We start from the raw sequence: 230686 nt of genomic DNA, 5'->3' as shown, positions 1-230686 counted from the left end.
TGTGGCGAGTAATGGAAAAAAGGAATTAAACCTAGCAAATCGTAAGTACAATGACGAATTGATTGAAGAACTCTTACACCTTTCCTTTACAAAGTTTGGGCATCTATCATTAAAAGCGCTTAGAAATATTTTGCCGTTTATGGAACAAGGGATTCCTTATCATCAAGCTTGTGAAAAAGCAGGTTATCAGTTTAATAAAAAAGTAAACCGGGAAAAGCAAAAGTTATTACCCCCTGTACCAGCAAAAGATATTGTGAATCCAGTTGTTATTCGTTCTCTATCACAAGTGCGTAAAGTAATTAATGGAATTATTAAAAGATATGGTTCGCCCTCATCAATATATATTGAATTAGCACGTGAAATGGGGAGGGGATATAAAGAACGGAAAGACCTTGAGAAACAATACAATAAAAACCGTCAAATGAATGAAGGGGCCAAAAAACATATTTTAGAACTTCGTCCAGAGTTTGGCGATCCAAGAGGTCATGACATTTTAAAATATAAACTTTGGCAAGAACAAGATTGTCGCTGTGCATATTCTTTTAAATCAATTCCGATAAAGCAGTTATTTGAGATTGGCTATGCCGAGGTAGATCATATTATTCCATATAGTCGTAGTTTTGATGATAGCAATAACAATAAAGTACTTGTTCTAGCAGCAGAAAACCAAAATAAACAAAATCGCACACCATATGAATGGTTTGGTCACGATGAAACAAAATGGCAAGAGTTCACTTCGTTAGTAACAACGATGAAAGTTTCAAAAAAGAAAAAAAGCTTATTGTTAAAAAAGAATTTTGATGAAGAACAAGCCGAAGAATTTCGCTCTAGACATTTAAATGATACACGCTACATCACTCGTTATATCAAAACATTTATTGAGGATAACTTACAATTCCGTATAGAAGAAGGAAAAAAAACATATGTGCATACAGTGAATGGAGCTTATACATCTCTTATGCGAAAACGATGGGGATTTAACAAAAATCGCCAAGAAAACGCTTTACATCATGCGTTAGATGCAGTAATTGTAGCGGTTAGCTTGCCTTTTAAACATAAGGTAAGAGCGTATTTTAAGCGGCGCGAAGAATATGCTCATAACCAATTAAAACGAGAAGGGGAATTTTTCCCTGAACCTTGGCCAGGGTTCATTCACGAATTAGAAATTAGAATGATGCAAGACTCTGAAAACATAAAACTAGCAATGGAAAGCTTAAACTTAAAAACTTATGATGAATCCTTTATTAAGGAACTAAAGCCAATTTTTGTTTCCAGAATGCCAAAACGAGCAATGAAGGGACAAATACATGAAGAAACGTTGAAGCGAGTAAGAGGGCGCACAGATGATGGCTACATTCGTACTGTAAAAAAAGTAAAGTTAGATCAAATTCCATTTGATAAAAATGGAGATTTCCCAATGTTTGGAAAAGAAACAGATATGAAAACATATGAAGCAATAAAATCTAGATACCTTGAATCTGGAAAAGATAAGAAAAAAGCCTTTAACACACCGCTTTATAAGCCAGCGAAGAATCCAGAAAACGCACCGATTATTCGCTCTATTAAAATTGAAGAAAAAGCAAATCGTGTTGTCATGCTGGATGAGAAAACAGCTGCTGATAATGCGAGTATTGTAAGAACAGAGGTGTTTCGTCATAAAGAAACAGGGAATTATTTCTTAACGCCTGTTTATGTAGCTGATGTGCTTGCTAAAAAAGTTCCAGATCGATTAATTACAACGAAAAAGCCTTATAGTGAGTGGAGAAAAATTACTGATGAGTATGAATTTCTCTTTTCGTTATATCCTAACGATTTAATTAGAGTGAAGATGCCGAAAGAAAAAGAAACAAAAACACACACTGGTGAAAAACATGTATGGCAAGAAAATTTTATGTATTTCAAAGGTGTCCATTCAGGGAGTGCTGGTGTGAGAATGATAGATCATATGAACAGTTTTGAAGATGAAATAGGAGTGCGAAAATTAGTTGTATTTGAAAAATACCAAGTGGATCCTTTAGGTAGAATGAATAAAGTACACGGAGAGAAACGACATGGCATTTAGACATATTGTAATTCGAAATCCAAGTAAACTTTCAACATGTGATGAACAATTGTTAATTAAGCAAGAAGAAACGGTGCGTATTCCTTTAGAAGATATTTGCACGATTACAATAGAAGATCCAGCAATTACAATCACAGCTGCTTTATTAAGTAAATGTGTCGAATATCATGTAGAGCTTATTGTATGTGATTGGAAAAGATTACCAGCGGGAATTTTACAACCGTTTCATAGACATTCCAGACAAAAAGCTGTGTTAGATGTCCAATTGGGGCTAGGCAAACCATTTAAGAAAAGAATTTGGCAACAGATTGTAATTCGTAAATTAGAAAATCAAGCGAGATGCCTTGAATTAGCAAACAAAGGGGAAGATGCGCAAAAATTATATTCTATTAGCAAAAGTGTAGAATCAGGTGATCGTACAAATCGCGAAGCCTACGGTGCAAAAGTGTATTTTACGGCGCTATTTGGTCCAAACTTTTACCGGAGAGAAGATGATGTGCGTAATATCTCTTTAAACTATGGATATAGTTTAGTGCGCTCTCTAACAGCTCGCGCACTTGTTCGCTACGGCTTTAACCCAAGTCTAGGTATATTTCATGATAGTCAAACAAATGCGTTTAACCTTGCTGATGACTTTATGGAAGTATTAAGACCATTTGTTGATATTATTGTTGCTTTGAATGTGTCAGATGAAACAGAGTGGGATTCTAAAATGAGAGAAAAGCTGTTTTCGGTATTAAATATTGAAGCAGTATGGAAAGAAGAACGACAAAGTATAACAAATGGTGTAGAACAAATGATAAAAAGCTATGTATCAGCGTGCCGGCAAAATGATGCATCGCTATTACTACTGCCAGAACTGATTGCATTACGGCAACATACGTATGAGTAAATTTATGAGAATACTTGTTTTCTTTGATTTGCCGGTGATGACAAAAGCTGAAAGAAAAGCCTACACCCGTTTCCGAAAATTTTTATTAAAAGATGGTTACACAATGCTGCAATTTTCTGTGTACACAAGAGTTTGTAATGGAGAAGAAGGTGCTCAAAAACATTTGAGAAGACTTAGACAAAACATTCCAAATGTAAATGGAGCAATCCGTTCATTAAAAGTAACAGAAAAGCAATTTGAAAGTATGGATATTTTACTTGGTGTTCAAACCATTGATGAAAAATTAGGAACAAATAAAACGGACTTTTTCTAACAAAAAACACTTGCAATTTTAGCAAGTGTTTTTTGTTTTGACGTAATATGAAAAAAATTTAGCACGAAAATAACCAAAAGAGCATTTTTAAACTCGTTTTTTTAAAAAAGAAACCCCTTGAAACTGAGGAATATCAAGAGGTTTCGGTGCATGTATCATATCATACCAAGATTTAAAGAGGAATTATGGCAACACCAGCATTATTACAACAAATTTTGGTATCATATCATACCAAGATTTAAAGAGGAATTATGGCATTATTTCCGATGACATTGAAATTTGGCTAATCATATCATACCAAGATTTAAAGAGGAATTATGGCGTTATTGTTACAGATTCCATAAGTGGTTTAATCATATCATACCAAGATTTAAAGAGGAATTATGGCCTCGTTGATCCAGACGCGTTTCAAAGGTGGATCATATCATACCAAGATTTAAAGAGGAATTATGGCTTAAAAATGCATATAATAAATATTTGTTCAGTACTGTCATATTTTTAATATTAACGGAAATAGCTACAGAATGAAAGTACGATTAGTCACGAAGGAAGAGTAGGTGGGTCAGTTTTCGGTGACAAAGGTGGGGCAAATTTGGTTGACCATCTACAAATATCTAATTGGATGGTGTGGATATAATGCATTAAGCGACACGCCGTCCATATGTAAAGAACGAGACAAGTGGATTCGAAGAAGGCTCCGAATGGTTATATGGAAACAATAAAAATTATCAAGGGTAAGGAGAAAGAAACTCCAATTTTTGAGTATCGCCAAACAGACAGCATACGAAAAGAAGCCTAGACAATTCCTACTGGGGATATCTAGGTCTTAAAAGTTTGAGTAATAGATATTCAATGATTCGTCAGACTTAATTGAACCGCCGTATACGGAACCGTACGTACGGTGGTGTGAGAGGTCGAGGGGGAATCTTCTCTCTCCTCCACGATTACCGGACTTTAAGTTAGAATATTATGATAATTATTTCTCAATTAACAGAAAAAGATAGTTCTTTTAATGTCTGAAAATTGTGTTAATATTTAACTAATAAAAAGAGGGGATGTACTTATGGATGCAAATGTTATAACGAATACACAAATTACTAAACAATTAAATGAATGGTATCAAGTAATGCGTGCACAGCATGTTTTAAAAGCAAGACAACTAAAAAAAGAAATTGATACAAATCTATATCAAATTGAAGAGAATCCAGATAGTTTCATTTATTACTCATTGCTTGATTTTCGCTACAACATGTTGATTGTAATCTAGCAACTACACCTGTGAAAAAAGATGTGTTTCTGCAATATTATTATCATTTCTTTAAATTTATTTATGCAATGGAAACTGGGAACTATAATGATGCGAAAGAACACCATGATTATGCAGACGAGTTATTGAAAGATATTTCTGATGTATATGAAAAGGCGGAGTTTCACTATCGTACTGCTTTGTATTATTACTATATTGATCAACCAATCCTATCCATTCGTTATGCTACAAAGGCAAAAGATTTCTTTTCTAAAAATGTAGGTTATGAGGTTAAAACAGCAGCATGTGAAAATGTACTTGGTATATCATGTATTGCATTAAAACAATTTGAGGCGGCAGAGGAATATTTACTTGCGGCTATTAATACATTTAAGAAACAAAGTGAAGAAGATTCTGTTTTGAAAGTGAAATATAATTTAGGATTATTATATGCTGATCAAAATCTTTCTGAATTAGCGATACGTTATCTTCTCGATGCTTTTGAAGATGAAGAACATGATTATAAAACAATGTTTTTACTAGCACGTGAACATTTAAAATTAGGGAAATCAGAAATTGCAAAAACATACATCGAAAAAGGTTTGAAGGCTTCTACAAAAGAATATTATTATCATTTTTCAATTCTGCAAAATATGTATAGTGAGCATTCGTTAGAAAAAGTAGAAAGCGTTGTAAATGAAGGGGTTTCATATTTTAAACAGCAAAGTTTATGGGGATATGTACAAGAATATGCTGAGGCGTTGGCTGTGAAACTTTATAACGAAAAGGAAGAAATGAAATCAAATCAATATTTCTATATGAGTTACGAAGCGAAGAAAATCTTAGAAGAAAAAGGGGCGTTAAAATAATGAGGAAATTAATGGGGATTGTATTTGCTAGTATCTTTATTTTTGGGGTATATACATCAATAGATATATCTGAAATTTATAATGATATTCCGATTCAATATGGACATGGTAAAGGGATTTAATCAAATCATTTCATATTTTGTTTTTGTATACAGTCCTGTAAGGGAAAGATATGATGTTTTTAATATTTCAAGGATAAAGTAAGTTAAACCAGTGATATTTTCAAAATATTGCTGGTTTTTTTCATTGTAGAGAAATTGCTTTTATTTATAACCTTAAAAGGTTACAATAAGAGTATCAAAAAGTGGCCCAAAGGAATGTATAAAAATGGTAAAAAAACAAGAATATAAGTCAACCATTAAGTCTAGACCATTTCTTTTTTTGGAAACAAAAAAGGCTTCGTCCCTTTTATTACAAGGATTAAAAGAGTTTGAGGTAAAAGAAAAAGCGGTTGTCGAAAATATCTTTCAAGTAAATACAGAATCCAGAAAAAAAGAACTTGCATCAATTATTTTAGCTCGGTTAAAAGTATTATGATGAGTTTTTAATTCAGAAAATTTTGTATTGAAGAAATTCTTGTTTTTTTGAAATCCAAGCTGAGGCATTAAACAGATTGGATACTTTTTTACGAACAGTAGATTTTAATGTAGGATACCGCCTAAAAAGTGAACAATCCTTATTATTAAAATGGAATATTTATACAGCGACTCGTGGCAAGACGGGAATGATTGGTACTTATAAATTAGAAACAGAAGTTGTAAGTGGAACTGGTAAGTTTGAAAAAACGGGATTAAATTCAGATCGTGATGCAAAGGAAAGTATTGATACAGCTTTTCGATTTTTTAAAGCAAATCATAAAAATATGAGTGGAACTATTAGTACGACGACAAAAGATTATTTAATGCATATTCAAGATATTCATGGCGTCGGTTTAACAGGTGAACTATCACTTGCAGCATTTATTGCGTTATGTTCTGGTGCGTTAAGTAAACCGGTGCAAAATCAAATGGTTGTATTAGGATCTATTAGTATCAGTGGTACGATTAATAAAGTAGAAGAATTAGCGAATGTACTGCAAGTTTGTTTTGATTCAGGAGCGAAGAAAATACTTTTACCAATGGCATCAGCTGTTGATATTCCAAGCGTGCCACCTGAGTTGTTTGCTAAGTTTCAGATTGCATTTTATCAGAGTGCGGAGGATTCTGTGTTTAAGGCTTTAGGATTTGAATAAAGACATAAAATAGCAGTCACAATATGTAGAATGTGACTGCTATTTTATTAAATGTTTAGGAGAATGACTGTATATGAAGAAGTCAAAAGCAGAACGAAAAAGGGATTTAGAAATTGTAAATTTATATCATAAAAAATTAACAGAAGAAGAGCTTGAAAAACTTTCAGTGAAATTTATAGAATGGAAAGAAGGGAAGTTACCGTATTGTGAGTTAACTGAACATATTCATGAGTGTCATAAAAAGAATCAAATCATTTGGACAAGATTTCATAATATGAACGATGAATTTCTCATCTTTCAAGCTAAAAAAGAGTTAAACTTATTTAGTGAGCGAGACATGGAAAAAGAACAATATAAAAGATGGAATACTTTTTGAAAGGAATAACTCCGTGAAAAATAAAAGGAATTTTTGCTAGACATAATGAGGGACAATGAAAGGACTAAAATAAACATGCAATTAATCCAATGTACAAAAAAACTAGCAGATATGATGGAATTAAAAACAGAGAAAGTAGATCAAAGGGAAAGTAACAACTTACATAGTTGGCACGCGAATTTATTTACAATCAATCGTAAGAAATGTGTAATCGTGATGAATAATGTGACGCGGTACCATTTCATCATTTATGGAGTAACGAAAAAGGATTTACGAAATTTTGAGGCGTTATTTCAAAAGAACTTAGTAACAAACTTGTTATCAGATGGAGTCGAACCAGAAGTAATTGAACATTATGTAAAGAGTAGCTCACCGATGCAATATGCAGCAACAAATAATCGCAGTATTCTTTCGCAAATGAATGATGCGGTCTTTATGGTGGACCATTACTTCTACGCTGAATTAGTAGAGAAACAGAAGCCTTTTATTAATATTGAAAAGCTCAATCAAAATTTAAATAAAACTGTAATGTTGAAAATACCGAAGTATCCTGCTGATATGATGAGAGATGCTCTTAATCAACATTTGATTATGTCAAAGAACGAATAGAGGAGAAAAGGCATGAGAGATCAGTTACGGAAAATTATTGATAACATGTCAGAAGAAGAAGTGAAATCACTGTTACGCCTTGTTTTACTGCAACTTGAGCTTGTAGCGGAACATCGGGATGAAGAAATGATTCATATGGTAGCAGAAATACCAAAACAATTAATAGAATCACAAAAGCCTACATTACACATAAAAGACAGCGAACATGTACATATTGCATTTGGTGATTCGTCGGCAAGTTGCTTAAAGCACACGTTAAAAAAGGAAGGGTTTCATCAAGATTATGTCATTTCATTATCGGATATTTTTTCAGTCGGGCCAATTTTTCACTTAGATGATCGAAAAGGACAAGTTGCTAGGCAAGAATGGTTATCTAGCAATTTAAGCACAGGTGATTTCTATTTTGAGGAAGAGTATTTACCGCGCTTTCTTTCTTCATTAGAAGAGATGCGCTCTATTTCAAAAGATACATCAGTTACAATTTGGAAAGCAGATAATGCTCATGAACATGTAGGGCTTTGCTTTGCACTTGCTATGTTAAAAGATAAGAAAAATATTAGAATAATTAACGCTTCAGAAGCGCAGAAAGAGTTATTGAATAAAGAGTATGATATATGTGGAACTGGTGAACTAGCCCCAGAAGATATAGCGGTCATTCTTGAACAATATAAAGAAAAGGAATGTTTAAAAGAAGAAGCTCGAGCAGATTTAACAAAGGAATGGAACGCTTTATCTACTAATACAGCACTCTTACGCATTTGGAAAGATGGTACAGTTCATTCTGTAGTAGAAGATTATTTTGATGAATATATAGTTCGATGTGCAAAAGAAATAGGAGCAGACAAAGGTTTTTCTAAAGCCGCTCACGTAATTGGAGAAGTGCTTGGCCGTGTAGAACAGTTAGTCGGGGATGTTTTTCTTGAATATCGCTTACAAACATTAATAAAACAAAATATTTTTCAAGCCAAAGGTTCCTTAAAAGCAATGCGCTATTATAGTGTGAAATTAAATAGATAAAAGGATGAGAGCTTTATTTTTGAAGGATATGTTTTCAAAAGTAAGGCTTTTTTTAGTTTTAAAAAATGAATTTGGGCGGTATATAAGCTACCTTTAGGTAACCTATGGCATATGAATGTTGAAAGAAACATAGATAAAGGAGGTAACATTTCATATGTATAACTACCCGAATTATCCAGGTATAGGTTATGATCAAACTATGTATTCGCAGTACCAAGGCTATGGTGAAGAGGCTATGGAACCGAGAGAGAGTGATTATGAAGAGTACCGACCTGATGATGCGGAAGATGCGCCGACGTCACCACCTCCGTCACAAGCACCTTCCGTACCTTCGACATTCGCATCACCTGTACAAAGCAGTAATATTAGATCATGGGTGTGTAATTGTTTAGGAAGGTGGGGATACTTACGATTGCATCGTCCTGGCCCTTTTGGAAGAGATTTATGGTTTTTCCCAACTGAAGTAAGAAGAGGTGGGGTATCCGGTTATACGTGGCAAGCTGGACGTCGCCGGAAAGTAAGCTATCGATACCAACAAATTAGTAATTTTATGTGTTTTGCTTAGAAAAAATCAAAGAGGAGAATATTCTTCTCTTTGATTTTTATTTTTCAAGTTTCAAAGTAATATATTGACAAAAAACATAATTTTCATTCTTTTGATGGGTTATAATTCATATGTTGGAGTGATTTTTATAAAACATGAGAGTGAGGGAATGCGATGTCTGTAAAAAACAAAGTTGGCCGAAATATTAAGGATGGAATTAAGTTAGCTTCTCCTGAATTTAAAGAATATGCGTATGAAATCTATAAGGAATCACGTAAATTACAACCGATTTTGTTCGTATATAAAGGGGAGTTAGGTACAGAGTGGCTTATTACAAGATATGAAGATGCATTGTCTTTATTAAAAGATTCGCGGTTAAAGAAAAATCCAGAAAATATTTTTTTTCAAGAAAAATTAAAATCATTATTTTCGATTGAAAATAGTGATTATTTAACAAAACATATGTTAAATGCAGATCCGCCTGATCATAACCGTTTGCGAGCACTTGTTCAAAAAACGTTTACTCCTAAAATGATTTCGCAATTACATAATCGCATTCAACATATTGCGGACACTTTATTAGATCATGTTGAACAGAAGCGTTCCTTTCATTTTATTCGTGATTTTTCATTCCCATTACCAATCATAGTCATTAGTGAAATGCTCGGCATTCCAAAAGAAGATCAAGCAAAATTCCGCATATGGTCTCATGCGGTTATCGATTCACCTGAAATACCAGAAGAAAAAATAGAGAATGAAGAAAAACTTTCTGAGTTTATTACGTATTTACAATACTTAGTTGATTTAAAACGAAAAGAGCCAAAAGAAGACTTAATTAGCAGATTAATACAAGCTGAAAGTGAAGGCGGTCAATTGAGTGCGGCAGAGCTTTATTCCATGATTATGCTGCTTATTGTAGCTGGGCATGAAACAACGGTAAATTTAATGACGAATACAGTGTTAGCATTATTAGAGAATCCAGATCAACTGCAGTTATTAAAGGAAAGACCAGAACTTATTGATTCAGCAATTGAAGAAGGCTTACGTTACTATTCTCCAGTTGAGGTTACAACAGCACGCTGGGCAGCTGAACCTTTTCACATACATGACAAAGTGATTCAAAAGGGGGATATGGTGACGATTTCTTTAGCCTCTGCAAATCGGGATGAAACCGTTTTTGTAAATCCAGATGTATTTAATATTACAAGGGAAAATAATCGCCATATTGCTTTTGGGCATGGAGGGCATTTTTGTTTAGGAGCACCATTGGCTAGATTAGAAGCAAAAATCGCAATTGCTACATTGTTAAAACGGATGCCTCGATTACGAATAAAAGGAAAGAGAGAAGACATAAAATGGGAAGGTAATTATTTAATGCGTTCTTTAAAGGAATTACCATTAACTTTCTAGAATATAGGTATGTGAGACACGCATACATCATATTTCACTTACATAGAGTATGTATGTGTAAATCAAAATTAAAACGGAAGGGTGAAGACATCCCAATGATCAACTAATTCTATTTGTTAGGAAATCTTCGTTAAAAAACGAAATCTTCTTCTGAATAGGATTAGTATGTACATTTTTGTATAAGAGGGATGTGATTCGCACTGCGAATGTACGGTCTTTTTCATATGATTTGTACTGCCTCTTATTCAGAACGAAAATAGGGGGCTTTTTTATGTCAGTAAGTGCAGAAACAAATCCAAAAGTTGGCATGTCGCAAGTATTAAAAAATCGATTTGTGCAAGGAATTCTTATCTCGGCACTATGTTTACAAATCGGGATATGGGTTCGGAATTTTGCGGTATTACTATATGTCATGGAAATGACAAAAGGAAATGCGTTTGCAATTTCTATGATTTCAGTTGCGGAGTTTGCACCTATTTTTATTTTTTCATTTATTGGAGGAACATTTGCAGATCGGTGGAAACCACGAAAAACGATGATTTGGTGCGAAGCTTTAAGCTCTTTATCTGTATTTGCAGTCCTTCTCACACTCATGTTTGGCACATGGAAAGTCGTTTTCTTCGTTACTTTAATCTCAGCGATTCTTTCGCAATTTTCTCAGCCTTCTGGTATGAAATTATTCAAGCAACATTTATCAGCAGAAGAGATACAATTAGCCATGTCGTTATATCAAACGACTTTTGCGATATTTATGATACTCGGACCTATACTTGGCACTTTTGTTTTTCAAAGCTTTGGTATTTATATTTCAATTGTCGTAACAGGAGTTGCTTTTTTACTTGCGGCTATTGTTTTATTGTTTTTGCCAAAAGATGTGGAGATGCATGCGGAAAAGAAGCAAGTGAGTTTACTGCAAGAAATGGCAGATGGTATTAAGTATGTGTTAGGTAAGAAAGCATTAACGTTACTGGGTATTTGTTTTATGGCTGCAGGATTAGGGATTGGTCTTATTCAACCATTAGGAATCTTTATCGTGACAGAGCAACTTGGTTTATCTAAGGAAAGTTTACAATGGTTATTGACGGTAAACGGAGCCGGTATGATCATTGGAGGTGCCTTAGCAATGATATTTGCCAAAAACGTTGCGCCGCAAAAGATGTTAATGATCGGGTTGCTTGCACAAGCAATCGGCATCGGGGTAATTGGATTCTCTACAAACTTATGGATTACACTTACGGCACAGTTGTTTAGTGGTCTCGCTCTTCCTTGTATTCAAATTGGCATTAATACACTTATCATTCAAAACTCTGATACAGACTTTATTGGACGTGTAAATGGAATCTTAAGTCCACTATTTACAGGATCAATGGTATTAACGATGAGTATAGCGGGTTCGTTAAAAGAAATGTTTTCACTTAGTATGCTTTATGAAGGAACAGCGGTATTATTTATCGTTGGGTTATTTGTGATTTTACCAATTTATCATTTAAAACCTGCCGTAAGGGCTGAAAATCAACCAGCGAAAGAAGGAAGTGCTATCCAACAAGAATCATAATTCTAACAAAAAGTAGAAGTATCAGACCTCATAAATTTGTTAATGATAAAAGCATAAGGAGGTGTGATACTGATGGCACAAGATGTTTTATGCGAAGTAAACAACTGTAAATATTGGGGCAACGGTAACAAATGTAATGCCGATGCAATTTATGTAGTAAGTCATAAAGGAAAGCAAGCCTCGAAAACAGAAGAAACGGATTGTAAAACTTTCACACCAGAAGCTTAATTTTTTTCGGGTAACCATATGGCGGTTACCCTTTTCTTAATTATATTATTGATAATAAATTTCATTTTCATTCATTGTTTCTTATTTTTCTTTTCGTTCATGCTACTTTTTTATTCATGAAATCATCTTCCATGAGTGCTAAAATAAAAATCCCAAAAACAAGGTCAGGAGAAACTCTCTTTGTTTTTTATGTTTCTCAATTGTAAAGAAATGGTTTCTCTCGTACGATGAAAGTATAGCTAAATCAAATCGTGTAAAGGAGGATATTAATGTTAACGTGTCGAAAAAGCGAGCTCTTTCAACAGTTTATTCATAATGTAACAGCCAGCATTGAAAATAGTAAAAATGAAGAAACGATAGTTTGTACAATTGAGAAACTTTTAGAAAAACTTTTAGAGACAAAAGCATGGCTCCCGTTAGAAAAACAGAAAGCAAATAGAAATCAATATGCGCGTCATTTATTATATAAAGATCCATTAGATCGTTTTGAAGTGCTTGCGCTTGTATGGAGAGACGGACAAGCAACACCATTACATGATCATGATGGTACTTGGGGAGTAGAAGGAGTTTTTTCTGGACGAATTAAGGTGAAAAATTTTTTAAAAATTAAGCAATTAGAAGAATCAATTTTTCAATTGAAATATTTAGGTCATTTATATTTAGGGGAAGGGAAAACGGATAAAATCATTCCTCCAGCTGATTGTCATATCCTTGAAATCGAGCCGAATGAACAAGTTATTACCATCCATATTTATGGAAAGAAACTGGAGAAATTTAAAGTATTTATACCAACTGAAAGAAAAGATATATATAGGTGTAAGATGAAGTATATTCAATATAGCTCATAACAGTTGTAAGGAATTTAACCCAAAAATGAAAACGCTATCTTTTAAGGGGGGAGATGGCGTTTTTATTTTGAATTGATATTGAAATATTTCTTGACCTGAAACGCTTTTCATAAATTATAACTGAGAGGTAGTTACTGCGTTAGATATGGAAACGATATCTCCCTATCTTTTCGCTGATTCCTAGAAAGTGGTGAAGAAATAATGAAACTTATTGCGATTGATTTAGATGGAACGCTTCTTTCGAAAAATAAAATGATTAGTAAAGAAAATGCAGAAGCGATTCGAAAATGTCAAGAAGAAGGGCATGTTGTAGCTATTTGTACCGGACGTTCTATCGTTGACATTGAACGACTGTTACAAGAAGTAAACTTACAATGCCCAATTATCGCAGAAAATGGTGCAGTTATTTATAAAGATAAAACAATGTTGAAAAGATACGCTATACAAAATGAACACGCACTTGACATTGTAGAATATTTGGAGGAGCAAGGTATGTATTATCAATTATATACGGATAAAGGTGTATACGTACCAAAGTATGGTGAAGAAAATATACGTAAAGAAATGGAAGTGATTCGGAATCTAGATATAAACATTAGTGAAGAAGAGGTGGAAAACATTGCAGCACTTTACCTTGAACATACAGCGTTTCATAGTATAGAGAGTTGTAAGTCGATTATAAATAAAGAATTATATGTGCATAAATTTTTACCTTTCTCTTATGATCAACAGAAATTAAAAAGGTTAAAAGAAAAGTTCCAGCATAACAGCGAGTTAATTATTTCTGCTTCTTATTGGCATAATTTAGAGATTAATCACTGTGATGCTCAAAAGGGAAATGGATTATATACTTTAGCGGAATATTTTAATATTCCATTTGAAAACACAGTAGCCATTGGTGATGGACTAAATGATGTTTCCATGATGCAAAAAGCCAACGTATCCATTGCAATGGGGAATGCTGTTAATGAGTTAAAAGCAATGTGTCACTATGAAACATTAACAAATGAAGAGCACGGTGTTGCACATGCTTTATACCATTATGTAATAGCATAAAAGGATCATAATTGGAACAAAAAAGAATCCGAATTCGGATTCTTTTTTGTTTTTTATTAGGGGTAAGGTATTCTATGAGACTTATAGAATCCTTATGACAAATATTATATAGAATATTTTGGAATTGTTGTATATATTTTGGGGATTCTTTGTGGAAAATTTGTGAATTTTACATTCACTTCATTAGTAGTTTGGATATTCTTATTAAAAAATAAAAATTTATTTGAATAATTACACTTCTGCTCTATACCTGAACGGCTATTATCCGTATAATGAAGAAGCATGCGTTAAAAATTGGTATTAAATTTACATATAGAGGTGAAAAAGGAATGAGTGCTCGGCTAATGGAACTCATTGATGTGAACACAATAAAAATAATGGCGGAACAGTTTTATAAATTAACAAATATGGCACACCAACTTCTTGATGCTGAAAGAGAATGTATTTTTTCATTCGGTATAGATCAAGAAATAGATTATAGATTGACTACGATTGAAATTCCCATTTTTTTAGACGAGCAATATTTAGGGGCTTTTATTGCTTGTCCTATAAAAAAGGATATGGTTTATTGTCAAAAATATTTCGAAACACTTTCCAGTCTTATTGTAAATCATGCGAGAACTCAACTTCAAAACCAAAATCAAAATTTACAATTGCTTGCAAAGGAGAAAGAACAATTATATACCATTTTACAAAATATGCCTGTTATGGTTGATGCTCTTGACCTTGATGGTGAATTTATTTTATGGAATCGTGAATGCGAGAGTGTAACGGGTTACACAGCAGAAGAAATGATCGGGAATCCAAAAGCTCTTGAATTATTATATCCAGATGCAAACTATCGTCGACAAATCCAAGAAAAGTTTGCCGTTTACGGAAGAGATTTTCGAGATTGGGAAATGAACTTAACTTGTAAAAATGGCGAGCAGAAAACCATTATGTGGTCTAATATATCCAATCGCTTTCCGGTTTCTGGATTTAGTTACTGGGCTGTTGGGGTCGATATTACCCATTTAAAAAAGATCGAAGCCCAGTTAAAAGAACAGACATCCGAATTGGAGCTCATTTTTCAAGCGCTACCAGATTTATGCTTTTTAACAGAAGCTGATGGAACGATTATAGATTATAAAGCCGGTTCACCTACGAAATTTTATGTACCAGCAGAAGATTTTATGGGGAAAAAGTTTTATGAAGTTTTGCCATCTCCTGTGGCACAACAGTTCCAAGAAGCTATCGATCAGGTGCAGAAAACAGAATCGATGGTTATTGTAGAGTATTCCCTTTCTTTGAAAGGAAGCATAAGCTTTTTTGAAGCTAGATGTTTTCTACTATTGAAAGATAGAATTATGATTATTGTTCGTGATATTACTGAAAGAAAAAAAACAGAAGAGTTATTAAATAAATCAGATACGCTTGCAGCAATTGGACAATTAGCTGCAGGAGTAGCACATGAGGTTCGAAATCCATTAACGGTAATTAAGGGGTTTATTCAGCTCTTTCAAATAAATAAAGAAGATCAAGGGAAATACTTTGACCTTATGCTTTCAGAGATTGAACGAATTGAGTCTATTCTTCACGAATTTTTATCAATCGCTAAAACAGATATAATTCCTACAGAAAAGAAAAATCTTTATTCTATCATGAAAAATGTTGTTTCACTAATTAATACAAAAGCAATTATGACAAATATTCAAATTGAAATTATATCGGAATCAAAAGAATTAGTAATTGAGTGCTGTGAAAATCAATTAAAACAAGTATTTATTAACATTTTACAGAATTCAATCGAGGCGATGCCAGATGGTGGTAAAATCTTTATTCATATGAAAACGAATAGAATAAATGAAGTGATAATTGATTTAGTAGACGAGGGAATTGGTATACCGGAAGAACGTATTAAAAGGTTAGGAGAACCATTCTATAGTACAAAAGAAAAAGGCACTGGAATTGGTTTAATGTTAAGCTATAAAATTATTGAACAACATCAAGGAAGAATTAGTATTATGAGTAAAGTTGGCGTTGGAACATCTGTTACGATTTATTTACCAATGTTCCAACAAGAGAAATCTCTTTCTGACAATGAACGTCCCGTTACTATAGCGAATTCATAATTAACAAATGCAACAATATCAAGTTATTTTTAAAAATATATAATCACTCTAACCGTTTATGATTTTTAAGAATGGATTAGGGTGATTTTTTATTTGCTTGTCATAAAGTTCCCGAAATCACATTGTCATGCATATGAGAGGACGATGTGATTTTTTATCATCAATGTTCCGAATTTTAGAACATGTTTTTATACAAGAAATGATATTAATTATTATTCTCTTTCTTGCTAGAATACATAATAAAGTTAGGGGGTGTTTTACATAAAAGTTATTTTTTTCTATTTATTAAAAATGATAAACAAAATAGGAGGTTTATATATTTGGAGAATCATATTTTTTTCTTTGACTAGGAAACATATCAGCACAAAATAAATAGTTGGTATATTATATCTATTTATTTTTATGTAAAGTACTAAAGTTATTTTTATAAAGGAGATGTCTATAATGAAAATACCTTGTTTTGTAATGCGTGGAGGAACATCAAAAGGATTATTTTTTTTAGATAAACACTTACCTTCAAATAAGCGATTGAGGAATGAGGTAATTTTAAAAGTGTTAGGAGCTGGAAATGCTCGCGGCGTTGATGGAATGGGGTCACTAGATCCTTTATCCAATAAAATTGCTATTATTCGTAAATCAACTGATCCAGGAATCGATATTGACTATTTATTCTTGCAGGCAGATTTAAAGAAAATGGTATTAGATGATAGTGTAAACTGCGGTAATATTATTTCAGCTGTGGCACCCTATGCAATTGAAAGTGGTGTAATAAAGGCCGAATCTGGTGAAATGACAGTTACCATTAGAAATGTAAATACAAATGCTATCGTGGAGTCGAAGATTCTTACTGAAAATGGAAATGCACTGTATAGTGGAGATGTGAAAATTGATGGTGTTCCAGGAACTGGCGCCCCAATTCGACTGAACTTTATGAATTCAGTTGGATCTGTTACAGGAAAGCTTTTTCCTACAGGATCCAAGATGGATGTGATTGAAGGCATCAATGTGTCTTGTATAGATGTTTCAGTCCCTTTAATTATTATTCAAGCGACTGAACTTGGTATTGAGGGAGATGAAAGCCCTGAATTACTGAATTCTAATACAATGTTTTTAAATAAAATTGATATGATTCGAAAAAAAGTAGCTACACTTGCGAATTTAGGGAATGTGTCTAATAAAGTAATTCCTAAAATAGCAATTGTCTCAAGACCTAGAAAGTCCGGTACGATAACATCACGATATTTTATTCCACATCAATGTCATAGTACACATGCTGTAACAGGATCGCTGGCGCTTTCTGCGGCAATAAAGATTAATGGAACAACTGCTAATCATATTGTAAAGAAGAGTGGTTCATATAAAGTGGAAGAATCGAATCCAATAATTATTGAACATCCAGCAGGTCAAATTCAAACAGAGTCAATTGTAGTGGAATCAAATGGAAAGTATTCTATTAAACAATCTAGTATTACTCGTACTGCGCGGTTAATTTTAAAAGGAGAATTGGTATTATCATAAATGATAATCATTCCAAAACAAAAGTTTCACATAAAAATGTAGCGTTGGAAAGAAGCAAACAAGCGGAAGGCTGATTTGTGAAAAGAAGAAAGAGTATGAAAGTTCATTTTATGCATCTACTCTCATGCTTTAGACACTGTCTTTGGGGTATGCCTACAAGACCGAGAAATCAAAAAGAATATTTCTCGGTCTATCTATTTACTAGATTGGAGGTTCTTTATTAGTGGACAATATGAAGAAAGCATCATTTTATATGATTCTTTCAGGTTTCAGTTTTTCGCTGTCTGGTTTTTTCGCAGAACATGCTATTTTTTCTGGAGATTTCTTTTTAACTTTAACAGCAAGATTTTTTATTCCGTTTCTTTTCTTAATTCCTTTTATTGTGAATCGGATACAAAGAAAAGCGTTTTGGTTGAATAGTTATAAGCAATTACCGCGAGCGTTTTCCATTACTCTTTCTCAAGCGTTATTTTTTCTATGTGCAGCTAATAGTTCCCTGTTTATAGCTATGGTTTTATATAATACAGGACCTATTTTTATTTGTCTCTTTACACTCTTCTCCAAAACAAAACGTGCGACAAGAATGGAAATGATAGCCTCAATTTTTGGATTTTTAGGAGTGTTTCTTATATTGAAAACAGGTGGGATTGATTTTAAATCTCTATTTTATTTAGGAATAGGTGTACTTTCTGGAATTTCGCTAGCTTTTTCGCAAATATTCTTACATAGAAGTGCACAAACTGATGATAATCTTTCTATCATGACTTACACTTATTTATATGGTAGTATTTTATCTGCATTTTTATCAATCTGTTTTACGAAGACGAATTACGAAGAAGTATTGATATCGAGCCCAATTGTACTATTATTTTTGATTTTAATGGCAGCAGGTAGTATCGGAAATCAATGGTTCAGAGGAATAGCATATAAATTAACACCACGAATATCAAAGTTATCTACACTTTTATATTTGAATATTTTGTTTTCCTTATTTTTAGACGTATTATTTAATGATAGTATTCCATCTTTTATTCAGTTTGCAGGTGCACTATTTGTTATAGCGAGTGCTGTCGTACCTATTTTGATACGTTCTGATAAGAAACAAATGGAACAAAAACAAGTAGCAAATGGGTAAATCTTTAAGTACATGAAGAATAATATTTTTATTTTTCATGTACTTATTTTAAAAACAAAAATAATTCTTCCATATGAAATGAGATGAGAAGATAGTATATTGCGAATCATTGACATGTTCCATATACGCATGAAAGATGTTACCCCGCAAATTGCACAGCAGTTTCTGCATGTAGATAAGCTGTATCAAACACGGGAATAGGGAGATCTTTTTGCGAGAGCAGTAAAGGAATTTCTGTACATCCTAATAAAATACCTTCAGCTCCGTTTCCAATTAGTGTCGTTGCAATTTGTAACAATATTTCTTTTGATTGCGGTGAAAGGATCCCTTTACTTAACTCATTTAAAATAATATGATGGATCAAGTTTCGTTCATCTTTATGAGGAATCATTGTTTCAATCCCATAATTAGCTAACCTTGCTTTATAAAAATCTTTTTCCATTGTTTGCTTTGTTCCGAGAAGACCGATGCGCTTAATCTGCTGTTTCACAATTTTTTCTGCACTTACATCACCTATATGGAGGAGAGGGATAGATACAGCTTTTTCTACTTCATCTGCAAATTGATGAACAGTATTGGAACACATGAGTATACAGTCAGCGCCGGAGCTTTCCACTTTCTTCGCTACATCAATTAATTCATGTTTCACTTCCTCATATTGATGATTTTGCAATAATGTTGTGATTTCCCCAAAATCCATGCTGTATAAAACGAGTTTTGCATTTTGATTATATTGGGTAAGTGCAAGCGTATTGATATGTTTATAATATAAAGATGTTGACTCCCAACTTAACCCACCGATTAACCCAATTGTTTTCATAATCTATTCCCCCGTTACAGTAGTTTTAATTCATTATTCCATAATTCCGATAAGAATACAATGGTTTAAAAATTCTTTTCTAAATTATAATTGGTGAGCTAGGCCAATGGCTTTAGTAGTATGAAATTTTTGATAAGACTTGTGCAAAAAACTTACAAAATTTAGTGTTAAAACGGAACCTACAGTTGTGATAGTCGGTCTAGTTTTTTTCTGCCTATTTAAAGGAAAAGAGGGGGTTGCCATTAGCCTAATTTAGAAGAAAGTTTTCGTTTATTTCAATGAGACACGCTCAAAACATGGATAAAAACATACTGTATAATACGAACCCGTTAAAATAATCAACTACCTATTAGTTTTGAAACCAAAAGGAGGAAAAAATATGAGTTACGGTGGTTCTTGTGGTTTTGGTGGAGGATTCGCTTTATTAGTTGTATTATTCATTTTATTGATTATTGTTGGATGCAGCTGCTGGGGCGGAGGATATTAATTTTTAATGCAATTTCACAAATATGTGTAAAAGAAAAAACTATGTAACGTATTCGTATGAGTACAAACAAAAAAGGAGCCCAGTAGCTCCTTTTTGTTATATTTTATGAAAGATTGTAACGAAATAGGGAGGTTACCATACAGAGCACCATGCTTCATAAAACGCTTTTACCGATGTATAGCGTTTATTCCTATCGCTTTCTACGGCGCGATAGGCTACATCATATAAAGGTTTTCCAGCCTCCCATTTTGCAAACGATCGATTCAAGCCACCACCTAAAAGAAAGAAGGCCATTGCCCCCATGTTAAATACATTTGTTTTCCCATCAATTTGTGCGCCTAATTCAAATTCTTCAGGTGACATAAATCGTGAAGAGCCCCACATTCTTCCCATGAAATTTACATAAGGTTGTTGCGCATAAAGATCAATATCACAAATTTTAGTTGTATTGGTTGTAAAATCATATAAAATGCTTCCATCATAGAAATCAATAGCGACATAGTTTCTTTGTTCAACATGTACATGAAAATTAAAAATACAATCTATAGAAGTAAGACGCTTTTCAATCGGTAACTGCTTATAACGTTCAAAAGAAGAAGCGAGGTTAAGTTGATTTTGTAATTTGGGTCTTAGTGATTCTCCGTGAAACCATTCAAAAATAGCGACATATCCATTGTTTACTTCAAAATGATCTTTTAATGGAATGAGATGGCGATGTTTGAGTTCTTGATAAAGGGAAACAGCTTGTTTTAAACATAGAACCGCATCGTTAGGATTTCCTTCGTAATTCATCGGTTTCGCACCAGCGAATTTAACAAACGATTTCAAGCCATCTTGTTCTATACCAAAAGATAGATTTCCGGAGTCTTGCTTATCAAATACAGCAAACACTTTTCCTAGTTTTGTCAGCCACTCAAAATCTTGATGCTCTTTTAATTGAAACGTAACATGATCTAAATGAATTGTAACTGGTAGTTCTTTCATTGCTCACCTCTTATTTTATATAATCAAATTAAAATATTCGATAAGTATAATAGATTTCCTGTTTATATTTTTGGTGGATCAACAAACAATAAAATAAGAGATTCGTTCAAAATATTAAATGGATAGGTATATGATAGTACGCCACATACAATAAAACACGTCTGCAAATGGTGACGGTATAGAGTTTCAGCCTCATGGCGCCAAAAACCTTGTTTCGGAATCAATTAAATATAAATCTGTTGAATTAGAGAATTTTCATGCGAAAGCAAAAATAATAACATGACATAAATTTTTCATATGAAGAATACATCTTCTTTTTAAAGCGCTACACTTCATTAAAAATATGAAAGGACTGATCATTTTGAAAAGTACAAAGCTACTAAAAATAGGGATGTGTGTTGGAATGGTAAGTTTAAGTCTTGCAAATGAAAAACTCCTTATAGATGAACCATTGCAAGTAAAAGCAAAGGTTACAATGAATGTTTTTAAGTAATAATTAGAATTCTATATATGAAAGATGACTTATAAGACTGTTTTTAACAGTATTTTTAGAGTCTTTATTCAGTTTGATCGTTATAAGTACTGTATGAATGGCATATGATGGTGCTTTTAAGTGCATGGAGGTATCAAATGCAAGAAACATAGGTCTGTGGTAAAATAAATAGTACTGAAGTGGGGATTGACGAAAGGATATATTTATGTGAAAAACGAAAAGAAAGTGAACTTGAAATTTGGAATTTTTAAAAAGGATATTGTATTTACGATATCATTCTTATTAGCAATCGGAAGCTGTTTATTCCATGCACCAAAACTAGAATATATTAATTTTAAAGTATTAGTCAGTCTATTTAATCTTATGCTCGTAGTTAAGGCTCTGGACGATCTGAAACTATTAGATAAGTTCGCCATTGCTATATTGAGTAAATGTCATAATAGTAAAAGTGTTTCAACAATCCTAATTTTATTATGCTTTTTTAGTTCTATGCTTGTAACGAATGATGTGGCATTAATAACATTTGTACCATTAACACTTATAATCAGTAAGATGATACAAACTTCTATGTTGGATACTATTATACTAGAGACAATTGCGGCTAACATCGGGAGTAGCTTAACTCCTATGGGAAATCCTCAAAATCTTTTTATATTTACTAACTACGGAATCAGGCCTATACAATTTTTTACAACAACCCTTCTATTAGTGGTTCTTGGAATTGTTCTGTTATTATTTCTCAATCAAAGATTGAAAAGCCAACCATTGGAAATGGAACTTCCGTCTATTTCGATAAAAAATAAAAAAGAGGCAACAGTATGGGGAATCCTATTTTGTATCATATCTGCATCCATATTAGGATTTTTAAGCTACAAACTTGCGTTTATTATCGCATTGGGAACCGCATGTATACTTGATATAAAATTATTGAAGAAAATTGATTATTTACTGCTTTTTACTTTTATATGTTTTTTTATATTTATAGGAAACGTATCGGAATTAAGAGTGGTTCAAACATTTGCAAGTGAGACTCTCAAAAGTCCCACATCTATCTTTTTCAGTTCGATCATTTTAAGCCAACTGGTAAGCAATGTACCAGCTGCAATCTTTTTATCGAAATTCTCCGTAAATTGGCAGCCTTTATTAGTAGGGGTCAATTTAGGAGGACTCGGTACAATTGTTGCGTCCCTCGCAAGTGTGATTTCATTTAAACTTTTTATTAAGAGAAATCCACAAAAAAGTAAAAAGTACCTTATAAGGTTTAGTATTTATAACTTTTCAATTTTAGCTCTTTTAACCCTTGTTTATTATATTATGATGAAAAATCATATTTTCTTTTAAAAGGTCTTTATAAACGAGAATAATAGCATTCTCGTAACAAGTGATTTCCTTCTATTAGATGATACGAAAAGAAAAGTATTTGTAACGAAATAAAGAATGAGGGCTATCAGCATCACTTCAAGATTGAGAGAGAAGAATTATATGAATACAAGCAAGAATACGAAGAAAAATTAGCAATTAAATTCTACGAAGAGAATTAACATAATACAGCAAGCCAATATTTTTATTTTAACAGTTACAGATAAGGTAAACGATTTCGAAATGCCTCTCACTTAACAAGTGAGAGGCATTTCTTCTTTTTATTAAGTAAAGAAATTAGAAGGAAAATAGCGCATTCATAATTAGAAAAGAATGTACATTGAACAATCCTCATATACGAGTATTGTTCAGAAAAAAACAGTTAATTTCACTTACCGTATTAATAGCTATAAACAAATACTCTACCAATAATAAGCATCAAGGCGACAATATATTAATTCCAAGTATCCTTCCAGTAGAATCTAAACGAATGTATACTGGATCTTTTAAAAGGTGAGCATTATATATAAAATTTTTATAAGTGGATATTTCGATATATTCTTCACCAGCTAAACATTCTAAAATGATGACCTCTCCGTATTCTCTCCAATTGATCAGTTTTGCATAAGTAATCATTGTGAAGGCCTCCTTTATAAAGTAGTTTATGAGATTTATGTATGAATGGAATGAGTAAGATGCACAGGAAAAAGAAAATGAACACTTTAAATAAAAATACATAATATATCTGTATATAGAAAAACAATAGAAAGGAGACTATCAATTGGCTTGTATAAATAAAAATTGTTTTGATATCTGTTTAGAAACAAGAACAAATCCAAATGGTGGAGTGGAGCTTGTTGTGAAATGTAATGATGATTGTTCATCTGATTTTAACGTTCTACCTTTTCAAGCTTGTTTTGATACAACTTTAAATAATGATTTCACGTATTCAACGGAATTGGTTGCTTTAATTAAGAGATAGATTCAGTCTCTATTAATTTGTTAAAAATGATTATTGTGCCGTTCCCCTAATTTTTCTAAGGCATATTGTGTTCATAGATGTTATTAGAAAGGAGGAGAGACTATGGCATGTACGACAAACAATATTTGTTTTAATGTCTGTCTTGTTATTACCATTACACCTGGTAATGGTGTAGAATCCGTTGTAAATTGTGGAAACTTATGTGGGACAAGTCCAACAATTATAGTAACACCTTGTGGATCTGTTGTGATTACATTACCACTTGTTGCATGTTTCGCAATCACATTAAATGATGACTTAGGTGTGGCTTCCCAACTTACAAGTCTTTCATTCTAAGTATGATCGTTCATACAAATAGAAGACGCTCATATGGTTGTCTTCTATTTGTATACGAAATGGAAAAACATTATTTTGGAAAAACAGCGGTTTCAATTTGGAGGGGCATATAGTGAAACAGAAATCTTTCATACAAATAACGATGGATCTTATAGATGTAGGGTTTTTACCCACTTATCAAAAAAGGCATAAGAAAAAATATAACTAATTTCAAAGGACCCTACGTTAAATGCAGAGGAACCCGCCAACTAAATGACCTAAAAATCCACGCTAAGACAAACTCAATAGGAGTCCCATCCATATTTCATAGTTTTTACACGTATTTCGACTGATCTGTAGCATAAAAAGGCCATAAAAAAAGAGCGGTTGTGAACTGCCCCCCAATTGTTAGACACATAATCTAATAATTGGGGGACAGTTTTTTTATGGACTTATATTTTTGTTTGGGGGAGAAATAAAGAGAAGCTTCTATCAGTGGCGTTTTTAATCTCCTACTTATTTTCTTCGTTTCTTACCTTTCATTTTGAATATAAAGGTGTTATATCAATCCGATAAAAAGATAAACGGCAGTTCCCCAAATAAACAAGGCAGAGCATTTATTGAATATATTGATTAAACTACCTGTACTATCTAGATTTTTTATAACCGTACCAGCGAGCGTTAATCCAAAGAACCAAATCCAAGATACTGTAATACATGCAATTGCGAAAAAAATTTGTTCTGTTCCGGCATATTTTAATGCACTTGTTCCAATAACAGCGACGGTATCTAAAATGGCATGAGGATTTAATAGAGAAACTGATAAAGCAAAAATCACTTGTTGACGAATCGATAATGCTTTGTTTGATTCATTCGTTGTTGGTTTAGACTTCCAAATAACATATCCCATGTAGAGTAAAAATAAGATTCCTACAATCATTAGATTAAGACGTAGCCATTGAAATTGCAAAACGATAACGGATAGTCCAAAGACAGCTAAAAGAATTAAAAATGTGTCACATAGTGCAGCCGTAATAGTAGCCGGAAGTGCTCGAATGAATCTTGGCTGTGTGGCTCCTTGTGAAAATACAAATATATTTTGTACTCCTAAAGGTAGAATAAGTCCGAATGCTAAAATAATTCCATGAATCATGGCTTCCATATCATCAACTCCCTTTCCATTCCTATCGTACTATGATACAACTAAAAGAAAACAACCAATTGGATGGTTTCTTATCCACCCAATTTAAGGGGGAATTATATGAAGTGGAAACCAAACCGTTATTCTCACTTGACTGTTCAAGAACAAATCGTAGATTGGATAAAATCTCATATTGAACGAGGAGATTGGACTGTTGGTACAAAGATTCCAACACAACGCCAACTAGCAACGCAATTTCATGTGAATAGAAGTACTGTGCAACTTGCACTTGATGAATTAAAGGCGGATGGTTTGCTTGAATCAAAAATGGGATCAGGGGTATTTGTGGCTAATAATTCGTGGAATGTACTTTTAAATAAATCTCAACCGAATTGGCAGCAACACATTGAATCAAGTATTCATAAGCCAAACTATCATACGATTCAACTCATCAATGAATACGAGCAAATGGATCATATTATTCGTCTTGGAACAGGCGAATTATCACCAGAATTACTCCCAACAAAACAAATTGAACAGTCATTAAAAGAAATTTCAATTGATTCAAAAGCAATTGGTTATTCATCACCACAAGGAAATAAAAAGCTGCGAGATGTTTTATGTAACCATTTAAAAAAACGTGGTATTCAAACAACGCCAGAGAACATTTTAATTGTTTCAGGTGCACTTCAAGCACTGCAATTCATTGCATTTGGATTATTAGAAGAGGGTTCCATTGTTTTTCAAGAACAATCTTCTTATTTAAATTCTGTGCATCCTTTTCAATCCGCTGGAATGCGTATGATTTCAATTTCGAGGGATGCTAGTTTAACGAACAATTTACGGACACTCAAAAGAAAAAGACAATCTTTATTTTACTGTGTACCAACATTACACAATCCAACAGGATATAATTGGTCAATGGAAGAAAAGAAACAACTATATAATGTGTGTAAAGAGCTACAAATCCCGATTATTGAGGATGATGTATATCACGAACTGTTATTTGAATCCTCTTCTCCTGCCATAAAATCGATTGATACATCAGGCCAAGTGCTTTATATCGGTAGTGTATCTAAAACACTGAGTCCTGGATTACGAATTGGTTGGGTGGTTGCACCTTCACCTGTAATTGAGCGATTGGCTGATATAAAAATGCAAACAGATTATGGTTCTAGTGCTTTTTCTCAAGAAATCGTCTCATATTGGATATCGTCAGGGTTATATGAAAAGCACCTAATTCAACTTCGTGAACAATTAAAAAGAAGGGCTACATTTGTAGAAGAAATATTAGAACAGCAATTTCAAAAAGTCGCTACGTGGAAAAATCCTGAAGGTGGTTTTTATATATGGCTCAGGTTTCATGAGCCTATTGTAAATAAGGCGTTATTTCTAAAGTTACTGAATCAAAATGTTTTAATCAATCCAGGGTATATTTATCAATCAAGTGATTTACATCATATTCGTCTTTCCTATGCCTATGCACCATTGGAAGAATTAAAAAAAGGATTGAGTATTTTGTTAGAACTCATCCAACATCATATGGATTAATGATGAATGATATTTTAAATGAAAATGTTTATTATATTTCTTTATATGTAGCAAAAGCGAAAAAGAGACGGTGAAATACCATCCCTTTTTCGCTTTTGTACATTTACATATCGTTTTACAATTAAGAAGTTTGAAATGAAAGGCTTGTTAGCTGAGAGTCAACGCTTAAATCATCATTTAAAGTAATAGAGAAACATGCGATTAACGGTAGTGTAATGATAATGGATCCAGTTGGACTAATTTCAATTGATGGGCTATTTCCGCATATCCCGTCACAATTTACTAAACTGGATATACCATTTCCAGGGGTAATTGTGATAACAAGACAGACATCAAAACAAATGTTATTCGTCGTACATGCCATAATTTTTCCTCCTTTCTAATAGCATCTATGAGTACGATATGCATGAAAATATTTGATGGAACGGCAAAAAATAAAAATAAAAGATTAGCCCAATATCTCTCTTACTTTTGTATACATAATAAATATTTCTTATAAAAAATAGACGTTTATTTTATACGCTATCGATTCCATTTGTATATAGTAATTTAGTAGCGTGTATTTTTTATAAAACAAATGCGAAGAGAGGATGGTGGAAGGGAATGAAAAAGTCATTAACGGCAATTATTGTATGCAGTAAGCACGTTTATACATTGGAGGAAGTAATTAAAAATGTGAAGCAACTAAATCCTGTTGAAATAATCATATTATGTTCTCGTTCACAGCGTGAAGTGATTGAAATTTCTAAGAAATATCATTGTTTAACTGTCTTTGAAAATACATCTGAGACGAAATATAATGATTATTCCTCTGCTTTAGAGATTGCAAAGGGGGATGTTTGTTTCGTTTTACATGGCAGCTTTCTTTTATCATCCGAACAAATGAATGATTTTTTAGTACCTATTCTTTATGATGATACGGACGCGGTTTTAAATAAACTAGATGGGATTCTTCATATAGGAAAATATCAAAACTTACACATTGTATGGCGCAAAGTATTAAATGAATTTTTAGGTCGCCCAGACTTGAAGAGTAATTCATTACTTTCTCTTCCATTTGCTCTTACAAAAGAAGTGGTGACAAGCATTGGCTATGACACTTTTAAAAACCTACTTCTATCACATATACAATTATTAGAACAAGGCTGGCGTATTCGTCATCATTGTGCTCTTCATACATTATGTGCTGAAGAACTACTAGAAGAAAGCGGTTTATATAAGGATTGTTTATCAAAAGAGGAAAGTCTTGAAGTGAAGCGGTATCTACTAGCAATTTCAAACTGGGTAAGAGGGCGTAATGTTCGAGGGGGATTTACAGATGGAGGAAAGCGAAGAGATATCATTGAACAATTGCAGCGTGATCAGTCGTTTCCTTTTTATCAAAAAGGCTCTGGAATGCGATCTGCCCTTTATAATAAGAACCAACTTTCTGTTATCATTCCAGCACAAAATGAAGAAAAGACAATAGAACGCGTGATTCATGAGATAAGAAAACTAGAACCATTCGAAGTGATTGTTGTTGTAAATGGTTCTAGTGATCAAACGGCAACCATTGCTTCAAGACTGGGGGCGACAGTGATTGAATATACAGAATCACTCGGGCACAATGTTGGGCGAGCAGTCGGTGCATTTGCATCCACAGGAGACATTCTTTTATTTGTAGATGCGGATTTCAGCATTCCTGCCAATGATCTATCCCCATATGTGCTAGCAGTGGCCAAAGGGACAGATGTCGCTTTAAATCATTTAACATCTAGTTTAAAGCCCCCATTTCATATTGTTGATATTTTAAAGTATATGTTAAATCTGTCTTATAATCGTCCTGATTTAAGTAATGGTTCATTAGTAGCGATTCCACATGCAATAAGCAGAAAATGTATAGAAGGGATTGGGTGGGAAAGCCTAGTATGCCCGAGCTTTGCGCAAGTAAAAGCGATTTTAAAAGGTTACAAAGTGGAATGTGTTCATTATGTAGACGTTATTAAACCAAACCGCTTTCGTTTGAAAGAGCACTTTAGTAAAGGCGGGCATCCCCCTGCAGTATTAAGAATAATGGGGGATCATATCGAGGCACTTTCCTATTTAATAAAAAAACAAAATCTTTCACATGAATGATTTTTCAGTGTGTTATCAATCCTTTTTAGCATTTATAACACACTGAATCACATTATGGATCAATGTGAAGTCTCTATTCCTTTCTGAGTAATAAGATAAGAAATCCCTTCTACATGATCCCCAATAATTTGTTGCGTCGCTAAAGAAATCCCCTTATTTTTAGAAAAATGCTTTTCTGGGCGAACACGATTCATTGTATCAACAGAAACAGAATGAACATTTTTTATACGGAAACCTTCTAGTATTGCTTTCACTTGACTATAGACTGGACAAACAAGTGAAAGATAACCGATTTTTTCAATACAATTACGGCTAAAAGCATGCGGAACTGCAATCGTAGATCCCATCCCTAAATCTTTGCGGGCACACGCTACATTCACAGCATATTTACAAGCTGTAACAATGGAATAAGGAAAACGATACATGTGGTAGGAATCTAAGTTGTTTAAGGCTAAATCGACGCCATTTTGTACAGCTTGCACAAATGGTAATAAATCGTACTTCGGAATGACGAAATCTCCGTCGACAAATAATAATATATCTCCTTTTGAAAAATAGGCACCAATCGCACGCCCTGTATCATTTCCGAGTGCTTCTTCATAACTGATCACAGTGGCACCGCATTTTTTCGCAATTTCTTCCGTACGATCTGTTGTTCCATTAATTACAACAATGATTTCTAACGGTTCTAATTTCTTTAATTCTTGAATAACAGCCTTTATTGTCTTTTCTTCATTTTGAACAGGAATGATAATAGAAAGCTGCTTTCCGCCATAAAGCTTAGAGAATGTTTGCTTACCTATCGTGATTTTTGGAGGATATTTTAACTGTCGAGAGATGAAATCAGCAGCAAGATCTCGCCGACGCTTTCCATCAGTATATTTAGCTCTAGAGCATTGCGAGCTATGAAGATGATTGGCGATTGCTTCTATATAATGATGGATCATTCTTTTTTCATCGAGAGAGAATTCGTTATCATGAAATTTCGTATGGAAAGGAGAATGAGAATCAACTTCCACATGATGAGCGATACGAAAGTTATGATGGATTACTTTTTGTTCTGCTAGAATGGGATTTAATAATGAGTCAAGGCCGATTGTCTCAATCACAGCTCTCGTTATTCCATAAGGCAATGATAAAAAAGAATCGATATTTAAATCAGGACGATGAAAAATATGATTTACTACTTGTTGCCATATACTGATTGTATTAGGGCGCTCTTTCTTATAAAAAATCTTATTTACATTATTCAATACTACATCTGCCTCATCTTTCAATAATGGTTCAAGAAATATATAGAATACAGAAGAGGAAATGATAGATTGCGGGTCTAAAAATAATAAGACATCTCCATTTGCTTCTTCTGCACCTATTACTTGACGGTTGTTGCAATGGAGAGTTTCATCCACCTCTATGATCTTAACAAGTTTATTTTCCGTAATATGATGTGGGAGAGTAGCATTTTTATTTACGACACAAATGATTTCTAGCGGATGTAGCTGGTGACAAGATAGGAATATGTTTATTAATGAATTCGAATGATCATAGCCAGGGATTATAATAGAAATAGATTTTTCTGACATAGGAATTCTCCTTTTATAACGAGAAAGAGGTTATTTGTTAGGTTCTTCCTTATGATTACTTGTTACGTTCAGATCTTTAGATAAACTAGCACTGAGAAGGCTATTTAAAACATTCATATCTAGCTTAACAGGTGTCCCATTTCCCGATGCGTTGTTCGTAGTATTTTGTTTTTCATTTAACATTGTTTTTATATTTTGGATTTCTTTTTGCTGTTGTAACAAGAGAATAAATCCTCCAAGAATAAATAAAAAGGAAAGGGCAGAAAAAACAAGAAGAGCCTGTAACATCGAATCATCTCCTTTTTAGAAAAGTAATCTTTTTAACTATATGCAGCCTTTTTAGAAAAGTTACAATTGGATATTAAGCATTTTTGTAGAAATCCATTATTTTGTCATATCATCTTTCAATTCTTTCTATATTCTTTAAATATGAAAAGCTTCTGATTAGTAAATGTTAAATTCGGTGATACTAATATACATTGAACCATTACAACAAAGGATGATGCAGATGATTTTTATTTATACAGATTTTGGTGGGACACATACAACTTCGCTTGCTGCAGCGTATCACTTAAATCAGCTACCAACGGACCGAAAACTAACAAAAGAAGAAATTTTAAATGTAGAGTATTTCAACAAACTAAAAACTTCAGATATGGGGAAGATTATTTTTCGCGGGAGAGACGAGCTGGGAAATCCTGTTTACACAGTTGGTCATGGAGCATCCAAAGTAGTTGTACCTGCAATGAAGCATTTGGCGGAGATTCTTCAACAACAATACCAAAATAACGAAAAAATTATCTTTTCGAATACATCACCAACTGTACCGTTACCAATGACATTCGGGGGCTTATTTTCAAGAAGGTTACATATTGATTTTATAGGTGTCCCATTACTTGTATGGGGAGCAAAACTTTGTTGTGATAACATACAAAGGCTTGTTGCGTATACAAAAGAAGCTGGAAACATGACAAATGATTCTGTTGTTATTTTAGAAAATGAAAATTTTGGATAAATCTCTTATTTAAGGGAATTGAGTACGTAAATCGATTGATCGGCAAAGTAATACAAAACAGGCAGGGGAAACATATCGTAAATTTGAAGAATGGATTTCTAACCTTGTATCAGATCTTGCAAAATATGATAAAAGAATTCAAGATAGAATGATTGCTTTTGCTGAAGAATAGGGACGATACATAAGAGAGAGTAGCAAATGCCATAAAAGATGGATCCAGTCAAAAGCTACTTGGAAATAGAGAGGAGATAGCAAGCAACTCAAACTGTAATAGAAAAAGGACATGAGCGAATCCGTATTAATATATTTGAAAAAGCACAGGATGAATAGAAATCCTGTGCTTTTGTTATAGAAGTTCAACTTTCTTTCGAATCACAATCTTATCCATTTCATCTTCTTCATCACCGATAAACAAGCCACGTTCTTTTAAGTATGTTTCAAAATATAAATCCGCCTCTGCTCGTTCATCATAAGGTTTGATAGATAAAACAAACCCTACTTTATTTTGAGTCTCTAAATGAGATGTCGAAATATAAGCCGGAATGTTATGGCGCAAGAAGAGTTCCTTAACAGGAATAATCATGTCTTTCATAAGTTTAAATAACATGTTCATTTCAAATTCAAAATTAAAGCGATCAATACTGGATAAATCTGCAAATACAACACCAATAAAACCTGTATTAAATACTTCTTGGTATTCCACTTCTTGATCCGTTTTACCATAAAAATTCTTTTCGATTAAATAATTTTTAAAATAAGCAATACCATCGGTTTGTTCAAACAGCTTTGTAGAAAGAACGAAACCGATTTTCTTTTGTTTATGTAAATATACGCAAGATATATATGCTGCAACTTCATGCTCATGAAATAGAGAACTTGTTGCTTCAGCAAGACCATCTAATACGTGATGGACAATTTGCAACTTTTTTCGGGAGAAATAATAAGATTTTTTTTGTAATTCCAATGTATCAATAAAGACAGAGCCAATAAAACCTGTATTTGAGATAGTCGGTGTATGCTTTTTTCTTCCTCTGCGCTTCTTTTGAGCCATTGTAAAAATCATCCCTTCAAGTACAAATAAAATAACAAGAACACTTGTTCGTATATTTATATTCTACTATTTTATTGCGCTAAAGTAAAGGATTTTCCGACGAAAAACAACAAAAAAGACACCTATAAAAAGGTGTCTACATGCAATAGGGAAGGAGAATCTTCCCTATTTATGTTCAATTTATACTATGAAACAGAGACAAGTTCTTCTGCATCGTCTACATCTAAATGACAATCCATTGTACGTACATCTTGATCTTCATGACTTCCAAAATAAATAGTAATTTTCATATGTATCGCTCCTTTATTCTAGGAATACCTAAAATAATTACTAGTAATGTTACTGCTTATTATATACCACTTTTTTCATTTCGACAATCTTATCGTATTTATAAATTCATTTCATCATCTTTGAAGAAATGGAACAGTATTCGAATAGAAGTATACGGGGAACAGAAAACATTTTTTAGAAACAAGGAAATCGTATATGTGGATTTTGTATCTTTCATTTCTTTTTAAATTACAGAAAGCGTTGCTATTATGAACGGTATTTGCTAAAATTTCACAAAAGGTATTTTGTAAAATTTTAGCAAACGAAATACTTTTTCTATATATACTTATGAAAAGAGGGAACAATATGAATATATTAACTGCTATACCCCGTATTTATATTTCTAACTTGCAACCGCATCTTGATTTCTACAAATCTTTATTAAAACAAGAACAGCCTCATGAATTTCAAGTAAATGAAACAAAAGTAGTTAGATTCTCTAATGTATTATTGATTGTAGATGAAAATCACATAGCGACACGTCATATTGCAGCAACGCTCGTGACAGATACCATTCAATTTGCTAAACAATTTATTGTAAAGCATGGAGGTGATATTCTTACAGAACCTATTTCAGTTCCAACGGGAATAAAAATGATTGCGCGCCATCCTGATGGAAATATATTTGAGTATATTGAGCCGAAATAGAGATATTGAAGAAGTTTTATGAAAAAAGAGAGAAGGAAGCCAATAATGATGCTTGAAAAAAGAAAAATAGAAGTTGTCCCATATAATCCAAAATGGAAAGATGAGTTTCAAAAACAGTAGAAGGCTTAGCAGCTAAACCAATTCTTGATATTGATGTTGTTATTGAAAGCAACGATCTGTTACCAAATATTATCAATCGATTAGAAAAAGAAGGGTATAAACATCAAGGGAATTTAGGGGTAGAAGGGCGTGAAGCTTTTCAAAGAAAAGATGAAGAGAGTGGAATGAAGTACCACCTTTACGTTTGCCCACAGGACGGGAAAGGATATTTAGAACACATGGCACTGCGAGATTATTTATCTGCTAATGAACGAGCGCGAAAAGAATATGAAAAACTAAAATATCAGTTAGCTACCATCTATTGTTATAACATAGATGGTTATTGTGAAGGGAAAACGGATTTTATCAAACAAATCTTAAACGATACGATATATATAAACAAACTAAAGTGGATAAAAGAAACATAAGGAAATTCGATTAACTGTACATAAGGAAAATATACAGGCTGGTCAAGTTTATAACGAAGAACAAGTCTATTACTTCCATGTCTAAAATTTTGTTGCAAGAAAGTGTGAAAAAAATACTTTGAGTAAATATTATATACACAAAGTAACTCCATTTATTTTTAAATTAGTTGTCAAAATAACTATGAAAAATAGGCATCTAAACAAGGTACATCACCCACTGATAGGTCATATTTTGTTGGTGTACGTATTAGTTTATAGATCAGTCCTATTGAGTCGAGAAAAAATAGAAAGCGACATAGCTAAATTTTTAATGAATAAATGGAGGGCATCAATATGAACGAGTTTCAACAAGAACTGCAATCGTTAAGTCTTAACGATTATCAACCTGGTAATGTAGTGTATTGGGATCAACAAAATCAATATCCATATTATTATATGCAAGAGGACGCTCGTCGCTGCGGTGGGTGTGGGCGTTGTGGAGGTTGCGGTCGCTGCGGCGGACGTTGTTTCGGCTGCTTTGGTTGTTTCGGTTGTTTTAATTGCTGGAACTGGTGGTTTTTCATTTAATTTCTAATCTTCATGGAGTCATTATAGGAAAGAAAAGTGAAACATATGTAAAATACTTTTCTTTCCTTATTTTACCCATATATTATGAAATTTATCATTAGTAACCTTAACAAAATTAGGGTATAGCTACTTATAAGGAAATATAAAGGAGTTGAATTTCATGAAGAAACAGCCAAATAAAAAGAAAAAAGAACTTTTTACAAAAGAAATAAGTACGGAACAAAACGCAGTTTATAGTGATCCAAAAGATGCAGCAAATATGCAGACAGTTCCTCATCCGAAAGATTATGAGGAGATTGAATACTAAATATCCGACTTTTTCAGGAATGAAATATACATCTTAAGCCCTATAACAATTACAAAATGGTTTGATATGATATATACATAAGCATTTGAAGATGCCTTATCTTAACAAACTTTTTTCAACAACCGTATATAATCTACAAAAAGACGTTTCCTACAATGAGGCGTCTTTTTGTCTGTTTTTACACAACATTATTTCCATTTTCCTGTTCGTATCTCCCAACTAAACATGGATATACTAAATCGTGAAAAACATATCACTAAAAGAAGGGACAGTTAGCATGAAACAAACAACGATTAACCCATGGCTTATTGTCTTAGGTACAATCGTGGTACAAATTGGTCTCGGTACAATTTATACATGGAGCTTATTTAATCAACCTTTAGTAGATAAATTCGGTTGGCCACTTCATGCTGTAGCAGTTACTTTTTCTATTACCAGCTTTTCATTATCATTTTCAACCCTATTTGCAGGTAAATTACAACAAAAAATAGGACTTCGCAAATTAATTGCAGCTTCAGGAATTATTCTTGGATTAGGATTGATACTTAGTTCCCAAATCTCTTCTTTATTTTTACTCTATATATTAGCTGGTGTAGTGGTCGGTTATGCAGACGGAACAGCATACATTACATCATTATCAAATTTAATAAAATGGTTTCCCAATCGCAAAGGTCTCATCTCAGGGATCTCTGTTTCGGCTTACGGAATGGGAAGTTTAATTTTTAAATATATAAACATTAAGTTAATCGATACAGTTGGTGTATCACAAGCTTTTTTATACTGGGGCATGATCGTTTTACTTTTCATTTTAGTAGGATCTTTCTTTTTACATGAAGCACCTACGAATGAGACGATTACTCAAACTGCGAATAATAACTACACACCTAAGGAAATGTTACGTACAAATCAAGGATATCTTTTATTTTTTATGTTATTTACTTCCTGTATGAGTGGGTTATATTTAATCGGGATGGTAAAGGATATCGGTGTTCAACTTGTAGGACTTAGCGCTGCAAATGCCGCAAATGCCGTTGCTATGATTGCTATTTTTAATACAATGGGAAGAATTATTCTCGGAACGCTATCTGATAAAATCGGCAGATTAAAAATCGTTTCAGCTACGTTTGTAATCATTGGATTATCTGTTTTTGTTCTAAGTTTTATGCATTTAAATTATCCGATTTATTTTACATGTGTAGCAAGTGTAGCTTTTTGTTTCGGAGGAAATATTACTATTTTCCCAGCTATCGTAGGAGATTTTTTTGGCTTGAAACACCATAGTACAAATTATGGAATTGTTTATCAAGGATTTGGGTTCGGGGCACTTGCTGGTTCATTTATTGGCGCTTTACTAGGCGGATTTCAGCCAACTTTTATTACAATTGGGGTTCTTTCTATTCTTTCTTTTATTATTGCTATTTTCATTCGCCCTCCAACTCAAAAGAAGAAAAAAGAGGTGCAAAAGCTTTATCGAAAACCTGCATAATCTTCTTATCAAAATAGCCCTTTTGAGCGAGGGCTATTTTAAATGGATTTTTTCATTTGAATTTCATACACTCTAAAAGCAAATGATACATTACAAACTTGTAATGTTTATGTCATCTTCTTCGATCGTATAAATAAATCATCCTTTATATAATGAAATTATAATTTATAAAAAGGGGAGATACATATGAATGAAGTAATCGGTGAAGTAGTCATTGGTTTATGCGAATTTGTTGCTGAAGTTTTCGCTTATGGGAATACAGAACAAGAGAAGAAAGAAAAAGAACAACTATGATATTACATATAATTGAAATGTGGAGTGGTTATTTAAAGTTGAGGGAGGAGGGGATAATCTAAAAAATGATCCTTCAGAAAACTTGCAGTCTATCATTTTTTATTCTAAAGATACAAAGAGAAGAAAAATTTCTTCTCTTTGTATAAAACAGTAGTTATTTTGGATTAAACAACATAAGATTTTAACCACCATGATTCCCATGTGCATATTGAACAGCATCAATAGCTTTTTGCGTTTCTGCAGGGGATTGAGCACCAAACATTAAAGTCAAAACAGTAATTATACCGACTAAACCAAAGAATGTTTTTTTCATTTTAATGCCTCCTTTTCAAAAACTTTTTTTCCTGCTTGAGAACTTGAGTAAAAATAATGACTTGCTTTAACATGGTTATTTTCTTTATAAAATGTAGCAGCAAGATTTTCTTCATATTCTTTGATGTATTCAAAAAGTTCTTGCTCTTTAAAATATGATACGCCTTCTAGCACTATTTTTTCAAGCGCTTCGCCAGGAAAATCTGCATTTTCCCCTTTAAATGAACACTCATAGTTTCATCCTCATCCTCTTTGTATACTGTGACGTACCTTAATAAATATCATATCAGAAATTAGGTAAAAATAAACCCATTATATACCATTTTTAAAGAATAACAAGAAAAATCAGTTTATTTAAAAATAATTTGTTATTACACAATTAATCACCTCTCATATGCAGACGTTGGTAGTACACAACAATATTTTTGCAGAAAGCAGCAACCTATACTTATGAAGGCGGAAGCAGTATGAAGGCAATCAGACTTATTTAGAAAAGAGGAATTGGCAGGAGACAAACATCCTGTATACTGTTTTAATTTTTTGATGAACAATAAAATTTGTTCACTGGGCATTCGAGCATGCTGAAGATGAAGCATATTTCCTTTTCTGATTTCTAACTCATTTGAGAGTAGGTTTGCAAACGTTGGAAAGATTAATTGAACCCTCTAAGATCATTATTGAAGAAGATTTAAGGGAAAGAACAACTTAAAGGGAATTATAAATTACCAGAAAATGAAATCGAACTTGCAATAAAAAAATCATTCGAAGATTTAGATTTTCGTTTAGAAGGAGGAGAAACTGTTAGAGAAGTGCAATATAGATCACTACCGATTATATTTAAAATTATTGAAAAGTCAACTTTTACAAATGTAGCTATAGGTACCCATGGGAATATTATGGCTTGTATAATAAATTATTTTAATAATTCGTTTGGATACGATTTTTGGAAATTTTTGGAAATCTACAGAAAAAACCCGATATCTATAGGTTAACATTTAATTTCTGTGACAAAAATAATATTTTAGATTCAAAGAAAGGTTTTGAGAAGAAGTCATCACAGTAGAAGTTTCTAATATTTATTTGGTGTAACTCAGTGCAAAAATCTTAAATAATATAAAGAAGAGGAAAATGAAATGTTTAAACATACAACTTGTTTGATAAAGAATAATGATAGATTTTTACTTTTAAATAGAAACAAACAACCTTCAATGGGTGTATGGAATGGTGTTGGTGGAAAAATAGAAGAAAATGAAACTCCTGAAGAATGTGTAATTAGGGAAACTTACGAAGAAACTGGGATTCATTTAGAAAATGTGACATATGTAGGAAATGTGGTATTGGAAAGCGAATATGGTTCATCGGGTATCTATGTTTTTATATCTGAAATATCTGATGGTATCCAATTAAAAACCCCTGTTAATGTTGAAGAAGGAATATTAGATTGGAAATCAATCGAATGGATTTTAGACGAAAATAACCAAGGAATAATCAGCCACTTGAAGAGATATTTACCGTTGATTTTAGAAGGGAAATATGGTTTAGAACATATCTTTTATTATAATGGCTACTCTATCTTAGATTATAAATCAATTGTAATTTCTAAAAATGAAATTCATAAGAAATATAAAATTTGAACAAAAGATTCCAAACACCATAATACGTATAACAAATTTATGTCGAAAAAGGAAGTAACGACAAAGGAGACAAATTCAATCCAACTATGGGATTTACATGAACCAATCCACGGACTAGGTCCCGTTGATAAAGAGATAGATAAAAGAAGAGACTGGTATTACCCTAAATACGGTCAAATATAAAGGTATTATTACAATAATTATAGCAATTTGGTTGGGACTTTTGTGTCATAAACCTGCGACATAAAAGTCCCAACTTGATGAACATGCGACACAAAGTTGCCAACTTAGTAGAAAATTCATGTAAGTAATGATACTGTTTGTCTAAGATATTTAAGACTTAAAAACATGCTGAACAGCACATGGAATTAACAATAGCCGCTTTTATTCTACTTTTTATGTATTTTAAGCTGAATTTCATTTCCTTATTAAAATTAAATGATTAGTCGAAATTACACGTAAGTATATTAGAATGCAATATATGTTAAGTAAATAGGGGGAGAAAAAGATGAAAACTCGATTTCACCACATTGTAAGAGGTGTTCTCATTAAAGACGGAAAACTTTTAATAGCACATTTTAAAGGGCATCATTCTTTTTGCCAATGGAGATACATTACATTACGAAATTAATCATATTTTTAAAGTTGAAAGTAATAAATTGAAAATTGAAACTCCTCCTAAATCTAGGGAGTCTCATCTGGATTTTTATTGGATTACACCAAGTGAAGATAATCTAAAAAGATATAACGTCATGCCAAATACCGCTGTGCAAAGCTTGATGAAAAAAATTCAAGAACACGATATTGAATCATATTGGGTTAGTACACTTTAACTTCCTAGGCATTCATAATAGAAAATAATACGCTTGATGGAAAAATGAAATTTTATCATCAAAAAGAAAACGCGATATAGTGACTATAAAAATCCAATGCAACAAGCGATTGAGAAATTAAATATACGACACCGTATGATATAAACATACAAATAGTTCGTCAGTCATGTAAAAAACCTTAGAATCAATCAAACAGATAAAGGCTAAAAATAAAAATTCATTAATGTTGGTCTTTATCTGTTCGTAAAAGTAGGGAGATTTGTGTCGTTGGACAAAAAGCAGGAGTGACTTATTTTCTTATCATTTTTCTAGTTAACATAATATATATTATAGGTAGTTATGAAAATGAAGTGTTCACTTGTCTCTAAATACAAGTAAACTATACAAAATGAGATGAAAAAGAAATATTCCGATGAGATTGTCTTTTTATGATGACTTATATATGCTTAAAGATTTTCTGTATAAATTCCGAATGGCCGAGTCTATAAACATAAGCCGGCATAAAATCAATCGCAAGAAAACATTGCAGAAATGACACGTATAATATCATTTTTATGTATAAGTTATGTGTACGATCTCAAAATTTGTATGTATTTTAGTCCGTTTATGTGTTAATCATTCAGTATGCTTGATTCATTCTTCTATATGTTAATTGTTGTAAATGTCATCCTAGTTAACATAATGTTCATTTGGTTCGTAAAAAAACTTCCGCTTTATCAGGAAGTTTTTAATATACAACTTGAATTTGATTGCAAGTAATTTTCTTTATAAAATCTTGATTAGACAGTTTGCTCTTTTGCCTTATTAAATGCATAATATCTTCATTCCGATTAAAATACATGATTTTTCGATCTTCATTGCGATATATATCAGTAAGTTTTTGTAATTTAGTTGTATTTTGATGTTGGCCGTAATCTATTTGTAGTAATGTCTCATTACTCATGATGTATACATTGTAATCTTTATTTCTACCTAACAAACAAGCTTGCTCTACATATGAGAACAAATCATGATCGATACCGATAAATGTAATCGAAAATGTACCAGGTAAACGATTTAGTACGCATGCGGTCCATAGTAAAGAGATTTCTCCGCGATTTTTATCATTCTTGTTTACAAAAAAACTAATGTAGTCATCTAAAATAATATTTTCAGCGTGTTGGAATGATCTTCTAGCCTTTCGTACCGTGTCTCGTAACGGCTGTATACAAGTAAATGCTTGTTCACTTGCTCCTAAAAACTCTCGCTTTGCACCTGTAACATCAAAATCAACTTTAAGCAAATCATATAATTGCTGTTCTTCGACATATAAAATCGTTTTGAAATGCTGTAAATATTTCATATATCGCTGCTCTACATCCTCAATTAGCCGCATTTCTTTCGCGATTACATCTGTGATTAAAACAGGTGTATCTTGAACTTTCTTTAAAAATAACCTTTCATCATATCGGAAGTATGCCTTTTCATGAATCGAAATGGCAGATGTATCGTAAAGATAAACGTGCTGCTTTTCAATAATCGTATCAATAATTGTTTCTAAATCTGTTATAAAATGTGTATGTTGCTGTATGAAGCTTTTTAATGTTGGAGATGTCAATCAACTGCATCTCCTTTCATAGTATGAAAATAGCGCGTTATTTCTTCAAGAACTTGTTTATTTGCCTGTTGTGCAGCCTCTGGTAATGTATACTTTTGCATCATCATTTCGATTTTTCCGAAATGAATGACATTACTTCGTTCAATCATATATGAATCAATCCCAAGTGCTTCAAATTCTTTATGATAATCAAATTTTTGATCAAAATATTCTTTGATTGTGGCATAATCGATTAACTGTAACTCATATAAGCGAATCAATATCGCCTTAAATGGCGCTTTAAAACGGCTCATGCATAAAAAAATTTTTTGCAATGTTGTTTCTTCGTTTTTCTCAAAGCTATTATAAAAGTTTATTAATTCATGTTCATCCATTAATAGTAACGAAGCGAAATAATCAGCTTTTCTTTCAGTATGATTTGTATCTAGCCCTGCATGAACAATGTGGATTTTCTTTTCTAATTCTTGAAGTGAAATTAAATGATATAATTCATGAAGTAAACTAAAGTTTTGATAAATTCTGGGTTGATATGTATTCACATAGCAAATATATTTCTCTGTATCTGTAGAGCGAATAAAACCACCTAAAGACTGGTCTTGGATCGGTGCTTCAATCAAGAAATGTTGCATAGCAATATATTTTTTCGCACCTTCAATTATTGTCCAGCCTTTTGGATGGTAATGTTGCAAATACTTTCTCAGTAAGTTTTCTACTTCGGATTTAATGATGTTATTTTCTTCAATAATTTTAGGGAGATCCGCGAAATGAAGCTCAGGCATGTGATTCACCTCTGCTGTAAATTTCGATAAGATCACAAAGCTTTGTTAATTGATGTAACCCCTCTTCCCCGCTTTCTGATAGCATTTCCCCTGCTGAAAATAAAAAGGCATGTTCTTCTTGTTTTTCAGAAACATAATGAAAAGCATCTTCCATAAAAAATGTATGTTCATGTCCTAAGGCTTCAGCTAAGTGTGCAGCAAAATCATAAATTCCATTCATTCTTTTTCCATTTAGATAATCTGAAAAATTGGATTCAGACATTCCCAAACGTTTGGCCAAACGTTTTCTTTTTAATCCTTCACTTTCGATATACTGATTCATATTTTGAATAATGTACTGTAAATTCATGTTTCTCACTTCCTTTCTTTATGTCTATAAGTTTATTATACACTCTTCCTCTGTTTCAAATCCATTTGTAACGAATTATTTTCCTTCAAAATACATTTCTTTTTAATTGAATTCGTATTTTTTTAAAAATAATTCTCTTAAAACGAATAACAAATACTTAATGTTAACTATGTATTTCTTGTATTTATAGACAAATTCCTATATAAACAAGTTAATAATCCTGTATATTTTATGAACAAAAGCCACGCAAACGAGTTATCTGTGTGGCTTTTGTTTTACTTGGTAAAGTTGTTATCAAATAATCGATGCGTAGCAATTCTACCATCATTTCTCTATCCAGTTTAATAACTGCTTATAATGCCTTTTGGCGTCTTCATATCCAAGATTATATAAATGAATCAACTTATCCTTATTTCTTTCAATTCCGCTCACAGGAAGATGAAGGCTTGGTTGAATGATAAAAAAGTTACCGTTCTGTTTAGGAGAATTCATATAAGAAATGGTATCATTATACAATTGATAATGTTCTGCTAGAAGATTTGCGACTTTCGGATAGCGTCTATATAAACATTTCACCATTTTCGAAAATGGATTGGGATGCTTTCGATATCCTGCTGGCTTTGTCATAATGACAACATTTTTTTGAAATCCATCATCTTGTGCCTTACGAACAGGAATAGGATCAATAATTCCCCCATCTAACAATTTTCTTCCTCCATACTCTACAGCAGGCGCAATAAATGGTAAAGAACTTGAAGCACGAATGATTTTTAATATATCATTCCCATGCTCATGTTTATTGTAATACAGCGCTTGTCCGGATTCACAGTCTGTCGTTCCAATTACAAACTGCTCCTTTGCATTCATAAAGGCTTGAAAATCAAATGGTACAAGTTTATTTGGCACTTCATCAAAAAGAAAATCCATACCAAATAATTCCCGCTTTTTAATAAAGTTTCGATATGATATATAACGATGGTCGCATACTAATTCTATATTTACTTTTTTATTTCGTCCTTTTTGTCTTGATAAATATGTTGCTCCCATGCATGCTCCTGCAGAAACGCCTACTACATAAGGAAAAAATAAAACATTCTCCATAAAATATTCAAGCACACCTGCAGTATATAAACCTTTCATTCCTCCGCCCTCTAATACTAAACCGATATTTTTCATTTTCCCTACCTCTATTTCCATTTCTTGTTTTTATTTTGACACAAATTTTTGGTATGAAGTGTCAACTTTTCTTTGCAAACTTGATTCGAATCTCGTTTTTCTTTGTAAGCTTCTCCTATTCTATAACATGGTACAATATACATATGGATTATAAAGAAGGAGGAATCTTACATGGGTTTATTTAGCGGTATTTTAGGAAATGCATCTGATACAAATATAGAAAAGGTAGAGCGTGATTTACAAAACATTATGCTACGTGATGAGCGCGTTGAATATGCTTATAAATTAATTCGTGATTTAATCGTCTTTACAAATCGACGAATGATTTTAATTGATAAGCAAGGTATAACGGGTAAAAAAATAGAATATCATTCTATCCTGTATAAAAGTATTACACAATTCAGTGTTGAAACTTCCGGTCATTTTGATTTAGATGCTGAACTAAAAATTTGGGTATCTAGCATGGAGGCGCCTATTATAAAAGAATTTAAAAATGATGATAGTGTTTTAAGTATTCAAAAGGCCTTAGCAGAATATACAACCCGATAAGTTGTATGTTTATACAAAACGAAAAGTTTAACCCCGTATTTTTTGGAACAACATACATTAAAAAGTTATAAAAATACAAAAAGGATGGTTGGAACGTATTTTTAACTCTCCTTTTTGTATGAAATAAGTGATGCTTGACCATTCGTATCAATAACAAATTCAACTTCTATCACTTCCTTACCACCCTAATCGATTTCTTAACGCGGTAATATGTGCAGTATGATGTCGACCATGCCAAGCATATAACCCAATTGCAACTACAAGCTTTATCGCTCCAGACTCCGGATGATGGAAAGTTTTTTCAAAATCAGAAGTTTGTAACGAATATAATATATGTACCCACCTTTGGTGCAATGTCTTTAACAATGTGAGAGAAACCTCAACTGGTAATGTTGAATCTGAGAGTTCTGCCCATTTTTCTTCTTTATACGTTTTAATTGATGGATTATGTTCAGTTAGCGCTAATTTAAATCGCATATAGCCATTCATATGACTATCAGCAACATGATGAACAACTTGTCGCACTGTCCATCCTCCTGCACGATATGGTGTATCTAGCTGATCTGCATGTAAACCTGCAACTGCTTTTTCTAACTTTGCAGGTAAATGTTCGATTTCTTGAATCCATTGTTTCACTTGTTCCTTAGTAATCGTTTCTCCGCAATGAAATTCCCCAATTGGATAGCGTGAATTTTTCACTATGCATTTCCCCTTTATCATGTTAAATATGCTTACCAAACATAATGAAAGAAATTTCGTTTTATACTCTATTTCTCGACTGGAATATGTACAAAATTATTCCTTTCTAAATACTCAAATATAATAAATTCTTTTTTTAATAATAGATTCCTGTTTCATTTCCTATTCCATTTCTTTTTTCAACTTGTTAACACTAATTTTTATTTTCGTTTTAGCAACTCCTATTCTCCCAAAGTCTTTCCCACTTAAAATATATTTACGGATTATGAAATTGAAATATAGATGCCTAGAACCCATACATAATACGCAAATAATTTAAGAGAATGCTTTTTTAATATTGAATCATCTAGGTGAAAATTCCGTTAATCCGTGAATAATTCCTAATATAAAAGCTTCTAACCAGTTCATGATTGCCCCCTTTCTCGTTTGCTTGTACCAGTATACATTCAGATTTACTTGTTATTAATCATTTCGATATAAAAAAACATGACCTTAATAGTGCTAGGTCATGTTTTGGTTTGCTATTTTATTTATAAAATACTTTATCAATATTATATTTCGCTTGAAGTGTGTTAATGATATACGTTTCGTAAATCTCTCTTTCCATTGGATCTTCAACAAGACATACATCAATACGGTATACTTCATCACGATGTGCTTTCATTGGAGAAACGTTGTCCTCGAAATGTTTTTTAATGCGTTGTCTAATTTTTCTTGCTTTCCCAACAAACAACAGTTCATCATGAATGTTATAAAACATAAAAATGCCACCTTTGTCTCTTGGGAATAGATGAAAATCAATAAATCCATGAATTGGAGTAATTCTTGGTTCATCGCCTTTTATAATCTGTTTTCTTTCTGTAATAGAAATATCAACTGCAGGTATATCAATTTTAATCAAATTGGTTCACGTCCTCTTTTATGATAAAAGAAAATAATAGCATAAATATATAAGAAAAGCTATTTTGTTTTAATAGTTCCTATATAAAAGTAAAAAAAGATTAGGTGTATACGCCTAATCTTTTTTTACTTTATAAGGATTCAATCGCTCCCGCTACATCATAATCCCTTAAATCTAATTCTATTTCTTTCCCTAAAGCGAGTTTTGCCAGTTCGGAACCGAGATATGGTCCAGCGGTTAATCCTGAAGCACCTAAACCATTTGCAACAAGAATTCCTTCAAAATTAGGTAACGGTCCAATAACAGGTAAGAAGCCTGGTGTAAACGGTCTAAATCCAACGCGCGTTTCAATCATTGTACTATTTTCTAACCCCGGAGCAACAGATAAAGCTTTAGCAAATACTTCGTGTAAACCACCTGCAGTTACTCGGCAGTCAAACCCTGTATCGTTTTCATGTGTTGCACCGATAACAATATGGCCGTCCTCAAACGTTAGGATATATTGATCATTTGGCGGCATAACAACAGGCCAATTTTCAGTATCTGTATTTGGCATATGCAAATGAACAATTTGCCCCTTTTGGAATGTAACTAAGAAATTCACGCCTAGCGGTTTTAAAATCTCATTTGCCCATGCACCTGCAGTAATAATGACTTGATCTGCTAGCATTGTTTCCCCATTTACTGTAACACCTTTTATTTTACTCTCTTCATGAATTAACGCGGCATCTCCTTGGATAAAAGTGACACCATGTTTCTTTCCAGCGTTTATAAGAGCCTGTCGCAATGCTCTTCCGTTCACTCTTGCCGCCCCGCTTATATGTACAGCACTATATTCTTCTGATAATGGTGGAAATAATCGTTTTGTCTCTTCTTTCGATAAACGAGTAATTTCTCCAATTTCAGGAGCATCTTCACGACGTTTATATGCTCGTTCTTCCATTTGATCTAACTTTTTATCATCTGTATGAAGACTAATTGCTCCTACTCGGTTATAGCCTGTATCTGTTTCACCGTCCTCCTCTAATTGCTGAATTAAAGAAGCGTAGTATTTTGCACCGCCTTTAGCGATTTTATACCAAGCCTTATTGCGGCGCTGTGAAAGCCATGGACATACAATCCCTGCTCCCGCATCTGTAGCTCGTCCTAGATCTTGACGATCAATTAATGTAACCCGGGCTCCTGCCTTAGCAAGATGATAAGCTGCAGATGATCCTAGAATCCCAGCTCCAACTACAATATATGATTTCATTTCAAACACCTTTTCCGTTCTATTGTTTATACACAAATTCTAAATATATTTCTGCGTTGTTTAGAACTGTATTTAGTATACTATTGATAATTCTTGAATGGTATTCATTATTTACGTCTCGTTCATCATTTCGAAAAAAACATACTGAACTGTACTTTAACTTATCGTGAATCTAATAAAAAAATCATGCAATTTATGAACATTACTTACATACTAATACATTAAAACTCGTTTGATTTGTTTTGTGAAAGTGGTTTATGTATCAAAATACAAAGGAGTGAATCATATGCCTTCCGTGATTGAAGGAGTCATTATCGAAAATTGTAACGGAACATTTAATTTAGGTGATAAGTACAATATACAACCAATAGCAATGGATAAAGGTTATCATGGTTCTGGTTCCTCAAGCGTAGGAAATACATGTACAATCTTTAATGGTGTTAGCGTAACCAATGTAAGTGACTCGGATAAAAATGATGAAAGCGTCGGCTTTACACTGTAACTTTCTATGTTTTGTTCCTCAAAAGCAACAACTTATAAACAATTAATTAAACGTTAATAACTAGATGATGACTGGAGAAGAGCATGCAACTACGAAAAATAAATACAACTACAAGTTATCTGGTGAAGGGAAAGAAACAACTTGTTTCTCCTTTATGGTAACAGAAGTTAAAATAATTCACCAGTCATCACAGTCATAAACTCCTTAAAAAACTGTTCGTAATTCATTTGCATCGCAATCCTATGTTTTGGACGATTACCGTATGTTTCTGGTTCAAATGTATTTCTAAAATCTCCTATACTTTGTCCTCGTACATTATCAAGTACATTAACTGTCACTGCCGATCGCAAGTACGTAAAAATATCATCTCGATTAATCGCAATCAAAGTGAGCGCATCATGAACCGGGCTCCCTTGTATTCCGGGGACTTTTTTTTGATAAAATTGAAAATAGTAATAATCTAAAAGAGGTTTCAAAAACTTAGTTTTCCCTTTAGAATGAATATAATTGACCATTTCTGGTGTCACGATAGCTGATTGTGTAACATTCAAAGGATAAATAGATAGATTCTTTGCATATCTCATTACTATATTAGCTGCACCAGGATCGCCATAAAAGTTTGCTTCTGCAATAGGAGTGACATTACCCGGATAAAGAAACGCTCCTCCCATAATATAATAAGAATGCACGTTTTCCATAACGTCTCCATATAGAAGGAATAAAGTTGCAAGTGAAGTTAACCTCCCAGTATTCACAATAATAAGTTCATTTTTATATTGCTTTATAAGTGTGAGAACTTCGAAAAAATTCTCAAATGATTCAAGCGTTAGCCCTGGTTGAATGGGTCCAATTCCAAACTGACCGTGAACTTCCGGATAAAAAGTTTCAGCTTCTGAAGACATGGAATGCTCTGCCCCGCCAAAAACTTTTATATGTTCTTTTCCTACACTTTTAAGTAAAAACCGAACATTTCTAATAACTTCATCTTTAGGTACATTCCCATAATCTGCAACAATGCCAATAACATCAATTTTATCTGTTAAATGCGCATATATGATAGCTATTGTATCATCAATTCCAAAATCTCCAAAAAACAGTACCTTTTTCCCCATATATTGTTTCTCCTTATTTATACTGACTTCTTAAAAGAATGGATAATTATGAATCATGAAAGAAAATTCTTTCTTATGTTTTTTGTTAACATACACTTTCGTTAATAGTATTAAAATTCCTGTTATATGAAAAAAATAGTATGACCTTCACTGTTCTTAATGTATTTTCTGGTGCACTACACTTATCAATTCCGTAAACATATAAAAAAGTTCCCTATTATTAAGGAGTCATACTCGCACTGAAAATCATACTTCTCCCATTATGCGAAATAAAATCAATAATGTCGTCATCACCGACAACAAATCCTCCTAAACTGTCAAAAGATTTACTGAATGTACCTGCGATAAGATTCAACACCAAAATGCTCACATGTACCACGACCGTTTTCCCCGAATACTCCGATACTATGGGCATCATCAACTAATAAATGTGCACCATATTTCTTTTTCAATTTTGCGAAGCTCAGTTAATAAAGGATTAATTTCTCCTTCTAACACAACAGTTTCGCCTAAATTTAATGCATTCTCTCTTAAATCAATATTCTCAAAAGAAAAAAATACAATTACTTCATCATATATACAAGCTAAATAACTTGTTCGCAGGAAAGAGTTGAAATGTTAGCAAAAACGGTACAAATCTTATATGCTAGCAATGAAAGAAAATCCCCTTTAAAACCTAATTATACAGAGGATTTAAAGGGGATGATTCTTATATACGAACATCTTATTTTTTCTTTCTGCGATATAAATCCATTGTTTTATATCCTTGCGAAAGAACTTCTGTCATCTGTTGTCGACGTTTATCACGTGTTTTTTGCTGCTTGGCAGAAAAGATATAACGCGCCCAATCTTTTTGGTAGCCAGGTGTTAAACTTTGATAAAACTGAAGCTCCTCTGGATACGCAGCTAGTAACGCTTCAACATCCTTTACATGAGTTATATAATCATCTACACATTGGCTAGAAGCAGTTGCTTTCTTTTCCTTTCTTTTTTCACGTTTTAAACCGACCACTGTAAAAACATCATCCATGCTTACCATACGTGAAAATTTCATATCACTATTGTCGACATAACCATCTTCTCCAACTTTTAATGCAGGAAATATGTCATCACGATGAATAAATGTCGGATAACGAGTATTTCCTTTTTTCGGATAAGCAAAAAATAAATACCCCTTCTCAAGTAAAAGGTCTTCATTATGGATAATAAACTTGGTTCGTTCCACCATTTCATCAAGTGTTTCTACAAAAATAAAAATCGCATCATGCGCTTTATTTACAGGTGTTGATTGATTTGGAAAAACATCGTAATCAGTTGGTTGGTTCAGAACCGCCATATTATTGTATTTATTAAGCTTTAATTTATCGATAATTGACATAGTAAACTCCTTTTTTTATTCGCAGTGATATTTATCATGCTTATATTAACATAAAAAAGACACCTTATCGTATGGAACGATTCGTTGGAAAGTTAAAATCATGTAAAGTTTCATTCTTTCACTGTAAATATATGTACATTTTTTTATTTATTAGGTATATTATGAATATCGGATGACTACGAAATAAAATGTTTCGCATATAAAACCTTGTATTTGTATATCCAGGAAAATTATAAAATTTGTCAATTGAATATGAAACGGAAGGAGGTTTGTGGGTTTATTTACCGGGATATCATAATCAGTTTGATAAAGCTGATAACAATACAGGAGGCGACATAATGTTTCGTACAATTTCAAATTTCATGAGAGTAGCTGAGATAAGGCGAAAAATCTTTTTTACACTTGCGATGCTAATTGTTTTTCGGATTGGCACGTTTATTCCAGTTCCTCATACAAACGCAGAAGTTTTAAAAATACAAGATCAAGCTAATGTACTAGGTATGCTGAATGTATTTGGCGGAGGAGCTTTGCAGCACTTTTCAATCTTTGCTGTTGGTATTACACCATATATTACAGCTTCCATCATCATTCAGTTATTGCAGATGGACATTATACCTAAATTTACAGAATGGGCAAAGCAAGGAGAAATGGGCCGTAAAAAACTAGCTCAATTCACTCGATACTTTACAATCATTCTCGCATTTATTCAAGCCATTGTCATGTCAATTGGCTTTAACAATATAGCAGGTGGACAATTAATTACAAATACAAGTTGGACGACTTATCTATTTATCGCAATCGTGCTAACTGCTGGTACTGCCTTTTTACTTTGGTTAGGGGAGAAAATTACTGCAAAAGGCGTCGGGAATGGGATTTCGATACTGATTTTTGCAGGGCTGGTTGCTGCGATTCCAAACGTTGTAAACCAGATTTATTTACAACAATTTCAAAATGCTGGCGATCAACTCTTTATGCATATTGTCAAAATAGCATTAATTGCTTTCGTTATATTAGTAATCGTTGTCGGTGTTATTTACATCCAGCAAGCAATTCGGAAAATCCCTATTCAATATGCAAAAGCAGTTTCAAACACCAATCAATATCAAGGAGCAAAAAACACGCATTTGCCTCTTAAAGTAAATAGCGCTGGCGTTATCCCAGTCATCTTTGCTTCTGCCTTTTTAATGATGCCCCAAACAATCGCGCAGCTGTTCCCAAATTTGAGTGTTTCAAAATGGATAGGTGAAAATTTTAACTCTGCCCATCCAATTGGAATGTCTCTTTACGTAGGGCTCATTATTGCATTTACATATTTCTATGCATTCGTTCAAGTTAATCCAGAACAAATGGCAGAGAACTTAAAAAAACAAAATGGATATGTCCCTGGCATTCGCCCTGGTAAAGCAACCGAACAATATGTCACAAGCATTTTATACCGCTTAACTTTCATTGGTGCAATCTTTTTAGGCGCCATCTCGATTCTACCAGTCATTTTCTCAAAAATTGCGACACTACCACCTTCCGCACAAATCGGTGGGACAAGCTTACTCATTATTGTAGGTGTTGCATTAGAAACAATGAAAACATTAGAAAGCCAGCTGGTAAAGCGTCATTATAGAGGGTTCATAAAGAAAGTGAATTAAAAAACATACTAGCATTTTTTTATTACATAAAGAAAAGGATAGATAACAGAGAATCGTTCTGTAATATCTATCCTTTTCTTTATGTAAATAGCTGTATTTACTACTACAGCATATGATTGACAATTTGTCGAAGTACATTTTTGAATCCCTAACTTCCACTGTTTTTTCACTTATCTATTTATCGAATTCCTTAATTGGAAGAAGTATTCAAGTTTATGAGTCTTATTTAGGTTATACCATGCATGTAACGTATCGGGTGCAAATACATCTAATTTTTTCAGTACTTCGATCGTAAATTCCAGAGGTGCTAATCCTGATGCAGTAACTAAATTCTCATCAGATACCGCAGGTTTCTTCTCATAAAATGGTTCTCCTTTATAATTAGGACAAACCATTTTAAGATACTCTAAGTCATTACTTGTGTGCTTTCTAAAATCTAAATATCCCATATTCGCAAGAGCCTCAGTTGCACCACAAATCGCAGCAACAATAGTACCAAGCTTTAAAGCTTCGTCAACTTTTTTTAAGATAGGTTGATGAATTTCTTCTCTCCAAGTATTCCCCCCAGGTAAAATTAAAAGATCTTTACTCTCAAGAGTACATTCATCAAGAGGAATATCTGGTTTTATGCTCAATCCTCCCATTGTAGTGATTATTTCTTTATTAACTCCTACTGTGATTACTTTTAAAGGTGCTAAATCTTTTTTAAAACACCTTCCTGAGTTTAGTTCAGCAATTAAATATCCATATTCCCAGTCTGACATTGTATGAAATACATAAAGATACACTTTCCCTGTTCGCAACTATTAACACTCCCATCACCATGTATAATCATATAATTAATAAAAATTTTATCTCCCTCCTATATTATAAAAGATTTCTGTTTTATTATCGAATACTAATAGCCTGCATCGATTTTCAACCTCTTTCTATATATGTAATAAACCATTTGTCCCATTCCTTCTTTTAACAATTTCATATGTGATCATTGATTCATTTAAAAACAAACGAAGTAGATGCTTCTTTTTATTAGCTATAACTTATCTGTTACATCACTTTACGAATGAGTTATTCGGTGTTAAACGAAAATGCTATGTTGACTGTCTCATTTTTAATGAAATTTAGAAAAGAGCACTTATTTCCGTAAGTGCTCTTTTTCAGGGATTGTGAGATGCCCTATTAACGAAAGCTGAGGTTACTAAAGTTAATGGGTATCAACAGTATATGCTTGTCCTTTTTCGAATGTTACATCGAAAAGATACCCCTGCTAGTTATAGCAATAAGACTTGTCTACTTAAGTATTTCTAACAATTATGTCGCGAGAAATTTCTTCCTAACATACTATCACAATTAGAATCATTCTCGGTGCATTTGACTCAAAAAGTTTGGATAAAAAAGGGATTAAAATAAAAAAGAAGAATATCTTTATGAATAAATAAAAGCGAGGGATATAAATGCCACAATCTCATACGATGGACATAAGTAATATAAAAAAATTAGAACAGGAGCTGTCTACTTTATTAGATACTCCCATTTCTTCAGAGAAAGATCTTAGGAATTGGTTAAAAAAGCAGTCAAAATTAATATGGGAAATTGAAGAACAATTAAGAGTTCATTATATCGATTTTCAGTGTAATACTGACAATCATGAAATTAAAAATGTGTTTGAACATGACCAGCAACATGTACGCCCTCTTTTAAAACGTTATCAAAGCTTGTTTGATCAGAAATATTTAGCATCACCTTTTCGGATGCAACTTAATCCCGATACTTATGATCTACTAGATAAAAAGATTCAAAATGCACAATCCTTATTTAGCGAAAAAAACATTGAGCTAGAAGTAAAAGAAGATCAATTAGTGACGCAATACTATGAAATTACAGGAAGCCTAACTGAGATATGGGACGGGAAAGAAAAAACAATTACGGAATTGCAGTCTTATTTACAAGACCCTAATCGAACTATACGTAAAAGAGCAAAAATTCTTATTTCAGAAAAGTTTTTATCTGTCGAAAAGGAATTACAAATTATTTTTAATGGACTAATTACAATTCGGCATCAAAAAGCAAAGAATGTTCAATTAGATAATTATCGTGATTATATGTTTAAAAAATATGAACGCTTTGATTATACACCAGAGGATTGCTATAAACTTGCGGAATCTATCCGCAAATATGTTGTACCGCTTCTAGATAAAATACTTCATAAACAAAAAGCGGCCCTTGAAGTAAATGCCCTTCGCCCATGGGATATAGCAGCGGTAGCACCAAATAAAAAACCTTTAAAACCTATTAAAAATAAAGAACAATTGATTGAAAAAAGTTCTTCTATTTTGCATGATTTAGACCCTTCCTTTTCGAATTTGTTAAAGCGAATGCATAAAAATAATTTATTAGATTTAGAAAGTCGAAAAGGAAAAGCTGCTGGTGGCTTTTGTGAGTATTTACCCGTTTCTCAATTATCTTTTATTTTTATGAATTTGAATTACACGCAATATGATGCGCTTACTTTTCTACATGAAATGGGTCATAGTATTCATAATGAATGCATGAAACATTTAGAGTTACATCAATATCAAACGATTTCAATGGAAGCTGCTGAATTAGCTAGTATGACAATGGAATTATTTTCATTGGACTATTGGGATACATTTTATACAAATAAAGATAATTTAAAGCAAGCAAAAATAGATTTCTTTGAAAATATTATTAAGTATTTACCCGCAATGGTTATCGTTGATCAATTTCAACACTGGATGTATGAAAATCCCAACCACACTATTCAAGAGAGAAATGACACGTATTTGAAATTATATAAAACTTATCAGTCAAGTGTAGTAAATATAAATGGCTATGAACATTGGATCTCCACTGGATGGCTGCCTATACTACATATTTTTGAAGTACCATTCTATTATGTCGAATATGCGATTGCACAAATTGGTGCATTAAACATGTATAAACAATATAAAGAAAATCCAAAAGAAGCCCTACAAAACTATAAAAAGGCTTTATCTTTGGGGAGTTCAAAGTCTTTGAAAGAAGTGTATGAAGCAGCTGGAATCCGCTTTGATTTTTCTGAGGACACAATAAAAAATTTGATGTTATTTGTAGAAAAAGAACTTGAATTGTTGGAAGGGCTATAAAAGTAAAAGCTATAGCCTCTACTTTTTCCATATATTTATAGGTATTACCTTTACTTATCAATCTGTAGTGCTACAATATCACTTCCTTTTAAGTGTCTTTTGGAAAAAATAACAAGGGGGATCTATTTTATATTTAAGAATTACTTGTATAATTTTTCTACGCTAAATAATAGTAAATACATTGAATCATTAAAATAATAGTTGTAATGCCTGTTAATAATAGAAAGTGAGTAAATCCAAAATCTAATGAGTATATTGTTATTAAAGCAATCACTACAAGAGGTATAGAGGTTAACACATTATAAAAACGCTTTTTAAAAAAATTTTTATTTCCGTTGTTTTGCGTATCAGCCATAAATAGTCCTCCTTATCTTTTTATTTTTCTGAATTATTCAATTATCTATACTATAACATAAAAAATGAATCCTACTTACAAGATTCTGCTTTTTATATAACTAGGCACACAAAACGCCTACGATTGAAATGAACCATTCGTAGGCGTTTTGTTATGTATCATCACTTTTATATCGTGTATTATATAGGTAAAATCAGTATGAATTTTTTACTTAGCAAACACATGATTTCCAATTTGCGCAACGATTTGACGTGTTGTTATCCATTTATCAGTCGCTGTTTGTGGATTATAAAAATATAACCAATCGGCATTTTCGCCTTTTGAAGTAAGTGCTTCTTCTACTGCCATTTTTGCTTCATGTGAAGCGGGTTGGTTAATTCTTCCGTCCGTAACTGGTGTAAAAGCATAACCATTTTTAATAGGTTGATAAATGACACCTGTAATTGTGTCTGGAAAATCCTTTGCATGAACACGATTTAAAACAACTTTGGCTACCGCAACTTTCCCTTTATGCGGCTCTCCCCCAGCTTCAGCATTTACTAAGCGGGCCATTAAATCGACTTCTTGTAGCGAAAGACCTGTATCAATTTTTAAGTGCTGACCTATATAAATTTTATCACTGTTTATATGATTATTTTGTTTAAGAAGTTGGATGGAAACATTGTATTGTTGCGCGATAGATGCCAATGTATCGCCTCTTTTTACTTGATAAATGACTTGGTATGTTGAATGAGACTCAGCTGCATGATATTGTGGTGTATGTTGTTTTGGCTTCGATACATTTGGAATCGTTAAACGTTCCCCAGCATAAATTTGAGAAGTTGTTTTATTGTTAGCTTGTTTCAGAGATTGAACGGATACTCCATATTGGTTACTTATATCACTTAGAGTATCATTTTTTTTGACAGTATAAGTTGAAGCATCTGCTTCTACTGGATTTGAGATTAGTGTAATCATTGCTGCAGATATTGGTAGCAGACTTTGCACCTTACGTAACTTCATTCGAAAAAAACCTCCTAAAATTGTGAAACCATGTTTTATTAGCGCATAAAACAGTAAACTAATTTAGTTACAGCATACTAAAATGTAAAATGATAATCATGAAATCTATCTATACTTTTGGTGCCTTTAATACTAATTATTATGTAGAGATAATAAAATAATCTCACTTTATTTCTAAAAATACAATACTTATTTATGAAGCAATGGAAATCAAAGCATTATTTTACTAAATAGTTCTCTAACTCTTGAATTAAATATTTTGCCCCTTCAGGACTTAAAATAATTTTACCATTTGCAAGTGAAATATTATCATTCGATACTTCCCCTGTTATTTGACAAGTGTTGTAAGGTACATATTTCTTTAAAACGATTCTTTCATTTTCTACAAATATTTCCAAAGGTGATTTAATGCCAATATCTAACATGTCTCTTAATTCTTTTGGGATAACAATTCTTCCAAGTTCATCCACTTTTCGGATAATTCCAGTTGATTTCATACATGCCTTCCCCCTAATAAATTAATTCAAACTAATTCATAGTTTTTCAAATTGTAAACTATGAATTAGTTCTTTTTCCCTATCATTATAATATTTGGTAATCAGCTCAAAGTGATTTTTAATTAAACTTTCAACATTTTGTCTTTTAATATTATTAATTACACCTTTTTATTTAAAAATGTAACACTATTTTTATGATTGTAATATTTAAGTATAGGTTTTATTAATTAATAGATAAATCTAAAACAAGCACGTAAACTATCAAGCAATTGTTGAAAAGTTGAACAAACTGGATATACTGCTTCTTTTCTACATCATCTTCTTCATGATTCCAAAATACGATTGTCAGTGACTCAGGAGCGTTCCGATAATCGAAGCATAAAAGATTGCCGAATGGAATGATATACTTTATAGGAAGTAATTATCAATATGAGTCAGATGATTCTTTCGTTTCTCTAACTACTTTGCAAATAAACCTTCCTAATGCATGATGCATTGAAGGGAAGATTGTAAATATGACATCCATTGTTTTGCGTAGTGGCATGGGGCAGATTATAAGTTTATTTTTATGGACTCCATTGATGGCGATTTTTGCAAGTTTTTGAGGAGACATCATTTTATGTTTTTTCATTTTTTTGGTTATAGCAGACTTATCGATATGAATTGCTTTTGCTGCATCAAATATTGGCGTCTCAACGAAGGATGGGCAAAGTGCGCTTACAGAAGTGAGCAAAAATGACTCTCCTAAACAAGAGGAAAAGAAAGATAGTAAAGCTGATAACAAAGTCTATAAAATAGGCGAAACTGTAGAAGTTAATGGTCTGCAAATCACTTTCAATTCTGCCAAATTCATAGAACCAAACGAATATGTAAAAGCAGAAAAAGGAAAAGTACTAGAAATCACTTTTAATGCTAAAAATAACGGCAAAAAAGAAGCTTATTTTGGTGCTGAAGAATTAAAAATTGCAGATGCTAATGGCAATCAATTTAAACAATACTTCGCCGGAGATAATATATTTATGAATGAAAACATTGCTCCTGGAAATCAAATTCAAGGAAAAGTCCTATTTGATGTAGCAGAAGCAGACAAATATATAGGTACATATAAACCTAATTTTACGTTTGATGAAAAATCTGTAAAATTCGAATTCACAACTGCACAATAAAGGAGAATTGGTTTAAATGAAAAGAACAACTGAATTTGTATTAGGACTTATTGGTGGTATTTTTGGTATTTTATGTGCATTTATTGCATTATTTATTGGTGGACTTGGCTCTGCTTTAGAAGCCGACGGAGCAGATAGTATTATCGGCTTAGGTTGGGGAGCTGTGGGTCTTTCAATTTTAGGTATTGTTGGATCAGTTATGGTAAAAAGTAAAGCTAAAGTTGGCGGAATTATGATGACAATTGCTGCTATTGGCGGGTTAATTTGCATCTCTATGTTTTACATCCTACCATGCGTATTATTGTTAATTGGAGGATTGATGGGAATCTTCCGTAAAGAGAAGGCATCTGCATAATTACAAAAAGAATGATGAAGGTCAAAAAAAACACTCAGTTGAGTGTTTTTTTGACAAATTTTATTTTTTGCCCTCGTAATGCCCACGTACACCATCATCTAGATATTTTTCAATTTAATAATTGTTTCCTAAGCCTGAAGTTGATACGCACCACCTTCCTTACCAGTTAAATTATTAACAAGCTACATAAAATTTATGCTCTTCTTCATCCATATCTATATCAAAAATGTTTTTCGCTTCATACATAATAATTTCATTTTTTCTCTAAATTGCCGAATCAAATATTCCTGCTTGCCCAGAATCAACCTCAATACCTGTATCTATTTACAATCAAGATTTTCATTTGCTTCAATTTCTTATTTATATACTTTTTCATTTTGTGAGTTTAAAGGAAATTCCATAACAACTTGTAAACCTTTTTGATTTTCGTTGTTTGTTAGAATAAGCTGTCCTTGGTGCGCCTGCATAATTCTTGCTACCATTGGAATGCCTAGACCGTGCCCTTCTTGAATCGTTTGTTTTCTTTTTGAAGAATAAGGTAATTCGGTAATTTCAGCTATTTTTTCATTTGGAATTCCTTGTCCATTATCTTGTACAATAAAATGATATGTAGAGCGATCTTTTGATAAAGCGGTTTCGATAATAATTTCACATCCATTCGGATTATGCCGGATACTATTTTGAACTACATTACTAATTGCTCGAATCAGTAATTTTTCGTCTCCCCTAATTTGAGCCCCGTCATCCTTTAATTTTAATTCAATCTGATATTTATCATCTAATCCATTATTTAAAAAATCAGTTGCAACCTGTCTTGCTAAAACAGATAGACGAATATTTTTTAAATATAAAGGCTGCATTTCATATTCAAGCATAGAAACAAGGTTTAAATCGCTCACAAGCGCTCGTAATTTCTCTCCTTGATGTCGCATAATACGAGCTCGTTCTCTCTGATCCTCCGACAAATCTGAATCATCTTCCATTTCACTTGCATAACCAAGAATAATAGACAGCGGTGTTCGAATATCATGAGAAATTCCTGCAATCCAGTTGGAACGTGCCTCATCTCGCATTTTCAACGCAGCTGTCTTATTTTGAAGCTTAGTCGAAGCTGAATTGATACTTTGAGCTAAATCACCGAATAGACCTTTTGAATCCAGCTGAACGACTTCTTCCTTGGCCAGTTTGTGAACCCCGGACACAAGAGGGCGGATTTTTCTTATAAGACGCGTACCAATCAACATAGAGATAAATACAGTTATTCCTATATTAAAGAGTAGCAGCAGGAGAAGTCTCATCGGCATTGACTGAATCGAATCAGAAAGGAAATGAAGTTGATATTTCCAATGACTTTTCTTTGGATATCCTACTACTAGTAGCCCATCTTGATGTTCCCACGTATAGACAGGATATTCTGAAAGATAATAACGTGAAAACTTAGCAATATCCGCCATCTTGTAAGAACTAGGTACATCTTTAGGTAATTGATACTCCCATTGTACTTGCCCATTTTCACCAATTAACATTGCCCAAGCGCGATTATTTTGCAGACACTTTACAGCTTGTTCATCAAGTTGATAGTTTTCATCCTGTTTGTTTAATCCTTCATTCACTTGCTTCAGCACATTTTTTGGGGATAAATCTAGATTCATTTCTTTAAATATCATTATGCCTAATAAGACATAATTAAAAATCAGTAAAAATATAGAAATGCATATCGTTGCCATTGCAAATTTATGTAATATACGAATAATTCCTCTCAATTAATGCGTCTCCTTCAAAAGCAATTTATACCCTAGTCCCCTCACAGTAAGAAGATAAATCGGTTTGGAGGGATCTGGTTCAATTTTTTCACGTACTCGCCTAATATGGACCATTAATGTATTTTCGTAACCGTAGCTATCATCTCCCCAAACTGCTTGACATATAGCGTCGCTTGTCACAATTCGACCTCGATTCTCATATAGCTTTACAAGAATAGCATGTTCTTTTGCTGTTAAGGGCATTTCTGTTTCACCCCTATACACAACAGCGCTTTCTAAGTCCACAGTTTGTTTCCCTAATTGAAAGATTGATAGACGCTCTACAACAGGAGAAGAATAGACTCGTTTTAAAACAGCGATAAGACGTAATACGAGTTCACGTGGTAAGAACGGCTTTACAATATAATCATCTGCCCCTAAACCTAATCCAAGTAACCGGTCCTCATCTTCTCCTCGTGCAGATAGAAACAGAACCGGCATATTTGAGAACTGCCTAATCGAAGATAAAAGTGAAAAGCCGTCACCATCAGGTAGCATAACATCAAGAATAACGATATCTGGCCGATCTACACGACAAAGCGATAGAGCTGACGTACAATCAGCAGCACTAAAAATCCGGAAAAATCCCTCTTTTCTTAAGAACCTTTCAATCATGATTCTTATTTCTGGTTCATCATCGACAATTAAGATTTTTTTATCTTTTAAATTTCCCATCTTGCATCACCTAATTTCATTATACATAAAATACGATATGATATAAAAAATAGTAAAATCTATAAAGTTATCTTTTCCTATTTTTTATACCGTTGTTTCACTACTTTTGGCAAATCCTCAAATTGAACCTCTTACCAGTACGTAACACCCGAAATAGCGTATAATATAGCCGAATATAAGACTCTTTCCTTAATTGGTTTCGAGCAGAAAAAACAAGTCTCTTTTTCTTTCCTTGTTGATTGTAAGTAAACAACTCATAGTTATAACGTCCCGCCTCATTCTGTATGCCAGGACTGTAATACATCCCTTTTCCTGAAGCGCTGTTAGGAATAAGCCTCTCTACTAAATAGACCCATCCAAAATCCAATGCTTATCATCATAGTAATCCCTAATATTATTATTTGTTTCATAAAAATCTCATCCTGAGTGAGATTAGGATGAGATTATATCTTTTTTCTTTAATCGCTGAATTGAAATCATTGAAAACATAATAATGAAAACTGTACTCATCATCAAAAATAAAAAATTCTGTCCCACGCTTAACTTTTCTTGATTCAGTACACTCATACCAATGGTGAGCAGTGAGAAAGGAAAAAACATTCCTAACTTAGCAATATACATACCAAGTCCGATAAAGACTGCACATAAACTCATACCGATAGGCATAGCAAAACTTCGGATTCTTAGCGATAAGCTTAATTGCAGAGCGATAATAGCAAGAGATGCATACCATCCGCGCATCGCCCAACCGATTGTCTCTAGCGGAAATGTTTTAGGTAAGAAGAAAAAGTTCCCTATAAGCCAGTAGAGCCCTATAAATAACGCTTGTGCAAACCCAATTAAAAGACTAACAATAACGAATTTAGCAAGAAATACACTTGCAACTGATACAGGAGATGTCATAGTCATATTCCAATTTCGGTTCAAATGCTCAAGTCGACAAATATATGAGCAGCAAATTGCAATTAAAATAGGTAAGAAAAACTCACTGTAAAACAAACTAACTTGCGTCCATAAACTATACCAACCATTTTTTAGCACTTCTTGATTATAATAATAATTCGCGCATCCAATTAGCAAACTTATAATAGGAAGTGTCGCGAGTACAAGTAGGATTCGAGAATGGCGTAATTTAAGACATTCCGCCAAAATACTTCGTTTCATTCTATTCCCTCCTTACATTTCTTGTCGGCTTATCCGAGCGCTTCCGACAATATAGAATAAGATAGCTAAAGCTATTGTAACAATGACATTCCAAAGGTTGATCGACTGGACTATGTAAGCACTTAAGGAACTCTTATATAAATGAGTAACCGGGCTAAGTTCCAAGTAATAAGCCCAAATAAACATACGTCTAATCGCAGCTGGAAACAACCCTGCAGTCATTCCAATAAATCCACCTAGCATGCCTAAACATAGCGCGAAAACTTGATTCTTAATAGTAAAAGAAAGCCACTGCTGAAGCGCTGTAACCGCAAGATTCGTTAAGAAAGTTCCGAAAACAAATTGAATAAACAATGCAGAAGAAAAATTACTAGAAAATTTGTGTACGAATCCAAACATAATCATAAGTGCAACCTGTGCAAAAATACTTAACAGAAGTAAACTATTCACACATATATACTTCGCTGCGTAAAGATCTCTGCGTTTTACATTCGTAGCAACAAGCATTTTTAACGTTTCTCCCTTATGTTCCATATCACAAATACGTGATACAACAATCGCTGAAATAATGGGCATAAAAAGGCCATTCATAGAGGAAATACTAAAAACAATTGCTTCCCAAGAGACAAAACTAGAGTTAGTAGCCATCGATCGACTAAGAGCGATAAATGCCCATAGCATCTCTGCGCTAAGAAATAATAGAATCATAACCCATATTTTTTTGCGACGAATTTTAAAGTATTCTAATCCTAACATTTTCATCACAAGCTTCTCTCCTTTTCTGTTAACTCCAGGAAAATGTTCTCTAAGCTTTTCTTCTGTTTCTCAATTCGGGTTACAGAAATTTCATTTTTAACAAGCATCCGATTTACTTCCGCTACTTTCGCATCCTCAAGATGAGCAAATTTCAACCGATTACCACTTTGGACAAAGTTGTAGCCTTGAGTAGTAAGTAGCTGACCTGCTTTCATATTATCTTCCGTTTTAATAAAAATAGCATTTCTATTTCTTTTCTGTAGATTAGCCATACTCCCCTGAAACAACAGTTTTCCTTCACTAATAATACCGACTGAAGTAGCAATTTGTTCAATCTCTGAAAGAAGATGGCTAGAGAGTAATACCGTGATTCCATAGCGCTTTGGTAATGACTTAATCAATTCTCTAATTTCACCGATGCCCGCTGGGTCAAGACCATTTGTTGGTTCATCAAGAATTAACAACTTAGGAAAAGTAAGAAGAGCCATAGCAATCCCTAACCGTTGTTTCATTCCCAGTGAGTATTGATCCACTTTTTTATTTATTTGCTTTTCTAAACGTACAATTTTTAGAACCTCATGCACATTTTTATCTGGCGCATTTCGAAGGCGTTGCATCACTTTGAGATTTTCAAGTCCTGTTAAATGTCCATAATACGAGGGAGATTCAATAAGGGATCCTGTCCGCTCTAAAATAGACGAACGACATTTGTTCAAACTGTCTCCGAATACTTTAATGTCTCCTTCAGAAGGTTTAATAAGCCCAAGTAACATTTTTAACGTAGTTGTTTTTCCAGCTCCATTTGGTCCTAAAAAACCATAAATTTCTCCTTCTTCAATATGAAGATTCACCTGATTCACACAATGTATCGTTCCGTATATTTTTGATAGATTATGTGTTTGAATAATAACTGAAGTACTCATATCAAAAGACAACTCCATTCTATTTTTATCAATATTCCCCTTCTCTTTTCACTGTAATGAATACACCTTTCCTTAGTCTAAAGAAAACCTTACAACAACCTTAAATAAAAAAGGGGAAAAGTGTCTTTTTAAAGTACACTTTTCCCTTTTCTAAAGAAAAACTGTCATTATTGATGGTTATTTATACTCTCTATATAAGTTCGATTTCCTATTCGCAGCGTTCTTGTTAACTGTTAATACAAATTATGATTTACTCCTTCCCTTATAAGTTAACATAATTACATTATGTTAACTTATAAGGGGTATCACAAACCCATGAATAATGAAACAATTGTAACGATTCTTCATTTTTTCACTGGATAACAAATTTCTGTAATCCACTTCGTAGGATCAGATTCCATCGCTGGACTCACGTGATAAATATTAAACATCGGCCCTGTAATTTTATATTTTTCAGATTCAATCCATTTTGCCGCAGCTTCGTTAACTGCTGTCATTTGTTCATAACTTCCGCTAACTGTAATAGAGGCAACAAAAGATGAATCGACTTTTTTAAATATGACTTCTTTCGTATTTTCATATTCCCCTGTCACATTTATCTGTATTTCTACATCTACATCTTTTTCTTTATATTCATTATCATGAAATATAGCTAAGCTATGCCTTGGATTCGCTATATTTATATTTTGTCGTTTTATTTCTTGCATCAGTATATTCCATAACTCTCCTTCACAATGATAAGATGGAATCACTTTTCGAACACTTGCTACTTTCCTTCTAGGTATCTCTTTCAAAGAAACATGATAGTTCATTTCAATAACATCCTCTCTCATTATTTTCATTGAGTCTTCGAGAAGTCGCAATTGTTTTTGAAGGGCTTTCATTTCTTCTCTTATTTGAGACGTACGATGAACAAAATGTTCTGTCATAATTTCTATATTATTATTTTCTAATATTTCTTTAATAGTAGTGAGACGAAATCCCATATCCTTCAAATTTTGAATTTGATTTACTTTCTGTAATTGTGCTGCTGAATAATAACGATAACCAGTTTGCGCATCTATTTTTTCAGGCTGCAATAACTCCATGTTATCGTAATGTCTCAACATTCGAATACTAATTGAAGAAAGTTTTGAAAAATCCCCTATTTTAAACATTTGTTCCTCCTGTAATTTCCATTTATTTCGAAGCTCAACTCTAGCTTAAACAATGACATAGTGTGAGAGTCAACAAAGAAGATATAAGAATAAAAATCCATCCTTTTATTTTGTTTAAAATCATCTTTTATATGATAATAATTATATAATAAATAATTTATTTTCGGCTATTAATTCAACTGGTTGTATAAGGAGCTAAAACATATTTCTCAAATTCCATCATTAACAAATAAAAACATAAAGGATTATACCTTTATGCTTTTATAATAAAACATATATCTTATATTTTTCTTAATTTGAAATGAACGGACACTTTTGTACATATATACGATCTTTAATTTGCTTGATAACAAAAGGGGCGATATCTCCATTTTGAATTTTAATTCCTGGTACATCTACTACATTCTCTTTGATTGCTCAATACCTGTTCCTTCTACAACAAAAGGTAATCTAACAACTGTCCAATCTATAGCGCTATGTTGTAGAAGGCGTAATTCTTTATATTTATTACTCATCATCTTTTGAAAAAACAACTGAAATAATACGGCTCCTATTTTGTTTAGGATACTTTTTTGATCTCCTTTTATATCTAATGATCCTCCAGAAATTAAAATATACCGTTTTATTTTATATTCATTACTTTTAAAATATGACTTGTCAAGGCACTGAATATGTAAGACTCTTTTTTTAAGTTGACCTACAGCATTAATAACAGCTTGACAACCTTGAAGCAGTTCTTGTATGGCATAGCAATTACGCGCATCTCCCTTTATAATTTCCACATTTTCTCTGGATGTCGCGTTAAAATTCGTATTTGATATCCTTCCTGTAACGCTTGGTCTACAAGAAATTTTCCAGCTTTTCCATTTGCACTAATCACCGCTATTGTATCCTTTGTTCCCATATCTCGTATGAGGCTCCTTTATATGTTATTTATAGTTCTCTTGTGCATTCGTAAAAAAGAAATTAAATGTTCGCAAGATTTCTCACACGCTAATCGTTTAAAGATGTTTTTTTCTTCTTCTGCTTTATCATTTGCTTGATCAGAAGCTGCTTTTAAACATAAGAATGGCTTTTTATTTGCACGGCATACATAGGCAAAAGCAGCTATTTCTTGATCAACTGCTAATGCCCCATATACAGTATGTAACAGATAGCGCATTTCTGGACTGCGAATAGGTTGGTCGCCGGATAAAATTGTTCCAAAATGAACCGGCTCATAAAAACGCATTTTCTTTATTTGTCTGACAAGCACTTTCGTTGTTTCAATTGGCGCTGTTCTCCCAGTATATAAATTAAACTGATCTTCTCCCGTTCCAGCAGCTGGCACATCATGCTGTAAAGTATGAAGAGCTACAACGATATGACCATTCTTCACTTTGTTCGATAAACTACCACAAATGCCCGTCATAAAAAGCTCTTCAGGCTGGAATTCACTAATTAATAGTTGTACACAACTTGCGCAACTAACTTTTCCTACACCAGTAACAACTGATATAATTTCTAATTCATGAATAGAATGAAAATGAAATTCCCAAGCTGCTCGTCTTTCAACATGTTCGCTTGGATAATATTGATGCAAATACGTAAGTTCTGATTCCCGTGCAGATACAATGGCAATACGTTTCATTACATGCTTCACTTCCTCCTATTTTCATTTAAACAATGTTGCTATATGATCGCGCTCATAATCTGGTATCCACTTTTCATATTGGTTATATAAATGTCTTATACTTTCTTTATTCTTCGCAATCACTTCACATCCTCTATCATCATAGATATTGATAAGAAAAACGTCAGGATACGAAATATCTGCTCTTCCACCTAAACGCGGATAGAAATTAGGAAAGTCTTCATGATTCATAGCTTTTATGAGTGGTATATACTTAATATCGTCTGCCAAACACTGTAATGAAAATTGATATGTACAATATAACTCTGCGTCCTCATTATCAAAGAAATAGGGAAACGTTTCTTGCCTCAGTCGAAATTGTAATTCTTTCTTTTTCAGAAATCGGCTATATAGCCTTAGTTTCTTCTATTTTCTTAATCTATCCTTTTTAAAGCGATAAACATTTATTACTACAAATATCATATCTTTTGTAGAAAATACATCTTGGAATAACAATATATTATATTTATATATTTGAGAAAAATACTTGTTGTTGCATGTAGCAGTGCCACACTCACATAAAAAATGTCTTTTCCAAAATCAAAATGAAGGTGGTCTCCCATTGAAAGTAAATGCTCGATTTTAAAATGACACTTGGAAATGCGCTATTCATATATCCTTTTATATTTATATGCAAGTCTCTTCTAATCCAATACCTCAATTAAATCCCAGTACGCTTCTTCTAACCAAGGATGTAATACTTTAAGCGTATCTTTCCTTTCCCATAAATAGGAGATGTATGCAAAAGCAGCTTGCTCCAATGAGATTTCTAAACTTTTCTTCACGCGGTCTATATATGGAGGAACTCCCTTTTGATCCCATTCTATTTTATCCGCTACAAATAAGACAAGATCCATCGTTGTTGCATGTTTTCGCAAAGTCGTATGGCAACCAATTGCATCTAATATTTGTTCATTTGTCACTTTGAATATTTCTTTTGCGATTTCTTTTGATAACTTTTGGTGAATAATCATTGGAAACTCTCGCTCTTCTTGCAGTATATCTATTCCAAATGATTCAGCAGCTGCAATACGTTGTTCATTTGGAAAGACGGCGCTAATATCATGTAAATATCCTGCAATAGCTGCCTCTTCTTCGTTCACATGAAACTTTCTTGCCAGTTTACGTGCTTCATTTGCAACACGCATAGAATGCTTATATGTAAACTCTTTTTCATATTTTAATAAAAAATCTTTCATATCCTCTTCTATGTTTCCCGCTACTTGAAATGTATAGATATCATTATACTGCATAAAAAATATCACCTCATGATTATCTTTTCCTACAACGAAAATATAAATATTCTCATTTTATTATTGTATTCGTTATGTATAGGTTAAATCCTTTTTAATACGTTACATGAAATTATATGAGGAAACGTTACTACAAAACCTCTAAATGTTTGCTATTATAGTAATGTTGAATCATTGTAGAGAAAGGAATTATATATAATGAATAAAAATATATTAATTATTGATGATGATAAAGAAATTGTAGAATTACTTGCAGTTTATTTACGCAATGAAGGCTATGATATTTATAAAGCGTATGATGGTGATGAAGCTTTACAAATGCTATCCATGTATGAAATTGATCTTATGATTTTAGATATTATGATGCCAAAACGCAATGGATTAGAAGTTTGCCAACAAGTTAGAGAGCATAATAACACAGTTCCGATTCTTATGCTAAGTGCCAAAGCAGAAGATATGGATAAAATATTAGGACTCATGACAGGTGCAGATGATTACATGATTAAACCGTTTAATCCATTAGAATTAATGGCTAGAGTCAAAGCGCTACTACGTAGATCGTCCTTTCAACAAACGATTTCTCAAGTAAATGAAGACGGTATGATTCGCATTCGTTCTATAGAAATACATAAACATAATCATACTGTGAAAGTAAACGGAGAAAATATTAAACTCACTTCCATCGAATTTGATATTCTTTATTTACTCGCTAGCAATACAGGGAGGGTATTTAGTTCAGAAGAAATATTTGAGCGTGTTTGGAATGAAGATGGGTATGGTTCTAACAAGACTGTGATGGTCCATATTAGTAACTTACGGGACAAATTGGAAACGGGGATAAATACCGAGAAAATTATTCATACTGTTTGGGGAGTAGGTTATAAAATTGAAAAATGAAACCTTCGATATTTTAAGAGTCATTCCGAAATGGAAAATTGTTCTTTGGCTTGTGTTAGCCATTCTATTGACACCCATTACTGAAATTATTATATATCGTCTCGTGACAAGTGTAATTGATAGTTCCCTCACGCTAACAGAATTAGGAAAAGAGATTGTTCGAATTGTTGGTTATGAAAAATATAGAGGATTGAAAGAATCCATTTGGTTTATGATGCTATCCTATTTATATTGGTTTTCAATCTTTTCATTCTATATTTATATATTTTATCGCCACGAAAAAAAGTTATATTATAGAGTTTGCATAAAGAGAATGATTGAAGAAATTCGCTATATTGCGAACGGGAATTTTAATCATAAAGTTTCCATTGTTCAACAGGATCATTTAGAAGAATTAGCGATTGGCGTCAACCAAATTGTTGAACAACTCAAAGTATCGATTGAAGAAGAACGACAAACAGAACAAGCGAAAAGTGAACTCATTACAAATGTATCACATGATTTACGAACTCCTCTCACATCTATAGTTGGATATGTAAATTTGATTCATCATGATAACTATCGAGATGAAGTAGAACTACGCCATTACATACAAGTCATTTATGACAAAGTCCACCGTTTAAATACATTGATGAATGATTTATTTGAATATACACGCGTACAAAATAAAGAATTGAGTTTACGCTCTGTACCTATTGATATGATTGAATTACTAGGACAATTAACTGTCCAGTTTCGTATCCAACTTCAAGAAGCAAATATTAAATGCAGACCTTCATATCCATCTCAAAAACTAATGGTATTAGCTGATGGTGATAAACTTGTACGTGTATTTGAAAATTTAATTATCAACGCCATTACGTATGGAAGTGATGGTAAATATATTGATATTACAGCTTACGAAGAAGGAAATCTAGTCGCAATTGACGTTACAAATTATGGACAGCCCATCCCAAGTACTGACTTACCTCATATATTTGAACGCTTCTATCGCGTTGAGAAATCTCGGTCGGCATATACAGGAGGATCTGGGCTTGGATTAGCAATCGCCAAAAGTATTGTAGAACTTCACAACGGAACAATTGAAGTATACAGTGATGAAGAAAAAACAACTTTTACTGTGAAACTACTTCGATATAAATAAAATTTATCTATCTTCAAGATTCGATTTCTTAAGCGTTAAGAAATCGAATCTCCCCTATTTTTACCCACACTTTAGTAATTCTTAAAAATTCTTTAGAAATTCTTTACCTTTTCTTACCCCCTAATTAAGTATTCATTTTTACAATAGGAAATACGGAAGGATCTCGAGGGGGAATACTTATGCAATTCTTAAAAAAAGCAATGCTTATATTTCTATCTTTACTCATTACAATAGCTATCGTTTTATATTTTTACATTTATGTAAATGGTCCCGCTATTCAATCGCAGTCAGCGATTTTAATAGATGCTGATTCTGGTGAAATTGTGTATAAAAAGAATGAAACTTCGCCTTTTCCCTCAGGTGATTTATCTAAACTCATGACAGAATATATTCTTTTAGAACGAATACATAACGGTACCCTAAAATGGGAAGATGAAGTGATTATAAAGGATAATTCTTTTCACATAGGAGCGAATGATATTGGTACTACAGTTAAAAGTGATATCACAATTCGCGATTTATTCCATGCTGTTGCGTTAACGGGGAATAATCGTGCAGCACTAGCTTTAGCAGAGCACATATCAACAAATGAAGAAAATTTTATAAAACTAATGAATGAAAAAGCAAGACAGCTAGGATTATCTAAAGATACATACTTTATAAATGTAACAGGGGTTTCAAATAAACAAGAGCAATTCTCTAAAATCACCGCTTTAGATGCCTCTAAATTAGCTCGTCAATTACTTTATGATTACCCAACGATATTAAAAAGTAGCAGTATGACCTCTTATCAATTCATCTTCAAAGATATCCATGTATTTAATACAAATAGAATGCTCTATTCGCTTGATAAAAATGTAAAGCTGAAAAGCGTTGATGGTTTGCAAACAAGTTTTTCACCTACTACTGGCTACAGCTTTGTTGGAACGGCAAAAGAAAAAGATAGAAGACTGATTTCAGTTGTATTAGGTGCAAAGGGAGAAAACAGCTCCTTTATCGAATCAAAAAAATTATTTAACTATGGTTTCCATCCTACTTATTTCCCATCTTTTCAATCTTTTAAAGACTATATCTCATCATGGCTATCATCACTATCATTCAAGAACTTTTTCGTACAAAGCATTACCGTTTTATTTATTATCATGATTTCAATGATTATTCATGTGCGAAAACAAGACTCAGAGAATTTGTAAATCCAAAACCGACTTATCCTTTTTCTGTAAGTCGGTTTTTCAAAGAAATCATTTTCTACATGAATCTGGATGTAAGCAATCTTTCTTTTGAAATCTTCCTCTCCCATATATTCTAAGATCCCCCTATTTTTATGTGCATCTTTTATCAGTTTTTCTTTTTCAAATGCGATAGGCAGTACCCTCTTTATCACCTTGTCACCAACAGATTTGCCTTTCATTTGTTTATCTCTGACTAAAACCTTACCTATCCGTGCTGTTCTTTCTATTCGATTTACTCTGCCAAGGAAAATACGCCTATTACTTTACCTTTTTCTTCTGTTACCTTATAAACTAAAGGATCCGCATTTCTATGACTGGTATCCTTTACATACCTTTATAACTGTTCTTCATTCAGCGGATACATAAATGCTGACTCTTAACTTTTCTGATTCAATTTATAAGCTATTTAAAATCATTTCTTGCAAAATAAGTAGAATGTTCGCTTTCAAGTTCGATAATTCCTACCAAGCTCTTCTCCAATTGAGAAATAATATCTAAAATTATAAAATAATGGATTCCATTTTTACGGATCAATAGGATTTCCATCTTTTATGATATTTGTATGGGCATGTACATGAATAACTTCTGTTTCCACAATTGCAAAAAATGGATCATAATGAGGAAGACATCGGACTTATATTTGTTGTATCATCTTCGTTCAGCGTTGATAACAAATACACTGGCATTCCATAGTATAAGATTTTCGGGTGTATCTCTTTGTATACATTTTTACCTATTTCTAAGTTCATATTATCACTTCTTACATTCATTCTTTCCTTATTGTAAAACATAAAAATTTCTATTATCATCGAAATATGAATATAAAAAAGGAGTGAGTAAGTGTGAATGAAAATATCGCAAAAGTCGCCTCTCTTATTAGTAATCCATCACGAGCGGCTATCTTAACACATCTTATGGATGGTCACCCTCATCCAGCCACTGAACTAGCACGGGTCGCAAAAATCAAACCTCAAACAGTAAGTTTTCACCTTCATAAACTATATACCATGCAAATTCTCGAAGTTGAAAAGCATGGTAGATATCACTATTACAAATTAGCAAATCAAGAAATGGCAGAAATATTAGGAAAACTACTCTACATCGTTCCATTTAAACCTATTCAATCCTTTAAAGAAATAAAGAAACATGAAGAAATTCAATATGCCAGAACGTGCTATGATCATCTAGCTGGAAAATTGGGTGTCGATCTTACTAACTCTCTACTATATAAACAAGTATTACAAAAGAATGGGTCAGAATTTGAGGTCACTGAAATTGGCGCACATTTTTTTGAAGATTTTGGTATAAATTTAGACATATTACGTAACAAAAGACGTGCATTTTCAAAATGTTGCTTAGATTGGACTGAAAGACAATATCATATTGCTGGAGCCCTCGGCAATGCTATTTTAGAACGAATGCTAGAACAAAATTGGATTACTAGAACAGATGGATCACGAGCTGTTTATATTACATCACTAGGGAAGCAAAACATATTTGAAATCTTTTCTCTAGAAATGTAATGCTCATTGTTTGTGTTTTTAATGTATATATTGGAAGGAATTATGACAAAAGATTAACCACCTTTTCAAAATATACATACATTATTTATATGAGTTTAATTTATTCATATAAAAGGAGAATTTTCATGCAGAAAAAATCTATTTCAATTATACTTCCTGTTTTTAATGAAGAAAAAACTTTAGATCGTGTGTTGCAAGCGGCTCTGCAAATCCATCCTTTAGAAATTATTGTAGTTGCTAATGGTTGTACCGATCGTTCTGTAGAAATTGCTCACAAATATAAATGCCATGTGTTAAATTTCGAAGCAGCCCTTGGACATAATATTGGACGTGCTATTGGCGCACAGCAAGCAAAAGGAGATATTTTGTTGTTTATGGATGCTGATTTTCCGCTTGATAGCAATATATTACGCGAATTTCTTCAACCGTTAATGAATCATACAGCTGACGTTGTATTAAATAATTTAGACTATATTTTTTATAAAAAACAGCGTCCCCATTCCACAACGATTTGGAGACAAGTTACAAATCAATTTTTTCATCGTCCGGATTTAAAAATCGATTCCCCTATTTCTGTTCCGCACGCGATGACAAAAGAAGTCGTTCATACCATTGGAGCAGAATCGCTAGGAAACCCAACGCTCGCTCATCTCAAAATAATCCAACATAACTTCCGCATTTCTCGTCATAAACAAATTGATGTCATTTCAATCAATCGCGTAAATCCTCAGCAACATTTTGCAAAGCATAATGAACTTTCTACTTCTGAAAAGCGAATTATCGGAAATCATATCGCAGCTATGGCAGAGTGGATCGATGAGCTAAAAAATCCCCGTGCACATTATTCTGATGGTGGAAGAAGGCGAGATATTGTCGAAGGATTGAAATTAAAGCAGAGTAAGTCTTTTCCTAAAGTTCATTATACAGGCTGGGGCGTAAACACATCCAACTATGGTGGGAAGCAATTATCTATTATTATTCCTGTTCAAAATGAAGAGAAAATGATACAAGCGATTATCCAGGAATCTAGAAAATTAAATCCTTTAGAAATTATAGTTGTCGTTAATGGTACGACTGACAAAACAGCAGAAATTGCGAAAAAGCACGGAGCAACGATTGTTATGTATGAAGAAGAATTGGGAAATGATACTGGCAGAGCAATTGGTGCGTATTTTGCACGAGGCGATATACTATTATTTATTGATGGAGATTTTGTAATCCCTTCAAATGATCTACTGCCATTTGTACATGCGGTTGAAAATGGTGTTGATTTAGCACTGAATGATTTAGATCATTATCTTTCTTATCGTTTCCCGCTCTATATTGTAACAGCATGTAAATACGCTGTTAATTTAGCTTGTGATCGTAAAGATTTAGGAGTTGGTTCTATTGTCGCTGTACCGCATGCCTTTAGTAAAAAATGTATTGAAACGATCGGGTTTGATGCTCTTACTTCGCCAGTATACGGACAAGTAAAAGCAATATTAAGCGGATTACAAGTAAAAAACGTTCATCGTGTCGACGTTGATAAAATGAATCGCATTCGCCCTGATAAACATTTCTCTAAAACTGGTGGTTTAGCTCCTTCAACGACAAGAATTGTCGGTGATCATATAGAAGCTATTTCTTATTTAATTCAGCAAAAAGGCGAACGTGGATTGTTTTAAAAATGGCTATTATGTAACCGCAATATCCTATCAAAAAGAAAGCCCTAGCAGCGAGGTCACTGACAAAGTCCAAAGAAGTCTAATATCTACTTGTATATAAATGCCTGACTCCTTTCCATTCTCAACATTCTGATAGAAAACAATCCCTTTTTCAGTGCCTTCGTAACAGTAAGGTTTTCTTTTTATGTAGATTCGAACTTTGTATAGAAATATTCATATAAATTAAAAAAGCTGTTCTCAATAGAACAGCTTTTAAACGAGCTAACTGTTAAACAACACGTGAAAATGACTCAATTTCACAAACAGAAACTGTTACTCGTACTCCTGCTGCCGTAATATCAGCAGTATGACAATCAACTGATTCAACAGTTCCTTCAATGACTTGACCACTGCTAGTAGTAATTTCTACAGCTACAGATGTACCTCTTAATGCTCTTAATTTACGAACAATTCCAGTTGTGCAGCAACAATCACATTTTAGATTGCTTTCTTTTTTACACTCTTCGAATTTTTTCCAACAATCATCACAATCATGTCTATCATAACCACCGTTTCTGCCTGAACACTTAGATCTTTTCTTTTCATACCAACAATCATCTCGGTAACCCATAATTTCACCCCTTTATTCTTTTACTATAAAATATGCTAACAAGAATAGAGATGATAGAGACAAAGACATAGGGATGAAGAAAACCAACACTTGTCCTATACTCTATTATATAAACAAAAAATGAGCCTCTTATGAAAGAAGCCCATTTTTTTGTTTATATTCGACTCGATTGCAAACCTTGAATGTAAGGAACCACTTCAGGATTGACAAGTGAAGATAAATCTCCTAGTTCTTTACCTAAGTATGCTGCTTTAATAATTCGTCGCATGACTTTAGCGTTTCGCGTTTTTGGTAAATCTTCTACCATGTGAATATCTTTAGGACATAGTGCTTTTCCAATATGAGAATTCACTAAATCCATTAGTTCTTTCTTTAGTTGATCAGTAAAAGATATTCCTTCTTGTAAAACAACAAAACAATGACAAACCTCGCCCTTTACATCATCTGGCACACCAATTGCTGCCGCTTCTACAATATCAGTATGCTTCATAAGAATCGATTCATATTCCGCCGGTCCAATGCGTTTCCCTGCAATATTTAATGTATCGTCAGAGCGCCCTGTAATTATATATTGCTCTCCATCATAAATAACCCAATCGCCATGTACCCATTTATTTTTAAAGCGTGACCAGTATGTATTCACATACCGTTCATCATCTTCCCAAAAACTCTTCGTCATTCCTACCCAAGGTTTTTCTAAGCATAGTTCCCCTACTTCATCCTGAATCGGATTTCCTTGTTCATCTAATACAACTGCTGCCATTCCTGGTAACGCAGCATTAAAACTAACCGGAGCAATGGGCTTTACAAGAACATTTCCAAAAATCCCACCAGAAATTTCTGTTCCACCTGAATAATTACAAATTGGAACTTTTCCTTTCCCAACTGTTTCAAAGAGCCACATCCAAGGGTCTGGGTTCCATGGTTCTCCTGTAGATGCAAAAACTTTTAAACTTTTTAATGAGTGTTGTTTTACATATTCATCACCTTTCGCCATCAATGCTCGAATTAAAGTTGGCGAAATGCCGAGATGTGTAATTTGATATTGATCTACTGTTTCCCATAATCGATCTGCTTTTGGATAATCAGGAACTCCTTCATACATAACCATTGTAGCGCCATTTATAAGAGAACCGAATAATAAAAACGGTCCCATCATCCATCCCATATCAGTTACCCATAGAACACGATTTCCTTGCTTAATATCCATCCCAAATCCGGCATCAAACGCTGCCTTTAAAGGAAATCCGGCATGCGTATGAACCGTTCCTTTCGGTTTTCCCGTTGTACCAGACGTATAAATCAGCATGAGTGGATCATCGCTCTTCATTTCTTCTGCATGCGTAAATGGCTTTTCCTTTTCAAGGATGCTCCACGAAAGGTCATAATTATGAGGTGTAAAATCATTTCCAGCATGGCGAACTATGACAACCTTTTCAACAGTTGGGCATTGTTCACACGCTTTATCCACTTCATCTTTTAAAGAAACAATTTTGCCACGACGTGAGAAGCCATCAGCTGTAATAATCATTTTCGATCCAGCTGCTTGAACTCGTGTCATCACTGCATCTGCTGCAAAACCTGAAAAAATAGGAGAAATAATGGCCCCAATTTTCATAACAGCTAGCATTGCAACGACTGTTTCAGGAATCATTGGCATATAAATCGTTACACGGTCCCCTTTCTCAATTCCTGAATGTTTCAATCCATTTGCTACTTTACTTACCCAATGATCAAGTTCTTCATATGTAAATGACTTTGACGTGCCATTCTCTCCTTCGTACATCAGTGCAGGCTGCATTCTTGTTTCTTCTTCCGCTAGCCAACGGGATAAAGCGGATTCTACAACATTGCAAGTCCCTTCTGTGTACCAATGGGCAAATGGTGTGCCATTTTCTAAATCTAGTACTTCCATATAAGACTTCATCCATTGATAACCAACTGCTTTTTCTGCTTCGCCCCAAAACCATGCCGTTTCTTCGATTGATTTTTTATAAAACACATCATAATCTTCATAACCAAGTTTTTTCATCCATCCATATAAACGCGTTTTTTCTTTATATTCTTCTGTTGGAAACCAAACAGCTTGTTTCAATGTTTTCCCCTCCTTATGTTTTCGAACAAGAAAGCCCTAAATAGGGCTTTCTATACTGGATAAACTGGATGTTTACGATCTGTAAATATTTGATACTTACTCATGTACATATCAAAACGTTTCTTCAGTTCTTCTCGCAAATCATTCGGATGAACGATTCCATCAATCACCATTTCCGATGCCAATCGATAAATGTCAATATCTTGTTTATACTCTTCACGCTTTTCTTCAATAAATGCTGCGCGTTCCTCTTCTGGTAACGCTGCAATTTTTTTGGCATAAACTGCATTCACAGCCGCTTCTGGTCCCATTACCGCAATAGAAGCAGTTGGTAATGCTAAGCAACAATCTGGTTCAAATGCAGGTCCCGCCATCGCATATAGCCCAGCACCGTATGCTTTTCGCACAACAATTGAAATTTTTGGTACCGTAGCTTCGCTCATGGCCGAAATCATTTTCGCACCATGGCGAATAATACCAGCTCTTTCCACTTTCGTACCAATCATAAATCCAGGCACATCAGCGAGGAATAATAACGGAATATGGTAGGCATCACATAAATTAATAAATTTCGCCGCTTTATCGGCAGAGTCATGGAATAACACGCCACCTTTCATGCGCGGTTGATTTGCGATAATTCCTACAGGCTTTCCATCAATACGTGCTAAACCTGTAATTAATTCTTGTGCAAACAGTTTTTTCACTTCAAAGAAGGAACCTTCATCAACAATTCGATTAATTAAATCTTTCATATTAAATGGGGTATTTTGATTCTCTGGAATGATTTGTTCTAACGTTTTTTCGAATTCTTTTGGCTCTTGAGGTGTCGTCATAGGAGTTTTTTCTAAGTAGTTATTTGGGAAGTATGAAATATATTGTCTTGCTTGAGAAATAGCGTCTTCTTCTGTTTTACATAAAACATCGCCACATCCTGATACAGAGCAATGCATACGAGCACCGCCCATTTCTTCTAATGTTACTTTTTCACCAATTACCATTTCGGCCATGCGCGGAGACCCTAAGTACATTGACGCATTTCCTTCCACCATCATCACAACATCACAAAATGCAGGAATGTACGCACCACCAGCTGCTGATGGTCCAAATAGTAAGCAAATTTGCGGCACTTTACCTGACAACTTTACTTGATTATAAAAAATTCTTCCTGCTCCGCGGCGCCCTGGGAACATCTCAACTTGATCAGTAATGCGCGCACCAGCAGAGTCAACGAGATAAAATAAAGGAACTCGTAATTTTTCAGCTGTTTCTTGAATACGTAAAATCTTTTCGACTGTACGAGACCCCCAAGATCCAGCCTTTACTGTTGAATCATTTGCCATTACACATACCGTACGACCATGTATTTTTCCTGTTGCAGTTACAACACCATCTGCTGGTAAGTCTTTCTTTTCACAATTAGCAAATAAAGCATCTTCTACATATTCTCCATTATCAAATAATCGTGCTAGACGCTCCCTGACAAAAAGTTTTCCTTTCGCTTTATTTTGCTCGTGATATTTTGGTGCGCCACCTTGTGTAATTGTTTCAATACGGTCTTCTAATGAATGCAACTGTTGTTTTTGATCTAGCACATTTATTCCCCCTTATAGATTGGTTTACGTTTTTCTTTAAATGCTTGTAACCCTTCTAATCTATCTTTCGTTTGAATAACACCTTCATATGCTTGCTTTTCCATTTGCAATCCGGTATGTAAATCTACTTGAATCCCATTTGAAATCGCTTGTTTTGCTAATCGGACCGCAATCGGGCCGTTGCTAGCAATTCGCTCAGCCATTTCAATCGCTTTCTCTTCAAGAGAATGTTTCGGTACAACAAATTCTACTAAACCATATTCCTTTGCTTCCTGAGCTGAAATACGTCTTCCGGTATATATTAATTCTTTTGCTCTACCGATTCCAATTAATCTTGGTAAACGCTGCGTCCCGCCGGCTCCTGGAATAATTGCAAGGGATGTTTCCGTAAGACCAAGACTTGCTGAATCCGCTGCAATTCTGAAATCACATGCTAAACTTAATTCCGTTCCGCCGCCAAGTGCTATGCCATTTATCGCAGCAATTACAGGTTGCGTTAACTGCTCAACCATATTCATTGTCGAGCGAATCATTCCAACAGCATGACGTACTTGCTCTTCATTCATATTGGCGCGCTCTTTTAAATCTGCACCAGCGCAAAATGCTTTTTCTCCAGCACCTGTTATCATAACAACCCGAACGTTTGCTTCTTCATGAATATGAGTTAATATCGACTGCAATTCTTCTAATAACGCTAAAGATAGAGCATTTGCTTGCCTTTCACGATTTAATGTCAACTTTACGATGTGTGGGGTTACATAATCAACAGAAATGTTTTGTAATTGTAGCATATTCTCACCTACTTATCGTTTTATGTTGAAGCGCTTTATACACATGACTAGGTAATTGAATATTTAGTTTATTTTGAATGAATTGACTAGCTTTCCATAACTTTTCTTCATTTATATTTGTTTGTACACCTAACTTATGAAGCATATGCACGAGGTCATCTGTTGCAACATTTCCTGAAGCTCCTGGTGCATAAGGGCAGCCACCTAAACCACCGCACGAACTATCAAAGGTTATAATTCCGTATTCTAAAGATTTCACGACATTTGCAAGTGCCATTCCATACGTATTATGAAAATGCATAGCAAACTGAGAAGCATCATACTTTTTTAATAAATGCTCTAATACTTGTTCTACTTGAAGGGGATTCGCTACACCGATTGTATCTCCTAGCGAGATTTCATAAATACCATATGAAAAGAGTTGGTTGCATAATTCATCTATTGCTTCTATACTTACATTTCCTTCATATGGGCAACCAAATACAGTAGACACATACCCTCTCACTTTTTTACCAGCAAACTCAGCTTTTTTCGTAATATCTTTTATGACTGCTACTGCTTCTTTCATAGATTTATTAATATTACTTTTATTATGAGATTCACTTGCTGATAAAAAGACATTCACCTCATCAACATCTTGCAAAAGAGCTCGTTCCAAACCATTTTGATTTGGAACAAGCGCAGCATATGTCACATTTGATTCCCTCTTTAGCTCTCTAAATACATCACTTGCATCAGCTAAAGCAGGAACCCACTTTGGGTGAACAAAAGAGGAAACTTCAATGTATGATAATCCTGCTTCTGTTAGTAATTGAATCCATGTTACTTTATCTTTTGTGCCAATGATCTTTTTTTCATTTTGTAGGCCATCTCTTGGCCCAACTTCCTTAATGACAGCAAAATTAGGTAATTTCAATCCATTTCCCCCCCATTTTCACTATTCAATTTCTACTAATACATCTCCCTCATTAACAAAATCACCTTCTTGAACATGTATTTTCATAACTGTTCCAGCTTCTTCTGAAACGATTGGAATTTCCATTTTCATAGATTCTAAAATGACGACATCTTGTTCTTCCTCTACCGGATCTCCTACTCCCACTACAATCTTCCAAACATTACCTGCCATCGATGCATATACTTTTGTCATCATTTTTCCCCCTTTAATAGTGATACATCTTATTTTTTCACAAGTTGTTTTGCTACAAATCCAGTTGTATATACTCCGCTTTGAAATACTTCATCTTCTAACACTTGGAGTAACATCGGTGTATTCGTTTTAATCCCTTCTACTTTCAATTCTTGCAGCGCATTTTGTAATTTTACAATTGCTTCATCACGCGTCTCACCATGTGCAATGATTTTCGCAATCATCGGATCATAAAAAGGTGTAATTGTTACATTATTTTCTAAAAAGTGATCGATGCGCACATGAGTTGGTAACGTTACATTCGTAATTGTTCCTGGTGATGGGAAGAACGTCTTTGGATCTTCTGCATAAATACGCGCTTCAATAGCATGACCATTGCGATTTATTTCTTCCTGCGTAAAGGATAGTTTCTCGCCATAGGCAATGCGAATCTGTTCTTCAACGAGATCCAATCCTGTAATCTCCTCTGTTACTGGGTGTTCTACTTGCAATCTCGTATTCATTTCCAAGAAATAAAAGTTCTTTTGATCATCGACAAGAAATTCAACTGTACCAGCGTTTGTATAACCGAGCGCTTTCGCTGCTTGTACAGCAACTTCTCCCATTTTTTTGCGCGTTTTTTCATCTAAAAACGGAGAAGGTGCCTCCTCTATTACTTTTTGATTTCGGCGCTGGACAGAACATTCACGCTCCCATAAATACACTGTATTCCCATGTGTATCGGCAAGAATTTGAATCTCAATATGATGTGCGTCTGCAATATAGCGCTCTAAATACATTTCACCGTTTCCAAAGAAATTTTGAGCCCTTGTTTTATTACTTTCAAACGCCTTGGTGAGCGTTTGCTCAGTTTCCATCAACTGCATTCCAATGCCTCCGCCTCCAGCGGATGCCTTCAGCATTAACGGATAACCGATTTGTTTTGCAATTTCAAGTGCTTCTTCAGCCGTTTCGATATTTGTTGTAATCCCAGGTACAACTGGAACATTTGCTTCTTGCATTGCCAAACGAGATTCGATTTTACTTCCCATCTTGGCAATGATTTCGTCAGAAGGTCCGATAAATGCAATTCCTTCTTCTTTACACCGAATAGCTAAGGATGGGTTTTCTGATAATAATCCATACCCTGGATGAATGGCTTCAGTATTTGTTTTCTTGGCGATCTCTATAATCTTTTCTAAGTTTAAGTAGCTTTCTTGAACACGTGGCCCACCTACTACGTACGCTTCATCTGCTAATTTGACATGAAGTGCATTTTCATCTGCTTCTGAATAAATCGCAACGGTTTGAATACCAAGTTTTTGACATGTTTTTATAATACGGACTGCAATTTCTCCACGATTTGCAATTAATATTTTTTGAAACATAGTGAGTCCTCCTTTTATCTGCATCCTAAATGTCTAGCAATTACGAGACGTTGAACTTCAGAAGTCCCTTCACCAATTTCCAATAGCTTTGCATCACGTATATGTCGTTCTACCTCATATTCACGCATATATCCATATCCACCATGAATTTGTACTGCTTGATTTGAAATACGACTTGCCGCTTCAGATGCAAACAATTTGGCCATAGCCGCTTCTTTGCCGAAAGGTTTATCATGATCTTTTAACCAAGCTGCTTTATGTACTAAATTTCGCGCTAACTCTATTTCAGTCGCCATATCAGCTAGCTTAAATTGAATCGCTTGAAAATTCGAAATTGCTTTCCCGAATTGCTTACGCTCTTTTGCATATTGAAGTGCACGTTCAAATGCAGACTGTGCAATCCCTACAGCTAATGCTGCTATCGAGATACGACCTCCATCAAGTGTATATAAGAATTGTTTAAAGCCTTTATTCACATCACCGAGTATATTTTCCCTCGGTACACGTACGTCCTCTAATACAATTTCACAAGTGTTAGATGCGCGAACCCCCATCTTATCGTAAGGGCTTGAAATAGTTAGTCCTTCACTAATCGTTGGCACAATGAATGCAGAAATACGTTTTCTACCGTTCTCATCAACACCGTTGACAGCGGTTACAATAATTGTGTTTGCGTATTCCGCGTTTGTAATCCAACATTTCTCACCGTTAATCACATATTCATCGCCATCTAAAATCGCTTTTGTTTGTGTTCCACCTGCATCTGATCCCGCATTCGGTTCCGTTAATCCAAAAGCACCCAATGTTTTCCCTGATGCCATCGGAACTAAATATTTTTGCTTTTGTTCTTCCGTACCGAAGTAATAAATCGGCGAAGCACCTAACGAAATTGTTGCAGCATAACTTAAACCTGTACCACCACAAGCTCGGCCAATTTCTTCAACGGCTAATACGTATGATAATGTATCACCACCAGAACCACCATACTCCTCTGGGAATGGGATGCCTAGCAAACCTAGTTCGCCCATTTTTTGAAATGTTTCATATGGAAATTCTGCTGTCTTATCATGGTAAACAGCCTTCGGAGCAATTTCCTTTTCAGCAAAATCACGTACCATTTCTTTAATCATTTGTTTTTCGCGAGTTAGAGTAAATTCCATTCCGCTACACACCCCTTATCGAATATTGAGTTTCGACAGCGTGCGAGTTTGTACTACAACCATTGCCTTTCAAAAGATACAGAATAGTAGTTAGATAATTGTTATAATTCTGTCATAATTTAATTTTAAAACAGAATCTGTACTTATGCACAAAAAAATTCCTACATTGTTCTACAACAACACGGGAATTTTTTTGTCGAATTATGTGGTTTTCGATACTCTCTTTCTCACAGTCCTTCTGCCAGTACTTCAAAAGAAAGCGTTCCATCATACATGAACCTTGTCAAGGTTAGATTGTTCATGATGTTAAAATCATCGCAAATTACTCAATGAAATTTCATTCTATATATTCATACAACAATCTCATTTTTTCTTTCCCTTATACTTTAAAATACTTAAAAATGCACTCCCATACGTTTGTATTCAATGTATAGCGCGTAATACAAATAGGCAAAAAAATCATTTTCTTCTAATCGATCATCATCTGTTTCCGTTCTTTCTCTTTTTATTGACTATATAATTATAAATAATAATACATAATCTGACTAAAATGGCATACAATCTTTCAATTTGCTTCTTCCGTAAAGTTTTCTATTCAAGTATAATAAAATTCGACAAGCAATCTCCGGCTCAGTTATAATATGCGAAAATTTTTTTGAGTACAACCTTATTAAACAAGTTAGCCCTGTCCTTTTCTTCTGTATAATGGTGTACATCTCTAATTTTATAGCTCGGATGAATATTTTAGTACATTTGCAGACAGTTAGACAAACTTGTTTACAACAAAATCATTCTAAACTGTGCTCACCTAACAATATTCATCTCATACTATTTCATATTCATTCGTAAATTATAAACTACGTTTCTAAATTTAAATACCTTCTAATTCTAGCAAGATCACAGGAATACTCAATTACTAAATGTTGAATGGATAAAATGATTTTTTCAGGGTACAAGTGTGCATGTTTTAGCGTTTCGGTATATTTTTCAAGCCTTTTTTCTAAATACCTTATAATTTGTTCAGGATGATTTACCAACAAACATTGACAATAATAATGAATTTGCTCTTCAATCTCTGTATATTCTTCAATTTCAAATTCTTTATGCATAAGTACACTCCTCTAAACCATTTTTAATATCAACTAAGCCATATCTCCTTAAATAAAACTGATTTTTTAAATTATTTATACTATATCAAAAAAAACCCTCAAAATTTGTTAGTTTATGTAGCGTATCATAAATTTAACAAAATTGTAATGGATACTTGTACTACAAAAGCGTACAGATTTTCGTCAAAATTTTTGGATTGCAATATAATTATATTAAGTTTGATCTTGTATGTTTTTTACACTTTATCCTTTAGCCTTTCACTTTCTTCCAATTCACACTCTGCTGTTTGTAAACAATTATCGTTCCAGAGGGATATAATATCTTGCATGTACCTTTTATCATCAATTACATGCATGAATTGTTTGCATAGTATAGTCATTTTTCCCCTCCATGAATGAAAATGTCATCATAACGTATGGCATTACGAAATAGCAAACGAACTCCAAATTTTGAACATTCAAAAAGTGGCTCCGGCATTGTACCGGAACCATCTTATCATTTATTTTTTATCCCGCTATTTTAGAGTAACTCGATTGGTGATGTCTCATAATGAATCGGGGATGAAACCCCACTGATGAAAGTTTCACTTTATTTCACTAGCTCTTTTGTTTCTCTTAGCACGTCAATAAAGTAACCCCAGTTATTTATAACAGATGAAATGCTAATATGTTCGTCTGGTGTATGAACATTAAAAATATCAGGGCCAAATGAAATCGCATCTAGTTCCGGCATTTTTTGCACAAATACACTGCACTCAATACCAGCATGCACTGCATAAATTTCAACATCTTCGTTATATTTTTCTTTATGCACTTTTTCAAACAGATTGCGAATTGGAGAGTTTGGATTGTATGGCCATTCTGGATATTCAGATTCTTTCTCGAATTGTGCACCAACTAACTCTGCAATGTGCTTAATCTCATTTGTAATATGCTGTTTTAAAGTCCCTACAGAACTTCTCACTTCATTTTTTAATTTAATTTCATTCTGTAATGTTTCAATCACTCCTAGGTTTGTCGAGCTTTCAACAAGTCCTTTAATATCCATACTCATGCTTTGAATACCATTTGGGATTAAGAATAAAGAAGAAATAAGTTGTTTTTGCGTTTCCTTTGCAAATACTTGATTTGCTTTTTCTTCCACTTTTGTTAGGGAAACATGTACATCTGGGTCTACAGCGCGTAGCTCTTCTTGTAGAATACGCGTCCACTCTTCTACTTTCCCTTCTACTGTTTCTATATCGCTTTTAGCGAATAAAATTGTTGCCGCACTTTCACGCGGAATGGCATTTGTTTTTAATCCACCGCGAATATCACTTATATAAAATGACACTTCATTCGATAAATCATAAAGAACTCGTCCTAATACTTTATTCGCATTCCCACGTTGCTTATCAATTTCCATACCAGAATGGCCACCTTTTAGCCCTCCTACATATAGACGATATGTCTCTAATTCTGCTGGTGCTTCATCCCAAATAATAGAGATTGTTTCAACCGCTTTTGCTCCGCCAGCACTGCTTACTAATAGTTTGTGATCCTCTTCAGAATCAATATTAATAAATATCTTTCCATCAAAATGTTTTGGATCAACAGCAAAAGCACCGCCCATTGTTGTTTCTTCCTCTGTTGTAATAACAACTTCAAGGGCAGGATGAGCAATATCTGTTGAATCTAATAATGCTAATGCATATGCAACGGCAATGCCATTATCTGCACCTAAAGTCGTTTCCTTTGCATATAGCATATCACCAACAATTCTAAGCTCAATCGGATCTTTTTCAAAATCATGAACAGTTGCTTCATTCTTTTCACATACCATGTCCATATGCCCTTGTATAATAATAGTCGGCACATTTTCATATCCAGGAGTTGCTGGTTTTTTTATAATGACATTTAACGCTTCATCTTGCACAACCTCTAAATTACGATCTTGTGCAAATTTCACTAAGTAATCACTAATTTCTTTTTCATTTCCAGACCCTCTTGGAATCTTTGAAATTTCTGCAAAATGATAAAATACAGGATGCTTCGTTAATTGTTCTAAAGTAGAATACATGTATAAGCTCCTCTCCTAAATCTATAAATAGAAGTATTTTCCTTACCATTATATCACGTTTCGTTCTTCCGCTTCCTTTTTCATTCTTTTTGACACTATTTAGTTATCAATATTTTATAATATGACGACTTATTTTACGAAATATTGCTATAATTTAAAAATAGAAAGTCTTTCTTTTAGAACAGTAAAAATGAGGTGGAGTGTAATGAGAAGTGAAAAGGAAATGTTCGATTTAATTATAGGATTCGCTCAGCGAGATGAACGAATTCGAGCAGTTTATATGAATGGTTCTAGAACAAACTCCAATATTCCAAAAGATATTTTTCAAGATTATGATATCGTTTATGTCGTGACAGATACAGCCTCTTTTATAGAGGATCAAAGATGGATTACAATGTTTGGCGAGTTACTTATGATGCAAGAGCCAGATAAAAATGATCAATTAAAGAACCCAACAATCGACTTCAAAAATTCCTATGGATATTTAATGCTCTTTACAGATGGAAATCGTATAGATCTTCACATTGAAACAAAATCTGCCATGCTTAAAGACTATGGAAAAGATAAGCTGACAGTCCCATTACTAGATAAAGACAACATTCTACCAACTATCCCTACTCCGACAGATGTTGATTATCACGTCAAAAAAGCAACAGAACTTATGTATATAAGTTGTTGCAATGATTTTTGGTGGTGTTTACAAAACGTTGCAAAGGGCATTTGGCGCGATGAATTACCATACGCGAAACAAATGTTCGAATGTGTTATAAGGGCTAGACTAGACGAAATGGTTTCATGGTGGATTGGTATGAAATATGATTTTCAAATTTCTACAGGGAAAATGGGGAAATACTTTAAAGAATACCTTCCAAAGTCTTATTGGAAAATGTATGAGGAAACATATTCAGATTATCGTTATGAAAACTTTTGGCATTCTATCTTTGTTGCTTGCGAATTATTTAGAATATTAGCAACAAATGTTGCAGATGTCCTATCCTTTACATATCCTACTCGTGACGATCAAAACATGACTACATACTTGAAACAAGTACAAAATTTATCTTCTCATGCCAATACAATCTTTTAAATCTATTTTTACTAACATACCACATGATAAGGAGGACAAAATGAAAATCAATGTACGCGAATTTCACGTAAAAGGACAAACATATAGGATTCGCTCTGCCATACATGCAGATGCTGAAGAATTATCAAAAGTAAGATCACAAATTGACGGTGAAACAGAAAATCTTGACAGAGAACAAGGGGAAGCATTTATAGATACACAAGGATTTGAAAAGTTAATTAAAACAGATACGGAAAGTTCCAAAAATCTATTCTTAGTTGCTATCGTCCAAAATAAAATTGTGGGATTTTCAAGGTGCGAAGGAAGTAACTTAAAACGACTTTCTCATAAAGTCGAATTTGGCGTCTGTGTTTTAAAAGACTATTGGGGCTATCGTATTGGGAAAAACTTATTAAAAGAATCCATCGATTGGGCGGATGCAAATAACATCAAAAAGATCATATTAACTGTTCTTGAAACAAATAAAAAAGCAATCCATCTTTATAAAACATTCGGCTTTCAAACAGAGGGAATTCTTCGAAATGACAAACTCCTTTCTGACGGTCAGTTTTATCATACTGTTATAATGGGAAGATGGAATGGATAAAATATTTTTATCCCGCTATTTTAGGGCAGTAACAGCTTGATTGGTGAGGGCTCATAATCAGCGGGGATGAAGCCCCCCACTGATTAAAGTTTCCCTTTATTTTCTAGTAACTTTTTCTAAATGAGCGCATTAAAATAAAAAACTGAAAGAAATTGTCCTTATACGTTTTCTTTCAGTTTTTTTCCATGGATATATTTTGATGGTTCACGATACATCAGTTTTTCTAACCGATTGATATTTTCTGTTAATGCACCTTTCACAAGAGAGAAATCAATGTTTGGTGCTTCTTTCTGTTCCTTAAAAAATGAAAGATTGTTTTGTTTTGTTTCTTTCATTTCTCCTGCCCCCTTTAATAAAAGACATCATCTCTATCTACCTTTATTATATCTTAAATAGAATTGGAATGCACCGTTATCCTCTTCTTTTCAATTCTTCTTCTAATTCTTCCACTTGCTGCATTGTATCTCCTTTTATTAAAGAAAAATCTGTTGTATCCTCAGCTTCGTCTTTAAAGAAATCATTGCTATATTCTTTTAACACTATAATCACCTCTATGTGATAGTGTAGGAATGTTTCGTTCATTTTATTCAATGTTTGTCCAATTTTATCGAATGTTCGTTAAAAATATGTATAGGAGAAAAGGGCAGAAAATCATCTCTGCCCTTACTTACAAAAGTAACTATGATGTATTGTTAAATTATATACATTTTCAAAGTCACGATCTTGCAAATTATTTTTTTGTCCATCCATAATAATATAAACGTCTTTTATTATTTTCGCTGGTATAATTCCAACATTTTCAATTTGAACTGCTTTTTGCTCATTCAGTTGTTCAATAGATTCGGGTGATACTGTAATACTAAATTGAGATCGAACACCTCGGAAGTTTGTATTTAATTCCTCTTCTGTGACAAATACTACAATTTTCGCACCTATTTTTTCAGCATACGTATCAAGAAAAGCATTTAAACTGCGTGCATACTCAGCATCTGTTTCCCATTCCATCGTACCAAATGCAGCTGGATTTACATTTTGAATAAGTGTTGTATATATTTCTCCTCTTGCTTTTGAAGCAATAAGCGATCGTTTAATCGATTGAACTGTCTTACCAATATCACTAAACTTTGCGCCCCAGATTTCCGAAATATTTGGCGTTAAAATAAATGCAATATCAACAAATACAACCATCGCAACAACCATTAAAATATGTTTCCAGAGGGTTAAATCAATTCCTTTCATCATGAAATACATTGTGACTGATGTAATAAATAAACCATACCACGTCTTTCGAATAAGTTGTTTTCTTTCCTCGTATCGTTCTTCATTTCTCCAATAAAAGAAAATAAGAAATAAAAAAAAGATTACAAGAAAAAACAAGCCAATTCGAACGCTAGTGACAGTCAATCACATCCCCCTCCATTCAAAAACTTCACACGATATCATTACATGCTTCTTTTGTCTTGATTATGACAAAAGACATGGACAACCTTCTAAAACAATTGCTCGCGCATATACTAAGAAGGAAGCCACGTCTTTTAGAGAATGAATCTACATTTTATATGTAGACAAGCCTGTATTTCAACTTTTTCAAAATATTTTTAAAAAGAAATGTGTTTTGGAATAACACCTTCTTGTACTTCACCATCCATATTTAAATAGTAGTGACGGATTGGATGTAAATGCTCATCTAATTCATAAACAAGCGGAATACCAGTAGGAATATTTAATGAAACCACTCCATCATCGGAAAGATGGTCTAAATACTTCACGAGAGAGCGAATCGTATTACCGTGCGATGATATAATGACTTTTTGATTTGAGCATAGCATAGGTGCAATTTCTTTATGCCAAAATTCTAGTACTCTTTTTTCCGTATCCTCTAAGCACTCTGTCAGTGGAAACTCACCTTTTTTTAATCGCTTATATCTTGGATCAGTGACTTCATATCTTGGGTCATCTTCGGCAAGAGCTGGCGGTCTTACATTTGTACTTCGTCTCCAAATATGAACCTGCTCCTCTCCATATTTTTTAGCTGTTTCATCCTTATTTAATCCTTGTAATGCTCCGTAATGTCTTTCATTTAATTTCCATGATTTATGTACAGGAACCCAAGCAAGGTCCATCTCATGAAGAATGATCCATAATGTCCGAATAGCCCTTTTTAATACCGATGTGTATGCAACATCAAATGTATAGCCATTCTTTTTTAATATCGCACCAGCTGTTCGCGCTTCATGTAATCCATTTTCGGATAAATCTACATCTGTCCATCCTGTAAACCGATTTTCTAAATTCCATAAACTTTGTCCGTGTCGAATAAGTACAAGTTTTATCATATTCATTCCCCTTTCGGAAATTGCGATTTAAATTTTGTAAATACGTACACGTCTAAAGGATTTGGTAATGTTTATTTGTATCCATGTACTCTATGATTCACACATAGTTGCCAAAATACACAGATCAATGATCTCATTTATTTTTCATTTACTGGCTCTTTACGTTTGGATGACCATGTATGAAAACCAAGGCGATTCTTGGCTAGTTCATTCATAACTTGGTGCCAATTTTCTTCACATTTCTCACCAAACGTTGTGAAAATATGTCCCATTTGTTCTCTTTGCACATCGCTTAGTTTTTTCTCTAACTCTGCTCCTGCTTGCGTTAGAACAAGTTGTTTTACACGGCGATCATGTTCAGCTTCATTGCTTTCAATCAGTCCCTTCTCAAGAAGTTGACGAAGCGGTCCATGAAGAGCTTGTTTACTAATTTCAAGCAAAGACAACAATTCATTTATACTAAGCTCAGGAAAACGAGCAATAAAAAATAAAATTCGATGATGCACACGCTGAATGCCATACTCTTTTATAATTTCATCTGGTTTTTCAGTAAATGTTTTATATGCAAAATAAAACAATGCCAGTGCCTGATTCATCAGTTCTTCTTTATGGTCTGTCATCTAATTTCCCCCTATATGTAAATTATACCACAATTTTCTTTTTCATAGCTGAATCAACTTTTTTGATTTAATATCCACATCTTATGACGATACATGGAGAGGTTGTCCCAAAAGAGTACTTTCTATCAAACGAAATACCATATATAGGTTCATTACATTATCGCACAAGTATATACAGTACAAAAAAGGCGTCCCATAATTTTAGGAACACCCTCATATTTAACGACTGCGTCTTTTTTGTCCTTGCTTTGTTCCTCTCTTCTTTTGCTTTACTTTATAAGAAGAACTTTGATTTGTTTTTTTCATCCCGTCTTGTTTACCTTTTGAACGATATTGTCCTGCTTTCTGTGGCTTTTTGATCTGTTTCTTTTTGTCATTTGTATTATTTGTTTGCTTAGCAGGTTGTTCAATTTCTTGTCTTTGTAAAGTACTACCGATATACTTTTCGATTTCTTTTAAATACATCTTATCTTTCGGAGCGACAAATGTAATCGCAAGACCGGTTCCTCCAGCACGACCTGTTCGACCAATTCGGTGTATATAGCTCTCTACATCTTCTGGAATATCATAGTTAAATACGTGCGTTACGCCTTCTACATCTAATCCACGAGCCGCAACATCTGTTGCAATTAAATATTGAATTTTTGCTTCGCGGAAGTTTTTCATTACTCTTTCACGTTTCGCCTGCGATAAATCTCCATGCAATTCATCACAATTGTAACCGTACCCTTTTAAAGCAGTAAATAATTTCGTTACGCGGCGCTTTGTCCGGCAAAAAATAACAGCTAAAAATGGCTGGTCACGCTCCATGACATAACGAAGTGCGTCTTGTTTTGCGCGATCTGTCGTTTCAATTACACGCTGCTTTATATTTTCTACAGTGACTTCTGCACTTTGGATTTGAATCACCTGTGGCTCTTTCATATATCGCTTCGCAAGTTTTTTAATATCTTTTGGCATCGTTGCTGAGAATAACATCGTTTGTTTATTCTCAGGTGTTTCTTCTAAAATATGTTCAATATCATATAAGAAACCAAAATGCAGCATTTGATCCGCTTCATCTAATACCACCATAGAAACGTTTGATAACACAATTGTCTCGCGGCGTAAATGATCTAACAAACGCCCCGGTGTTGCTACAACAATATGCGTATTTCCTTTTAATTTTTTTATTTGCTGTTCCACATCTTGTCCACCATATATCGCCAAAACATGAATATCCTGTTTATGGACCAGCATTTTTTTAATTTCAGTTGTAATTTGTAATGCTAGTTCTCGCGTTGGCGCTACGATTAAAGCTTGTATATCACTTGCATTTGGATCAATATTCTCTAAAATCGGTAAAACGAATGCAAGCGTTTTTCCTGTCCCTGTTTTTGCTTGTCCAATTACATCTTTCCCATCCATAATAACAGGAATTGCCTTTTCCTGAATGGGTGTTGCTTCAGCAATTCCATTTTCTCGTAATGTATGTTGAAATGTTTCACTCATTCCAAGTTCTAAAAATTTTTTCAAATCGATCACTTCTTTTCCTTATTTTTCACATTAAGTTTCCATTGTACCATTTGTTTCTCTAAATATGAAAAAAACTTTATCTTCTTTCTGCTTCGCCTTTACGAAATCGAAATGAAAAAATAATCCTAATGGTTATTTTTCTCGTTGTTTAGCCATCCTTTAAAAAAAACATATTTTTTATATACATATATAAGGAGCGTTTACATGAAGCAACAAAAGCGATGGAGAAAGTTAAAAACAGGTTCTACAAAGTTAGAGAAATCTGCTGTGTATGAAAGTATTATTTTATATTGCACTTTAAAGAAACAAAATCTACTACTGAAGGAAAAAATAGTTATATTCATGGGATGATCCTATTACATATGGTCACTCCATTTCATTCCTGATTTAGCTGCTATTATCAGCATCAGTCTTTTAGATGATGCAATCATAATTGCTTTGGCATACAAATATATTATGGTTCATAGAGATGCAGAAATTCGGCAAAAAGGAAAATTGCAAATGGAATCTTTTTTTAGACATGCACATTCATAAGGGGGTTATCATAACCGTCTTCCCTACCATATATCTTCTTTTTCGGCCATTAACATATACACCCCTTTTGCAGAGGAAACATCATTTTGAATGAAATGTATTTTCTCTTGTATGTTCTTTTCACAATTTGTTTTAAAATGAGCATATATTTCTGGTACGGAATTTAAAATTCCGCCTTTGACTGCAATCGAAATTGGCTCTTCAAACAGCATTCTCTTATACATATAATTCGTAATGTTAGCTAATTCTTCGCCTGCTCTTATTATAATCTGAAACGCATCCGTATTTCCTTGCTTAGCTGCCTCTACCACGATTGGAGCGATAGAAGCTACGTGATCTTTCGGTTTTGAATATATAAGCTGTTTTATATCTTCTGGTGTAACAATATGACATTTTTCTTGAATCACTTTACCCAGTTTACAAAAGGAGATTCTTTTATCATATGCACGTGTCATTCTTTTTAAAGCTTGTAAAGCAATCCAATACCCGCTTCCTTCATCTCCTAAAATATGTCCCCATCCACCGCTATACTCATATCTTTCCCCTTTCTTCCCTAAACAAACAGCACCTGTGCCTGCTATCGTTAAAATACCATCGTTCCCTTCTAATAAAGCAGCATGCGCAATGATCGCATCATTATAGATTTCAATTTCCGTTTGATATTTTGTTATAAAACGTTCCTTTAATGCATGAATATCGATACTGTTTACACCTGCTAATCCTATCCCTATACAAGCACATTCTGTTTTACATAACCTTTGAAAACATTGATCGATTGCTTCACAAATATGCGATATAGCTCGCTCATAATCCAATAAAACATTGCCAAAGCGACTCATTCCTCTGGCAATTTCTTTCCCATTTTTATCAAATGCTATTGCTTCTGTCTTCGTTCCACCACCGTCTACACCAATTATATATTTCACATTCTCACCTATCCTTCCATATGAGATAAAACAATATCTATCCCCTCTAAAGCTGCACCTTGCATGCAGTCAACAATATACATGACATCCCCTCTGTACTTTACTAAAAATTGTGATATACGTAAGCAACGTACAACCTATCAAAAACATAGTAAACCTGTGAAATCGCTACCATTTTGATGAATATGTCCCAACAACTGTCCGGATAATACGCGCTGACATACTTGTCACAATCCACAAGCTATGCATTTGTAATACATATAGCATTTTTAAAACAATAGATTTGAACAAACGACAACGAATAGAAATCCCTTATAGCTAAATTTCATATTCATCCGTTCCACCTTCTCCTTTGTTTATGCTTAAAAAAGTGAGATCATCGAAATGACCCCACTTCTTCGTTACACCTTTACCGCATTTTCATTATCACTATTTTCTACTTCAAGCATATTTTTATCATACATTTTAAAGAATGGTAGATAAATAAAGAACGAAATTGCAATATTAATAAAGACGAGCACGATTGCCCTCCAATCTCCACCTGTTGCTAAATAGGCACCAATTGGAGCTGGCAATGTCCACGGAGGCATAATATAAGTTGGTGTAACAAGTCCGATTGCCGTTGCAGTATAAGCAACCGTCGCTGTTATTAATGGCGTAATAATAAAAGGAATAATTAATACGGGGTTTAATACAATTGGAAGTCCAAATATAACCGGTTCATTAATATTAAAAATACCTGGTACAATACAAGATCTTGATAATGCCTTGGAATATTTTGATTTACCAAATATAATCATCGCTAATACAAGTCCGAGCGTCGCTCCCGAACCACCAATCCAAATAAACCATTGATATAACGGCTCTGGTGCGATAAAAGGTATGCTGCTTGCACCATCAGCAACTGCTGCCGAGTTTTTCCCGAGATATACTTCCCATAAAGGACGAGCCACTGTTCCGACAACAGACACACCGTGTATACCAAACGACCAGAAAAATGTAATTAAAAATACAGGCAAAATAACACCGAAATAACTATCACCAGCTTTTACGAGTGGCGCAGCTAGCTGGTCCACTACATGGTGTAAGTCGATACGAAAAACAACGGTAATAATACTCATAATAATAATGACAAAAGCAGCGGGGATAAGTGCTTCAAACGAACGAGAGACAGATGGTGGGACTTGCTCTGGCATCTTAATCATTACATTTTTTGACTTACAAAATCTTAAAATCTCAACTGATAAAATGGAAACGATCATTGTTACAAATAATCCGTGCCCTCCAAGGTTTGTCATCGGGAGCATAAAACCTTTCTGATCGATTAACTCCGGTGTTAAAGTTAGAAGTAATGAACAAACTGCAAGCTGCGCTCCGGATAAAGAATCTAACTTATAACTTTTCGCTAAATTATAGCCAATACCAAAAGCAATATAAAGCGACATAATAAACATCGTTAAGCGATACGGTATTAAAATACTCGTCTGATGTTTAGCTGCCCATACCGAAATAAAACTATCCTTTGGAAGCGGTGGAAAGGCCACGATGAGAAAAAAACTTCCTACAATGATAAATGGTAATGCTGAAATGACGCCATCTCGAATGGCTTGTAAATGCCTTTGCTCAGAAAGCCTTGCCATCGGACTTGACAAGTTATTCTCAAGAAATGAGATGAATTTATTCATCATACTCCCCCTAACCAACCAATTCATTTACAGCCTTTAATAACGCCGGTCCACCAAGTGGTGTATAAGCTTGCGGCGGAATAATGCCGCACGGAATAGATGCTGCATGTGCCACTTTTTTAATCGAATCATATCTATGCCTTACTTGCGGAGCAACCATAACAACATCCCAACCATTCTTTACTTCTTCTTCTATTTCACTCGTACCAATTGCGTGTACCACCATACTGCTTCCCTGTTTCTCAGCTTCTTTTTTTAAAGCGTTTACAACAATAGAGCTAGACATCCCTCCGGAACATACAAATAGAACTTTCATTTCATAATCCTCCTATACACTTTAAGTAATCTTGATCCTTTTATAAGGACTGCAAAACCACCAACGAAAAGAAGTTTTACGTTATTACAAATCATATGAAGTATGAAGACAAATTAGTGCTTATGAAATGAAGTTTCAGTAAAAATATTTTTTACGAAAAAATAAGATTAAATATTCTGTTTTCTCAATTGTGAATCTTACATTCACATGATACAGTAGTTTCAATAATAGAATATATAAGGAGGCATACAATGATTTCTAAAAAAAGATTCATAAGTTGTTGTAGCGCTTTTTTATTGATTCCTTTCCTATTCTTCAATACCACACGCACTGAAGCATCCACCTACTCTCCAAAACATGAATTACGCGCTGCATGGATCGCATCTGTCCTTAACATTGATTGGCCCTCTCAAACTGGCTTGTCTATCGAAAAACAAAAACAAGAGTTTATGAAACTACTAGATGATGTGAAAGGTGCTGGCATGAATGCAGTTGTTGTGCAAATCAAACCAACCGCAGACGCTTTTTATCCTTCAAAATATGGACCTTGGTCTGAATATCTTACTGGGACACAAGGGAAAGACCCTGGCTATGACCCACTTGCATTTATGATTGAAGAATCCCACAAACGAAACCTTGAATTTCACGCTTGGATTAATCCTTATCGCATAACAATGAATCATACGGACTTAAATCGCTTAGCGGAAAATCACCCTGCAAGACAACATCCTGATTGGGTTGTATCTTATGGCGGCAAACTATACTATAATCCTGGCATTCCTGACGTACAAAACTTTATTACAGAAGGCGCGTTAGAAATTGTTCAAAATTACGATATTGATAGCCTCCATATGGATGATTATTTTTATCCTTACAAAGTAGCTGGTGAGGAATTTCCTGATCAAAACACATATGAAACTTATAATAACGGGAAATTTTCGAATATTGAAGACTGGCGCCGCCATAATGTAAATGAATTGGTTAAAAAATTAAATATAGCGATTAAATCTGAAAAGGCATATGTTAAATTCGGAATTAGTCCATTTGGTGTATGGAGAAATATTGCTGATGATCCAACAGGTTCTCATACAACTGCTGGTCAAAGAAACTATGATGATTTATACGCGGATACAAGAGAATGGATTCAAAAAGGATATATTGATTATATTACACCGCAAATTTATTGGAATATCGGTTTTGCTCCTGCTGCTTATGATATCCTTCTTGATTGGTGGGTAAAAGAAATTAAAAATAGACCGATTCACCTATATATTGGACAAGCTGCCTATAAAATAAATAATAATTCCGTTCCAGCTTGGTCTGACCCAGAAGAATATCCAAAACAAATTGCACTAAACCGTCAATATGCAGATATAAAAGGCAGTATGCACTTTAGTTTAAAAGATATTAATAACAATCCATTAGGGATGAAAGATCGACTACAACATGATATATATAAACATCCAGCCTTAATTCCACCTATGCCTTGGCTTGATAACGATCCACCAAAACAACCTACTTTAAAAGGAGCAATCGCTAGAGATGAAGGAATTGCTTTAGGGATCATCAATGACAGAGACAATGACTCTGCCTACTATGCGATTTACCGCGTAAACGGGAAAAATGACGTTGATACTCAAAACCCGAAAAACTTAATTACAACTGTACGAAAAACAAGACTTGGAGAAATTTATGTTGATAAAACAGCTATACAAGGAGAAACGTATACGTATGCTGTAACTGCATTGGATCGCTTGCATAATGAAAGTGTTCCTTCTAGTAAAACGACTGTGAAAGCGAAATAATCAAAATAAAATCCCCCGCTTCATTGGCGGAGGATTTTATTTTACACCTTGTTTTTTACTTATTTTTAAATTTCTCCGTCGCCGCTCTCATCTTCACATTTAAATCATAGTCGATGGAATCGCGAATATCACGCTCTACTGCTTCCATTTCTTTTTGGAAGTTTTGCAAATACATTTTCAGCTCTTCTTCTTTTTCTAGACGTTGTGATGGTGGCAGCTGAGCCACTAGCGACAGCATATCAATTAAGTCTTTCATTAAGAAAGTTTCCAGTTTATGTTGTTGCTCAAACATGCGTTGTTCTTGATAGTAAGGAAGTGCCTGTAAAACTGAAATTGTTATTTCATCAACCGTTCTTTGTAATGAAGGGGTAATAGATCGTTTATAGGCTTGAATTGTCTTTAACGCATCTGGATAACGATCATAAAAATACAATTGATAAAACGACAAATCTGTTGGTTTTATGGATTGCTGCGCTTCTTGTCTGAGGAACTCTTTTACCTTCATGACAGCTATGTCCATGTCCTCGTTCGTAATCTTTTTCGTTGATTTTGCCATACTATGCACTTTTTTTTGTCTATCTTTTGGTAGCATCGAGAAAACTTGTTCTCTTGTCCGTTGATTTGCTACACAAAAAAGCGTATTAAAAGCTTTCTGTTCCTTTTTCCCTTCCGTACGAATCCAGCGATAAAAGAGTGGATGCTGCGTAAATTCTTGCAAAAACGGTGTCGATTTATTGGAAAGCTTCTCAATGGATTCATGCGCTCGCTTATACGGCTTTGCCCATGATAAATATCGTTTCCGTCCAAAATACACAAGAAGAACAACGATTGTAAAACCAATGAGTAGTAACGTTCCAATGAGTAGTAAAACCATTTTTATGAAACCCATCTTTTCACCTCCTCTAATACATCTTTATTTTTTAGGACGCTGCATGAGCTTTTGTTTCATTTCCTCATTAAATGTATCCAGCTCTATCACAAACTTTTTGCTTGATTCAATAATGCGTTCTGAAGATTTCTCAGATGCTTCAATTGCCGCAAATACATTTTGGAATGATTCGCGCAATTTCTCCATACTGATTGCTGGATTTTCAAGCAACTGCGTCGTTTCTTCTGTATTTTGTTTTAAAGCTTGTGAGTTACTTAATACCATCGATTCTATCGCTTCATTTGTCGCGTTCACTGCATCAATCGTCTTACGCTGATTTGTTAAAGCGAGTTGAATCGCTGCTGAAACCGTTACTACGTTTTGCGTCATTGTAATGGCGTTCCGAATTGCTTCTGTTAATTTTTCATTATTTTTCTTAATAATATCTACAGAGGCAATCGATTGTAATAACACACTTTTCGCTTGCTGCATGTTTCTTGTTCGCACAAGAATTTTTTCTAATGCATCATTGATTAATGGAATATCTTTTTGACGCTCTGGATTTTGTTTTTCCGCTTCCAGCATGCTCGCCAATTTTTTTCCTAAATACACTTGTTTATCAAGTGCATGAATCTTATCATAAGACTGCTCCTTTAACATTTCTAAGCCAACTGTATCTTCTTGTAGATTATCTCGGCCAATTAATAATGAGCGAATAATTTCCTCAATTTGTTTATCTATGGATTGATATTTATAAACGTATGTTTCAAGCGGATTTTTCTTAAATACTTTAAACATCAATTTCTTCATGCCCGATGCTTTTAATGAATTCGGATCAAGTTCTGAGACTACTTTACGTAATTCTAAAAGTGTATTTGGAATTTCCTCGTTTTTTCCATTCATCATCGCAGTCACAGGACGTTTTAGCGCGGATAATGTCTGTCCTGCTGCTTGTTGTTCTTTATCACCTAGATCTCCAAGTTGCGATAAAACTTTTGAAAGATCCGTATTGTGTTCACTATTTAATTTCTGTACATAAAGATCAGCTTCTTTATTCAGTTCAACAAGTTCTTCTTCTTTAATAACTGTATCCACAACTTCTATATGATCTTTTACCATCGATACAGATTCTTTTTTCTCTAATTCTGTCAACAAAATCGCTCCTTTTATTTATATGTGCAAAATGATTTGCACTATATTTATACACGAATTTTCCATTTATTTTTACAAGACCCTGCTTATGCAGTCATTTCTATTTCTTACTGTAAGTATACCTTTTTTCTACTTTATTTTCCTCAGACTTAAGACCTAGAAAGTTACGTGCTGAAGGCGTATTCTTCTTTATATTTCACTGCTCATCATAATGTAAAAAATGCCCTTTATTTTATCCCACCATTTTAGGGCAGTAACAGCCCGATTGGTGAGGGCTCATAATCAGTGAGGGATGAAGAGTCCTCCACTGATTTGATTAAAGTTTCACTTTATTTGTGCTTTCGGTAACTGAAACAACACAGCATCTATATATCTCCATCTTTGACACTATTCCTTTTCAATATCCCGAAATTGAATCACTTTATATCTTTAACGAAACATGGTCTCATATCACACTGCATCATTTGACACATAAGCTTTTTTCATGTCATAATCCGATTGGAAATAATTTATATTTTTAGTTTCCAACTTTATCTTATTCAATTCTATGGCTTCATTTTTTTCTTGCTACAAACGCTCCTTTTTGAAAAGTTAGCAACGCCGTTTCAAATGCATCATCCTCTTCTATCATGTGCATAAATGTAGTTAGTTCATTTGCATGTGAAGTGGCATTATCAATAACGAGAAACCCTTTTGGCTGTAATATGCGCTTTATATGTTCCCACCACCACATATATTGAGTACGCTCTGAATCTAGAAATATAAAATCAAATGAATCGTCAACTTGCGCATCTAAAAATGCTCCTGCCTCTTGATTATGAATATCGATTCTGTGCATGAGAATTGCTTTTTCAAAGTTTACAAGCGCCTCCGCAACTCGTTCTGAAGAAAGTTCAACTGTCGTAACTTTTCCGTCTGTTTCCTCACATGCACTTGCTAACCATAATGTTGAATATCCATTTGAAGTACCAATTTCTAAAACTTTTTTTGCTTGACATCCTTTGATGAAAAGTGATAAAAATTGTCCCATTTCGCGCGAAATATTTCTTAATTTTTCCTCCCGCTTATCTGTTTTACTGTCATGTTCTTCTCCATATCGCTCAAGTTCAAACAATAACGATTCTAAAGAGCGCACATTATTCATCGCCTTTCCAACAAATTTAATAATAAAAAAATTGATGAGAAAGTTGATTCTGTTTGTCTATCTTTCATTATATGCGAAATGCTTTCCTTTTTCCTGTTATAAGACAAAAAAATGAATTTTTTATGGCAAATTGTTTCATTTTTTGATACAGTTAATTTCTACGTGCATTTATATCATTCATAATATTTTCTATTTAAAATCCAATTCACTTTAATCGGTATTTCAAGTGTAAAAAGCGCCGTTTTGGACGTATTTTCTTCTAGTAACTATTCATAAGAAAGGATGCTTTAAATATGAACGTGATCAATTTAGATATGGCTAGAAAACGAAAGCAACATAAAAAGCAAATGATAACTATACCGATTATTAAACGAATTTATGAAGAGGACGGAGAGATTAAATTTGAAGTATTAGGCGAAAAAGACGTTCCTCTTGAGCTCTTGGAAAAATAAATCAAACATCTAGTAGAGCTCCTCCTCTATGTAATTCTGAGGTGAGGAGTTCTTATTTTGATTCTTATTAATAAAAATAAAACGCTATCTAGATTACAGATATAGAGTGGAACTTTAATCAATAACTCTTTTTCACTTCGCATCGAATTCGTACTCATTGGGTAAAAATATAAACTAGAGAATTACATTCTATCTATTTTATACATATCCCTTCACTCTAAATCATTCATTCCATGAAAAAAAGGGTTTTTCTTTTTTCTATCGAATGAATGATTAAAAATATAAGGGATGGATATATATGAATAAAATATTATTAGAAAAAGCCTCTTATTTATCTTCCGAGGAACAACATCACTTGAGAAGAGCTATATTATTTGCTAAGCAAGCGCATGATGGTCAATATCGCCAAACTGGAGAACCATATATTAATCATCCTTTTGCGGTAACAGAAATATTATTAAATTATAAGGCGGATATAGTAACGTTAATTGCTGCATTGCTACATGACGTCGTCGAAGATACTTCCTATTCACTTAAGCAAGTTCAATCTCTTTTCGGTCATACTGTCAGTTATATTATAGATGGATTAACGAAAGAAGAAAAACAGCACGGGCAAGAAAAAGAACTATATGACGCTATGAACTTAAAAAAATTTTTACTCGCTTCACAAAAAGATATTCGCGTCGTAATGATTAAAGTAATAGATCGCCTTCATAATATACACACATTAAGTGTTAAAAAGCCTGCTAAACAAGTTGCTTATGCTAATGAAACATTAAAGCTGTTTTGCGCCCTTGGCAAAAAAGTTAGGCTTATCTCATATTCAACATGAATTAGAAAATATATCTTTTCAATACCTTCATAGAGAAAAACATTGGATTTTTGTTTTACACAGCTGTCCATATTCTTACATATCGCTCTCTCTTTCTCATGTCACTTTTAATAGACTTCAAACATATAATATTTATATATTAAATTGGAGGTGATGAAATCATGAACTATCGTAACAGTTCCTCTAACAATAAAACCAATCGTCCTTCATCCTCTCAACCTTCCAATTCTTCTGAGCGGCAAAGCAAATTACAACAGCAAGGATATAAAAAGAAAAAAGGCTGTAATTGCAATAAAAAATAGCTAAACAACTCATGTAACAAAAGGAGCATTCTTAAAGATTGCTCCTTTTGTTCGTAATGAAACCTTTCCTTACCTTTCGCTTGTCAATTGAAAAAACGATTTCTCATTTGAAGAGAAATCGCTTTTTATCAACATTTTGATTTAAATTTTAAATTGACTTGTGTACATACCATAATAAACCCCTTCCTTTTCCATTAGTAATGTATGGTCACCTCTTTCAATAATTTTCCCATCTTGAATAACAAGAATTTGATCAGCTTCTTCAATTGTCTTTAAGCGATGAGCAATGACAAAACTTGTTTTCCCCTTCATTAAACGATGTAATCCAGCTTGAATTTGCAATTCCGTTCTTGTATCAATATTTGATGTCGCTTCATCTAAAATTAAAATATCTGCATCAGCTAAAATCGCTCTTGCAATTGCAAGTAACTGTTTTTGTCCTTGACTTAAATTGGCTCCTTCTGATGCTATTTTTGTTTCATATCGATTTGGTAAATGCTTAATAAAAGAATGCGCCGAAGCAGCTTTAGCTGCAGCAATGACTTCTTCATCACTTGCATCCAATCGTCCATAGCGAATATTATCCATAATTGTTCCAGCAAATAAATACGTATCTTGTAAAACTACACCGATTTTGCTTCGCAATGAAGAAATATCATACTCTTTTATATTCGTTCCATCGATTTTAATTTGCCCTTTATGAATATCATAAAACCGTGTTAACAAGTTAATAATCGTTGTTTTTCCAGATCCAGTCGTCCCTACAAGCGCGATCGTTTCACCTGGGCTTGCTTGCAAGCTAACGTCTTTTAAAATCTCTTTTTCTTTCTCATATCCAAATGAAACATGATCAAATATCACATTACCTTCTAATTTCTGAACAACAATTGGATTTTTTTTATTTTGAATTTCTGGCACTTCATCCATGATTTCAAAAACACGCTCTCCTCCAGCAACTGCTGCTTGAATGGTATTCATAAGTGTAGCAAATTGACTCAGCGGCCTTGAAAATTGACGAGAATAGTTAATAAATGAAGCAATAATTCCTACTGTTGTCATTCCAGTTAAAACCATAATTGATCCTGTTCCAATAACAAGCCCCATCCCTAAATTGTTAATGAAATTCATACTCGGAAAAATGAATGCCGAAAAGGTATCTGCCTTTGTCGCAGAGACTCTCAGTTTTTCATTAATCGTATTAAATTTATGAACGGTTTCTTTTTCTTTTCCGTATAATGTGATTACATTTGCTCCTGTAATCGCTTCTTCAATAAAGCCATTTAATTCTCCTAAATCTTGTTGACGCTTCGCAAAATTTTTCCCGCTATAGGCAACTAATCTTTTTGTCACAAAAAACATAATCGGGACCGTAATAAGAGTTACAATTGCTAAAATCCAATCTAGTGCAAACATAGCAATCGTTACACCAACAAATGTTAAAGCAGATGAGATAATTTGGACGACGCTCTGCGTTAAAGCTTGATTTAAATTGTCAATATCATTTGTTACGCGACTCATTAAATCCCCTTGAGAACGCATATCAAAAAATCGAAGAGACAATGTCTGGATTTTTTCAAAAAGATCTTGGCGTATTTTTTGAATTGTTTTTAATGCAACATTCACCATCATAAAGGTTTGCAGCCAAGTTAAAAATACGGTTACACTATAAATGGCCGTAAGGAGTATACACATTTTAACTGTCCCATGTAAGTCTCTTGGTATAATATATTCATCAATAATAACTCCTATATAATACGGTCCTAGTAAACCTAATAACGTGGTCGCAATTACAAGCATAACAACGAAAATAAGAGCCACTTTTTGATACCCCATATAGGTCCAAATTCTCATTATTGTGCCTTTTGTATTTTTTGGCTTTCCACCTTTTACGTTGTTACGCCCATTTTTATTTGCAAACTGCCCTTGGAAATTACGCATTTTCTTTCCCTCCTTCTTCATATAAACTACCACCTTGGGAAAGATAAATTTCTTGATATACTTTACATGACCTTATTAAATTTTCATGTGTTCCGTTTCCAACTAACTTGCCATTATCCAAGACAAGTATTTGATCCGCATCGATAATCGATGAAATTTTTGATGCAATGAAAAATGTTGTTGTTCCTGTATATGTACCCTTTAATGCTTCTTGTATGATTTTTTCTGATTTTGCATCTACTGCCGAAGTAGAATCATCGAGCACAAGTATAGCAGGTTGCCGTACAAGCGCTCTTGCAATAGATAAACGTTGCTTTTGACCACCGGATAAGTTTGTTGCTCCTTGTGTTAACTGATAGCGGTATGCATCTTCTAACTTATAAATAAACTCCGTCGCACAAGCTGCCGCCGCTGCTACTTCTAATTCTTCTGCCGTTGCATTTTCCTTTCCATACTTTAAATTCTCCTCAATCGTTCCTGAAAATAACAATGCCTTTTGAGGTACAACTCCGATAGAAGCACGCAATGTTTGTAAATCATATAATTTCACATTCACACCATCAATGTAAATGTCACCTTGGTCAACATCATACAAACGCGGAAGTAATTTCATTAAAGTAGACTTACCACTTCCCGTAGATCCGATCACTCCTACCTTCTCACCTTTTTGGACTTTAAACGAAATATTTTTCAAAACGTACTCATCGTTTTTACTGTAACTGTAACTTACATTTTTAAACTCAATATTCCCACTTATTTTCTTAGGCTTATACATGTCTGCTTCATTCGTAATATCCACTTTCGTGTCAAGCACTTGTTGTACACGATCAGCAGATGAAAATGCACGTGAAATTTGAATAAATACCATACTAATAGACATAAGCGACATCAAAATAATATTTAAATAGTTAATAAATGCTAAGATCGCTCCGACTTGGAGAGTGTCATGAAATACTTTTTCCCCACCCATCCATAATGTAGCTACAATACCTCCATTTACAACAAGCATAATAATTGGCATCATAAGTGAAATCATTTGTACTGCATACGTACTAACTCCTGTTAAATGCTTATTCACTTTCTTAAATTGAGAAATTTCATATTTTTGTCTTACATATGCTTTGACGACACGAACACCGGATAAATTTTCTTGCAGTTTTGTATTTACTTTATCTAAAGCTTCTTGTACGCGCTTAAACGAACCGCTAGCTCGCCCAGCTATAAAAACAATCGCAACAAATAAAATTGGTACAACGACAAGTAAAATAGAAAATAAATCTCTTGCTGTAACGAAAACGATAATAATACTTCCTATAAATAATAAAGGTCCACGGACAAGAACACGTAATGTCATCGTCATTGCTGCTTGAATAGATGTAATATCATTTGTTACAATTGTAAGCAATTTACCTGTTCCAAATGAATCACGATTTTTACTAGAAAATGTCTCAATTTTTGTAAAAACATCTTTTCTAATATCTGTTGCAAAATTCACCGCAGCTTTCGTAGAATACAGCATACAACCTAAACCACCAATTAATCCCATCCCTGCTGCACCGATCATAAGAAGTCCCATCTTCATGACATAATGAAAATCTTGCTGCGCAATACCAATATCGATAATGTGCTGCATAATCGTCGGTTGAATTAAGTCCATCGCTACTTCAAGTACCATGAATAACGGTCCAATCATCGCAAAGAACATGTATGGTTTTAAATATTGCAATAATTTCCGGAATGATTTCATACACTTTCTCCTTTTTCTATTAAATTGACATTTTATAATTGATATATCTCCTCCTTCTACTCTTCTATATATCGGCTTCCCCTCTACTACTATTATATTCTACAGGTTAATATTTAACATTATTAATTGATAAAATATTAACCTTTTATTCGTCAATGTATTCTTATTTTCATCCCATAAGGAAACCGCACTCTTTTGCAAGAATGCGGTTTTCCTCGGATTCAATTGAAAACTCAAGTAATTCGTTTTCGAATCCTTTATTTATGCACATTAAAACTCAGTTAAAATTGGAAATTTACATCGATTGAACTGGATGTTATGATTACTTCGAACCATTAAATACTTACCGGAGTGAAATTCTTGATATGTTACGTCTTCAATCCCTAGTTCATCTGGATGAAAATAAAATTCAATTTCTGTAAATCTTTCAGGAATTTCACTACATATTTCATCTAAAATTGGGAAAACTGGTGCAAACACACCGAATAGTTTTAATGTTTTCTTCTCTACTTCATACACGATTATTGCGTCTAATTTTTCTGAATAGTAGAGCTTATCGTTCCATTTGTCCTCATACATATTGAAATAAAAAGAAGATTTATAGTTTAAGGTTGAAAACATATTAGAAAGCGTCTGACTCTCCTCTATCTTTTCTTTTATGAACTGAATATCTTCTTCATGATAAAAATTCAATTTTCGGAGTGATGAATCTGTCTTCTCACCACTTTCATATGATAATGTCATTAGATATTCTTTTAAAACTTGAAATCCAAAATACTCATAGAATTCCGGATTCTCTGTGAATAAGATTGCACAGTCGTACTGTCTATCAATTTGTTCTAATACTTTAGAAAAAAGTTGCTTCATCAAACCTCTCTGCCGATACTCAGGATGCGTCATAACCGACTGAATCCCCACTGCATTCACAACATTTCCATTCACAAGTAATGGAAGTGTAAAACTAGAAACATTCGCAATTACTTTTTCTTCATGAACAAACGAAACTGGTTTATATGTATGATCCCAAAATCCTCTCGCATCGAAATCTTGCAACATTTTCTCAGAAACACCAAATACTTCCTCGAATAACGAAAATAACTGTTCCTTTCTTGGTTCTTTTACAAAAAAACTTTCAAAAGTAGCACTATTCCCCATATTGTCCCTCCATAATACTTATTCCATCAATTTCATTATATTATATTTTTTTATTAGCGGAGTACACCGCTTTCAAATCAATATATTATCACAAAATATAACAAAAAAGCTTCATTATATTATTTTATTCCGCAAAATATATTTGTTACAAATCAATTTTAAAATGCAATTCCCACTTGCGCTACCGCTTTACACATATAAATTCCCTTCCCTCTACACTTCCAACAATATATTATCGTAATATACATATTCACTAAAATTATATTTCTTCTAAATAATAATCATAAGATTATTCTGTTTATCCCGCATTAACTGCCCGTAACAACCCGATTGGGGATGCCTCATAATCAATGGAGGATGAAGAAAATTCCCACTGATTCAAGTTTCACTTTATTTATGTGAATTTCTACTCAACTCCCTATACAAATAAGCATTTCATTTTGTACTCTTTCAAATTTATGCTAGAGTTATAGAAAGGAGATGAATAAATATGAGTTTATTAAATAATGGTTTAACTTTTCTTCATTTTGATGAAACGTATCGATTACAAAATAAACTTCATTCTTATTCACATGAAGATATTGATTTTCGTCATTTGGAACATTCAAATTTATACTGTGAGAAAAGTGCATTGCAGCACATTCAAGCAAAATTACATAATCGAAAACAAAAAGGCATTACCTTTATCGGCTCTGGTAACTATCATTACGTATCATATTTACTTATTCAAGAAGTATTAAAACCTTTCACCCTCATTCTGTTTGATCATCATACAGATATGAATCTATCTCCTTCTCAAGAAAGGAATATGATTTCTTGCGGATCATGGGTTTCATTTGCATTGCGAAACAATGATATGCTTCAAAAAGTAATCATTGTCGGGCCTTCTTCGTTTCAAATCCATTCTTCCGAACATTCAAAAATAGAAATTTTTCCAGTGGAAGGTTCACATATCGTCTCTTTACATACAATCCTTTCTCATATTCAAACCGATACGATTTATATAAGTGTGGATAAAGATGTTTTAGATCCGAAAGACACTGTCACAAATTGGGATCAAGGTCACATGAAATTATCGACATTATTAAGCTATATCCGCTCCATGATTGACAAAAAAGAAGTATATGGAATTGATATTTGTGGAGAAATGCCAGTTTCACCTCCTCAAATATTTATTCCAAAATATCAAGAAGCGATTACGAAAAATGAAATGGCAAACATACAAATTTTAAACACGATTTTGCAAACATCCAAACAATACAGTTCTGTAAAGTAATACGCTAGCTATTTTAGGACGGCACTGAAAAAGTGATTACTTCGAAGAAACAACATGTATTTTATGAAAATGTTAAGAATAAAAAAGAGTCCGCCACCTCTGTATATAGTGGGTGATAGACTCCTTTTTATTATGAAGTCGACTTTTTCAGTGACCTCCTATTTTAGCACTCTTTGTTTATTATTCAATTGTTTCCATAATATGATGGAAGCAACAACAAGCATAATTGTTGTAATTACACTTCCTTCAATTCCGAACGCTCCTCCATGCAAAGCATCTGGTCCATTTGTCGTCGATCGAAAAAACGGTGTAGAAAATACAGTTGTCCCACTAACTGCAAAACCATATACATTGTACTGCGCCCAATTCCATATCGAATGCCAAGCACAAATTCCCGAAAGGCTATTATCTTTTAATACGTATAAAGCAGCAAACACACCAACTAATATAATATTTGTAATAGATAAGATGGTAACACCGGGATTTAGCAAATGTAGAAACCCGAATAAAAGAGAAGTTACCATAACGCCGATCCATATACGACTTCTAACAGATATAACCGGGAACAACCATCCTCTTACAATGATTTCTTCTGTGGCACCTTGTATGAGAAATGCAACGAAAGAACTTAAAATTCCTAATATAGCTGTAATCGTCATATGTTGCATTTGCAGCTGTACAAATCCTGTTATAACTAGGAACACAACAGGGAGAGAAATGAGTAGAAACCCTATAAACGCTCCTTTTATGTATTTTTTTAAAAATTGATTTTTCCAAAATCCAATGGATGAGAACGGTCTTTTCTCTATAAAGCGCACCCATAGAAATACAATAAAAGTTGCTCCTCCAAACGTTAAAATCATCTGTATATTAGCGTAAATCCCTTTCATAAATGTTGTTTCTGCTTTTGGTAAAAATAACATAAACAATATAAATACTTCACCAAGTATTATAAATAGAATAGATAATATAACTGCAAAAATTGGATGGACCTTCTTCTTCCCTTCTTTTGCGGCTTCAATAACTTTGTATTCAGTATGTCTCATTTTTCCACCTCCTAATACATTTTACCATTATATTACAATACGGTCACGCAGATTCCTTCTCTTTTCTTTTTCTCACAACTCTTGACATCTTAACAATTTGTTATACAAATACACTTTCTCTTCCTCCGTGATAGCAATATAAGTAATGATATCTGTCTATATGTTTCAAATTCCGATTCCTATATTTCTTCATAATCATTCCAGCACTTGCTATTTCTCACCATATGCTGTAAAATGAAATTTAAGGTTCAATGGAATAACATTCATTTCACATATTATCAAACATCCATAAGGAATGTTTTTCCTTCTTCATGGGTTTTTGATAATATGTGAATGTTTATTTTCGTCTAAATAAGACTGATCATATTATAATTTTTTTATTTTCAGGAGGCATTTGCCATGACATTAACAGGTAAAGTAAAATGGTTTAACAGCGAAAAAGGTTTCGGTTTCATCGAAGTTGAAGATGGTAACGATGTATTCGTTCATTTCTCAGCTATTACTGGCGAAGGATTTAAAACTCTTGACGAAGGTCAAGAAGTGAACTTCGAAGTTGAAGAAGGAAATCGTGGACCTCAAGCAAAAAACGTTGTAAAGTTATAATCCAAACAATAAAAAAAGGTTGTTACCAAGCACGGTTAACAACCTTTTTATATATAATTCAAATTTTTACATAAAAGGAGTGGTCATATGTATCGCAATCGCAAGAACGATGTAGCAGAAGTACCACCAGAACAAACCCCTGTTTGGGAATGTGAATCAGAGGATTGTTTAGGATGGATGAGAAAAAACTTTTCATTTGAAGAAGAGCCAAAATGCCCTTTATGTAAAAGTAATATGAAAAGCGGAGAACGATTACTACCTAAATTAGGATAATATTTACACGTCCCCTCTTATCTTATGATAGGAGGGGATTTTATTTTTATAAATAATCATAATATTTTCATTTCAATTATTATTCTGGTATCCTTTAAATTAGATACTTAAAAGGAGTTGAAATGATAATGAATAAGAAAGTCCAACTTGGTAATACCGATTTATATGTCAATCCTATTGGATTTGGAACAAACGCTGTTGGAGGTCACAATCTGTATCCAAATTTAGATGAAGAAGTTGGAAAAGATTTAGTTCGAACTGCGCTACATAATGGAATTAACTTTTTGGATACAGCATACATATACGGACCTGAACGATCTGAGGAGTTAATTGGTGAAGTACTACAAGAAACAAAAAAGCGTTCAGAAGTTATTCTTGCTACAAAGGGTGCTCATAAAATAGTAGGCAATGATATTGTTTTTGATAACTCTCCTGCATTTTTAACCCGCTCTGTAGAAGATAGTTTAAAGCGCCTGAAAACAGATTATATCGATTTATACTATATTCATTTCCCTGATGACAATACACCAAAAGATGAAGCTGTCGGTGCCTTACAGCGTTTAAAAGAAGAAGGAAAAATAAGAGCAATTGGTGTATCAAATTTTTCGATTGATCAATTAAAAGAAGCTAACCAAAATGGTTATGTTGATGTATATCAAGGAGAGTATAATTTATTAAAACGAGATGCAGAAATTGATTTATTACCCTATGCGAAAGAAAATAACATTTCATTTATACCATACTTCCCTCTAGCTGCCGGTTTATTGGCTGGTAAATACAATAAAGATATGAAGTTTCATGATTTACGTGCCGATATGCCTCATTTCCAAGGTGAATCGTTTAAAGAAAATTTAGAAAAGGTAGAGAGAATCCGTCAAATTGCTCATGCAAAACAGACAGAAATAGCTCATGTAGTACTTGCTTGGTATTTAACAAGAGATTCCATTGACGCTTTAATACCAGGTGCAAAAAGAGTCGATCAAATACTTGATAATTTAAAAACATTAGATATCCATCTAACAGACGACGAAATTCGTCAAATAGATCTTCTATTTAAAGTAAAGTAATAATCTTCTTGGACTTTTCCTACAAGTTTCTTCCAATAACTAAAAAACCGGTGGAGAAAATAGATTATCTCCACCGGTTTTGTTATTTTTTTATTCTTTTCCTTCATCCGCTTATTTAAGAAGATTGTAAGGCATGACAATGTGCAGCGTCATAAAGAAACAAACCCTCTTAGCGATGAGAGGGTTTGTTTCTTTATGCTTACTTTGAGCAATTATGTAATGCTTTTATAATTTGACTTGCTGTTTGTTTTCCGTTTCCTATACAAGCACCAATACCTACACCGTAATAAGAAGCTCCAGCTACATAAACATTCGGAACAATTTTTACTAATTTTTCATTTAAAGATTGAACTGCTTGATTATGCTCTAAATGATAATTTGGCATTAAGTCATCCCAATTTGTAACTTCAACTACTTGTGGTTTCCCCTGAATTCCAAGACTTTTTTCAATATCCGTTAAAGCAATTTGAAGACGTTCTTCTTCACTACTATGTTTCATTTTTTCGTAATTTGCGTTTGAACTTTTATAAAACATTCTCACTAGTAAATTTTGCTTTTCTGACGTGTGTTTCCATTTTCTACTTGTCCAAGTACAAGCATCACATTGTAAATTTCCGTTTTCCGAAACAATAAAGCCAGTTCCATCTGCCGGTAATTGATGATCAGGTATATCAAACCCTAAATAAATACTTACAAGCGATGAGTTCTTAAATTTATCAAATTCATCGTCCAAATCACGAGAATGTAAAATTGTTTGTGCAACATCATGTGGAACAGCTAGCACGACACAATCTGCTTTTACTGTTTCTCCATTCACAAAAGAAACTTCATATCCATCATCGTTTTTACTTATATTTGTTGTTAGCATTCCTTTTCGTATTTCCGTATCACTTAATGTCTCTTCTAACCGATGAATAATTGTAGATAATCCGTTTTTAAATGATACAAACTTTTTATTTCCAGCCGCCTGAAATTGTTTTTTATTTACTTCAAATCCTTTTATAATACTGCCGTACTTATTTTTATAGTCCACTAAATATGGCAATGTAGATGCCATCGTAAGTTCATGTAATTTGCCAGAATATACACCCGAAAGCACAGGAGCAATTTGCTTTTCCACTAACTCTTTTCCTAAAAAGCTTTCCAAAAATAAAGCAAGCGATGTCTCTTTTGTGAAACTTTTATTTTTCGTAATAAAGTCTTTTAGCGCAGTGATCTTCCCTTTTGCAGAAACTAATGTACTGTGAAATAATGATTCTACACTTGTTGGGATTCCAAATACAGTATCAGCGGGAATTGGATGTAACATATTATCTGAATAAATGTAAGAAATTCCTGTTTCGTTATAAACCATCTCCTCTTCTAAATTCAATTCTTTTATAAGAGGAATAACATGTTCATTTCGTGCAACCATAGAGTCTGCCCCTGTCTCCATAATAAAACCATGCTTTTTCACACTATGAATTTTCCCGCCTAAATATTTCTCTTTTTCCACTAGGATTAAATTTAAATCTAGATTGTAATCCTTTTTCATTCTTTCTAAGTAAAACATTGTGGAGAGGCCTGTAATACCTCCACCTATAACAAGAACTGTTTTCATGTCAACTAAGCTCCTAACCGATACTACAAATTATTAAATTCTTTTATTATTATACCCAAAAATTAGTTCTCTCGACTAGCAGCTTTCACACTCTGTAAGAATTTAGACAATATATTTGAATATACATCAGGCTGATCCCGATGAACGAGATGACTTGCAAAAGGAATAACCGCAATATGAATTGCGGGATTTAATTCTTTAAATATCATAGCGGCGGTAACTTCAGCTTTTGATTCTCCCCCTACTATACATAACGATGGCACTTGTAAACTTGAAACTTCCCTCGTTTCAGAAAATGGATACCAATCCTCTTCATTCCATGATTCGATTAATGCTTTCCAATCACTATTTACATGGATTTGATTCATATAATTTACAATCTCTTCATTTTCGAATAACATTTTATGTCTAATTGCTTCTTCCTTTTGATCTTCATCCCAGTTTTCTGTTTTCATCGGAAAAATCCCAGAAAAAGTTAATGATTTTACTTTCTCCGGATACTTTTTGGCAAATAAAAGTGCAACTAACCCGTCAATTGAAACTCCTGCGATATGACAACGGTTCACTTGTAAAAATTCTAAAGTATCTCTTATATCGTCTGGACATTGAGAAAAGTAATTTTTTATGGAACCCCCTGTTTTCCCATGGCCTCTTAAATCCGGTCGAATTATTTTATAACTTTCTTTTTTAAAAAACTCAGTCTGTTCTTCAAACTCTGTTAATCCTGTCATACCGCCAGAATGCAGAAATACAATTGGTTCGCCAGCCCCTGAAATATTCGCATGTAATATCACCTCTACTCCCCCTTAAAATAAATGAAATATTCTGCTAAATAAAAATATATCAAAAATATTCGATAATTTTTATCTCATCTTCTTCATACATGTCTTCATCTCAAAAACATAATCCAATTTATTAGTTTATCAATTTCTTGACTCACTTCTAATACTTTTTCATGTTGAAAACCATAGTTCGCAACAAGCATAACGAGTTCTTCTTTTTTTAGGTCAATCATTTCCTCTATTCTTCTCAGCTCCATATCGCAATACTCGCTCCAATTTTAAAAGTTATGTATCTTAGTATAGACTACTTACATAATAAGTAAAACCCTCATGTTTCTGTAAATCTTACATATGTAAGAAAAAACAAATAAATATCTCTTATTTAAGCGAAAGGTAAAACATTACAAAAAAGATTGACTCTACAAAAAATGAATTGTATATTTGTATTAGGTAAAAAATATTTACCTAATACAAAATAATGACACACGCGCATAATTTATTTAGGTAGTTCAAGATTTCCATCATGTTATTCCTATGTAGCCCGAAACCATAAGGGCTACTCCCCATCATTCTAAATTGTAAAGGCTCCACTTTCTTTCAAATGGAGCCCTTCTTTTTTAGATAACACGAACTTTCTTCACGTTTTGTTCTGTTGAATAATAGTAACTTCGCTTTGACTTTTTCATATATTCCTGAACTACATTGATGTGAAAACTAATTCAGAACCATATTGATGAATCCAGCGCATAATGGTTGTATGAGCAATAAATAGCCCGCGTTCTTCCATCATTTCGACTACCTCACGAAAACTTAGGTTGTATCGTAAATCCCTTCTTACAATTAGTCAAGTAGTTTTTATTTACTAGAGCGGGTTTTTATATTTTGTACAAGCATCCTACCGTTTAGCGAATAGAATATATAAACATTGCAAAGAAAGGAGAATGACATACGCATGGCTGATTATTTTTATAAAGATGGTAAAAAGTATTATAAAAAACAAAACCAGCAAAAAAACAATAATTGTTCTATTGCAACACACATTATATCCGGTGCCGGAATTAACCTAAACGGAAATATTCTACTAGATGTTAACATACCACCTAACTCTACAATAACGGCTTTTGAAGACTTTACTAGCAATCACAATAAAGCATTACTTCAGTTTTTTGTTACTGGTGGTACTCCTCCTATAACAGTATCAATCTTCACAAGAAGTTCTTCAACACCAATTACTGCTACTCTACAAGCTCTTGATACAAGAATATTTCAAGTAGAGGATATCCAACGACTCCAACTCACAAATGCTTCCAATACAGGGGGCGGTATCGGTATGTATATCGAAAAAACATTTTGTATTTGCTGTAATAACCAAAACAACTCTTGTGATGAATATTACCGTGAAGCCGATTTTTTTTGTTAGACTAAATCACTTAGAAGAATCCTATTTAAGTAGGGTTCTTTTTTATTAATTTCCCAAAATGACATATACAATTTAGATAGCAAATAGCATTTCCAATCATCGAAAGTAGGCAAAAGGAGCTTATCCATCTGTATCTTATCAGGAATGGAAAGATGCAAGTTGTGCTGCGTAATCATTCCATTTACTTATGTTTTCTCCTATAACATATACTGTTCTACATAAAAAAGAAACGCTTCCTCACCTTCAACAGTACATACAACATCAATATACGAATATGGCTCTATTAACTTTTTTCCCATTATTCCTTGATAATTTGCACCGCCAAAAATAATGTGTAAATTAAACTGATTCTTTAACCTTCTAGCTATAGATAATGCTCCCATATTCTGCTGAAACATCGTAGATATGCCTATATCCCATGGCATGTTTATCCAATCATCTAGAGCTCTTTCAGCATGAAAAATTCCTTCTTTGAGAATACCTCTTAAATAATTGAGATTACGCCAAGGACTAGGAGTCGTCCTTGGGCGTTCTGCAATATAATCAACAAACTTTTCCAACTCTTGATCAGTTGAACGATCATAAACGAAATTAGAAAAAATCCTAATCCAAAGTACATTTCCATTAAAATACCGCCAGATAACAACCCTATTAATTGAACAAAGTTCCTCCCTGTACTTAAATCCGCATTCGCTTTCCGTAATTCGTCACTAATAGTTGGAATAAAGCTTTGAAGTGCAGCTTCAAAACCTCCTGCAAAAAACATATTTAATCCCACTAAGAGAGAGAGTAGAATAACGTTTTGGCTTCCTAATATCGCCAATAACCAGAAAGCTAACATCACAAATCCTCTTAACAAATCTGTACAAATAATAATTTTTCTACTACCAAATATATTTACTAATGGTGCAAATACGATAGATCCAATCATCCTAGAGACTACAGCTGTAGAAACTGCCCCCGTTACCCCCCATATTCCATTGCTCTGTAATGCAAACCAAACCATAGTAATAGAAAATACGTAATCTCCAAAAAAAGAAATAGTTCTAGAGAGCCAAAATACCTTATATTGATTCAATCAAATTTCTCCCTTCTATACTTCTCTTAAATTTGATTTCATAAGGTTCAAAAAATACTAGGTGTGATCTCGTTAACATAAAGTGAAACTTTAATCAGTGGTTTTTTTTCATCCTCCACTGATTATGAGCCCTCACCAATCGGGCTGTTACGGGCAGCCCTACTCCCACCTATCTTCCTTGCTTCTCTTTTTGAATCTTGAGAGGCAATCTTACTGCCCTAAAATAGCGGGATAAACAAACGACTATTCGAATAAAATCATTGAATTATCCTTTAAATGGTATATAAAATATTATAATATCTTTTAAATTATTATATATTTTTCATATAATAATTTAAAAGATATCGGAAAGTAAGTTGAACGAACTAACACCCTCTCTTTTCTGGCAAACTAGTACCATAGAATAACAATCATGTCTTAGTTCATTTCCGATCCAATCATCCGATATCCTTCTTGACAAAAGGAAATGTCCCCTTTTCTGTGCCGTATGCAATATCTATTTTGAATTCTTACTCTCTCAGCTCCTGAAAGTGAAAATGATAGATCTAATAAACTCCATTTTATTTTGTACAATACATCCCTCATCTCTTTTTGAGTGAAAACAATATACAAATTATACGAAATAAATATTTCTCTATAACCTTTAAAATTAGTTGGACTAATCTCTTTTCGATTATCGTAAGTTAAAATGAAGTGAAAAAATGAGGAGTGATACGATGGAACGATTATGGATTCCAATAATCGTGACATTTTTTTCATTTGGTGGTTTATTACTAGGTGGTGCTGTTGGTGTGATGACACGTCAGTTTATAGCGGAAAAGATGCATCATTTATACGCACTATGCGGTGGCATTTTACTTGGGTTATTATCAATTGAAATTATTCCAGAAACTTTTTCAAATTACAAAGCGGTGAGTCCCATACTTGGAATTGTCATTGGCATTTTACTTATGAGCCTATTCGATCATCATTATCACCATTCCATTATACATACAAAAAACCAACAAGCATGGCAAACTTTTTTATTTTTATCTTTTGCCATTTTTATTCATAATGTACCGAGCGGATTTGCCCTTGGGTCTGCCTTTATCAATCATAACGAGTCTGCTATTCCTTTTTTACTTGCAGTTATAATCCATCATATTCCAGAAGGATTAGCCTTAATTATCCCGTTTTTGTTTACAAAACATACGTATATTTCGTTTCTACTTATCATTTTCTTACTTTCTATGATTCTCGGTACAGGAACGATCTTCGGTATTATAATGGAAGGAAAAGCAGCTCATTTACAAGGACTAGTTATGGGAAGTGCAATCGGTTCATTAGGATATGTTACCATACACGAAATGCTAGGCAAAGCTGTAAAAAATCTTTCTCCTATCTCCTTTCTTTTCTGGTCTATCAGCGGCGTTTTATTTATCACATTCTTTACAGGACATCATTAATTTCATTATGATTTATTCAAATTCATCACGAAAAAGGCTTATTTCCTTTATTGATTAAAGATAAAAGTAAAAAGATAGATAAAAACAAAATGTTTTCATCTATCTTTTTACTTATTCATTTCTATTTTTAATTTCTATCTGTAAGTTCTCTATAAACTCATGTAGTGATACAACTTCTGAGTTCTCTTCACCATATTTACGTACATTTACAGATGCATTCTCCATTTCCTTATCTCCGATGACCAGAACATATGGTATTTTCTGTATTTGAGCGTCCCGGATTTTATATCCTAGTTTTTCATTACGAATATCCCGTTCTACTCGTATATCAACCTGTTTGAATTTATCTTCAATCTCTTTTGTATATGAATCGTGGACTAGATTTGAAACTGGGATTACTTTTACTTGAATAGGAGCTAGCCATGCCGGAAAGGCTCCTCCAAAATGTTCAATTAATATTGCTAGGAAACGATCAAACGATCCTAATACAGCACGGTGAATCACGACTGGTCGTCTCTTTTCATTTTTCTCATCGATATAGTGTAAATCAAATTTCTCAGGCATTTGAAAATCTAATTGAACTGTTCCACATTGATGACTTCTTTTTAAAGCATCCTTAATATGAAAATCAATTTTTGGTCCATAAAAAGCACCATCTCCTTCATTAATTCTATAGTTATATTGTAAAGATTTCAGTACGTTTTCAAGAGCAGCTTCTGCTTGATTCCATAGTTCATCATCCCCCATTGAATTTTCAGGTCTTGTTGATAGCTCAATTTCATATTCAAATCCAAATGTTCTATAGACATAATCGATTTGTTTTAATACTGATTGTATTTCACTCTCTATCTGTTCAGCTGTCACATAAATATGTGCATCATCCTGACAAAATGTACGTACTCTTAATAAACCATTTAATGCACCACTAAACTCATGGCGATGAACTTGGCCAAACTCACACATTCGAATTGGTAAATCACGATATGACCGAAGTTTATGCTTAAATATAAGCATATGTCCTGGACAATTCATTGGTTTTAATGCAAAGCTTTTATGGTCTACCTCTGAAAAATACATATTATCTTTATAATGATCCCAATGTCCTGATTTTTCCCATAGCTCTTGATTCATCATAAGAGGAGTACGTACCTCTTGATAATCATATGCTTGTTGAATTTCTCTTAAAAATCCTTCTAACTCATTTCGAATGATTTGCCCTTTCGGTAAATAAAATGGCATTCCCGGTGCTTCTTCAGAGAACATAAATAATTCTAGTTCATTTCCAAGTTTACGATGATTTCTCTTAGCCGCTTCTTCTACAAAATGCAAATATTTTTTTAATTCTTTTTGGGAGGAAAACGCAACGCCGTATACACGCTGCAATACTTGATTATTGCTATCTCCGCGCCAATATGCTCCAGAAACATGAGTTAATTGAAATGCTTTTAAATATCCAGTAGATGGTAAATGTGGACCGCGGCATAAATCTACAAATTCTCCTTGTTTATACATTGTTATAACTTCTCCTTCAGGTATTGCTTCTAAAAGTTCTAACTTTAAATGGTCGTCCGCTTCTTTAAAAAACTTCTCTGCCGCTTCTCTACTTATTTCAATCCTTTCGATATTTAAATTTTCATGTATGATATTCTTCATTTCTTTTTCAATTATCGGAAAATCCTCAACAGTTATACTACTTGAAAGATCTAAATCATAATAAAAACCATTTTCAATCACAGGTCCTACCCCAAGTTTGACATTGCCATAAATTCTTTTTACAGCTTGTGCTAATATATGTGCAGCAGTATGCCTTGCTATGTTTACCCCTTCTTCTGAATCGATAGAAATAATTTCAACTTTTGCATCATCCTCAAGCTTACGGCGTAAATCAAATAGTTGATCATTCACTTTCCCGGCTACTGCTTTCTTTTTCAAACTAGAACGAATGGATGCCGCTATTTCTTCTAAAGTAATTCCTTTTCTATATTCTTTTTTGCTTCCATCTGGAAAAATAATACTGATCATCTGTTCACTCATTTTCATCGCTCCATTTCTTTTATAAAAAAAGCACACTCATCCCTATACATATAGGGACGAGCGTGCTTGTACCCGTGGTTCCACCCAGATTCCCATTATATACAATATACAATGGCTTCTTTTGCGGTAACGTCGCTGACACGGCACTAGATACTTTTCTTTTCCCCAGTGCAGCTCGAAGGTGGTAAGTTATTTCACTGCGTTAGGAAGTTCTCAGCTATTCTTCCCTCTCTGTATAACCGTTTTAAATAACTCGTGTCCTTTTCTTTGCTTGTCGTGATATAAAATTTTAAAAATAAAAAAAGCATATTCATCCCTGAAATTAGGGACGAATATGCTTAATATCCGTGGTTCCACCCAGATTCCCATTATATAAAAATATACAATGGCTTCTTTTGCAGTAACGTCGCTGACACGGCACTAGATACTTTTCTTTTCCCCAGTGCAGCTCGAAGGTGGTAAGTTATTTCACTGCGTTAGGAAGTTCTCAGCTATTCTTCCTTCTCTGTATAACCGTTTTAAATAACTCGTGTCCTTTTCTTTGCTTTTAGATTCATATCCATTAATTGCTATTAACTATATCTTATTCAAAATTTTTTTGCAAGTATTTTAAAATAAAAAAATTATTTTTTTATTCCTGACTCTGCACTTTTATTATGAACTAATAAGCCATTCTTTTATATATTCAACTTTTTTCCCTTGTACCTGTTCTACATCTAATGATACATTTGCCTGTTCATATAACGTTGGAAAAATTTCATTCATGTAAAAGCGATGTGATTTTTCATCTTTCCAAAAAGAAAGTACAATATAGCGATTTGCATTTTTCAATGATCTTCCTACAACACCGCCTAACATCCCTGCTGTTTCTCTCATCCCTTCATTCCAAATCGTTCGTTGTACATGTAAAAACTGTTCTTCCTTTCCACGTTTCACATCACAAATTGCAGTTCTAATAAACGTACCTTTTGCAATTGCCTTCGTGATTGATGAATCCTTTATATGAAATAAAGTTTCATATAGTTCAATATCACAAGTTATGTACGTTTCCTGTTGATTGCTATTGTTAAAAATGGAATCGTATATTTCATCCATAAAGGTTTGATATGTACTCATATTCTCCCAAAGAGTACATATACAAGCTTCTTCTTGATCCCATCCCCCACATTGACCAAGAAATCCATTCACATTTCGCAAATCCCTCCATCTTTCTTGCGCTTTTGAAAACAAACTCATTTTCTCTTTTTCGACTTGACAAAATATTGTTTTTAACAGCATTTCATTCTCTCCTAACAAATCTACTAGTAAAACCGAATCAAGTTTACATAATATAATTATAATTGATTAAAATATTTTACAGCAGGATATATATATATTATAAATCGAAATTTTCAGATGATGATAGCAATATGAACTAGATAATTCAACTTTTGTCTTAGTACGAAATCTTTCTACGTCGACAAAATATGACAAAAAGAAAATGTATAACTTGTTATGATAGATAAGATATTTTGATACTTCACCTTACTGGAGGAATATACATCATGAAAGAGTTATTCGATCGAAAATGGTGGGTAGTGCTTTTTAGTGCGGTCATCATTACAGGCACAATTTCTTTTATTACATTCAGCTACAATTCAGAGAAAAAACTACAACAGGATACAAAAGAATCCCTTGACAAATCTACTTATCAAAAAGAATTAAAATCGCACATTGATTTGTTAAATGCAAAATATGATCAAATTGTAGCCAAGGAATGGCTCCCTGCCTGGGACATTATAAATGGGAACAAAAATAATGTAAATAAAGCCGAATTAATAGAAAAAATGAATCAGATTAGCAATGATTTTAGCGAACTCTCAAGTCAAATGGAGAATTTTAAGGCAGAGAAAAAACTACAAGATACAGATTTGAAGAAAAAAATGAATCATTTTCGAATCGCATTTATCGCGGCTTCAAATTATATGAAAAATGCTGCATCTTCAGTTTCTGAAGATTTAAGTGATGGTACACCTTTAAATGAAATTTCCCAAAATACACTTCATCCTTTAGGTCTTGCTGATCAAAATATGGTAATGGCATTATCTACTTTAAGTGAAATCAACAACTTATTCGGAATCACAAAAAAATAATTTGTTCCGCTTTGAAAAGTTCCTTTCTTCTATTCCACTTGAATCTAAATTGTAAAAACTAAAGGCTGTCCCCAAAGTTATCCTTTTAGGACAGCCTCCTCATAAAACGAACTCGATCGAATATATGTATGTAAATCTTAATTTCCAGTTTGTTCATATGGCATTTATCTGATCACAGATAGTTGTTGTTTCTGAAATTCTGTTTTTTCATCCGCTTTCGCAATTCCTATTTTTTCTATCGTTTTCTTTTTTATAGATTTATATTTTACATATGTGTTGAATTCTGTTTCAAAAGGAAATGGCGCGACTCGAATCGTTTTTTTATCTACCCATTCCGCTTGTAGTAACTCATTTGCTTCTCTATTAAATATTTCAGTCCCCTCAAATCCACCTTTAAATAAAGCTACTTCCTCTTGTTTTGAGGCACCGGGATGATTCATACAAACATATAAAGACAATTCATCACAAAACTTCAATAATCTATAATGCTTATCAAACATCATATACCGTCCTTTTGTTAACGTTTTCAAAAGTTGTTTTTGACGGTCTAATTCTTTTTGATAGAAATTCACCATCTCGTTATCTTCCTGATTGAGAGGAAATGAAATAAAATGTTTACTACAAAGTACAGCTCCATATGTATTACTTTTGGCAATCTCATTAAGTCCTAACGTGTAAAAAACAAATCGTAAAGAACTTGGACAGTCCATAAAAGTATATGGTACATTTGTAGCATCATTCCAAATTGGCGTCTTATCCAATCTTATCCATCCCCTATCATGTTCATAAATCGCATCAATACATTCTTTTAAATATAAAGTATTTTCAAAGAAATCTTTTTTTATATGTTTCGCAAATTCTCCCGCTAGAAAACCATGATCATGTTGGCGAATCAATACAAATTCTTCTTTTTGATTACGAATAATCATAGACTTACTCCCCCTCTTCATTCCACTTTATTTACTTTCCGCGATTAAAATAAATTCTTAGTCCTTAGCAGGGATTTCATCTCTTACAACGAAATTAAGTAACAGTATGATATGATCCTACTAATTCATTCTATAAGTGAATTCTTTTCTATTCTTACTATTCATTATACTAGTAATCACACGCAAAATAATTCTTTTATGAGGTGAAAAAATGAACAAAACGGAATTAATCAAAAATGTAGCACAGTCAGCTGATATCTCTCAAAAGGATGCCTCAGTAGCTGTTCAATCTGTATTTGACACAATTACGAATGCTTTACAAAACGGAGACAAAGTACAACTAATTGGATTCGGAACATTTGAAGTACGGGAAAGAGCAGCTCGAACTGGACGCAATCCTCAAACAGGGGAAGAAATCCAAATTGCAGCTGGAAAAGTTCCTGCCTTCAAAGCAGGAAAAGAATTAAAAGAAGCTGTAAAATAAGAAGAAACTTGATCTATTCTATCCAAAAAAGAAAAGAACAGAATTTTTATCTATATACAGAAACGAAAAGAAGATGACCATTTATGTATGAAATGATCATCTTCTTTTTTATTTCTAATCGATCTGCCAATAACATATTGAAATTCCCTTTTTCAACGGGACAAATTCATTCAAAAATTCTCTTATCATGCGGGGGAATTGTATGGAATTAAGAAGTAAATGTTCTCTCTGTAGCATCCTTTTCTTTACACTCCATAACTTCATATATATGTTTTGCATGAAATACTTCACAAATATAAAATAAGCATTTGCATTTACTTACAATTTGATATTTTCTAGTTGGATATATATGTGATTCTACTGAACATCCATCAAATAATTCAAGGATATGTCCTGACGGCTGGTAACCTTGATATAGAATATTTTTTCTTGTATCTAGCTGTCTCACTAATTCTTCAACAGGGGTACATTCATTTTCTAATTCTTTCTTTACATGTCTCGGCAAAAGTGATGTATCAGCAAATACGAGTCTTTCAGATAATACCTTTCCTTTGTAAGAAATAGAAGACACACGATAAAGACATGTTCCATTATGATCAAAAAAGTTTTTCACTTCTTTTGGAATATATTCCCTCTCCAACATTTCTTGTTCAATCACATGAAACTGAACGCTGTCTTGAATGATGTTTTCTAACGTTTCCATTGATGATTTATCATAAGAAAACACGATATCTTTTATGGCTTTTGCGGCTGTCATATCAGCAGCTTCGTTTCTTTTACTTTCCGTTACTAACACGACCAACACCTCTTTTATCTTTCTGAACTTTTGTATATTGGCAATCTCTCTTCTTCGTAAAAATAGAGAAGAGACCTAGCATTTCGCTGTTGAAACTCTGTTATTTCTTTATTTAACACTGCCAATGATGCGATGTATCCAAAACCTAATTGTACCTCCATCATGACTGTATTTTCTAAGAGTGATGATTTTTCCTTAAAAACAAGTAGTTTAGGAGCATCATTGGGTGCTGAGACTGTAAGATGAGTTGGCGAGATCATCAGTCCTTCTCCAGTAGCCTTTAGTACAGCTTCCTTCCGTGTCCAATACGTTAAGAACCCTGCAATCTTTTTTTCATCTGGCAATTGCATAACGTGCATCATTTCCGTATCTGTTAATACACCTGTCGCCATATTCATAACATCAATATTCGGCGTTATTTGTTCAATATCTATCCCAACAGGCGCAGAGGCTGTAAATGCTACGACAACATACTCCCCAGAATGCGATACGGATAATTGCGGCATACCATCTGGTAATTGCGGCCTTCCATGTGCTAACTTACAAACTGGACACATCCGATCTATTGGTACTTGAAGCGGAGACACACTCAGATGTTTTCCAAGTACGAGACGACTAATTACACAACCGATTACAAAGCGGGCGCGGTCCGCTTCATGATGAAACGAATTTGCCTTTTTTCGTTCCTCTTCATTTAATAAATGAAAATGCCATGGTTGTAAGTCTGATATTTGTGCCCACCATATTTGACAGTTACGATGATGAAGTTTCGGAATGAAATCTCCATCCTTCCAAGCTATCACTAGCATCCCCCCTTTATATCTTCTACAATCTCTTCACTCCCTTACCGCTTTTTTATTTCATTGTATAGATGTTTGTTCTCCTTTTTTGCTTACGCTCTCATCGCGAATACGTAATGCAAATAATAATGCGATAAACAAAAAGCCAGCTGCGGTACATAAAGCAATTTGATAAGCTGTAATATTGATTTGTCCAACTACCATTTCACCTGCAATATAACTTTCCAGCGCTAACATACTAGCAAGAATCGCAACACCTATTGCAGAACCTAAGCGATTTTGTACATGAAATATCGTTGTAGCCCTTCCTATAGAAGATGACTGAATATGCTGAAAAGCAGAAAATTGTACCGCCCCGACAGAATGTCCTAAGAAGAAACCTATTCCAAACAATAGTAGACGAATGAGCCACGGGTTTGTTTCATTCGTTACAAAGCTTAACAAAACGAATAAAATAGCCGCACATAGTAAACCGATAGAAATGAGTCTTTGCGACCCTATTTTTCTATAAGACCATGGTACGATTTGTGATGAAATCATTAATCCAATTGCCTCTGGAAATGTCGTCAAACTTGTAACTCTTGACTAATCGTCTGAAGCGCGACATTCACAATCGTTGCATCCATGGAAGCCATAAACATCGCTATAATATATACAACAGTAACAACCATTTTTGGATTCATTCTTACTTCCCTACTGATACATATTCAAGTTGATGAAGACGCTTTGGCATCATATCCGTCCAGTGTAATTCAATATATGTTAGACAAGCTTGCCTACTATCATTGTCATGCACAACGCTCCAACCAGCTGGTACATCAAGAAAAGCCGGCCAGACAGAATGCTGGCCTTCTTCATTTATTAACACTTTATACATATCATTATCATTTTCAAATGGATTCGTCATATATGATTACTCCTTTCTTTTCTTGTAATCTATTCGCTAAAACTTTTCCAATTTCAGCAAGTGGTTCCGGCTGACATAAATCTTTATGCCGGCAGTCAATATCATATTGTTCTATTTCCCCTTCTATATAGCTAGACCACGTGTCCGGTGAAATAGGATCAAACCATTCTGGTATCATTGTCGATCTGAAAAAGATAAGATTCCCTTTAAATTTCTTTGGAACATATTTTCCTAATAGAGTAACAGAATTCACATATGTTTCTTTTAAATTCAAAATGGTTGTCTTTTCTAGGTTGGCTAATGCACTTCCATCCTTATGAAGAATTTCAATGGCACTTTCCATATTAAGTGGTTTCCCATCCATATGATCTGGATCATAACCACCTAAAGCTAACAATGCGATAAGTGCCTCTTCTTCAGTAGGCGCCTCTGTATTTGGTAAGAAATGCCCCGGATACGAATCAAGCATCACAAGCATTTCAACTTCTTCGCCTTCACTTTGTAAATGCGTCGCCATTGCATGAACAACATTTCCTCCAAGCGACCATCCTAATAATCTATATGGACCATGCGGTTGCACTTCACGAACATGTATAAGGTAATCCGTAGCCATTTCCTCTAATGTTTTTGGAAGCTTTTCTTTTTTGGAGATACCGCGTGCTTGTAACCCATAAATTGGATACTCTTTTCCTACAGATTTCATTAATCCTGCATAACACCAGCTCAGTCCTCCCGCTGGATGAACACAAAATATCGGCAATTCTTCCCCGCTTGTTCGTAAAGGTAACATGACATCTAACGCACTTTGATTCGTTCCCATATCAAGTCTTTCCGCAAGAGCGGAAACTGTCGGCGCTGTAAATAAATGACCGATATTTATTTCTATACCTAACGCCTCTCTAATACGGCTCATTAGCTTTACAGCAAGCAATGAATGTCCGCCGAGTTCAAAGAAACTATCGTCAATTCCAATTCGAGGCACTTGTAACACTTCTGTAAATATGTCACATAATAGTTCCTCTTTCGGTGTTCTTGGTCCTCGGATTCTATTCGATACTGTAAATTGCGGAGCTGGTAACGCCTTTCGATCTAACTTTCCATTTGGAGTTAATGGTAACTGATCGATTACAACAAAAGTGGATGGCACCATATAATCTGGTAGACTCTTCCCGACATATTGACGCATATGAACTGTTTCTATCTGTATTTGTGGTGACAGAACGATGTATGCAACTAATCGTTTATCACCTGGCTGATCTTCCCTCACAATAACAGCGGCTTGTTCTACCTGTGGATGTTGCATAATTGTAGCTTCAATTTCCCCAAGTTCAATGCGGAAACCGCGAATTTTAATTTGGTGATCTGCCCGACCTATGTAATCTAATGTTCCATCTTGCCTCCAGCGCGCCAAGTCCCCAGTGCGATACATGCGAGTCCCTGGCTCTCCGTATGGATTTGCTATAAATCGCTCTGCCGTTAATCCAGCGCGCCCTAAATATCCATGTGCAAGCCCTGCTCCAGCCACATACATTTCCCCGATAACTCCAGGTGGTACAGGCTGCAAATAAGAATCTAATACGTAAACTTTCAAATCTGGTATACTACATCCAATTAAGCTATTTGCTCGTAAGGATACTATATTTTGATCCAGTTCCATATAACTTACATGTACAGTTGTTTCCGTAATCCCATACATATTAATGAGCTTTGGTGCATGCTCTTTATGACGGCTGTACCAATCTTCTAGGCGGCTTAATTCTAGCGCCTCCCCGCCAAAAATGATATAGCGTAAAGAAAGCTGTTTGCCTAATTCTATGTTTTCGCGATCCGCCTGCATCAGTTGATAAAATGCGGACGGTGTCTGGTTTAAAACAGTTACTCTCTCCTTAACAAGAAGATGTAAAAATTCCTGAGGTGAACGACTGACCGTATGCGGTACAACGACAAGCCGACCTCCATATAAAAGCGGTCCCCAAATCTCCCAAACTGAGAAATCAAATGCATAAGAATGAAACATTGTCCAAATATCTGTTTCATCAAATTGGAACCAATGATCCGTTGCACCGAATAACCTTACAACATTTTGATGCGGAATCATAACACCTTTTGGCTTTCCTGTCGAACCTGATGTATAAATAACATAAGCAAGGTGCACCGGTAATAAAGGTTGGATTCGTTCTACATCCTCAATATCCTCGGTACAATATTGATCGATCGCATTCCTTGTTTTCACATCATCAATAACAATTACATTGGTCGCTTGATACTCTATTTCAACTTCTGTACTTGTAATGATACAAACCGGCTGTGCATCACTTAACATAAATGAGATTCGATCTGCTGGATAATCAGGATCTAACGGTAAATATCCTGCTCCTGCCTTTAAAACGGCTAATAAGCTAATCATCATATCAAGTGATCGCGGCATTGCTAGCGCAACGATTTGCTCTGGCCCTACCCCTTTTGCAATTAATAAACGAGCTAACTGATTTGCCTTCTTATTTAACTGTTCATAGCTTAATGTTTTCCCCTCAAACACAACAGCAGTTGCACCCGGAGCCTTGCGAACTTGCCGCTCAAACAGTTCTGGCAACGTCACTTCAGCTGTAGTTTGAAAACCACCATTCCATTTTTTCAAAATCGTGCAATATTCTTCTTCTTCTAAAATTTCTAAACGTCCAATCTGTTTCTCTGGATTCTCTACCGCATCTTCTAACAGTCGAATAAACCGCGTTACAAATTTTTGAGCCGTCTCATATTGAAATAAATCTGTACGATATTCTAGTAAACCTTGTAATCCATTCGCGTTTCCTTCTTTAGTACTTTGCTCACTTAGTTCAATCGTCAAATCAAATTTGGCAGCGCCTACGCTCTGAATCTCAAGCGTTGTATCTACATTTGGAATATCAAATGTAGCTTCCGGTGTATTTTGAAAAGCTAGCATAATTTGAAAGAGCGGATGACTATTTCTCGAACGTACAGGGTTTAATACTTCCACAAGTCGCTCAAATGGAACATCTTGGTGTTCATAAGCAGCAAGATTTCCTTTTTTCACTCGATTTAATAGTTCTACAAAAGTCGGATCTCCTGATGTATCTGTACGTAAAACTAATGTATTTATAAATAAACCAATCATCTCACTAAGAGCATCATCATTGCGTCCAGCTACCGGACTACCAATTGGAATATCCGTTCCAGCTCCTAATCTTGTAAGTAATGCCGTAAGACCTGCTTGCATTACCATAAATAGACTCACACCATGCATGCGAGCTAGTTCTAATAAACGTTTGTGTAACCTTGAATGAATATGAAAATCTATCGTATCCCCGTGATAACTGATTTCAGCAGGACGTTGATAGTCTGCAGGCAACTCAAGTTGATCTGGTAATCCTTTTAATTTTTCTTTCCAAAAATCAATTTGTTTTGAAATCAGACTATCCTTTCTCTCTTCATTTCCTAATAGTTCTTGTTGCCAAAGAGCGTAATCAGCGTACTGCATCGGAAGAGTTTCCCACTGCACGACTTCACCTTGACAACGAGCTCTATACGAAGTAGCAAGATCTTTTGTGAATGGGCTTAAAGACCAACCATCCCCTATAATATGATGTAATAAAATAAGGAGTACATATTCATTTTTCCTAATTTCAAATAGTTCAACGCGCATGGCAGGCTCTGTAGCTAAATGAAAGCTATATCGAACCGATTCAGCAAGCAAATCAGATAAATCCGCTTCCGTAGTCTGCGTTATCATAAGCTTAGGTTTCGCTTCCTCTATTGTGAGAATTTTCTGGTGCGGGGTTCCAAATCGATCTGGAAAGATCGTTCTGAGCGTCTCATGGCGTTCTACAATATCGTAAAACGCACCTTGTAATGCTTCTTTATTTATTTCACCAGACATACGAATCACTAACGGAATATTATATGTTGGACTTGGTCCTTCTAAACAATTCAAGAACCATAAACGGCGCTGCGAAAAGGAAAGAGGAATTTCCTTCGGACGCTTCATCTTTTTCAAAGCTGGCCTTGTACTTTTTGCACCATCTAACTGTTTCGCAAGTGCAGCAACAGTTGGCGCCTCAAATAATTTACCAATTCCTATTTCTACACCTAACATGTCCCGAATGCGTCCCATTAACCGGGATGCCAAAAGAGAATGACCGCCCATTTCAAAGAAATGATCATCTATCCCGATTCGTTTAAGGCCAAGCACTTCCGCAAAAAGATTACATAAAATTTCCTCTTTCGGGTTTCGCGGTACTCGTTCACTTGTATTTACACTGAAATCAGGTGCTGGCAGTGCTTTTCGATCAATTTTCCCATTTGGTGTTAACGGTAATTTCGACAATACGATAATAGCTGAAGGAACCATATATGCCGGTAAGTGCTCCGCTACATAAGAGCGAATGTCTGTAGAATCAGCAGATTCCCCTACAATGTAAGCAACGAGCCTTTTATCTCCTGGTTGATCTTCTCTCACAAGTACAACTGCTTGTTGAACAGCTGCATGCTGATGGAGTACTGTTTCTATTTCAGCTAACTCTATACGGAAACCGCGCATTTTAATTTGATAGTCCGCACGACCAATATATTCGAGATAACCATCTCTACGCCATTTGACAAGATCACCCGTACGGTACATCCGCGTTCCTGGTTTCCCATAAGGATTTGCCACAAATCGCTCTGCTGTTAAATCTGGTCTTCCTAAATATCCGTGAGCAAGCCCTGCTCCAGCAATATACAATTCTCCTACTACCTCTGGCGGAACCGGTTGCAAGCTGGCATCTAATACATATACTTCTGTATTCCAAATTGGTTTTCCAATGGGAGGTATGTGTGTGTTCGTACTATTCAGATGCATTACTGTAGACCAAATGGTTGTTTCTGTTGGTCCGTAAAGATTTGTAACATCACAATTTAATTCTTTTAATTTTGCTGCTAATGCATTGGGAAGTGCTTCACCACCTACGAGAGCACGTATCCCCTTTATACTTTCCGGATTATCTGTAACAAGCATTTGCCAAAGCGATGGTGTTGCTTGCATAATCGTAATTTTTTCTTTTTGTAATACTTCCGCTAAAGTAACTGAATCTTGGATTTCTTCTTTTTGCGCAATTCTAATACTTGCACCGCTTATAAGCGGGATATACATTTCTAATGCTGAGATATCAAAGGCAAAAGTTGTAACGGCTAGTAAACGATCGTTTTCCTGTAGTGAAAATGTATCCTGCATCGCTAATAAGAAATTGCTTAAACTTTCCATTGAAACAACCACACCTTTTGGTTTGCCAGTTGACCCAGACGTATAAATTGCATATGCAGGATTTAAAAGACTAGAAGCATGTCGCGTTTCTGGATTGATACAAGGATACTGTTGCAAATTTCTCTTCATTACTTCACGATCTACTACAAACGTCTCCACCTTTCGCTCATCAGGTAAATTCTCCAACACGGAAGATGTTGTAATCATGCAAATAGGATTGGCATCACTGAGTATATATTGCACTCGATCAGCTGGATACTCAGGATCTACTGGTATATATGCGGAACCAGTCTTTAGTACTGCTAACATTCCAATTAGCATGTCGACTGTCCTTGGAAATGCTAAGGCTACAAATTGTCCCGGCTGCACCCCTCGTTCTAACAAGAAATGCGCTAGCTTATTTGCTCGTTCGTTTAATTCTTGATAAGTCAGTTGCCATTCTCCGCCTACTACCGCTGTTGCACTTGGTGTTTGGTTCGCTTGCTTCTCAAATAAATTTGGCAGGCTGATACGTTCTTTTTCTACAGAAGTTTCATTCCACGCTTGTATTACTTGATAGCGTTCATTTGGAAGTACTACTTCCATCTTACCAATTGATTCAGTTGGATTCATATGTGTTAGAGTTTCTAAAAAATGCATAAATCGTTCTTTATGAGCCGTTACATCTCCTTCGCTATATACCGCAGGATTTGCATCAAAGTGAAACATGAATTCATTCTTATCAAAATGGTTATATACATGTATAGAAAGATCGTCTACAGGTCCCGCTGACAGATTGTGTTTCACTCCAAGATTTCCAGCGAAATTCAAACGATAATCAAATGGCATCACATTGATGATCGGACCAAATAATCGTTGGTTTTCTCCTAACAATTTAAGATCGCGGCGAAGTTCTTCATGACGATACTTTTGATGAAGACGTATTTCGCGTATTTCATGAGCGACTTGCTCAGCAACTTCAGCAAAGCTCATATGAGAAGATAAGGATACTCTAAGCGGAACGACATTCATCACCATACTTGGTGTATGAATGGATGCTGATCCTAAACGCCCCATCATCGGTAATCCTAAGACAATATCTTTGGTGCTTGTTAATTTATGAAGATAAATAGCAAGTGCAGCGATAATCAAGTCTGGCCAATTTACATTGCACTCCAGCGCTACTTGCTGTAATGATTTTGTTTGCAAATGCGATAAAGAAGCTGTTTGACGTAAAAATTCTTTCGATGCTTTAGATGTATGTTCAGCTAAGCTTATCACTTCTGATAAATCTTGAAATCGTTCTAACCAGAAATTGCGGTCTTTCTCAATTTGAGAAGAGTTTCGATATGCAGCATCTTCCGCTAACACTTGTTGTAAAGAACCGAATGGCTTCTCATGATACGATTGCTGATTCATTAACCTCGTATATACTTTTGCTACTTTTTGGACAAGTAACGAGAAACCGTATCCATCCATTACAATGTGGTGAATACGCTGATACCAAATAAAATGATCAGATGCTACTTGGAATAATGCTTCGGTAAACAACTTGTCTTTTTGTAAATCAATTGGTATGGATATATTCTCTTTCATCCACATTTCAGCCGCACGTTTCGGATCATCTTCTGAACTGACATCGATGAAATGCATATGAAAATCTGAAGAATCAGCAATGACTTGCCATAAGCCCGCTTCATCTTCTTCAAAATGAACATGTAATGCTTCTGCTTCCATTACAACAGTACGGACTGCTAATTCAAATATTTCGGGATTCACTACCCCATGTATCTCCACATATTCAGCTGTATTATAAATTGGATTATCTGGATCAAGTTGCTGCGCAAACCACATTCCGGATTGCGCAGACGACAAAGAATAGCGAACATTTCGACAATTAGACATACTGTATGACCCCTTTATTTTGTAATCTGCAATTTACAGTACTCTTTCTTTTTGTGATGCTATCATTCGAAACCAGTCTGAAATGGTTGGGTGTTCTGCCAAATCAGCGAAAGTAACTTCTACACCAATTTGGCGCCACTTCTCTACTAAACTCATTAATCTAACAGAGTCTAATCCGCGATTTAGTAAATTTTCATCATTTGCAATATCTGCTGGGGACTCGCGCAGTAGCTGGGCGACTTGTTCACGTATCATTTGTAGTGTAATGGCTGATTCATTTTCCTCTTTTAAACGTTGGAAATCTGTTAATACTGCATTCGTTGTTGTTGTTACCGCACATCGATCGGATGCATATTGCATGGCTTGTCTATGATGATCGAATGAAAAATCGGCAACTGCATCAGCGATGAAGAAAGGTTGAATCCCATCCATAAACGCTTCACATGCTGTTAAGAGACATCCAATATGTGCATATACACCGCAAATGATTAATTGATCACGACCTTGTTCATGCAAAATTTCTAATAAATTTGTCTTTTTAAAGGCACTATATCTCCATTTTGTAAGAAAAATATCATGGTCATCAGGTGCAAGTTCATCAACAATTTTCTGTTTATATGGTCCTTCTGGAATACCAGCACCCCAAAAATCTTGTAATAACCCCCTTTGTTCCAATGTTTGTCCACCTGGCTGTGCAGTGTAAATAACGGGTACATGAAGTCCCTTACAAGTTTGTCTTATTCGCTGAATATTAGAAATGAGCTCTACTTTTGGAGATTCTTCATCACAGTACGCATCAAGAAAATATTCTTGCATGTCGTGAATAAGAAGTGCTGCACGTTTTGGATCTAGTTTCCACGTTACTTTATTCATTGGTAAATCTGATTCAGTTGGCATTTTATATATGGAGATAGCAGGAATCGCCATCTAATCACTTCCTTTCAAGTTAATTGAATATATGATGAAAACATTATGAATGAATGGTAGACTGTAATCTTTCAGCAATTGCTTTTCGTAAGTCTTTCTTACTTACTTTCCCTACACCAGTTTGCGGAAACGCTTTAACAAATTCAATTCGATCCGGAATTTTATACGCCGCAATTCCGCGTTCTCTTAAAAATGTTTTTAGCTCTCCTACGGATGGCTGTTGTCCGCGCGCGATGATGAAAGCACAAGTACGTTCTCCTAAATACTCATCAGGCATTGATACAATTGCAGCATCATGAACGGAATGATGGGCTAACAGATGATTTTCTACCTCTTCTGCTGCTACTTTTTCCCCTCCGCGATTAATTTGATCTTTATCGCGACCTTCGACGACTAAATACCCGTTCTCATTTATTTTCACGAGATCACCTGTACGATAAAAACCATTAGGTGTAAAAGATTTCGCATTATGTTCTTCCGCTTTATAATAACCGCGAATCGTATAGGGACCACGAGTTAATAGCCTTCCCACTTCACCCGTCTTTACGTCACAGTCATTTTCATCTACGACACGTACTTCATCAAACTCTGACATAGGTCGCCCTTGCGTATGAATAATCATTTCTTCAGAATCATCAAGTCTTGTATAATTGACTAACCCTTCTGCCATGCCAAATACTTGTTGCAATGTACACCCAAATGTAGGACGTATACGTTTCGCAGCTTCTGCGCTAAACTTTGCACCTCCAACTTGCAAAACTTGAAGGCTAGATAAATCATTATGGCGCGATGCTTTTGCATCCAGCCATATCATCGCAAGCGGCGGTACAAGCGCTGTAATTGTGACGCGTTCCTTCTCAATTAAAGCAAACGCTTCATCGGGACTCCCTCCAGAAGCGAGCACAACCCTTCCCCCAGCATAAAATGTTCCGAGAGTTCCTGGTGAGCTGAGCGGGTAATTATGAGCAACCGGAAGAACAGCGAGATATACACTATCTTCATTCAATCGACAAATCTCAGCGCTTACTCGTAAACTATAAATATAGTCATCGTGTGTTCTTGGAATGAGTTTCGGTAGTCCTGTTGTCCCTCCTGATAGTTGTAAGAAAGCTACATCGCTAGATTTCACTTCAGGTAAGTCAACTGGTTCTCTATATAAATCATGAATTCCAACAAACTCTTCTTCCTCACCAACAACAATGATATGCTTCAATGTCGGTACTTTTCTTTTCACGTCTCTTGCAAGATTTCGATAGTCAAATCCAAGTTGTTTATCTGCAATAATATAAGCAGTAGCTTCAGCAAATTCACAAAAATAACAAATCTCGCTACTTCGATGTGCTGGCAGAGCGAACACCGGAAGAGCCCCAATTCGAAAAAGTGCAAAACACACTTCAAAAAACTCTATAATATTGGGTAACTGAAGAACGACACGATCTGTTTTTTTAATCCCTAGCGATAGAAAACCCGCGGCTAAACGATCCACTCGTTTATCAAATTCTTTATAACTTATATGATGTTCCCCGCTCGTCAATGCAATGCGTTCACCATACTTGATAGCCCGTTCTCTGAGCATTTCTCCAAACGTTTCTCCGCGCCAACAACCGGCTTCTCTGTACCGATTTGCAAATTCTTTAGGCCATTCATAACATCCTGATAACATCATTTATCCCTCCAATGAGTCCTCATTTAATCCCATAGCTTGAAGCATCGTACGGAATTTAGCTGATGTTTCTGCTAATTCATCCTCAGGCTTTGATTCCGCAACAATACCGGCTCCGGCATATAAACGAAGTGAATTCTCTTCTACTTCTGCACAGCGAATTGTTACAATCCATTCCCCATCACCATTTATATCACTCCAACCAAGCATGCCCGTGAAAAACTCTCGATCAAATGGTTCAATTTCTTGAATTGCTTCACGTGCTTTTTCGGTAGGTGTTCCGCAAACAGCAGGTGTCGGATGAAGTGCGGATGCTAATTCTAATGCAGAAATAGATTCATCCAGTAGCGTCCCTTTCACTTCTGTAGATAAATGCCACATCGTTTCACTATGAATGAGTGATGGTTTTTCTGGCACATGTAACGTACGGCAATAGGGACGAAGCGCTGCCGCCACTGCTTCTACAACAACCGCATGTTCATGTAAATCTTTCGCTGAGGAAAGTAATTCTTCTGCTCGCCTCTTATCTTCAGCAGGATCTCCACTTCGAGGTCTAGATCCTGCAAGCGGGTTAGAAATAACTTGCATTCCTCTTCTTGAAACAAGCAATTCGGGACTAGCTCCTATCAAGGTCCGAGTGCGTTTCTGCTTTGTATCATCCTCATTATTCGGTAAATCTACCGCAAACGTATAACCATGTGGATTGTGTTTTGCTAAATCATATAGCAATTTCTGAACATCAATTTCCCTTGAAGAATAAACATCTAACAATCTTGATAAAACGATTTTTTTTAAGTCACCACTCTTTATTTTTGCTATCCCTTGCTCCACACCACGCATATATTCTGAAGGCATTGGGATTGGCTTCATTTTAAATTTATGTACAGAGGAAGAGTCCTGAGTTTGTTCTCCAACATCCCACTGTAAACGATCTGTAACTCTTGTTTCCTGAGGAACAATAAGTTGCATTGTTTTTGTTCGATCAAAAGGTAGCGCCCCTACTACAATGGGATTTTGATGTCCCGCTTGTTTTGCACTTTTTAATACAGATTGAACAATCTCAGGGAAATTTTTTGCCTGACTATGCTTAACTGTGGCAAATGTTCCTTCAGCTAGCATCGTTCGATATGGTGAAGTAAAAAAGAACGAAGACCCAGCTTTGTAATCTCGCAATAAACTTGTCGCTAATTCGTTTAAAGTAGCTGTATGATTCATAATTTGAAATTCCTCCCGTAATGACTTTTTAAACTCCTAAAGTCGCACCACCATCGATACATAAATTATGCATCGTAATATGACTTGCCTTATCTGAAGCTAAAAATAATACTCCTTCAGCAATTTCTACAGGTGTCGCTATTTTTTGAAGTGGAATTCCCAATCTATATGTATCTTGTGAACCTGCAATAATCCTTTCAGGCCCATTTTTATCTGTCCAAAGTTGCCGCTGCATCTCTGTTTCGGTTGAACCTGGCGAAACTACATTACAGCGAATATTGTACTCTGCAAGCTCTAGTCCTAAACATTTTGTAAACATCGTTACCGCCGCTTTTGATGCTGCATATGCCGCCATCCCTATTCTCGGAATATTTGCTGCATTTGAACCAACCGTCACAATTACGCCAGACTTTCTCCCCATCATACGTTTACTAACTGCACGTGATATATAAAACACACCTGTAGAATTGACAGAAAAAGTGGCATCCCAATCTTCATCACTAAAAGATGGAATTTGACCCATTCGTAAAATACCAGCAACATTTACTAAAATATCAATAGATCCCATTTCATTTTCAATTTGATCTACTACTCTTTCTACTGCCGCACGGTTACTGACATCTAATTGGAACGCTTTCAAAATTGTTCCTTCTAATTCATGAGAATGTGAAAGTAATTGAAGAGCTGAAAGGTTTGTATCTACAGCAGCAACTTCAGCCCCCCTCTCAGCAAGCATACTGGCCACTGTTTTACCAATTCCTTGGGCTGCCCCAGTAACTAAGGCTATTTTCCCCTTGAACTCGTTACAACTCATATCCCCAAGTCCTTTCTTTTTAAAATCGATTTCTTATTCCTGTCTAACATGAGAAAATAAGATCCCTCGAATCGATATTGATAATCATTATCAATTTTATCTCAACAAAAATAATATACATAGTAAACTTATCTGTCAAGTATAGATTTTCGTATTTTTACTTTGATTTTCGAAATCACTTCAATTGATAATGATTTTCATTTTCTTCACTCACAACGAAATGATAATGTTTCTCGATAATCTTGTCAATATTTTTTTATTTTTCAGATAAAACTTTTAATTATATTTATATAGTAAAATATTAATATCATCTATTATAAAAACAGTCATTTGCTCAAAAACTGTACCTTTTCCCTCTGAAACAAGTATATTTATATTTACACTTCAACCACAGACATGATAAAAGTAGCAATTTACTACATTTTTAAATTCATATTTTCTCAACAAATATCTGAAAATAATAACTGACAAATTCATCCCTATTATATATATTGAAGTCTTACTGACGGGATAAATGACATATGAATATTCAATTTATAAACTAAATGTAAAAAATGTTCATAAAAACAAAAAACTACTAGTTCATGCTAGTAGTTTCAAAAATAGTATTTATCGCATTCCATTCTCCCACTTTTTCATTTTTTTCTCCATTCATTTTCATTTTCCGTTAGTTTATAAAATAAAGCGAGTGATACGAGAATCACATCTATACACTCTTCCTTGACATCATTCATTTCTAATTTCCTATATTCACTGCCGTTTACTTTTAAATAAGATACTACTGCTTGAGATGTCTCACCAGCCTCTTCGGTTAATTTTAAAACCATTTACTCTAATGTTTTTGGTTCTTGTTTACTAAGTAATTTTATTTTTTAATAATGTATCCATAATGTCCCCTCTCTCGTATTTATTATTTATATCATTAAAATGTGTCTAATCGGCTACATAACTGTGTTAATGAAGCATGAGCTATGTTTTGACTTAACCAAACACATATAGCTACTAAGTCTTGTGCACGATATTTACTTCTTCGTTGAACAAATCCTACTTTTCTAGCTAACTAATCTAAAGCATATGGTGACATATACCGCTGTAATTCTTCAGAAAATAATTGTAGTTCATCAGAAATCGATAGATTCATGCAAAAACGCCATCCTTCCTGTATATTACTTACAAAAGAATAGCGTTTTTCTCATTATATAAACATAAATTTAAATTAAATTGATAGCAATGAATCAGAACCTCTAAATAGATAATTCCCAGAGTTCTTCAAGAAGTTCTTGATTAGACAAGGTTTGTTTCCGAGTTTTTATTAATCTAAATCCATTATTTTTATAAATGTGTCTTGCAGCTTTAAGATCATTGTTAGTCCAGAGTATGATAGTCTTATAATGTGTCTGCCGACAAAAATCAATTGCCGTTTGTACCAATTGATTTCCAAACCCAGCTCCTCTTAAATTTGGATCAACAAGAAACATCCCTAATTGAGCCACATTTTCATTAACCTTTTTTATACTTATTGAACCTCTTCGTTCTTTATCAACTTCTAAAATCCATATTCGTTCTTTTATGATATCAGCTCTTTCTATAAAGCCTTCCATATTTTTTGAAATAAAATCTCTAAAAGATAAATCATAATTATATTCCTTATTGTACAGCTCGTAATGTGAATTAATTATATAATTAGTATCCTCTAAGTTAAATGTGCGAATCATTCTCTCACCTTTTTTACTTTTATTAATACTCGTTCCATATGAAATTTATATAATACATACAGATTACTATAATTGATTTTTACACAAGCACTTGACTATCGCGGATTTCTTTTGAATTTTTAAAGACACAAAACTAAAATATTGTCTTGCTGAAGATGGGATAGATACCTATTCAAGGAATATTTTGAAATTATAGTTTCTGTTTTATTGAATAAAGAATTAATTTCCAATTCAATCTTCTGCCAACATTCCATAAACAATATGATCAACGTAATGGTCATAGAACCATTCTGCTTTTCTTATCCGACCTTCCTTAATAAAACCAAGCCTCTCTGGAATAGCTCTACTTTTTTAATTTTCTACAGCTACTTGAATCTCTACTCTATTTAAATTCAACTCAGTAATAGCATGATTTACAAAAGCTCTACATGCTTTTGTCATTAACCCTGAACTCTCAAAATCTTTCCCTAACCAATATCCTATGCTTGTAGATCTGTAAGGACACTTGATCGTGATCGTTTATTAATCTGAGATTTGTCATTACATACTTCACAAGAACAGATCATACGTGGGACACCTTAAGCATCACCACTTCCTAAAAAAGTAATATTTACCATTCCTTAATCCTCCTCTTAATATAAATAAACTTCTTGAATAAATATTAATGGTCCTAATCAGTCAAATTGGGAGTGTCATTGTGTACAATAGGATAGTATCCTCGCATTAATTTTACAGTTATTATAAAATCATTTAATATATATCAACACATTAAAAATCCAGAATCTTGTCCATGAGAAAGATTAGTTAAATAGATTTATAATTATATTATATCAAATAGGAAATTTTTACATGAACCTCACGAAACAATGTAAATAAAAATAACTCTTTTTCGTGTCCTCTTTTCTATTCTTTTTCTCATCCATATCTTTTTGTAAATGTACGAAATGATAAATGACTTCCAGATTACTTAAATACAAGCAAAGAAATCTTTTCCCTCCTTCATATTAGCCAATTGCACTACTCCTTGACCAAATGACCAGTTTTCAGCCGATGTCTCGTTTAATATAATAAAAATATCAGCTGTAGAGATGCTTAAATGATTAGAAATAGCTTTTGATATAGATTTATACAACCTCTTTTTCTGATTTATCGTTCTTCCTGGCCCACATGTAATGGAAACGTACATCATGTTTTCTGTTCTCTTTTCCTCTCCTTCTAACAGATAATCCGAATCATAAAAAAATTGATTAGAAGAGTAGGGAAAAAACATTTGAAAATAATCATTTTTAGGTATTTCAAAATATTCAATCAACGAATGGTGAATACTATTACTCACCTTTTTTAATTCTTCTTTCTTCAAAAGACCTTTAGGATAGTAAACGTTAACAAAAGGCATATATTCTCATTCCTTTTCTTATTGTATCGTTTTTGAGATTAATTTCTATTGTGATATATATAAAACTTCATATAATTTAAGGTTGTCTAGTGAGTTAAATTCTGGTTTTTCTCGATAAAAACTAAATTGACTATAGCCCCATTTATCGGGATTATACACTAATACATTCCCCAAACTTTTTTCTGCATTGTTCACATATTGATTATTGGTATTCAATAGAATTCGACTTAACGATTTACTTTTAGAAATATTCCCTGTATATTCAACAACATATCTACTATTATTAAAATTTTTATCCAAATGAATAGATAAAGGAACACCAATATTAATTTGTTGCCATCCAAAGGATTCTAAAATATTGTCATAAAAACCATCAAAGATAAATTTGTTCATTCCCTCATGGTTATTCCAAATATATAATGGGGCATAAGAATTATATAGATTCTTATTTTCCACAGCCTCAGTAATTAAATAAACCTTAAAATTCAGCCCTTGAAACCCATCTGTTTTATGCCCATTCTGTTTTACCCTTTTTCTAATAATCTCCATATCATAATCTTTTGGCAAAATAATCTTATATTGCATCCCAATCATGTTTATCACTCACTTTCGATATTATATATATTATAATAGTTTGGCATTAAGACAGTGTAAAATAGGTATAAATGATGCTCTATATCATTTATAATGATACCTAATAAGGGGTTGAAATGAATGGAAATCAATGATCTTATCATATTTAAAACTGTAGTAAGTGAAGGGTCAATTAGTAAGGCTGCAAAAGAATTAGGTTATGTTCAACCAAATGTAACTGAACGAATTAAAAGATTAGAACAAGAATTAGAAACACCGCTACTACATAGAAATAACAAAGGTGTTTCCCTATTGCCATCAGGCGATATTTTGTTAGATTATACTAATAAAATATTAAATCTAATAGAGGAAGCTAAAAATGAAATTAAAATGAGTGACGCTTCTTATCGAATAGCAACGTCACAGTCTATTTTGTCAGATTATTTAAGTATACGTATCAAAGAAAATTTCAGGAATTATCAAATATATATGGAAAGTAATAATTATTTGCACCAACTATTAAAGAAACAAAGAGTTGATATGGTCATAACTTATGAGGATTACTCTGATCCAGTATTTCAAAAAGCATTTAGTTCAACAATTTCTATGGGTTTACTAAAAGCAAAAGGATTATCCAATATTGAATATTCAAAGGAATTCTTTTTTGTTAGCCATGATAAACAATGTCCCTTTAGAAATTATACAATCGAATTCATAAAGAAGAATAACCTTTCTCAAAAGCAGCTTCAGCAACTAGATTCTTATTCACTTATTAAGGAATTTATTGCTCAAGGAAAGGGATTAGCTTTTTTACCCATTTGTAATGGTAACTTAGAACCAATTAAAGAAGTACCAATAGAAAAAATACCTATTTATTTTTTTACGATTCGAGAATCAAAAAAAATGATTCCAAGAGAGCTATTTGATTAATAAATGAATTTTCCTTGCGTATTAACATCTGAAAAAGGTATGATTTATGCGTCCTTCTTTAATTCATTTTTCAAACATCAGAAGTTCTTTTTCTTTTTTTACGCAGCAACCTTATTTGCACTTTGGGATAATAAATATTCTTAAGTTGATGTGCATGGGGTCACGTCACCAAAAGTATAAATATTGTACATTTAGATATCATTTCATGCTTTATACAGAAAATCTACAGTATTGTTACCGTGAAAATAGTCCTTAACCTAGTTTTATTGGCTGTCCCCCTTTAGAATTCATTTCTGCTATACTTAATTAGAGATGGAAAAAAGTGTGAGAGGGAGAGATAATGAAGCAACTTATCATTTTTATCATATGTTTTACATGTTTAATTTTAACCTACATACCTTTTAAAAAGAAGAAACGTTAAGTATTTACTTTCCCCCTGGTTACAGTAATGCTGATATTGGGCCAAAAAAGGAGAAATAGAAAACAAAGTAAATAACAAATATCTCCTAAAAAAATCAATAGTATTTTGTTGAGAAATATTCACATCAATAACTAATTATTATTAATTTTGGTACAATTATAAAAAAAGAACCAGAGGCCTTAAAATAATGAAAAAAACATTTAAATTCTTTGGTATTTCAGTTGGATTAACATTATTATTGGTAGGCTTTATAAGTGATACTCCTTCAAACACATTGCAAGCAGAACATGGTAAAACTTTTATGCAAAAATCGAGTATTTCACAATATGAGCTTAAAGAACATGGTAAAACTTTTTAATACTAAGATAATCGAGTAGGAGAGGGTGATTCCCCCTCGACCTCTCACACCACCGTACGTACGATTCTGTATACAGCGGTTCAATTAAGTCTGACGAATCATTGAATATCTATTACTCAAACTTCTGAGCCCTAGACTTTCCCAATACGAATTGTCTAGGGGTCTTTGTAGAATTGGACTTTTTGAGATTCTCCATTATTGTTTTCTAGAATGACTCCATTCGTATGCTGTCTGTTTGACGATCCCCCTCTATTTTCCTTTATTTTCTTTAAACAAGTATGCATTAACTATAGAGCCGATTACTGCTATAAATATCAAAGTAACAATAAAAAGTTAAATCTAAGCTAGTTTTTAGCTAAATCTTCTATTGCTTAGAGAGTTTTATAACTCGCGAGTAAGGTTTGAAATTCCTGACTTGTATATTAAGTTCCTAAGTCAGTATGTAGAATAAGACCTTCTGGTGGTTTCTGTGTATAATAAGCATTTTCTAACGCTTTTACTACAAGATTGATTGTCATATTTCGTGAAAATGACGACCCAATATACCAATCGCTTGTCTTTTTGTGACCATTTGCCCAGGTGCAACAAAAATTTCACTAAGAGAAAGATAACGAGAAACCACTCCATTTCCATGGTCAACATACACTCCTAAACCACCACTATTAACATAGCTTGTTTTCTGTCTAACAATTCTAGCTTCCATTGTCCAATGCGATGGTTACTCTACTGCATTGAGCTGTTTACCACCTCATACCGTATAAATGTATCTGGGATAGATTGCGTTGCCCATTTCCGCCCTTCACCCGAAACCATTTCGCCATCTCTCAGGGAAACATAGACCTAATTCATTTGCGAAAAATATTAAACTTTATTAAATTCGGTATTTTTTGTATAATTAAAATGTTTAGATAACTTAAATTTTTAGGAGGTTTTATTTTTTTATGGCAACGTTAGATAAAAAATCCATAGTTGAAAGCGTCCCACAGAAAGGCTTTTTCGGTCATCCAAAAGGCTTATTCACCCTCTTTTTCACAGAATTTTGGGAGCGCTTTTCTTACTATGGAATGAGAGCAATTCTACTCTTTTATATGTATTATGAAGTATCAAAAGGTGGACTTGGAATTGATAAAGCAACCGCTGCATCCATTATGGCCATCTACGGTTCACTCGTATATATGTCAGGCATTATAGGTGGCTGGATTGCCGATCGTCTATTAGGGACAAGCCGAACGGTTTTTTACGGCGGTGTTTTTATTATGTTCGGTCATATTGTTTTATCTTTTCCTGGTAGCATTACTGCCTTTTTTATCTCGATGGCGCTTATCGTTATCGGGACAGGATTATTAAAGCCAAATGTATCAAGTGTTGTAGGAGACTTATATAGCGACGAAGATAAAAGACGTGATTCAGGTTTTAGTATTTTTTATATGGGAATTAATTTAGGCGGTCTTCTCTCTCCTTTAGTCGTTGGTACCATTGGACAACAGTATAATTTCCATCTCGGTTTTGGTGCAGCAGCTATCGGTATGTTTATTGGCCTAATCGTATTTGTTACAACAAAAAAGAAAAACCTTGGCTTAGCAGGCACACAAGTCCCTAACCCTTTAACACCTCAAGAACGCACAAAAGTATTTGGAAGGCTCAGCATTGGTGCTCTTGTCATTATCATCATTGGATATATTACAATTACAACTGGTATCCTAACAATACAACGCTTCACCATGGTTGTAAGTGTGTTAGGTATCATTATCCCAACTTGTTATTTTTATGTCATGTATCGAAGTCCGAAAACAACTGAGGTAGAACGCTCACGCCTTCTAGCATACATACCTCTTTTTATTGCAGGTATTATGTTTTGGTCCATTCAGGAGCAAGGCTCTATTATTCTTGCAAGATATGCTGATGAGCGTACACAATTACAATTCGCTGGATTAGAACTGCAATCTTCATGGTTCCAATCCCTTAATCCACTATTTGTTGTTTTATTGGCACCAGTATTTGCATGGTTATGGATAAAACTTGGAGATCGTCAACCTTCTACTTCTAAGAAATTTTCAGTCGGACTATTTTTTGCAGGAATTTCTTTCCTAATTATGATTATTCCAGCATACATGCATGGTACAGAATCACTAGTAAGTCCAATATGGTTAGTGCTTAGCTTCCTTCTTGTTGTAACCGGGGAATTATGTTTATCACCTGTTGGACTTTCTGCCACAACAAAGCTAGCGCCAGCAGCATTCTCTGCGCAAACAATGAGTTTATGGTTTTTATCTAATGCTTCTGCGCAAGCAATTAATGCACAAATTGTACCGCTATATAACCCAGAAACAGAAATTATATACTTTGGTGTCATCGGTGGGGTCTCTATTCTTTTAAGTGCTGTTTTATTTTTACTTTCACCAAAAATCCAAAGCTTTATGAAAGGGGTACGTTGATCCCTATTAAAAAGAAAGGAGACTTGCTTCATTTGCTAGTCTCTTTATCTTATTATCAGAAAAACTGAACTTAATAAACGTTTATATAGACAGCTATCATGTGATAATCATTCCAGTAAAAAACATAACACATAACTACTTACTAGAGCTGTTTTTGGCTATATTTACCGGTTATAATACCAGAAAGTTCATGTTATCCTTTTATTATCGAAAAGATTTTATTCGATGTAGTTATTCACACAAAAAAACATACTTCTCTTTCCCTTGAATCTCTGTCGCTACAGGGATTCTTTTTCTATACTTTTCAACTGTTATTATTCTCCTCAAATTTAACCTTGTTTTTTATTTCTCAATATACAAACTACCCTATTCATCCTATAAAGTGAAACTTTCATCAGTGAGGCTTTTCTTCATCCCCACTGATGAAACCGAAACTATTTCACCATAAACTTCGCCTGACTACACCCATCCTTCTGCTTGGTTACTTCTAGTACAGCTGGCATTGCGTTTTTCAGCTCTTGTACGTGTGAAATCACACCAATAAATCGCCCTGATTTTTGCAGGTCGATGAGTGCATCTACTGCTTTTGTAAGAGATTCTTCATCAAGTGATCCAAAGCCTTCGTCAATAAACATCGTTTCAATCGAAATTCCGCCTTCATATGCCTGGATTACATCTGACATTGCAAGCGCAAGACAAAGTGATGCGTTAAATTTCTCTCCACCAGACAACGTTTTTACGTCGCGCGTTTGACCTGTGTATGCATCGTAAACGTCTAATCCTAATCCACTTTGACGATTGCGCTTTTCCACTCGTTCGCTTCGTTTTAAATAGAACTGTCCATTTGATAATTTACGCAGTCTTTCATTCGCAATATGAACAATTTGTTCTAAATACTCAATTAAAATGTAACGCTCAAAGGAAATACGGCTTTCATTATCCCCTTTCATTACTTCATATAAATCAACAAGTTCTTGGAAAGCTTTTTCTTCCTCACGAATTTGCTCGTCAATTCGTCTAATATTTTCATATAAGTCAGAGATATATTCCACGGCACTTTGTGCACGCTGACGTTTTTCTTTTGTAATATCAAGCTCAATATCTAACTTTTTCATTTGTTCTTCAATGGATATAATATCCGTCCATTCTTTATCCTGTAATTCATTTGTTAATTCTTCAATTTGCTTCGCCAATACTTCAAGTGATGAATAATATCTTTTAATTTTTTGTTGTAATTCTGCTATTTCTGTATCTGTTCGTTTTGCTTCTTTATACGCAGATTGATCCGGAAAACCACCTTGTTCAAGCTCGTTTGCAAAACGCGCAAACGTCTCTTCTCTCTTCTCTCTCGCATTGTTTACTTGTTTCACAGCACTATCATATTCAGCTTGCATGCGCACATATTCATTTTGCCAATGTTGATAAGCGTCTTGGCCTTTCTTCCACTCATCTTCCATCGTTCGTAACTCTTGCGTTGCACTATCCAGTTTTTGTTTCCATGCTTCAAATGTTTGTAAGTTTTCAGGGATTTTTTGCTGATTATATTCATAAGATGTTCGAAGCTCAATGTATTCTTTCTCTATGCTGTGATATGTCATTTCCATCTCACGTTTTTCCTTCTGCACTTCCTCTAATTGTACTTCTAACTCTTTTACATGTAATGCAAGTTGTTTTCTCTTTTCTTCACTTTCTTTTAATCTATTTACTTCAGCCGCTCGTTGTTTTCCTTTTTGTACTAGCGCATGATACGTATCGACTAACGATTCTGGTTGATAACCACGCTTTTTCACTTCTTCAATTATTTGTTCATACTGCTGACGGTAGAAATTCCATTTTTCCGCTAATTGAAGATATGATTTTTCAGCAATATTTTTCTTTTCTCGCAGCTCATTCAGTTGATTTTCATCAATGGAATCGCCTCGCTCTGTTGCTTTATTTGGATGTGTTGTACTACCGCATACCGGACAAGATTCTCCATCATGAAGATGTAGCGCTAATATTCCTGCTTGTTCATTTAACCAGCGGCTCTCCATCTCTTCATATGTTGTAACAGCAATCTCCATATTTTGAGCCGCTTGCTTTTTTTCTTGCTCATATTTTTCTTTTTCTTCCCAAACGTCATATGCTTGCTTTAATACTTTTGCATCTTCTCGCATATGTGTTAATTCTTCTACTTTTTCTACATATTGTTCAAGCGCAATTTCTAAATGATTTAATTCCTTAGTTAGTTGTTGTTTTTGCGAAATCTGAACTTCTAGCTGTTGTTCAAACTTTTGAATATTCGTTTTCATTCGCTCGCTCTGCGCCTCAGCTTTTTGCATTGTTGATTTTTGTTCTACCAACGAAGTTATAACGGGCTGTAATTCTTCTAGCCTCTGTACATTTTGTTTCAATTCCTCACGCGCAGGTTCTTTCTGTTTTAATTCTTCATATTTTCTTTGTGCAAGCGCAAATGCTTCAGCCGTTTTTTCCTTCTGAACAGTTATTTGGTTCAATGATCGCTGGGCATTCTGCTCACTTTGCTGCGCTTCTTCATACCATTGTTCAAACGGTAGTAATCTTTTTGCTTGTTCTGCTCGTTTAAAGTGTTTTTCTGCGATTTCAATTTGTTCGCGTCTTGCTTCTAAAGCTTGTTGTTGCTCTTTTTTCTGCTGTAAATCTTGAAATTTTTCATTTGTTGATTTTGCTGTATGAAAATGTTCTTCTATTTCTTTTAATTGCTTTGTTTGTGCGATTTGCTGCGCTTGTAATTGTCGAATTTCCGCTTCATAGTAACTCATTTCTTGTTCTAGCGCTTCAATTACTTGATGCGTATTGACATGTTCTTGCTGTACTAAGATCTCTAATAACGAACCGTCTCGAACGGGTAATTGAAAAGCATTTCGGAAATAAATTTCTCTTTCTTTTTGTTTCCCCTGCAAGATGTCTTTCCACTGTTTCCGCTTTTGATCTAGTAATTCACGCATTAATTTATAACGATCCGTTTTAAAAATACGACGCAGAATTTCTTCTTTATTCTCTGTTTCAGATGTTAATAGTTTTCGAAACTCTCCTTGTGGAAGCATAACAATTTGGCTAAACTGATGTTTACTAAGACCTATTAACTCTTCAACTTTTTTATTTACATCTGTCACATGAAAACGATCGACACATGGATTTTTCTCACCGTTGACTACTTCATACAATTCAATTGCATGCCCCGTCACAGTTTTATTTCCTTTTTTCTTATGTCCAAGTTGTCTTTTTATCTCATATCGTTTTCCTTTTAATTGAAATGTCAATTCTACACTCGTATATACATTATCATCAGCAAAATGACTGCGTAGCATACTTGTATCACTTCGTTCTTCTCCGCTAGCTTCCCCATATAGCGCATAACAAATTGCATCAAAAATTGTCGTCTTTCCTGCACCAGTATTTCCTGAAATTGCAAAAATACGATGATCTCCTAAGTCGCTAAAATCAATGACTTCCCTCTGTTTATATGGGCCAAATGCTGTCATCGTCAGCTGAATTGGTCTCATCCTCGTTCACCTTCCCGTTCCTGCACTGTTTGTAACACTTCTAAGAAGAGACGTTCTTTTACTTCGGATAAATCCGTTCCCTTCATTTCTTTATAAAAAGCTTTTAATAAAGATATATCATCCATTTTATGTCTAGAAACAGTGATTTCATCTGTTTCTGTAAGCTCTCGTCTTTGTATCGAACGCTCAACATGCATTGCATTTGGATATACAGATCGAACTTTTTCCATTGGTTGTAATACTGGTGTTTCATCTAATAGCTTTACAAAAACATAGTCTTCACTTGTTGGATGTTTTAATAAATCATCTATTTTCGCTTCTACTGTACGCATTTGACGACGAGGAATCAATAAACGCTTTTCTATTTCAACGTTACCTGTTCCATCTATCTCCACAATATAGTACCCTTTTTTATGTCGTTCTTCTGAAATAGAGTATGCAAGCGGTGAACCAGAGTAGCGAATGGTTTCATTACGAACAAAATGCGCTTGATGTAAATGTCCAAGCGCTGTGTAATGAAACTTGTCAAAATAGTGACTATTTACATACTCGGCACCACCAATTGAAAGCGGACGCTCTGCATCGCTCGTATTTTCCTCTGGTTCACCCGAAGATGTAACAAATGCATGTCCTACAAAGACATGTCTTGCCTCTTTATCCATTCTCTCTGACAGCTCATTTATAAAAATACGCATCGCATCATCATGAGAACGAATATCCTCATTTTTCATAATATGTCTAACAATACTTGGATCAGCATATGGCACTAAGTGAAAATGTACTTCCCCATACTCATCATGTAAAATAACTGGCTCATATGGAAATTGAAATTGACCAACAATATGTAGCCCTTGTTTTTTCATTAACCCACTACCAAAATGAATGCGATCTGGGCTATCATGATTTCCTGCTACTGCGATAACAGGTGTTTGTAAGTCAATCACTATTTTTTGTAATACATCATTTAATAAGTCGACTGCTTCTGTTGGAGGAATTGCACGATCATATAAATCCCCTGCAATAATTACAGCATCTGGTTTTTCTTCTTCTACAGCTTGAACAAACTGTTCTAAAACAACGCGTTGATCTTCCGTCATATATACACCGTGAACAAGCTTCCCTAAATGCCAATCCGCTGTATGAAAAAACTTCATCTTGTCCTTCCCTTCTCTCTTTTAATTTACTGATTGCAATGAAACAAGTTGATAGCTAACAATTGTTTTCTCGTCTTTCCATTCTAACTTTTGAATCATTGCGCTACCAATTCTTTCTTGCTCTGATTTATATAAAGGTAATATCTCATTCACAGCAAATAAGTGATAGCCCTCTAACGTTAATTGAAATATGTTTTCTTCTATATGTAATCTTATTTCTTTTTCATTTGAAATAATTTTTGTATGCATTTCAAACTTCATATAGATACAACCCCTTTTTCTCTATTCACTATACTTTAATAGTATAGTGGGGATTCTAGATTGACAAGGGCATACATCTTCTTATTTCCTCTTTTATTTTTATATCTTTCAATACGGTATGTGAAATTATAATCATTTACAAAAATAAAAATACTTGAGATAGTATTTTTATTTTTGTAAATAATCTTTCATTATATAGTACAATACAGGAATTAAAACACTCACTATAAAAAATGAAAATAAAGCAATAGTATATCCGTCTTTATTTAATATAAAACAAAGTGAAATAGCAATGATAAAAATCGGAAATACAAGACGAACTTTTTCCTTCACTTCTTCTGTCGTATCTGTATGATGAAAATAACGCGTAATTCCTATCATGAGAGAAGACAAAATAATAACCGATAATAGTAAAGGTCCTGGCATTCCGATCTCCCCTTTCTCTATCCCTTATTATATACAAACTAATGATTTGTTAAAAGTTTGATAATTCAGCACTTATGACACCATGCGACTTATATATTACATTTTCTTACATAAAAAATCATTCAACATCATAACATATCTTTTTTTCACACTACAAACTATCATGATTGCTGTTGTAATATTCCGCTTCCTACATTGAAATCCTGCAAATGTTACTCGTCAAAATATGCAAGACATAAAAAACCTAACATTTTGTTTAAACAATGAGACACTTTATCCCGCTATTTTAGGGCAGTAAGACTCCCACCTCAAGATTCAGACAGAAGCAAGGAAGATAGAGCTGCCCGTAGCACCCGCTTGGTGAAGGCTCATAATCGGTGGGGGATGAAGAAAACCCCCATTGATTAAAGTTTCACTTTATTTTCTTTCATTTCGCGTTTTCAAAATTGGCACATTCCTTGCAATGTACAATAAATTATAAAGGATATTTTAGCTTTTATCGAGAAATAAGAAAATGAGAATATTTGTAGAGGAGGATTTAAAATGACTGAAAATGTTTTATTTTCCATTGGTGATCATGGTGTCGCAACCATTACGTTAAACCGTCCCAAAGCACTTAACTCCTTATCGTATGATATGTTAAAATCAATTGGGCAAAAGCTAAAAGAATGGGAAACAAATAATCAAATTGCATTGATTGTCTTAAAAGGTGCTGGATCAAAAGGTTTTTGTGCGGGTGGTGATATTAAAACGTTATATGAAGCTCGTTCAAATGAAGCTGCATTACAACATGCCGAAAAATTCTTTGAAGAGGAATACGACATAGATACTTACATATATCGTTATCCTAAACCAATTATCGCTTGTTTAGATGGAATTGTCATGGGTGGTGGCGTTGGTCTAACAAATGGAGCAACATATCGAATTGTTACCGAACATACAAAATGGGCAATGCCTGAGATGAATATTGGATTTTTCCCTGATGTTGGGGCTGCTTATTTCTTAAATCAAGCACCGGGACACACTGGTCGTTACGTTGCTTTAACAGCTGCCGTCTTAAAAGCTGCTGATGTATTGTATATAAATGCTGCTGATTATTATATGACAACCGAATCTTTATCTGCTTTCTTAACAGAAATCGAAAATATAAATTGGAATATACAAGATGTACATACTACATTAAAGAAAATTATTCTTACCTTCGCAAGTACACCTAATGCAGAAAGTACGCTTGCTTCTATATTAGAAAATATCAATACCCACTTTTCCTTCCATTCAATTGAAGAAATTATCGACTCATTAGAAAAAGATGGTGGAACATTTGCTTTACAAACAAAAGAAACATTATTATCAAAGTCTCCATTCTCATTAAAAGTAACATTAAAGCAACTGAGTGAAGGAAGAAATAAATCGATAGAAGAATGCTTTGCAACTGACCTTATACTAGCTAAAAATTTCATGCGCCACGATGATTTCTTTGAAGGTGTTCGTTCCGTTGTTATCGATAAAGACCAAAATCCGCAGTATAAATATAAAAAATTGAGTGATGTTTCAGATGAAGATGTAAACCGTTTCTTTCACCTTCTACATGTATGATGAAGAAGCTAGATAAACGGCAGATTTGCTGCCGGCATCTAGCTTCTTATTCTTTATTTCAGACAATTCAGTTTTTCTTATTCGTTTATCTCGCTATTTTAGGACAGCCCGATTGGTGAGGCTTCATAATCAGTGGAGGATGAAGAAACTCTTCACTGATTAAAGTTTCACTTTATGTTAAACTATTGTTAACCTAAATTTCATACAATACAAAAAAGAAAGGTAGATGATCATGGAGAACTATTTTCTGTTTATTATTATGTCCATTTGTCTTATTATTTTACCTGGACCTGACACCGCAATGGCGACAAAAAATACGCTTACTTCAGGAAAAATAGGAGGCGTTAAAACAGTTTTCGGCACATGTATCGCTCTTTTCATTCATACGCTCGCTGCTGTAATTGGACTTTCTGCAATTATCGTAAAATCTGCTTTCTTATTTTCCATTTTTAAATATGGCGGTGCCCTTTACCTCGTCTATTTAGGTATAAAAGCACTTTTATCTTTAAAAGACAAAAACAATATAGATGTAAATGAACACTCTATACACCATGCAAATAAAAACAGTTCTTGCTTTCGTCAAGGTTTTCTTACTAACCTTTTAAATCCGAAAGTCGCTGTTTTCTTTTTAACCTTTTTACCACAATTTTTAAATCCGAATTATAATACACTTGTTCAACTTTTCATTATGGGGCTTACTTATCTAGTTTTAACAGTAATCTGGTTTAGCTTCTATATCTTCTTAATTGACAAAATCAGTACTTTCATGAAAAAACCTACTACTCAAAAATATGTTCAAGGACTTACTGGCATTGTACTAATTGGATTTGGTATCAAACTAGCTTTTGAAAAAAGCAACTAAAAAAAGGGTGAGTTGCAAATAAAACTCACCCTTTTGATAATACGCCATATGGAAATAGGATTTCCATATCAAGTAAACCTTTAAAGTTATAGTTTGTTATATTATAGCTTATTTTTCATCCTTAATAATAAATTGTTCAACTATTTTTTCTAAATCCTCCACTTTCTTTTTCATATCACCAGAATTAGCGGAAATTTTTGGATTGATATTACTTGTTTTTGAATTAACTGTCTCGTTTGTCCTGTTCCTTCAAATACTTGCGTTTAATTTTCAGAAACTTCAGATGGATACACATTTACTTCTTCTGTTGCAGCTGATATTTCCTCTGCTGCAACAGACACTGCTTGAATTTGACTTGTAATTCTATTGATATCCTCCATAGCTCGTTCTGCTGTAAGAGCAGATTCTTTTCCTTCTACAGCTTTCTCTGTACCTCTTTTCATAACGAGAACTGTATGTTGCGTATCTTGTTGGAGCGATTGTATCAAATGATTAATTTCTTTGGCAGATTCCTTAGACTGTTCATCCTTTGATGTATAAGAAGTACGTATTGTTAAATTACCTGTAGCAACTTGTCCCATGTCTCTTTGTAATAATGCGATTGGTTTACTAATTGCTTTTCTAAATCATATAATCGATTCCAACAAGACATATAATTGCAAGAACTGAAATAGTAATAAACGTTAATACTGTATTTTTCACATACCATATATTACATACTTACCCGTTCTCACATTAAAACCAGCGCTCTGTGACAACTTTTTTACGTGTATAAAATTGAACACCGTCTTTTCCATTCGTTCCAAGATCGCCATAGAAAGATGCCTTATTTCCTGCAAAGGCAAAGAATGCCATTGGTGCTGGAACGTTAACATTTACACCAATCATTCCAGCATCGATATGATCACGGAATGTTTGTGCATGTTTACCACTTGAAGTATAAATGACTGCGCCATTAGCAAATTTAGATTGATTTGTTAGTTGAATCCCTTCCTCTAAATCTCTTACTCTAACAATACTTAATACTGGAGCAAAGATTTCATCTTGCCAAATTTTCATATTTTGATTTACTCCATCAAAAATGGTCGCCCCAACAAAATATCCACCCTCAACATCTTCTTTTATTTGACGGCCATCTACTAATAAGCTTGCTCCATCTGCTACACCGCTATTAATATAACCGATAACACGTTCTTTATGAGATTCGCGAATTAATGGCCCTACATAATTCTCTTCATGGAAGCCGTCTCCTACTTTTAATTTACGCGTTTCGGATACAAGAGCATCGATAAATTCATCCGCAATTTCATCTAAAACAGCTACAACAGAGCATGCCATGCACCGCTCTCCACTACTTCCAAACGCTGATCCAATGACACCTTGCACTGTCTTTTCAAGGTTGCAATCCGGCATAACAATTGCATGATTTTTTGCACCTGCAAGCGCTTGTACTCGCTTTCCATATTTTGTTCCTGTTTCATATACATAACGAGCCACTGGCTCAGATCCGACAAAGGAAACAGCTTGAATCTCCTTATTCTCAAGAATACTATTTACAACTTCTTTTCCACCTTGCACTAAATTTAATACACCCTTCGGAAAACCAGCTTCATAAAATAATTCTACAAGTCTTTCTGCTAAAAGCGGTGTTCTCTCAGATGTTTTTAATACGAATGTATTCCCACAAGCAATTGCTAGCGGAAACATCCATAATGGAATCATCATTGGGAAGTTAAATGGAGTAATACCAGCAACAACTCCAAGAGGATAGCGCCAAATTGAGCCGTCAATACCACCTGCAATATTCGGAAGCGCTTGTCCCATCATTAAATTTGGAGCTGATGTTGCCAGTTCTACTGCTTCAATTCCTCTTTGTACTTCACCACTTGCATCTTTCAATGTTTTTCCATTTTCTAATGTAATAATTTTCGAAAGCTCATCTTTATTTTCTTGCAAAAGTTGTAGATATTTATATAGCATTCTTGAACGGTTTGGAACGGGTACTTTTGACCATGTCTCATACGCATTTTTCGCAGCCTCTACCGCGCGCTCTACATCTTCTTTTGGAGAAAGAGGAACATATGCAATAATTTTTCCTGTTGCAGGATTTGGAACAGCCTCTACTTCTGTACCTGTAGATTCTACCCATTCACCGTTAATATGATTCTTCACTCGTTTAATTTCTGTTGTAATCATTTTATTCGCTCCTTTTTATTTTTTATTGACGATCATTCGTTTATTATTTATGGCTTGAAATGAATTGTTCACTGATCTTTTTGTATAAAGCAGCCATATCTTTCTCGCCATAACCAGCTTTACTGGTTTCATCATATAAGTCGAGAAGCATTTCACTTATTGGTAAGTGAATCTCACTTTCTTTCGCTAAATCGACTGCAAATCCTAAATCTTTCTTTAATAGATTGACAGTAAATCCTGGCTCATAATTTTCTGGAGCAATAAAGCTTTTATAATTTCGTTCATAAATTCTACTTTGACCATAACTTACATTTAAAATATCAAACATTTTATCTAAATCCACATGATTCTTCTTAGCTAGTATCAGAGCTTCACTAACCCCTGCCGTATAAAAACCAATTAGTAAATTATTAATTAGTTTTACTGTTGTACCGCTATCAATTTGTTCACCCACATGGAAAATATTCGCTCCTAATACTTTCATTACAGGCAACGCTTTTTCATAGACTTCTTTTGAACCACCAACCATAAAGGTTAATGTACGATTCTCCGCGCCAATTACCCCTCCGCTAACTGGTGCAGCTAAAAAGTCTACTTTGTTCTCATTTGCAAATTCTGCTATTTTCTTATTTAGTTGCGGTGCTACTGTACTTGTATCAATGAGTATGATATTTGGATGACTATTCTCAATTAAGCCTTCTTTTCCAAAATAAACAGCTTCAACAGCTCGTGAAGATGGTAAACTTGTAAAAACCAAATCGCACGTTTCTGCTAGTTTTGCAATGGATAAACCGATCATTCCGCCTTCTTTTTCAAAGGAAGCCTCGGCATCTTTATTTAAATCGACACCATAAACCATATAGTCAGATTTCACTAAATTTTTAGACATCGGAAGCCCCATATTCCCTAAACCGATGAAACCAATCTTTTTCATAACAATCTTCCTCCCATTTCATCCACTTTCACTATAAACTCTCTCTTACATTGTGCCCTTACACCACATATTTCCCTCGATTTATAATTGCTTTTGCAATCTCTCTCTTTTTCAGAAATAAATTCGTATATAGAGGCACAGACTGTTGACGAATTTCGTCTAGAATGGAATTCCTTGTTTCTTCTTCTGTTATTGCTGCAGAAAGAAGTATAGTTGCAGCTGATTCTACTTTGCGGTATCCTTCTTCACAAAGTACATCTGTTATGAGCTGTTTTACACGCTCTTTTTCTTCTCTATTTTTACTTACTGCTTTTTTCGTACGTAAAAATGCTGATTCCATTACGTAAACATCTTTCAACATATCTGCGATTACACGTGAATATTCTTGTTCTTGTTCCAGTTTTATGTCAGGAGTTTGAGATAACGTTTTCAAAGATTGTTTCAACAATTGTTTGGACAATAAAATATAGCGATGATTTCTTTCTAAGTTTTCAAACCGTTCTCCTTGTACTTCATGATCCATTTCTTTTAACTGTTTCATTAACATTTTCGCAACTGTTAATCGATTAATTTCATTCGTCCCTTCAAATATGCGACTAATTCTAGCATCACGATATAAGCGCTCCACTTCATATTCTTGCATATAACCGTAACCACCGTGAATTTGTACAGCTTCATCGACGATATAGCCAAGCGTTTCTGAAGCATTTACTTTATTGAGTGCACACTCTATTGCAAATTGAGACATTTTTCGCATGATGTTGTCATCATTCTCATCAACTGCTTTATCAATTATACCTGCTGTTCGGTAAGCTGCACTTTCCGCACCATATGTAGCAATCGTCATATTTGCGATTTTTTCTTGAATCATTGTGAAGTCAACGAGTTCAGTTTGGAACTGTTTACGTTCTTTTCCATATTGTACAGATAAGCCGATTGCTTGTTTGGCTGTTCCGATGTTTCCAAAAGCAAGTTTCAATCTCGCAAAATTCAAAATATTAAGAGCTACATGATGTCCCTTTCCAACTTCACCCAATACATTTTTTGCTGGAATCACTACATCTTCTAAAATGAGCGTTGCTGTTGAAGAACCTTTAATACCCATCTTTTTTTCCTCTACTCCAAGTGAAACCCCTTCACATGTTCTTTCGACAATAAATGCTGTCATTCCTTCATTTGTTTTCGCAAAAACAACGTATACATCTGCCATATGCGCATTTGTAATCCATTGCTTTTCACCATTTAATGTCCATTCGGTTCCATCTTCATTTAAAACGGCACTTGTTTTTGCACTTAAGGCATCTGATCCAGCGTTTGGTTCCGTTAAAGCGTATGCACCAATCCATTCACCTGATGCAATTTTGGACAAATATTTTTCCTTTTGTTCAACTGTCCCATAATATATATACGGCAGTGTTCCTACTCCTGCATGAATATTAAAAGAAACGCTAAATGCACCCGCATATCCCATTTTCTCTGCTACAAGTCCCGAAACTACTTTCCCTAGTTCAAATCCACCATATTCTTCAGGAACTTCTATACTAAGTAGTCCCAGCTCACCAGCTTTTTTAAATAAACTGCGCGAAATTTCATAATTGTGTTGTTCGATGCTTTCAATTTGCGGTGCAATTTCTTGTTTTACAAATTGTTCTGTCGTTTTTGCGATTAATTCTTCGTCACCTGAAAAGTCTTCCGGCGTAAAAAAGAATGTATGAACTTCCTTATTCAACGAAAAAAAATCATCCCATTGCAGCTTTGTTTTCTCCATCTATATCCTCCTATCATTTCAATCTTCATTTTATTTACAAGCAAAAAGTATGCCAAGTTAAAAACGCTGTGCAACATGATAACAATGAATAGAAAATGTAAAACGGTCTAAACAATTTGATATAGTTTCTGTAAATGTTCTTCAACAATAAAAGGCGATGAGCTTCCACATCAAGCAGTTGTGTTTGCCAAAGATGTATTATCATCGCCTTTTCTTTTTTGTTATTGATCTTCAGATAAAATGGTCTTCGCAATTCCGTTATCTAATTCTTCAAAAGCATGATATGAAATTGTTTCATATAGTTCACTTCTTGTCTGCATATTTGATAGTCCTTCTTTTTGCGAGCCTGTTTCTTTAATAAGTGTAAATATACGCTCATATGCTTTTGCTGCGACGCGAAGTGATGTAACGGGATAAATGACCATTTGGAATCCCATATTAGCAAATTCTTCTGCACTATAATACGGCGTTTTCCCAAATTCAGTCATATTTGCAAGTAACGGAACGTTCACTTTACTGTTAAATAACCGAAATTCTTCTTCCGATTGAAGTGCTTCTGGAAAAATAGCATCTGCTCCTGCTTCGACATAAGCAATCGCTCTTTCAATTGCTGCATCCAATCCTTCTACAGCTCGAGCATCCGTACGTGCTACGATAACAAGTGATGGTGCTACTTCTTTAATTACCTTAATTTTTTGTATCAACTCTTCAGTTGTAACAAGTTTTTTCCCATTTAAATGTCCACATTTTTTCGGCAGTTGTTGATCTTCAATTTGAACAGCAGCAACATTTGCTTCTACCATCTCTACAGCCGTACGCGCTACATTGAGCACACCGCCAAATCCTGTATCAATATCAACAAGAAGAGGTAAATCTGTCGCTCTAACAAGATCTCTTGCTCTTTCAGCTACTTCCGTAGATGTCACGATCCCCAAGTCTGGCAATCCTTTGCTTGCTGTATAAGCAGCTCCCGATAAATAAAGTGCAGAAAAACCGGTTTCTTTTGCTACGAGAGCAGCCATTGCGTCATGTGCACCAGGAATTTGTAAAATTTCAGGCGCTTCTACTAAAGCCCGGAATCGATTCGCAAGCTCTTCTTGTGTTGATTGTTTGTTCACAACCCAAGCCATCCTTATTCCCCCTATATTAAGAAAAGATCTACAAATTCATTTACATTCATATTTTTTAATTTTTCTTCATTCAAACATACTTCATGTATTTTTTCTTGTTGCTTATTAGAGTAATGACCAGCGATATTGGCAGAAAACTTCTGTATAATCTTTGGAATCGCTTCATCACGACGGAAACGGTGTCCTAGTGGATATTCACATTCAACATTTTCTGTCGCTGTACCATCTTTAAAATGAACTTGTACAGCATTGGCGATTGAGCGCTTGTTCGGATCAAGGTAATCCAAACTATATTGTTTATTTTCTACAACAACCATCTTATTTCGTAATTCATCTACACGAGGATTAGAAGCTGCTTCATCCTCATAATCATCCGCAACGATATCCCCTTTTAATAAGCCAATTGCAGTAATATATTGCAAGCAATGATCGCGATCAGCTGGGTTATTTAATGGTCCTTCTTTATCAATAATGCGAATTGCTGACTCATGTGTCGTAATCGTAATACGATCAATTTCATCTAATCGATCCTTCACTTCTGGATGTAATTTCACTGCACATTCAGCTGCAGTTTGCGCATGAAATTCTGCTGGATAGGATACTTTAAATAATACATTTTCCATGACATAAGAATCTAACGGTCTTGCTAGTTTTAACTCTTGTTTATTAAATAGTACATCTTGGAATCCCCATCCTGGTGCAGATAATGCTGTTGGATATCCCATCTCTCCTTTTAATGCAGTAAGAGCAAGGTGAACACCGCGACTCGTTGCATCCCCAGCTGCCCAAGACTTACGAGAACCTGTATTTGGAGCGTGACGATATGTACGAAGGCTAGAATTATCAATCCATGCATGAGAAAGTGCGTTAAAGATTTCCTCGCGTGTACCGCCAAGCATTTTCGTAACAACGGCCGTTGTTGCCACTTTTACATATAAGACATGATCTAGACCGACGCGATTTAAGCTATTTTCTAATGCAAGGACACCTTGAATCTCATGAGCTTTAATCATCATTTCCAGTATATCTTTTACTTTTAAAGGTTCTTTTCCTTCCGAAATGCGAACGCGACTCATATAATCTGCAACAGCTAAAATGCCTCCTAAATTATCTGATGGATGTCCCCATTCTGCTGCAAGCCATGTATCGTTATAATCTAACCACCGAATCATGCATCCAATATTAAATGCACCTTTTACTGGATCTAATACATAAGATGTCCCTGGTACACGTGTGCCATTTGGTACAATCGTTCCTGGTACAACCGGTCCAAGTAATTTCGTACACTCTGGATATTGTAATGCTAAGATACCGCATCCAAGTGTATCAAGTAGCACATAACGTGCGGTGCTGAATGCTTCTACACTTGTTACCTCTTTATTTAATACATAGTCCGTAATCTCTTCTAAAATTGCATCTTTTTGTTTAATTTCATTTGTTTTAATCATGCTATCCTTCCCTTTCTGTCGAAATTTCGTTATTATTAAGGATGGGTGTCGGTCAAACACCCATCTGGCGGGCGACCTTAACAACTCCCCAGTTGTTTTTTATTTGCTAAGCACATGTCGCTCGCCAATATAATTTACACGCGGACGGAACAATCGATTATTTGCATGCTGTTCAATTACGTGTGCACATAATCCCACCGTTCTTGAACTGAAAAAGATCGGCGTATAGAGTTGAATCGGAATACCGAGCATCCAATACACTGGAGCTGCATAATAATCCAGGTTTGGATAAATTCCTTTTTCCTTCTCCATAATTGTCTCTCCAGCTTCACACATTTCGTATAATGTATAATCCCCTTTTACATCACATAATTGTTTTAAAGCCTCTTTCATCATAAGCGCTCTTGGGTCCATCTTTTTCATATAGACGCGATGTCCAAATCCCATAATTTTTTCTTTGTTATACAATTTCTTTTGGAGTAATTCTTCAAACTTCTCAACAGTACCTGCCTCTAACAACATGTACATAACAGCTTCATTTGCACCGCCATGTAAGCTTCCTTTTAAAGATGCCACAGCACCCGTTAAAGCTCCATATAAATCCGACTGCGTTGATGCGATGACACGAGCTGTGAATGTAGAATTCGGCATTTCGTGCTCACTATATAAAACTAAAGAGCGGTCAAATATCTTTTCTTCAAGTTCCGTCGGCTTCTTACCTGTTAACATATAAAAGAAATTCGCACTATATGACAATTCTTTCAATGGCTGGATAGGCTCTTTATCATTTAAAATATGATAACTATTTGCCACAATATTTGGTACTTTGCTTAATAATTTGTACCCGCGGCTTTTATTTACTTCCAATGAACGATTTTCAATATCATGATCATAACCAGCTAATGCTGATACCCCTGTACGTAATCCATCCATTGGATGCGTTTCTTTTGGTAATGCTTTTAATACATGAAATACACCATCTGGGATTTCATATTCTTCTTTTAAATTCTTTTCAAGCGCCTGTTTTTCATCTGCACTTGGTAAATGTTCTTCCAATAAAAGGTGCACAATATCTAAATATTCTTTTGTCTTTGATAGTTCAATTAAGTCATATCCTTGAATTACGATTTCACCTTTTACTGTGTCAAGAAACGATATTTTTGTCTCGGCTGCAACTACACCGTCTAATCCCGGGGAAAATTTTTCTTCAGCTCTCATTACTATTTCCTCCAATCCTAATAGATCCTCGTGCACATAATTGTAAGCCTTTACAACGATAGAGAACTATATTTCCATTCCAATGTATCAGAGTTTTTAGAAGATTTCAATTTATTTTATAACGATAAGTTTCCTGCACCTTTTCTGATGTAACACTATTGTTTTTTAAAAATAATATTTACGCTTTTTACAACAAAATATGAAATGATGCTATTTTATGTTGAAGCTAAATATATAATTTTTTAACAAAATCAGACATAACACATTAACTTGAAATAAGCACAAAAAAAACGAGTGATACAAATATGTAACTCGTTTTAAAATGCGTCTATGTTATTAAGGTTCAAATACAATTTTTATATAAATTTTTTTTATTTTTAATAAAGTTATTATTTTCTCTCATTCTTCATCATGACTTTAATAGTTTTTACTCTTCATGCACCTTTCTTATTCATATAAGAATATACTGTTATATCCTACAATTTAGGAGTGATCACTTATGTATACCTTTCCCGCAAGAATTACAGTAGCAGCTCCCATGTCCCCTTCTACACATGTCGCATCAATACATGCCGGCACTTCTGATGTTGGCGTAGCCCTTCCTACCACATGGCAGCATTATCAATCTCCTTGGGGAGCAACTCCTTCTTTTTGGCAGCATGACAATCATTCAACTAGTAGTTCAGGTTATCATTATCCGTTTCAAATTTTCTATCATTTCCCCTCTATATATTTCCAAAATTTTCATGGAACATTCAATATATGATGATTTAGATAAGGCTATACTCTATTTTCTAATCATTATGTTTAAAAATTAAAATTCAACATAAAAAACCCCTATCATGCGAATTGAACTGGACCACTGATGTGAGACAGGAATAAAACACCTCCAACTGGTCGTTATATCTACATACGACAGTGGAGGTGTTTGATCCTTGTCTCACTTTATTGGGCCACTTTAAATTTATATCGCAATTATAGGTTTTTTTTATTCATTATGACATGCTGCAATCTTTAAGAAAGTTTACACTCACTGCCCACCATTTGAGCTAGTTGTCGTTTCTCCTTGACTTCCACCACTACTTGATGGTGTATTCTCTTGACTATTTCCATTTCCGCTATTTGGCGGCGTTTGATTCCCTTGATTATTTCCGTTTCCGCTATTTGGCGGCGTTTGATTTCCTTGATTGTTTCCATGTCCGCTATTTGGCGGCGTTTGATTTCCTTGATTATTTCCGTTTCCACTGTTTGGTGGCGTTTGATTTCCTTGATTATTTCCGTTTTGCTTATTAGCGTCATCTTCTTGTTTTTGTTCATTTTTCTTATTCTCTTCATTTTGTTGTTCTTGCTGTTTTTTCTCTTCTTCTAACTTCTGTTGCTCTTGTTGCTTTTTCTCTTCCTCTAGTTTCTGCTGCTCTTGCTGTTTCTCTTGATCATCGTTTTGCTTTTGATCATTTGAGCTTGACTTGCTCGGATTTGGAGAAGAATCAGATTTTGCACCTTTTACTCGCAATTCACTGCCCTCTTGAATAACGCTGCTCGGCTTTTTAAATTTCGCCTTACTGGAGCCAAATTCACTCATCATTTCTTTAAAAATAAGCTGAGCAATCTTTGTATTCTTACTGCTAATATAATTTTCTTTGCTATTTTGCATATAGCCAGTCCATACTGCCATTGTATATTCTGGGGTATAACCAGCAAACCAACTGTCACGTGCAGCACTTGATGGTAAATGATATTTTGCTACGTCTTCAGCTGAATAATTTGTTGTTCCCGTCTTACCTGCAACATCTAAAGAACTTACATTTGCTGCTGTACCTGTACCTGATTGAACAACTGAACGTAACATATCGGTAATCATATATGCAGTATAATCTTCCATAACCGTTTTTGCTTTTGGTTCAAAACTTGTCGATTTTCCGTCTGGATAAACAACTTCTTTTACAAAGTGTGGTTTTATATATTTCCCACCATTACCGAATGCGGCGTATGCTCCAGCTAATTCTGTTGGTGAGGCTTCGTTACTACCAATCGCCGTTGATTCTACTGCCGCTTTATTAAATGGAATTCCTAAACTTTCTGCAAACCCTTGTGCTTTTCGTAAACCAACTTCCTTCGCTGTTTTAATCGCTGGTATGTTTCGAGATAGTTTCAATGCATCACGCATTGTCATCGAACCTTTATAAGATCGATCCGCATTTTGCACTTGTTGGCCTGTTGAATACTTATATGGCGAGTCATCTACTTGATGATATGTTGGCCATTTTAAATATTCTATTGCTGGACCGTAATCAAAAATCGGTTTCATAGTTGAACCTACAGAGCGATCTAATTCAATAGCCATATTCTTCCCTTTAAATGTAGCTTTATTTTCACCGCGACCACTGCCTATAGCACGAATTTCTCCTGTTTTTGTATCCATAAACGTGAACGCACTTTGGAATTGATCATTTGGATAAGCAATAATATTTTCATTTAACAATTTGTCTGCAAAATCTTGTGCCTTCGGATCTAACGTTGTATAAATAGATAAACCATCTGAGCCAATATTTGCATCTGGCAATTCTTGTTCTACTTCTTTTACTACTGCATCTATAAATGCAGGATACGGCATTTCTGCAATTTGTTTAGCTGGACGTAGTCCTTTTGTTACTGGCACTTTTGCTGCTTCTTCCATTTGCTCTTTAGAAATGTAACCATGTCGATTCATAAGACGAAGCACAACATTTCTTCTCTCTGTTGCCCTCTCCACATTTTGTGGTTTTGTTGGGTCATAATTGTTCGGTGCTTTTGGTAACCCTGCAAGCATTGCCACTTCTGGTAATGTTAATTCTTTCAATTCCTTACCATAATAATTTTCTGCTGCTGTTGCGATGCCGTATGAACGATTTCCTAGGTTAATTTTGTTTAAATACATCTCTAAAATTTCATGTTTGGAATATTGCTGTTCTAACTTATACGCTAAATATATCTCTTGCGCTTTCCGCTTCGGTGTTTTATCCATAGATAAAAAATAATTCTTAATTACTTGTTGCGTAATCGTACTTCCACCTTGCGAACCATAATCTCCCTTTAAACTGACTAAAACAGCACGTGCTATCCCTTTAAAGTCAACCCCACTATGTTCATAAAACCGTGCATCTTCCGTAGCCAAAAATGCATTTTCAACTAACTTTGGTATTTGATCGTACGTTACATTTGTTCGTTTTTCTTTTCCGTATTCATATATCAACTTTTTATCTTTATCATAAATTTTTGCTGATAACGGATTAACGAGCTTTGATTTTTCTAATTTAGGGGCATCCTTTATCATAATGAAAAAGGTAGTGACTCCTCCTACAAGCGCTACAATTCCAAATATTAAACAACCAATTAAAAATTTGCGAAAAAACGACGCTTTTTCTTTTCCTTTTTCTGTTCCCTTTCTTTTTTTCACAGCTGGTTGCTTTTTCTTTTGAATTTGTCTTCGCTCTTCTCGAGAACGATAATTTTCTGACATGTTTCTTTCTCCTGCCTTTCAATTCTCTCATTGATTTACTTGAAAACAAAATTCAAACATTGCTTGCATTGATAAAGTGAAACTTTAATCAGTGGGTGCTTCATCCCCCACTGATTATGAGCCCTCACCAATCGGGCTGTTACGGGCAGTTAATCTCCTTGCTTCTCTCTGAATCTTGAGATGGGAGTCTTACTGCCCTAAAATAGCGGGATAAACATACTATCCTCTTCAAAATAATAATTTTATCAAAAAGCAATCTAAAAGTATAACAAACTCCTATGATAGCTTATACCAATAGCAAAATGCTTTTTGAATTTTTCAATCCCTCTGTTACAATTGTTCATTTTTTGAACATAAAATATAAGAGATTACATTTCAAGTGATTCCAGTAAGACCCCCGCATAAAATCATATACATTTTTTACATTAATCCAACATCTCCAAATGAAAACATACTCGCAAAGCAAAGGTGACATAAAAATAGCACAACAATATGAACTTCGTGTGAACTTATGAAAAAGCAAGTAGAACAACTAATATTCATACTTAATATATATCATCTATGTATTAGAATGCTACAAAATAGCATTTTTTCTCTATCTGATATTTAAATATATTTAAAGAAGGGAGCTGAACAAACGCGACTTTATATCCAGTAATCCCCCAAAAACTGAGTCGCTGCAGGTTATAATCCATCATCTATGAATTTTTTGACGCTCCAGAAATCGTTCACAAACAATCTTATCTTCACACGAGAATTTAATATGATTGTGCATAAAAAAGGAGCGTTACGTCTTATAACGCTCTGTTTCTTACTTAAGAAAGGTATTCATAATACCATCCTCTTTCATCTAACCAAGCAGTGAATTTGTCCATTTCTGGATTGCTCATTTTCTCCGTTAATACGTACGGATTACCATTCTTTCCTTCAAAAATAATGGACGCTTTTATATTTCGTTCTACTAAAATGTCAGAAACTTCTTTAATAGCTCCTATACCTAACCCGCCTGTTTTAATTCTTCTTCTTCCATCATCCGCCAATGAAACTCCTCCTCCTACAAACCATGATAAATTTTTATTTCCTATTAAATAATTCAAATCACATTTCCCAATTCCAGGGACATCTCCTGTCTCTGTGTATTGCCATATATCACACTCATATGCAGGCTTATTTCCGCCGTAACGCGGCAACCAAAGGAAGTCTGCCTTCACTCCACTTAGTCCATACTTATTATACATATGGTGACTTACATAGAACCCAACTTTCCACCCCGCTGCTTTACACGTCTGAATAAAGGCTTGTGAAGCAGCAGCCAACTGATCTGGGCCACAACTTTTAAGTGTATCGTCTTCTACATCTAATACGAGGAACTTCGCATTTGGACTTGTTCGAGCCATAAAGTCCTTTGCTTCTACAATGGCATCTTGGACAGAAACAAAACAGCCATACGCATAAGCACCATGAGGTACACCACGCTTCTCTAAATTTGCGACATAATTTTTATACTGCTCATCTGCTGTTCTTGACCCGTATTGTACCCGACATATGGCAAGAGCAATTTGAGGAGCGGCTACATCCCAGTTAATATCACCATTCCATTTAGAAAGATCAACTATATGTTTTTCCATCCTTCTTCTCCTTTCTTAATATTCTATTCAAAATTTTATAGATGGATTGTTCCAATACCTAAGTTTTGTACTACCTTACAACATGTATATAAGTAAAACGACTTGAAATAGGTATGAATCAGTAGGAATTTCTTCATCCCTCTAAACATGAAGATTTTGTATACTTTCTATCATTTTATTTCACTTACTCGTACACATTAAAAATAAAAAAAGAGTAACGCCTTGTTACTCTACACCTACTATTCCTTTTCTCTTATAATCTTTCTCAGTTTTCACATTCATTTATACCGTATCTAACTGTCCATTTTAAAATTTTTGTTCCCAATAAAGCTTGTATGTATATTTGCCGCTACATTTCTCAAAAGAAATCTTTTTTAATATATAACATAAAATCTTCATTTTACATGCTTCTCAGTTTTTCCATTTCATTTTGTATCTTCCGAATTTGATCAAAATGTAATGTAATGGATTCATTAGTATTTCTCTTATGATTTTGCTTCACGAGCAATACACCTGTGTCATAGAAAAATGCTTCTAATCCTTCCCTTATAAAAACTTTCGTAATATGAGCTGTTTTGATGGCGGATAAAATTGCAACTTCATTAGAAAATAATTCGATCTTATTTGGGCAAAATGCTTCTTCTAGCAATGTAACTTTATACGCATGAATAAACGCAATAAGACGACTTGATTTAGGATTTGTTAAATCTACTTTTATAATAACATCATTCATATCATCAGCTCCTTTACGATTGTGTCCCGCATATATCCACTCATTTATTAAGTTCATCTTATTCATAGTATAGACAGGATATCTCAAACTGCATGTTCAATCAAGAATTGTGACTTTTTCCCATTAAATTAAATCCTTTAACATTCCTATCGCCTGAATATACTTACGAACATTTCTAAAGAACAAATCATACTATACATTTAATTACTATTTATAAAGCAGGTAAAAAAATGCCTTCAGTCATAGCAGATTTAGTTGTTCAAAATAGTAATAGCTCCTTCAATTCAGGTGATTTTTATAATGTCTCGCCAAAAGAAAATACAAAAGCTGATAGTGGTTCAGGTTCTTCTAATGTGGCGGTTGTCGTTAATACTGTTAATGATGTTCGTGCAAGCAATACGTTTGATTCTGATGTAGCAGATCAAAGTCAATTTGGAACAACTTAACTTTACAATGTATACAAAGAGCTACCTCACATATCTCGCTCTGTGTCACATACATAAAAAACCCCATGAATCATTCATGGGATTACTTGTTTAAAACCGTATAGAATTTATTTTAAATGTAATGTATACGCGCCATTTCTATTTTCATATTTATAGACATACAAATAATATTTCCCTGGTTTTGCTCTATATGTCCCTTTAATAACGTTGCCATCATTTTGACCATATGCTACATAATTTTGCAAATCAGATTCATGATAAAGAACCCATGTCATTCCAATGTTTTGTTCATTAGATGCAGAAAGTTCTATATTTTGCGGCGAACTCATGTTAAAAGTATATACATCAACTTGATCATGATCGTTCAAATTTCCCTTTATCGTCTTATTCATCTCCAAAACATTTGCTTCTGTTAGTTGATTATTTGGTTCCTGTTCTACGCTCTGTACCATTTGTTGATGCGTAGCGCCCTCTGATTCTAATTTTTCTGGATGAAACCCTAGCTTAGATAAGATTGCTTTCAAGTCAGGTAAAACTCCTATTTTATCTGTAACTGGATTTTGAGACTGTGTTCCAGTACTAGGATTACTTAAAATGTCTCTTAACTCTTCCGGTGTATACGGTTGTCCTAAATGTTCTTTGGCGATGCCTTGTAATGATGTAGCTGCCCCTGCAATAATCGGCGAAGCGCTCGATGTTCCGCTAAAGGAAGATGTATACAAGTTAGTTGCCTCTCTACTTGGTTCCGCATGCGTTGTATCTACATGTTCTCCCCATCCGTATGTATCAATTCTGCTTCCATAATTAGAAAACCATAGACGTTTATGTGGAAATGTTGATGAACTTGCTCCTACCATAATAGCACCTGAATCTTTAAAATCCGGACTATTACGATTTAAAACTTGTTTACCATCTCTGTTCCGAAATTGATCAAGATCATTCCCGCCATTGGCCCCTGCCTCGATGATGACAATTCCTTTATTTGTTCCAGCACGAATCGCATCAAATACATCTGGTTGCACTTCTACAGGTAAATATTTATTTCCATATCCATCATAAGAAGACTGTGCCTCTAGTAATAAAACATCGCCAGGTTGTAAATCATTCACAGCGCTCACGATCGCATCAGCTGTATTATAATCACCATTATTGCGTATTTGAGAGATTACTTTCACTTTTGCTTTTGGTGCAATACCTATATTACCAATCTCATTATCTACCGCGGAAACAATTCCTAATACAGAGGTTCCATGACCTACATGCTGATTTATATTTTGACCAGACATCAGTTCAATCTTTTGTTGTACTAAGTCCTCATGATTTAATAACCAGCCATATTCCATATCTACAAAGGTTGTTCCTTTTCCGTCTCCACCTTTAATACTCCATGCATAAGTCGCATTAATTCCATACGGTGCTGCTGCAAGATATCCCTGTTTTCCAAATCTAGGATCGTCATATGGATGAAGGAAAAGATGATTAGGCATTTCAGGTGGTGCTAACTGTCCTTTTTCTTGTACATACGCATCCTCTATAAGAGGAGATTTTTTTAGCTTCTTTAATACACTTTTTTCTTCTATATCATTAGGTACTTGTAACATATAATAGTTTAATAATCTAGCAGATGATTGATCATCATGCCCTGTTGCATTCTTATCGATATTTCGAATCTCATTTGGATTCAAAGATGTGAATAAACGCTGTAATGTAAATGTTGGAAATTCATCAAAAAATTCACCTAATGCTACATCCTTTTTTTCACTTATAATTCGTTTCTCAATTCCATCTTCATAAGGGAATTGATTATCATTTTTTAACTTTATAATCAGTCGCTTTTCATTCACTTTTACTTGTTGATCTGCATAATACTTTTCACTCGCATACACTGTATTTTCAATCTTTCCAAATCCTACTCCCTCTACTCCTGTACAAATTGTAAGTGCAACTGTAGAAAGAAATATTCCTTTTAAAACCGTTCTCATTGTATCCTCTACCTTCTTTTATTTATTTATTATATATAAATATATTGATGTAAAAATTATAATGAACAACCTGTTAAACTACAATCTATTTTTATATGCAATTCTTCATATGCATTTTTTCATTGTATAACAATAAAGTTTCATCTTTTTTTCGCTTTCTTCCAGACATCTCATTTGTTGTGTCACTTCTACACTTTGACTATTTTTTTGAAGCATTTTGAATCTACAATACGTACTTTTCACTCATAAAAATATCATAACTAACCCATACTATATAGAAAAAGGATGTATATACGATGAAGATTTTTCTAAAATACACTACGTTATGTATAGGATTCATTATAGGTGGGATACTGGTTCTCTCTTTCTTATTCTTATAAATATACAGCCTTACATCGAACTGCTTGAAGATATATTCAAATACATATTTTCAAAAAGCTGTATAATAATTAAAATTTTGAGCATTATATAAATAAGCTGTAAAACAGCTATAGTCGATTTTGTGAGTACCTAATCTTTTTTCTCCCTTTCCCTGGGGCCAAGCAGCTAGCGATCAACTAGCTGCTTTTCATTTATAAAAATACATTGATACATATGCTAGATACACATCTATAAGAAAAAATAGCCGCTATTTTTGTTCGCAAAATCATAAAATCTATATATTGATTTTTATTATTAATATGTTAAACTTTTAATGTCCAAACCGCATTATTTTTGCAGTTTTATCCTCTAGAAGTCCTAGCTTGACAATAGCTAGGACTTTCTATATTCAATCTAATAGAAGTTTTCTTCATTCCATATTTTCTAAAGTCCACAGCAGATTAACTAATCATTCTCCTTATTCGCTTCCAATCATACATTGATTTCATATGAGTGATACTAGTCTTTTGCAACAAGCGGATTCTTCTTCAGGTTTACATTTGCGATTGTATTTGCCAGCAAAATTTGCCCCGCATCAACGGGCAGTAAGACTCCCTCCTCATAAGGTAGTTCAATTTAGAAATGAATAAGATTGTTCAAAAGCATAAATCATAACATAGCTCCTTTTACTGGAGTCCTCCTTCTACCTATCTTCCTTACTTTTCTCTAAGTCAATCTCGCTGTCCGTTAACACCGGAAAAAATGATGTAAAGAACCTTATTTCTCGTCCATACAGAATGACAATTTTCTTAAATAAGATGGCTCCTCCTTACAATCTCCTATTGAATTTTATAATATTAAAATGTAATATTATATTGTCTTACTATCTATTTATTAACTCACACACTAACTAGAAAAGGAATCCGAATTGGATTCCTTTTCTATATAACAAATGCTACGTTATGATTTATTAAACATATTTACCAACTATTGATCCATTTTCTCGGCATCATGCTGTTTTTCTTTTTAGTGTCAATCATTATACTTATCTCGCTACCCTTACAATCGATAAACGTTATTTCTTCTTTATTCTCCATCACAATCCCTCCTTCTCATTACGCTATAAACATTTTAGTTACAAATGAGAAAAAAGGAACGTTGTACCACTAAATTTCCATGCATCTGTTACATCCTCCAAAGCAATAATGATCGTGCAAATGCTTCTATAGTCAGTCACCTATTTCACCTTCATTAATACCCTATATATTATTGTATTGCATATAGGGGGATAAAACGTGATGATACTTTATGATAAAGAGATGTTACAAGAAAATCGTGCTAATGTCCCGAAGTGGCAGCAAGACGTATTTCATTCTTTTGTCCTTAAAATGACAAACACACACCAGCCTTTTCCTTGTATTCCTGCACAGAAAGGCTTTTTATTTAATCATTTGCGATATGGATTTATTGGTGATCCTAGAAAAGAGGCTACTAGTAAAGAGCTGGCTCATTTACTAAAAGCATACGTAAAACAATCTAAGGATTTAGGTAATTATACTTCTCTTATTGTTTTTATTGAAACCCCAACAAAAATTCTTACAAAAGCTACAGTGACAGACTATGAAAATTGGTATTGGTCTCTTCTTAACCAAACAAGTAAATTAGATGAAAAAGAATGGCCTGAACATGTTCCAAGCGATCCTATGAAGAACACGTGGGAATTTTGCTTTCATGAAGAACCATATTTTGTTTACTGCGCTACTCCCGCTCATGTTAAAAGACAAAGTAGATATTTCCCATGTATGATGCTTGCCATTACCCCAAGGTGGGTATTACAAGAAATAATGAAATCGAAAAAGCTAAGCGAAAAGCTGAAACAAGCGATTCGAAAACGTTTACACTCTTATGATACAGCTCCAATCCATCCTTCTCTTAAATGGTATGGTGAAAAAGAAAACTATGAATGGCAGCAATATTTTTTACGTGATGATGAAACAATTCCATCAAAATGTCCCTTTTCGAGAGCCATGAAGTATTTAAATAACAATAAGTCATAATGAATCTCATCATATAGGAAGAAAATTTCTGTCGGAAAATTATATGTGAAAAACCAGATTGTATTGTTTGTTTGTGATACAATCTGGTTTTTTTGACATATTATTTAGTTGTACAAACATACATAACCGAATACCAATAAGTATACATAAAATTCAGCAATCCGAGATGGAAGGAGCTTGTCTGTATGAGTATCTTTTTAAGTTATATCTTTTTAGGTTTATCCTTATCAGCTCCAATTGGGCCTATTAATGCCGCACAAATGGACAAAGGGATTAAATATGGATTTTTTCATTCTTGGGTGCTAGGAATTGGCGCCTTAATCGCAGATCTTATTTATATGATGCTTATCTATTTTGGAGTTGTCCACTTTCTTCAGACCGATATCGTAAAACTATTTTTATGGTCTTTCGGAACTTTTGTTTTATTCTATACAGGAATAGAAAGTTTAAAATCCGCCAATGAAATTACAATTACGAATCATAAAAGCAAAGAATCCATTATAAAAACTTTTTTCTCTGGTTTCTTCATGTCTTTATCCAATCCAATCAGCATCTTATTTTGGATTGGTATATTTGGCTCCATATTAGCAAAAACCGCTTCTTCATACGACAACGATCATCTGCTTCTTTATAGCCTAGGCATTATTTTAGGAATTTTTTTATGGGATATTACTATGGCCGCTGTATCCAGCTCTTTTCGTAATATACTGAACTTACGTGTTTTATCCTTACTAACAATTTTATCGGGTTTATCGCTAATTGGATACGGAATATACTTTGGCTTTCAAGTATATCAAATCATTTTTCATTGACCCTAGCTCCTTAAACAAAGAAAAGGCAACGATATATAGAAATGCGCAAGTATTATGTATGACAAACCTAGCCATATATCTGGAAATCTTAGGCTCATTATCCATCTTGGCAATAAAGTGAAGCTTTAATTAGTGGGGATTTTCTTCCTCCCCCACTGATTATCACCTCATGCCCTAAAAAATTGTGGGATAAACGCACGCTCCTTACTTCTCATCAAAGCGTTCTTTATCATTATCTAAATATGTATGAGCTAGCTTTTCAATCACATCTTTAACATCATACGCCTTCATTTCGTGCTTTGCTACCAATTCACTACCTACAGAAATTTCAATTTTAAACACTTCTTCATGCTTCATTTATGTTACTCCTTACAGAAGTTTTTTGATACACCTTTTCATATAAGTCTAGTCTCCCCTGTCCTTTTTCTCTTTATTCCATTTATATATGAATTGCAAAGGTATATCCGTATATACGAATGAATAACAAAAACATATTAAGATTAGTATCAGAGACCACGGCTATGGTCTCTGATACTATTTTTTATAGTAGAAGTGAAGAATAAATCGGTGCAGCTCCTTAACGCAAATATACATTCTTCTCTGACATACTTTCCATACTATAATTTAAGAAAGCACCTTTTCTTCAAGAGCTTCTGTGTGGGTATAAATAAAATTCCCAATCATTTGATTCAACTCTGTAGCTGCTTTTGTCGGGATTTGATGCTTTGTATGATGAATAAATCTCAGTTCATTATACGGTAACTTTTCATGTAATACATTCGCATGACTATAAAATGTTTTATCTTTTTCTCCGTAAACTAATAACACCGGTAGATGAATATTCTGAAGCTGGTGGGTACAATTGTAACGCAAGCTATAACGATAATATTCCTCAATATTTTTCGCATTACCATTTCGAGATTCTCGAAACAATTTTTTAAACAATGTCACTTTATTAGAATTTCCCCACGAAATAGCAAATGCTAAAAATGAAATGGCTTTTATCTTTGCTAATGTTACACCAAGAGAGATTTTATTTTTTAAATATCCTTGACGTACCTCTGACATTCCGCCTATTAGTATGCCTCCTAAGGACCTTTCTGCATAAGTTAACAAGAACTCAAGTGCTACAGAGCTCCCTGTTGAATATCCACATATAAAAGCATTTTTTATTTTTAAGTGATCCAATAAAGCTTTCATATCTTTCGCAATTAATGAATAGGTTATTGGTTCCTTTGAACGAAGACTTTTCCCATGTCCTCTAATATCAAAAGCGATCACTTTAAAATGTTTAGATAGCTCCTCTATTTGATACTCAAAATTTGAATGCGTCAATATCGGCGGATGAATAAAAAGAATAGGAGTCCCTTTTCCTTTCACTACATAATAAAGACTACTACCGTCTACATCTAACATTGGCATGTATGGGATCACCTCGATTGTTTGTAATTCTCTTATATAAGCGACTTATTTCAATCTACTTCAGTTTTTATCATTCACCTTTATGAAAAGAAATATGTTTCTTTTCTGTACCGTTTATAGCACAGAACGCGATTTCATTTTTATGCTTTTTAGCCTTATGGACTAAGAAATATTTAGAAAGAAAATAGTTAAATAAAAAATAATGTTTCATGAAATATTATGACATAAAGAAGGTGAATCATTTGAAGAAGCTTTTTATTTTATATATATTGTTCTCGATTTTAACAGGCTGTTCTACGCAACACCCTCCGATAGAAAAACAGCAATTTGATGTTTCAGATAAAGGAAGTAAACCGATAGAGAATGTAAATTATCGAACATCTCAAACAGATTCTTCGCAGCCTTCAGCTCCTTCCATTAAACATAAAATCATTTTAGATGTACCACTAATACCTCAAAAACCAGAACTAAAATATGGCTGTGAAGTGACAAGCCTAGCAATGGTACTACAGTATGCAGGCCTGAAAGTAAATAAAATACAATTAGCTAACAGCGTAAAAAAAGATCCTACCCCCATTTTGATAGGTAAAAATGGAGATATTATTCAATGGGGAGATCCTCAAAAAGGTTTTGTGGGAGATATAACCGGAAAACGGAAAGGATATGCTGTCTATGCTAGACCTTTACAAGAATTGATGGAGCATTATCTCCCCAATCGTACAGTGAACTTAACAGGAAAAACATTTGATGATGTGCTTGCTCAAATTAAAATAGGTAGGCCTGTAGTCGTTTGGACAACAGGAGATTACAAACTTCCAGATAGATGGGAATCTTGGAAGCATGGGAATAAGCAGATTAAAACTCCTCTAGATTTACATGCCGTTGTACTAATCGGATTTGAGGATGGGTATGTTTACATTCATGATCCTTTAACTGCAAAGAAAGCACATAAAGTGAATAAAAAAACGTTTATACAATCTTGGGAAGCGTTAGGAAAACAAGCATTGTCTTATCGCTAATAAAAGGCAATGAAATTTCTTCCTATCCCTCATAAATCAGGCTACCCATAATAAAACATGATTGAACATAAAAAAGAATCCTAAAATGGGATTCTTTTTTATGTTCAATCATTATATCCATTTATATCATATTCTCTTCATAGCACTAATACTTGAGACCACCACACAGCATAGAAAATCCAACCCCTCAATTTCTATTATTCAACTTCTGTATCATTCACTTTCCATATAAATGTTTTATTCTCTCAACAGCTACACTAATTGAACTTCCAATGAAGGCACTTCCTATAATATCGAATGGATAATGATGCCCTAACCAAATTCTTGAAAAACCAGTTAAAATGGCTAAAATCCACATGACACCTCCAAATAAACGCTCACGCAGTAAGATAGAAGTCGCTAAGGCAAATGCCACAACTGTATGTTTGCTAGGAAATGAAGAATTCTTTTTAGCTGGAATAAGTAAACGCACAGGATGTACAATAAATGGACGTGGTTTAAAATAAAAAAACTGAATGAAACGATTTACACATAAAGCAGCTCCTACCGATATACCGGCAAACAATATACGTTTTCGGCATCCATTATTTCTAAACCACATGATAAGTAATAAAAGAATGTAAAGAAATCGAGATTTTTGCGAAATAAATACCATAAATGCATCCAAGCTCGAATTACGACCAGCTAATCCATTAATACTTTTAAAGATCCTGTAATTCATTGAGATTCTCCCCTTTTTCTTTCAGATACTATAATGGGTATCATTCCCATCTGAAATAGAAGTATGCGATTTCGCCCACGTTCTTATTCATTGAAATAAAAGAAAAAGACAAGTAAATGCATGACGCAGAGAAGATTTTTGTGATATGCTATGTAGTTCCACATGTGACTCCGCCTTCCCTATCATTACGCTACACGGAGGCCGTTTGAATGAACAACTTTACTTTTCCCATCATAAGAAAGCTACAATGATACTCGGCAATCTCGTTTCATCTATCACTAGAGGCTCCAGCTTTCTTGTTTTAGGAATCCGCAATGGTCATTCCATTCTTTGACAGAAAAACCCTTCATCTGTCTTCCATTCTGCATATAATACATCCTGAAACTTTGTAACCCCTCTTTGTTCGATCTGTTTTAAAAGCCAATTTTCATCAAACCCTGCTTCTCTTAAGTTATCCTTAATAACCTCCCCATCACTGATTAATGAAATCGGCATATATACAGCTTTCTGTTTTAAACTTAAATCTTTAATTGTAGGAGATGCATATTGCGGCTTTTTTATGACGCTTATTTTCCCATTTGGTTCTAAAATCAGATACTCTACTTCCCTAACCGAGAAAATATCTTTTTGTTGTCGCAACATTTGTTGTAGCTGGTTCAAGTCTAAGTGATTCGCACTTAACTGTTCTCTGTCAATATGTCCATTTCGTATAAGGATAGAAGGATGCCCTTCAAACATATTTCTTGCCTTTCGCCATTTTTGCGTCAATACTTCTATCGTATAAATTAATATGATCCATATAAATACAGCGTATAAAATAGACCATACCTTCACTTTAGGATCATAAATAGAATTTCCAACAAGTTCACCAAGAACAATCGCAGAAATAAAATCAAAGGGAGTCAGTTGAGAAATCTGCATTTTCCCTAACAACTTAGTAGCAATTAATAAAACGAAAAAACCGACTATAAGTTCTATGGTAATTTGTCCGATATTCTCCATATGAAATGTCACCTCATAAAATCATTTTATATAAAAAATATATAATTAAAACGAATTATCCATTTCATAACATACAATGAATAGCACAATCACTTCATTTATTTTCATAAAAGAAGCAGCAAGCTTTATTCGGCCATATCATTATTAATTAATTCTTTTAGAATTTGTGACGGCTCCTTCATCATGAGCTGTTGCTGATAGTTTGTGATACATTCTTGATAACGTTGGAAACGATTTTTATTTTGAAAAAAGGAGCATAATTGCTCCTCAAGAGTTTCTTTTTTACCTGTCACCTTGTTCAGCGGGATGATTACGCCTAACTTTTTTAGCTGCTGCAAATTAATTTCCTCCTGCCCCGGTAATACATGGTATATAAAAATCGGTTTTCTTTTAAATAAACTCTCGCTAATTGTAACTCCTCCAGGCTTTGTAATAATAGCGTCTATTAGATCATAAAGTTTGTTCATTTCTTCTCTACTCTTAATATATGGTAAAGGAATAATATACTCTCGTTGTAATCGTTGAATTTTTTGATATAATTTTTTATTTTTCCCGCATAACACATAAAAATGAATGCTTGTTTCCATTCCTATTTGGTCAATTAATTCTTCCATGGCTCCAACTCCTAAACTTCCACCGGTAATTAAGACTGACAGTGTAGAAGATGGAACATTTTCTATATGCTCTTTTTGCTTTTTTATTTTTCTATGAATAGGAATTCCTGTAATAAAAATCTGTTCATTATGTATCCCTTTGTTTTGTAAAAACTCTTTCATATAATGGGATGGAACAAAATGAAAATCAATATGTGTAATCCCCCATCCCTGGTGAATAAAGTAATCCGTATATACATTGATAACAGGGATTTTCAGTTCACCTTTTTCTTTTAAATAATTTAATATATATGAAGGCAATGCATGCGTACAAACAATCAAATCAGGTTGTTTTTCTTTTATTAACTTTCTCATGAATGGGACAAACAAAATTTCGTATAACCGATAACGTTTCTGCTCTTCTTCGTTTTTGTAAACAAAATTTTTGTATATCTTGTTGTACAAATTAGGAAGTGTCTTAATCCACTTTAAATAAATGCTAGAAACGAATGCCTCTACTTTCCCATAACTATATGAGAGAATATCAACTTGATCGCATTTTATATGAAGTTGATCGTTCTGTATTCCCTCGATTAATGCATTTGCAACTTGATAATGTCCCGATGGGATTTGTAAAAATGGTAAAAATAAGATCTTTTTTTGCGTTGCATATTGTTCCATACAGCACCTCTTGCCATAACAATTGATGATATATTTTTCGTTCATTTTTTATTATGTAGCACTTTTTCTTTTCTATTCTAGTAGTAATGAATGATGGTTCTTGTTCCATAAATTACATACAAAATGAAAAGATTTTTCATGTATAATTTTTTATAAAAGGAGTGATGAAATGAAAATTTTATTACTATCTATTTTATTTATTGCTCTCTTCTACCTTTTCAAAAAAGCTCATAAAAACACAGCTGATGTTGTTATGAATAGAGTTCAAATCAATCAAAAGTACATTCACGAACAAGATTTAAAATTAAATATTCTACACCTTTCCGATCTGCATCTCGAAAATATTTCTATTTCCCCATCTCAGCTTTATGACAAACTAAAAGATGAATCAATTGATTTCATTGCACTTACGGGAGATTTCCTTGACCGTAAGCGTACTATACCGAAACTTGCTCCCTATTTAGAAGTATTAAATCAATTACACGCAAAGTATGGTATATACGCCGTTTTTGGTAACCATGATTATGTGCTGCACGAAACAGATTTACAAACATTAAAAGAAACACTCGAACAATATAACTGTAAAGTACTGCAAAATGAAAATCATATCATTTATGTTCAAGGTAAACTTATAAATATTATTGGTATTGATGACTTTAGTACGAAACGCAGTGACTTAACAGCCTCGTATAAAGGGATTCAGCAAGGCGTAAATTTAGTATTAACTCATGATCCAAATATCGTTCTTCATATGAAAGAATATCATTTTGACTATTTACTTGCTGGTCATTTCCACGGTGGGCAAATTTGTTATCCAAAGGCCTATCACCTTGTGAAGATGGGGAAACTTGCAAGAATGAATATGATAAAAGGACTTCATACGCAAGATGGGAAACCTTTTTATATTAATGAGGGACTTGGGCAAACAGGAGTAAATATTCGAGTGGGCAGTAGACCAGAAATTACATTGCATCAACTATCAATCTCAACTACAAATAAAGAACTACATGCAGTATAGACAATCAAAGCTGTTAACAGATTTCGTTAACAGCTTCTATCTTTACTCTACAATTAGAATATAGAATTTTATGTTGCTCTACTATCTTCTTTTAGAGACTTCATGTAAGGATTTATAAGGGTATCTTTCCAATAAACTTTCCTTTGACATAAATAAATATTGAGGAGAAGAAGATATATTATTCTTTATCATTTTTATAATCGAATTATTACCAGACAATAAACATATTGGTATAAATGCTATCCATTTAAACCATTTATAAAGAGGATTCGAAATAGAAACAAATTCAAATCCTAATCGATCTGCGCCCCGATTTAACATAGTAATTCCAATTATACCTTTAATTTTATCTGCCTTAGGATGATTTTGAATATATAATGCAAGATCTGGTAAGGACTTTTTGACATATTGATAAATGAACTTTCCTTTTTTAATATTATTTTCAAACGACTTCATTTCATTTAATAAACGAACATTGTGTAAATGAATTTTAATCAAAGTATCATTTTTATTGATTTGTGTACCATCTGAAAGCGTGATATTTTTTCCTTTGTAACGCGTAAGCCTCACGCGCAAAATATTGTCATCACAAGTTCCCTTATGAATATAAGTTAATCGCGTAAATTTGTAATAGATTGGATCAATAAAATTCCAAATCGTTAGTACATAACTTTTCATCTTGTTTTCATTTCCCTTTTTGAAATATTGATAAAACTATTTTGCATATTTTTATGGAAAATATTTAGGAAATCTTAAGATTTTAGAAAAAAAAACGAAGACATTACTATAAGTTGGTATCATAAATTTTTATAAAATATTGCAAGATAAATCATGTGAAATAGAACTGACAATTCTTTTTCTAATTATACTTTTACAGGGGGCAAAGAGATGAATATACTTAATTTCGTCACATCATTATTTACTTCTGGAAGAAGACCGCCACAAATGTTTAACTTGTTTAGAAATAAAAGAAATAATAGAGGATGGATATGGTTTTCCTTATTAGGATTAGGAACCATTTTCAGTGTAGCTGCAACACGGAATTCAAATATAAAGAAACCGATTCAACGGTTGTTTCAAAGTGTTCAAAATACGACAAAAACTTTTACTCCAGCTAAATTAAACTTTGCAAATACGGAATTCGCTCATGAAATTACACCTAATAAGCAAAAGAAACAAAAGTAACAAAAACTAATCATTAGCACAATTAAGACAAAACTCGCCTCTCACTTACGAGTTTTGTCTTATTCTTAATGACTTTCTTTAAGCAAATTTTACCTCGCATATCAAAAATCAAAATATTTGACAAAAAAATTATTTTATGCTATAATTTACATTTAATTATTTTAGGTTTATAATAAGATTCTCCCGGCCAGGAGAATCTTATTTTTTGTTTTTAAAAAGGAGTGTGTTGAGATGAAAAAAAACGCATCCAGTATAACTTCATTAGTAGCAGCTTTTAGCAGAGCGTATCATAGTCAATTTGATACACCGAAAATTTTTCATGATGATATAGCAAAAGAGTTAATCTCTGCACAAGAATACAATATGATCAAAGAAAACATGGTACAAGGTATACAATTCTTCAACAAAGATATTGCGCAAAAATTGAACGGAAATACAGAAGAACTATTAAAATGGATTACCCAAGTGCAACTCTCTCCCACACCATTAGCACGTGCTGCATATTGTGAAGCAGTATTACTCCACGAAATCACATTAGGATTAACACAATATGTCATACTTGGAGCTGGATTAGACACCTTTAGCTTTCGACATCCAAAACTGGAAAACAACTTAAAAATATTTGAAATTGATCACCCTGCTACACAAACTTTTAAAATAAAACGATTACATGAAACAGATTTGAAAATCCCTAGTAATCTTCACTTTGTTTCTATGGACTTTACGAAAAAGTTTATGTATCCAAACCTAATAGCCGAAGGATTTCGTCGTACAAAAACGTTCTTTAGCCTTTTAGGTGTTTCTTATTATTTAACGAAAGAAGAAATGTCGAATTTGATTCATGATCTATTTACTATCGTTCCACCGGGAAGTTCTATTGTGTTTGATTATGCAGATGAAAAACTCTTTGAAACAAAAGGGATTTCTAATAGAGTTGAAAATATGATCAAAATGGCTTCTGCGGGCGGTGAACCGATGAAATCGTGCTTTTCTTATTCTGAAATGGAGAAGATGTTAGAAAAATCCGGTTTACTCATCTATGAACATTTATCACCAACTCAAATCAATGAGCTTTATTTTCGCAATCGACAAGATTATCTATCTGCCTTTGAAACGATTCACTACATTCATGCTGTAAAACAATAAAAAACCCGCTTCATAAGAAAAAGGTGTCCATCGCCTACTGTCATAGGTGATGGACACCTTTCCATTCTCAACATTCCGAAAAAAAAGCATCCACTAGTTGGATGCTAACATGATAAGGAGTTTTTTATGAGTATTGAATAGGATATAAGCGAGTGAGCTTGTCCTACACTTTATCATATGCTTGTCCCTCTCAAAAGGTGAAAAAAGAAAGGATATCCTCAAAATAAATATGTTACTTTTTATAATATTAATCTCTAAAACTTAGCAAATACACCTTTTTCTATTATAAAAAAGATGAATAGATTCATCTATCCACTATTTCAAAGGCTTGCCAATCATTTTGGGGATGTTTCATATACGGTATTTCGATATTTATTATATTCTTAATGATCAATTTAACAGATACACCTTTACATACCTTAACTTGGAGAGATTGGTTAGGCTCTATAGTAGGTGCAAGAATCCTATCTACTGGAATGTTTACTATCAGTAAATTAAATTTCAAATAACTATTTTTTCATATTGTAATCTCATCTCTATTTCTCTTTTTACCTGGATGAAGAATTTTTTCTCAACATCCAATATATGGATTTACCTCACGAATTTTGTTACTATATAGTTAATCTCCATATTATTTCTCTGTCGTCTTTCTAAAAGGACTTGCGTCGGACAGCAAGTCCTTTTAATTTATTTTCTTCCAGTTCACCTTTTGTTTTTTCTACACTAACAAATATTTTCTTTCTAAGTCTTACAAACGTTTAAGAGTATAGTATTCATCTCTTATATCCTCTTGCAACTAAGGATACTAAAACACAAGAAATACAACACGAATTTTTTAAATACTATTTTAAAACCCTTCTTCTGTATAAACCTTCGCATTCTGTTAATACTATACATAGGCTGTATGCCATAGCTCATTGAATGACCTCTGACTTTTTTCTTTCTCCAGTCCCCCTTGGAGATGAGCGGTTAGCTTCTGCTAGCTGCTCTTTTTCTCAGTCAACCTTTAAAAAGTAGTATATTCAAATAATTATATTGTAAATATTTGACCTAGACACTCATCTAACTTTTGTGTATGATATTCTCAAAGAGTAAGGTAAGAGTTACTCTTTGCCATTTTGAAAAAGGTTCTGCTGTCTCCAGCAGAACCTTTTTTGTGAAGTGAAAATATTATTATAATATATTATTATGTTTTTTATATCCCTTCCCAATCTCTGATGACAGTAATACAGAACGAAGTCATAAAGAAGTAACATCTATGAAAAAGTTCAAATCATGTTGGAAAAATGATGCGAAAATAACTATCATGACTATGATTAATTCTAACAACAATCGTTACAATTTCAGAAGTTTGACACAGCTTCAAAAAAAGATCATAAAGAAAAATGAGGTCCCTAATATTTAGTTCCACAACCTGAAACATGCTCATGTGACTTTAATGTTGAAATACGGTATATTCATCTGAAGATTGTGAGTGAAAGATTAGGACATAAACGAGTAGGCATCACATTGGATACCTACTCTCATGTTGTACTAGGACTTCAAGAAGCTGCGGTGGATTAATGTGCGAACGATTACAAAAGTTGGTTTCATACTCATATTTTTATAAATATTCTTGACTGTAATAAATGTTTAATTTAATCCCCTATTTTTTCACTTACCTTCAAAATTTTCATGCTTGTCGCACTTAAAAGAACCTGATTTAAGAAAAGTCCGTTAGAAAATTCGTTGTATGCATGGGAAATGAAATAGTATTCACTTTTAATTTACATCATCGCTATTCATTCCCTCACTCCTTATTTGTCCTTAACAACAAACAAGACGCTACCCAGATTACGGCAGCGCCTACTATAATTGCTATTGGTTTAATCATTAACAAGTATATCTGGCCCCTTCTTCAACATGTACGAGAAGCCCGAAATAAATACGACACTAAATATAATAATAGAAGACCACATATTAAAATGATATTCTTTGCCTGCAACTAAATTATAGCTGTTATGGACCAAGAAATTCGCACCTATGATAATTCCGCCTAAAAACGAACTAATTAATATACTCACTAAATAAAATTTGAGCTTGTAAAACATTTTCCATCTACCCCTTTTCTAAAATAACCTTTATATAAGCTCTCTTAGAAAATTATACCATTTAGTTTTTCAGATATTATTAAATCTATAGATAAATTAAGGTTATTTTAAGGAAGGTAGGTGTTCTTCATTCAAATGTCCATTTTGTTCCACTTCACGTTTAATGTGTAATTTCTATATAACAAAGAAAACATACTAAGATTAGTCGTGCAGACCATGGCTGCTTTCTGATTAACCTAAAAATATTCCCTTTGATACTGTTATCGCGAGAGCTTTCATAACCTCAAATGGGATACTTTCCCTGTTCTTTGATTACCTATTTCACATTATTCCAAACCGTATCATTTTTGATCGCATCTAGGAACTCATGCCCTTCCCAAGTTAATGAACTGTAAATCCAGCCTGTTCCAATAATCCTAAATGGTAAACCGCTATTTTTCTATCGATATCAGATGGTATCTTTAATTCTTTCCCATCATCGTCTTGCTCTTCAATAAGTACTAATAAACTTCTAACTAATTCCTTTTGCTATTCGGACTTGGAATACGAAAATATATTTCGTTTGCCACGGAAGATGAAAAAGAACACCGAAAACTAAAAACCATGTTTTCCATCATTTCAATTTTATCTTGCTACGCTGCAACTATGTTATTTTTTTATCTAATTCAGTCTACAGTTTGTACATATACTATTTCTGTCCCTCTGTATAAAACTTAATATTCCGTCAATACTGTTTATTGATGAGCTGTATGCCATAAGTTCATTCAGATTGGCCTCCAATACGAGCAGTTAGCTTTTGCTAGCTGCTCTTTTATTGCTTGTCTACTTCATCCCAACCACCGCAATCATACAAGTCTTTTTGAAGATTCTGTTTGCTTTATTTTTCACGTGCAATATGTTCTATAATTTTTCTTAATGATTCCTGTGCTTTTATATAATCACTTTCCAACTTCATAATCCTTTTTTCGCTCTCTTCTACATATCGCATATATACTTTGACTCTTCGTTCATTCCACGGTATTTTCATGGTAGCGTCTCCCTTCTACCCCAATAGCGTTTTTTGTTATAAGTCACTCAAATTCATACAATATTAGCCTGTCTATCTCTTCCTTGTAAATTAATATTTCAAAGTAATTGCCATTCTCAATGCAATTAGACTTATTCAGGTCAAAAACAAACAACTTTTCATCTTAATCTGTTTGTTTTTCTAAAATCACCTCATCTTCAAGCTGTTTGTATAGAAACGGACACAGGAGGATGTTTGTTAAAAACGCATAAGCATCATTTCCTTGTTGTTGCCCTTCTTCATTAATCTGACTTAGTACATGATTAGTAACTGTACTCATCTCTTTTTCCCCCTCCAAAATAACTATTTTGTTCAATTTATAAAGTACAACTATTTGTCCATTTCACCCTATAGCCTTAATTCCCTTCCCTATGCTATGTCCCATAGGAACATCTCCATTTTGTTCACATATACTTTAAAAGAAAAATATGAAACACCTACCCTCAAATGCTTCAAATTGATTTACTAGTATAACTAATTAAGACACACTTAACAGTTTGAAAAAATTTTTTAAAGGAGGTATTTATGAGACATAATCAAAAATCACGCTCACCCAATTCATGTGATAAATTTCAGCACCCCTGCTTTATTTCTATATCCCCTTGTGATCAGAGCAATTGTTGTACACCTGTCTTTTTCTCAACTTCTCAACAGCAAGAATTATTAAAAATAATAAACCAATTAAACCAAGCTATCCTTTCTTTTTTTACAACACCGAATCCGGCAACTATACAAACACTTCAATCAGCATTACAGGCATTAAATGATTTATTAATAGCAGTACAACCAAATACACCAAATAGAAATTTAGTTATAAGAACCATAAATCAATTAATCAATTCCTTACCTACTGCGTCTCTTACTCAAATTTCAGCATTATTTCAATTTCTATTCCAAAATTTATCTTCACTTATTAGTTGTTCAAACCTGCCAGATTCTTTATTACAACAAGCATTCAACTTAATTTTACAAGGAGTCTTGAATAGTTCACTATTAAGTAGTATCGGGCCGACCGGGCCGACTGGACCGACCGGGCCGACCGGACCTGCTGGGACGGGAGTTGGAATTACAGGACCAACTGGGCCAACCGGACCGACTGGAACGGGAGTTGGAATTACAGGACCGACCGGGCCAACCGGACCTGCTGGGACGGGAGTCGGAATTACAGGACCAACCGGGCCGACCGGACCGACTGGAACGGGAGTCGGAATTACAGGACCAACCGGGCCGACCGGACCTGAAGGGCCTGAAGGGCCTCAAGGACCTCAAGGCGTGCAGGGAATCCAAGGACCTGAAGGGCCTGAAGGGCCTGAAGGGCCTCAAGGACCTCAAGGCGTGCAAGGAATCCAAGGACCTGAAGGGCCTGAAGGGCCTCAAGGACCTCAAGGTGTGCAAGGAATCCAAGGACCTGAAGGGCCTCAAGGACCTCAAGGTGTGCAAGGAATCCAAGGACCTGAAGGGCCTCAGGGACCTACCGGACCAACAGGGGATTGTGAGTGCCCAACGGGACCAACTGGGCCGACTGGGCCGACCGGGCCAACTGGGCCGACCGGGCCTGCATGTAATTTCCTTGTTTATGCTACAAATGCAGGAACCATTGACGACCCTACGGATGATACAGTATCTGTAATCGACACCGGAACAAATACGGTAGTCGATACGATTACTGTAGGTAATGCACCTCTTGAAGTAACAGTTTCTCCAAATGGGGCTCGTGTTTATGTTACTAATATTTTCTCTAATACTGTTTCCGTTATTGATACTGCTACCAATACTGTTGTAGCTACCATTCCTGTTGGCACTAATCCAATTGGTGTAGCTGTTTCTCCAGATAACACAACTGTGTATGTTGGAAATCATGGTAATGATACTGTTTCTGTTATTAATGCCGCTACTAATACCGTTGTAGCTACCATTCCTGTTGGCATCGATCCACAAGGGGTCACTGTTTCTCCAAATGGAGCCCTTGCATATGTTGCAAATGAATTAAGTAACACAATTTCTGTTATTGATACTGCTACTAATACTGTTATCGCTACCATTCCTGTTGGCGTTCGTCCTAGGATAATCGTCTTCACTCTAGACGGGACTCGTGCTTATGTCACAAATCAAGACAGCGGTACTGTTTCTGTTATTAACACCGCTACCAATTCCGTTATTGATACAATTAACGTAGGTACCGAACCTGTTGGTATAGATATTACACCTGATGGCACTCTTATTTACGTTGTAAATAAAGTTAGCAATAATGTATCAGTAATAAACGTGGCAACAAATACTGTAATCGATACAATTCCTGTTGCACTATCCCCAGATCAAGTAACCATCATACCTGATGGCACTCGTGCCTATGTTACAAACCAAGCTAGTAATACAGTTTCTGTTATTGATATTGCTACTAATACTGTTATCACTAATGTCCCAGTAGGTGTCGCTCCAACCGGAATAGCTACCGGAACTATTTGTGAATAAAATACAGAAATAGGCGACAAGAATAATTTTTATTCGTTATATTCTTTCTTTAACTATGTTTGAACAACTAGAATAAACCTCTATATTCTGTCAATATTGTAAATGACACGGTAATCTTTTCTCTGATTTCTTTAGATAAGCAGTTAGCTTTTGCTAGCTGCTCTTTTTATTCCATAAAGTAACCTTGCTCCTTATAGTTCTCCCATTTCTCTTTTTCAAAGATTCTTTCTTTCGTTTTGATACTTCCATAGCAATCAGTTTTAACTTTCACAAATTCTTTTTCCAATTCCTTAGTCCAATCTGCTTCATAAGGTTCCTCACTCACTAATCCATTCTTTGATGTATTGCTCTAATAAGTTCATATCCATTCCCCTCGTATATTAATATTTAAGCCCTATCTCAGACTTAGCCTGCATAACGTTTTTAACTATATTCATACTATACCTATCACTTTAAGTTACAATCCCATTATTGTAAGCATGGCATGCTTTGTTATACATGTCTGAAAATAGTTTGATACTATTATTCTTTCAAGAATATATATTTTTTATGAATTCTTGTCTCTTAAAACAAATCAAAATCTATTAAAACATCTAATACTAGGTCTTTAAACAAGCGCTTTGCTTCAAATTACATATACTATCATAAATCTATTACAAAAGGGGGTAATATTTTTATGAAAGACCGTTGCTATCGAACTGAATACTGCGTTTGTAAAAAAATAAAGCCGTGCTCTTGCTCTAAACGTCATTGTAAGTTTCCTCCAATCGCATGTCCTTGTCCTACTTCCAAAGCTCCTTTCATCCCTTGTCCTAAACCTCATCACAAACCTTGTTCATCTTCATGTTGTAAACGCAAATGCTAAACTAAAATAAGAATTTTGTTTAGTTTTCTAACCTTCCTCATATAATGAATCCAAATATTCAGATACAATAAAATCAATAGTTACAACATTTTATTATTAGAAGGGGTACTTATGTCATTCGCAGCATGGAGTATAATTTTGCCGACTTTAATCGGAGCAATGTTCGGATTAATTTTTGACACACTCTCTTCTCAAAATGGTAGCAAAAACCCAAATTAAAAACTTAATAAGAAGATTCAAGAACTACTTCAGTGATAGCTGATATGTCCTTGGCATTTCAGTTATCACACTCCTTCAAATAACGCTCTAGTCTTACTTCGCACCCCCTTGCTGCTACCCAAAAGCCGTTGCTCTCTTATTCATTCGTTTTACAATCCGACTAACTTGAACCTGTGATTTCCCTATACGTTTTCCGATATTTTCTTGCCTTATTCCCTTAGAATGCATGTCCCATACAATCAATTCGCTATGCTGTAATGTATCGAAAAAAGAATGAAGAATCACTTTATTTTCCACTGTACTTTCTACATCTACCCCTTCACCGTTGTCAGCTGGATAGATAACTTTATCTAAAGAGAATGTCCCCGGTTGAGCAGCCTCAACAAGTCCATGACCCATATCCAAAGTTTTGCTAATATGGTCCACCGATTCTTCTGACAACTTATTTTTCAAGATTTTTCCCTTCGCATAATATACTGTTCGTTCAATTTTCAACTTCTATGTCTTCCAGATCCCATTACCAATTTCACAAACTATTCTGGGTGCAGCAAACGTAAGGAATTTAAAACCAAGCTCCGGCTTGAATTGTTCTCTTGCTTTCATTAGTGCAACCATGCCATTGCACTAGATCCTCAAATTCAACACCTGTATCGTCTTTTATCGCTTGTAATCTGTGACCATATTTTTTATGAATGAAATAGAAAACGAACTTTTCGTACTTTTAAATAAATTCTTCATCGACAGATCTTTTACATCAATTAACTCAGGCATTTTTCCTCCCCTTTCTTATTTTCCACATGTTTGTTGGCTCTTCCCACCTCTTTTTCAATTTATTTATATAGACTGAATTAAGAAAGAAGTTCTCCGTTTTTTGGAACACACAAAAGCAAGTAGATACTACGCGTTGTACATCTACTTGTGATTACTTGTGGTATGCGTAAAGGAGAAATATTAGGACTTCAATGGAAGAATATTGATTTCGAAAGAAGAACAATATCCGTGAACCGTTCCCTTTCTCATATCTCCGAAGAATTTTATGAGCCAAAGACAGCTACAGGAAAACGTCTAATTGTACTTCCTGAAATTACACTACACGCATTAGAAGAACAATATAAGCGAATACATGTAGAAAAAGAACGATACGCCAACTTATACAAGGACTATGATTTAGTATGCCCTACTTCCAAGCGGAAAACCTTGTAATTTCAAAAGTTTGACACAGCTCTGGAAAAAGCTTATAAAGAAAAGTGGAGTTCTTGATATTCGGTTCCATAATCTCAGACATACCTATGCGACATTGATGTTGAAACAAGGTATTCATCCAAAGATTGTGAGTGAACGATTAGGGCATAAACGAGTAGGCATCACATTGGACACCTACTCTCATGTTGTACCAGGACTTCAAGGAAAAGCAGTGGAGGATTTTGCAAATAATCTATTTCAAAAACACTAATGTTTGCAAAATGGTTGCAAATACGAATTTTGCATAAAAATACTAGCGAATTCGTATACGATTGAAAGGAGACAAAAACATGAAAGAAATCAAAACAGAACAAGAATTCAAAGACATTATCGCAAGCGAAGATCCAGTAGTTGTTAAGTTTTTTACTACATGGTGCCCAGATTGTGTACGTATGGATCATTTTATTGGGGATGTAATGGAAGAGTTCAATAAGTTTGAATGGTACGCTATTAATAAAGATGAGTTTCCAAGTATTGCAGAAGAGTATCAAGTAATGGGTATTCCAAGTTTACTTGTATATCAAAATGGTGAGAAGTTAGGTCATTTACATAGTGCAAATGCGAAAACAGAAGAACAAGTTACTGAATTTTTAGAAGCATACTAAGATAAGAGATGCCACTGGAACATATTGTTTCAGTGGTTTTTTTATTTGGATTTTTCAACAGATTTTTCCCTTGTGAAACTTTGTTATCCCCTGCTCAAAAAGCTATAAAACGTCAACAATGTTTGTATAGACCCACACGACTTTCCTTTGATACTCTATTGATAGAAGGAATTTCTTTACAGAAAGGAGAGTGCTTTTTATGAATTCATGTTCGAATCAAGAAGCTGATAAAGGGGCTATTGTTAGCATTGTTGCTTACATATTTTTATCAGCAATAAAAATTATCATTAGTTATATCGCTCTATCTAGCGCATTACGTGCAGATGGTTTAAATAATTTAACAGATATCGGTGCTTCACTAGCTGTTTTAATTGGACTGAAAATTTCGCGTAAGCCTCGTGATCATGATCATCCATATGGGCATTCTCGCGCAGAACAAATCGCTTCATTAGTAGCTTCTTTTATTATGGCATCCGTTGGATTCGAAGTTATTATTAGCGCTATTCAATCATTTTTTAATCCTAAGCAAACAGCACCTAATGTAATCGCTGCGTGGGTTGCTTTCTTTTGTGCTATCGTGATGTACGGTGTATACATGTATAATAAAAAAATTGCAAAGCGGACAAAAAGCAAAGCATTAGAAGCCGCTGCTAAAGATAATTTATCAGATGCACTCGTTAGTATTGGTACAGTCGTTGGAATTGTTGCTTCACAATTCCATATGGCTATTCTTGATCCGATTACAGCGGTACTTGTCGGACTTATAATTTGTAAAACAGCATGGGATATTTTTATAGAAACATCTCATATGTTAACAGATGGGATTGATCCTGAAAAAATGGAAGAGTATTCTCAAGCAGTGCAACTTGTTCCAGGGGTTGAACATATCGTTGATATTCGGGCTCGTATGTATGGAAATCAAACGTATGTTGATATTACAATTGAAGTAGATGCCCATATGGACGTAAACAAAAGCCATCATATTACGGACGCAATTGAAGACATGTTACAACAGAAATTCGGAATTTTATATACTCATATTCATGTTGAACCGATGCAAAAAGAACCTATGCTGCCATGAAACCATTGAAAAAGTCTACTTCATAAGAAAAAAGAGTCCATCACCTACTGTATATAGATGATGGACTCCTTTCTATCCTTAACATTACGATAAAAATGCATGTTATCTTTCAAAGTAATCACTTCTTTGACGACTTCGATATTATAGGTTCTTTTTTTAAGAATGCTTGATGAAAAATAATACATAAAACAAGCCAACTTCCCCCCGCTGCCCATCCAGCTAATATATCAGATGGATAGTGCACGCCAAGATAGATACGGCTAACAGAAATCGAAAATATTACGAAACAGGCTGTAAAAATAATTAACACTTTTTTATGCAGTGCAATACGATGTTCCGTAATCGTCACATAGGCGATAAACCCTAGAAATGCCGTCGCATTCATCGTATGACCACTTGGGAAACTATATCCAGTCGCTGTGACAAGTTGTGATACATCAGGTCTTGGACGCTCATACCATAGCTTAAGCATACTGTTAAGATAACGAGATCCATAATAGTTAATCATTAAAAATAACGCACTCAACAACTTTTTTCGGATGAGAAAGTACATTACGATGATAATAAGCAATGGAAAATAGACTTTTTTAGAGCCAATATAAGACATCCAAATAAAATAAGTCGTCAAATATTCATTTCGGAAGCTTTGGATAAATGTTGTAATCACATCATCAAACTTCTCAATACAAGCGGTATGATACGAAAATGATAATACGACAAAACAAATGAGTAATATACCACTTAACAAGTATAAATGTCGATATCGTTTCACATACATAACCTCACAATACAAGAAATGGAGCGGTTGTTTTAGTTTCCCTCTCCATTTCTTTTTTATACATGTTTTTTATGAAGAAATATAACGACTCATTTCTTGTTGCATGTTAGAAATTTTTGAAACACAAATCTCCCATCTCTTCTAGTGCAAAGTATATATCCTGCTTGAGCTCTTGTACATTTTCATAATATGGTCTCTTCATTTGTAGCATTCTCATAATAATTTCTTTATTACCTTCCGCTAACTGTAATTCTTCATGCCATGGCTTTTCTACTTTATCGTTAGACTCATAACTAGCGTATAACAAAAATAAGATAAAATGGCCTAGCGCATAAAAGTCACTGCGATGTTCCACTTCGCGCATAAAAGCTTGTTCGCCTTCATAAGACCCCGCTCGTTCATCTATGTCTCCTTTATATCTCGCTAATCCAAAATCAACAATATGAATTGAACTCCCACTCATTAAAATGTTAGGGATTCTTAAATCGCGATGAATGATACCTTGACTATGAATATAAGAAACAACTTCTAATATTTTATATAAGATATAAAACGCTTCTCGTTCTTCATATATATACCCATCTCGAAAAATAAAATCTTCAAAATTCTCTCCCGCCATATACTCCATGACAAAAAACGGTTGCTTCTTCCAAACAAAATGGTCATACAAGCTTGGAATCGCTGGATGTTGCAAATTCTTTAAAATTTGCTGTTCTCTTACAAACGATTCCCTTCCTGATTCATACTTTTGCTTACTTTGTCTCAATTGTTTTAATACTTTAACCTCATGATTCTGTAAATCTACCACTTTATAGGTAAAGCCATAACTGCCCATTCCAATTACCGATTCAATCTTATAGCGCTCTATAACAATTGTATTCTTACGCAGCGGTCTATCAAACCACGCGAGTATATGTCGCCATTTCATCAACTACTGGAAAAGAAACTACGGCTTTTTCGTTTTCTTTTATAGTGCTGATGTCCGTATCCGTGAGATGGACGTCTTCTATTATAATCGCTGCTTGAATAAGAGCGTCTTCTATGACGATAGTCACTACTTGAGTAAGAGTGGTATCTACCTTTTTTTCCTAATAAAGAATCAATAATTTTTTTGAACATCCCTTCACCTCTTATAGAAAATTTTATCTTCATTATACCAATATTTCTTCATGAATTTTGTGACAACTTTGTAAAGAAGAATCATGTTGAGAAGAGTAAAAAAACGACGAGTTGATCCCGTCGTTACTTTTACTCTTCATCTCCATCGAACACTTCGTCAATCATACATTTTTCTAGTAAGTATTCAAATGTAATGTCAGCAAGATCTTCGATTTCTTCTTGCTTCGGTACATATCCTCTTTCAATTAGTTGCTCATAAAAAAACTCCGCAATTTCTTCCGTGTCAATTACGACTTCAATTTCCTTCATGAGCATCACTCCTTTATTTCTGTTTTATGAAAGAATTTCAAAATTATGTATATGAAATTAGAAAAATACTTTTTCTTTTCCACCTTATTCTTTTCAGTCATATTGCTGTGAGCAAGCACATACGATGTAGTACAAGCTATTAAAAGGAGGTAATGATAATGAAATATCAATATGAAATAGAGCAAAGAAAAGAAGAGTTCATGCATGAGGACAAATGGGCAGACTCTCTTATTAAATGGCTTTTTATTTTTTTAAGTATAGTAGGCATACCTTATACCACATACGTTTTTATCCAATTTCTCTTTACTTTCTAATCCGTTATTTTTTCTCTGTTAATTTTACTAGATAATTATGAATTACATTCATCACAATTTTATACTCTTCATCTTGAAAAGTTTCATATAATAACTGATAATCGTTATAAATATCTAATAACCCATCAATAATTTCTTGCTTATTTGTTTTAATACTTACTCTCTTTGAATTATTAATGGATTTCAATTTCTCTAAGTCTAATTTATTCATTCCCGCTTTATCTTGTTTCATTTTCTTTAAAATCGCATTTGCTGTTTGGGCATTCGCAAGTAGTGTTAAATCAGATTCATCCGCTTCTAACCACTCACCATCTGTAATTCTTGATAATTCATATATCGTATCTTCCCACGCATCATTTTTATATCTCCATACTTCTGTACGAAATCCAACAATACGAAAAATATCTTGATCATATCCTGAAACTTGCACGAGATCTCCAAATGTAAACTGATAACATAGCTCAATCCACTCTGTCTTATTTTTTTTCACATCTTGCTCTGTAACATGTTGAAGCGTTTGTTCCACATAATATCCATCGTGATTATTTACTTCATATACATATACACCGTCTAGCATTTTTATATTTTTAATTTTTCTATTTTTATTGGTTCGCTTTCTTCTTCATAAAATTCCTTGAAGATATCCGTATCCTTTCATTTTGAGTAAAGTTCCAACATCTTCTTTACATCCTCTAAATCAACAGAATATTCGTTCATCTTCATGTGTATCACTCCTTTATATAATTCATTATAAATCAGAAAGAAAAACCCGTACACACAAAATATGTACGGGTTCAACTTACTTTCTCATTATCATTTTCATCTTCACTTTTACGTTCTTTTTTATCCTCTAATTTTATTTCTTGTGCCAATTCAAGGAGGGCTTTTGCTGCTTTACGAGCATCAAACTTTCCAATTTCTTTGTATTTAAAATTCATGATGCCTCTCACCTCTGCCGATATGATATGCGAGACGTTTTGTCTGTGTTCTTTGTCCCTATCGTTTTTCTATCGAGAGAATGAAAAGTGTAAATCAAAACTAAAAAAGCCTCCCTAACGGAAGCTTTCTCATAATCAATTATTATTTAATTTCTTTAAGATCACCTTGTTTAAATAAATCTTGGGTAACTTCTTCTCCGAAATTATTCAAAACAAAAGCTTGTTCTGCTACTGCATCCATAACTCCTGTGACTTTACCAACGTTACCTTCTTGAGTAGTTCAGAAGTAATTATGGTCTTCTACAATTTTACTAAAATCTCTGTTTATCCATCTTTCATTGATTGCTAAAAATTCCTCTTTCTTTTCAAAGTTACTATTATTTAAAATGCCTCTTATCTTCTCTGCATTTTTCTTAGACATCGGGATAGCACCCCATTTCTGAGTTGCTACTACCTTTTGATGAGTCATGTGATGCATCGCTTTAATAACTTCATCTTCATTAGAACTTTCAGTAACAGGAAGATTCATAAAAACTTCATCTATCTGACCAGTCATTGATTCTTTTTCTCTTGGAACTTCTTTATATTCGCTTATATCTACTTCAGTACTAGTTTTCTTATTTACTGGATTATCTGCAACATAAATCATTCCGTAGGTTACCCCAACTGTAAGAGCAACCAACCCTACAATTGAGCTCATCCAAATCAATATTTTCTTTGCCACCGTTATCTCTCCTAATTCCATTTTAACATCTCATTCTAAGAATATTATATCAAAATTACCTATTTATGGATATTTTTCTCGTATTTCCTTTTTGAACCATTTATTTCGTGCGTACTCTTTAAAATTAGCACATTTATAAGAGTATCCTGCTGTTCCCTTTTAAATTTATATGTTATAAAAAAATCACCTCGACATTCTAATACCGAGGTGATAACAAAACAATAAAATTGATATTTTATATTAGTTTCCTTCTTCAATCATTACCATTGCAAGGTTTACATAACAATTGAAAGTTCATGGGATCATTATAAGCAGATTTATAAAAAAGGACATTGTGATTGTAATGGTCTATTCCAAATTGCTTTGGAATCAAACCTACACTATCGTTTCTACGATTTAAGGAAAACACAATACCTAGCTCTATAGCTATTTGGAAATTGTTTTCTGATTTTTAGAACCGCAATATATACAAACTGTCTATCTAATTACTAGAATAACATGTTAAATGTATGCCATAAGTACCCTTTAAATAAGTATCAGTTTCTTCAATAAGTCTTAAAATGTCCTCTGCACTCATGCCCCAACCTTCTATTTTACTTCAACAGTTAGCCTGATAAGACTTTCTAGGAACCATTCTGAACCTTATCAGCTTATAGCCACTCAATTTCTATTGTAGCGCCTTCTCTTGATCTTGTTGTGTCATGATTCGCTTCTATATTACTACTGAACCATACCTTCTTTATAAACTTCTTCAAAAACGTGTTACATGCTTCTGCATTAAGCTCTTCTAATTTATCTAACTTTTTAATCGCATCTTGCAATCTTGCTTGTTCTTCATCCATATTTGATAAATTCTCAAGTTTAACATCAATGAGCTCCATTTGTTGCTTAACTTGTTTGATTTGTTCTTCGTTTTCTTCACGCATTTCATAAAACTCGGATTTTGTAATCTCCCCATCCATCCGCATTTCTTTAAGATTCCGTTGACGTTTATTAAATCTCGTTATTTGTTTCTCTAATGACTCTCGTTGAATGAATAGTTTCTTTTCTATCTCTATCGTATCAAGTGATTTCAACATTTGCAGCTCTTGTTCAAAATCTGGTTTCTTTTCTTTAACTTTTTGTAATACAAATTGTTCAATTGGTTCATATTTGTATCCTCGATCTCTACATTTATTATTATCAACTTTATAGATACATGATTTTATATAATCAACACCATTTCCATCGAATTGTATGTATCTTTTTCTACCACAACAATTACAATAAATAAGATTTTGTAGCTTCCTAGTCACTTTTCTTTTATTAAAGAAATTTCCTGTCGAATTTTCTTCCAATATTTTTTGAACCTCAAAAAATATCTGTTTACTCACAATGGGTTCATGAGCATTTTCAACAAACACTTCATCAACAACCCTACCATTTACTTTCCTACATGCTTTTACAACTCCATAATAAACAACATTTCTTCGCATATTTGATATATGTGCTGAAGTTAATACCTTACCTTGTCTACTTCTCCATCCAAGTATATCTAACTGCTTTGCAATTTCGTTTGCGCTAACTCGTTCTAATGTCTTTTGAAAAATAAATCGAATGATTTTAGCTTCCTCTTCAACTACTTCTAACCGCTTTTCTTCGTTCTTTTTATAACCTAGAGGGACTCTGTTACTCATTGTCCATTTCCCTTGCTCGGCTGCCGCTAATCGTCCTCTTCCCAATCTTTTACGAATTTGTTTATATTCAAAGTTCGCCATCATTGCTTGGAAGGAGAAAAGCATTTCATTACTTTCCTGTGATAAATCAATTGCACCTTGGGGAGTCAAAATTTTAATATCGTGTATAATCAACATCTTCTTAATTTCTTCAGCATGAGCGTTGTCACGTGAAATTCTGTCTATATCCATTACAAGAAGAGCGTCATAATCATCTAATCTGCTTAACAATAAATTTAGTTGCGGTCTTTCCATATTTACTCCACTTGAGATTTCTTGATAAATGTCATAGGTTAATTTTTGTTGTTTTGCAAGTTTAGTTAAGGCGTTTCGATGATTTAATAAAATCTCGTCTATGTTTAACTGCTCTTCGTTTCTTGATAAACGTAAATAAATTGCAGCTAATCCCATTGCCCACACCCCTTATTACATATATTAGAAATAATAACATAATATCCCTTGGTTAAAAATAGAAAATTAGTATTTGTAATTTTACCCACGGTTCCATATAGCGTAATCACGACTATATCTCCGACATTATATTTAGGTTGTTTTTTTCTTGACATCTATATCTCTCCTTTTTAGAGTCGTGATTTTGATAACAGTATATGCGAACGATATAAAAACGCTTATCACATAAGCGTATATTCAAAAAAATTTTTTCATAAAAAAAATACATCACTTTTTATAAAGCGATGTATGTTTACATACCATATTATGCTAGCTATCTTTCTTGTAAATACAAATCCCATGCCTTATCAAAGATAGACATACTTTCTATTAATCCACTGCATTCTAAGTATGAACTAATTTCATGATAATCTTCTGATTGCTTTGGAAAACTTAAATCATCGTAGATTGCTTCTGCCAAATCAGATATTTCATTTTTAACCAATGGCGCACGGTGTTTCATCATATAATGGTAAAATGTTTTCTTCAAAAATATTCCCTACCTTTCTAACTTGGGTACATTATACAAGGGAGAAAAGAAAAAAACCAGCATAACAGCTGGTTAAAAATCAAAATAATTTTTCTTTAGTAAACGCGGACGCTCCATTAGTTCCTCATAAGTCAGTTGCTTTGGCAAATCTTTTGTATAAATCAGAAACAACTGATCTTCAATTTCTTTCACGATATGATCAGGTTGATATTCCATTCCACACGAAGAACAAGAAATACACGGTGTTTTTTGGATTTCAATTGCCTTTGTACCATCCGGCAACTCCCAATATACAGTATTTACACTTTCTATTGCTTCTTTACTTTCACACCACATACAATTCATACTGCATCACCTTCAGCTTTTTCATCAGCTTCTAGTTTTTTCATTTGCGCTTTATATTTTTTATCTTTCAGTTGATCGCGCTTTTCACGTTTATCCTTTAAGGATGAATGCGTTTCGTTCATTTCATAGTCTTTTCGGCGATTCATACGCTGCAGATCATCCGGTACGAGGTTGAATTTCTTATCGCTCATTAATGCTGCTACACCAATATCAGACCGCTTCTCTTCATATGTTGGATAAATTTCTTTAAAGTACCCTTCCGCTCTTCCTGGCACATAATTTTCTGGTTCTGGATATGTTGTAATCACCCCTTCAAAGTTGCGGAGTACAACTTTATCCGCACTTTGTGAGATTAAATAGTTTGGCTGAAGCGCAATTTTACCGCCTCCGCCTGGAGCATCTACAACAAACGTTGGCACTGCATAACCAGACGTATGTCCGCGCAGTCCTTCAATAATCTCTAAGCCTTTAGATACTGGCGCACGGAAATGACCAATCCCTTCCGATAAATCACACTGATAAATATAATATGGACGAACTCGAATTTTCACTAAATCGTGCATGAGTTTTTTCATAATTGGGACGCTATCGTTAATTCCTGCTAAAATAACCGCTTGGTTCCCAACTGGAACGCCTGCATTTGCAAGCATTTCACATGCTAATTTAGACTCTTCAGTAATTTCAATCGAAGTATTAAAATGTGTATTTAGCCATACTGGGTGATATTTTTTCATAATATTACATAGATTTTCTGTAATACGTTGCGGGAATACAACAGGCGCCCTTGTTCCGATGCGAATAATTTCTACATGCGGAATTGCTCGTAAATTCTTTAATACATATTCTAAAATTTTATCATTAATAAGGAGTCCATCACCGCCAGAAATTAAAACGTCTCGTACTTGCGGTGTTTCACGAATATAAGCAATTGCTTCATCTAATTGTTTTTTTGGTACGCCCATGCCGATTTGTCCACTAAAGCGACGGCGTGTACAATAACGGCAATACATGGAGCATTGATTTGTTACAAGAAATAGGACACGATCTGGATAGCGATGCGTTAAACCAGGAACTGGTGAATCTTCATCTTCATGTAGCGGATCTTCCAAATCATACTTTGTTTTATATAATTCTTCCGAAATCGGTACAGATTGCATTCGAATCGGACAGCGCGGATCATCGGGATTCATAAGCGAAGCATAGTACGGTGTAATATTTAGCGGAATCGTTTTTGTTGAAATTTTAACACCTTCTTCTTCTTCTGGTGTTAAATTTATGACTTTCTTTAAATCATCTAACGTTTTAATCGTATTCGTTAATTGCCAAACCCAATCATTCCATTGTTCTTCTGTCACGTCTTTCCACAATTCAATTTCTTTCCAATGACGATTTGGTTTATATACATCGTGTAACATTGCTATTCCCCCTTTTTTTACGCTCACTTTTTATATAAGCAATAATTATGCCAACTTCACAATTTTGATAAGCAGTATTATAAGATTCCTTATCATATATAGGAAAAATCGTTTTTTTTTACATGTAGATACAATAATCGCTCACCATGATTCCTGTTACTTTTTGTATATGTAAACGCTCTTTTATTGGTGCAAACACATAAAAACGCCGATTATTCGGCGTTTTTTTTATATTTATTTAACTTATACTGCAAAGTTTGTCTTGGAATACTAAGTAATTTAGCAGCTTGTAATATATTCCCCTCCGTTTCTATTAGAGCTTGATGAATTAATTCCTTCTCCATTTGAGACAACGCCTCGCGTAAAGGCAATATCTTTTTCTTCTCCTGCCTGTTTTCTTTCTGGAATATTCGGGGTAAACAACAAGCTGTTAGCGAATGCCCTTCTGCAAGAATCACAGCATGTTCAATCGTATGCTTTAGTTCTCTTACATTTCCTGGCCAATGATACGATAATAATCTCTCTTTTGCATCATCGTTAATCTCAAATACAGCCTTTTTATATTCCTTGTTATATTGTTTTAAAAAATAAGATGCCAGCAGTAAAACATCTTCTATTCGCTCACGAAGTGGTGGAATATAGAGAGAGAATACATTCAATCTATAATACAAATCCGTACGAATCTTATTTTCGCGCAAGCAGACTTCTGGAGGCTGATTCATTGCAGTAATGACACGTACATCTACTTTTCTTGTCTTATTATCACCTATTCGGCGTATGACCCCGTCTTCTAAAACGCGAAGCATTTTTGCTTGCAGATCAAGGGGCATCGAGTTTAACTCATCTAAAAATAATGTCCCTCCATCTGCAAGCTCAAATAACCCCGCACGCTCAATAGCTCCCGTATAACTACCTTTTGTCGTTCCAAATAATAAACTTTCTAACAGTGATTCTGGGAGCGCTGCACAATTTTGTGCAATAAACGGTTTGTTTTTTCTTTTTGAAGCTTCATGAATTGCCTGAACAAATAATTCTTTTCCTGTGCCTGTTTCGCCGTATATTAAAACATTGGCATCTGTTGGAGCTACCTTTTGTGCTAACTCTTTCGTTTGACGAAAACGAGTGTCATTCGTCACGATTGTATTAAACGCAATATGTTTTTTCGTTATTTTTCGTTTAGAAGAACGCTTCATTTTTGACTGTAAATCAACAATTGTATCTGTCAATTTTTGAATCGTTGTATAATCCTTTGCGATTTCAACCGCTCCAGCAATACTTCCTTCTATGAAAATAGGTAAAGTCGTATTAACCGTACATACATCCTCACCTTTTAAATTTTGATAACGCTGCACTTGATGAACGATAGGCTTTTTTGTATGTAAAACTTTCATAAGTGTACTCGTTTCTCGAGATAACGATGGAAATGCCTCTAATAAATGCTTTCCGAGTACATTCTCAATTTTTGAACCATCATGTTTCGCTGCAACATCATTATAAAAAATGGTAATTCCATTTTCATCTACAGCATGAATTGCTTCATCAATACTGCTCAAAATCGCTTCAATGACTTCTTGTGTAGAAACAGCTAGCAATGTCATCCCCCCTCTTGCCAACAATTCAGCATATTACACGCCGAATTGTTGGCGCCTCTATGTGCGATTATAAGCATTGAGATCTCATTCTATTGTTCCTTCTCTACATTCGTTATTTGTTTCATCATTCATACTGAATAAAGTAAAACTTTATTCAGTATGATTCGCTTTTACGAATCAGTCGTTTAGGGACAAGCTCTGCTCCCACGTATTTCTCTCCGAATCTTACTACCTATCAATAACTGGATAAAGTGAAACTTTAATCAGTGGGGATTTTCTTCATCCCTCACCAATCGGGCTTTTACGGGCAGCCCTACTCCCACCTATCTTCCTTGCTACTCTTTGAACCTTGAGGTGGGAGTCTTACTGCCCGTTAATGCGGGATAAATCTTTTACCCATACATTCATATCTTCTAATTTATCAAAAATATAACAGTTATTAGCAAGTCTCCCTGTATACGTATAGCCTAACTGATGAAAAGCCGCATTCATTCCAAATGAAAGCGAGCGTGCAATTGTATAAGAACAAAAGATTGCTCGATCTCGCAGTTCTTCTTCTAATTGAACAAGTAAGCTTTTCATAAAACCATGTTTTCGATACTCAGGTAAAGTCGCACAATTTGTTAGTTCTGCATTCCCTTCTTTCACATTCATCTCTGCAGAAGCAGTGCTAACGATTTTCCCTTCTAATTCATATACATAATAAATGGTGTCTTCTTTCATTGTTTGTTTCACATAGTCTACTTGATTTAATGGTGTTGGATAAATTTCAAAAACTCTTCCGAATACATTTGCTAACTGTTCTGCATCATCTTCTGTTGCCTTCCGCAATATAAATGTGGTTGGAACTTGTTTATCCACTCCCCTTTTTTCCCTCACACCATTTAAAATTTGATCTTCATTTTCCCATTCGATACTATTTCTTCTTTCATTCCGTAAATACTTCACCAAGAAATAAGCATCGTGACCTTGAAAATAATGAGGAATTGTTGCTTCTAATAAAAAGCCAAAAGAGAGCCACGCCGAAACATGCTCTCCCTTTCCTTTTATAATACATTTAGTGAAAGAATGCTTCTTGGCCAATTCTTCGATTGTTTGTCTTATATATTCTACATTGCCTGTGTAATGATCAACTCGCACTCGCTTGTTAAAATAGTCCAATACTCCTTCTACAGTATAATACTTTGTCTGTTCTTTAAATGCTTCATAATAGTTCATCTTTTCACCTCACACCAATCTAATAATGTACATGCAATGATTTTTGCAGCGGCAATCATTTTATCTACTTCAATGTATTCATTTGGATAATGCGCTACCTTCGTTTCTCCTGGCCCAAATATAATCGTCGGTACATCTACAATTTGAGTAAATAATCCACCATCTGTTCCCCATGGCGATGCTTCTATAATTGGATTTTTCCCTTCAATTTGCACAAAATTATTTTGAAGTGCTGTAATGAGCGGATGCTTCTCATCTAATTCACCCGGCACCCATCTTGCTCCAAACCATTCTACTTCTACAGGATGATCTCTAAACCATACATCCTTATCCTTTAATTGTTGCATCCAAGTTTCAAATTCTTCTTTTGCCGCCTCTATAGTCTCATTCGGCGCAATTCCACATCTTCCTTCTAATATTAAGGAATCTGGTACAGAACTCGGCCAACTTCCTCCTTCAATTTTCCCTATATTAATCGGAATTGGGATGGGAATTTCCTTATAAAGCGGGTCTGTTATTCGGTCATTTCTCTTTTGTTCTAATTCTTTTACATGCTCAACCACAATTATACTTTTTTCAATTGCGCTGATTCCTTCATAACGAGTCCCACCATGTGCAGCTTTCCCTTTCACATGTAGTCGAAACCACATCGATCCTTGCTGTTTTGGGAAGAACTTCATATTTGTTGGTTCTGGAATAATGACCCCGTCAGCTTTATATCCTCTTAAAATAGCTGCTAAACTTCCTGCACCACCGCTCTCCTCTTCTATTACACTTTGAAAATAAATATCTCCCTTTAATACAATGTCATTCTTAATAATCGCTTCCATTGCAAGTATTAAAGCAACATTCCCCCCCTTCATATCCGTCGTTCCACGACCATATATACGATTTCCAATTCTTTCACCACTATAAGGAGGATAATCCCACTGGTTCACATCTCCCTCTGGTACAACGTCAATATGTCCATTTAAAATCATGGATTTTCCGCCGCCACTTCCTTTTAAAGTAGCTACAATATTAGGACTATCTGAAAAATTCGTTCTTGGGGATACAAAATAAGGATGATCTTTCATTTTTGTAAAAGACGGCTCCCAAATGTCAAGATCTAATCCTAATTCACGCAACTTCTCAATTATGATTGCTTGCGCTCCACTTTCTTTTCCAGACACACTCTTTTCTTGAATCAATCGCTTTAATAGTTTCGCACTATCTTCTTCATGGCTTTCAATATAATCACATATTTGTTGTTTTAAATCTCCCATATCCCCCGCTCCCTTCATTCAATTACAAGCAAGTTAGAACTTATATGAAAAGCCGATTCCGTATGCTTCCTCACATCTTCTACTGTATAAGGACTCATCAATTCTTGAAGCACTAATCCTTTAGAAGTAACCTCCATCACAGCCATATCAGTAATAATGACATCAACGCAGTTTTTCGATGTTAAAGGCAGTGTACATTCAGATACAATCTTTGCATTCCCATACTTATCGACATGGTTCATTACAACAACGACTCGCTTTGCTTTTTGTGCTAGGTCCATTGCTCCGCCAATACCTGGAACACGTTTTCCTGGTACAATCCAATTGGCTAAATCTCCATTCTCGCTCACTTGTAGCGACCCTAGAATTGTTAAATCTAGCAACCCTTTGCGAATCATTCCAAATGCGGTGCAGCTATCGAAGTAACTTGCCCCTTGAATAATTGACGTCGGCAGTCCCGCTGCATTGCATAAATTTGCATCTTCATCCCCTGTATTCGGTGTTGGGCCCATACCGATAATTCCATTTTCAGCATGGAACATAACGTGTATATCTTCCCGTAAATGGTTAGGAACAAGTGAAGGAATACCAATTCCTAAGTTGACAATCATGCCATTTTGAATTTCTTGCGCAGCCCGCTTTGCGATTTTATCTCTTACATCTATTCCCATGCCCATTTCCAATTCACCCCTTCCGATGGAACAATATAATCTATGAAAGCACCTGGAACTACAATCTCTTCCGGATGTAATGCACCAAGCGGTACAATTTCTTCCGCTTCTACAATTGTAATATCCCCCGCCATCGCAACATGTGGATTCATATTACGCGCACTTTTATCAAAAACAATGTTTCCAAATGGATCTGCTTTTTTTGCATATACAATTGCTATTTCAGCTGTAAGAGCTGTTTCAACTAAAAACGTTTTGCCATTTAATTCAACTGTTCGTTTTCCTTCCTCAACCACCGTATCAACACCAACATCAACAAGAATGCCACCAAGACCTACGCCGCCTGCTCGAATGCGCTCCGCTAGTGTTCCTTGAGGTGAAAATTCAATTTGTAACTTTCCTTCGTTTAATTGTCTCCCTGCATTCGGATTTGAACCGATATGAGAAGTGACTAATGATTTTACTCTTTCTCTTGTTATAAGACGACCAATCCCCACATCCGGGAACCCTGTATCGTTTCCAATTAAATGTAAGTTTGTAATTCCTTTTTCCACAATTGCTTGTATAAGAGATGGAGGGGATCCGATTCCACCAAATCCCCCAAACATTAGTGTCATATCATCGTGAAATAGCGAAATGACTTCATCTATTTCTTTCAATTTTCCGAATGTATTTGTCACCATTTTCATGCGATACTATGCCCTCCTCTTTGCATCATTTCCTCCACACTCTTACCAAAAATACTAAGTAGCTCATCTAGCTCAGAATATGTAGTAGTCATTGGTGGTGCAACAAGCAATGCGCTATCTTCCTTACCTGCTTGCCCTGAAACAGCTTGATATAAAAGGAGTCCGTTTTTAGCTGCCACTGAAATGAGCTCCGACGCCTTTGTAAACGGTTGCAATTCAATTCCAATTAGGAATCCTTTCCCCCGCACATCTGCAATAATAGTCGATTGCTGCTGAACTTTTTGCAATCCCTTTATTAAATATTCTCCTTTTTCCGCTGTTTTTTCAGGTAAATTATGTTTTTCCATATATTCGATAACCGCTAAAGCAGTTGCTGCTGATAATGGATTTGCGCTTAATGTATGACCGCTCATCACTGAACGGGACCCTCTTAAAATCGGATCCATAACACGATCACTTATAACCGTCGCTGCCATTGGTGTATAACCAGCCCCGAGCCCTTTCCCAAGCGTCATAATATCAGGCTCCACACCCCAATGCTCCATTGCAAACCACACTCCCGTTCGCCCAAGCCCTGTCATAACCTCATCCGCAATAAATAGAATATCATAATGCATACAAATATCTTTAATCACTTTATAATATTCCTTTGGAGGAACAACCGCTCCACCGGCAGCACCAATGATTGGTTCCGCTATAAAAGCTGCAATATGTTCCGCACCAATTCGCTCAATTGCTCGTTCTAATTCCGTTGCGCAGGCAAGCTGACAAGTTGGATATACTTTTTGTAACGGACACCGAAAGCAATATGGAGCTGATACGGTTGGATAATCTTCTAAAATAGCTACAAATCGTTGTCTTCTCAATGGATGCCCAGACATAGATAAAGCTCCCATCGTAATTCCGTGGTAGCTCATCCATCTTGATAAAATTTTATGTTTACCATGAATACCACGTTCTTGAAAATGTTGAATTGCAATTTTCATAGCTGTCTCATTTGCTTCTGTACCACTATTTACAAAAAAGCTCCAATTCAAGTCTCCTATACTTAAATCACTTAGTTTCTTTGCTAACTTTTCTGCTGGTTCACTTGTAAACTGTGACCGATAGACAAAAGCAATCTCCTCTGCCTGTTTTTTTATTACTTCAGCAATTTCTGCTACGCCATGTCCGATACCAGCCGTAATAGCTCCCGAGGAACCATCAAAATATTTATTTCCATTTTGATCGTACAAATATACTCCTTTTCCATGAGAAATCATTGGATACGGCTGACCAACAAGTGGCTTAATTAAGTAATCGCGCATAGCGCTCCCCCATTTCTCCAATTTGTATATATATATGAAGAAAATTGACGTTTCTTTCATAAAAAGAATCCCCTGCAAAAGCAGTGAATAGATAAAAAAGACTTATAAACTATAGAAATAGGCCTTATAAATCGAAAGAATATTCAGAACTAAAATTCTTTAACTCTCCTCTCCTTCGATGATAGAATCATGCTCTTCTCCCCCTCCAATTCGATTGAAAATTTCCTACAACATCAGCCACTCTATTCAAATTGCCGATATTGTGTAAACTTCGACGAAACTCCCGTTCATTTCCTTCCTGTTTGCATAGTTTACATCTCATACTTTTAAACAAAATTAGACAAATTTCTTATAAATCTAAATGTTTTCTTCTCCTAAGAAATGTGCGATGCTTTTCTTTCATAAAAAAAGAACCGATTAACGACAGTAACCAGTTCAGTATGACGCTCTTCATCCATGATTAGCGCACCCAACAAGCTCCAATGATGATTAATAAAATAAACAGCACAACTAACAACGCAAATCCATAACCTGTACCGTAGCCACAATAACTACCTGAATATCCATACCCCCACATGTTTCCCCCTCCTTTTTCTATATTTATATTGCACTATTACATTATGTAGGACAACTTCTCTTTCGTATGTGTATTTGCCTAGAAATCAAAAAATCGATATGTATAATCTCTTTTGAAAATAAGTTTCTTGCATAACTTCTTTTTACTAAAGCATATAGTTGTAATGATGACAAAGGAGGAATATCCATGACGCAATCTGAATTTGAAAAATATGGACAAGAAGCAATTTGCTATGAACAACTGGCACGGTACTATCAATATATAAGTCCTAGAAAATATATCGAGCTATCTATGAAATATCATCATGCGGTCAAGCAACTTGTACAGGCATACGAAAGGCGTGAATCACAAGAGGCAACGTTACCATCTTATATGAGGATATTTCACGCCTCACCGCATACAGCCCCTGTCGATATTTTAATAAATGGACAAAAAGTCATTAAAAATATCACTTTTCAACAATTCAGCCCTTATTTCTCCCTTATGCAAGGGCAATATAGGCTTGATATTGTTCCTCTAGACAATGAAACTCCCATTTTTTCAGCACTTATCCCGATGCTAGGAAATCATTCCTATACACTTGCAATACTTGATAAAGATTCGCATATTCAACTACAACCAATGTTAGATAATACACATTTGCCATCTGGTCAAGCTAAAATACGATTCGCACACTTCTCACCTGACACTTCCGTTGTAAATGTATCCTTAAAGAACGGCGATCATCTATTTGAAAATGTACTCTTTAAACAAGTAACAGATTATTTACAAGTAAGCCCTGGTACAGCTGATATCGAAATTTCACTTGCTGATACAAAGAAAAACCTTGTAACGATTCCAAACGTAAAAATCGAACCAAATACCATTTCTACAATTTCCCTTGTAGGTTACACTACAAAATCGCCAAATGTTACTACTGTTACTCTTACAAATTAAAAAAATCTACGCCATATTATGGTGTAGATTTTTGAAATGTAATATGAAATTCTGTCCACTCAGAGTTTGATTGACATGTAATCATCCCATTATGCTTTTCAACAATTTGCTTACATACAAATAAACCAATGCCAGTTCCTAATTTTTTTGTTGTAACAAATGGTTCAAAAATCGTTTCAATATTCTCTGCTGGAATCATTGGACCATTATTTTTTATTACAATATGAATCATTTCTTCATCTTCACATGTATCGATAATAATTTTACGATTTTCATTCATTGCTTCTAAAGCATCAATCGAATTCATTAAGATATTTAAAAAAACTTGCCTCACTTCACTTCGATATCCTACAAATGAAATCGGGTAAGGTAAGTTTTTTTCAATTGAAACATTTGCATTTACTAAACTTGGATATAAGAAATGAATAATATCATGAAACAAATCGTTTAGCCAAAATCGTTCCGATTCATTCCACATTTCCTTTTTAGAAACAAGTAAAAATTGCGAAATGCGAAAGTTTAACTGATCTAGCTCATGAGAAATAATATCTAAATACGATAAATTAGGATGTTCTGACTTTAGCAGTTTCACAAAACCCATTATGGAAGTTAACGGATTCCGAAATTCATGAACAAAGCTAGCAGACATTTGTCCTAAAATAGTTAATCTTTCTTTATGTGTTTCATTTATATATTGCTGTTTTTCCTCTAAATTTCTTGATATGATTTCCGAGTATTTTAAAACAGTATAATAAATTAATCTGTCAAAACAAGTATGTATTTTTGTCATAATTGGTTTTAGCTCGTAAGCTTTCACATCTAACTCACACATCGCTTCAAATAGTTCATTTCTTCCGACATTTGCGTTATAGACAAAATCGCCAATATTTGCATCCGCCCCTGCACGTTCAATCGCAATTTTCTCACATAACGGCTGTAAATAAGCAATATCCTTATCCTCCATAATAAGTTTAATAATTAATTCTAATAAGCGTTCTCCATTTCGAGCTACCTCTTGCTTAAACGGATCTTTGTCGGAAATTATCGTCTTGTTTTTCCAGTTCTGTACGAATTGATGCCTATTGTCTTTCAAATACGAACAAAATAATTCTTTAATATCCTCCTTATCGATTGGAAAAACCCCCATTTCCTCCATTTCCATGCGACGATACCCTATATATTTTGAATATTATCACAAAAAACAAATTTCGTTAAGAGATTATCGTCACATTTTGTTAATTTCTGTTGATAAAATTTATTTCATTTTTATCGCCCATTATACCCTTTGATAAGTGATAGATAATTCCCTTCTATTTGTGTCAATTTTCACATATATATTATGATTTTTTTTGCATCCTTTCCGATTCTTGCGTACAATAAGCATGGAAAGGTGTGAAAAATATGGTAAATAAAAATGTGGAAGATTATCTTCAAGAAGGCATTTATGGCCAAAAGCAAAACAAACCAGAAGAACGTAATATGTATTTAGGTACATTACGCGAACGTGTAGAGATCGCTTTAACCATCGGTCAAGTAATGCGAAGCACCATTTATTCAGAAGTAACAAAGAGTTTGCATTCTTCTCAGAATCTGCATCTATTTGTAAATGGAAGCATTACTTACCCACATTTATCAAAATACATTAAATTAGCAAACGAAAAAAACGTTCCCTTCACTATTGTTCAAAATAAGGGAACACATACACCAATCGGCTTAGTTGTAGCGCATCATACTGCTGTAGATAAAAATCAAATTTACGTTGAAGATGATATTTTCAAACAAGAAATCCCCTCATAACGAAGTAAAAGGTACACTTTAAAGAGTGTACCTTTTACAATCTACTCATCCATTCCATTTACGAACTAATTTGTTCTTGCAGTGATATAGAAGAGTCCGTTTCAGGCATAACAATTGGCGCAGGTTGTTTCGTTACTTCTATTCGCTTAATATAATGCCCATCCAATTCTTTAATACAGAACCTATATCCTTCAATTTTCACGATATCTCCTTCTTCAATCCCAAGGTTTTTCGTTAAAATCCAAGCGCCAATCGTATCAATTCCATCGTCATAAATTGTTAAACCAAGTAGCGCATTCACTTCACTAACAAGCACTTTTCCTTCTAAAATTGTTTTCGTTTCGCTGACACATTGAATTTCTGGTTGTTCATCTATATCAAATTCATCTTGAATTTCTCCAACAATTTCTTCCAATATATCTTCAACTGTTACAAGCCCTGCTGTTCCTCCATATTCATCAATTAACACCGCAATATGCGTACGCTCCCGTTGCATTTTTAAAAATAAATCACGGATTGGAATAGATTCGATAACAAGAATAATCGATCTCATATATGTTCCTACTGTTTCAGCGTGACCAGCACCATGTTTCACAAAATCTGTAAAAATATCTTTAAAATTAACAAATCCAATAACATGATCCTTATCTCCGTCAACCACAGGATATCTTGTATATTTTTCTTTTGACATTTTTTGCAATGCTTCTTTTACCGGCATATCCTTATCTAAAATATACATTTCCGTACGCGGAACCATAATTTCTTTTGCAATCCGGTCATCAAATTCAAAAATTTTATTCACATATTTAAATTCTGATTGATTAATCTCTCCACTTTTGTAACTTTCTGAAACTAATAACTTCAGTTCTTCTTCTGAATGTACATCTTCACGCTCTTTCACCTGCGATAAACCAAACATTCTTGCTATATATCGAGCGGATCCATTTAGTAACCATATAAATGGGAATGTAAGACGATAAAAGAAAATGAGCGGTTTTGCTATAAACAAACTAATTTGCTCTGCCTTTTGAATTGCAAATGTCTTTGGTGCCAATTCTCCAATCACCACATGGAAGAAAGTAATGAACATGAACACTAGAATTACAGCTAAAAAATCCACAGATTGAACAGGTACTTTCAAACTAGTAAATAGTTGATCGAACGTTTGCTTTAGTGCCGGTTTTCCTAACCATCCTATTCCAAGCGCTGTAGCTGTAATCCCTAATTGGCAAGCTGATAAATACTCGTCTAAGTTTGTAATGACTGTCTTTACTGACTTTGCGCGCCTGTTGCCCACAGCAATTAAATAATCGATGCGCGATTCTCTCACTTTCACAATTGCAAATTCTGTTGCAACGAAAAATGCAGTTAAGGCAATTAAAACAATCAACATACTTATCCTAAATATGTCCAAATATGTTTCCTTACTTACGCTGTAAGCAAGGAAGCCACCTCCTACTTCAAATGATTCAAGCGAAATATCCAATTTGAATCTGGAAAAATTCTACATTAGCAATCACCTTTTTATATATTATATGCATACATAAAAAAGATATTTATATTTATGATAATCTAAAAATCTTGTTCCCGTCAATTTACAACACAGAGAAGTTGAAAATTGTACAGCTCTATTTTTCATAAATATATGCTAAATTTCGTAAAAAAACACTTTCTTTGGCGATTCAACACTTCTTTTGTCACTCCAGAAGGGAACAAACTTTTCATCTAGAAATCATGTAACAGGATATATATAGGAGGGATTATCTTGGAATATAAAACACCCTTTATTGCGCAAAAGTTAGGTGTTAACCCAAAAGCAGTGGTTCGGATTGCTCAACAATTAAATCTCACGATTCAAAAGAACAAATATGGTCATTATATTTTTACAAAAAGTGACTTTGATCAAATGTTAGAATATCACCGTTCTCAAATGGAACAAGATTCCACTTCCCAAACGAAATCCTCAAATGAGATTGAACAACTCGTCATACAATTAAATGCAATTACAAAACGATTAGATCATATTGAAGAACAAATACAAGATAAGGCAAATGATGTTGTCACATATCAACTATTACAGCATCGTCGTGAAATGGAAGAAATGTTAACAAAGATTGAGAAATTGGAGGCTTCTATTCCAAAAGAAGAACCCGTATATATTACACCGGATAGTCAATCAACATATGAACGAGAAAAAAAACCAAAACGCCGTAAAATGATTTTAAGTATGTTTGGCTTTTAATAATTCTTATTTATCAGTATATGCATTTAAAGGATGCCCATTGTTTAGGCATCCTTTCATTTTACTATGATAATATCGTCTCCATATCTTCAGCAGCAGTCATAATCGTTTTCAATCCGAATTTCTCTTGTAGCACTTGTAAAACACCAGGTGAAATAAATTCAGGCACTTTTGGTCCAATTCGAATATCTTGTATGCCAAGGCTAAATAGACCGAGTAAAATGGCAACAGCTTTCTGTTCAAACCATGATAATATAATACTCACTGGTAATTCGTTGACGTCACATTGGAAAGCCTCTGCTAATGCAGCTGCAATTTTTATCGTTGAAATGGAATTATTACATTGTCCTAAATCAATATAACGTGGAATTTTCGTTCTTGGCACAACTCCATAATCTATGTCGTTAAAGCGGAATTTCCCACAAGAAGTTGTGAAAATAACGGTTTCTTTTGGCAATGACATAGCCAACTCTCGATAATATTCACCACTCTTGCCAGGAGCATCACATCCAGCAACTACGAAAAAACGTTTTATTTTCCCCATCTTTACTGCTTCAATAATTTCTGGTGCCAATGATAAAACAGTATGATGGTGAAAACCAGTTACTAATTGTTCGTCAGATTTCATATGTACTGCCGGAAGCTCTAATGCTTTTTGGATTAATGGTTCAAAATTATCGTTTTCAATTTTTCTTACCCCTTCTAGCCCAGCTAGATCATAAGAAAAGAAGCGATCTGCGTACGTACCCTTAATCGGCATAACGCAATTTGTCGTTGCTAAAATGGCTCCTGTAAACTTTTCAAATAGACGTCGCTGATCAAACCATGACTTACCGATATTCCCTTTTAAATGTTTATATTTTTTAAGCTGAGGATATCCATGAGCAGGAAGCATTTCCGAATGTGTATACACGTTAATTCCTCTTCCTTCTGTTTGCTTAAGCAGTTCTTCTAAAGCAAATAGATTATGTCCTGTCACAACAATTGCCTTTCCTTCCACGCGATTTTGTGTAATGTGAACAGGCTTTGGAATCCCGAAATGATTAATATGTGCCTCATCTAATAGTTCCATTACTCGTAAAGCTGCTTTTCCTACCTTCATTGCCATTTCCAAATGTTCTTGTTCATTAAAGTTTGAATTTGTTAAAGTCATATATAACGCTTCATGTGTCACTGCATCTACAAATGAATCTGTATAACCGAGTTGAGCTGCATGAGTACGATATGCTGCAATACCTTTTAATCCAAAGACAATCGTATCTTGCAAACTTGCAATTGTTTCGTTTTTCCCACAAACACCTATCATTTTACATCCACCTGTTGGAGTTTGCTCACACTGGTAACAAAACATAAAATCTCATCCCTTCTTAATCAACTCTTACAAATAAAGCGTAATGTAAATGAAATAAGAAGGATGTGATGTGAATCACAATATTATATAAAAATTTGTGACAAATCAATTTGTTAACATAATATTTTTACTGTATCTTTTAATAAGCGTTTGTGCGTGAGCATTTCCTTGAATGATATCGCGAAACTCCTTCAAGGAATATAAGTGTGTAATACCTTTTCGAGCATGAATGCGGACTGGAACCCCTTGTAACATATCATGAAAATCAAATGGGGTATCTATTGGTTCAATTGGGAAACCAAGTGTAAGCAAATACATATACATTCGTTTTGTTACAACTGCAATATACCATTCTGCCTTCATTTCTAAAGCATGTATAAACAAAATCGCTGCTAATCTTTTGAAATGCCCTCGACCTCGAGATGTTTTTGCGATGCTTAACTTTCCAATTTCATATACATTGTTTAAGTTTTTTATCAATTTATTTTTAGAAAACGGATAAAAAAACTCAGAATTAGATTGTTCTGGTGAGGTATATTGAATACATTCAACAGTACCAATATAATGCTGATTTTCTATTAATAAAAACCGTGATGGATTTAAATTTCGTTCTACAAACATTAAATTTCGTTCCTCACAAAAATCTCCCCACAATTGCTCGAACCAAAAATGCTCTTCCTTCGTTTGAACACGCTGGAACATATTTCCCCACCTTTCTTATCGCTATCTCACTTCTTGATAACGCTTACATTATATAATATAAGACCGAATCTTCGTATGCAACTAAAAATATTTATTACTTATAGTATTCGTTAAACAAAATGGAATTCCTATTCCCCGTTCATTTTTATCAAAAATACCGAAAAATAACCACCTAAATACATACATAGTAGGTGGTTATTTTTTAACGCTCTCGAGTAGTAAAGATTTTTATGTTTTTATACTTTTTAACCATTCCTCAAAAATTTGCATGAGTCCATATTTTCCAGCTAACTTCTCTTTTCCTTGCTTCGTTTTATATGGGTATAACTGCAGAAATACACCACAACCTGATTCAATTTTTTTGCCGTGCATATGACTTCCCGGATAGACACAAATTACTTCGTAAATCGCCTTTCTTTTAAAAATACGTTTTCCCTCTTTTTCATCTACATATTTAATAGACCAATATTTATACATTTGCTCTGTCGCTTTTGTATTACCAACAGGCTGAAAAATGTTATACATTGGACTATACTTTACTTCAATAATAATAGATGATTGATATTCATACCATTCTTCCTGCTTTACATAACAATCTAGCCGAATATCCGGTTTTTTCGTATCTTCTCCATTATAAAAATGGCTTCCTTTACTTAATGCAATAAGTGGATGAGTTTCAATTAAATCATTAAATGCCACATGGATTCGAAACTCATCACGATGTAGTACAATTGTCGTACCATCTTGTAATCCATCCAAATAAAAATATTTCTGTATCTGTTCTCGCATCGGTACTTTATCATGAAATCCCATTTCTTGTAGTATAGAAATAACAATAAAGAATGCATAATATTCGTAGACTAAAAATGTTGGTTTATACACGAATAATAAGGCTGGAGATTGCTGTCTATAATGGGGTAACAACTCTAAATGATACATAAGTTGTCGGTGTGGTATAGAGATAGAATAAAGTGTAATATTCGTTTTTTCAGAAATGTCCTTCCAAAACGGGGAATGTAACAAATGATGAAAGTACTGTGCACTTTCATAAACAATACGATTCAAAATTTTATATTCTTGTATTTTCACTGAACTCTTGCGTAAATCCGCTTCTTTCAACAAATGTATATTTTTATATTTTTTCTTTTCTCGATCCGTCACAGAGCCGTTTCGATCAATTGTTTGCATAATGGTTTTAACAGCTTGATATTCTTCCTTTTTTGTCTCCTTTGTTTCCTCTAGTAGTTTAACTGTCTTTTGTAAAAAACGCTGAGCTTCTACTAAATAAGAATAAAACTGCCTCGTTTTAAATTTAAGAAAAGCATTTTCTAAACTATTTTTCTGCTCTATAAACTTGCGATTATAGTACTTTCCGTGCATTTTTTTTTCGCTTATGATTACACTTTTCCGCGTCGATTTTCGTTCTCGCGTCTCCCAATTGTACGTATTGACGTACTTCGTATTCATTTCGATCTTTTTATAAATTTGTTTTATTTTTTTCATCTTCTTCGGCAACATTCGCAGTAACATTAAATAAGAAGAATCTTCAATATCACTTAATGCTGAAAATGTTTTTTTATAATAACCTCGATCTAAAATTAATTCGTTCAAAATCGACTTTACATAACTTTGAATCATTTCAAATTGATCATCTTCAAAATTTTTTGGAACAATTTGAAACGCTCCGTAGTATATCTCCCCTCCCACTCTTACTTCAAAGTGGTATAAGCCGCAGCGCCACGGATAAAAAAAATCTGTTTTTCCATGTTCATATATTAATATTTTTGATCTTTTTTCATGTAGTTCATATTGTGATTCTTGTATATTCTTTTGTCCTTCATACACTTTATTCCATATAAATGTAACATGAACTGCTTTCTCATAATGTAAAGATAGCCGTAATGGTTTTAACTCCTGCACTTTATAAATACACTGCGAGAGAGAGAATGCCGAAGTGCAGAGACGATTTAAAACGATAGTCTCTCCCTTCGCTTCCGATCCTACAATTAGTTTCAGTACAAAAGGCAACATTTCTATCGTGTCGACAATTTCAGTCTCATTGTGTTCTTTATTTTGCATAACCATACAACTCCAATTCGCGTCGCTTTTGTCTTAAATACGCTAAGGAATGTTCAAATGTTGAGACACAATTTGCAAGAGGAGATTGTAATAATGGGATTAGCATCGCTCCCTTTTTTTCCTCTTCAGAAAGAAGAGCACCAACTGTCATCTCGGTTCCACGCAATTTTGTTAATACGCGCTGCTTAATTTGCAAGTCAAAGCCTTCTTCCCTGCTAATCATATAAGACTGGTTATTGTGCATGGGAATATTTTGCAAATATGAGGCAATAGCCGCAGCGCATCGAAAAGAAATACCTTTTGATGCATCGTAAGAGGACAATATATCATGCAACTTATCTAGCAACTCCAATTCCTCCTCTGAAAAAACTTCAACCATCGCTTTATTTCTTACCCAATTTATGCGAAACTCCCTAGCGGTTACTGCCAGAGAAGGAAATTGTATATTCTTTTCCTGTCTCATGCTCATTTCACAAAATGGAATTTTTTGCAATGTAATAAGATTGACTCGATCTAATAAACGGTCGGATAATTCTTTCGTTGTTTCATCAAAATTTATCGTGCCAACAAAAATAATATTTTCTCCAATTTCAATTTTCGCTGGGACTTGATTTTCTCCCCTAGCCCCTTCTTCATATAAAGTAAGAATACGATTCTTTTTTTCTAATTGGAGAATCGATAAAAATGGGGTAAACCAATGCTCAATATGCGACATATTCATTTCATCAAATACAATCATATATAGCTGATTCGGATTTTCTTTTGCTTTTAATAATGTTCGAACAAGCTGTGTCTCACTTTCAATAAATGCTCCATTTGGATGAAGATAACCAAGTAAATCATGTGGCTCTTGATAAGTCGGAGATATAGGAATCCATATTAATTCTTCACCATATTGCAATCCTAATGCTTCTGCATACGCCTGCACAAAACGAGATTTCCCAATCCCTGGTATACCACCAAGAATGGTTAACATATTCGTTTTTACACTAATGTGAAAATTAAAGATATCCGTTACATCAATATATAACCCTTTATCACATACTATTTTCTGTACATACTGTAGAAAAGAGGTTTCTCGTTCGTCCCATTCCTGCTCTTCTTTTTGATTTCTAATATCTATCACTTCAATTGGCTTCCCCTCTTCCGCAACGCGTTTTACGAGTTGCTCGTATATATTTGCATTTACAAAATACAAATGATCATCAACTTCTAATTCCACATATTTCTTCCAGTCATCAATCTCAATATATTTACATTCCTTTCTTTGTTCACAATAGGCAATAGAACTAACCGACGGCTTTAATGATAAATTTCCATATAAACGCCCTTCATGCCATAATAAATCCGGTGTATCAAAATCCTGTGGAAACTTAGGCATGAGAAAAGATAGATAGCCATTCCCAAGCTTTCTCTCAAAAAATTCTCTTTTTCTATATCCAGTTAGTCTTGGTGAAGGAATAATTTTATATGCATCCACCAATTCTTTCTGTTCTGTGCATATTAATTCTACATATATGTTTCCTCTTTCATAATAAAGTCGAAATAACACCAACTGTTTTTCTAACTTTCTCTTTTTCAAATCAGCGAACACTTTCTCATTCTTCTTATTACTACATATACCTTCAAATACGTATGGTTCCTCTCCAAACTGGGATTGCAAAACCGAAGGAATTGGTGACAAACATTGGATTGAAAATGTCTCTTTTTCTTCTATGCCTTTTACAAATTTCCCAAGAAACCTCATATGATACATCCGTTTTATAAAACTTGGATGAAGAGCTTTATGTAATTTCAATACACTCACCCTCTTTTTCCCATACTATTCTTATTGTATGTATTATTTTATAAAACTAGAAACAAAAAACCTGACGTTATCCGTCAGGTTTTAAGAGAAAAATTGATATTAGTGCGAAGAAAATGTTTGTTTCTCTTGCAAAATCGCATTGTGAGCAATCTTTAATTTCGCTAAGACATACCGTAGTCTATCTTCAGCATTTTCATCCTTTTTATGATGCAAATTTGCTAACGTTTCTACAGATCCTGCTAAATTTTCAATCACTCCACGCAATTCGGGATGATGGTTAAAAAACGATTCTTGTACTAAAACTTTTCTTAAATCATTGGTCAACTCTATAATCCTTACCAACTGTTTTTTTTCTTCCATATTCATCCCTCCTAAGCATCTTATTCTTATATATGAAATATTCTGTGAAAAATTGCAAATTCCTTGTATCTAAAACAAAAAAGTCCTACAAGAGGACTTTTTACACTTGTATATTTCCTGTAAATAGCAAATAAAGCGATGCAATAGTTGCAATGACAATGACAACCATAACATATCTCTCACCGTTTGAAAAATAGCGATTTCCTTTTTCTTTTCGAGCAAACATATAAACAACAAGACCAATACCATAAACAATGGAAACTAGTAACAAATTCTTTAGCCCAGCTGCATAAATTAACCAGATGGAATAAATAAATGCAATGAAAGCTAATACTCCATTTTTTATTCTCGCTTGTTTTATTTCCTTTGTAATAACTAATTTTAGCTGATACAATGCCGATAATAAATACGGTAATAAAATAGATGTCGAAGCAATAAAATACATCATTTGATATGTTGATTCTGAGAAAAGCACAATGATAAATAACGTTTGTGCAACACCATTTGAAATCCATAATGCAATATGCGGTGTTTGTTTTTTATTTGTTTTTGTAAATACTTTCGGAAAAACACCATCTTTTCCGGCCACATGAGAAATTTCAGAAACAAGTAGAAACCATCCAATTAAAGTCCCCACAAGTGATGCAACTAAACCGATATTAATAGCAACTGCTCCCCAAGAGCCAACTACATGTTCTAATACATGTCCCATTGAAGGCGTGTCTAAAAGAGATAATTCTTGTCTTGACATAGCCCCCATTGAAAGGACGGAAATTAAAATGTAAATTGCCATGACTAAAATAAGTCCAAAAACTGTCGCTTTTCCAACATCACGACTATTCTTTGCTCTTCCAGATAACACAACGGCTCCTTCTACCCCAATAAATACCCAAAGCGTCACGAGCATTGTGTTTTTCACTTGTCCAAGTACAGAAGAGATGGAAACAGTCCCTTCTCCCCAAAAATCATGAGTAAATGTCTCCCAGCGAAATGCTGTAACCATTACGACGATAAATAATAAGATTGGAACTAGCTTTCCAATTGTAGCAATTACATTCATAATTGACGCTTCACGAATTCCAATTAAAATCAAAAAGTGAAGTGTCCATAATAAAAGAGAGGCGCCAATAATCGAAGCTACATTATTTCCACCTTTAAAAATGGGAAAGAAATATCCAAGCGTGCTAAACAATAACATAATCGTTGCTACATTTCCTAAAATCCCAGCAAGCCAATATCCCCACGCACTATTAAAACCAATGTATTCACCAAACCCTGCGCGTGCATAACTATAAATTCCGCCCTCAAGCTCTGGTTTTTGCCTTGCTAATGTTTGATATGCAAGCGCAAGTGGAATCATTCCTAATGCTGTAATACACCAACCAATTAGTGTAGCACCACTATTTGCCCCAGCTGCTAAGTCATGTGGGAGGCTAAATACGCCACCTCCAACCATTGTTCCAACTACTAATGCAATTAATGAGAAAAATCCTAATTTCTTTTCTATCGGTATCACCCCGTTTGTCATTCTCGGTGTTATGTTTATCCGTCAACTATTAAAGTCACCTTTTTCTCTAATAGAAGTTTCTTTTATATTTTTTCAGGAAAACATTACTTATTCTAAAAGAAAATGAGTAAAAAGGGAATACTTTTTTGAAAAAATGTATAAGTATGCATAAAAAAACCGTTCATTTCTCATGAACGGCCGTTTTTTAAAGCTAAAATTGTATATTTTTTGTAAAAATTTAACGAATAAGCTTTTATCTCATTATTTTAGGGCAGTAGCAGCCCAATTGGTGGAGGATGAAAAAACCCCGTTGATTAAAGTTTCACTTTATTTTTTAATTGTTTCACCATCTTTTTTACACTTTCTCTACCTCACATTCATTTCGCGATTCTGGTGATTCATTCCAACTTACTTTTTTCAAGATATACTTGTTCTTTCACTCTAATGATCAAATAATAGCGTCTTTATAATCGCTATGTACTCTCTTATATAAGCTTTATTCTTAGAACGTGCAGGAGTCGAAGCAGCTAATGCTTCCATTTTGATTCCTAAACGTTTCGCAATAATTTTTGTACGATATAAATGATAGGTATTACTTACAATAATAGCGTGTGTAATATGAAATAAATCTTTACTAAACTTTAAATTTTCATACGTACTTGTCGAACGGTCTTCTATCAAAATACGATTGGCATTGATACCGTGTGCTACTAAATAATTTCGCATACTATGCGCTTCTGGAATATCTTCATCTTCTCCTTGTCCTCCAGATACGATAGCCTTTGTCTTAGGATTTTCATTTAAATATTTTAAAGCTACATCTAAGCGATTTTGAAGAGATTGTGATGGCTTATCTCCAAATAATTTTGCACCTAATATTAATATATAAGGAATTTCATTACTCACCTCTTTTTGAGCAACTTTGCGCATCTGATACGTAATATATAGTATATATAATATTGGTAAAAGAAATAGAAGACAGACAATCCATTTATTCATTACTATATCTACACTCCCTTTCTTTCTATTATATAGAAAAAGAAAGGGAGGTAGAAGTCTTTTTAATGGCTACGTTGCCCCGCATTTTGAGGATTACGTGCTTTTTGAGAAGACGTATGAGATTGTGTTTGATTCCCTTTATGTTTTGCTGATCCTAGTGCTTTCGTTTTTCCCATTTGAATCCCCCCTTTTTATATTCCCTTTTATATTCTGTACTTTTCCTTTTCTCATACAATGGATTTATTGGAAGCTCCAATGTTTTTTTCTTTATATTTTAACAAAACGTAGCGGAGGGCAATCCCCATTGCACAAATTAACAAAATGCTAAGCGTATAAAATGGAAGCATGCCCCCTACTTTTGACACACCAAAAGTAAAACTCGTTAATAATATAATGAGCCGCAATAAACTATCTACACGTCCCATTACTTCATTTGGAATTTTCTCCATCATTAACACATTGCGTACAATCCTTGTTCTCGCATTTCCAATTGCATGAAAATAGAAAGCCCATATAACATAACAACTGAAGATTCTACAATCATTCCGGTAATTGAAATTACATATATACACATCGTAATTACGATAGATATTTCTGTCTTCACATATTTCATTAAAAAGGGAATGCTGATTCCAGCAAGTACAGCACCAATCCCATATATCATCCTCTTTATTGTATATACAGATGCATTTACTTTTAATACATCTGAAATGTATATTGGAATTAAATAATTTGTCATCATCACTCCGATAAATGGCATATAGATGGCAAGTAAAAACCAAAAAAGTTTTTGGCGCCCTTTCATAACATGAACCCCTTCAAGCATTTGCTTTTTAAATGGAATCCTTAGTAATAATGACTTTCTTGAAAAACGATCAATGCTTTGGCCAATCAATAAGTGGTGACAATAAAAACATAATAAGAGTCGCTACAATAGATACATATCCAAAGATAACATCGCCACCGCTTTCCTTGATCAAAAACCATAGGATCGTTATCATAACAATCTCAGAACCAATAGCTTATCTGCTATTGGCTCCTAAAACATAATACAATCGAGACTCATAATAAAGAGAATTCATATCAATCAACTCCTAATTGCTTTTTCACCTCTTTATAAACGTCCATATATGCTTTTAATTCTTTAATAAGATCATGGATAAGCGGTTTTGCCTCTTCTCCAAGTTCACCATCTTGTACATGTAAACCGTCTACTACAACTTGTTTTGGAATGGTATTCGCGTACACTCCTCTTGCGACAATACGCATACTATTTAATGCGTTCATTCCGCCTTTTCCTCCACCTGCAACCGCCAATAAAGCAACTGGTTTATGAATAAATTCACTACTGCTTAAAAAATCAAGCGCATTTTTTAAAGCGCCACTCATTGCGTTATGATATTCCGGTGTACAAAGTACAACACCGTCTGCTGATTTTACTAAATTTTTCAATTTTGTTACGGCTTCTAGTTCACGCTGTGAATCTTCCCCGTTATATAAAGGCAATTCTTCGATCGCCAAATCATATAATTCCCCTTCAAAGTGCTCTGCAATATATTTTGCAATTACACGTGTTCTACCGAATTTTCTTGGCGTTCCATTCATTACGACTAATTTCATAATTCTTTCTCCCCCTTATTTAAGCTTCTCATTCTATATTATCAGAAAATTATATACAAAACACAACAAAAATGGTGAAAATGTTTTAGAAAATAGTATAAAAAGAACTCATACTTTCGTATGAGTTCTTTTTAAAATGAAATCATTAGGACTTTTGTGCTTTAAAATGCCAATAAGCCTTCTCTGCTAACTTTCTCCGCTCCTCTGGTAGCTTGCTGTATTGTATAATCATTTCTACCATTTGTTCATAAGGAGCAAAAACGATTCCTGGCCACTCTTTTTCGTCTTCTGGATTACTCGATTCAGAAATAATAAACTTTTGATTCGCAACAGCATGAGAAATTCGTGGCGTTTCAAGAATTCCAGTTAAATGGAAATGAATATTTAAAATGATCTTTGCTCGTGCCATCAGTTCGTTTCTAGGAATTCCCCATACATTGCTTTGAAAAACAATATTCAAGTTCGGGGCAAGCTCTTGAAGCTGTTCAAAAATCGCTTGACGTCGCTCATTCATAGCACCAATAAACAGAACATCAATATCTTCTGAAAGCACGTGAGGAAATGCTCCTTTTTTTATTTCTAATGTCGGGGCATAATTCATCTTCACATGTTTTATTTCTTTTCCTAATCCTTTCTGTTTCAACCATTCTATATTTTGACGACTATAATCCCATACTTCTCTATCCTTTAATATTGTAAGATATGCCGCATTCACATAAGGACTCTCATCATATAACTGCTCTAAATTATACACAATTGCATGATTTGGTATAGGGATGGGGCGATAAGCAAATAAATGAGCACCAAAAAGAACGGTCTGTTTTGCTTGGTCCAATAACGTTTCTGATATAATTACTTCTTGTCCTTGTTGTTCTAATTGCCATTTTAAAGCACGTGCAACGTCTATAAAACTCCCATATGTGTACGGCCATATATAGAAACAATAATCATATTCTTTATTAAAAAATGATTCAATTACCTTTGCATTCTTTTCATACAACTCCACATTCGGATACTTCATTACCATCTCATTCGCATATTTTTTTGCAACTTTATATAAACCAGCATAATATGCCGCCACGCATCTTTTTAATTCTATACTTGGTCTATCCGCCTCCTGTATATCCATTTCTAAAATAAGATTTGCAACAACGAAAGCTTTCAAATGATCGTGATCGTAGTAATAATCCAACAGCGGAATTAACTCCTCATGCGTATTTCCATACACAGATGTACCGAGATCAATAGCCCATCTTATTAATTCCATTATCCCTCCACCTCCCCTTTCACACATAGATGTTTTAATAAAACTTTTTATTATTCTCAACCACCTTTGCGATGTATATCGGTAATTCTTCGATTTTCGATTCAAGAAACTTTTGTGCTTTTCTACCAATATGTTTCTTACTTTCAATATAATAAGCACAAATCGAAATTTCATAGTCAAATAAATAATCATACACATGATAATCTACAAATAGAAGATCTTCTTTTGGAAACGGGATTTCTTTTCCTTGTAATGCATACATTAAACTTAAATGATTTTTCGATCTCACTCTATATAATCTGGCTAACTGATATAATGATTCTGCCCTACTTGGCCTATATTCCCAAGCATTTTGAAAATACGTAACCGCCAGAGAAAGAAATTCTTCTTCTTTTTGAATGAAACTTTCCAATTTCTGCACACTATTTCCAACCTTACTTCTTAATTGCTCTTGTTTTATTGCTAACTGCTCATAACAAACTCCAATTCGCAATAATGAATAAAATACTTCTTCTCTCCATCCCCCAGCCTCAACCCTTTTTTTGTACCATTTAATAGCTTCCTCAAATTCTCCTAAATGGTAATAGGTTTGAGCTAAATAAAATAAATACCGAATTTTCAAGTCTGGTGTCGTTTCTGGATCTTTTATTCCCTCCAATAATAATCGTTTATCTCTTTCAAATTTATCACTCTTACTTCCGCCATCTCCTTGATCATTTACAACAAGGCCATCTAACCTTCCCACTTCTTGTTGATAATCCGTCCCTAGTTTTGAACGATCTATATCCCAATATTCATGCGTAACCCCAACAGATTTCCAAGAAAGAGAGGCTTTTAATAATCTAGTAAGCCAATATTTAATATGAATATCGTACTGCATTGTCAAATAATGATCTTTCGTTAAACTACTTTTATCAAAATTCGCTGTCTCTTCTAAAACCATATCCGCATCAAGCACTAATAAATAATCTGATTCCGGATATGTTTTTTGTGCTAACGCTACTGCCAGCGTACGATTATAGCCAAAATTTCGAAACGGTTCATGGTGAACGGTCCCAGGTATCTCATTGTCCTTACACCATTGTTCTATTATTTCAGGCGTATGATCGGTAGACCCCGTATCACAAATCGATACAAAATCAATAACTGGTTTTGCAGAATTTAAACATCGCTCAATGATTTTCTCTTCATTTTTAACAATCATACAAAGACAAATTTTTTTCTCTTCTTGCTGCTGTCCACTTTTCACCTTACCACCTCCATTTTTTATAAATAAATCCCTCTATGTATAACTTGGATTATAAACACTCCTACTTTACGTATTCTTTTACTATTTATGAAAGCATTATTTTATTTATTCTGATTTTCATTCTACTGACTCCATCTTAACTTAAATGAGAGCTGAACTGCTCATAACAGCCCGATTGATGAAGCCCCCCACTAATTAAAGTTTTTCTTTATCTTCTTCCCTATTTTTTACGTTCAGTCTACAAAGAGTAAAACAAAAAAACTTGCACATTTGTACAAGTTTCTTCTCCAAAATAATGAATCATTTTTTTACAACAGCATGTCCGCCAAATTGATTACGAAGCGCTGAAACAACTTTTCCGTGGAATGTATCATCTTCTTGAGAACGGTAACGCATAAATAATGACATCGCAATGACTGGAGCGGCTGCTTGTAATTCAAGGGCTGTTTCGACTGTCCATTTTCCTTCTCCTGAAGAATTCATTACCCCTTTAATTCCAGCCAATTTAGGATCATCCGCAAACGCTTTTTCTGTTAAATCCATTAACCAACCACGAATAACGGATCCGTTCGCCCATACTTTTGCCACCTCTTCATAGTTATAATCAAAATCACTTTTCTCTAAAACTTCAAACCCTTCAGCAATTGCTTGCATCATTCCATATTCAATACCATTATGAACCATTTTTAAGAAATGACCACTTCCAACACGCCCTACATAAGAATAGCCATTTTCTACTGCTAAATCTTTAAATAAAAGCTCCAATTGATCAAAGATTTCTTTTTTTCCACCAACCATTAAGCATGCCCCATAGCGCGCACCTTCTACACCGCCTGATGTTCCAATATCTACATAATGGAGTCCTAATCGGTCTGCTTCTTCAGCACGGCGTAACGTATCTTTATAGAAAGAGTTTCCACCTTCAATAACAATATCTCCTTTATCTAATAATGGATAAAGCTCATGTAATACTGAATCTACAATTTCTCCAGCCGGTACCATTACCCAAATGATGCGAGGTGATTCCAGTGTTTCCACTAGTTTCTTTAATGTAGGACGAGCAGCAATTCCAAGCTGTCCTGCTTTTTCTACAAGCTCTTGATTCACATCATAAACGACTACGTCGTGTCCATCTTCATGTAAATGTTCCGCTAATGGGAAACCCATTTTTCCTAATCCGATTAAACCTAGTTTCATATTCATCTAACTCCTATTCTATATTATAAGATTTAATAACGAAATGAGTCCAAGTGCTACAATTGACAGAATGGTTTCCATCGCTGTCCATGTGAATAGCGTTTCCTTTACCGTCATTCCGAAGTATTCTTTAATCATCCAAAAACCAGAATCATTCACATGTGATAAAATGAGTGATCCTGCTCCTGTTGCAAGCGCTAATAATTCTACATTCACTCCTGGCATACTCGCTGCAATCGGTGCTACAATTCCAGCTGCTGTCATCATTGAGACTGTTGCAGAACCTGTTGCAACTCGAATAAGTGCAGCAATCCCCCACCCTAATAGTATTGGAGAAATATGCGATTCTTTCGCCATATCTGCAATTGTAGTGCCGATACCTGAGTCTAATAACACTTTATTGAATGCTCCGCCTGCTCCAATAACTAACAGTATGTTCGCAATCGGCCCTAAACAATCATTTGTAAATTGTAATACTTTCTCTTTTGAAAATCCCTTTGCATAACCAAGGCTAAAGAAGGAATACATCGTTGCTATTAATAACGCAACGACAGGATCTCCAATAAAATGCAATGTCTTTGCCAATTGACTTGTTTTTTCTAATGCTACTTCCGCTATTGATGCTCCAAGCATAAGTAATACCGGAAGTAAAATAGTAAATAACGTGTTTCCAAAGCCAGGAAGTTCTTTTTTCGTATCCCTTTCATTCAGCTGCTCTGCTACATCTTTTGGAACGTTTTTATGTATACGAGCACCAATCCATTTACCGTAAATCGGTCCTGAAATAACTGCTGTTGGAATTCCAATGATTAACGCATATAATATCGTTTTTCCTACATCCGCTTTAAAAATACCAACTGCAGCCATCGCAGCTGGATGTGGTGGTACTAACCCATGTACAACAGATAGACCTGCTACAAGCGGAATACCAATTGTTATAAGTGAAACACCTGTTTCTAATGCAATTGTAAATACAAGCGGGATTAATAATACAAATCCAACTTGGAAAAACACTGGAATGCCGACTAAAAATGCAACAACCATCATTGCCCAATGAACGCGCTTTGTTCCAAAACGTTCTATAAGGGTATTTGCAATTCTTTCAGCACCCCCAGACTCAGCCATCATCTTCCCAAGCATTGTTCCTAAAGCTAAAACAATCGCTAAAAAACCTAACGTATTACCAAGTCCTAATTTAATAGAATCAATGATCCCCATTTCTTTTGACGACGTTGCAATCAAAGGCATCCCCATGGCGAGCCCAACTCCGATTGCAGTTAAAATTAAAGCGACAAATGGATGCCATTTTGCTACTGTAATCAGTAATAGTAATATGACAACAGCCGCTAGTACAATCCCAACTACCATTTCTCCCAATCCCCCTACTGTTTACGTTGGAAAGCAGCTATACAATCAAACTCTTCTTTCAGACGATTGTAAAGTCGTTCATACATATAGAACATCTCTAAATATAAAGCCGTATTTTCTTTATTTGGTACATGATGATGAACAATTTGGATCCAATCTTTCACCTCTTCTAGTGAATCAATCTTTCCTATCGCATATAAAGATAACGCGGCTGCTCCTAGTGCAGATGCTTCATGACTTTCCGGAACAAGCAACTCTTTGCCCATCATATCCGATAACATTTGTCGCCAAAATGCTGATTTTGCAAAACCACCTGAAACACGAATTTCAGACAGCGGTCCTGTTTGATCTCGAATAGCAAGTGCTACAGAATAGACACTCATACAGACGCCTTCCATAACAGCACGAATAAAATGTTCACGTTTATGTTGCAGATGAATGCCGAAGAACGTACCTCTTGCATTTGCATTCCAATACGGAGAACGTTCTCCTGATAAAAATGGTAAAAATAATAACCCATCAGCTCCAGCTGGCACACTTTCGGCATATTGAATTAATAAATCGTATGGGTCAATACCTAATTTCTTGGCGACTTCCTGTTCTGGACTACCAAATTCATCGCGTAACCACCTTAATAAAATGCCTCCATTATTCGTCGGACCGCCAATTACCCACTGTTTGTCTGTCAATGCGTAACAAAACGTTCTCCCTTTCTCATCGGTATTGATGTTTTGTGAAATGGTTCGAACAGCACCGCTCGTTCCGATTGTAATAGCTGCCTCTCCCGGAGATATCGCACCAACACCGACATTTGCAAGAACACCATCACTTGCTCCAATAACAACTGGCGTATTTTCAGAAATCCCCATCTTCTGAGCCAGCTTCACATTCATTCCTGACAAAATATACGTAGTCGGTACAGGCGTTGATAACTGTTCAGGTGATAGCTCCAGCATTTGTAATACATCTCCGTCCCAGTCTAATGTTTCTAGATTGAATAGACCTGTAGCTGATGCAATGGAATAGTCAACAACATATTGTGCAAATAATTGATAAATCACATACTCTTTTATAGAAATGAATTTATAAGCTCTCGCATATAAATCTGGTTCTTCCTCTTTCATCCACAACAATTTTGAAAGTGGAGACATCGGATGAATAGGTGTACCTGTTCTACGATAAATTTCATGTCCATGCATATGCTGCAATAATTTTTCTGATTGCTTTATACTCCGATTATCTGCCCAAATAATAGATTTTGTTAATGGACTTCCTTCTTTATCTACCGCAATGAGTGCATGCATCGCAGTACTAATCCCGATGGAAGAAATATCGGCCGGCAGCACGTTCCCTTTTTTAATGGCAACGCTTACAGTTTTATATACAGCGGAACATATTACATCAGGATCTTGTTCAGCCCATCCCGAATGCGGCTGAATAATTGGATAATCAATTGCATGTGTTGCAACTACTTTCCCTTTTTCAGTAAAAACAACCGCTTTTGTACTTGTGGTACCGATATCAATCCCGATTACTCTCCCCCTTGTTTCCATACAAATCTTCCCTTCATTTCTAGCAAAATATCATTTAGTAACCGTTTACATAAAACAGTATATAAAATATTTTTTCTTAAATCAACATTTAAAAAGAAAATTTTTTTCATTAGTAAACATAAGAAAGAGCAATGTATACAAGTACACTGCTCTTTATATTCGCTTCATTGAAATTGTTTCGCGTATACTTTGCAAATTTTGTAATGTTTCTTCTTGACGCTGCATTGACAATCCTACATACAATGTATCTAATAAACTAAGTTGTGCTAATCGTGATGAACTTGCTTCCGTCCGAAATTCCGTTTCGCGTGTTGACGTATATAACGTGATATCCGCCAATTGACTCAATGCAGATTTCTGATAGCTAGTAATCGCAATGATGCGTGCTCCTTTTGTTTTCGCTACTTCTAGTGCTTCCAGCAATGCTTTGTTGCTTCCAGAATGAGAAATTGCGATGACAACTGCTTCTGTCGTAAGCAACCCAGCTCCCATAATTTGAAAGTGCGAATCAGTATGAGCAATGCAAGAGATACCCGTTCTCATAAATTTATGATAAGCATCCATTGCGATAATGCCTGAACCACCATTTCCATAAAATTCAATACGTTTTGCTAGCTGCAATATATGTATTGCTTCTTCTAACGCTTCCTCATTTAATAGATGTAAAGTATCTTGTAACCCTGTAATATGCGAATGAAAGACTTTTTTTGCAACAGTTACCATATCATCTTCTGCAGACACTTCTTCGTGAATATTTTGCATAGGTGTATGTACAATTTCACGTGCTAATGTAATTTTCAAATCTTGAAACCCTTGAAATCCAAGGTGCTTACATAAGCGAAAAATCGTTGCTTCTGAACTATTTGTCATCTCCGCTAATTCCGTAATTGATTTATGTACAA

218 protein-coding genes, 20 pseudogenes, 1 CRISPR repeat array and 2 other annotated features (2 of these 241 only partly in view) are annotated in these 230686 nt (G+C 34.3%); of the genes and pseudogenes, 85 read left to right on the top strand and 153 right to left on the bottom strand.

The window, feature by feature from the left end; all coding sequences use genetic code 11:
* The 21 genes and pseudogenes from cas9 to MR056_RS03195 all read left to right on the top strand — a co-directional run.
* A protein-coding gene (gene cas9, locus MR056_RS03285; protein ID WP_048723014.1) for a type II CRISPR RNA-guided endonuclease Cas9 crosses the window boundary here: on the top strand, positions 1 to 2062 show its 3' portion. It extends 1172 nt beyond the left edge of the window; the window shows 2062 of its 3234 coding nt (coding positions 1173-3234); its start codon lies off the left edge, out of view; it ends in the stop codon at positions 2060 to 2062.
* Positions 2052 to 2954, top strand: a complete 903-nt coding sequence (cas1, locus tag MR056_RS03280) for a type II CRISPR-associated endonuclease Cas1 (RefSeq protein ID WP_048723012.1) — start codon at positions 2052 to 2054, stop codon at positions 2952 to 2954. Before cas9 ends, cas1 begins: the two co-directional genes overlap by 11 nt.
* Positions 2955 to 2958: 4 nt before the next feature.
* Entirely contained in the window at positions 2959 to 3267 is a 309-nt protein-coding gene (gene cas2, locus MR056_RS03275; protein WP_048723010.1) for a CRISPR-associated endonuclease Cas2, read from the top strand.
* Between the two features lie 154 nt (positions 3268 to 3421).
* Positions 3422 to 3721: a CRISPR direct-repeat array (repeat unit 36 nt; unit sequence ATCATATCATACCAAGATTTAAAGAGGAATTATGGC).
* Between the two features lie 103 nt (positions 3722 to 3824).
* Positions 3825 to 3989, top strand: a complete 165-nt coding sequence (locus MR056_RS22535; protein WP_094374226.1) for a group II intron maturase-specific domain-containing protein — start codon at positions 3825 to 3827, stop codon at positions 3987 to 3989.
* A 341-nt stretch (positions 3990 to 4330) separates the two neighbouring features.
* Entirely contained in the window at positions 4331 to 4534 is a 204-nt protein-coding gene (locus MR056_RS03270) for a response regulator aspartate phosphatase (RefSeq protein ID WP_235436377.1), read from the top strand.
* Positions 4535 to 4545: 11 nt separating this feature from the next.
* A complete protein-coding gene (locus MR056_RS22390) occupies positions 4546 to 5382 on the top strand; it encodes a tetratricopeptide repeat protein (RefSeq protein ID WP_235436375.1) in 837 nt (278 codons plus the stop codon).
* Positions 5382 to 5504: a hypothetical protein gene (locus MR056_RS22205; RefSeq protein WP_255815318.1), complete on the top strand. Its 123-nt coding sequence runs from the start codon at positions 5382 to 5384 to the stop codon at positions 5502 to 5504. Before MR056_RS22390 ends, MR056_RS22205 begins: the two co-directional genes overlap by 1 nt.
* Positions 5505 to 5709: 205 nt before the next feature.
* Positions 5710 to 5919: a BrxA family protein gene (locus MR056_RS03260; RefSeq protein WP_048723008.1), complete on the top strand. Its 210-nt coding sequence runs from the start codon at positions 5710 to 5712 to the stop codon at positions 5917 to 5919.
* A 154-nt stretch (positions 5920 to 6073) separates the two neighbouring features.
* Positions 6074 to 6613: pseudogene (locus tag MR056_RS03255) on the top strand (S16 family serine protease); the annotation flags it as partial.
* 73 nt (positions 6614 to 6686) lie between these two features.
* Positions 6687 to 6989 (top strand): hypothetical protein, encoded by a 303-nt coding sequence (locus tag MR056_RS03250; RefSeq protein ID WP_048723004.1) that lies wholly within the window; start codon positions 6687 to 6689, stop codon positions 6987 to 6989.
* 75 nt (positions 6990 to 7064) lie between these two features.
* Positions 7065 to 7598 (top strand): DUF6933 domain-containing protein, encoded by a 534-nt coding sequence (locus MR056_RS03245; RefSeq protein WP_012094369.1) that lies wholly within the window; start codon positions 7065 to 7067, stop codon positions 7596 to 7598.
* A gap of 12 nt (positions 7599 to 7610) precedes the next feature.
* Entirely contained in the window at positions 7611 to 8615 is a 1005-nt protein-coding gene (locus MR056_RS03240; protein ID WP_048723002.1) for a DUF1835 domain-containing protein, read from the top strand.
* Positions 8616 to 8769: 154 nt separating this feature from the next.
* Complete coding sequence (locus MR056_RS03235; RefSeq protein WP_012094367.1) at positions 8770 to 9180, top strand: hypothetical protein; 411 nt, start codon at positions 8770 to 8772, stop codon at positions 9178 to 9180.
* Between the two features lie 153 nt (positions 9181 to 9333).
* Entirely contained in the window at positions 9334 to 10569 is a 1236-nt protein-coding gene (locus MR056_RS03230; protein ID WP_048723001.1) for a cytochrome P450 family protein, read from the top strand.
* A 271-nt stretch (positions 10570 to 10840) separates the two neighbouring features.
* Positions 10841 to 12124 carry an MFS transporter gene (locus MR056_RS03225; protein ID WP_012094365.1) on the top strand — a complete coding sequence of 428 codons (1284 nt, stop codon included), beginning with the start codon at positions 10841 to 10843 and terminating at the stop codon, positions 12122 to 12124.
* A 72-nt stretch (positions 12125 to 12196) separates the two neighbouring features.
* Positions 12197 to 12352 carry a DUF1540 domain-containing protein gene (locus MR056_RS03220; protein ID WP_012094364.1) on the top strand — a complete coding sequence of 52 codons (156 nt, stop codon included), beginning with the start codon at positions 12197 to 12199 and terminating at the stop codon, positions 12350 to 12352.
* A gap of 269 nt (positions 12353 to 12621) precedes the next feature.
* Positions 12622 to 13200 carry a cysteine dioxygenase family protein gene (locus MR056_RS03215; RefSeq protein ID WP_012094363.1) on the top strand — a complete coding sequence of 193 codons (579 nt, stop codon included), beginning with the start codon at positions 12622 to 12624 and terminating at the stop codon, positions 13198 to 13200.
* A 201-nt stretch (positions 13201 to 13401) separates the two neighbouring features.
* Positions 13402 to 14256, top strand: a complete 855-nt coding sequence (locus MR056_RS03210; RefSeq protein WP_012094362.1) for a Cof-type HAD-IIB family hydrolase — start codon at positions 13402 to 13404, stop codon at positions 14254 to 14256.
* A 329-nt stretch (positions 14257 to 14585) separates the two neighbouring features.
* Positions 14586 to 16367 (top strand): PAS domain-containing sensor histidine kinase, encoded by a 1782-nt coding sequence (locus tag MR056_RS03205; RefSeq protein WP_087094963.1) that lies wholly within the window; start codon positions 14586 to 14588, stop codon positions 16365 to 16367.
* A 444-nt stretch (positions 16368 to 16811) separates the two neighbouring features.
* Positions 16812 to 17885: a PrpF domain-containing protein gene (locus tag MR056_RS03200; RefSeq protein WP_087098741.1), complete on the top strand. Its 1074-nt coding sequence runs from the start codon at positions 16812 to 16814 to the stop codon at positions 17883 to 17885.
* A 232-nt stretch (positions 17886 to 18117) separates the two neighbouring features.
* Positions 18118 to 19020: a DMT family transporter gene (locus tag MR056_RS03195; RefSeq protein WP_219339309.1), complete on the top strand. Its 903-nt coding sequence runs from the start codon at positions 18118 to 18120 to the stop codon at positions 19018 to 19020.
* A gap of 139 nt (positions 19021 to 19159) precedes the next feature.
* Here the strand turns inward: MR056_RS03195 and MR056_RS03190 are convergent, their stop codons facing one another.
* Entirely contained in the window at positions 19160 to 19840 is a 681-nt protein-coding gene (locus tag MR056_RS03190; protein ID WP_012094358.1) for an aspartate/glutamate racemase family protein, read from the bottom strand.
* Between the two features lie 379 nt (positions 19841 to 20219).
* On the opposite strand from MR056_RS03190, the gene MR056_RS03185 reads away from it, so the two are divergent.
* Positions 20220 to 20327: a YjcZ family sporulation protein gene (locus MR056_RS03185; RefSeq protein WP_000120182.1), complete on the top strand. Its 108-nt coding sequence runs from the start codon at positions 20220 to 20222 to the stop codon at positions 20325 to 20327.
* A 132-nt stretch (positions 20328 to 20459) separates the two neighbouring features.
* On the opposite strand, the gene MR056_RS03180 is transcribed toward MR056_RS03185, so the two are convergent.
* Positions 20460 to 21311 (bottom strand): protein kinase family protein, encoded by an 852-nt coding sequence (locus MR056_RS03180; protein WP_087098739.1) that lies wholly within the window; start codon positions 21309 to 21311, stop codon positions 20460 to 20462.
* Positions 21312 to 22011: 700 nt separating this feature from the next.
* Between MR056_RS03180 and MR056_RS03175 the strand changes: the two genes are divergently transcribed.
* Positions 22012 to 23145 carry an SLC13 family permease gene (locus tag MR056_RS03175; RefSeq protein ID WP_087098737.1) on the top strand — a complete coding sequence of 378 codons (1134 nt, stop codon included), beginning with the start codon at positions 22012 to 22014 and terminating at the stop codon, positions 23143 to 23145.
* Positions 23146 to 23601: 456 nt separating this feature from the next.
* On the opposite strand, the gene MR056_RS03165 is transcribed toward MR056_RS03175, so the two are convergent.
* Positions 23602 to 23799 (bottom strand): hypothetical protein, encoded by a 198-nt coding sequence (locus tag MR056_RS03165; RefSeq protein ID WP_087098735.1) that lies wholly within the window; start codon positions 23797 to 23799, stop codon positions 23602 to 23604.
* Positions 23800 to 23944: 145 nt separating this feature from the next.
* On the opposite strand from MR056_RS03165, the gene MR056_RS03160 reads away from it, so the two are divergent.
* On the top strand, positions 23945 to 24145 hold the full coding sequence (locus MR056_RS03160) for a hypothetical protein (protein WP_041809739.1): 201 nt from the start codon (positions 23945 to 23947) through the stop codon (positions 24143 to 24145).
* Positions 24146 to 24247: 102 nt separating this feature from the next.
* Complete coding sequence (locus MR056_RS03155; RefSeq protein ID WP_087094958.1) at positions 24248 to 24481, top strand: hypothetical protein; 234 nt, start codon at positions 24248 to 24250, stop codon at positions 24479 to 24481.
* A gap of 538 nt (positions 24482 to 25019) precedes the next feature.
* Here MR056_RS03155 and MR056_RS03150 read toward each other — a convergent pair.
* Positions 25020 to 25622, bottom strand: coding sequence for a LysE/ArgO family amino acid transporter (locus MR056_RS03150; protein WP_087098733.1), 603 nt, complete (start codon positions 25620 to 25622; stop codon positions 25020 to 25022).
* 99 nt (positions 25623 to 25721) lie between these two features.
* Here MR056_RS03150 and MR056_RS03145 point away from each other — a divergent pair, with 99 nt between their 5' ends.
* Entirely contained in the window at positions 25722 to 27152 is a 1431-nt protein-coding gene (locus MR056_RS03145; protein ID WP_012094351.1) for an aminotransferase-like domain-containing protein, read from the top strand.
* Positions 27153 to 27273: 121 nt separating this feature from the next.
* Here the strand turns inward: MR056_RS03145 and MR056_RS03140 are convergent, their stop codons facing one another.
* The gene (locus MR056_RS03140) at positions 27274 to 27516 is read right to left on the bottom strand and encodes a hypothetical protein (RefSeq protein ID WP_012094350.1); all 243 of its coding nucleotides are present in this window, start codon (positions 27514 to 27516) and stop codon (positions 27274 to 27276) included.
* A gap of 239 nt (positions 27517 to 27755) precedes the next feature.
* On the opposite strand from MR056_RS03140, the gene MR056_RS03135 reads away from it, so the two are divergent.
* A complete protein-coding gene (locus MR056_RS03135; protein ID WP_012094349.1) occupies positions 27756 to 29267 on the top strand; it encodes a glycosyltransferase family 2 protein in 1512 nt (503 codons plus the stop codon).
* Between the two features lie 59 nt (positions 29268 to 29326).
* On the opposite strand, the gene MR056_RS03130 is transcribed toward MR056_RS03135, so the two are convergent.
* Both MR056_RS03130 and MR056_RS03125 read right to left on the bottom strand, forming a co-directional pair.
* Positions 29327 to 30850: a glycosyltransferase gene (locus tag MR056_RS03130; RefSeq protein ID WP_012094348.1), complete on the bottom strand. Its 1524-nt coding sequence runs from the start codon at positions 30848 to 30850 to the stop codon at positions 29327 to 29329.
* Positions 30851 to 30880: 30 nt separating this feature from the next.
* Positions 30881 to 31138: a hypothetical protein gene (locus tag MR056_RS03125; RefSeq protein ID WP_012094347.1), complete on the bottom strand. Its 258-nt coding sequence runs from the start codon at positions 31136 to 31138 to the stop codon at positions 30881 to 30883.
* A gap of 220 nt (positions 31139 to 31358) precedes the next feature.
* Here MR056_RS03125 and MR056_RS03120 point away from each other — a divergent pair, with 220 nt between their 5' ends.
* The gene (locus MR056_RS03120) at positions 31359 to 31865 is read left to right on the top strand and encodes a DUF3189 family protein (protein ID WP_012094346.1); all 507 of its coding nucleotides are present in this window, start codon (positions 31359 to 31361) and stop codon (positions 31863 to 31865) included.
* Positions 31866 to 31887: 22 nt separating this feature from the next.
* Positions 31888 to 32195 (top strand): annotated as a pseudogene (locus MR056_RS22530) (hypothetical protein); the annotation flags it as partial.
* Positions 32196 to 32211: 16 nt separating this feature from the next.
* Here MR056_RS22530 and MR056_RS03115 read toward each other — a convergent pair.
* On the bottom strand, positions 32212 to 32916 hold the full coding sequence (locus MR056_RS03115; protein ID WP_012094344.1) for a hypothetical protein: 705 nt from the start codon (positions 32914 to 32916) through the stop codon (positions 32212 to 32214).
* 636 nt (positions 32917 to 33552) lie between these two features.
* Here MR056_RS03115 and MR056_RS03110 point away from each other — a divergent pair.
* The 5 genes from MR056_RS03110 to MR056_RS03090 all read left to right on the top strand — a co-directional run bounded on the left by MR056_RS03110 (position 33553) and on the right by MR056_RS03090 (position 36781).
* Positions 33553 to 33894 carry a VOC family protein gene (locus MR056_RS03110; protein WP_012094343.1) on the top strand — a complete coding sequence of 114 codons (342 nt, stop codon included), beginning with the start codon at positions 33553 to 33555 and terminating at the stop codon, positions 33892 to 33894.
* A gap of 140 nt (positions 33895 to 34034) precedes the next feature.
* Entirely contained in the window at positions 34035 to 34421 is a 387-nt protein-coding gene (locus tag MR056_RS03105; RefSeq protein WP_308806026.1) for a GrpB family protein, read from the top strand.
* A gap of 318 nt (positions 34422 to 34739) precedes the next feature.
* Entirely contained in the window at positions 34740 to 34988 is a 249-nt protein-coding gene (locus MR056_RS03100; RefSeq protein WP_087098732.1) for a heterocycloanthracin/sonorensin family bacteriocin, read from the top strand.
* Positions 34989 to 35148: 160 nt separating this feature from the next.
* The gene (locus tag MR056_RS03095; RefSeq protein ID WP_048722993.1) at positions 35149 to 35295 is read left to right on the top strand and encodes a hypothetical protein; all 147 of its coding nucleotides are present in this window, start codon (positions 35149 to 35151) and stop codon (positions 35293 to 35295) included.
* A gap of 277 nt (positions 35296 to 35572) precedes the next feature.
* Positions 35573 to 36781 (top strand): L-lactate MFS transporter, encoded by a 1209-nt coding sequence (locus tag MR056_RS03090; protein WP_012094340.1) that lies wholly within the window; start codon positions 35573 to 35575, stop codon positions 36779 to 36781.
* A 475-nt stretch (positions 36782 to 37256) separates the two neighbouring features.
* On the opposite strand, the gene MR056_RS03085 is transcribed toward MR056_RS03090, so the two are convergent.
* Together MR056_RS03085 and MR056_RS03080 are read right to left on the bottom strand one after the other, a co-directional pair.
* Positions 37257 to 37388 carry a Phr family secreted Rap phosphatase inhibitor gene (locus tag MR056_RS03085; RefSeq protein WP_087098730.1) on the bottom strand — a complete coding sequence of 44 codons (132 nt, stop codon included), beginning with the start codon at positions 37386 to 37388 and terminating at the stop codon, positions 37257 to 37259.
* Positions 37385 to 37561 (bottom strand): hypothetical protein, encoded by a 177-nt coding sequence (locus tag MR056_RS03080; RefSeq protein WP_472926855.1) that lies wholly within the window; start codon positions 37559 to 37561, stop codon positions 37385 to 37387. The genes MR056_RS03085 and MR056_RS03080 overlap by 4 nt, the downstream gene beginning before the upstream one ends.
* A 563-nt stretch (positions 37562 to 38124) precedes the next feature.
* On the opposite strand from MR056_RS03080, the gene MR056_RS22525 reads away from it, so the two are divergent.
* The 3 genes and pseudogenes from MR056_RS22525 (at position 38125) to MR056_RS03070 (ending at position 39854) form a co-directional block, all read left to right on the top strand.
* The gene (locus MR056_RS22525) at positions 38125 to 38379 is read left to right on the top strand and encodes a histidine phosphatase family protein (RefSeq protein WP_087098727.1); all 255 of its coding nucleotides are present in this window, start codon (positions 38125 to 38127) and stop codon (positions 38377 to 38379) included.
* A 141-nt stretch (positions 38380 to 38520) separates the two neighbouring features.
* A complete protein-coding gene (locus MR056_RS03075; protein WP_087098725.1) occupies positions 38521 to 39021 on the top strand; it encodes an NUDIX hydrolase in 501 nt (166 codons plus the stop codon).
* Positions 39022 to 39529: 508 nt separating this feature from the next.
* A pseudogene (locus MR056_RS03070) lies at positions 39530 to 39854 on the top strand (NUDIX hydrolase).
* A 727-nt stretch (positions 39855 to 40581) separates the two neighbouring features.
* On the opposite strand, the gene MR056_RS03065 reads toward MR056_RS03070, so the two are convergent.
* From MR056_RS03065 to MR056_RS03050, 4 genes are all read right to left on the bottom strand, one after another.
* A complete protein-coding gene (locus tag MR056_RS03065; RefSeq protein WP_048722990.1) occupies positions 40582 to 41451 on the bottom strand; it encodes a hypothetical protein in 870 nt (289 codons plus the stop codon).
* Complete coding sequence (locus MR056_RS03060) at positions 41448 to 42230, bottom strand: ImmA/IrrE family metallo-endopeptidase (protein ID WP_012094336.1); 783 nt, start codon at positions 42228 to 42230, stop codon at positions 41448 to 41450. The genes MR056_RS03065 and MR056_RS03060 overlap by 4 nt, the downstream gene beginning before the upstream one ends.
* Entirely contained in the window at positions 42223 to 42579 is a 357-nt protein-coding gene (locus MR056_RS03055) for a transcriptional regulator (protein ID WP_012094334.1), read from the bottom strand. The genes MR056_RS03060 and MR056_RS03055 overlap by 8 nt, the downstream gene beginning before the upstream one ends.
* 324 nt (positions 42580 to 42903) lie before the next feature.
* Positions 42904 to 43755 (bottom strand): patatin-like phospholipase family protein, encoded by an 852-nt coding sequence (locus tag MR056_RS03050; RefSeq protein ID WP_242136515.1) that lies wholly within the window; start codon positions 43753 to 43755, stop codon positions 42904 to 42906.
* A 171-nt stretch (positions 43756 to 43926) separates the two neighbouring features.
* On the opposite strand from MR056_RS03050, the gene MR056_RS03045 reads away from it, so the two are divergent.
* Positions 43927 to 44304: a PH domain-containing protein gene (locus MR056_RS03045; protein WP_048722987.1), complete on the top strand. Its 378-nt coding sequence runs from the start codon at positions 43927 to 43929 to the stop codon at positions 44302 to 44304.
* A 177-nt stretch (positions 44305 to 44481) separates the two neighbouring features.
* Here MR056_RS03045 and MR056_RS03040 read toward each other — a convergent pair whose 3' ends face one another.
* The 3 genes from MR056_RS03040 to MR056_RS03030 all read right to left on the bottom strand — a co-directional run bounded on the left by MR056_RS03040 (position 44482) and on the right by MR056_RS03030 (position 47156).
* Positions 44482 to 45003, bottom strand: a complete 522-nt coding sequence (locus tag MR056_RS03040) for a YfiT family bacillithiol transferase (RefSeq protein ID WP_048722986.1) — start codon at positions 45001 to 45003, stop codon at positions 44482 to 44484.
* Positions 45004 to 45529: 526 nt separating this feature from the next.
* The gene (locus MR056_RS03035; RefSeq protein WP_012094330.1) at positions 45530 to 45904 is read right to left on the bottom strand and encodes a nucleotide excision repair endonuclease; all 375 of its coding nucleotides are present in this window, start codon (positions 45902 to 45904) and stop codon (positions 45530 to 45532) included.
* Positions 45905 to 46034: 130 nt separating this feature from the next.
* The gene (locus MR056_RS03030; protein ID WP_012094329.1) at positions 46035 to 47156 is read right to left on the bottom strand and encodes an NAD(P)/FAD-dependent oxidoreductase; all 1122 of its coding nucleotides are present in this window, start codon (positions 47154 to 47156) and stop codon (positions 46035 to 46037) included.
* Positions 47157 to 47442: 286 nt separating this feature from the next.
* Between MR056_RS03030 and MR056_RS03025 the strand changes: the two genes are divergently transcribed.
* Positions 47443 to 47658 (top strand): spore germination protein, encoded by a 216-nt coding sequence (locus MR056_RS03025; RefSeq protein ID WP_012094328.1) that lies wholly within the window; start codon positions 47443 to 47445, stop codon positions 47656 to 47658.
* Positions 47659 to 47825: 167 nt separating this feature from the next.
* Here MR056_RS03025 and MR056_RS03020 read toward each other — a convergent pair whose 3' ends face one another.
* From MR056_RS03020 to MR056_RS03010, 4 genes and pseudogenes are all read right to left on the bottom strand, one after another.
* Positions 47826 to 48770: a nucleoside hydrolase gene (locus tag MR056_RS03020; RefSeq protein ID WP_048722984.1), complete on the bottom strand. Its 945-nt coding sequence runs from the start codon at positions 48768 to 48770 to the stop codon at positions 47826 to 47828.
* A gap of 220 nt (positions 48771 to 48990) precedes the next feature.
* Positions 48991 to 49149: an aminotransferase class I/II-fold pyridoxal phosphate-dependent enzyme gene (locus tag MR056_RS03015; RefSeq protein WP_235436373.1), complete on the bottom strand. Its 159-nt coding sequence runs from the start codon at positions 49147 to 49149 to the stop codon at positions 48991 to 48993.
* A 74-nt stretch (positions 49150 to 49223) separates the two neighbouring features.
* Positions 49224 to 49328, bottom strand: a pseudogene (locus MR056_RS22790) (DUF1259 domain-containing protein); the annotation flags it as partial.
* A gap of 166 nt (positions 49329 to 49494) precedes the next feature.
* Complete coding sequence (locus MR056_RS03010; RefSeq protein ID WP_012094326.1) at positions 49495 to 50148, bottom strand: YdeI/OmpD-associated family protein; 654 nt, start codon at positions 50146 to 50148, stop codon at positions 49495 to 49497.
* A 338-nt stretch (positions 50149 to 50486) separates the two neighbouring features.
* On the opposite strand from MR056_RS03010, the gene secY reads away from it, so the two are divergent.
* Positions 50487 to 51791, top strand: a complete 1305-nt coding sequence (gene secY / locus MR056_RS03005; RefSeq protein ID WP_012094325.1) for a preprotein translocase subunit SecY — start codon at positions 50487 to 50489, stop codon at positions 51789 to 51791.
* Positions 51792 to 51961: 170 nt separating this feature from the next.
* Here secY and MR056_RS03000 read toward each other — a convergent pair whose 3' ends face one another.
* A complete protein-coding gene (locus MR056_RS03000) occupies positions 51962 to 52594 on the bottom strand; it encodes a type 1 glutamine amidotransferase family protein (protein WP_048722981.1) in 633 nt (210 codons plus the stop codon).
* A gap of 651 nt (positions 52595 to 53245) precedes the next feature.
* On the opposite strand from MR056_RS03000, the gene MR056_RS02995 reads away from it, so the two are divergent.
* A complete protein-coding gene (locus tag MR056_RS02995) occupies positions 53246 to 54937 on the top strand; it encodes a M3 family oligoendopeptidase (protein WP_048722979.1) in 1692 nt (563 codons plus the stop codon).
* A gap of 157 nt (positions 54938 to 55094) precedes the next feature.
* Here the strand turns inward: MR056_RS02995 and MR056_RS02990 are convergent, their stop codons facing one another.
* From MR056_RS02990 to MR056_RS02970, 4 genes are all read right to left on the bottom strand, one after another.
* The gene (locus tag MR056_RS02990) at positions 55095 to 55292 is read right to left on the bottom strand and encodes a hypothetical protein (RefSeq protein WP_048722977.1); all 198 of its coding nucleotides are present in this window, start codon (positions 55290 to 55292) and stop codon (positions 55095 to 55097) included.
* A gap of 207 nt (positions 55293 to 55499) precedes the next feature.
* Positions 55500 to 56294 carry a LysM peptidoglycan-binding domain-containing protein gene (locus MR056_RS02985; protein ID WP_048722974.1) on the bottom strand — a complete coding sequence of 265 codons (795 nt, stop codon included), beginning with the start codon at positions 56292 to 56294 and terminating at the stop codon, positions 55500 to 55502.
* Between the two features lie 218 nt (positions 56295 to 56512).
* Positions 56513 to 56791 carry an AbrB/MazE/SpoVT family DNA-binding domain-containing protein gene (locus MR056_RS02980; protein WP_012094321.1) on the bottom strand — a complete coding sequence of 93 codons (279 nt, stop codon included), beginning with the start codon at positions 56789 to 56791 and terminating at the stop codon, positions 56513 to 56515.
* 424 nt (positions 56792 to 57215) lie between these two features.
* Positions 57216 to 57524 (bottom strand): SDR family oxidoreductase, encoded by a 309-nt coding sequence (locus MR056_RS02970; protein ID WP_140388422.1) that lies wholly within the window; start codon positions 57522 to 57524, stop codon positions 57216 to 57218.
* Here MR056_RS02970 and MR056_RS02965 point away from each other — a divergent pair.
* Positions 57511 to 57957: pseudogene (locus tag MR056_RS02965) on the top strand (DUF4352 domain-containing protein); the annotation flags it as partial. The gene MR056_RS02970 and the pseudogene MR056_RS02965 overlap by 14 nt on opposite strands.
* A gap of 16 nt (positions 57958 to 57973) precedes the next feature.
* Complete coding sequence (locus MR056_RS02960; RefSeq protein ID WP_087098723.1) at positions 57974 to 58312, top strand: DUF4064 domain-containing protein; 339 nt, start codon at positions 57974 to 57976, stop codon at positions 58310 to 58312.
* Positions 58313 to 58668: 356 nt separating this feature from the next.
* Here the strand turns inward: MR056_RS02960 and MR056_RS02955 are convergent, their stop codons facing one another.
* The 12 genes and pseudogenes from MR056_RS02955 to yqeK all read right to left on the bottom strand — a co-directional run bounded on the left by MR056_RS02955 (position 58669) and on the right by yqeK (position 67714).
* Complete coding sequence (locus MR056_RS02955; protein ID WP_048722967.1) at positions 58669 to 60075, bottom strand: sensor histidine kinase; 1407 nt, start codon at positions 60073 to 60075, stop codon at positions 58669 to 58671.
* Positions 60076 to 60789, bottom strand: coding sequence for a response regulator transcription factor (locus MR056_RS02950; protein WP_048722965.1), 714 nt, complete (start codon positions 60787 to 60789; stop codon positions 60076 to 60078).
* Positions 60790 to 60889: 100 nt separating this feature from the next.
* Positions 60890 to 61093, bottom strand: a complete 204-nt coding sequence (locus tag MR056_RS02945) for a DUF1093 domain-containing protein (RefSeq protein ID WP_235436391.1) — start codon at positions 61091 to 61093, stop codon at positions 60890 to 60892.
* A 128-nt stretch (positions 61094 to 61221) separates the two neighbouring features.
* Entirely contained in the window at positions 61222 to 61953 is a 732-nt protein-coding gene (locus MR056_RS02940; protein WP_048722963.1) for an ABC transporter permease, read from the bottom strand.
* Between the two features lie 12 nt (positions 61954 to 61965).
* The gene (locus tag MR056_RS02935; protein WP_048722961.1) at positions 61966 to 62718 is read right to left on the bottom strand and encodes an ABC transporter permease; all 753 of its coding nucleotides are present in this window, start codon (positions 62716 to 62718) and stop codon (positions 61966 to 61968) included.
* Complete coding sequence (locus MR056_RS02930) at positions 62715 to 63632, bottom strand: ABC transporter ATP-binding protein (RefSeq protein ID WP_048723104.1); 918 nt, start codon at positions 63630 to 63632, stop codon at positions 62715 to 62717. Before MR056_RS02930 ends, MR056_RS02935 begins: the two co-directional genes overlap by 4 nt.
* Before the next feature lie 344 nt (positions 63633 to 63976).
* Positions 63977 to 64789, bottom strand: coding sequence for a MerR family transcriptional regulator (locus tag MR056_RS02925; protein ID WP_012094306.1), 813 nt, complete (start codon positions 64787 to 64789; stop codon positions 63977 to 63979).
* 398 nt (positions 64790 to 65187) lie between these two features.
* Positions 65188 to 65571: an NAD(P)H-binding protein gene (locus MR056_RS02920; protein WP_235436366.1), complete on the bottom strand. Its 384-nt coding sequence runs from the start codon at positions 65569 to 65571 to the stop codon at positions 65188 to 65190.
* A complete protein-coding gene (locus MR056_RS02915) occupies positions 65559 to 65693 on the bottom strand; it encodes an NmrA family NAD(P)-binding protein (protein ID WP_235436365.1) in 135 nt (44 codons plus the stop codon). The genes MR056_RS02920 and MR056_RS02915 overlap by 13 nt, the downstream gene beginning before the upstream one ends.
* An 18-nt stretch (positions 65694 to 65711) precedes the next feature.
* Entirely contained in the window at positions 65712 to 66419 is a 708-nt protein-coding gene (locus MR056_RS02910) for a phosphorylase family protein (protein ID WP_012094305.1), read from the bottom strand.
* Between the two features lie 24 nt (positions 66420 to 66443).
* Positions 66444 to 67092: pseudogene (locus tag MR056_RS02905) on the bottom strand (DUF3885 domain-containing protein).
* A gap of 13 nt (positions 67093 to 67105) precedes the next feature.
* Entirely contained in the window at positions 67106 to 67714 is a 609-nt protein-coding gene (gene yqeK, locus MR056_RS02900; RefSeq protein WP_012094304.1) for a bis(5'-nucleosyl)-tetraphosphatase (symmetrical) YqeK, read from the bottom strand.
* Between the two features lie 198 nt (positions 67715 to 67912).
* Between yqeK and MR056_RS02895 the strand changes: the two genes are divergently transcribed.
* The 3 genes from MR056_RS02895 (at position 67913) to MR056_RS02885 (ending at position 70948) form a co-directional block, all read left to right on the top strand.
* Entirely contained in the window at positions 67913 to 68611 is a 699-nt protein-coding gene (locus MR056_RS02895) for a response regulator transcription factor (RefSeq protein WP_012094303.1), read from the top strand.
* Positions 68601 to 69755 carry a sensor histidine kinase gene (locus tag MR056_RS02890; protein ID WP_012094302.1) on the top strand — a complete coding sequence of 385 codons (1155 nt, stop codon included), beginning with the start codon at positions 68601 to 68603 and terminating at the stop codon, positions 69753 to 69755. Before MR056_RS02895 ends, MR056_RS02890 begins: the two co-directional genes overlap by 11 nt.
* A gap of 179 nt (positions 69756 to 69934) precedes the next feature.
* Positions 69935 to 70948, top strand: coding sequence for a D-alanyl-D-alanine carboxypeptidase family protein (locus tag MR056_RS02885; RefSeq protein ID WP_012094301.1), 1014 nt, complete (start codon positions 69935 to 69937; stop codon positions 70946 to 70948).
* A gap of 484 nt (positions 70949 to 71432) precedes the next feature.
* On the opposite strand, the pseudogene MR056_RS02880 reads toward MR056_RS02885, so the two are convergent.
* Positions 71433 to 71736 (bottom strand): annotated as a pseudogene (locus MR056_RS02880) (hypothetical protein).
* Positions 71737 to 71829: 93 nt separating this feature from the next.
* Between MR056_RS02880 and MR056_RS02875 the strand changes: the two are divergent.
* Both MR056_RS02875 and MR056_RS02870 read left to right on the top strand, forming a co-directional pair.
* On the top strand, positions 71830 to 72510 hold the full coding sequence (locus tag MR056_RS02875; RefSeq protein ID WP_087098720.1) for an ArsR/SmtB family transcription factor: 681 nt from the start codon (positions 71830 to 71832) through the stop codon (positions 72508 to 72510).
* Between the two features lie 125 nt (positions 72511 to 72635).
* Positions 72636 to 74177, top strand: coding sequence for a glycosyltransferase family 2 protein (locus tag MR056_RS02870; protein ID WP_012094299.1), 1542 nt, complete (start codon positions 72636 to 72638; stop codon positions 74175 to 74177).
* 268 nt (positions 74178 to 74445) lie between these two features.
* Here the strand turns inward: MR056_RS02870 and MR056_RS02865 are convergent, their stop codons facing one another.
* The 10 genes from MR056_RS02865 to MR056_RS02820 all read right to left on the bottom strand — a co-directional run bounded on the left by MR056_RS02865 (position 74446) and on the right by MR056_RS02820 (position 86110).
* Positions 74446 to 74787 carry a hypothetical protein gene (locus MR056_RS02865; RefSeq protein WP_012094298.1) on the bottom strand — a complete coding sequence of 114 codons (342 nt, stop codon included), beginning with the start codon at positions 74785 to 74787 and terminating at the stop codon, positions 74446 to 74448.
* 154 nt (positions 74788 to 74941) lie between these two features.
* Positions 74942 to 76882 (bottom strand): AMP-binding protein, encoded by a 1941-nt coding sequence (locus MR056_RS02860; protein WP_087098718.1) that lies wholly within the window; start codon positions 76880 to 76882, stop codon positions 74942 to 74944.
* Between the two features lie 50 nt (positions 76883 to 76932).
* On the bottom strand, positions 76933 to 78474 hold the full coding sequence (locus MR056_RS02855; protein ID WP_012094296.1) for an acyl-CoA carboxylase subunit beta: 1542 nt from the start codon (positions 78472 to 78474) through the stop codon (positions 76933 to 76935).
* Between the two features lie 2 nt (positions 78475 to 78476).
* Entirely contained in the window at positions 78477 to 79265 is a 789-nt protein-coding gene (locus tag MR056_RS02850; protein ID WP_087098716.1) for an enoyl-CoA hydratase, read from the bottom strand.
* A 4-nt stretch (positions 79266 to 79269) separates the two neighbouring features.
* Positions 79270 to 80181, bottom strand: a complete 912-nt coding sequence (locus tag MR056_RS02845; RefSeq protein ID WP_087098714.1) for a hydroxymethylglutaryl-CoA lyase — start codon at positions 80179 to 80181, stop codon at positions 79270 to 79272.
* A gap of 21 nt (positions 80182 to 80202) precedes the next feature.
* Entirely contained in the window at positions 80203 to 80418 is a 216-nt protein-coding gene (locus MR056_RS02840; protein ID WP_012094293.1) for an acetyl-CoA carboxylase biotin carboxyl carrier protein subunit, read from the bottom strand.
* 26 nt (positions 80419 to 80444) lie between these two features.
* Positions 80445 to 81782, bottom strand: a complete 1338-nt coding sequence (locus tag MR056_RS02835) for an acetyl-CoA carboxylase biotin carboxylase subunit (RefSeq protein WP_012094292.1) — start codon at positions 81780 to 81782, stop codon at positions 80445 to 80447.
* Between the two features lie 14 nt (positions 81783 to 81796).
* Positions 81797 to 82942 (bottom strand): acyl-CoA dehydrogenase, encoded by a 1146-nt coding sequence (locus MR056_RS02830; RefSeq protein ID WP_012094291.1) that lies wholly within the window; start codon positions 82940 to 82942, stop codon positions 81797 to 81799.
* Between the two features lie 857 nt (positions 82943 to 83799).
* A complete protein-coding gene (locus tag MR056_RS02825; RefSeq protein WP_012094290.1) occupies positions 83800 to 84051 on the bottom strand; it encodes a hypothetical protein in 252 nt (83 codons plus the stop codon).
* 589 nt (positions 84052 to 84640) lie between these two features.
* A complete protein-coding gene (locus MR056_RS02820; protein WP_012094289.1) occupies positions 84641 to 86110 on the bottom strand; it encodes an aminoacyl-histidine dipeptidase in 1470 nt (489 codons plus the stop codon).
* Between the two features lie 205 nt (positions 86111 to 86315).
* On the opposite strand from MR056_RS02820, the gene MR056_RS02815 reads away from it, so the two are divergent.
* Positions 86316 to 87197: an aminoglycoside 6-adenylyltransferase gene (locus MR056_RS02815; protein ID WP_012094288.1), complete on the top strand. Its 882-nt coding sequence runs from the start codon at positions 86316 to 86318 to the stop codon at positions 87195 to 87197.
* A 40-nt stretch (positions 87198 to 87237) separates the two neighbouring features.
* Positions 87238 to 87783 carry a GNAT family N-acetyltransferase gene (locus MR056_RS02810; protein ID WP_087094926.1) on the top strand — a complete coding sequence of 182 codons (546 nt, stop codon included), beginning with the start codon at positions 87238 to 87240 and terminating at the stop codon, positions 87781 to 87783.
* Positions 87784 to 87941: 158 nt separating this feature from the next.
* Here MR056_RS02810 and spoIISB read toward each other — a convergent pair whose 3' ends face one another.
* From spoIISB to MR056_RS02780, 6 genes are all read right to left on the bottom strand, one after another.
* Positions 87942 to 88118: a stage II sporulation protein SB gene (gene spoIISB / locus MR056_RS02805; protein WP_087094925.1), complete on the bottom strand. Its 177-nt coding sequence runs from the start codon at positions 88116 to 88118 to the stop codon at positions 87942 to 87944.
* Between the two features lie 76 nt (positions 88119 to 88194).
* Positions 88195 to 88323, bottom strand: coding sequence for a hypothetical protein (locus MR056_RS02800; RefSeq protein ID WP_012094285.1), 129 nt, complete (start codon positions 88321 to 88323; stop codon positions 88195 to 88197).
* Between the two features lie 123 nt (positions 88324 to 88446).
* Positions 88447 to 89187, bottom strand: a complete 741-nt coding sequence (locus tag MR056_RS02795; RefSeq protein WP_012094283.1) for a type II toxin-antitoxin system SpoIISA family toxin — start codon at positions 89185 to 89187, stop codon at positions 88447 to 88449.
* Positions 89188 to 89381: 194 nt separating this feature from the next.
* The gene (gpmA, locus tag MR056_RS02790; protein WP_012094282.1) at positions 89382 to 90119 is read right to left on the bottom strand and encodes a 2,3-diphosphoglycerate-dependent phosphoglycerate mutase; all 738 of its coding nucleotides are present in this window, start codon (positions 90117 to 90119) and stop codon (positions 89382 to 89384) included.
* A gap of 137 nt (positions 90120 to 90256) precedes the next feature.
* Positions 90257 to 90739: a MarR family winged helix-turn-helix transcriptional regulator gene (locus MR056_RS02785; RefSeq protein WP_012094281.1), complete on the bottom strand. Its 483-nt coding sequence runs from the start codon at positions 90737 to 90739 to the stop codon at positions 90257 to 90259.
* Positions 90740 to 90958: 219 nt separating this feature from the next.
* Positions 90959 to 92263: a DEAD/DEAH box helicase gene (locus MR056_RS02780; RefSeq protein WP_087098711.1), complete on the bottom strand. Its 1305-nt coding sequence runs from the start codon at positions 92261 to 92263 to the stop codon at positions 90959 to 90961.
* A 195-nt stretch (positions 92264 to 92458) separates the two neighbouring features.
* Between MR056_RS02780 and MR056_RS02775 the strand changes: the two are divergent.
* Positions 92459 to 92788: pseudogene (locus MR056_RS02775) on the top strand (YkvA family protein).
* Between the two features lie 23 nt (positions 92789 to 92811).
* On the opposite strand, the gene MR056_RS02770 reads toward MR056_RS02775, so the two are convergent.
* The 3 genes from MR056_RS02770 to MR056_RS02760 form a co-directional block, all read right to left on the bottom strand.
* Complete coding sequence (locus MR056_RS02770) at positions 92812 to 93714, bottom strand: BadF/BadG/BcrA/BcrD ATPase family protein (RefSeq protein WP_087098709.1); 903 nt, start codon at positions 93712 to 93714, stop codon at positions 92812 to 92814.
* 401 nt (positions 93715 to 94115) lie between these two features.
* Positions 94116 to 95399, bottom strand: a complete 1284-nt coding sequence (locus tag MR056_RS02765; protein ID WP_087098708.1) for a PTS sugar transporter subunit IIC — start codon at positions 95397 to 95399, stop codon at positions 94116 to 94118.
* Between the two features lie 10 nt (positions 95400 to 95409).
* The gene (locus tag MR056_RS02760) at positions 95410 to 95715 is read right to left on the bottom strand and encodes a PTS sugar transporter subunit IIB (RefSeq protein ID WP_012094276.1); all 306 of its coding nucleotides are present in this window, start codon (positions 95713 to 95715) and stop codon (positions 95410 to 95412) included.
* Positions 95716 to 95966: 251 nt separating this feature from the next.
* On the opposite strand from MR056_RS02760, the gene MR056_RS02755 reads away from it, so the two are divergent.
* Positions 95967 to 97520 carry a glycoside hydrolase family 10-like protein gene (locus MR056_RS02755; protein ID WP_048722954.1) on the top strand — a complete coding sequence of 518 codons (1554 nt, stop codon included), beginning with the start codon at positions 95967 to 95969 and terminating at the stop codon, positions 97518 to 97520.
* Between the two features lie 55 nt (positions 97521 to 97575).
* On the opposite strand, the gene MR056_RS02750 is transcribed toward MR056_RS02755, so the two are convergent.
* The 3 genes from MR056_RS02750 to MR056_RS02740 all read right to left on the bottom strand — a co-directional run bounded on the left by MR056_RS02750 (position 97576) and on the right by MR056_RS02740 (position 100684).
* Positions 97576 to 98409 carry a DUF3974 domain-containing protein gene (locus MR056_RS02750; RefSeq protein ID WP_012094274.1) on the bottom strand — a complete coding sequence of 278 codons (834 nt, stop codon included), beginning with the start codon at positions 98407 to 98409 and terminating at the stop codon, positions 97576 to 97578.
* A 24-nt stretch (positions 98410 to 98433) separates the two neighbouring features.
* Positions 98434 to 99540, bottom strand: coding sequence for a toxic anion resistance protein (locus MR056_RS02745; RefSeq protein WP_041809726.1), 1107 nt, complete (start codon positions 99538 to 99540; stop codon positions 98434 to 98436).
* Positions 99541 to 100093: 553 nt separating this feature from the next.
* The gene (locus MR056_RS02740; RefSeq protein ID WP_012094272.1) at positions 100094 to 100684 is read right to left on the bottom strand and encodes an O-methyltransferase; all 591 of its coding nucleotides are present in this window, start codon (positions 100682 to 100684) and stop codon (positions 100094 to 100096) included.
* Positions 100685 to 100977: 293 nt separating this feature from the next.
* Between MR056_RS02740 and MR056_RS02735 the strand changes: the two genes are divergently transcribed.
* Both MR056_RS02735 and MR056_RS02730 read left to right on the top strand, forming a co-directional pair.
* The gene (locus MR056_RS02735) at positions 100978 to 101136 is read left to right on the top strand and encodes a hypothetical protein (RefSeq protein ID WP_012094271.1); all 159 of its coding nucleotides are present in this window, start codon (positions 100978 to 100980) and stop codon (positions 101134 to 101136) included.
* 298 nt (positions 101137 to 101434) lie between these two features.
* Positions 101435 to 102011 (top strand): annotated as a pseudogene (locus tag MR056_RS02730) (HD domain-containing protein); the annotation flags it as partial.
* Between the two features lie 400 nt (positions 102012 to 102411).
* Here the strand turns inward: MR056_RS02730 and MR056_RS02725 are convergent.
* The 3 genes from MR056_RS02725 to MR056_RS02715 all read right to left on the bottom strand — a co-directional run bounded on the left by MR056_RS02725 (position 102412) and on the right by MR056_RS02715 (position 107110).
* On the bottom strand, positions 102412 to 104208 hold the full coding sequence (locus MR056_RS02725; RefSeq protein WP_041809724.1) for an ABC transporter ATP-binding protein: 1797 nt from the start codon (positions 104206 to 104208) through the stop codon (positions 102412 to 102414).
* Positions 104201 to 105955, bottom strand: a complete 1755-nt coding sequence (locus tag MR056_RS02720; protein WP_012094268.1) for an ABC transporter ATP-binding protein — start codon at positions 105953 to 105955, stop codon at positions 104201 to 104203. The genes MR056_RS02725 and MR056_RS02720 overlap by 8 nt, the downstream gene beginning before the upstream one ends.
* Positions 105956 to 106225: 270 nt before the next feature.
* Positions 106226 to 107110, bottom strand: coding sequence for a GNAT family N-acetyltransferase (locus tag MR056_RS02715; protein WP_012094267.1), 885 nt, complete (start codon positions 107108 to 107110; stop codon positions 106226 to 106228).
* Between the two features lie 490 nt (positions 107111 to 107600).
* On the opposite strand from MR056_RS02715, the gene MR056_RS02710 reads away from it, so the two are divergent.
* Positions 107601 to 108386, top strand: a complete 786-nt coding sequence (locus MR056_RS02710; RefSeq protein WP_087098706.1) for an arginase family protein — start codon at positions 107601 to 107603, stop codon at positions 108384 to 108386.
* Between the two features lie 158 nt (positions 108387 to 108544).
* Here the strand turns inward: MR056_RS02710 and MR056_RS02705 are convergent, their stop codons facing one another.
* The gene (locus MR056_RS02705; protein WP_087098704.1) at positions 108545 to 109432 is read right to left on the bottom strand and encodes a CPBP family intramembrane glutamic endopeptidase; all 888 of its coding nucleotides are present in this window, start codon (positions 109430 to 109432) and stop codon (positions 108545 to 108547) included.
* A 399-nt stretch (positions 109433 to 109831) separates the two neighbouring features.
* Between MR056_RS02705 and MR056_RS02700 the strand changes: the two genes are divergently transcribed.
* The 3 genes from MR056_RS02700 (at position 109832) to MR056_RS02690 (ending at position 111375) form a co-directional block, all read left to right on the top strand.
* Positions 109832 to 110035 carry a cold-shock protein gene (locus MR056_RS02700; RefSeq protein ID WP_012094264.1) on the top strand — a complete coding sequence of 68 codons (204 nt, stop codon included), beginning with the start codon at positions 109832 to 109834 and terminating at the stop codon, positions 110033 to 110035.
* Between the two features lie 87 nt (positions 110036 to 110122).
* Positions 110123 to 110308, top strand: a complete 186-nt coding sequence (locus tag MR056_RS02695) for a cold-shock protein (protein ID WP_000286200.1) — start codon at positions 110123 to 110125, stop codon at positions 110306 to 110308.
* Between the two features lie 128 nt (positions 110309 to 110436).
* Positions 110437 to 111375 carry an aldo/keto reductase gene (locus MR056_RS02690; RefSeq protein ID WP_041809721.1) on the top strand — a complete coding sequence of 313 codons (939 nt, stop codon included), beginning with the start codon at positions 110437 to 110439 and terminating at the stop codon, positions 111373 to 111375.
* Between the two features lie 199 nt (positions 111376 to 111574).
* Here MR056_RS02690 and MR056_RS02685 read toward each other — a convergent pair whose 3' ends face one another.
* The 4 genes and pseudogenes from MR056_RS02685 to MR056_RS02670 form a co-directional block, all read right to left on the bottom strand.
* Entirely contained in the window at positions 111575 to 112975 is a 1401-nt protein-coding gene (locus MR056_RS02685; protein ID WP_087098702.1) for a protoporphyrinogen oxidase, read from the bottom strand.
* A 62-nt stretch (positions 112976 to 113037) separates the two neighbouring features.
* Positions 113038 to 113769, bottom strand: coding sequence for an alpha/beta fold hydrolase (locus MR056_RS02680; protein ID WP_087098700.1), 732 nt, complete (start codon positions 113767 to 113769; stop codon positions 113038 to 113040).
* 95 nt (positions 113770 to 113864) lie between these two features.
* Positions 113865 to 114014: an aspartyl-phosphate phosphatase Spo0E family protein gene (locus tag MR056_RS02675; protein WP_012094260.1), complete on the bottom strand. Its 150-nt coding sequence runs from the start codon at positions 114012 to 114014 to the stop codon at positions 113865 to 113867.
* A gap of 458 nt (positions 114015 to 114472) precedes the next feature.
* Positions 114473 to 114598, bottom strand: a pseudogene (locus MR056_RS02670) (IS6 family transposase); the annotation flags it as partial.
* Between the two features lie 111 nt (positions 114599 to 114709).
* Here MR056_RS02670 and MR056_RS02665 point away from each other — a divergent pair.
* Positions 114710 to 115177 carry an exosporium protein D gene (locus MR056_RS02665; RefSeq protein WP_087098698.1) on the top strand — a complete coding sequence of 156 codons (468 nt, stop codon included), beginning with the start codon at positions 114710 to 114712 and terminating at the stop codon, positions 115175 to 115177.
* A 197-nt stretch (positions 115178 to 115374) separates the two neighbouring features.
* Here MR056_RS02665 and MR056_RS02660 read toward each other — a convergent pair whose 3' ends face one another.
* Together MR056_RS02660 and MR056_RS02655 are read right to left on the bottom strand one after the other, a co-directional pair.
* Complete coding sequence (locus tag MR056_RS02660; protein WP_140388421.1) at positions 115375 to 115575, bottom strand: hypothetical protein; 201 nt, start codon at positions 115573 to 115575, stop codon at positions 115375 to 115377.
* A gap of 86 nt (positions 115576 to 115661) precedes the next feature.
* Positions 115662 to 116255 (bottom strand): MFS transporter, encoded by a 594-nt coding sequence (locus MR056_RS02655; RefSeq protein ID WP_012094258.1) that lies wholly within the window; start codon positions 116253 to 116255, stop codon positions 115662 to 115664.
* A gap of 716 nt (positions 116256 to 116971) precedes the next feature.
* Between MR056_RS02655 and MR056_RS02650 the strand changes: the two genes are divergently transcribed.
* Positions 116972 to 117700: a ZIP family metal transporter gene (locus MR056_RS02650; RefSeq protein ID WP_087098692.1), complete on the top strand. Its 729-nt coding sequence runs from the start codon at positions 116972 to 116974 to the stop codon at positions 117698 to 117700.
* A gap of 111 nt (positions 117701 to 117811) precedes the next feature.
* Here the strand turns inward: MR056_RS02650 and thrS are convergent, their stop codons facing one another.
* Positions 117812 to 119734, bottom strand: a complete 1923-nt coding sequence (thrS, locus tag MR056_RS02645) for a threonine--tRNA ligase (RefSeq protein WP_087098690.1) — start codon at positions 119732 to 119734, stop codon at positions 117812 to 117814.
* 49 nt (positions 119735 to 119783) lie between these two features.
* Positions 119784 to 120011 (bottom strand) — a binding site (T-box leader).
* 44 nt (positions 120012 to 120055) lie between these two features.
* Positions 120056 to 120285 (bottom strand) — a binding site (T-box leader).
* A gap of 103 nt (positions 120286 to 120388) precedes the next feature.
* Positions 120389 to 121012, bottom strand: coding sequence for a DUF4937 domain-containing protein (locus tag MR056_RS02640; RefSeq protein ID WP_087098688.1), 624 nt, complete (start codon positions 121010 to 121012; stop codon positions 120389 to 120391).
* Between the two features lie 266 nt (positions 121013 to 121278).
* Here MR056_RS02640 and MR056_RS02635 point away from each other — a divergent pair, with 266 nt between their 5' ends.
* Positions 121279 to 121866, top strand: a complete 588-nt coding sequence (locus MR056_RS02635) for a hypothetical protein (protein WP_012094254.1) — start codon at positions 121279 to 121281, stop codon at positions 121864 to 121866.
* Between the two features lie 164 nt (positions 121867 to 122030).
* On the opposite strand, the gene MR056_RS02630 is transcribed toward MR056_RS02635, so the two are convergent.
* Positions 122031 to 122795, bottom strand: a complete 765-nt coding sequence (locus MR056_RS02630) for a DUF3891 family protein (RefSeq protein ID WP_087098686.1) — start codon at positions 122793 to 122795, stop codon at positions 122031 to 122033.
* Positions 122796 to 123006: 211 nt separating this feature from the next.
* On the opposite strand from MR056_RS02630, the gene MR056_RS02625 reads away from it, so the two are divergent.
* Entirely contained in the window at positions 123007 to 123279 is a 273-nt protein-coding gene (locus MR056_RS02625; protein ID WP_012094252.1) for an HU family DNA-binding protein, read from the top strand.
* A gap of 208 nt (positions 123280 to 123487) precedes the next feature.
* On the opposite strand, the gene MR056_RS02620 is transcribed toward MR056_RS02625, so the two are convergent.
* From MR056_RS02620 to MR056_RS02550, 15 genes and pseudogenes are all read right to left on the bottom strand, one after another.
* The gene (locus tag MR056_RS02620; RefSeq protein ID WP_087098684.1) at positions 123488 to 124075 is read right to left on the bottom strand and encodes a cold-shock protein; all 588 of its coding nucleotides are present in this window, start codon (positions 124073 to 124075) and stop codon (positions 123488 to 123490) included.
* A 14-nt stretch (positions 124076 to 124089) separates the two neighbouring features.
* Positions 124090 to 124884 carry a 4'-phosphopantetheinyl transferase family protein gene (locus MR056_RS02615; protein ID WP_087098682.1) on the bottom strand — a complete coding sequence of 265 codons (795 nt, stop codon included), beginning with the start codon at positions 124882 to 124884 and terminating at the stop codon, positions 124090 to 124092.
* Between the two features lie 51 nt (positions 124885 to 124935).
* Positions 124936 to 125451 (bottom strand): annotated as a pseudogene (locus MR056_RS02610) (MFS transporter); the annotation flags it as partial.
* Between the two features lie 109 nt (positions 125452 to 125560).
* Complete coding sequence (locus MR056_RS02605) at positions 125561 to 125782, bottom strand: MbtH family protein (RefSeq protein WP_012094248.1); 222 nt, start codon at positions 125780 to 125782, stop codon at positions 125561 to 125563.
* Complete coding sequence (locus MR056_RS02600) at positions 125766 to 132926, bottom strand: amino acid adenylation domain-containing protein (protein ID WP_087098680.1); 7161 nt, start codon at positions 132924 to 132926, stop codon at positions 125766 to 125768. The genes MR056_RS02605 and MR056_RS02600 overlap by 17 nt, the downstream gene beginning before the upstream one ends.
* 33 nt (positions 132927 to 132959) lie before the next feature.
* On the bottom strand, positions 132960 to 133853 hold the full coding sequence (locus tag MR056_RS02595; RefSeq protein ID WP_087098678.1) for an isochorismatase family protein: 894 nt from the start codon (positions 133851 to 133853) through the stop codon (positions 132960 to 132962).
* A 43-nt stretch (positions 133854 to 133896) separates the two neighbouring features.
* Positions 133897 to 135516: a (2,3-dihydroxybenzoyl)adenylate synthase gene (locus MR056_RS02590; RefSeq protein WP_087098778.1), complete on the bottom strand. Its 1620-nt coding sequence runs from the start codon at positions 135514 to 135516 to the stop codon at positions 133897 to 133899.
* Between the two features lie 3 nt (positions 135517 to 135519).
* Positions 135520 to 136731, bottom strand: coding sequence for an isochorismate synthase DhbC (dhbC, locus tag MR056_RS02585; RefSeq protein WP_087098676.1), 1212 nt, complete (start codon positions 136729 to 136731; stop codon positions 135520 to 135522).
* Between the two features lie 28 nt (positions 136732 to 136759).
* Positions 136760 to 137545 carry a 2,3-dihydro-2,3-dihydroxybenzoate dehydrogenase gene (locus MR056_RS02580; protein ID WP_048722923.1) on the bottom strand — a complete coding sequence of 262 codons (786 nt, stop codon included), beginning with the start codon at positions 137543 to 137545 and terminating at the stop codon, positions 136760 to 136762.
* Positions 137546 to 138180: 635 nt separating this feature from the next.
* Positions 138181 to 138372, bottom strand: coding sequence for a MazG-like family protein (locus tag MR056_RS02575; protein ID WP_242136514.1), 192 nt, complete (start codon positions 138370 to 138372; stop codon positions 138181 to 138183).
* Positions 138373 to 138476: 104 nt separating this feature from the next.
* A pseudogene (locus MR056_RS02570) lies at positions 138477 to 138686 on the bottom strand (IS4 family transposase); the annotation flags it as partial.
* 103 nt (positions 138687 to 138789) lie between these two features.
* On the bottom strand, positions 138790 to 139260 hold the full coding sequence (locus tag MR056_RS02565; protein ID WP_087098674.1) for a GNAT family N-acetyltransferase: 471 nt from the start codon (positions 139258 to 139260) through the stop codon (positions 138790 to 138792).
* Between the two features lie 231 nt (positions 139261 to 139491).
* A pseudogene (locus MR056_RS02560) lies at positions 139492 to 139755 on the bottom strand (GNAT family N-acetyltransferase); the annotation flags it as partial.
* 472 nt (positions 139756 to 140227) lie between these two features.
* The gene (locus tag MR056_RS02555; RefSeq protein WP_087094902.1) at positions 140228 to 140656 is read right to left on the bottom strand and encodes a tautomerase family protein; all 429 of its coding nucleotides are present in this window, start codon (positions 140654 to 140656) and stop codon (positions 140228 to 140230) included.
* A 45-nt stretch (positions 140657 to 140701) separates the two neighbouring features.
* Entirely contained in the window at positions 140702 to 141250 is a 549-nt protein-coding gene (locus tag MR056_RS02550) for a DUF4865 family protein (RefSeq protein WP_087098672.1), read from the bottom strand.
* Between the two features lie 120 nt (positions 141251 to 141370).
* On the opposite strand from MR056_RS02550, the gene MR056_RS02545 reads away from it, so the two are divergent.
* The gene (locus MR056_RS02545; protein WP_048722919.1) at positions 141371 to 142159 is read left to right on the top strand and encodes a LysR family transcriptional regulator; all 789 of its coding nucleotides are present in this window, start codon (positions 141371 to 141373) and stop codon (positions 142157 to 142159) included.
* 608 nt (positions 142160 to 142767) lie between these two features.
* Positions 142768 to 142938: a hypothetical protein gene (locus MR056_RS02540; RefSeq protein WP_167527339.1), complete on the top strand. Its 171-nt coding sequence runs from the start codon at positions 142768 to 142770 to the stop codon at positions 142936 to 142938.
* A gap of 425 nt (positions 142939 to 143363) precedes the next feature.
* Here the strand turns inward: MR056_RS02540 and MR056_RS02535 are convergent.
* Positions 143364 to 143480 (bottom strand): annotated as a pseudogene (locus MR056_RS02535) (IS3-like element ISBce13 family transposase); the annotation flags it as partial.
* A pseudogene (locus MR056_RS02530) lies at positions 143474 to 143647 on the bottom strand (M23 family metallopeptidase); the annotation flags it as partial. The pseudogenes MR056_RS02535 and MR056_RS02530, both read right to left, overlap by 7 nt.
* 232 nt (positions 143648 to 143879) lie before the next feature.
* Here MR056_RS02530 and MR056_RS02525 point away from each other — a divergent pair.
* The gene (locus tag MR056_RS02525) at positions 143880 to 145373 is read left to right on the top strand and encodes a peptide MFS transporter (protein WP_087098668.1); all 1494 of its coding nucleotides are present in this window, start codon (positions 143880 to 143882) and stop codon (positions 145371 to 145373) included.
* Positions 145374 to 145807: 434 nt separating this feature from the next.
* Here the strand turns inward: MR056_RS02525 and MR056_RS02520 are convergent, their stop codons facing one another.
* The 4 genes from MR056_RS02520 to MR056_RS02505 form a co-directional block, all read right to left on the bottom strand.
* Complete coding sequence (locus MR056_RS02520; protein WP_087098666.1) at positions 145808 to 148897, bottom strand: AAA family ATPase; 3090 nt, start codon at positions 148895 to 148897, stop codon at positions 145808 to 145810.
* The gene (locus tag MR056_RS02515; protein ID WP_087098664.1) at positions 148894 to 150051 is read right to left on the bottom strand and encodes an exonuclease SbcCD subunit D; all 1158 of its coding nucleotides are present in this window, start codon (positions 150049 to 150051) and stop codon (positions 148894 to 148896) included. Before MR056_RS02515 ends, MR056_RS02520 begins: the two co-directional genes overlap by 4 nt.
* A gap of 21 nt (positions 150052 to 150072) precedes the next feature.
* Positions 150073 to 150312 carry a DUF2584 family protein gene (locus tag MR056_RS02510; protein WP_012094225.1) on the bottom strand — a complete coding sequence of 80 codons (240 nt, stop codon included), beginning with the start codon at positions 150310 to 150312 and terminating at the stop codon, positions 150073 to 150075.
* A gap of 168 nt (positions 150313 to 150480) precedes the next feature.
* The gene (locus tag MR056_RS02505) at positions 150481 to 150738 is read right to left on the bottom strand and encodes a hypothetical protein (protein WP_012094224.1); all 258 of its coding nucleotides are present in this window, start codon (positions 150736 to 150738) and stop codon (positions 150481 to 150483) included.
* Between the two features lie 543 nt (positions 150739 to 151281).
* On the opposite strand from MR056_RS02505, the gene MR056_RS02500 reads away from it, so the two are divergent.
* A complete protein-coding gene (locus MR056_RS02500) occupies positions 151282 to 152334 on the top strand; it encodes an enoyl-CoA hydratase/isomerase family protein (RefSeq protein ID WP_012094223.1) in 1053 nt (350 codons plus the stop codon).
* A 229-nt stretch (positions 152335 to 152563) separates the two neighbouring features.
* Complete coding sequence (locus tag MR056_RS02495; RefSeq protein WP_048723097.1) at positions 152564 to 153196, top strand: LysE family translocator; 633 nt, start codon at positions 152564 to 152566, stop codon at positions 153194 to 153196.
* 263 nt (positions 153197 to 153459) lie between these two features.
* On the opposite strand, the gene MR056_RS02490 is transcribed toward MR056_RS02495, so the two are convergent.
* The 7 genes from MR056_RS02490 to mmgD all read right to left on the bottom strand — a co-directional run bounded on the left by MR056_RS02490 (position 153460) and on the right by mmgD (position 161890).
* The gene (locus MR056_RS02490; RefSeq protein ID WP_087098662.1) at positions 153460 to 153777 is read right to left on the bottom strand and encodes a hypothetical protein; all 318 of its coding nucleotides are present in this window, start codon (positions 153775 to 153777) and stop codon (positions 153460 to 153462) included.
* 154 nt (positions 153778 to 153931) lie between these two features.
* Entirely contained in the window at positions 153932 to 155392 is a 1461-nt protein-coding gene (locus tag MR056_RS02485) for a CoA-acylating methylmalonate-semialdehyde dehydrogenase (protein WP_012094220.1), read from the bottom strand.
* Between the two features lie 43 nt (positions 155393 to 155435).
* Entirely contained in the window at positions 155436 to 156332 is an 897-nt protein-coding gene (locus tag MR056_RS02480) for an NAD(P)-dependent oxidoreductase (RefSeq protein WP_308806025.1), read from the bottom strand.
* A 52-nt stretch (positions 156333 to 156384) separates the two neighbouring features.
* On the bottom strand, positions 156385 to 158094 hold the full coding sequence (locus tag MR056_RS02475) for an acyl-CoA dehydrogenase family protein (protein WP_087098660.1): 1710 nt from the start codon (positions 158092 to 158094) through the stop codon (positions 156385 to 156387).
* A 221-nt stretch (positions 158095 to 158315) separates the two neighbouring features.
* The gene (prpB, locus tag MR056_RS02470; RefSeq protein WP_087098658.1) at positions 158316 to 159224 is read right to left on the bottom strand and encodes a methylisocitrate lyase; all 909 of its coding nucleotides are present in this window, start codon (positions 159222 to 159224) and stop codon (positions 158316 to 158318) included.
* Positions 159225 to 159235: 11 nt separating this feature from the next.
* Positions 159236 to 160672: a 2-methylcitrate dehydratase gene (prpD, locus tag MR056_RS02465; RefSeq protein WP_087098656.1), complete on the bottom strand. Its 1437-nt coding sequence runs from the start codon at positions 160670 to 160672 to the stop codon at positions 159236 to 159238.
* Between the two features lie 99 nt (positions 160673 to 160771).
* Positions 160772 to 161890, bottom strand: coding sequence for a citrate synthase (gene mmgD, locus MR056_RS02460; protein WP_087098654.1), 1119 nt, complete (start codon positions 161888 to 161890; stop codon positions 160772 to 160774).
* Between the two features lie 499 nt (positions 161891 to 162389).
* On the opposite strand from mmgD, the gene MR056_RS02455 reads away from it, so the two are divergent.
* Positions 162390 to 162656, top strand: a complete 267-nt coding sequence (locus MR056_RS02455) for a hypothetical protein (protein WP_087098652.1) — start codon at positions 162390 to 162392, stop codon at positions 162654 to 162656.
* Positions 162657 to 162920: 264 nt separating this feature from the next.
* On the opposite strand, the gene MR056_RS02450 is transcribed toward MR056_RS02455, so the two are convergent.
* The 3 genes from MR056_RS02450 to MR056_RS02440 form a co-directional block, all read right to left on the bottom strand.
* Positions 162921 to 165389, bottom strand: a complete 2469-nt coding sequence (locus MR056_RS02450; protein WP_087098650.1) for a transglycosylase domain-containing protein — start codon at positions 165387 to 165389, stop codon at positions 162921 to 162923.
* Positions 165390 to 166204: 815 nt separating this feature from the next.
* Complete coding sequence (locus MR056_RS02445; RefSeq protein WP_012094212.1) at positions 166205 to 167017, bottom strand: GH25 family lysozyme; 813 nt, start codon at positions 167015 to 167017, stop codon at positions 166205 to 166207.
* 400 nt (positions 167018 to 167417) lie between these two features.
* Positions 167418 to 167750, bottom strand: a complete 333-nt coding sequence (locus tag MR056_RS02440) for a hypothetical protein (RefSeq protein ID WP_041809706.1) — start codon at positions 167748 to 167750, stop codon at positions 167418 to 167420.
* Between the two features lie 230 nt (positions 167751 to 167980).
* Between MR056_RS02440 and MR056_RS02435 the strand changes: the two genes are divergently transcribed.
* Positions 167981 to 168196 (top strand): spore germination protein, encoded by a 216-nt coding sequence (locus MR056_RS02435; protein WP_087098646.1) that lies wholly within the window; start codon positions 167981 to 167983, stop codon positions 168194 to 168196.
* Between the two features lie 107 nt (positions 168197 to 168303).
* On the opposite strand, the gene MR056_RS02430 is transcribed toward MR056_RS02435, so the two are convergent.
* A complete protein-coding gene (locus tag MR056_RS02430) occupies positions 168304 to 170178 on the bottom strand; it encodes a S8 family peptidase (protein ID WP_087098644.1) in 1875 nt (624 codons plus the stop codon).
* Positions 170179 to 171833: 1655 nt separating this feature from the next.
* Here MR056_RS02430 and MR056_RS02425 point away from each other — a divergent pair.
* A complete protein-coding gene (locus MR056_RS02425) occupies positions 171834 to 172595 on the top strand; it encodes a YqcI/YcgG family protein (protein ID WP_041809703.1) in 762 nt (253 codons plus the stop codon).
* 185 nt (positions 172596 to 172780) lie between these two features.
* Positions 172781 to 173407 (top strand): LysE family transporter, encoded by a 627-nt coding sequence (locus MR056_RS02420; RefSeq protein ID WP_012094208.1) that lies wholly within the window; start codon positions 172781 to 172783, stop codon positions 173405 to 173407.
* Positions 173408 to 173611: 204 nt separating this feature from the next.
* On the opposite strand, the gene MR056_RS02415 is transcribed toward MR056_RS02420, so the two are convergent.
* Positions 173612 to 173764, bottom strand: a complete 153-nt coding sequence (locus MR056_RS02415; protein ID WP_176371934.1) for a hypothetical protein — start codon at positions 173762 to 173764, stop codon at positions 173612 to 173614.
* Between the two features lie 267 nt (positions 173765 to 174031).
* Entirely contained in the window at positions 174032 to 174829 is a 798-nt protein-coding gene (locus MR056_RS02410; protein WP_087098642.1) for an alpha/beta fold hydrolase, read from the bottom strand.
* Between the two features lie 242 nt (positions 174830 to 175071).
* On the opposite strand from MR056_RS02410, the gene MR056_RS02405 reads away from it, so the two are divergent.
* Positions 175072 to 175848 (top strand): C39 family peptidase, encoded by a 777-nt coding sequence (locus MR056_RS02405; protein WP_140388419.1) that lies wholly within the window; start codon positions 175072 to 175074, stop codon positions 175846 to 175848.
* Between the two features lie 217 nt (positions 175849 to 176065).
* Here MR056_RS02405 and MR056_RS02400 read toward each other — a convergent pair whose 3' ends face one another.
* From MR056_RS02400 to MR056_RS02390, 3 genes are all read right to left on the bottom strand, one after another.
* Positions 176066 to 176569, bottom strand: a complete 504-nt coding sequence (locus tag MR056_RS02400) for an undecaprenyl-diphosphatase (RefSeq protein ID WP_087098638.1) — start codon at positions 176567 to 176569, stop codon at positions 176066 to 176068.
* A gap of 318 nt (positions 176570 to 176887) precedes the next feature.
* Positions 176888 to 177571 (bottom strand): YetF domain-containing protein, encoded by a 684-nt coding sequence (locus MR056_RS02395; RefSeq protein WP_087098636.1) that lies wholly within the window; start codon positions 177569 to 177571, stop codon positions 176888 to 176890.
* A 125-nt stretch (positions 177572 to 177696) separates the two neighbouring features.
* Positions 177697 to 178845, bottom strand: coding sequence for an MGDG synthase family glycosyltransferase (locus tag MR056_RS02390; RefSeq protein ID WP_087098634.1), 1149 nt, complete (start codon positions 178843 to 178845; stop codon positions 177697 to 177699).
* Positions 178846 to 179014: 169 nt separating this feature from the next.
* Between MR056_RS02390 and MR056_RS02385 the strand changes: the two genes are divergently transcribed.
* Positions 179015 to 179863, top strand: a complete 849-nt coding sequence (locus tag MR056_RS02385) for a metallophosphoesterase (RefSeq protein ID WP_012094200.1) — start codon at positions 179015 to 179017, stop codon at positions 179861 to 179863.
* Positions 179864 to 179944: 81 nt separating this feature from the next.
* Here the strand turns inward: MR056_RS02385 and MR056_RS02380 are convergent, their stop codons facing one another.
* Positions 179945 to 180541, bottom strand: a complete 597-nt coding sequence (locus tag MR056_RS02380) for a YkoP family protein (RefSeq protein WP_012094197.1) — start codon at positions 180539 to 180541, stop codon at positions 179945 to 179947.
* A gap of 210 nt (positions 180542 to 180751) precedes the next feature.
* Between MR056_RS02380 and MR056_RS02375 the strand changes: the two genes are divergently transcribed.
* From MR056_RS02375 to MR056_RS22385, 3 genes and pseudogenes are all read left to right on the top strand, one after another.
* Positions 180752 to 181048: a hypothetical protein gene (locus MR056_RS02375; RefSeq protein WP_087098632.1), complete on the top strand. Its 297-nt coding sequence runs from the start codon at positions 180752 to 180754 to the stop codon at positions 181046 to 181048.
* 231 nt (positions 181049 to 181279) lie between these two features.
* Entirely contained in the window at positions 181280 to 182194 is a 915-nt protein-coding gene (locus tag MR056_RS02370; protein ID WP_048722905.1) for a class I SAM-dependent methyltransferase, read from the top strand.
* 1342 nt (positions 182195 to 183536) lie between these two features.
* Positions 183537 to 183757: pseudogene (locus MR056_RS22385) on the top strand (tyrosine-type recombinase/integrase); the annotation flags it as partial.
* 302 nt (positions 183758 to 184059) lie between these two features.
* On the opposite strand, the gene MR056_RS02360 reads toward MR056_RS22385, so the two are convergent.
* The 4 genes from MR056_RS02360 to MR056_RS02350 form a co-directional block, all read right to left on the bottom strand.
* Positions 184060 to 184284: a hypothetical protein gene (locus MR056_RS02360; RefSeq protein WP_087098628.1), complete on the bottom strand. Its 225-nt coding sequence runs from the start codon at positions 184282 to 184284 to the stop codon at positions 184060 to 184062.
* Between the two features lie 316 nt (positions 184285 to 184600).
* Complete coding sequence (locus MR056_RS22520) at positions 184601 to 184681, bottom strand: DUF2513 domain-containing protein (protein WP_375293707.1); 81 nt, start codon at positions 184679 to 184681, stop codon at positions 184601 to 184603.
* Between the two features lie 480 nt (positions 184682 to 185161).
* Positions 185162 to 185311, bottom strand: a complete 150-nt coding sequence (locus MR056_RS02355; RefSeq protein WP_176371933.1) for a hypothetical protein — start codon at positions 185309 to 185311, stop codon at positions 185162 to 185164.
* A gap of 163 nt (positions 185312 to 185474) precedes the next feature.
* Complete coding sequence (locus MR056_RS02350; protein ID WP_176371932.1) at positions 185475 to 185630, bottom strand: hypothetical protein; 156 nt, start codon at positions 185628 to 185630, stop codon at positions 185475 to 185477.
* 245 nt (positions 185631 to 185875) lie between these two features.
* Between MR056_RS02350 and MR056_RS02345 the strand changes: the two genes are divergently transcribed.
* Entirely contained in the window at positions 185876 to 187822 is a 1947-nt protein-coding gene (locus tag MR056_RS02345) for a YVTN family beta-propeller repeat protein (RefSeq protein WP_210351568.1), read from the top strand.
* Between the two features lie 1198 nt (positions 187823 to 189020).
* On the opposite strand, the gene MR056_RS02340 is transcribed toward MR056_RS02345, so the two are convergent.
* A complete protein-coding gene (locus tag MR056_RS02340) occupies positions 189021 to 189401 on the bottom strand; it encodes a hypothetical protein (protein ID WP_087098622.1) in 381 nt (126 codons plus the stop codon).
* A gap of 438 nt (positions 189402 to 189839) precedes the next feature.
* Between MR056_RS02340 and MR056_RS22380 the strand changes: the two are divergent.
* From MR056_RS22380 to MR056_RS02325, 4 genes and pseudogenes are all read left to right on the top strand, one after another.
* Positions 189840 to 189968, top strand: a pseudogene (locus MR056_RS22380) (site-specific integrase); the annotation flags it as partial.
* A gap of 21 nt (positions 189969 to 189989) precedes the next feature.
* Positions 189990 to 190359, top strand: a pseudogene (locus MR056_RS22375) (tyrosine-type recombinase/integrase).
* 79 nt (positions 190360 to 190438) lie between these two features.
* Positions 190439 to 190753, top strand: a complete 315-nt coding sequence (locus MR056_RS02330; RefSeq protein WP_012094192.1) for a thioredoxin family protein — start codon at positions 190439 to 190441, stop codon at positions 190751 to 190753.
* Positions 190754 to 190952: 199 nt separating this feature from the next.
* A complete protein-coding gene (locus MR056_RS02325; protein ID WP_012094191.1) occupies positions 190953 to 191834 on the top strand; it encodes a cation diffusion facilitator family transporter in 882 nt (293 codons plus the stop codon).
* Between the two features lie 118 nt (positions 191835 to 191952).
* Here the strand turns inward: MR056_RS02325 and MR056_RS02320 are convergent, their stop codons facing one another.
* From MR056_RS02320 to MR056_RS02305, 4 genes are all read right to left on the bottom strand, one after another.
* On the bottom strand, positions 191953 to 192606 hold the full coding sequence (locus MR056_RS02320; RefSeq protein ID WP_140388418.1) for a phosphatase PAP2 family protein: 654 nt from the start codon (positions 192604 to 192606) through the stop codon (positions 191953 to 191955).
* A gap of 112 nt (positions 192607 to 192718) precedes the next feature.
* A complete protein-coding gene (locus MR056_RS02315; RefSeq protein WP_087098619.1) occupies positions 192719 to 193540 on the bottom strand; it encodes a serine/threonine protein kinase in 822 nt (273 codons plus the stop codon).
* Positions 193540 to 193731 carry a hypothetical protein gene (locus MR056_RS02310; protein ID WP_012094186.1) on the bottom strand — a complete coding sequence of 64 codons (192 nt, stop codon included), beginning with the start codon at positions 193729 to 193731 and terminating at the stop codon, positions 193540 to 193542. The genes MR056_RS02315 and MR056_RS02310 overlap by 1 nt, the downstream gene beginning before the upstream one ends.
* Positions 193732 to 193860: 129 nt before the next feature.
* Positions 193861 to 194040, bottom strand: coding sequence for a YozD family protein (locus tag MR056_RS02305; protein ID WP_012094184.1), 180 nt, complete (start codon positions 194038 to 194040; stop codon positions 193861 to 193863).
* Positions 194041 to 194198: 158 nt separating this feature from the next.
* On the opposite strand from MR056_RS02305, the gene MR056_RS02300 reads away from it, so the two are divergent.
* Positions 194199 to 194354 carry a DUF3930 family protein gene (locus tag MR056_RS02300; RefSeq protein WP_081428369.1) on the top strand — a complete coding sequence of 52 codons (156 nt, stop codon included), beginning with the start codon at positions 194199 to 194201 and terminating at the stop codon, positions 194352 to 194354.
* A gap of 4 nt (positions 194355 to 194358) precedes the next feature.
* Here MR056_RS02300 and MR056_RS02295 read toward each other — a convergent pair whose 3' ends face one another.
* The 15 genes and pseudogenes from MR056_RS02295 to MR056_RS02225 form a co-directional block, all read right to left on the bottom strand.
* Positions 194359 to 194931, bottom strand: a complete 573-nt coding sequence (locus tag MR056_RS02295; RefSeq protein WP_087098617.1) for a hypothetical protein — start codon at positions 194929 to 194931, stop codon at positions 194359 to 194361.
* Between the two features lie 217 nt (positions 194932 to 195148).
* The gene (locus tag MR056_RS02290) at positions 195149 to 195292 is read right to left on the bottom strand and encodes a hypothetical protein (RefSeq protein WP_176371931.1); all 144 of its coding nucleotides are present in this window, start codon (positions 195290 to 195292) and stop codon (positions 195149 to 195151) included.
* A 142-nt stretch (positions 195293 to 195434) separates the two neighbouring features.
* Positions 195435 to 196016 (bottom strand): annotated as a pseudogene (locus MR056_RS02285) (PRK06770 family protein).
* 650 nt (positions 196017 to 196666) lie between these two features.
* Positions 196667 to 198142: a recombinase family protein gene (locus tag MR056_RS02280; RefSeq protein WP_087098615.1), complete on the bottom strand. Its 1476-nt coding sequence runs from the start codon at positions 198140 to 198142 to the stop codon at positions 196667 to 196669.
* Positions 198133 to 198297 carry a hypothetical protein gene (locus MR056_RS02275; RefSeq protein ID WP_164468625.1) on the bottom strand — a complete coding sequence of 55 codons (165 nt, stop codon included), beginning with the start codon at positions 198295 to 198297 and terminating at the stop codon, positions 198133 to 198135. Before MR056_RS02275 ends, MR056_RS02280 begins: the two co-directional genes overlap by 10 nt.
* 158 nt (positions 198298 to 198455) lie before the next feature.
* A complete protein-coding gene (locus MR056_RS02270; RefSeq protein WP_012094179.1) occupies positions 198456 to 198671 on the bottom strand; it encodes a YozE family protein in 216 nt (71 codons plus the stop codon).
* Between the two features lie 72 nt (positions 198672 to 198743).
* Positions 198744 to 199016: a YokU family protein gene (locus MR056_RS02265; RefSeq protein ID WP_012094178.1), complete on the bottom strand. Its 273-nt coding sequence runs from the start codon at positions 199014 to 199016 to the stop codon at positions 198744 to 198746.
* Complete coding sequence (gene kamA / locus MR056_RS02260; protein WP_012094177.1) at positions 199013 to 200431, bottom strand: lysine 2,3-aminomutase; 1419 nt, start codon at positions 200429 to 200431, stop codon at positions 199013 to 199015. Before kamA ends, MR056_RS02265 begins: the two co-directional genes overlap by 4 nt.
* Positions 200432 to 200643: 212 nt before the next feature.
* Positions 200644 to 202029: a sigma-54 interaction domain-containing protein gene (locus MR056_RS02255; RefSeq protein ID WP_012094176.1), complete on the bottom strand. Its 1386-nt coding sequence runs from the start codon at positions 202027 to 202029 to the stop codon at positions 200644 to 200646.
* Between the two features lie 357 nt (positions 202030 to 202386).
* Positions 202387 to 203241: a putative beta-lysine N-acetyltransferase gene (gene ablB / locus MR056_RS02250; RefSeq protein ID WP_140388417.1), complete on the bottom strand. Its 855-nt coding sequence runs from the start codon at positions 203239 to 203241 to the stop codon at positions 202387 to 202389.
* On the bottom strand, positions 203238 to 204506 hold the full coding sequence (locus MR056_RS02245; protein WP_012094174.1) for a peptidase: 1269 nt from the start codon (positions 204504 to 204506) through the stop codon (positions 203238 to 203240). Before MR056_RS02245 ends, ablB begins: the two co-directional genes overlap by 4 nt.
* A 14-nt stretch (positions 204507 to 204520) precedes the next feature.
* Positions 204521 to 205183 carry a CoA transferase subunit B gene (locus tag MR056_RS02240; protein WP_012094173.1) on the bottom strand — a complete coding sequence of 221 codons (663 nt, stop codon included), beginning with the start codon at positions 205181 to 205183 and terminating at the stop codon, positions 204521 to 204523.
* On the bottom strand, positions 205168 to 205866 hold the full coding sequence (locus tag MR056_RS02235) for a 3-oxoacid CoA-transferase subunit A (protein ID WP_087094880.1): 699 nt from the start codon (positions 205864 to 205866) through the stop codon (positions 205168 to 205170). The genes MR056_RS02240 and MR056_RS02235 overlap by 16 nt, the downstream gene beginning before the upstream one ends.
* Entirely contained in the window at positions 205863 to 207173 is a 1311-nt protein-coding gene (locus tag MR056_RS02230) for an aspartate aminotransferase family protein (RefSeq protein WP_012094170.1), read from the bottom strand. Before MR056_RS02230 ends, MR056_RS02235 begins: the two co-directional genes overlap by 4 nt.
* A 460-nt stretch (positions 207174 to 207633) precedes the next feature.
* On the bottom strand, positions 207634 to 207750 hold the full coding sequence (locus tag MR056_RS02225) for a YjcZ family sporulation protein (protein WP_041809682.1): 117 nt from the start codon (positions 207748 to 207750) through the stop codon (positions 207634 to 207636).
* A 186-nt stretch (positions 207751 to 207936) separates the two neighbouring features.
* Between MR056_RS02225 and MR056_RS02220 the strand changes: the two genes are divergently transcribed.
* Positions 207937 to 208686, top strand: coding sequence for a DUF4397 domain-containing protein (locus MR056_RS02220; protein WP_012094169.1), 750 nt, complete (start codon positions 207937 to 207939; stop codon positions 208684 to 208686).
* Between the two features lie 16 nt (positions 208687 to 208702).
* Here MR056_RS02220 and MR056_RS02215 read toward each other — a convergent pair whose 3' ends face one another.
* Complete coding sequence (locus MR056_RS02215) at positions 208703 to 209848, bottom strand: BA2291 family sporulation histidine kinase (RefSeq protein WP_012094167.1); 1146 nt, start codon at positions 209846 to 209848, stop codon at positions 208703 to 208705.
* A gap of 239 nt (positions 209849 to 210087) precedes the next feature.
* Between MR056_RS02215 and MR056_RS02210 the strand changes: the two genes are divergently transcribed.
* A complete protein-coding gene (locus tag MR056_RS02210; protein WP_012094164.1) occupies positions 210088 to 210483 on the top strand; it encodes a YueI family protein in 396 nt (131 codons plus the stop codon).
* A gap of 58 nt (positions 210484 to 210541) precedes the next feature.
* On the opposite strand, the gene MR056_RS02205 is transcribed toward MR056_RS02210, so the two are convergent.
* Positions 210542 to 211876 (bottom strand): hemolysin family protein, encoded by a 1335-nt coding sequence (locus MR056_RS02205; protein WP_140388425.1) that lies wholly within the window; start codon positions 211874 to 211876, stop codon positions 210542 to 210544.
* Positions 211877 to 212248: 372 nt separating this feature from the next.
* On the opposite strand from MR056_RS02205, the gene MR056_RS02200 reads away from it, so the two are divergent.
* Positions 212249 to 212725, top strand: a complete 477-nt coding sequence (locus MR056_RS02200; protein ID WP_012094162.1) for a polar chromosome segregation protein — start codon at positions 212249 to 212251, stop codon at positions 212723 to 212725.
* A 64-nt stretch (positions 212726 to 212789) separates the two neighbouring features.
* On the opposite strand, the gene hcp is transcribed toward MR056_RS02200, so the two are convergent.
* From hcp to MR056_RS02125, 15 genes and pseudogenes are all read right to left on the bottom strand, one after another.
* On the bottom strand, positions 212790 to 214076 hold the full coding sequence (gene hcp, locus MR056_RS02195; protein WP_087098613.1) for a hydroxylamine reductase: 1287 nt from the start codon (positions 214074 to 214076) through the stop codon (positions 212790 to 212792).
* A gap of 105 nt (positions 214077 to 214181) precedes the next feature.
* Positions 214182 to 214778, bottom strand: coding sequence for a hypothetical protein (locus MR056_RS02190; RefSeq protein WP_087098611.1), 597 nt, complete (start codon positions 214776 to 214778; stop codon positions 214182 to 214184).
* A gap of 228 nt (positions 214779 to 215006) precedes the next feature.
* The gene (locus MR056_RS02185; protein ID WP_041809679.1) at positions 215007 to 216857 is read right to left on the bottom strand and encodes a hypothetical protein; all 1851 of its coding nucleotides are present in this window, start codon (positions 216855 to 216857) and stop codon (positions 215007 to 215009) included.
* Positions 216847 to 218655 carry an AAA family ATPase gene (locus MR056_RS02180; RefSeq protein WP_087098609.1) on the bottom strand — a complete coding sequence of 603 codons (1809 nt, stop codon included), beginning with the start codon at positions 218653 to 218655 and terminating at the stop codon, positions 216847 to 216849. Before MR056_RS02180 ends, MR056_RS02185 begins: the two co-directional genes overlap by 11 nt.
* A gap of 108 nt (positions 218656 to 218763) precedes the next feature.
* The gene (locus MR056_RS02175) at positions 218764 to 219024 is read right to left on the bottom strand and encodes a LemA domain protein (RefSeq protein WP_087098607.1); all 261 of its coding nucleotides are present in this window, start codon (positions 219022 to 219024) and stop codon (positions 218764 to 218766) included.
* A 100-nt stretch (positions 219025 to 219124) separates the two neighbouring features.
* Entirely contained in the window at positions 219125 to 220552 is a 1428-nt protein-coding gene (gene arcD, locus MR056_RS02170; protein ID WP_087098605.1) for an arginine-ornithine antiporter, read from the bottom strand.
* 420 nt (positions 220553 to 220972) lie between these two features.
* Entirely contained in the window at positions 220973 to 221530 is a 558-nt protein-coding gene (locus MR056_RS02165; protein WP_012094155.1) for a YdcF family protein, read from the bottom strand.
* A gap of 227 nt (positions 221531 to 221757) precedes the next feature.
* Positions 221758 to 222531, bottom strand: a pseudogene (locus MR056_RS02160) (MFS transporter).
* Between the two features lie 82 nt (positions 222532 to 222613).
* Positions 222614 to 223150: an NADPH-dependent FMN reductase gene (locus MR056_RS02155; protein WP_012094154.1), complete on the bottom strand. Its 537-nt coding sequence runs from the start codon at positions 223148 to 223150 to the stop codon at positions 222614 to 222616.
* A 145-nt stretch (positions 223151 to 223295) separates the two neighbouring features.
* Positions 223296 to 224417, bottom strand: a complete 1122-nt coding sequence (locus tag MR056_RS02150; RefSeq protein ID WP_012094153.1) for a CgeB family protein — start codon at positions 224415 to 224417, stop codon at positions 223296 to 223298.
* A gap of 34 nt (positions 224418 to 224451) precedes the next feature.
* Positions 224452 to 225621: a tetratricopeptide repeat-containing glycosyltransferase gene (locus MR056_RS02145; protein WP_087094984.1), complete on the bottom strand. Its 1170-nt coding sequence runs from the start codon at positions 225619 to 225621 to the stop codon at positions 224452 to 224454.
* Between the two features lie 345 nt (positions 225622 to 225966).
* Positions 225967 to 226863 (bottom strand): phosphogluconate dehydrogenase (NAD(+)-dependent, decarboxylating), encoded by an 897-nt coding sequence (gene gnd, locus MR056_RS02140; protein ID WP_087098603.1) that lies wholly within the window; start codon positions 226861 to 226863, stop codon positions 225967 to 225969.
* Positions 226864 to 226881: 18 nt separating this feature from the next.
* The gene (locus MR056_RS02135) at positions 226882 to 228231 is read right to left on the bottom strand and encodes a GntP family permease (RefSeq protein WP_012094148.1); all 1350 of its coding nucleotides are present in this window, start codon (positions 228229 to 228231) and stop codon (positions 226882 to 226884) included.
* A 14-nt stretch (positions 228232 to 228245) separates the two neighbouring features.
* Complete coding sequence (gene gntK / locus MR056_RS02130) at positions 228246 to 229784, bottom strand: gluconokinase (protein ID WP_012094147.1); 1539 nt, start codon at positions 229782 to 229784, stop codon at positions 228246 to 228248.
* 153 nt (positions 229785 to 229937) lie between these two features.
* On the bottom strand, positions 229938 to 230686 hold the 3' portion of the coding sequence (locus MR056_RS02125) for a MurR/RpiR family transcriptional regulator (protein ID WP_087098601.1). The gene runs 106 nt beyond the window's last position; the window shows 749 of its 855 coding nt (coding positions 107-855); its start codon lies off the right edge, out of view — the gene reads right to left on this strand; its stop codon occupies positions 229938 to 229940.

This window comes from Bacillus cereus group sp. BfR-BA-01360, assembly GCF_022663595.1.
Classification (GTDB): domain Bacteria; phylum Bacillota; class Bacilli; order Bacillales; family Bacillaceae_G; genus Bacillus_A; species Bacillus_A cytotoxicus.
Note: the sequence above shows the minus strand (reverse complement) of the source record. Positions and strands in the feature narration are given on the sequence as shown.

Coding starts and splice junctions, on each gene's coding strand:
- MR056_RS02700 (WP_012094264.1), top strand. CDS start 109,832: ATGACATTAACAGGTAAAGTAAAATGGTTTAACAGCGAAAAAGGTTTC.
- MR056_RS03125 (WP_012094347.1), bottom strand. CDS start 31,138: ATGTTACAGGCTCTTCTTGTTTTTTCTGCCCTTTCCTTTTTATTTATT.
- MR056_RS03165 (WP_087098735.1), bottom strand. CDS start 23,799: ATGATTACTTATGCAAAACTGATCAATTGGAGAGAATACGGAGAGGTC.
- MR056_RS02885 (WP_012094301.1), top strand. CDS start 69,935: ATGCAATTCTTAAAAAAAGCAATGCTTATATTTCTATCTTTACTCATT.
- MR056_RS03220 (WP_012094364.1), top strand. CDS start 12,197: ATGGCACAAGATGTTTTATGCGAAGTAAACAACTGTAAATATTGGGGC.
- gntK (WP_012094147.1), bottom strand. CDS start 229,784: ATGGAAACAAGGGGGAGAGTAATCGGGATTGATATCGGTACCACAAGT.
- MR056_RS02450 (WP_087098650.1), bottom strand. CDS start 165,389: ATGTCAGAAAATTATCGTTCTCGAGAAGAGCGAAGACAAATTCAAAAG.
- cas1 (WP_048723012.1), top strand. CDS start 2,052: ATGGCATTTAGACATATTGTAATTCGAAATCCAAGTAAACTTTCAACA.
- ablB (WP_140388417.1), bottom strand. CDS start 203,241: ATGAACTATTATGAAGCATTTAAAGAACAGACAAAGTATTATACTGTA.
- MR056_RS02915 (WP_235436365.1), bottom strand. CDS start 65,693: ATGGGAACAAAGGATACAATAGCGGTGATTAGTGCAAATGGAAAAGCT.
- MR056_RS02630 (WP_087098686.1), bottom strand. CDS start 122,795: ATGATTATTCGTAATCAAAAAGAAGAATTTGTATTGATTCGCCAACAT.
- MR056_RS02385 (WP_012094200.1), top strand. CDS start 179,015: ATGAAAATTTTATTACTATCTATTTTATTTATTGCTCTCTTCTACCTT.
- MR056_RS03050 (WP_242136515.1), bottom strand. CDS start 43,755: ATGAAAAATATCGGTTTAGTATTAGAGGGCGGAGGAATGAAAGGTTTA.
- MR056_RS02395 (WP_087098636.1), bottom strand. CDS start 177,571: ATGGAGAATATCGGACAAATTACCATAGAACTTATAGTCGGTTTTTTC.
- MR056_RS02415 (WP_176371934.1), bottom strand. CDS start 173,764: ATGAAGCATGAAGAAGTGTTTAAAATTGAAATTTCTGTAGGTAGTGAA.
- MR056_RS02705 (WP_087098704.1), bottom strand. CDS start 109,432: ATGAGACATACTGAATACAAAGTTATTGAAGCCGCAAAAGAAGGGAAG.
- MR056_RS02695 (WP_000286200.1), top strand. CDS start 110,123: ATGTATCGCAATCGCAAGAACGATGTAGCAGAAGTACCACCAGAACAA.
- MR056_RS02765 (WP_087098708.1), bottom strand. CDS start 95,399: ATGAATAAATTCATCTCATTTCTTGAGAATAACTTGTCAAGTCCGATG.
- MR056_RS02305 (WP_012094184.1), bottom strand. CDS start 194,040: ATGAAGGAAATTGAAGTCGTAATTGACACGGAAGAAATTGCGGAGTTT.
- MR056_RS02750 (WP_012094274.1), bottom strand. CDS start 98,409: ATGGGTTTCATAAAAATGGTTTTACTACTCATTGGAACGTTACTACTC.
- prpD (WP_087098656.1), bottom strand. CDS start 160,672: ATGATTAAAACAAATGAAATTAAACAAAAAGATGCAATTTTAGAAGAG.
- MR056_RS03190 (WP_012094358.1), bottom strand. CDS start 19,840: ATGAAAACAATTGGGTTAATCGGTGGGTTAAGTTGGGAGTCAACATCT.
- MR056_RS02595 (WP_087098678.1), bottom strand. CDS start 133,853: ATGGCGATTCCTGCTATCTCCATATATAAAATGCCAACTGAATCAGAT.
- MR056_RS02210 (WP_012094164.1), top strand. CDS start 210,088: ATGGTAAATAAAAATGTGGAAGATTATCTTCAAGAAGGCATTTATGGC.
- MR056_RS02615 (WP_087098682.1), bottom strand. CDS start 124,884: ATGCTAGTGATAGCTTGGAAGGATGGAGATTTCATTCCGAAACTTCAT.
- MR056_RS02505 (WP_012094224.1), bottom strand. CDS start 150,738: ATGCCAGGACCTTTACTATTATCGGTTATTATTTTGTCTTCTCTCATG.
- gpmA (WP_012094282.1), bottom strand. CDS start 90,119: ATGATAAAACTTGTACTTATTCGACACGGACAAAGTTTATGGAATTTA.
- MR056_RS03225 (WP_012094365.1), top strand. CDS start 10,841: ATGTCAGTAAGTGCAGAAACAAATCCAAAAGTTGGCATGTCGCAAGTA.
- MR056_RS02545 (WP_048722919.1), top strand. CDS start 141,371: ATGGAAATCAATGATCTTATCATATTTAAAACTGTAGTAAGTGAAGGG.
- MR056_RS03045 (WP_048722987.1), top strand. CDS start 43,927: ATGGGTTTATTTAGCGGTATTTTAGGAAATGCATCTGATACAAATATA.
- MR056_RS02600 (WP_087098680.1), bottom strand. CDS start 132,926: ATGTCTAATTGTCGAAATGTTCGCTATTCTTTGTCGTCTGCGCAATCC.
- MR056_RS03115 (WP_012094344.1), bottom strand. CDS start 32,916: ATGGCTCAAAAGAAGCGCAGAGGAAGAAAAAAGCATACACCGACTATC.
- MR056_RS03245 (WP_012094369.1), top strand. CDS start 7,065: ATGCAATTAATCCAATGTACAAAAAAACTAGCAGATATGATGGAATTA.
- MR056_RS02720 (WP_012094268.1), bottom strand. CDS start 105,955: ATGAAATCATTCCGGAAATTATTGCAATATTTAAAACCATACATGTTC.
- MR056_RS02540 (WP_167527339.1), top strand. CDS start 142,768: ATGAAAAAAACATTTAAATTCTTTGGTATTTCAGTTGGATTAACATTA.
- MR056_RS03075 (WP_087098725.1), top strand. CDS start 38,521: ATGTTTAAACATACAACTTGTTTGATAAAGAATAATGATAGATTTTTA.
- MR056_RS02660 (WP_140388421.1), bottom strand. CDS start 115,575: ATGTTTCAGCAGAATATGGGAGCATTATCTATAGCTAGAAGGTTAAAG.
- MR056_RS02940 (WP_048722963.1), bottom strand. CDS start 61,953: ATGAAACGAAGTATTTTGGCGGAATGTCTTAAATTACGCCATTCTCGA.
- MR056_RS02870 (WP_012094299.1), top strand. CDS start 72,636: ATGCAGAAAAAATCTATTTCAATTATACTTCCTGTTTTTAATGAAGAA.
- MR056_RS02990 (WP_048722977.1), bottom strand. CDS start 55,292: ATGGCTGATACGCAAAACAACGGAAATAAAAATTTTTTTAAAAAGCGT.
- MR056_RS02265 (WP_012094178.1), bottom strand. CDS start 199,016: ATGAATTGTATGTGGTGTGAAAGTAAAGAAGCAATAGAAAGTGTAAAT.
- MR056_RS02740 (WP_012094272.1), bottom strand. CDS start 100,684: ATGAATAATGTGCGCTCTTTAGAATCGTTATTGTTTGAACTTGAGCGA.
- MR056_RS03260 (WP_048723008.1), top strand. CDS start 5,710: ATGGTAAAAAAACAAGAATATAAGTCAACCATTAAGTCTAGACCATTT.
- MR056_RS02435 (WP_087098646.1), top strand. CDS start 167,981: ATGCCTTCAGTCATAGCAGATTTAGTTGTTCAAAATAGTAATAGCTCC.
- MR056_RS02580 (WP_048722923.1), bottom strand. CDS start 137,545: ATGAGTTGTAACGAGTTCAAGGGGAAAATAGCCTTAGTTACTGGGGCA.
- yqeK (WP_012094304.1), bottom strand. CDS start 67,714: ATGCAGTATAATGATATCTATACATTTCAAGTAGCGGGAAACATAGAA.
- MR056_RS02490 (WP_087098662.1), bottom strand. CDS start 153,777: ATGGGACAAGTTGCTACAGGTAATTTAACAATACGTACTTCTTATACA.
- MR056_RS02190 (WP_087098611.1), bottom strand. CDS start 214,778: ATGTTCCAGCGTGTTCAAACGAAGGAAGAGCATTTTTGGTTCGAGCAA.
- MR056_RS03215 (WP_012094363.1), top strand. CDS start 12,622: ATGTTAACGTGTCGAAAAAGCGAGCTCTTTCAACAGTTTATTCATAAT.
- MR056_RS02485 (WP_012094220.1), bottom strand. CDS start 155,392: ATGATTACAACAGAAATTAAACGAGTGAAGAATCATATTAACGGTGAA.
- MR056_RS02640 (WP_087098688.1), bottom strand. CDS start 121,012: ATGCTGTTAAAAACAATATTTTGTCAAGTCGAAAAAGAGAAAATGAGT.
- MR056_RS03235 (WP_012094367.1), top strand. CDS start 8,770: ATGTATAACTACCCGAATTATCCAGGTATAGGTTATGATCAAACTATG.
- MR056_RS03020 (WP_048722984.1), bottom strand. CDS start 48,770: ATGGGGAAAAAGGTACTGTTTTTTGGAGATTTTGGAATTGATGATACA.
- MR056_RS03270 (WP_235436377.1), top strand. CDS start 4,331: ATGGATGCAAATGTTATAACGAATACACAAATTACTAAACAATTAAAT.
- MR056_RS02165 (WP_012094155.1), bottom strand. CDS start 221,530: ATGAATAAATGGATTGTCTGTCTTCTATTTCTTTTACCAATATTATAT.
- MR056_RS02500 (WP_012094223.1), top strand. CDS start 151,282: ATGACTGAAAATGTTTTATTTTCCATTGGTGATCATGGTGTCGCAACC.
- MR056_RS02240 (WP_012094173.1), bottom strand. CDS start 205,183: ATGGGCATGGGAATAGATGTAAGAGATAAAATCGCAAAGCGGGCTGCG.
- MR056_RS02950 (WP_048722965.1), bottom strand. CDS start 60,789: ATGGGAAATTTAAAAGATAAAAAAATCTTAATTGTCGATGATGAACCA.
- MR056_RS02135 (WP_012094148.1), bottom strand. CDS start 228,231: ATGGTAGTTGGGATTGTACTAGCGGCTGTTGTCATATTACTATTACTG.
- hcp (WP_087098613.1), bottom strand. CDS start 214,076: ATGTTTTGTTACCAGTGTGAGCAAACTCCAACAGGTGGATGTAAAATG.
- MR056_RS02840 (WP_012094293.1), bottom strand. CDS start 80,418: ATGATGACAAAAGTATATGCATCGATGGCAGGTAATGTTTGGAAGATT.
- MR056_RS02835 (WP_012094292.1), bottom strand. CDS start 81,782: ATGTTTCAAAAAATATTAATTGCAAATCGTGGAGAAATTGCAGTCCGT.
- MR056_RS03095 (WP_048722993.1), top strand. CDS start 35,149: ATGAAGAAACAGCCAAATAAAAAGAAAAAAGAACTTTTTACAAAAGAA.
- MR056_RS02345 (WP_210351568.1), top strand. CDS start 185,876: ATGAGACATAATCAAAAATCACGCTCACCCAATTCATGTGATAAATTT.
- MR056_RS02235 (WP_087094880.1), bottom strand. CDS start 205,866: ATGAAAATGGTGACAAATACATTCGGAAAATTGAAAGAAATAGATGAA.
- MR056_RS02275 (WP_164468625.1), bottom strand. CDS start 198,297: ATGTCAAGAAAAAAACAACCTAAATATAATGTCGGAGATATAGTCGTG.
- gnd (WP_087098603.1), bottom strand. CDS start 226,863: ATGAAACTAGGTTTAATCGGATTAGGAAAAATGGGTTTCCCATTAGCG.
- MR056_RS02785 (WP_012094281.1), bottom strand. CDS start 90,739: ATGACAGACCATAAAGAAGAACTGATGAATCAGGCACTGGCATTGTTT.
- MR056_RS03060 (WP_012094336.1), bottom strand. CDS start 42,230: ATGCCTGAGCTTCATTTCGCGGATCTCCCTAAAATTATTGAAGAAAAT.
- MR056_RS03185 (WP_000120182.1), top strand. CDS start 20,220: ATGAGTTACGGTGGTTCTTGTGGTTTTGGTGGAGGATTCGCTTTATTA.
- MR056_RS02960 (WP_087098723.1), top strand. CDS start 57,974: ATGAAAAGAACAACTGAATTTGTATTAGGACTTATTGGTGGTATTTTT.
- MR056_RS02255 (WP_012094176.1), bottom strand. CDS start 202,029: ATGACATTGCTAGCTGTTTCTACACAAGAAGTCATTGAAGCGATTTTG.
- MR056_RS02350 (WP_176371932.1), bottom strand. CDS start 185,630: ATGAGTACAGTTACTAATCATGTACTAAGTCAGATTAATGAAGAAGGG.
- MR056_RS02980 (WP_012094321.1), bottom strand. CDS start 56,791: ATGAAATCAACTGGAATTATCCGAAAAGTGGATGAACTTGGAAGAATT.
- MR056_RS02325 (WP_012094191.1), top strand. CDS start 190,953: ATGAATTCATGTTCGAATCAAGAAGCTGATAAAGGGGCTATTGTTAGC.
- MR056_RS02710 (WP_087098706.1), top strand. CDS start 107,601: ATGAGTTTATTAAATAATGGTTTAACTTTTCTTCATTTTGATGAAACG.
- MR056_RS02410 (WP_087098642.1), bottom strand. CDS start 174,829: ATGCCAATGTTAGATGTAGACGGTAGTAGTCTTTATTATGTAGTGAAA.
- MR056_RS03135 (WP_012094349.1), top strand. CDS start 27,756: ATGAAAAAGTCATTAACGGCAATTATTGTATGCAGTAAGCACGTTTAT.
- MR056_RS02150 (WP_012094153.1), bottom strand. CDS start 224,417: ATGGAATTAATAAGATGGGCTATTGATCTCGGTACATCTGTGTATGGA.
- MR056_RS02865 (WP_012094298.1), bottom strand. CDS start 74,787: ATGGGTTACCGAGATGATTGTTGGTATGAAAAGAAAAGATCTAAGTGT.
- thrS (WP_087098690.1), bottom strand. CDS start 119,734: ATGAGTGAACAGATGATCAGTATTATTTTTCCAGATGGAAGCAAAAAA.
- MR056_RS03200 (WP_087098741.1), top strand. CDS start 16,812: ATGAAAATACCTTGTTTTGTAATGCGTGGAGGAACATCAAAAGGATTA.
- MR056_RS02430 (WP_087098644.1), bottom strand. CDS start 170,178: ATGAGAACGGTTTTAAAAGGAATATTTCTTTCTACAGTTGCACTTACA.
- MR056_RS03205 (WP_087094963.1), top strand. CDS start 14,586: ATGAGTGCTCGGCTAATGGAACTCATTGATGTGAACACAATAAAAATA.
- MR056_RS02520 (WP_087098666.1), bottom strand. CDS start 148,897: ATGAGACCAATTCAGCTGACGATGACAGCATTTGGCCCATATAAACAG.
- MR056_RS02400 (WP_087098638.1), bottom strand. CDS start 176,569: ATGAATTACAGGATCTTTAAAAGTATTAATGGATTAGCTGGTCGTAAT.
- MR056_RS02755 (WP_048722954.1), top strand. CDS start 95,967: ATGATTTCTAAAAAAAGATTCATAAGTTGTTGTAGCGCTTTTTTATTG.
- MR056_RS02315 (WP_087098619.1), bottom strand. CDS start 193,540: ATGAAATGGCGACATATACTCGCGTGGTTTGATAGACCGCTGCGTAAG.
- MR056_RS02555 (WP_087094902.1), bottom strand. CDS start 140,656: ATGCCTTTTGTTAACGTTTACTATCCTAAAGGTCTTTTGAAGAAAGAA.
- MR056_RS02925 (WP_012094306.1), bottom strand. CDS start 64,789: ATGTTTAAAATAGGGGATTTTTCAAAACTTTCTTCAATTAGTATTCGA.
- MR056_RS02220 (WP_012094169.1), top strand. CDS start 207,937: ATGACGCAATCTGAATTTGAAAAATATGGACAAGAAGCAATTTGCTAT.
- MR056_RS02360 (WP_087098628.1), bottom strand. CDS start 184,284: ATGTTTTACAAGCTCAAATTTTATTTAGTGAGTATATTAATTAGTTCG.
- MR056_RS02215 (WP_012094167.1), bottom strand. CDS start 209,848: ATGGAAATGGAGGAAATGGGGGTTTTTCCAATCGATAAGGAGGATATT.
- MR056_RS02650 (WP_087098692.1), top strand. CDS start 116,972: ATGGAACGATTATGGATTCCAATAATCGTGACATTTTTTTCATTTGGT.
- MR056_RS02455 (WP_087098652.1), top strand. CDS start 162,390: ATGTATACCTTTCCCGCAAGAATTACAGTAGCAGCTCCCATGTCCCCT.
- MR056_RS03085 (WP_087098730.1), bottom strand. CDS start 37,388: ATGAAAAAAACATTCTTTGGTTTAGTCGGTATAATTACTGTTTTGACT.
- MR056_RS03140 (WP_012094350.1), bottom strand. CDS start 27,516: ATGGCATGTACGACGAATAACATTTGTTTTGATGTCTGTCTTGTTATC.
- MR056_RS02605 (WP_012094248.1), bottom strand. CDS start 125,782: ATGACGAATCCATTTGAAAATGATAATGATATGTATAAAGTGTTAATA.
- MR056_RS02445 (WP_012094212.1), bottom strand. CDS start 167,017: ATGGAAAAACATATAGTTGATCTTTCTAAATGGAATGGTGATATTAAC.
- spoIISB (WP_087094925.1), bottom strand. CDS start 88,118: ATGAAAGAAACAAAACAAAACAATCTTTCATTTTTTAAGGAACAGAAA.
- MR056_RS02510 (WP_012094225.1), bottom strand. CDS start 150,312: ATGAAGTTTGAAATGCATACAAAAATTATTTCAAATGAAAAAGAAATA.
- MR056_RS02420 (WP_012094208.1), top strand. CDS start 172,781: ATGAGTATCTTTTTAAGTTATATCTTTTTAGGTTTATCCTTATCAGCT.
- MR056_RS02690 (WP_041809721.1), top strand. CDS start 110,437: ATGAATAAGAAAGTCCAACTTGGTAATACCGATTTATATGTCAATCCT.
- MR056_RS02675 (WP_012094260.1), bottom strand. CDS start 114,014: ATGGAGCTGAGAAGAATAGAGGAAATGATTGACCTAAAAAAAGAAGAA.
- MR056_RS02245 (WP_012094174.1), bottom strand. CDS start 204,506: ATGGGAGATTTAAAACAACAAATATGTGATTATATTGAAAGCCATGAA.
- MR056_RS02760 (WP_012094276.1), bottom strand. CDS start 95,715: ATGAAAGTTCTATTTGTATGTTCCGGAGGGATGTCTAGCTCTATTGTT.
- MR056_RS03130 (WP_012094348.1), bottom strand. CDS start 30,850: ATGTCAGAAAAATCTATTTCTATTATAATCCCTGGCTATGATCATTCG.
- MR056_RS03155 (WP_087094958.1), top strand. CDS start 24,248: ATGGCATGTACGACAAACAATATTTGTTTTAATGTCTGTCTTGTTATT.
- MR056_RS02830 (WP_012094291.1), bottom strand. CDS start 82,942: ATGGAATTTACTCTAACTCGCGAAAAACAAATGATTAAAGAAATGGTA.
- MR056_RS02590 (WP_087098778.1), bottom strand. CDS start 135,516: ATGTTATCAGGATGTTATGAATGGCCTAAAGAATTTGCAAATCGGTAC.
- MR056_RS03145 (WP_012094351.1), top strand. CDS start 25,722: ATGAAGTGGAAACCAAACCGTTATTCTCACTTGACTGTTCAAGAACAA.
- MR056_RS02225 (WP_041809682.1), bottom strand. CDS start 207,750: ATGTGGGGGTATGGATATTCAGGTAGTTATTGTGGCTACGGTACAGGT.
- secY (WP_012094325.1), top strand. CDS start 50,487: ATGTTTCGTACAATTTCAAATTTCATGAGAGTAGCTGAGATAAGGCGA.
- MR056_RS03120 (WP_012094346.1), top strand. CDS start 31,359: ATGATTTTTATTTATACAGATTTTGGTGGGACACATACAACTTCGCTT.
- MR056_RS02205 (WP_140388425.1), bottom strand. CDS start 211,876: ATGTTGATTGTTTTAATTGCCTTAACTGCATTTTTCGTTGCAACAGAA.
- MR056_RS02475 (WP_087098660.1), bottom strand. CDS start 158,094: ATGGAGAAAACAAAGCTGCAATGGGATGATTTTTTTTCGTTGAATAAG.
- MR056_RS02810 (WP_087094926.1), top strand. CDS start 87,238: ATGAAAATCAATGTACGCGAATTTCACGTAAAAGGACAAACATATAGG.
- MR056_RS02370 (WP_048722905.1), top strand. CDS start 181,280: ATGAAAAAAAACGCATCCAGTATAACTTCATTAGTAGCAGCTTTTAGC.
- MR056_RS02310 (WP_012094186.1), bottom strand. CDS start 193,731: ATGTTCAAAAAAATTATTGATTCTTTATTAGGAAAAAAAGGTAGATAC.
- MR056_RS03195 (WP_219339309.1), top strand. CDS start 18,118: ATGAAGAAAGCATCATTTTATATGATTCTTTCAGGTTTCAGTTTTTCG.
- MR056_RS02685 (WP_087098702.1), bottom strand. CDS start 112,975: ATGAAAACAGTTCTTGTTATAGGTGGAGGTATTACAGGCCTCTCCACA.
- mmgD (WP_087098654.1), bottom strand. CDS start 161,890: ATGAGAGCTGAAGAAAAATTTTCCCCGGGATTAGACGGTGTAGTTGCA.
- MR056_RS02440 (WP_041809706.1), bottom strand. CDS start 167,750: ATGAATGATGTTATTATAAAAGTAGATTTAACAAATCCTAAATCAAGT.
- MR056_RS02230 (WP_012094170.1), bottom strand. CDS start 207,173: ATGCGCGATTACTTAATTAAGCCACTTGTTGGTCAGCCGTATCCAATG.
- MR056_RS02355 (WP_176371933.1), bottom strand. CDS start 185,311: ATGAAAATACCGTGGAATGAACGAAGAGTCAAAGTATATATGCGATAT.
- MR056_RS02995 (WP_048722979.1), top strand. CDS start 53,246: ATGCCACAATCTCATACGATGGACATAAGTAATATAAAAAAATTAGAA.
- MR056_RS03010 (WP_012094326.1), bottom strand. CDS start 50,148: ATGTCAATTATCGATAAATTAAAGCTTAATAAATACAATAATATGGCG.
- MR056_RS03210 (WP_012094362.1), top strand. CDS start 13,402: ATGAAACTTATTGCGATTGATTTAGATGGAACGCTTCTTTCGAAAAAT.
- MR056_RS02280 (WP_087098615.1), bottom strand. CDS start 198,142: ATGGGATTAGCTGCAATTTATTTACGTTTATCAAGAAACGAAGAGCAG.
- MR056_RS03025 (WP_012094328.1), top strand. CDS start 47,443: ATGCCTTCCGTGATTGAAGGAGTCATTATCGAAAATTGTAACGGAACA.
- dhbC (WP_087098676.1), bottom strand. CDS start 136,731: ATGAATCATACAGCTACTTTAAACGAATTAGCGACAAGTTTATTGCGA.
- prpB (WP_087098658.1), bottom strand. CDS start 159,224: ATGGCTTGGGTTGTGAACAAACAATCAACACAAGAAGAGCTTGCGAAT.
- MR056_RS02815 (WP_012094288.1), top strand. CDS start 86,316: ATGAGAAGTGAAAAGGAAATGTTCGATTTAATTATAGGATTCGCTCAG.
- MR056_RS02145 (WP_087094984.1), bottom strand. CDS start 225,621: ATGATTGTTAAAAATGAAGAGAAAATCATTGAGCGATGTTTAAATTCT.
- cas2 (WP_048723010.1), top strand. CDS start 2,959: ATGAGAATACTTGTTTTCTTTGATTTGCCGGTGATGACAAAAGCTGAA.
- MR056_RS02550 (WP_087098672.1), bottom strand. CDS start 141,250: ATGATTGGGATGCAATATAAGATTATTTTGCCAAAAGATTATGATATG.
- MR056_RS02155 (WP_012094154.1), bottom strand. CDS start 223,150: ATGAAATTAGTCGTAATGAATGGAACGCCAAGAAAATTCGGTAGAACA.
- MR056_RS03055 (WP_012094334.1), bottom strand. CDS start 42,579: ATGAATTTACAGTACATTATTCAAAATATGAATCAGTATATCGAAAGT.
- MR056_RS02820 (WP_012094289.1), bottom strand. CDS start 86,110: ATGTATTCTACTTTAGAACAATTAACGAAGCATCCTGTATTTTATCAT.
- MR056_RS02725 (WP_041809724.1), bottom strand. CDS start 104,208: ATGCGTAATTTCCAAGGGCAGTTTGCAAATAAAAATGGGCGTAACAAC.
- MR056_RS03030 (WP_012094329.1), bottom strand. CDS start 47,156: ATGAAATCATATATTGTAGTTGGAGCTGGGATTCTAGGATCATCTGCA.
- MR056_RS02380 (WP_012094197.1), bottom strand. CDS start 180,541: ATGAAAAGTTATGTACTAACGATTTGGAATTTTATTGATCCAATCTAT.
- MR056_RS02665 (WP_087098698.1), top strand. CDS start 114,710: ATGGCTGATTATTTTTATAAAGATGGTAAAAAGTATTATAAAAAACAA.
- MR056_RS03230 (WP_048723001.1), top strand. CDS start 9,334: ATGTCTGTAAAAAACAAAGTTGGCCGAAATATTAAGGATGGAATTAAG.
- MR056_RS02175 (WP_087098607.1), bottom strand. CDS start 219,024: ATGGAAGAAAAAAAACAGTTGGTAAGGATTATAGAGTTGACCAATGAT.
- MR056_RS02295 (WP_087098617.1), bottom strand. CDS start 194,931: ATGCTAGACGGTGTATATGTATATGAAGTAAATAATCACGATGGATAT.
- MR056_RS02375 (WP_087098632.1), top strand. CDS start 180,752: ATGAATATACTTAATTTCGTCACATCATTATTTACTTCTGGAAGAAGA.
- MR056_RS02515 (WP_087098664.1), bottom strand. CDS start 150,051: ATGAAGTTTTTTCATACAGCGGATTGGCATTTAGGGAAGCTTGTTCAC.
- MR056_RS02330 (WP_012094192.1), top strand. CDS start 190,439: ATGAAAGAAATCAAAACAGAACAAGAATTCAAAGACATTATCGCAAGC.
- MR056_RS02635 (WP_012094254.1), top strand. CDS start 121,279: ATGAAAGAGTTATTCGATCGAAAATGGTGGGTAGTGCTTTTTAGTGCG.
- MR056_RS03240 (WP_048723002.1), top strand. CDS start 7,611: ATGAGAGATCAGTTACGGAAAATTATTGATAACATGTCAGAAGAAGAA.
- MR056_RS03180 (WP_087098739.1), bottom strand. CDS start 21,311: ATGAAAGAACTACCAGTTACAATTCATTTAGATCATGTTACGTTTCAA.
- MR056_RS02715 (WP_012094267.1), bottom strand. CDS start 107,110: ATGGGGAATAGTGCTACTTTTGAAAGTTTTTTTGTAAAAGAACCAAGA.
- MR056_RS02910 (WP_012094305.1), bottom strand. CDS start 66,419: ATGAAACGTATTGCCATTGTATCTGCACGGGAATCAGAACTTACGTAT.
- MR056_RS03100 (WP_087098732.1), top strand. CDS start 34,740: ATGGAGGGCATCAATATGAACGAGTTTCAACAAGAACTGCAATCGTTA.
- MR056_RS02185 (WP_041809679.1), bottom strand. CDS start 216,857: ATGCAAAATAAAGAACACAATGAGACTGAAATTGTCGACACGATAGAA.
- MR056_RS02825 (WP_012094290.1), bottom strand. CDS start 84,051: ATGCATAAAGAATTTGAAATTGAAGAATATACAGAGATTGAAGAGCAA.
- MR056_RS02625 (WP_012094252.1), top strand. CDS start 123,007: ATGAACAAAACGGAATTAATCAAAAATGTAGCACAGTCAGCTGATATC.
- MR056_RS02565 (WP_087098674.1), bottom strand. CDS start 139,260: ATGATTCGCACATTTAACTTAGAGGATACTAATTATATAATTAATTCA.
- MR056_RS02895 (WP_012094303.1), top strand. CDS start 67,913: ATGAATAAAAATATATTAATTATTGATGATGATAAAGAAATTGTAGAA.
- MR056_RS02525 (WP_087098668.1), top strand. CDS start 143,880: ATGGCAACGTTAGATAAAAAATCCATAGTTGAAAGCGTCCCACAGAAA.
- MR056_RS02985 (WP_048722974.1), bottom strand. CDS start 56,294: ATGAAGTTACGTAAGGTGCAAAGTCTGCTACCAATATCTGCAGCAATG.
- MR056_RS02930 (WP_048723104.1), bottom strand. CDS start 63,632: ATGAGTACTTCAGTTATTATTCAAACACATAATCTATCAAAAATATAC.
- MR056_RS03150 (WP_087098733.1), bottom strand. CDS start 25,622: ATGGAAGCCATGATTCATGGAATTATTTTAGCATTCGGACTTATTCTA.
- MR056_RS03110 (WP_012094343.1), top strand. CDS start 33,553: ATGAATATATTAACTGCTATACCCCGTATTTATATTTCTAACTTGCAA.
- MR056_RS03250 (WP_048723004.1), top strand. CDS start 6,687: ATGAAGAAGTCAAAAGCAGAACGAAAAAGGGATTTAGAAATTGTAAAT.
- MR056_RS03090 (WP_012094340.1), top strand. CDS start 35,573: ATGAAACAAACAACGATTAACCCATGGCTTATTGTCTTAGGTACAATC.
- MR056_RS22205 (WP_255815318.1), top strand. CDS start 5,382: ATGAGGAAATTAATGGGGATTGTATTTGCTAGTATCTTTATTTTTGGG.
- MR056_RS02300 (WP_081428369.1), top strand. CDS start 194,199: ATGAAATATCAATATGAAATAGAGCAAAGAAAAGAAGAGTTCATGCAT.
- MR056_RS02850 (WP_087098716.1), bottom strand. CDS start 79,265: ATGCTACAATTACAAAACATTTCTGTTGATTATGTAACCCCACACATC.
- MR056_RS02945 (WP_235436391.1), bottom strand. CDS start 61,093: ATGTATTACAGTCCTGGCATACAGAATGAGGCGGGACGTTATAACTAT.
- MR056_RS02735 (WP_012094271.1), top strand. CDS start 100,978: ATGAACGTGATCAATTTAGATATGGCTAGAAAACGAAAGCAACATAAA.
- kamA (WP_012094177.1), bottom strand. CDS start 200,431: ATGTTACACGATGTATATAAACCAAATCGTCATTGGAAAGAAATTGAA.
- arcD (WP_087098605.1), bottom strand. CDS start 220,552: ATGACAAACGGGGTGATACCGATAGAAAAGAAATTAGGATTTTTCTCA.
- MR056_RS02575 (WP_242136514.1), bottom strand. CDS start 138,372: ATGGTTTTAAAATTAACCGAAGAGGCTGGTGAGACATCTCAAGCAGTA.
- MR056_RS02290 (WP_176371931.1), bottom strand. CDS start 195,292: ATGAATTTTAAATACAAAGAAATTGGAAAGTTTGATGCTCGTAAAGCA.
- MR056_RS02390 (WP_087098634.1), bottom strand. CDS start 178,845: ATGGAACAATATGCAACGCAAAAAAAGATCTTATTTTTACCATTTTTA.